Below are 230,686 nucleotides of genomic sequence, written 5' to 3' on the forward strand. Positions count from 1 at the left end.
TATTTTGGCTCTTTGAATACAACAATTAATGGATTTCCAGGAAAAGTTTTTCATAAACATGTTGTTGTGTTATTTCCATTTATTGATAGAGAATCTATTTTTAGAGTATCTTTAATGGAAATTAATGATGAAACTTCAATTAAATCACTTAGAGGTAGATATCCAAATTCATATATTCATTTAGTTAGGGCCAAAGTTCCAAAGAATATATCTATAGTGCCAATACCCAAAAGGATAAATAAGGATAAATAATTAGATATTATGATAAAAGCTGTAGTGTTTGATCTTGATGGAACTCTTTATCCTGAAATTAATATTAATTTGATAATGTTTCCTGAATTTTTAAAAAATATTAAATTTTTTTTAGCTTTTAAAAAGGTAAGAAAAGAAATCAGAGGTTTACAAAAGGGAAGAAGTATTCCTTCTAGTAGAGATGAGTTGATGTCTATTCAGATTAAAATGCTTGCTAAGCATCTGGGTTTTGATGAGAATAGGTGTGAATTTTTATTAAATAAAATATATTATGGTAAATCTTTTAGGAATAAATTTAGAAATCTCAAACCGTATTTTGGTGTTCATGATTTGATTTATTCTCTTAAATCAAAAGGAATAAAATTAGGAGTGATGTCAGATTTTCCTATTGCAACTCGTGTGAGTAATTTGTTAGGCATTGAAGATAGTTTTTGGGATGTTCTTTATTCATCAGAAGAGACCGGTTACTTAAAGCCAAACAAAATAGCTTTTTTAAGGATTATGGATGAATTAGGTATAGATAGTAATCATATTTTGTATGTTGGTAATTCTTATGAATATGATATTTTAGGTGCTAGTGGTGTGTGTATGAGAACGGCTTATCTTTCTAAAAAAAAGTTGCTTAAAGATATGAAATGTGATTTTATCTTTAGTAATTATAAAGACTTGCAAAGATATATACTTTTAAATATATAGAGTGTGGGTAAAATATTTTATGATAGATTTTGTAACCGTTTTGGTTAATCTTTTATTGGTTTTCGTGATTTTATTTATTTATAGGCAGTATGATAGACGTTCAAGGGCTTTAGATAAGATTAAAAAATTTATTGATATTGCTAAGGATAACCTTGAAGATTTTATTGATGAGAAGACAAAAGAAATCAATAATCTTGCTGTTGATATGGAAGCGTATCAACGTTCTAGTATAGAGATCATAAAAAAAATAGATGAAGTTCAGCGAAAGATTAAAGATAAAAGTAATGATTTTGCAGAAGTTGAAAAAAAGATTGCTTATCATGATTCTATGCTTAAAGAGCTAGATGACATGGCCCTTAAAGTGCAAGATAATATACAACGACTTCAAGTGGATGGAAAAATAGTAGATAAACTTTCAAAAACTTTAAAAAATTTTAATACTCAGATTGATTCTATCGATTCTAGGTTGAGTACAGTTTTTGAAAAATTCGATAAGACAAATAAGGAAAATCTTGAGACTATCAAGATTGAGAGTTGGGATAAGTTTGATAACACTATTAAAGATTTTAGTGTGAGAATGGATAATCTGGATAGAGAGCTTATATCTTATCAAGAATCATTGGTAATGATTGAAGAGAAAAAAAGAGAAATTTTAGATAAGGGTAATGAAAAGCTTGAGAATGAATTTAAGGAGTTTGTGTTTAAAATTGAATCTAGCATAGATAATTATAATAAATCAATGGAAGATTCTTTTGGTATATATGAAACTAAATATAAATCAATAGAAAATTCTCTTGATCTTATTGTAGAGCAAGCTAAGACTAAAATTAATGATAAGGAAGATTTTATTTTAACTAGACTGAATGAGGAGCTACAGATAAAATTTGATGAAGTTTTTATGTACGTCGATGAGCGTTCTCATCAGATGAGAGATAAACTCGAAGGCAAATTGGTATTAATAGACAATGAAATTTCTTCTCTGAGTTCTGTTTTTAAAGATAATACTTATTCTAGGCTGAATTCTCTTGAAGAGACTATAAGACAAGAGATGAGACAGTATGAAGAGCAATTAGCAGATATTTTGGAACAATTTAGGGTTCAAATTGAATCTAGTGTTGGTGATATTTATAAAGAATATGATAGTAAGATAAATCAATTTGATAAAGACATAAGAGATAGGATAGAGAGTAGTTTAAAAGATGCTAATTCTAGGATAGAGAGTGTCCAGGGTGGAGTTAGGACTTTGCTTGATGATCTTGAAAAGGATTCTAATAAGATATATGTTGAATTTAAGGACAAAGTTAAAGGGGATATTGATAGTTTTAGTGAAAATGTATTTTCAAGAATGAATGATGTTGGAAGTGAGTTGGAATTGAAACTTTCAAATATCAGTACAGATATTCAAGATAGAATTGCCAAGTTGGATAGTAGCTTATATTCAGAGCTTAAAGAAATGAATGAAAAATTTGTTAATGATTATTCGTGTTTAGATGGTAGCATTAACTTAAAGTATGAAACTCTCTTAGAAGCTCTGAATTTAAAAAGTGGTGAATTAGAAACCCAACTGAAGGACAAGTATAAAAATATTGCAGATAAATTTGAGCGTGACATTGATGATCTTACCATTAAATGTGATGAAAATTTTAGTAAAATTTCTGAAAAATCAGATTATGATTATCAAAATTTTGAGATTACTAGTACAAAGCTAAAAGAAAGTATAAGTTCTTTAAATGATTTGTTAGTACAAGACTTTGAGACTTTAAAAGGAGATTTTAAATCCAAGTTGAGTAAGATGAGTGCTGATATTAATGATGAAGTGTTTAATTTAAAAAGTCATTATGGAGAGGATATAAGTGAATTTATTAAGCAGATGGAAGCTGACAAATTGCAATATGAACATTGGCAAAGGGAAGTAGGTTTGAATTTAGAGGATATTAAGTCTCATTTAAATAAAACTAATGAAGAATTTTTAAATTTGATTGAAAACCAAAGGACTAAGGGAAAGGAACTTAGTGAAAATATTTTCAATGAACTCTCAGAACATATTCAAAAAAAAGCAATGGATATGCATACTAATTGGAAAGATGAGCTTATTATTTTAAATAAATCTTTACTTGATATTAAGATTTCAAGTGAAGAATTACTTTTATCAGCTTCTTCAAAGATCGATTCTTTTGAAAAAGATGTTAATGAGAGACTTGAATATGTCACATCAAAGACGGAGGACTTTGAAAATTCAGTATTAGATAAGTATAAAGAATTAAGAGATATGTCATATAATAACAGTGAAGAGACTTTATCAGGGATTAAGGAATTTATTGATAATCAAGCCGAAATAATTCATGACAAAATTATTATGATGCTTAATGGACTTAATGAGGACTTTTCTAATAAAGAAGAGTTAATTAAAGGCAATATAGAAGAACTTGATTATAGACTTAAAGATTTCAAAGTTGGATGTGAAGATGTTTTAAATAATCTTAGATCGGATCTTGATGGATTTATTGAATCTAGGATGCAAAAAGTTTCTGAAATTAAGATAGATAATCAGAAGCAGATAGATAATTTTTTAAATAGAATATCAGAAGACATCTTAAGTAAAAGAGATATGCTTAATAGTGAAATAGATAATAAACTTAATGATTGGCAAGGTAAGTTAAGTGAAATATCAGTGAATATTGAGAATGTGTTATCTTCAGGAAAGATTGATATAAACTCAATTGATTCTGAGATGACTTTAAAGATTAAGGATCTTAAGAGTACTTTTGAAGGGCTTGAGAGTTATTATCTTGAAAAAATAGATGAGTTTAGAAATCAAGGAAATGTATATGCAGATGAACTTCTGAAAAACATTATGAGTCATTTTGATACGGATACTAAGGACCTTGAGGAAAGTTTGTCTAAGAAATTTGCTACAGTCTTAGAAAGGTCAGAAGAGTTTGTTAAGGAAGTTGATAGTTTGCTTAAGGATAAAAGGACAGATATTGCTTCATTTCAGGCAAGTATTGATATTACTATTGATTCTCTTAATTCAAGATTTAATGATGTGAATAGAGAAATTAATGAAAAATATAGTAAGGTAATATCTGATTCTAGAGGATATTCAGAAACCCTTGCAAATAAATTAGAGAATGAGATAGGATATGAGATTGAAAATGTAAATAGAAGGTTAACAGACAAAATAGATATTCTTAGCAAGAATATGGATGAAAATTTAGAAAATTTTAAGTCATCTTTTGATGTATCAAAGTATCAGGTTGAAAATTTTGAAATTAAAATTAAGGATATAATAGAAAAAGAAGAGCTAAGACTTGGTGAATTACTCAGAGAAATTGAGCGACAGTATAGAGTTAGACGGGACGAGGCAATTGATTACAAGAAGGCCATAGATAGTGATATTGTTCAGTTAAGAGAACAGTTTATAGGAGTAATTAATGAACTTAAGAATAATATTGAGGATAAATCTGAGTTTTTAAATGATCTTTATAAAGAAAGATTCAAGATTATTGAAAATAATTTTGAAGAGAGATATTCAACATTTTTTATTGAGAGCGAAGGGGCTATTTCAAAGATTAGAGATGAAATATATAAGATACTTACAGATAATGATGAACATTTGAGAGCAAAAATTTCTGAGATGGATCTTAATTTTGAGATAATCGATGGAAGGTCAAAAGAAATTTTAGAGCTTGAAGAAGATTTAAGAAAGAGAATACAAGAAAATAGTAATAACATACATCATCAATTTGATGTCATTAAGTCTGGTCTTGAGAAGGAAATAAAAGATCACTTTGATATGTATATGATGAAAGCCACTGCTGCAATTGATGAAGAGATTGAAAAATATGAGCATGGGATTAATGAAAAGATATCTGCTCTTAAGTCAATTGAAAATAATTTTGAGATGATAGAGAAAAATTTAAAGGATAAAATTAGCGAATATCATAATAAATTAGACGAGACTCTTGATGTGAGATATGCTGAGATTGAAAGTAAATATGATGAGAGGCATTTGCTTGTAGAGAAGAAGATAAATGACAAGACTAATTCAGTTGAAGAGCTGATTGCAAATAAATACGCTGAGCTTGAAGGTAAGTATGATGAGAAGCATTTGCTTGTAGAGAAGAAGATAAATGATAAGGCTAATTCAGTTGAAGAGCTGATTGCAAATAAATATGCTGAGCTTGAAGGTAAATATGATGAGAAGCATTTGCTTGTAGAGAAGAAGATAAATGACAAGACTAATTCAGTTGAAGAGCTGATTGCAAGTAAATATGCTGAGATTGAAAGTAAATATTCTAATATGCACCTTGATATGGAAAGTAGATTCAATGCATGTATTTCTGATTTAGGTATAGAACTTGCTCGTTCAAGTGAAAAGATGGATAAAGAGATTGAAGAACAATTAAAAAATCTTGGTGAACTTAAGTTAAGTTTGAGTAATATTGAAGGAGATGTATTAAAACTTAAAGAGGATTCTTATCACAATGTGTCATCCCATCTCAAACTTCTTGAAGAGGATTTTTTTAAAGATTTGAAAGAAAGAAGTGATAATTTAAAAAATTCTTTAGAAAATTTTGTGGCATCCTCAGATCAAAGAATTGAAAATTTAGAGAGACATATAATTAAGAACTTGGAAGATAAAGAAATCCTTATGAAGAATTTTAGAGTTGAAATTGAACAGGAACTTATGCTTAATAAAGAAAGTTTTTACTCAGAATTTAATAAAGAGTTTGATGTTAGAAAAAGAGATACAGAGAGTAAAATATTTGTAATGGAAACTAATGTTACTAATCGAATAGATGAGTTTATTAAACTTGTAGATAATCGTCAAAATAATGTTGATTCTTGGTTTTTAAAAGTTAAAGATGATATGATAAATTGGCAAGAAAATGCTTACAAAGAGCTTGAAGAAAGAGCGGGCATTACAAAAAGGAATTTAGATGAAATTAAAAGTGATGTTTTTGCTATTGAGAGTGGCTTGGAAGTTATTAAAGATGGTGTTAATCAGAGAGCAAAAGAAATTTTTGATCGTTTGCAATCAGATATTAAGGACTTTGAAAATAGATCTTATCTTAACTTGAAAAATATTTCAGAAGAGGTTCAGAGTAAAGTTTTAAATATTGAAGATTTCATGGATTTTAAGATTAAATCTATAAATGATAAGATAGACTCACATATTGAAGAGCTTGCAACACAAGTGGAAATTAAATTTTTAAGTCAGCAAAAAGATATTGAAGATAAAATTATTGAAGCTAATGACAAGTTAGAATATGAATTCAATTCAATGGCTTCTAGGCTTGATGAGGAAAAACAAAACATTGTAAGTAAATTTTTAAATGATACAGGCGGTTTTGAATCTCAAGTTCAATTGATGCAAGATGATGTTTTAAAGCTTACTGAGAAAGTGAATGCATATAGAATTGATATTGAGAAAACAATTAGAGAAAATTATGATTCTTTTTCCAGTTCTATAAGAGAGGAATATACTGTGTTTGAGAATGAAGTTAAGAATAGTTTGAATTATTCAGAAGAAGAGATACAGGCTTTAAGGGATAGCTTGAAGGTTCAAGTTAATAGCATAGAATCTGAATTTAAGGATAAATATGATCTAATGATTAAAGGTATTGATGATCATGTGTCCCAACTTAAGTTGAAAGTATTAAACTATGATGGTGAGCTTAATCATTTTATAGATGAGGTTAAGAATAATTTAATTGTATACAAGGCTGATTTGAGAGAAGAACTTGATAGTCGTTATGCTGTCATGAGTGCTAAGCTTGAAAATTTTAAGAGACTTGAAGTTGAGTTAGAGAGAAATAATGAGCTGATGAAAGAAGTTTATTATTTCAAGAATAACTTAGAAGAGTTACGGGAAACTTTAGCAAGTGAAATAAATCTTATTCAAGGATATAAAGGTGATTTTGAAGGTATTACTAGAGAAATTGGAGACATTAAATCTAAATCATTAGATATTATTGAGGTATTTAATGATTTAAAGGTCCATCAAATGGATATTGAGGGAATTAAAAAAGATCTTACTCAATTCCTTGAATTTTATACTTCTTTTAAGGAGAGGTATAAGAAATTTACAGAATCTTATGATGAAATGCAGATTTACAAAACTAAACTTAAGGAGATAAAAGAAGCACAAAGTAATATTCTTGATAATTATGATAGGATTAGTAATAAAGATAGCATATTAAAGTCTACATTAGAATCTGTTGATAAAAATTTTGATTTGATAAATGAAATAGAGAGTAAGATGCATGTATTATTTAAAGAGAGTTCTGGGTTTCAGCAGAGTCTTGGTGAGTTGAAAGGCATTATGTCAGAATTATTGGTAAATAAAGATTTATCACAGGAAGTGCTAAATAATGTTCAAACGCTCAAAGAAATGCTAGGTGAGATTGAGAGCAAGTTGGAACATACTAGAAATATAAGAGAAAAGGTTGCAAAATCTGAGACTCGGTTAGAGAATTTAAATATTGCTGCGGAAGAGAGAATCAAAACCCTTGGGATTCTTGTAAAAACAGAATCTAAGTACAAAGATAATGTTGGTCTTAATAACGAAACAGTTAGAGATTCTGTCATTAAACTTATGAGACAAGGTTGGAGTGCCTTGGAAATTTCTAGGGCTACTAAATTATCTATTGGAGAGGTTGAGCTTATCTTAGAACTTGGAATTATTAGTAAAAGTGATGATTAAAGGGATAATTTTGTGAAAAATAGATTTGAGGTGGTAAGGACATTACATCCTCTTGAGATAAAAGTGATTTTAAATTATAAAGAGGGAGATGAAATTTTTGCCTTAAGGCTTGTTGCGGATTTACTTTATAATGAAGGACAATCAAATAAAACAATTGAATGGCTTGTTTCTAAAGGTATTCTTAGAGAAACTTTTAGAAAACTTAATGTGTTTTATCGCCTAACTGAAAGAGGTGTTGATGCTTTAGCTAATGGTTTAGTTGAGGAGAGAATAATCAATCTTGTATCTAGAAAAACAGTTCTAGTTGCCAATTTGCCATCAGAGTTAGAAATTGATGCCAGAGATGTTGGTAAGGCATTTGGTAATTTATCTAAAGAGGGAGTTCTATCTTTGGGATTAGGTAAAGAAATCCTTGTTAAAGATTTAAATCGTTCTAGTTACAATATAGTTAAAGAATTACTTTCCAAAGCTCAAGACAGCGATCTTTTAGAAGATGATTTATCTCAGGATGAATTATTAGTCATTTCTAATTATTCTAAGAAAAAAGGCGCTGGTGATGTGTTATTTAAGGTGATAGAGAGCTTGGACCTAAAATTTGAATTTTCCAAATTTGGGTTAGAAATAAAATCTGAACTTGGAAAAAGCAATCTAACAGGTGATGAGATTGTAAAGTTGACCCCTGAAATGTTAAAAAATAAAACTTATGAAAATAAAAATTTTAGGGCTTATAATATTCATGTTTTATCTAATAAAACCTTTATTGGGCGTGCAAATCCTTATTCAGAGTATATTGCTAAAGTTAAGGATAAGCTTGTAAGTCTTGGGTTTGAAGAATTTGATGGTCCTTTAGTCGAGAGTGAATTTTTTAATAATGATGCTCTTTTTATGCCTCAGTTTCATCCTGCACGTGATATAAGGGATGTTTATTATATCAAGGAACCAAGTTCACTTAAATCTTTGCCCGAGCCTTATTTTTCTAATGTTAAAGCTGTTCATGAGAATGGTTACACTACAGGTTCAAGAGGTTGGAGATATGATTTTAGCGAGAGTATTTCAAAAAGATTAGTGCTTAGAACTCAAGGTACAGTGCTTTCAGCAAAGCAATTAATTGATGCAAAAAATCCTGGTAAATATTTTGGCATTGTTAGGTGTTTTAGATATGATCAAGTTGATGCTACTCATGGAGCCGATTTTTATCAAACAGAAGGGATTGTTATTGGAGATGTTAATATTAAAACCTTATTAGGTCTTCTTGAAATTTTTGCTAAAGAATTGGCTGGTGCTACTGAGGTTAAATATGTTCCTGCTTATTTTCCATTTACAGAGCCGTCAATTGAAGTGCATGTGAAACATCCTGTGCTTGGTTGGTTTGAGTTAGGCGGGAGCGGTATTTTTAGACCAGAGGTTACAAAACCTTTTGGAATTGATGTTCCTGTTATTGCTTGGGGTATTGGCATTGATAGAATGGCTTTAATGCATTTAGGTTTAAGTGATTTAAGGGAGCTTTTTACCCATAATATTGGTGATGTTGTATTGAGGCGAGGAAAAGTTAATGCCTAAGGTTGAAATTTATAAGAGTATTTTATTAGAAAAGATAGGAAAAATTTTAACGAAATCTGAACTTGTATCTGTTCTTGAAATTGCTAAGGCTGAAATTTGTGAATTTGATACGGTTAATGATAAGATCAAAATTGAATTTAATGATACAAATAGACCTGATTTGTGGTCTTGTGCAGGGCTTGCGCGTCAAATTAAGACATATCTTTTTGGTCATTTACCTTTGTTTAAGTTTTTTTCAATGGCAGATAATTTGCAAGAATTTTATGGTGAAATTTTGGTCAGTCCTGAAGTATTTAGTATTAGGCCTTTTATTTTTGGATTTTTGGCCAAAGGTGTGATTTGCAATGAACGAATGCTTGAAACTTTAATTCAGTTGCAGGAAAAGCTTTGTCATAATTATGGACAAAAGCGTAAAAGGGTTGCGATGGGGATGTACTCATCAGATTTAATTGAGTTTCCATTAAGTTATACTGCATGTAATTCTGATTATAGATTTATTCCTCTAGGTATGGATAGAGAAATGTCTATTGAGGAGATCAATAGGGTACATTCTAAAGGAATAGAATATTCAACTATTCTTGCAAGTTTTAATAAATATCCTTTATTGTTAGATGACAAGGATAAGGTTCTCTCTTATCCTCCGGTAATCAATTCTCATGATATTGGAGCTTTAAAGGTAGGTGATACCGATTTGTTTATTGAAGTTACGGGAACTAATCTTGAGGCTACTTTGTTATCTTTGTCAGTGACTGCTTGTGATTTACATGATATGGGTTTTGAAATTTTACCAGTAAAGACCATCTTTCCTAATGAAACTTTATTTGGGAAGGAGATAATTTGTCCTTATTATTTTCAAAATACGCTAGAGGTTAATGTTGATAATGTTAATAAAATGCTTGGTAGTAATTTTACGGCAAATAATATGTGTCTTGACTTAAAAAAATTAGGGATATCAGCTTACTTTAAGGAATTAGATAAATTTTATGTTATTCCTCCTGTTTATAGAAATGATTTTCTTCATGAAGTAGATGTTATTGAAGAAATAATGATAGGTATAGGATTGGATAGTTTTAAGCCAGAGCTTCCCAAAGATTTTACTCTAGGAAGACTGAGTCAGATAGAAGAGTTTTCAAGAAAAATTAAAAATTTAATGATTGGAATGGGATTTCAGGAAATGATTTATAATTATCTGGGATCTAGGACAGATTTTATTGAAAAGATGAATATTGAAGGTGATGACTTTTTAAGTGTTGCTAATCCAATGACAGAGGGGTATGAGTATATTAGGGGCTCAATAGTGTCTGATTTGCTTAAATCTGAGAGTATTAGTTCCAATTTTCCTTATCCACATAAGATTTTTGAGATTGGGAAGGTAGCTTTAAAAGATTTAAATAGTGTTGATGGTACTATTACTTATGATAATTTGGCTTTTCTGATGGCTGATAAGGAGTTTTCATTTAATGAGATTAATTCTTTAGTTTCATCTCTTTTTTATTATTTAAATATTGAATTTAAGTTAAGAGAATCAAGTAAATCTCTTTATATAGATGGCAGAGGAGCTGACATTTTAATCAATGACACCGTCTTAGGTGGCTTTGGTGAAGTATCGCCTTACATATTGAGAAATTTTGGAATTATGGTTCCATGTTGCGTCCTAGAGATTAACCTTAATAAACTTTTAAATTAATACAAATATTTTTTATTGATGTAACATTTGGATGAAGTTATATTTAAACATTTTATGTAGTGTATTTTAATGAGTGAAATAGGAGTTGAGGGATATTTATGTTAAAGTTTGAAGTACTGGATATAAAAAAGAGTAATGAAAAGGTTTTAAGAACAGAGATGAATTCCATTGAGGATGTAATCATTGTTGGTTCAGGACCTGCGGGGCTTACGGCTGGAATCTATACTGTTATGAGTGGATATAAGACAGTTATTTTAGAAGGACCTGAGCCTGGAGGGCAGCTTACAACGACTACGGAAGTATATAATTATCCAGGTTTTAAAAACGGTGTAAATGGAAGAGAATTGATGTTAAATATGAAAGATCAGGTGATCAATCTGGGTGCTATCACTTATCTTGAGACTGTAACATCTATAGAAAAAAGAGATAATATTTTTTATCTCTTTACTGATAATTATATTTATAAAAGCAAAGCTGTTATTATTGCAGCGGGATCTGTACCTAAAAAACTTAATACTCTTAAGAATTCAGATTTGTTTTGGAATAGAGGTATTTCTGTGTGTGCAATTTGTGATGGGCATCTTTTTAAGGGAAAAACAGTTGCAGTAATTGGTGGGGGTAATACAGCAATCTCGGAAGCTATTTATTTAAGCAAATTATCAGAAAAGGTATATGTTATTGTGAGAAAGGATTATTTGAAAGCTATTGCTATGTTAAGACAGAATGTTGAAAAATTACCTAATGTTGAGATTTTATATAACTGTGAGGCTATAGAAGTTAATGGAGATAATGTTGTATCTATGGTGCAAATTATTGATAATAAGAATAATTTTACTTTTGAGTTGAGTGTAGATGGGATATTTGTGGCTATTGGTTATAAGCCAAATACGGAGTTTGTAAAAGGATTTTTGGAATTGGATGAGGATGGATATATCTCTACTCAAGATCTCGTTAAGACTAGTGTTGAGGGAGTGTTTTCGTGTGGTGATGTTAGTAACAAGCTTTATGCACAGGCTATTACAGCTGCTGCTGAAGGGTTCCTAGCTTCTGTTGAGCTGAGAAATTTTTTGGGATAATTAAGATTACATTGATTCTAAAAAATATGTTAAAGTAAGTTAAGTTGTCTTTTTATTTCAAATATTAAAATTCCTGTTGAAACCGATACATTCAATGAATCTATTTTGCCTGTAGTTGGGATTTTTACTAAAAAATCTGAATTTTCTTTTATTAATTTGTGTATTCCTTTGCCCTCATTTCCCATAATAAGTGCAATTTTGGTATCATTTATTTTTATGGCGTTTATTGCCTTACCTTTGATATCGCTGGCATATATCCAAAATCCATTTTTTTTTAAATCTTTTATTACATTATTTATATTTGGGACTATCAATTTATTAACATATTGACTTGCGCCAGAGCTAGTGCGTAAGGTGGTTGCGTTGTCTTTTGCACTGCGTCTCTGGCTAGTAATTACAAGATCAATGTTAAATTGTTCTGATGTTCTAAGAATTGCTCCAAAATTTTGAGGATCTTCTATTCCATCAAGTATTAAGATAAATACATTATTTTTATGTTGAAATTCTTCTAAGAATTTTTCTAAATTTTTATCTTGTTTGTTTGTATTGTTAGATTTAGAAATTTTTAATTTTAATGCAAAACCCCTATGATTGTTGTTGCCAATTATCTTAGCAAGATCATTCACTTTTATTATTTGAGTATTATATTCTCTGGCTATTTTTTCAATATTTATGCTTTTTGGACTTATTTTTGAGATGTATAATTCAAGTCCTTTGTTATTTTTTATGCTTTCAATTATTGAATTAGCGTGTGTAATATACATACTAAATTTTATTTAAAGTAACTTTATCAATATCATTAATTTCCTTGCTTAAATCTTCCAGTAGACGAATGGCATTATAACTTAGATTTTTAGGAGTTTTGATCTTAATAATCAAAATGAGATTTCCAAATTTTTCTGTATGTAGTATTGGCATGCCCTCATTCTTAATGATGATTTGTTCATCATTTTCTGTTCCCTTTGGAATCTTTATTTCAATCTTTTTTTCTGCTATTGTTTGTATTTTTATCTCTTTTCCAAGTGCTGCTTGAGTAAAACTTATTGGAAGAGTTGCGTATAGATCTTTTCCATTTCTTTTGAAAATTCTATGGGGTTTTATTGATACTCTTATGTAGAGATCCCCGTATTGTTGATTATCGGGATTTACGCTGCCTTTTCCTCTCATTTTTATTTGTTGAGAATCATCAATTCCTGCTGGAATCTTAAGTTCGATTGTTTCTTTATATTTAAGGCTACCAGCTCCTTTGCATGATTTGCAAGGATTTGATATTATTTTTCCATTTCCATGGCATTTGGGGCATGTAGTTGTTACTCTAAAAAAGCCCCCTCCTTGCATTACTCGGCCATTACCATTACACATGTTGCATATTGAAGGACTGGTTCCTTTTTCAGATTTTTTCCCTAAGCAAGATTCACATAACATATTTCTTGCGATATTAATGTTATTTTTATAACCTAAATAAGCATCCTCAAGTGATATTTCTATTTGATATGTTATATCTTGACCCTTTTCATTTTGTCTATTTTTATCTTGTCCTCGTCTTCCAGTAAAGAATGAATCAAAGATATCTCCAAAATCTTCAAAAATGTCTGAGAATCCACTAAAGCCATTAGAAAACCCACTAAATCCCCCTCCACCTTCAAAAGCTGTGTGTCCAAATCGATCGTATTGAGCACGCTTATTGTCATCGCCCAATACCTCATAAGCCTCTGTTGCTTCTTTAAAAATAGATTCAGCTTCTTTGTTATCTTTATTTTTGTCAGGATGATATTTGATTGCTATTTTTCTATATGCTTTTTTGATTTCATCTTTTGAGGCTCCTTTTGAGAGCCCCAAAATTTCATAATAATCTCTTTTCACTATTTCTTATCCTCATCAACAACTTCGTAATCAGCTTCTTTGCTTTCACTACTTGCATTGTTTTGAGCATTGTCTTGATTTGATGAACTGGATTGAGCATCTTTGTACATCATTTCAGCTATTTTATAAGAAGCTTGTTGAAGTTCTTCCGTTTTTGATTTAATTAAGGCTATATCTGAGCCTTCTAGTGCATCTTTAAGTTCCTTTATTTTATTTTCAATAGCTTCCTTGTCTTCACTTGTTATTTTTTCTCCGTATTCTTTTAGAGATTTTTCTGTTTGGTAAATTAAGGAATTAGCTATATTTTTTGCTTCTATGCTCTCTTTCAGTTTTTTATCTTCCTCAGCATGAGCCTCAGCATCTTTAACCATTCTCTCAATTTCGTCTTCGGATAGTCCTGATGATGATTCAATTCGAATTTTTTGTTCTTTTCCAGTTCCCATATCTTTAGCAGAGACATGAACTATTCCATTAGCATCAATGTCAAAGCTAACTTCTATTTGTGGAACTCCTCTTGGTGCTGCTGGTATTCCGTCAAGAATAAAATTGCCCAGTACTCTGTTTTGTGATGCCATCTCACGTTCACCTTGCAAGACTTTAATGTCTACAGAAGTTTGATTATCTGCTGCTGTTGAGAATACCTGACTCTTTTTGGTAGGAATTGTAGTGTTTCTTTCAATTAGCTTTGTCATAACTCCACCAAGGGTTTCAATACCTAAGGAGAGAGGTGTAACATCGAGGAGCACCATATCTTTAGTTTCTCCTGTCAATATTCCACCTTGAATTGCAGCTCCTATTGCAACAGCTTCATCAGGGTTTACACCTTTATTTGGTTCTTGACCGAATATTTCTTTTACTATTTTTTGAATGGCTGGTATTCTTGTGGAGCCTCCAACAAGTATTACTTCGTTGATGTCAGAAGCCTTAAGCCCAGCGTCTTTAATAGCCTTAAGGCATGGTTCTTTTGTTTTTTGAACCAAATGATCTACCATTTGTTCGAATTTTGCTCTTGTGAGAGTGTATTGTAGGTGTTTAGGTCCATTTGCATCGGCTGTGATGAATGGAAGGTTTATTGATGCTTCTTGAGCACCTGAGAGTTCTATTTTTGCCTTCTCGGCTGCTTCTTTGAGCCTTTGAAGTGCCATCTTGTCGTTTGATAGGTCAATCGCACTGTCTTTTTTGAATTCGGTAATTAAATGTTTGATGATTTCATCATCGAAGTTATCTCCTCCAAGATGGGTATCTCCATTTGTTGATTTAACTTCGAAAACACCATCCCCAAGTTCAAGTATTGAGATATCGAACGTTCCACCACCAAGATCATAAACAGCAACTATTTCTTCATTTTTTTTCTCAATTCCATAAGCAAGAGCAGCCGCTGTTGGTTCATTAACGATTCTTTTAACATCAAGTCCTGCAATCTTCCCGGCATCTTTTGTTGCTTGTCTTTGAGCGTCATTAAAATATGCTGGAACCGTGATTACAGCTTCAGTAACCGTTTCTCCTAAATAGGCCTCAGCTGTTTCTTTCATTTTGGTAAGAGTTGCGGCTGATATTTCTGGTGGTGACATTTGTTTTTTTATATTGGAAATGTTTACACGAGCATCTCCATTTTGTCCCTTTTCTACTTTATAAGGAACCATTTTGATTTCACTTGCAACTTCTTCAAATCTTCTTCCCATAAATCTTTTTATTGAGTATATGGTGTTTTCAGGATTTGTAACCATTTGGTTTTTTGCTACTTGTCCTACAAGTCGTTCACCTTTGTTTGTGTAAGCTACAATTGATGGAGTAGTTCTTCCTCCTTCTGAATTTTGTATTACAACAGGTTTTCCGTGTTCCATTATGGCCACACATGAATTTGTTGTTCCAAGGTCAATTCCTATTATCTTTCCCATATAAAACCTCCTTTTGTATTTTTGATTTCTAATATTAATTTTTGCTTTGTGCAACTTTAACTTTTGCAGTTCTTAATACTCGATTATTGTAGCAGTATCCTTTTTGGTATACTTCTACGATTTCAGGGATTTTAACCCCTTCTTTTTCTTCTATGCTTATTGCTTCATGTTGACTTGGATCAAAGGTTTCTCCCGGTTTGCCAAACTTTTTTAGATTATATTTTTTGTCAAAGCTTGAGAGCACTTCACTTTCAATCATACTAATTCCTGATAATAGAGTATCAAAATCCCTTGATTGTTTTGATGAGTCTATTGCTCTTTCTAAATTATCAAGAAAATTAATTATATCTTTCATTATGTTTTCGTTTGCGAACTTAATAAAATTTTCTTTATCTTTTTCAAGTCTTTTTCTAAAGTTTTCAAATTCTGCTTGTTTCCTTAAATACAAATCTTTTAGATTTGAAATTTCATTTTCTAATTCAGTAACTTTGCTTTCCATGCTAGGACTGTCTTTATTTGGTAGTATGTCATTTTTTTGTTCTTTGATTTTTTCGGGTTCTTCACATTGTTCCTTTTCTTTCACTTTAGCCTCCTTTTATAAAGCATTTTATCTTTAAAGAAAATATTTTACAAATTTTTTCTTTAAAGAATTTTTTCTGAATTTGGTTCGTTTTAATTATCTTTAAAAGAGTCAATTTTGACTATTAAGCCATAATAGTATAATATTGATACATATTTCGAGTTTAGTAAATTCTTATGTGTACTTTTTTGTCAAAATAAAAAAAATATATTGGTTATTTTTTTGTTTAAAGTTGTGTCTAAAGATTTGTTTTGAATATGTTTGAGGGGTTTTTATGATTTTGTGTGGTTTTGGAGTAAAGCTTTCATCAGGTTTTTAAATTTCTCTCTCGGATTACATTCTTAAGATATTACTTATAGTTAATGTAGCAAGTTACTGTGCTTATAATAGAGCAATATCAGGATTTGGAAGTGCTTTACAGTATATATAAGCGGGGGTTTTTTAATATTGGGATTTTTTTGTAATCAGTTTAGTTTTTAGGAGCCTGGAACAAATGATGAGATTAAAAAACTGTTAAGTGTGGTTCAGCATTTTCTTGTAATTTTTTCTGTTATTGCTTATTATTTACTTTGTGAAAATATGTATAGCGCAGACAAAATGTAGAGTTTTTAAGTTTAAGCATATTTTGGGTGTGTTTAAGAAAAATTATGAGTATGCTCTTCAAAATAAAGTTGATATTTTAGTGTTTCCTTTTATTTTTGTTGGGGGCATTGAGTATGAGAATTTGTTTCATAGAGCAGAATATTTGAAAAAAATTCTTGATGGCCTTGATTTTATAAAAGATCAGGTTGATGATAGACTTTGTGTTGTATTTGGACATTATAGTTTTTATGAGGGCAAATTATTAGATTGCGTATCAGTGGTAAATGATCATCAGTTTGTTTTGACAACTAGAGAAGTCAATAAGCCGTTCTTATTTAATTATAAGGGTCAAAGTATTGCTGTCTTGAATTTGGACGATGATCTTTTGTTTCAAGGACTTGAGGACAAATTTAATGTGTCTTTCAGTAAAGCTGACTATCTTTTAGTTCCATCAAAGTCTTATTTTACTGGCGAGAAGAATAACTTAAGGCTTAAATTTTTCAAAGAAGTAGCTATGAGAAATAATTTGGAAGTTGTTTATGCCAATTTATGCGGTGTTTATGGCTCTACTGTATTTGATGGTCTGAGTTTTTTTATTAATGAGTACGGAAAAATAAAACAGGCTAAGAAATTTGAAGACGATATTTTATTTAATGAAGGATTTCATGATTTAGAACTTGACTGTGAGTCTAAAATTTTTGATAAACTTATTGAGGCATTGATAAGTAGTTTAAGAGAATATGTTGATCTTTCTGGTTTTGATAAAGTTCATTTAGGTGTTTCTGGAGGAATTGATTCTGCTGTTGTTGCTTATATTGCATGTGTTGCTTTAGGGGCTCATAGAGTTGTTGGTATTTCTATGCCTAGTAGGTTTTCATCAAAGGGATCTGTTTTTGATGCAAAGGAACTTGCTAGGGGATTGGGATTTAAATTGATTGATATGCCTATTGAGGGCATGTTTCAATTTGTTTTAGAGTTTTTTAATGGGTATTTTAATACAAAGGGTGTTACTGAAGAAAATCTGCAAGCTAGGCTTAGGGGGCTTTTTTTAATGTCTTATAGTAATGCAAACAAGTCTTTGCTTTTAAATACTGGAAATAAAAGTGAAATTGCTGTTGGTTATTGCACTCTTTATGGTGATTCTTGTGGTGGAATTGCTTTGATTGGCGATTTATTTAAACGAGATGTTTATAATCTTGCAAAATATATTAATTTAAGAGAAGGTAGATCAGTGATTTCTGTTAATATTCTTTCAAAAGAACCTTCTGCTGAGTTGAGACCTGATCAAAAAGACAGTGATTCTCTTCCCAAATATGAAATTCTTGATGAGATATTAAGTCGATATTTGCTTGAAAATGAACCTTTGGAGTTGCTTTATGGATCTTTTGGAAAAGAAGTGGTTGCAAAGGTGTTAGATCTTTATTCTAGTAGTGAGTATAAAAGAAGGCAAGGTTCTATGATAGTTAAAGTTTCTAGGAAAGCTTTTGGTGATGATATTTTACTTCCTATTTCAAAAGTTGCGTTGACTGAGGATGAATAGTAATAATGTTATTAGTATATTAAATGAATTTAGTTTAAAATTAGAAGATATTTTCTTGCTTATCAATACTTATTCTTATGAACTTTATAAAGAAACCCCTAGATATTTTTATGATGATATTACAAATTGTCTTGAGTTAACTTTAGAGATTGTTAATAAATTTCAAGGAGAGTTTGAAGGTTCTCAAGACTTAAGCTTAGGTAAATTTCTGATTAGAAGCATGAAATGTGATTTGGTTTCTTATTTGTATTTATCTTTGGAATTAATAGACAATTCTATGCATTATAGTGGGATTAGAGATGCTGGTATTGCTTTTTTTAAGGCAATTGCTTATAAGATCTCGTCGATAATATCTTATATAGAAATTGAGCTTGAAAATGTGTTTCTCTCTTCTTCTCTTGCAAGTAGACAAGCTTTAAATAAAGATGGACATAAGATATTGATTTTTTCATGTGATAGTATTTATAGTAAAAGACTTACAGATTATTTGATTTTAAGAGACTATATTGTTGTATCTGCAGATGCTGTTGACTTGTTCAATCAGTTACTCTGTAATGATTTTTATGATTTAATTATTCTTGATTTAAGTTCGGATGAAGATATACAGTTGATTTTAAACTTGCTTAAGAATATTAAAAATAATAGTCTTTATGAGATGATTCCTGTTATTGTTATTTCTCAAATAAGTGAAAAAGATATTATTCAGATTTTTATTGAAGAGCAAGTTGATGATTATTTTTTGAAAAGTTTAGATTTTTTGGTACTGGGTATTAGGATAAGTAGTTTTATTGAAAAGAAAAAGATTATAGAGCAGGGACAAAAATATTTAGATCTTGTACTTCGTGGTAGAAAATATTTTGAGAGTGAACTAATAGAAGCTGGAAATTATATTGAGAATTTATTGCCCAAGAAGATGCAAAACGAATTTTTTAATTCTAATTGGATTTTTGTTCCATCAAAAAGAATCGGAGGAGATTTTTTTAATTATTATTTTGTTAATGATGATAATCTAATAATTTATTTGATAGATATTTCAGGTCACGGGATAGGTTCTGCACTTTTATCTCTTAGTGTTTCAAGTGTTATTAATTCTTATATCATGAATAATAATGATATAAGTCCTTCTGAAGTTTTAAGATATGTTAACAGGTATTTTGTTAAGTTTAAAAGTGATATGTTTATTACATTATGGTATGGTGTTTTAAATGTAAAAACAAGACATCTAAGGTTTGCATCAGCAGGAGCACCGCCTGCTGTTGTTTTAAATGCTAAGGATAATGTCTATCTTCAAACAAGAGGAGCAATCCTTGGGATTAAAGAGATGTATTCTTGTGAGGAGAATGAATGTATATTGAGTAAATTCTCACACCTTTTACTTTTTAGTGATGGTGTTTATGAGGTTGAAAATGAGCAAGATGTAATAATGGCTATTGATGATTTTTATAAGATATTGAAAGACAATACATATGATTTAGATGATTTTATTTTAGTGCGTCTTTATAAGAAGATGTTAAATTTATCAAGATATAATGCGTTTAGAGATGATTTTTCTATTTTGGAATTTATTCTTAATTAATGGGTAAGTTTTTAAAGTTTTGTGACTTTTGAATTTAATAGCTTGAGCTTTTATGTATGTGAAAAACTGCCTTTAAAAATTTTTATTAGTTATTCAAGAAAGTTGGATTATTTGTTTTTAGTTTCTTATTTTTTTACATTTTTTTTAGATGTTTGTTTATCTTGTGTTATGTTTGAGCTGTTAATAGATTTTAATAGTTTGTTTAGTGTCCAAGTTGAAAACTTGATATAAAGTTTTTTTATAGGATTTTTTGTATTTCTAAGTAGTACTTTTAGAGATTCTATATTCATTATAGTTATTATTTCTTTTAAAATTCTTGACAAGTTGTTAAAAATCTTAGAGCCAACTTTGTGTCCTTCCATGATGAAGTTTTGAAGAATTATTTGATCTTTTTTTTGTAATCTTCTCATGTATAGTTTTAGTATTCTTTCTTGTGAATTCATTATTTCTGCGTTTATTTGTTCTTGTTTTTTTGATAATTTTTTTGATTCAATAATAGGTTTCTTAGGAAGAGATTTATATGGATTTGTTCCTGGGATATAGTTTTTTGGAATCTTCATTTATTTTTTTACTCCTATTTATATTGACTGTACATACTTCTATTAAGTTTATTAAGTTTTTTGCTTTTATACAACTGATGTTGATATTTTAATTCTTTATTATTAATATTTAATGATATGAATAAATATTGCGGTTTAAGTTTTTTTTACTTGTTAATTGGTATTCTATTTTTATTTTTGATTGTTTTTATTCAGTTTAGAGATTTAAGTTTAAATGTATTTTTATTAAAGGATTTAAAATTATTAATTAATAATAAAGTTGAAGATAGTCAGTATGTTTTAGATAGTCTTACCCTTAGTATAAGGGGTATTAAGATAAATTTATCTAAAACCAAACCGATTATTATTCCTGCAAATGGGCTTCATCTTTATCCCATTTCTTATAAAGTGCAGGATAATGCCATTCATGTTTATTTTGAAAATAATATTTTCTTACTATTTTCATTTGATTCAAATGATAATTTTAATGTTAGTTCAAATCTTTCTAAAAAACTACTAATTAGTTATGAAATTGAGAGTGATTATAAAGTTTTATTTGATGAAAATATTATTATTAAGGGTGCAGATGGTCATTTTGAGGTTGCTTTGGGAAAACATAGTCAAATGAATGAGAGAGAAATTTCAGTTAGTCCTCAGGAAGTTTTTCAGATCGGAAATTTGGTTGAAGAATCTCAGACCTCAGATGAATTGATCTCTAGAGAATCTTCTAGGGATATTCCTCTAGATATAAATTCACCGGTTGTTTATTCATTAATTAAAAAGGTAGATAAAAGTTTGTTTGACTCAGCATTGCTTGAATTTAGAAATAAAGCCTATGATGCATGGAGTCATAAGTCAAACTTTAGTGTTGAAAAGGGTGGATGGCGTAGAGGTAATGTATATTCTTTTGATGAGGATATATTTATTTATCTTTTAGCTGAGTCTTTGAGAAGACCTAATTATGAAGCTACTTTTTTAAATCTTAAGTCTTTAATTGACCTTAATGAAGATCATTTAACATATTTAAGTGCAAGTTATTATGTTAATGCAGAAAGACTTGGTAAATTTTTTCGATATTTATCTGTAAATAAAACTTTTATTAATTCGCTTGAGTCGGATAAGCTTTTAAGATATTTGAAAGAAGATGCATATCTTTTGGAGAAAATTTTTTTATCTGAAAATATTTCCATTTTAAATGGTGCATTAGATATTTTAAGGAAACCGGAAGTAATATTGGCTTCTGGATTTAGTTTAACCCAGGCTTATAATGTTCTTTCTAATTATATTATATTCTTGCAATTTGATAATGATAGTTTTGTGCTTGGGAGACTTAGGGAAGAGTTAACTAAATTTGTATCTACTTTATTTTCTGTAACTAGTCATGGAGAAGCGTATGTTTCTGATAATAAGGATGACTTGTCTTGGGATTTTGAATATACACTTAAGATTGCCGGCTTACTTAAAAGACTTGCTTTCCAATTAGGTGATGATTTAATTTTGGAATTTGCTTTTAATGCTATTTATTATTCTTTACTTAAACCTGATATCGAGAAGATTCCTTATGAAAATTATTATGCTGATATTGTTGATAATGATTATATTCCGAAATTTAGTTTGTTTCCAAATCTTGGGATTGGACATTGGATATATGGTGCGTCAAAGATTGTAAATTTTAATTTTTCTAATGCGTTTTATTCTATTGATTTTAATCGTAATTTAAATTCTCCTGGGTATTTCTTTTTTAAAGGTATTTCAAATCCTACCTTGGTTAAGTTTAGGAATATTAATTGGTTTACAGATCCTCGGTTTTACATATATTCTGATGGATGGAGATATTATTCTGATAATAAGATATTGGTTTTAAAAATAACACCTAAGAAGCCAGATGATATGAAAATTCTCTTAAGATTTGATGATATAAAGGTACTTAAGGATATTGATGAGTAAACTTGTTGCTGCAGTTCAGTTAATCATTGATATTGGAAACACCAGTATATCTTTTGCGTTATATGGACTGGATAAAATGCAGATATTTTGTAAACTTAGCACAAAACGTGATTTGAGTTTTAAGGAGCTTTATGAGTTTCTTAAATTTAAATTTGACTGCAAGGTTGATCAAGTTTTTGTAAGTAGTGTTGTGCCAGTTATTGATAAAGTACTCATTAATGTAATTGTTGCTCTTTATAAGGTGAATCCTTTATTCATTAGATTTGATTTAAATTATGACTTAAGTTTTGATCTTTATAATACCAATCGATTTGTATTAGGGTCGGATGTTTTTGCAAATCTTGTTGGAGCTATTGAGTATTATGATATTAATGATGCTTTAGTAGTAGATCTTGGAACAGCGTGTACTATTTTTGCGATTAGCAGAAAGGAAGGCATACTTGGTGGCCTTATTAATGGTGGGCCTTTCACAAGTTTGAATGCATTAATTGAGAATGCATATCTTTTAACTGATTTTGATCTTGCAGTACCAAAGAAATTGCTAGGCTTATCAACTGTTGATAGTGTAAATAGTGGTGTGATTTATCAGTATAAATATTTAATAGAAGGTGTTTATCATGATCTTATGCGTAACTATGATAGGAAATTTAAATTGATAATTACAGGTGGCAATTCTTATTTGGTTTTACCTTTAATAAGTTTAGATTTTGTATCAAATTTGTATTTAACCCTTGAAGGCATTAGGATTTTGGGCAATGCTTTTAAAGTTGTTTATTAATGTTTTTTTATATGTTTTTCTTGATAAAAATTTTTGTGCTGTAATTATTAAATACTATTGTACCGTAAGATAAATTTAAGTTTTTTTGTTAAATAAATTTAGAGATGCTTTTGTGTTTTGACTTTTATATTTTATTATCACTTAATTTGTTTTCATTTTTTCTTTAGGTAAAACCTCCTTGAGTAATTGTTGAATAACATTTACTTGCAATTAAAATGTTTGCTCTTATTTAAATTTTCTGAAATTTTCATAAGTTTTTGCAGTATTAATATTTTAATGCCTAGTATTTAAAGTTTGAAAATATTTGTAAATAGTTCTTCTTTATTAAATTCTCTGTTTATTCCAAACCGGGTTAAAGAAAAATCATATTTGACAGGATCATCTTTATTCTCTTTTGCAAAATATTTTGTTACTTCTATTGCTCTTTTAATACTTACATTTTTTTTGTTTTTGAGATTAAATAGTTTCGATGAGATATTTGTCATGTGAGTATCCATTGGAACTATTAAATTTGATGGGCTAAATTTATTCCAAATTCCTAAGTCAACATCATCTTTTCTTATCATCCATCTTAAGAATAGAAATAGTCTTTTACAGGCACTTCCTCTTGAAGGTTTTGGAAGTATTATGCCAAATGAGTGTCCATTGATGTTTTCCATTTGTGTTATTAGGTCGTCTAGGCTTGATATGAAATTTTTATTTTTTTTGTAAATGTTATGAAGTAAATTTTCAATTGTTAAGTATTTTTCTTTTACTTTCTTAAAGGACATTAATAGTCTTACAATATCTTCTGTTTTGAAAAATCTATAAGTAAAATCTTTGTATATTATGTTTAATTCTTCTTTTTTAAGTGTTTTAAGTGTTTCTGAAGGTTTATTTCCAAGTGGTTTTAAAACAGACTCAATTGCTGTTAATATTCTCTCAACTCTTCCTAGTGCGAGTGATGAGCTAATAAGACCTGCCAGTTCGATGTCTTCTTTTTCTGTATATTTGTATAAAAATTCTAGTGGATCTGGATGAACAAATTCGCGTTTATTGTATTTATTGTATATCCATTCTAATATGTCTAATATAGTATCCTTATTTTTTTGCATTATCAGATTCTAATAGTCCAAGCAATATTTTCTTTAACTTTTTGTCATAAAACTTATCTTTGGCCCATTTTCCCGTAAGATCGTATATTGTTGGAGCAGATCCTCTTTGCACTAGATAAAATCTAGGATCAACCATATTGGATTTTATGTTTTGTCTTGAAGCATAAGCTTTTAAATGTTGAATATGAGCTCTTATTCCTTCTTTAATATTAGAAAAAGAACTTCCCTTTGTAAAGTTGTCAGTAGCTCCTATACCTGAGAAGTTGTGTTGCTCTTTAGAGACGATACCATTGAATTTTAAAATTCCCGTTTCAAGTAGCATTTGAGCATAGGCAATATCATAATTTATTCCTTCAATTATGGCCTCATCTATATAAGTTTGTGCAATTGTTTTAACATATTCCGCTTCAAGGTAAGGATTCATTTTCAATGTGTATTTTACAAGATTTTCTACTTGACTTATTCCTTTACTTAGTAAAAAGGGAATGTATTTTTCTTTTTGTATTTCAGTGTTTATTTCAATTATTTCTTCAATGCAGTGACTCTTTACTGTTAGTAATGTCAAACATATTGTTAACAGTATAAATTTTTTTTGCATTTTTAAGATCCTCTGTCCTCAATAAATTGATTGATTTCGTTGGTTATAAAATCAAATCTTGGTAGCATTAATTTTTTGTCTTTAAAGAAATTGAAACTTTCTAAATAATTTCTACTAAAGATGAAATCAGAAATTTCACCAATATGATTCATATTGATTACTTTTATAGAGGATGGATCTATGTCTGTTTTTTGCCATTCATTTTCATCTTGCTTTATTAGTAGTTGCAATGCTTTTATTTTTGAGCTTTGAGGTTTGCCACCGATGTTTATGTATTTTTTTATTTGTTTGTTTTTACTAATGATTTCATTTGCAATATTTGCTTGATTTCCCATTGTAATTAGAGTTAATTGATTTAGATCTGTTCTTAGATTTAGAAATTTTAATTTTTGAGTTGATTTAATAAGTTCAAGAATATTTTGAATCTCTGTAACTTCAGATATTTTGTCTTTTCTGTCGCTGAAAATTTTAATAGGCTCTATTAAATACTTAATAGTTGTGTTAGAAATGTGAGCTAACAATCCTGCATTTTTATTTTTAATAAAATTATGAGTATTTATATGTCTGTATTGTGGAGCATATAGATATACAATGTTTCCTTTTTTAACTAATCTGTTTACAAATGATTTAAACATTGAATCATGAGAATAAAAGGGAAGTATAACTAAGATACTATCATATAGTTTTTGATTGTCACTAATTGGGGCATCTTTATATACATTTTCATATTTTGGCAGATAGTTCATTTCATTTATGAAAAATGGATTAAAATCGTAATAAAAAAAAGGATTTTGGCTTTTAAAGCCTAGGGTAAGACTGATTGGATACCAAACTGATAGATTTAAATTATTCTTGTGATCTTTAACTTTTGTAAATCCTATTTTGTAGGTGGAATTGACATCTTTTTGGTAGTCTGTAAAGAATCCAAGGTATGAAAATATTGTTGCAATTAGTACTACCATTATTGATGGTAGTACTATCATTATTTTAAATGGAATAGTAAAAATAATTCTTCTAAGTTTATTATCTTTCTTTTTTGTTTGTCTTCTAAGAATTATTGTTTTTATGGTTTTCATGGTAGTTGTTATTAAGAAAAATAAAAATATGGACCCTGTATAGAACATTAATGGTCTAACCTCTATGAGATATAGAGTAATTATAAAAAATATTCCTGGGAAAATTATGAAATAATCTTCGTAAGAAAATTCTCTTTTAAAATTGAAGAAATTTATTATTAAAAATATACTAAAGCTTATTAAAAATATTGTTTCATAAGATTGTTCATGCATAAAAAATAATTTTTCCTTAAATAATTATAAGCATAAAAACTCTATTTACAAAATAATTTATTGAGTTATAAAGTAGATTATAATGATATAATATAATTTATAACTCAATAAGTTAGTGAGTTGGTATTTATTTTGTTTAACTTTAAGTATTGATTATAACTTTTTAAATTTTTATTTGAAAATATAAAATTGGAGTTATAATTAATTATACTTGACATAGTTTATAATTTCTTTTTCTGAATGGTTTGTGATACAATGCCTTAGAATTTTAACTGTAAATGGTTTCAATTTTGTCTTTTTTGTTTATTATTTCTTGTTTGATATATTATTTTCTTTTATTGTTTGGTTTTAGTGTGGTATAATTAGATTCTTTAAGAGGCAATAGTGGTACATGTTGGGAATCTTTTTAGGAACCGGTTCTTCAAGTGGTGTTCCTATGTTGAGTTGCGATTGTAGGGTATGCAGTTTAAACTTTGGTAAAAACAAGAGGCTGAGGAGTTCATTTTTAATCAATTTATATGGAATGAACTTGTTAATTGATACAGGTCCTGATATCAGAGAACAGCTTTTAAGAGAAAATATCGTTAAGTTAGATTTGGTATTGTATACTCATGAGCATTATGATCATATTATGGGTCTTGATGATATTAAATTTTATACAAGAGGTGCTCCTTTGTCTATTTATGCGCGAGAGAGTACAATGCAACATATTAGAAATGCTTTTCCGCATAATTTTTCATCAAAAGTGTCTATAAGTGGGAAAGCAAATATTATTCCTAATTTGGCGGTGGATTTACAGCAAATTTTTTTTAGAGGAATAAAGATAATGCCCATTCCTTTATTACATGGGGATATAATTAGTTTAGGATATAGAATAAACAATCTAGCATATCTTACTGATGTTAAATTTATTCCTGAAATTTCTTACAATTATTTAAAGGGATTGGATGTACTAGTAATAGATGCTTTAAGGCTTAAACCTCATCCTGGACATTTGAATTTTGATGATGCTATTGTTGAGGTTAAAAAAATAGATCCTAAGATTGCTTATTTTACACATATTTCACATGATATAATGCATGAAGAATTTGATTATCTAAAGAGAGATAATATTTATTTGGCTTATGATGGTCTTCAGATACATGTGTGATTTGAATTGGTAAATAATTATGAATTTGATTTCTTGGAATGTCAATGGAATAAGAGCTATTTTTGGTAAAGGTTTTCTTGAGTTTATTGAGAAATATAGTCCGGATGTTTTGTGTCTTCAGGAAACTAAGGCTTGCAAAGAACAGTTACCAAAGGAGCTTATTAATATTGAAGGGTATTATTCATATTTTTCAAAATCCATAATAAAGGGTTATAGCGGGGTTGGTCTTTATTCAAAGGTTAAGCCTATTAAATTAGAAAATATGAATATGGAAATATTTGATAGGGAAGGAAGATGTCTTATTGCTCATTATCGTGATTTTATTCTTATTAATGCATATTTTCCTAATTCTCAATCTTTAAGAAAAAGACTTCCTTATAAGCTTGAATTTTTAATGAGTCTTGAGTCTATTGCAAATATGTTTGTAACTTCTGGAAAAAATATTGTCATTTGTGGTGATTTTAATATTGCGCATACGGAGATTGATTTGGCTAATCCTAAGACCAGCAGAGAATCTGCTGGTTTTTACATTGAGGAGACTACTTGGATGGATAACTTTTTAAATGGAGGTTATGTGGATACATTTAGAATGTTTAACATGGATCCGGGGAACTATACCTGGTGGGATTATAAAACAAGGGCAAGAGAGCGTAATATAGGCTGGAGAATTGATTATTTTATTGTAAATGAATTTTTTAAATCAAAGGTAAAAGATGCTTTAATTTTAAGAGAGGTCATGGGTAGTGATCATTGTCCTGTTTTTTTGGAGTTAAAGTAGTAAAGTTATATGTATGAGAGAGATATATGGGTAGGTATTTTATAACTATTCTGATTTTTTTTGTTCATGGTTTTAGTTTTGGGATTAATTTAGAGAGTATTGATTTTTATCGCAGTCTTGATAAGAAAGATCTATTATTTGTGATCCACTTATTGGAGCGAGAGAGATATTTAACTCAAAAGAATGAGCTTTTTACATATATTGATTTAGCTAAGCAGGTTTTGTCTGAAATGGGTTTTGAGGTTTTAAGTGGTGGTAATGAGTTGGATGGTATTCAACATATTAATACTCTACAACCCCCAGAAAATTATAATAGTTCGAAATTTGTCTTAAAGGCCTCGAAAGCTTTAGACATTTTTGTTTACTTTGATGATAATGATGGGTTTTTGAAAACTTTAGATGGGCGCAATGTAGGTATTCAAGATGGTAAGTTTATGATTTTAGAGCCAGTATCCTTTAAAAGTTATGATAGCTTATCAAATGAGCATACTACTATCGAAATTTATGAGATGAGTATTGTAAATCCTGATTTCAGTAAATTTGTTTTAGATAAATTGAAACCTTTTGTTTATGTTGGGGAATTGAATAAGAGAGTTTACCTTGATGATATTTCAAAGTTATCTAAAGGAGAACTTTTATTTTTATTTTATGAATTGTTTCCTCTTGCTAGGTTAAAGGGTGTCAATGATTGGTATGATTTTGGATTTTCATCTATTCTTAAAGAAATTAAAAAAATTTATAACGTAAAAATCAACTCAAGGAAAATAAAATGAAATATGAACATATTGACAATATTAGCATATTAAAATTTATCTTTTTAATTTTGGTTTTTCTTTTTTTATCTTGTTCATCTTCTAAGTTAAAGGTCGATAAAAACTTAGTAAGTGGACAACTTAAAAATGGACTTAAATATTATATTTATGGCAATAAACTTCCAAGTAAGGCTGTTCATATGGGGATTTTGTTTAATGTTGGCTCTTTAAACGAAGAGGAAAATGAGAGAGGTTTGGCGCATTATCTTGAACATATGGCTTTTAAGGGTACAACGGATTATCCTGGTAGTGAGGGTATGTTGGAAGTTCTTAAAAAATTTGGGATGAAATTTGGAGCTGATATTAATGCTTATACTAGTTTTGATAAAACTTATTATCATCTTGATTTGCCAGATGGTGGTAATGAGTCAGAGATTGATGAGGCTTTGAATGTGTTAAGGAACTGGGCTTCCCAAGTTAAATTTGATGAAGTAGAAATAGATAAAGAGCGTAATGTTATTCTTGAAGAGAAAAAGCGTAGAGAGAATTATGCTGGTAGGGTAGCTGAAAAAATATTTGGGGTTATTTTTAATAATAGTAAATATGCAGTCAGATTTCCTATTGGACTTGAAGAGAGAATTTTATCTTTTAAATCAGAAGACTTTAAGAAATTTTATAAGAAATGGTATAGACCAGATCTTACTAGCATCATTATTGTGGGAGATATTGCCCCTGAGAAAATTGAAAAGAAAGTAAGAGAACGATTTGCATCGTTAGAAAAACCAGTAAGTGAGCCTGAAAGGGTTAAAATAAGTTTGGATACTATTATTGATAAAACTTTTGTAAGTATAGAAGATATTGAGACCCCATTTCCTAGTATGAATTTTGTTGTTAAAAAGAAGATTGAGAATAATTTTAATACTATTGATGATGTTAAAAGATTAGTTGAAAAAACCTTATTAAACGAGCTTTTTGTAAATAGATTTTATGAGTTAAAGATTGCTGGAACAAATTATTTTATGTCCTTTGATAAATTTGATTCACAATTTAAATCAGATAATAATTATATTTTAATTAATGAAATTTCTTTTAAAATTAATCCAGAGCATTTTAAAGAAGCTATTGAAGGATTTTTTTATGAGATTGAGAGAATTAAGAGGTTTGGTTTTACAAAGGGGGAAATCGATAAGATCAAATCTAAGCTTATAAGTTCTGCTAAACTAAACAAGGATAATATCAATAAGCGATATTCATCTAGTATTGCGCATACTTTAGTAGATGTGGCGTCTCAAGGTTATTTGATGTTTGATATGGATGAGTATTTTGATATTTTTATTGATCATCTAAGTAAAATTAGTTTAAAAACAATATCAGATTTTGTCAGGAATGAAGCATCCATAGATGATATGGCTATTATTTATTCTTATTCTAATAAGTCTCATCCCAATTTAACTTTTGAAGAGATGAAAGAATTGCGTAATTTCGCTTTAGAGAGAGAAATTAAACCTTATGATGATGTATCGATTCAAGGGGAATTCTTTAAAAAGTCTTTGGAACGCAAAGATATTATTGATGAGCAAGAATTGTTAGATGGAATTTCATCCTTTATTCTGGAAAATGGAGTTGAAGTTTATTTTAAACATAATGAGAATAAGCAAAATGTAGTCAATTTTAGTGCATCTTCTTGGGGTGGTTTGTTAAGTGAGAATGCTGAGCTTATACCTGTTTTGTCTTTGGCCCCAAGAGTAGTTTCTAGTTCAGGGTATGGAGATTATTCTCAGCTTCAAATTGAAAAATATTTGTCAGACAAAATTGTAAGTTTGTCACCAACAGTTGGTGATCAAATGACAAGCATTAATGGTAGTGCTGATATTAAAGATCTTGAAACTCTTTTTAGGCTTATATACTTTACCTTTAATGAGCCAAAGATAGATGATATTGTTTTACAAAGTATCATTGATGATATACAAGCAAGAATTAAGAGTAGAGAAAATAGTTCTAAACATCTTTTTTATAGTGCTGTTGAGCGATTTTATAACAATGATGATTATCGTTTGAGAGATATTAAAGAATCTGATTTGAAAAATGTATCTAAAGATGTTCTTTTAGATTTTTATAAAAAAAGGTTTACTTATGCAAACAACTTCAAATTTGTCTTTGTAGGAGATGTTGATTTAGAGACAATAAAAAATCTTTCAAGTAAGTATTTAGGTAATTTAAGTTCAAAAAAATTGAATGAGTTTAGAGATTTGGATTATTCTTATAAAAAAAGCACGGATAGAATAGTTATAAAAAAGGGTGAGGATTCAAGTAGTCTAGTGTACATTTTGTATCCTTTTAAGTTCAATTATACACCTGAGAATATTTTAAATTATGAGGCTTTAGCATCGCTATTAACTGAAAATCTTGTTAAAACCGTTAGAAGGGAGATGTCTAGTGTTTATTCAATAGGAGTCTCTTTTGAGTATTTGCTTAGAAAACATTCTAATTCAGATGGTTTTATGACTGTGTATTTTACGGTTGAACCTAAGGTTTTAGATAGTGTATTGCAGGTTGTTAATGAGTATATCTTAGAAAAACAAAAATCAGATTTCGTAGACAAAGATTTTGATTATATTAAGAAAAATATTATTAAAAATAATAATATTCGTTCTGAATCTAATGGGTATTGGCTTTCAAAGATATTAGGTTCAATTCTTTGGTATGGTGCTTTAAAAGATACTTTCAGTGATAAATTTATTGAAAATAATTTAAGTAAAGACATCATAAATATGTTGTTTAAGAAAATAGATTTTAAGCAAGGGGCAGAGATTATTTTACTTCCAGAAAAGGATAATTAATTTGAAGTTTTGTTAGCATATATCATATTTTGCCTTCAAAAAGGATTAATAGTTCCCCGGCTATTAGTCCTTTTGATTTCCATAATAATTCTTCTAATGTTATAGCCCATTTTTCATATCTCTTTAGTCCAAATTTGGAAAAATATTTGCTGTTAGTCAAATATTTTGCAATATCTTTTTTTGAAATTTGCGTGGTATAGGTGAAGAATTCGTTTATTATTAAATATTGAGATTTAACATCATAACCTTTATTGTCTAAAAATTTGATCCAGGCTTTTTTGTCTTTAGATGAGACATTTTTATTCCAGAAATTAAAGATTGCTTTATTGAAATTATTGTCTGTAAAGAAATACATGTGTAAGATTTCATGCATAAATATTGTCATTTGGGCTGTTTTTGACATAGTTTCATCTTCTGCATAAGTTGCAAATGCAATATTTCTTGATTTGTCTTTTATTTTAATTATATTGTTTTCAATATGTGCTAATTTATTAATTATAATTAAGTTTTTTAAAATTTTTTCTTCTTTATTTAGTTTGATATTTGATTTTTGTGCTACATTGAAGAATGTAATTATATCTTTAAGTCTGTAATTATGACCTTTCCATCCTACTTTATTTTTTAGCTCGTTGTTTGATAATAACATTCCTCTAAATCCTTTTTTTTCGATAAAAAATGCAATTCTTTTTAACATTAAAGACTGATCGTTTAAGTTTTTGAATTTGAGTACATATATGTCAGGTTCTGCTATTAGCTTAAATAGCTCAAATGAATCTCTTCTATAGTTTTCTTTTTTATAATTAAAAATGAATTTTAAATCAGAATTTATTGGTTTATTTATATCGTAGTAAGCATTCATGTCAATATATCCAATTTCGCTTATTTGAATCATATTGTTATTTTTAGTAGATTTTATTTCATCATTCTTATTGTTTAGTGATGTGTACTTGACAAAATTAGATAATACTATTTTTTGAGATTCTTTTTCTGAACATAAGTTTGTGATCATGGGACTTAATATTATTTCTTTTGCTTTAAAGCCTATGATGGGAAACATATTGTTGTTAAGATTAAATTTAATAAAATATTCATTTTGATTGATTAATATTTTAAATTTCTGAGGATTTGATCTTGCTGTTTTATTCTTTGAATTTTTTATTATAATGTTATTTAGATTGATAGATTTGATATTATTCATCTTGATTTCTATTGTTAATATTTTATCTTGATTAATGATTTTTGGAATATTATATGAGTAATTTTTGTCTTGAGTGTTGATTTCTATGCTTGCATTTTCATTGATCTGAAGATTTAGTACAATGTGATTTATTTTATCTTCATCATAGTATATTTTTTTTTGATTGTTATGGCTGATCGAGAATTTTATTTCTTTTTTGTGTGCGTATATTGTATAAAAACTTGTTAATAAAATTAATACCGCTAGGATATTTTTCATTATTATATACAATTGTAGCAATTTATAGTAATTGTATATAATAATAAAAAATAGAGAACCCCATGAGATTCTCTATTTACATCCTCTAGGGGAATTGAACCCCTGTTGCCAGGATGAAAACCTGGAGTCCTAGGCCACTAGACGAAGAGGACAAAAAATTGAGCTCAGTAGGGCTTGAACCTACGACCCTCGCCTTAAAAGGGCGATGCTCTACCAGCTGAGCTATGAGCCCTTAAATATTTAAATTTGCCAAAATTAATTATACCATTTATTTCATAGTATGTCAATACCTTGAAATAAACAAGATTCTTAGCTTAATCCATGCAAGTGAGCTGCACAGGACTCGAACCTGTGACCTGCGGGTTAAGAATCCGATGCTCTGACCACCTGAGCTAGCAGCCCTATGTTTATTAATAAACTAATAAATAGGATAAATGCTTACAAATATAATGTCAAGGATTATGATTATTTTTTTCTATCTTTTTTAGCAGGTTTTTTGCTTCTAAATGATTGGGATTTAAGGTTAGCAATTTTGTTAGAATTCCTTTTGCTAAGATTGTATTTTTTGCATTAAACCTTGCTTTTGCAAGCTTTAATAGTATGTTTTGATTATTTGGCAAAAATCTTAAAGCATTTTCATATGCGAAATCAGCTTCATTATATCTTTCAAGTTTGTAAAAAGAGTCTGCAGTTAAAATATATACTTTAGCTATTCTTGCTCCATTAGGCTCAAGACCAATATATTTTTGAAAATGTTTAAGAGCGTTTTTATATTGTCCTTGAAAAAAATAGGCTTCTCCTAATGCTTGGATTATTCTTACATCATGTTTATTTATTTCAACTCCTTTGATGGATTCTAGTTCTGCTCTTTTGTATTCGCCTGTTGCTATTAGACTCCATATAAGTATTACTCTTGCATCTAAATTATTTGGATTGTATTTTATTTCGTTTTGGGTATTGAGAATAGCTTCTTGAAATTTGCCTTGTCTGTAGAGTAAAAGCGAATCTTCTTTTCCTTGTGCACTTAGGAGGCTTAGGTATGAGAGTAATATGAGAATTATTTTTGAGCAAAAATTTTTATTTACCATTTTTTTCCTCCATTTCACAATTTCCGTTAAAGAGTGCCCCTGAATCTATGAAGAGTTCTTTTGTTTTAATGTTTCCGATTAAATTTCCAGTTTTATAAATTTTTATTGTTTCTAAAGCCTTTACATTACCTTTCATTGTTCCATGATTTAGGAAATTATTACACTTGATTTCTGCTTCTACATTAGCTTTTTCTCTTAGGTATATTGAACTTGTAGAATTTATGATTCCTTTAAGTACCCCTTCAATGATTATTGGTTTATTGCTTTCTATATATCCTTCAAATTCAAAATTACCCTTTATAACATTTTGGGTATTGTTTTCTTCAAATTCTAGAGTATCTATGCTCAATTTAACTCCTAAAAATGAATGCTTGACTTAAGCATTCATTTTTACTTTAACGTTAGCTTTAAATTTGTATTTTGGCTTTTAATCTTTTCTTTCTCCTAAAAATCTTAGTAAATATAAGAATAAATTTATGAAATCTAGGTAAAGCTTTAGAGAGGCTACAACTGCCATTCTACTTTTAATTTCGGTACTGTCTTCTAACATTCTATTCATTTTAGAAATATTTTGAACATCGTAAGCCGTTAGACCTGTAAATAATATGACACCTAAAATTGAGATTAAAAAATTGAGACCCGAACTTCTAAAAAATATGTTAAAAATAGATGCAATAATGATGCCCCATAATCCCATAATAAAATAGCTTCCCATTTTTGTAAGGTCTGTGCTTGTTGTGTATCCGTAAAAGGACATTGCAAGGAAAGTTAGAGAAGTAATTCCAAATGTATAGAATATTGAACTTTGAGTATATATCATAAATACAGAAGATAGTGTTACTCCTGTTAAAGCTGAGTATCCTAGAAAAAGAGCTGTTGCTGTACTGCTTGATATTTTCTCGATTGCTCCGCTTATTGCATAAACAAGTCCAAATTGTACAAGTATCATTGCTATATATGACATTGGATTTGTGAATATTATAGCTCGCATTGCAGGATTTTCAGATGTTGTGTATGCAAATATTGCAGATATTAAGAGACCAATTGCCATTAATCCAAAAACCTGAGCCAAAAATTTGTTTTTTATCCTTATTTCTTGTTTTTCATGCGTTAATTCAAACATAATGATTCCTCCTTATTTTTGTTCGTTAAATTTTTTGCATAATTCATTAAATGTTGTACTTGGAACTTTCCCGTATCTTAGGAATTCCATTGAAAATTCAGCTTTTCCTTGTGTGGAAGATCTTAAAACGGTTGAAAATCCAAACATTTCACTTAAAGGTACCTCAGCTTCAACTTTTGAGAAATTTCCTTCTTCAACAGATCCCAAAATTATTCCTCTTCTTTGGTTTAAGAGCCCAAACATATTGCCTTGAAATTCGGTTGGACCTTCAAGAGTTACTCTCATTATTGGCTCGAGTATTGTAGGTTTTGCCTTATTATAAGCTTCTCTGAATGCTCCTATTGCTGCAAGTTGGAATGCAATGTCTGATGAGTCAACAACGTGATATTGACCGTCATTAATTGTGACTTTAATCCCGACAATTGGGAAGCCGATTAAAGTTCCCTTTTCCATAGCCTTTTGGAATCCTTTGTCACATGATGGAATGTATTCCGTTGGAATTACTCCACCTTTTATAAGATTGACAAATTCATAAGTTTGTCCTTCACTTTCAAGTGGTTCCATAAAGCCAGCAACTCTTCCAAATTGACCTGCACCTCCTGATTGCTTTTTGTGAGTATAGTTAAATTCTGCTTTGTCTGTAATGGTTTCTCTGTATGCTACTTGAGGCATCCCTGTTTCAACTTCTGCTTTAAATTCTCTTCTCATTCTTTCAATGTAAACTTCTAAGTGTAGCTCACCCATTCCTTGTATTATTGTTTCTTTTGATTCGGCATCTACATAAGTTTTGAATGTAGGGTCTTCTTTAGTAAACCTTGCAAGAGCTTTTGCCATGTTGTCAGCTGATTTTTTATCTTTGGGTTTTATTGATAAAGATATTACTGGTTCTGGAATGTACATTGATGTCATTGAATAGTTAATTGAAGGTTCGCAGAATGTATCTCCTGATGCGCATTCTATCCCAAATAATGCAACGATATCACCACTGCTTCCAAATTCAATGTCTTCAGTGTTATTAGCATGCATTCTAATAAGTCTACCAACTTTGAATTTCTTAGAAGTTCTTGAATTTATTAGTTCTTGTCCTTTTTTTAAAATCCCTTGATATATTCTTACATAAGTTAATTGTCCGTATTGTCCATCTTCTAGTTTAAAAGCCAGTGCTACAGTTGGTAAGGTTTCATCAGTTTTAAGTTCAATTTCTTTTTCGTTTTCGTTTAGGTCAAGAGCCACATTTTTGATGTCATGAGGAGAAGGCAAAAATCTATTTACAGCGTCAAGTAAAAGTTGAACACCTTTGTTTTTATAAGCAGAACCCATAAATACGGGACAAAATTTTAAAGCCAAAGTACCTGTTCTAATGGCATCATATATTGTCTCTACAGCTATATCTTCTCCTTCCATATGAAGTTCCATAAGTTCATCATTAAAATCAGATAAAGCATCAAGCATTATTTTTCTCTTTTCTTCAGCCTCATTAGTTAACTCAGCAGGAATTTCCTTTTCTATAATTTCTATTCCATCTTTGCCTTCAAAGTAATAGGCTTTCATTAAAACAAGATCCACAACGCCCATGTGTTTATCTTCAAGTCCTATTGGAATTTGCATTAAAACTGAGTTTAAACCAAGCTTATCTTTAAGTTGATCTTTTACATTGTTAGGATTGGCTCCGGTTTTGTCACATTTATTTACGAAGGCAAGACGTGGTACATTATATCTTTTTAATTGTCTGTCAACTGTAATTGATTGAGATTGAACCCCTGCAACAGAGTCGAGAACAAGTATCGCGCCATCTAGCACTCTAAGTGAACGTTCAACCTCAATTGTGAAGTCAACGTGACCCGGAGTATCAATAATATTTATTGGATGGTTTTTCCATTCAACGTGAGTTGCAGCAGATGCAATTGTGATGCCCCGTTCTCTTTCAAGTTCCATTGAATCCATTGTTGCTCCAACTCCATCTTTTCCCTTTACTTCATGAATGGCATGAATTTTGTTGCAATAAAAAAGAATACGTTCTGTGAGTGTTGTTTTTCCTGAATCAATGTGGGCACTAATACCTATGTTTCGCAATTTTTTATAGTCCATGGAATATTTTTCCTCCTGAATGATGTATACTTAGAACATTAATTATCCTAACTATTCTACATAATTTTTTAAAAAAAGTCTATTTTAAACTGTTTTGGTCGATTTTGACTTAAGGGAGTTTCATTGTCTAAATGTTAAGTAATATATTTAATTGCTTTTTTTAGCAGGGGTTTTTTCGTATTGAATTTATAAAATTAAATTAATTATTTTTCAATTGTAGCTTGTGAGAAAGTCCAGTTATTTATAGACTTGCTTGACTAAATTGTATTAAACATATACAGTTAATTATAAGGAATATATCATTTAGTAAATTTTGATTTCATTGATTAAAAATGCTTAATATTTAATGAATCTACTCTTTCTTTACTTTATATTTTATACTCCTAAGAATTAATCATTGGAGGATATAAGTTTGAATACTTTAACAATATCTCATGAATTGAGTAAAATATGTCAGGTTGATTATGATTCTGCTTTGTCTGAACTTTCTGTATTTTTTAAGGACGGAAGAGCCTATAAATATTTTAAGATTGAACCAAGACACTTTAATATAATATCTAAGCTTGTACAAGAGAAAAGGTCAGTTGGTAAATATTTAACGGAACATATATTTAATAAGTATGACCAAGAAAAGCTTTAATTTTAGTTGTTGACTTAGTTATTTAAGAATGGTTCTTAATGTATAGGAATCCTTCTTAATTTTTTTCCTTTAAATTGATAATGGGGGATAATATAATTTGATTTAAAAAGTAAAATTGGATTGTATTTTTTTGTAATAAATGTTATCATCTTGTAATTATCTTGTAAGGGCTTAGGATATGAAAAAATTTTTAATTATTATAATACTATTTTTATCTTTTAGTATATCTTATGCTAAGTTTGTATATTTCTCAGCGGGTTTTAGTACACAAATTAGTCTTGAGTCATTTTCTTTATTTAATAGAAAAACTGGCACAGTTTTAGATAAATTGATAAGTTTTGAATTATTTACTATTTTGCCAAATTTTCAAAATAATTTTCTCAATCGTTTAAGTGAATTTGAAAACAGTGCAGCTGTTTTATATAGTTCTTTTCAAAACAATTTAAGTCTTCTCATTAGGCTGTTTAAGAATAGAAAGAATTCAGATTCACAGTTGGATAATGTGGATGATTCGGATTTGAGTGATTTAGACTCACTTGTAAATAGTACTCATGATTTGAAGAAATTTTTGCGTGAATTGAGTAAGTTAAACAACAAGGTTACGCTTCAAAAATTAGGTGAGACTGGAGCGAGTATAAGAAAACTCTTAGTTGATTTAGAAGAAACGGCAAAACGAGCTATTGAGTTAAAAGAAGTAATATTTAGTCAATTAAATGAGTTTGGAATTAGTAATCAAGATGATTTTTTGAGATTATGTGAAGAAATTTCTACACCAGGGACTGTTTTAAATGATGCTTTGCGGCAAAAATTGTCACCTTTATTTAGTACTGGTTTTCAGGGTTATTTTCAAATTGGTCTTCCTATTGCTACCAGTAATTTTTATTATGGATTTGAACTTGGATTTGGTGTAAATCTTGGAAGGATGATGTTTCCTAATTTAAACCTGTTAAAGGCTTCCTATCCTGTCAAGTTGGGTTCAGGGATAGTTCCGAGATTATTCATAAAATATGATATTTATTATTTAGCAGCTACTTTATTTTCAGGTTTTGGTGATAGATCTTTAGTTGTAGATCCTGTTTATACAGGGAATTTAATTGGTAATGGCAGAGTAACTAATCCTTTTAATGTTATTGAGACAGGTTTTAGATTGAGATTAGCCTTTCTTAGTGTTGAATCGTCATTATTATTTTCTATTAATGATTTTAAATATAGAGATTTAAGGGCTGGACTTGGATTTGAGATACCGGTAGTTATTTAGACATTGATTGATGTTTGATTGAAATTTATAATGTTTATTTTAGTCTAGTATTTGGGTTTTGCTTTAATGTATAAGGGGTTATTTTTTTTCCTTTTTTATTTTGTATTGTCTTGTAAAACTCTTGCTAAAGATTATCAAACTATTTCAGATGAGTATTATAAGCTTGCCAAATTAAATGAGGAGCTTGGTAATAATCAGGCATCCGTTGAACTTTATGAACAAGCTATTAAATTTAATTCTAATGTGAATGATGCGTCTACTTATAATTTTATTTTGGCTTATATCAATTTGAAGAAATATGATGAAGCTGGATTAAAGCTTGAATCTTTATTGGAAAATGATCAGGACAATATTTTGTTGATTAATTTAAAAGCTTATCTATATTTTAGGAAGGAAAATTTAGAAGAGGCTTTAAAATTGTATTTAAAAACTTTGGAAATCGCACCTGCTAATCAAGAAGCGTTATTTAATGTTTTTTATATTTATCATTTAAAGAAGGACATGGAAACCGCAAAGAAGTATATTTTAAAATATAAGGAATTAAAATATTCAGTTCCTTCTAATGCAAGTGAGATAATCTCGTCCGTTTTGGAGGATTAGAGGTTAAAGATTGTTTTATGATAATTTTGGCATTTGTTTTTTAATGATCTTAATGTGCAAATTCATTTAAATATTTTGGGGGACTTAAGTGTTATGCAGATAAAGATTTTATTTTTGAGTTTATTGATATTTATTACAAGTAATGCTTTCTCAGATGTTGATTTTGAACTTAATTTGGGGGTTGGCCTGGATTTTCCGGTTAGTACTATTTCAAACTTTTATAATACAGCTTTATATATTGGTGAAGAACTTGAGAGTAATATTTCTGATTTAGCTAGAGAAAAAATTGTTACAGATTTTGCAGATATGGTTAACATTGCTAAGACCGGTTTAACTTATGGGGGATATGCTCAAATGGGAGCAAAATTTGATGATTTTTTTTCACTTGGTTTTGAACTTGGATTTAGTTTTAATGTGTTGAGGTATGTTAATCGTAAGGGACGGTTGAGTGATATTTTTTCATTCATTGCAGCCATTGAATCTAGAGTTTATACAAGGTTAGATTTTTTTATTGGATCTGTTGCATTATTTACTGGGCCTAGAGTTAATATGGCTACTGCTTTTAGGGATTCCATCATGGATGAATATGATATTTTTGGTTGGGATCTTGGTGCAAGATCTACATTTGCTTTTTTGGTACTTGAGGGATATTATTGTTGGAATATTCAGAATAATAAATTTTCTGATTTTAAGCTTGGTATAGGTTTTGAGTTTGGAGTTATTTAGGTGGATAATAAATAAATTTTTGCGTTTTTAAGCTTATTGCATTGGCTAGTTTTAATTTGTTAATGATTAAAATTGTTACTGTTTTAACTTTAGAGATTTTCTTTAATCTTGTGTGAATTATTTGTATTGATGTACAATGAAGTAAAGAGTTTCTGTTTGAAGTAGGGAGTTTTAAAATTGGGTTTGCTTATTAAGAAATCAATAGGAATTATTGCCTGTCCCGGTGGAAGGGTATTTGCAGATAAAATAATGGAAGAACTTAAAAAAATATTTTTAGATAGTGAGAGTGAAGTTATTGAAAAAATTTCGCAAACTTCTAGTTGTTTCAAAGAAGATGTCTTGAAGCTTGAAGAAATTTTGTCTCCTTTTTTAGAAGGACTTGAATTTTCTAACTTAAGATTTGATGAGTCGGTGGAGATTCCTGTAAATTTTGTTAAGTTTGCTAATGGTGAATTTAAGGCAGAAATTTTAAAAACCATAAGAAATAAAGATATTTTTATCGTGCAAGATGTTTCTAATACTTATCCAGTTAATGTAAATAATAATGAAAAAGTAGTAATGACAATTAATGATCATTTAATGAATTTGATGACCACAATAGATGCATGCATGCAGGCTAAGGCTAATTCTGTTAGTGTTATCATTCCTTCTTATCCTTACTCGAGGCAAGATAAAAAGCATTCAAGAGAAGGTTTAACAGCAAGTCTTTTTGGGAGATTTTTAGAAGAATTGAGAGTTAAACATATTTTAACACTAGATATTCATTCAAAAGCGATTGAAAATGTTTTTAGAAAAACGTATTTTGAAAATTTAAATGCGTCTTATGAAATTTTTGATGCTTTAGCTGAATTAATAGATATTAGAGATTCAAGTTTGGTAGTTGTTTCTCCTGATACAGGTGCTGTTAATAGGAACAAATTTTTTGCATCTAATCTTAAAAGGCCTTTAGCTTTGCTTTATAAGGAAAGAGATTATTCAAAGGTAACGCATAATGTTAACGATTCTAATATTTCTGTTACTAAACTTTTAGGAGATGTTGAGGGTAAAAATGTTTTTATGAGTGATGATATTTTGGCTACTGGTGGAACCTTAATTAAGGCTGTGAAACTTTTAAAAAGTATGGGGGCTAAGAAGATTATATGTGCAATAAGTCTCCCATTTTTTAATGGAGATGCAATTAGATATTTTGATAAAGCTTATGAGGAAGGCTATTTTTATAAAATAATTGGGACAAATGCTGTGTATCATGATGATAGGCTTATAAGTAAACCTTGGTATTATGAAGCTAATGTTGCACATCTTTTTGCAGGTGCAATTTTTGCCATTCACAATAGGGTTAGTTTGCAAAAAATTCTTGATAGAAGTCATGACATTCAAAATTTGATTTCTAAGAGTTAATTTTATGGATGTACTCAGTATTGATATTGGTACTAGTACTTTAAAATCCGCTTTAATTAATTCTCATCATGGGGTTTTAGAGAGTTTTGATGTAAATTATTTTGATCATTTCAATGTTGATTTTGAAAACTTTGATTATAAAATATGGCTTTTTGCTTTCAAGAGAATAATTTCTAATTTTAAGTATAAAAAAATAGATTGTATTTCTATTAGTGGTATTTCTCCATGTCTAATAGCTCTTGATTCAAATTTGGTTCCTTTGGAAGTTTTACATTGGAATTCTTCTAAGGTGGTTAGTAACTTTAGAGGGAAATCATCTTTCTTACCCTTTGTGCTTAGCACAGTTGAGAGGGGAGTTTATGACAAGGTTAGATATTTTGTATCTTGTTTTGAGTATTTTATTTATTTGCTTACAGATAATCTGATTACAAGCTATCCAAGTCTGTCTTATATTCCTTTTATTTGGAATGATATTGAAATAAGAGAGCATAATCTTGATACAAATAAATTTCCCCCTTTCTTAAGGATGGGAGAGGTTGCTGGTCGGGTTACTAATAGTGCTAGTATTGAATTTGGCATTGATAGTGGGATAGAAGTAATTAATGCTGGAATGGATTATTTAAGCGTTCTTATTGGAAGTGGGGCATTCTTTTCTGGGATTGTCTCAAATAGAACAGGTACAAGCGAGGGTTTTAATTTTATCTCAGATGCATATTTGTCAGACTTTTCTTTGGTGTATCCTTATTTTTTAGATAATTTATTTGTTATTGGAAGAATAGTTCCTTCTGGATACTTGTTGCAATTGTTTAAAGATAGATTATTTAAAAAGAAAAAATCGTTTGAGGAATTTTTTGAAGAGATTCCTAGAGTATATGATTCAGGTAATGTTTATTTTTATTTAAGCAAGAGGGAGCTTTTTTCTGATCATATTTTAATAGATTCGCAAATAAGAGATAATTTGAACAAAGGTATTTTTGGAAAAGTAGATAATCCTTTACAGATAGGAATTGCAATTCTTGAAGCCGCTTATTTTTCCTTTTACAATAAAATACTTCAGCTTAAATCTTTTAAAATGGATGTTTTAGACATTTTTGTGAGTGGTTCTAATTCAGATAATTTGTTTTTAAATGAACTAAAATCGAATATTATTGGTAAAGATTTAAAGATATTTGAATTTAAACATGCTGAGATTATCGGTAATGCAATCTTGGCTTTTTGTTGCTTAGGGGAGTTCGATAGCTTGGATAAGGCATTTAAAAAGCTTGCTAAATTTAAACAGGTTATATCTTTTAGTGCCAGTATGCATGATGTTTATTTAGAGAAATATCATAAGTATGTCTCTAATTTTGATTTATTTGTTAATAGTTAATATGTAAGCATCCTTAAACTCACTTGAGCCTGATATTTTATTGAGATCGAGTTTTGCCTCTGATATGGTTTTGTAAGGTCCAGATCTGACTCTATAGGTGTCTTTATCGTTTATTGTTGCTGAATAGATTTTTGCATTTATTTTATATTTCATCAATTCTTGAATATTGTTATCAGCAGAGATTGGATCTGCGAGTGATGCAAATTGTATGTAGTATTCTTTTCGAGGGTCATATTTGTTTTCAAAGTTATTGTGTTTTTGTTTTTTTTTGTTTTCTTGTTTTGTCTTTGCAATTGTTTGTGTTTTTTGTAATTTTTCTTCTTTTGTATGTGTGTTTGTAGTTTTATGTTGATTTATGATTTGTGGTTCTTTTTTGTTAATAATTTTTTTATTATTTTGATTTATACTACTATTGAAACTTTTATCTTGTTTGATATCTTGTGTGAGGTCAATTATGATTTCATTTGGCTTATCAGTTATTGCTAAAGTATCTTCATTATTTTCACTTTCTATGACGTTTTCATCTTTTGTTTCTTGTAAAATAATATTTTTACCCGCGATTTCGGAGGCTAAGTTTTTATTTGGGAAGAAAATAATTATTCCAAGAAATATAATTGTACAAACAGTTACAATTGAAGTTAATGCTACTAAAAATCCTTTGTTATTATTTTCATTAAAATCTCTCATCTATGTTACCTCTTTCATCTTTTTTCTAATCTCATTTTTTAGATATTCATAGCTCTTATTGTTAATTATATTTATTATTTTTGAATTTAGAATATTTTTATTTAAAAAAATATCTTTTTGACTCTTAAGAATATTTATAATCAAATTTTCATCAATATTGCGACTTGATTTGAGTCTATTTTTTATTATCTCATCATTTGCTTTTGTTATAAATATATGTCCGCAGAATTTTGCAAGATTTAATTTAAAAAGTAGTGCAGCATTAATTATGATTTTATCAAATTTTTTCTTTAATATTACTTGTTCTACTTCTTTATATATAAGGGGATGTGTGATTGTTTCTAATTTTTCTAGTTTTTTCCTGTCATTAAATACAATATTTCTCAGTTTTATTCTTTCTATTTCGTTTTTATTATTTAATATTTGTTTCCCAAATATCTTGACTACTGTGTCTTGTTTTGCTTGTAGGGCTGTGTGTCCAATTTTATCTACATTTATTTCGTGAAAACCATATTCACTGCTAATAATTTTTGAAACGGTATCTTTGCCAGTTGATATTCTACCAGTTATGCCAATTATCGATGAATTTCTCCCCATGATTTTCCAGTCTCAATATTTACTTTTAGAGGAAGTTTTAAAGGATAGGCATTTTCCATCATTGCTTTGATTATTTTGTTTACTTCTTCACATTCTTGTTCGGGCGATTCGATTAGCATTTCATCGTGTACTTGTAAGAGTATTTTTGACTTTAAGTTTTTACTTTTAAGTTCATTATATACTTTAATCATTGCTATTTTCATTATATCAGATGCACTGCCTTGAATTGTACTATTTATTGCTATTCGTTCAGCTCCTGAGCGTTCTGAGTAATTTTGACTATTAATTTCTTTTATATATCTCCTTCTTTTAAGAAGAGTTTCACTGTATCCATTTTTTCTGACAAAATCTATTTGATTTTGTATAAAAGTTTTTATTTTAGAATAAAGATTGAAGTATGAATCGATGAACTTTTGAGCTTCTTCTCTTTTAATGGACAGTTCTTTTGAGAGCCTAAAGGCTGACATTCTATAAATTATTCCAAAATTAATTGATTTTGCTATTCTTCTCATGGAAGATGTTACTTTTTCCTCATCTACTTTAAAGAGTTGCGATGCTGTTTTTATGTGAATGTCTTTTTTATTTTTAAATGCCTCAATTAATGATTCGTCTTCTGAGAGGTGGGCTAGTATGACAAGTTCAATTTGTGAATAGTCAGCAGAAATAAAAATATTGCCTTTCTCAGGTTTAAATGCTTCTCTTATTTTACGTCCTTTTTCATCTTTGATTGGAATATTTTGTAGGTTAGGTGAGGTGCTTGAAATGCGACCCGTTGCTGTTTTTGTTTGTATAAAATTTGTATGTATTTTGTTTGTTTTTTCATTTACAAACTCTATTAAATTATCTGTATATGTATTTTTTAGTTTTGCGATTTGCCTATATTGTATGAGTTTTGGTATAGATTCATGTTGCTCTTTTATTGTCTCTAGTACCTTAATGTCTGTTGAATCTTGCTTGACATTTTGGGGTAGTACTAGATTTAATCTTTCAAATAAGACCGTATGTAGTTGTTTCGTTGAATTTAGATTAAATTCAATACCTATACTTTTTATTATCTCATTTTCAATTAATTTTAATTCTTTATCAAGTTCATAGCCATATTGTCTTAGATAATCTTTATCGAGATAAATTCCATTTTCTTCCATTTCTGTAATGACATTGCTAAATGGCATTTCTATATCTGTCATTAGATTTTCAAGGTTGTCTTCTTTGAGTTTTTTTGTAAAAATTTTAAATAACCTGAAAGTAATATCAGCATCTTCAGCAGCGTAATTGGAGACCATCTCAAGTGGTATATCTTTCAAAGTACCATTTTGTGCTACTATTTCTTCGTACCTGATATTTTTATGCATTAAATATTTTTCTGCTAAGAAATCAAGAGATACTTTTGTGTTTGGATCGATAACATATGCTGCTATCATTGTATCAAAGTAAGGTGGGATTACATTAAATTCATGTTTTTTAAGTATTTTGTAATCGAATTTGTAGTTTTGACCAATTAACTTAGGTTTTGATTTAAAAAATTCATTGAATTTTTGGATTATGTATTCTTTTTCAATAGTTTTTTTTTCTTTAGTTTCTATAGGAATATAGTAGCTTTCAAATTCTTTAAATGAAACCGAAATTCCTATTATTTGCGCTTCATGGACATTAAGAGAAGTTGTTTCTGTATCTATTGCTACATAGTTTGCTTGTTTTAGTTTTTCCATTAGTAAGTCAAGTTGTTCTTTTTTTAATATTGTTTCATATTTGATATTTTCTTCTTGTATTGTTTTAAGAGCATTTAAATGTGATGTTGTTGTTTGTAAAATCTCTGTGTCTGTTTGATTTATATTGGTTTCAAAGAGCGACTTTTGTGTTTGATTTGTAGCATATCTTTTTTTTAATATAGTCTTGTAAGATTTAATTAGGGTTGTTGCAGAATATTCTTCAAATAATAAAAGGATGTCTTCTTTTAAGTTTTCCAGTTTAAATTTTTCAAGTGCTGGCAATTTTAGATCTTCTACAAGACTGATAAGTGCATAACTTAAAAAGGCATTTTCTCTCTCTTTTAGTAATATTTCTCTATATTTATTGTTGATAGAATCTAAATTATCGTATATTCTATTTAATGTTTGAAATTCATTTAGTAGCTTAACAGCTCCTTTTTCCCCAATTCCTTTGATACCTGGTATATTATCTGATCTGTCTCCAACAATGGATAAATAATCTTTGATTTGGGATTTATTTACTCCAAATTTTTTCATCACATAATCATTATCCATTTCCACAAAGCTGCTATTCTCGATTTTAAGTATTTTGGTTTTAGACGACATCAGTTGTAATAAATCTTTGTCTGGAGAAATGATATAAGTTAAGTAATTGTTGATTTCTGCTTTTTTTGCAAAGCTGGCTATAAGATCATCAGCTTCGTATCCTTGTATTTCGAACATTGGGATATTTGCTTTTATTAGACTTTCTTTGATCCAGTAAATTTGTGTGATTAAATTATCTGGAGGAGCATCTCTTGTTGCTTTGTAACTTGGATACTTTTGTTGTCTAAATGTTTGTGTCTCTGAGTCAAAAGTTACAATTAGATTTTCTGGATTTTTCTCTTTTATTATGAAAAAAAGAGTTTTGAAAAATCCAATAAATGCATTGACATTTTCTCCTTTTTTATTTGTTAAAGGATTGTTTTTCATTACATGATAGTTTCTAAATATTATATTTAAGGCATCAATTAGGTAAATTTCTTTCATATTTTTACATCTACTAAAATTGGGTTATTGTCTTTAAAGAGAGTTTTAGACAATTGTGTCTTTGGTATTGTTGTCTTTTGAGCAAATAGCCTTTTTAAAGTTTTGTGTGTATTGTGATATTGAATGCATATTTTTTCTTTTAACAAGCAAGTGTCCCCAATTAATTTTTTAATTTCTTCTTGCATTTGTTCTTGTTCCTTTAGCCATGAATTTATGGTTATATAATGATTATTGATTGAATTTAAGATTAAATCCTTTGCAGGATTTGTAATATTTAATATGTTTAGCATTCCTTTATTGATTTCTTCATTTTCAAATTCTAGAATAGCTTTTAATTTTTTTAGTTCAAGTATTAAATCTTTTAAATATATTTTTAATATTCTATTAGTTGACAATATTGATTCCTAATTTCTTGTTAATAATATTATTATCTTTTTTAAGCAATGCTTTCCAAGCTGTGTGCAGATTTTTAAGATGCTTTAAAACTTCTTGAATATTATCCCTATTCTTTTCTAATATAACATTTTCTAATGTTTTGTTTAAAAAAGAATATATTGAGAATAAGTTATTTGAAATATCCCCACCATCTTCAAAATTGAGTGTAGACATTAATTCAATGATGATATCTTGTGCATGGTAAACTTTTTCATCTGCTTTTGCTGTACTAGTTGGATCTTTACTTTTATAAAATTCTTTGGCAAGCTCTAAATCTTGTATTGCTTTCTCATAAAGCATTACCAATATTGATATAGGACTTGATGTATTGATTTGTGTTTTTTTATAGATTTCTTCTTTTGCTATCAAGGATTTTTTCCTAGTTTAATCTTTTTATTTGTTCCGCTATTTGCTCTTCTTTGAAAGGTTTTGTAATATATCCTTTTGCTCCAAGTTCTAAAGCTTTTGCAATGAGTTCTTGTTTTCCAAGTGCTGTAACCATCAATACATTCATTTTTCTTGCAAGTTTTTCGTTAACTTCATTTATTTTTTCAAGGGCTGTAATGCCATCCATGCTCATCATTGTTATATCAAGAGTTATTAGATGGATTTCTTCCTGTTTTTCGAATTCTTTAATAGCCTGTATTCCATCTTCTGCTTCAAAAAATTCGTTAAAGCCTAGTTTTTTCAATATCTTGATTAAGTTTTTTCGCATAAAAATAGAATCATCAACTATTAAGGCCTTTTTATTTTCTTCCAAACCCCACTCCTTACTTAATTTTAACATGATAACATATTAAATATCATTTAATATAAATAAAGATATCATGCATAATTATCTATTTTGTATTTTACTTTAGATTTTAAAATGAATGAGTTTATTACTCAATAACTTATCCCTGAAAATTTATATTTTTATTTACATTATTTTGTTAAAATATAATGTAAATTTTGGGTAGATTCAATGTTAAATTTATGATTAAAGATATAGAAGATGAAATTTTATGTTTAAGAGATAATATCAGAAAATGGAATAAAGAGTATTATGTTGATTCCTCACCCAGTGTGAGTGATTTGACTTATGATAAAGCTCTTTTAAGACTTCAAGATTTGGAAAGTAAGTATCCTGAATATAAAACTTTGGATTCTCCCACTCTTAAGTTTGGAAGCGATCTTTTAAATAATTTTGAAGAGGTTACACATTCTTTTCCTATATTAAGTTTGGATAAGGCTTATGATATTAAGGAATTATTATTGTGGATTGAGAAAATGGTCTTAGAAGGTTCTAGTTTGGGAGCTTATACTGGTATCTCAGTTGAACCCAAAATTGATGGGTGTTCAATTGTTCTCTATTATAAAGATGGGATATTGCAGAAAGCTTTGACTAGGGGAGATGGAAGGGTTGGTAATGATGTTACTGAGAATGTTAGAACAATTAAAAATGTTCCTTTGTCTATTGATGAAAAGGTTGAATTAGTATTGCGGGGTGAAATTTATATTACTAAGGAAAATTTTTTGAAAATAAATCACACATTAAAGAATCCTTACCTTAATGCTAGAAATTTAGCCTCAGGTATACTGAGAAGAATAAATAGTAGAGAAGTTGCTAGTTTTCCTTTAGATATTTTTGTTTATGATATTTTATATTCTAGTTTTGGATTGAGTACTAATCATGATGCGTTTGATAAACTTAAGAAATTTGGATTTAAAATTAATCCTTTTTGTAAATTTTTTGGTGGTAAAAACTTAGAAGAAATTACTAATCATGTTAAAAAGATAGAGATGCAAAGAAATTCTTTAGAATATGAGATTGATGGTGTTGTGTTGAAAGTTGATAGCTTTATTTTAAGGGATATTTTAGGATATACTTCTCATCATCCAAAGTGGTCAGTAGCTTATAAATTTGAATCTTGCACAGGCGTAAGCAAAATTGTTGACATAGTTGTTCAGGTTGGCCGCAGTGGCAAAATTACTCCTGTTGCACATGTGGAGAAGGTATTTGTTGCGGGGGCTTTTATTACTAATGCAAGTCTGCATAATCAAGATTATATAGACTCTATTGGCTTAAATGTTGGAGATGTTGTTGCAATTTCAAGACGTGGAGATGTAATTCCTGCTGTTGAATTGGTGGTAGAAAAGCTTTCGATTGGTAGTTTTAAAATTTCTAGTAATTGTCCTTCATGTAAAATGGCTTTAATTAAAGAGGGTTCACATCTTTTTTGTGTAAATAAACATTGTCCTTATCGAATAATTGAACAGATAAAGTATTTTTGTAGTAAAAAATGCATGAATATTGTAGGACTTTCAGGAAAAACAATAGAGTTCCTTTTTGAAATGAAGTTTATATCTTCGGAGATTGAGCTTTATACTTTTAATTTTGATAGACTTATTAATTTAAGGGGTTTTGATCTTAAGAGAATAGATAATTTAAAGCGTTCAATTAGCGATAGTAAAGGTAGGCCATTTAGAAAGTTGCTTCTTGGTATGGGAATTAAGGAGCTTGGAGCAAATACAATATTGGTTTTAATTAATAATAATTTAAATTCGTTTGATATAATTAGTACTCTTTGTAAAAATAAAGAGGCTGCTCTTGCCAAACTTTTAAAGATTAAGGGAATAGGTGAGAAGATAGCTTTAAATATTATTGAAGCGTTTAATGATAAGATTATTCTTGATAAGTTTAATTTTTTTAAAGAATTAGGGTTTAAATTGGAAGAATATAATACTAATTATGTTGTGGATGATTCTTTTTTGTTTGGCAAAAAATTTTGTATTACAGGTTCTTTTGAAGGGCATTCTAGAGATGTTCTTATTGAAAAGATTACTAAAAAAGGTGCTATTTTCAATAGGGCAGTTACTAAGCGTTTAGATTTTTTACTTGTTGGAGAGAAACCCGGATTAAAATTGCAAAAAGCTAATAATTTGGGAATTAAAACCTTTGGTCTTTTTGATATTAAAGATTTTGTGGATTTAGATAATTAAATTTATTTTATTATTCTTATCTTTTTAAATTCGGATGCTAGGTTTTTGTATAGAGTTCCTATCTCATTTGCATGTTCTATTTTTATTAAGTTTCTGAAAAATTTTTCTTTATGTTTGAGTGATGGATTAATGAAATGGGTTTTAACATTATATTTTGGGATTAGTTTGTAAATTTCTTGTGCTCTATATAAATTTTTTGTTGGTTCTATTTCAATGTAGTATCCGTTAGATTTTTTAAAATCAAACTCACTGCTTTGATCTTTAAAATTATAATTGTTTGAATGTGTATCTGGATATATTGTAAATTCAGCAGTTTTTATTACACTGCTTTTATGTATTTTTTTTTCATTGTTAGGATAAAATTCTTTTTTTGTGTATTGCGATTCTCCGTTGTCATGTGTAAAGAGGTCTTTGTTTTTGTATTTTGTAAATTCTTCTTTAAGTGTTAAAATAGCATTTTCATTATTCATTAATTTTTCATTTAATATATTTATTTTGTCTTGCTTTTGTTGAATTGTATCTTTATTCTCTTCATATAATTCTGCATTTTTATCAATTTTGTCTTTTAGTGCATTGATTACTTTTTCTATTGAAGATAAATTGTTTTCTATATTTTTTAAGCTAGTATCATGATTATTTTTTAAGTCTATTAATTCTTTTTGAAATGCTAATAAGGTGTCTTTGTTATTATTGATTTTATCATCCAGTTCACTTAATTTGTGAGTATTGTTGTTAAGAGTATCTTTATTATTATTGATTTTATCATCCAGCTCACTTAATTTGTGAGTATTATTGTTAAGGGTATCTTTGTTGTTATTGATTTTATCATCCAGTTCACTTAATTTATGAGTGTTGTTGTTAAGAGTATCTTTGTTATTATTGATTTTATTGTCCAGTTCACTTAATTTGTGAGTATTGTTGTTAAGAGTATCTTTATTATTATTGATTTTATCATCCAGTTCACTTAATTTGTGAGTATTATTGTTAAGGGTATCTTTGTTGTTATTGATTTTATCATCCAGTTCACTTAATTTGTGAGTATTGTTGTTAAGAGTATCTTTATTATTATTGATTTTATCATCCAGTTCACTTAATTTGTGAGTATTATTGTTAAGAGTATCTTTATTATTATTGATTTTATCATCCAGTTCACTTAATTTGTGAGTATTATTGTTAAGAGTATCTTTATTATTATTGATTTTATCATCCAGCTCACTTAATTTGTGAGTATTATTGTTAAGGGTATCTTTGTTGTTATTGATTTTATCATCCAGTTCACTTAATTTATGAGTGTTGTTGTTAAGAGTATCTTTGTTATTATTGATTTTATTGTCCAGTTCACTTAATTTGTGAGTATTGTTGTTAAGAGTATCTTTATTATTATTGATTTTATCATCCAGTTCACTTAATTTATGAGTGTTGTTGTTAAGAGTATCTTTGTTATTATTGATTTTATTGTCCAGTTCACTTAATTTGTGAGTATTATTGTTAAGAGTATCTTTGTTATTATTGATTTTATTGTCCAGTTCACTTAATTTATGAGTGTTGTTGTTAAGAGTATCTTTGTTATTATTGATTTTATTGTCCAGTTCACTTAGGATTTGGGTTTCTGAATTGAAATATTCCTGTTCTTGAACATGCATATCATATGTGTTTTTTTCAGGTGGATAATTATATTCTTCATTTGATATATATTCATTTTGGTTTTCTTCATATTCTTGATCATTGTTGTAATGATTGTTTTTTGATTGAGGAGCATGATTAAATAAGTTTTCTTTTGTGTTAATTAGATTTTTTATCTTTTCAATGATTTCTTTTAAACTTTTTGTTAAAATTTCGTATTCTTCATTCTTGTTTTTTATTGATTTTATATTTGTGTGACTTAAAAGATTTTCTATATTTTCTATTTTTTTCTCATAGTTTTCAATTCTAAGTTTTAAGTTATCTATATCTTTTATGAACCAATCGTCTATATTTTCTTGTTCTGAGTAAAAATTTTTTGTGTTTAAACTTTGTGGATATTGTAACTCTTCATTTGTTAAGATATTATTTCTTGTTTTTCTGTTATCTGAAACTTTAAATTTATTTGATTTTTTACTTGGTGCATTTGAGTTGTTATCTTTTGAAATTTCATTTTTCTTATGATAGATTATCTCTTCTTCGTTGTCAAAATCTTCACTTAAGTCTTCTTTGGGAATATAAACCTTTGAGTGATTCATTATATAGTGAGTTATATTTTTTTTGGACTCCCCAAAAAGTAATGTACAAGAAATCAACATAAAAGTTTTAGAGAGCATTGAAAGTATCTTTTTACTCATAAACACCCTGTTGTTAATATTATTTGATATTCATTCTTAATTTTGATATTATCATACTTTATAAAATTTATCAAAAGAAAATATATATATAATAACATTAAAATAATATAATCGTTGAGCCCTATACTTTAATTTCTGGGATATCATTAATTGAGTAAATTTAATTGTTACATCATGTTTTGGTTTCAATAGTAATTTTGTTGGTATTGTGCCATAATGATACAAATATAAGATAAATTATGAATTTTTGCCTCCTTATTTTATTTAATTATTTATGAAGCTAAAGAATATGGAAGAAGTTTGGGCTTTGCCAGTTTGTTGTAATATCAAGAATTCTATCATTGAAGATTTTAAGATTTTAGATAAATATAAAGATCAGGTTTTTAATATAAGTTATAAAGATGATATTACCTTAAAAGTCATCGATGCTGTTGATTCTAATGAATTTGATTTAAAACTTTTTGATAATAAAATAAATTTTGAAGGACAAATTCCTTTGGTTTTATATTCTGATAGCTTAGACTCTTTAGTAGAAGCAGAAGCAAGTGTTGTTTTTGAATTAAAAGTCATTGAGCAAAACGGTGTTTATTTTGATTCAGGATTAAAAGAATTGGGTGAGTTTAAAATTTATAATTCTTATTATGAGTTTTCAGACTGTTTGAATTATTGCAGTGATGTTATTTTAGTTAAAGTATGCTTTAAGGATGATAGTTTAGTCATTGATGCAGACCTTGATAATATTGCACTTGTAAAGCAAATTATTAGTGATAATTTTTGTATTGCTAAAGATAAGATCATTATCAATCCTATTAATAATAATTGTGTTAATGTTTTGTTTTCAGTTTCGTTTAATGCCGTCTTACAAGGCATAATAATTGCTAAAAAACTTGGGCTGAAGGTTAATGTTCTTTATTATAAGAGACATTTTTTAATGGCACAATCTTTAAACTTAAAGTTTTCAGCTGTTAATTATTTATCATCAGAAAATAGGCTTGATAAGATTATGTTAGATCTTGAAATCAACAGACCATTACACTTTTTATATAAATTTTATTTTGATTACCTCAGGCATGTTTTTGATAATTTATTTTTTGATGTGTGTATACATTTTAATTTTATATCGACTACAAGTAATGCTGTGTTTTTTTATGATAATTATTTTTTATTTGGAATTGCTGTTTATAATTTTATTTATTCAAATTTTTATAATCTTGCAGTTAGTTTGTCAATTGAACCTCTTAGTTATTTACTCAGCTATGTTAAGAGTGAATATAATGTTTTTTTCAAACTTTTTAAAGAGATGGATTTGAAAAATTCTATCATGCGCAAGTCATCTGCTATAAGTTTAAAGAATGAATATAATATTTTTGATGTGAGAAGAAAAGGTATAGGATTTGCCTTTTTAAATCTGGACCCTTATCGAGATTCTGCTCTCTTAGGTGGGAATCAAACTGTTTCTATGAGTTTACATAAGGATAAATTAGATGTATTTATTCCTTATAAAATTATGGATATCAACTTAATGAACTATTTAAGGAATATTTTAGCTAGGACTTTTAGCTTATCTTATAGTAATGTAAATTTTATTGTTAGTGATGTTTTTATAGATGATGTTGGACTTTATAGTACGTTGATTAAAGAATCTTACATTATTGAAAGAGAAGTTTTGGCTATTAAGGATGTGCTTGTCATGATGATCGGTGAGAATTTTAAGGGAGAATATCCTGTTGTAGCTGGTCAAGATTTTGTTATGGATATAGATAAGAAATTTAATGTTGCTTGTTCTCTTGAAATTGATATAGAAATATATTCTTTTAATATTGTGTTTAGTAATGTGAATTTTTTTGTTGAAAACGGTAAGTTTGATAAACTTAGGATAAATAATAAGCGTATATTTTCAATTTTTAGTTTGGCAGTTGATTATGTTTTTGAAAATATTACTTATGATATTGTTGATTCTGTGGATCTTGAGTTTATTGAAGATGGTGAATTTGTTTTTTCTTTTAGAATATTATTTATTGCATCTGTTTGTGCAATAAAAACAGCTTTAATCCAGGCTTTTGACTTCAATATCTGTAAGACCCCTATTGATCTTAAGGATATTTTAGATAATTGGAGTATACGAATTGATACTAATTAGCTTTAATTTAAATGGAGAGACTCTTTCAAAAAGTATTAAGCTTCCTTTAAGTACTAAAGAGCTTTTGATAAGTATTTTTTATTCAGGCAATCAAAGTTTTATTGAAAATATGAATAAAAAATTCTCATTAGTGCTCTTAGACTTAAAGCCTGTATATTCGTCTTTAGTTTCAGCCTTTATGTTAAATGGGCGTAGCATCATTACTGTTGAGGGATTGCAAAATACAACTTTTTATGAAACCTTAGTTAAGGTTTTATTAGAAAATGATTTTGGGTTTTGTACAAATTGTTTTTCATCTAATGCATTATTATTTTATTATCTTTTAAAACGTAAAGTTATAATTAGGGCTGATATTTTAGGGTATTATAATACATTAAAGTGTAATTGTCTTGATGTTAATACTTTTTTAGATCTTTATTTGAGATTGGAAGAGTTAGAGAGGAAATGAGAGGTGTGAAGGTATATTATCCAGAAAATTTTAATACACTTGTTAATTTATTTAAGGAAGATTCAAACAATTATATAGTTTATAATGAGATTGATTTTCATAAAAATGCTGAAATTTTTATGAAAAATGAAATTTCTGATAATTTTTTTATAATTAATAACTTTGAAAGATTTAATAAAGTTTCTCTTAAGAGTAATTTTTTAGAAATGGGACCATGTGTTACTTATGATACAATATTGCAGTTTGGAGAGAGAAATATTCCAAGGTTGTTTTATGAATTTATTTCAAGACTAAATGATAGGATATATCTGAATAGTATTAATATTGCTAATGGATTTTATTATAAAAACACAGTATTTGATTTATATCCTTTATTGTTAAGTCTTGATGCTCAGCTTGAATTTAAAAATATTTTAACCAAAAAAACTTATACTTATAATGCTTACAGTATTAACAGGGATGATTATATACAAAGTCGCCATACTTTATTTTTAAGTAAATTAAAATTTCCAATCACAAATTTATGGAATAAGAGTTTTTGTAGCAGAATATTTGTTGATACTTTTTCATTTGATATTTTAGAAGAGGCAAACATTATTTTTATTTGCGTTCTTTTAAATATTAAAAGAGATATTATAAGTGATTTTTTGATGAAGATATTTTATAATGACAAGGTTATTACTTTAAGGGATTTTCAAGTTTTACTTCTTAATAAATCTTTACCTTTATCTTTAATTGAAATTGAAGATTCTCTTAAGATGCTAGATAAAAATATTCGTGATATTAAAAACTTTAGTTTAGGGGAGAGAAGTTTAAGACTTATAAAAAATTTTTATTTCGATATATTATCTAGTTTTTAGTCTTGTAAAAGTTAGCATTATTAAATAATTGCTGGTTTTTTGGCATAGTTTTAATGTAAAAGCAATAGAATTAATTTATCAATTTGTTTTTATGCATTATAATATTTATTTGTTAATAACTTAATCAAAAAATAATTATTCAAATAAGGGGCTTAAGTTTATGGTAAAAAAAGAAGCTACAATTAATGCCGTTAATGGCTTGCATGTTAGACCAGCGTCAACGTTTGTCAAAAAAGCTAAGGAGTATGCTAGTGATATAACTATTGAAGCTGATGGAAAATCTGTTAGTGGAAAAAGTTTATTTCGATTACAAACACTAGAATTATCTTCTGGTAAGAAGCTTGTGGTTTGTGCTGATGGTGATGATGAAGAAAAGGCTGTTACTGAACTTGTTGAGCTCATTGAATCTTTTAAAGAATAGGTATGGAAGGTTTATATGACTTTATCGGGGAAAAGAATATCTAAAGGAATAGGTGTAGGAGAGGCTCTTTTTATTAAAAAGGATTTTGATAAATTTATTGATAAATCAAAAATTGCTTCTTTACAAATTGATGATGAGATAAAAAAATTTAATGATGCTAAATCAAAAGCTATATCTGCACTTAAAGAGCTTACAAAAAAGGCTGTGGCTCAACTTGGTGCTGATAAGGAAGGTATTTTTGAAGGACAGATATTAGTGATTGAGGATGATGAACTTTCTGATTCTGTTACAAGTTTTATTAAGAATGAAAATTATTGTGCTGCTTATGCTGTTTATATGTCTTTTAAAGAATTAATTGCGAGTGTAGAAGAATATACAGATGCTTATTTAAAAGAGAGAGCTTCTGATTTTAAAGATATTAGAAATAGGCTTATTTCAAATATTTTAGATCAGGTGACTGATCTCTCTGAGGTTAAAAGAGATGTGGTTCTGATTACTGAAGAATTGACGCCTTCTGATACAATGCAGGTTGATTTAAGTTATGTTAAGGGGTTTGTGACTACAGTTGGTGGTGAGACTTCTCATGCTGCTATTTTGGCAAGGACAATGGGACTTCCTGCTCTTGTGATGACACCTTTGGATATTGCTAAAATTAAAGAAGGTGAGCAGTTGATAATTGATGGATTATCTTCAATAATTATTGGTAATCCTTCATCCAGTGAACTAGATAAATATGCACATAAGATATTAGAGTATAATGAGTATGAGAGAGAGCTTTTCGCATTAAAAAACCAAGATGCAAAGACAAAAGACGGTATTAAAATATCTCTGAAGGCTAATATTGGAACTCCTACAGATGTTTTTTATGTTAATAAATATGGGCTTGATGGTATAGGGCTTTTTAGGACAGAATTTTTATATATGGAGTCTATAAAGCCTCCAACGGAGGATGAACAATTTGAGGCCTATAAGAGAGTTGTAGACACTATTGAGAAAAAAGGTGTTGTTACTATTCGTACTCTTGATATTGGAGGAGATAAGGAGATTCCATATTTTAAATTCCCAAAGGAAGATAATCCTTTTCTAGGATATCGTGCTCTTAGGATGTATATGGACTATGAGGATTTAATACAAAGTCAATTTAATGCGATTTTTAGGGCTAGTCATTATGGCAAGATAAGAATCATGGTTCCTATGCTTACTAGATATGAGGAACTTGATATAGTGAATTATTTTATAAATAAAGCTAAAACAAATTTAAAGTCTAGGAATTTGCCTTTTGATGAAAATTTGGAAGTTGGTTGTATGATAGAAGTTCCTTCAGCGGCTTTAATGGCATCTGACTTTGCTGACAAATTGGATTTTTTTAGTATTGGTACTAATGATTTAACCCAATATACTTTGGCTGTAGATAGGGGTAATCAAAAGATATCAAATTTATACGATAAATATAATCCTGCTGTATTAAGGCTGATTAAGAATGTTCTTGATGCTGGTAATAATTTTGACATTGATGTTTCTGTTTGTGGTGAGCTTGGGGGAGATGAGGCTGGAGCTTTAATTCTTATTGGGCTTGGATTTAGATCTTTAAGTATGGTTCCTAGTGCTTCACTTAGAATTAAGTATTTGCTAAGCAAATGTACAATGTCTGATTTAAGTGAATTAGCAAGCAAAGTATTAAATAGTAAGTCAGAATTAGAGACTTTAAAATTTTTAGATAAATATATAGGAGATTAGTTTATGGGTTTTTTGGGTTTTTTTAAAAAGTCCGCTACTTTGGATTTAATAGCGCCTGTTAGTGGAAAAGTTGTTTCAATTGATAAAGTGCCAGATGAAGCTTTTGCTGAGAAGATAGTTGGCGACGGAATTGCAATTATGCCAACTGGAAGTGAGTTGGTTGCACCTTGTGATGGAAATATTGGTAAAATTTTCAAAACTAATCATGCTTTTAGCCTTGAAACTAAAGAGGGTGTTGAAATTTTTGTGCATTTTGGTATTAATACTCTTAATTTGAATGGTAAGGGTTTTACAAGAGTTGCCGAGGAGGGTATGAGCGTCAAACAAGGTGATGTTATTATTAGATTGGACCTTGAGTATTTAAAGGCTCATGCAGAGTCAGTAGTTACGCCTGTTGTTATTGCAAATTCTGATGAAGTTTCAAGCATTGAGTATGTGTTTGGAAAGCTTGATGATGGTTCTGAATATATTGTACCTTCTTCTACTACTTTAACTGAGGACGTTAAAACTAAGATATCTCAGACTAAGCCTGTTGAGGCAGGCAAAGATTTGGTTCTTAGAGTTAAAAAGTAAGTTCGCAAGCTTATGCTTGCGAACTTACTCTCATTATATGTTTTGTTCTAACATTTCATTTATTATGTTTATAAATTGACGTGGGTTTTTGCTTTGTAGACCGGAAGTTATCATTGCTTCTTCAAAAAGAATAATGCTTATTTTTTCCAAGTTTATATCATCTAGATTTTTTAAATTTTGAATGATTTTATTGTTTGGATTGAGTTCAAGAATAGGTTTTATTTCTTTAACCTCTTGTCCCATTGATATCATAATTCTTTGCATTTGATAAGTGGGGTCAGCACTATCAATTATTATTGCTGATGGTTCTTGTGTTAACGTTGCTGATAGTGATACATCTTTGACATGATTTTTAAGTATTGTTTTTACTTTAAGTAGGATGTCTTTGAATTCTTCTTCCATTTGTTTGAAATTTTCATCTTTTAGTTCGTCACTTGTTTCGTTTTTGTTTATTGCTTTTAACTTTATGCCATCATATTCTGTGATGAAATTTACAATTGCCTCATCAAGTTCATCATCCATAATGAGAGTTTCATATCCTTTTTCTTTGTAAGCAGTTACAATTGGATTGATTTTAAGTATATTTTCTTTCCCTCCGGTTATATAGTATATGCTTTTTTGTTCCTCAGGCATTCTCTCTTTGTATTCTCTTAAAGATACAAGTCCATCTACGTGAGAAGACTTAAATCTAATTAAGGATATAAGTTTGCTTCTGTTATCAAAGTCAGAATAAACCCCTTCTTTTAAACATCTTCCAAATTCTTTGGAAAATTCATTGAATTTAGAATTATCTGACTCACTTAGCTTTTCAAGTTCACTAAGTATCTTCTTTACAGAAGATGCCTTTATTTTGGCCAATATTTTGTTTTGCTGCAAAATTTCTCTACTTACATTGAGGGGCAAGTCTTGACAATCTATTATTCCCTTTATGAATCTTAAGTAATTTGGAAGTAAGCTGTCTGCAGAATCTGTGATAAAAATTCTATTTATGAATAATTTTACACCAGGTTTAGTGTTTGGGTAGTACAGATCATAGGGAGCTTTGCTTGGAACATAAAAAAGATTTGTATACTCAATACTTCCTTCTGCTTTTGTATGAATATGAATTAATGGATTTTCATAATCAAAGGTTAGATTTTTATAAAATTCATTGTATTCTTCATCAGTGATTTCATTTTTATTTTTTATCCAAATTGCTGTTGTATCATTTAATTTATCTTCCTTTTCTTCAAATCCTTCTTGTTTATCATCCTTCATCAAGGGTTCTTTGTACTTGATGAAGATAGGATAACTTATGTGATTTGAATATTTTTTGATAATCTCTTGGATTTTCCATTTGTTGGTATATTCAATTCCTTCTTCATTAAGATAAAGGGTTATTTCAGTTCCATATTCATTTTTTTCTGCCTTATTTATTTCATATCCTGTTTTGCCGTCACTAGACCAGAGATAGGCAGTATCTTCCAATGCTTTTTTTGTTACAAGTTCAACTTTGTTTGCGACAATAAAAGCACTGTAAAATCCAACTCCAAACTGCCCAATTAAGCTTGCAGTATTTTTCTCATCTTTTTTTAGGTTTTTTATAAATTCTTTAGTTCCTGATTTTGCAATTGTACCAAGATGATTAATCAGGTCTTCTCTGTTCATCCCAATACCATTGTCTTTTATTTTAATGAGTTTTTCGTCAAAGCTTATTTCTATTTTTGGATCTAGTTTGATATCCTTGAATTTTTCGTTTGTTAAGTTTAAAAATTTAAGCTTATCAATGGCATCAGAGGCATTTGATATTAATTCTCGTAAAAATATTTCTTTATGAGAATAAAGAGAATGTATGATTAAATAAAGTAAATCATTAACCTCTGTATCAAATTGTTTTTTCATAGAATTCTCCTGTCTTGCATTTGTTTTAATCTTTACTTTTTTTATAATATAACATAATCTAAAAATAATGAATAAAGTAAATTTGTCTGTAATAAAAAAATTAGGGTAGAGGATAGTGCAATGGATATTGGTATTTATGGGCTAGGAGTTATGGGAAGTAATTTGGCGTTAAATATTGCTGATAGCGGTTTTAATGTTTCTGTTTATAATAGAGATAATGATAAAACAGAAGTTTTCCTTGTAAACGATGCTCATAAAAAGATTAATGGATTTAAAAATATTGAGGATTTTATTGGAAGTTTAAAAAAACCTAGAAAAATCATTTTAATGATATCAAGTTCAGCTGTTGATGAAGTCATTGAACAAATTTTACCTTTAGTTGAAAAATTCGATATTATTATTGATGGTGGAAATTCTCATTATAAAGATACAATAAAGAGAGAGAAAGAATTATCTTCTAAGGATGTTTATTTTGTTGGACTTGGAATTTCAGGTGGTGAAAAGGGTGCAAGATTTGGACCTTCGTTGATGTATGGTGGGAGCAAAAAAGCTTATGGATTAATTGAGCCTATTTTAAATAAGATAGCTGCTAAGACAAATATGGGAGATATTTGTTCTGCTTATGTTGGTGAGAGTGGAGCTGGACATTATGTAAAGATGGTTCACAATGGAATTGAATATGCAGATATGCAACTTATTTGTGAATCATATTTTTTTATGAAGAGAGCTTTTAATTTAGATAATTTAAAAATTTCCGAAGTATTTGACAAGTGGGGAGAAGGTGATCTCTCTAGTTATTTAATAGAAATAACATCTAAAATTTTAAAATATAAGGAAAATAATGAATATTTACTTGATAAGATTTTAGATGTTGCAAATCAAAAAGGTACTGGGAAGTGGGTATCAATTGAAGCTTTGCAATTAAATGTGCCAGCAAATTTAATTTTTGAGTCTGTGTTTGCAAGGTTTTTGTCGGGATTAAAACATGAACGAGTAATTGCTAGTGACATTCTTAAAATGGACGTGGATTCTGTTGAATTTGATTTGAGTGATTGGATTTTAGATCTCTATTATGCTCTTTTGGTTTCCAAAATACTAGCTTATGCTCAGGGTTTTATGATGCTTAAGAGTGCATCTGTTAATTATTCTTGGGACTTGAACTTGGGAAAGATTTCTTTGATTTGGAGAGAGGGTTGTATAATTAAAAGTGTTTTCTTAGAGAAGATTAAATTGGCTTATGATAAGAATCCACATCTTATTAATTTAATTTTTGATGATTATTTTTTAGATATAATAAGAAATCATCATAAGTCTTTAAGGCGAATAGTCTCAAGGGCTAGTGAAATTGGGATACCTTTGCCAGCATTTTATGCAAGTCTGTCTTTTCTAGATTCTTATTCTACTAATTATTTACCAGCTAATTTAATTCAGGCCCAAAGAGATTTCTTTGGTGCACATAGTTTTGAAAGAATTGATTCAAAGAGAGGTGAATTTTTTCATAGTACTTGGGAATGATTTGAGATTGGTGTTTAAATATAATATTTAATGAATATTCCACCTATTATATTTGTTTTAAGTCCTGCATAGAGGTAGTGATATGCAATGGATTTTGCGTTTGATACAAATTCTATTGAAGGTGCTATTTTAAGACCTACTTCTATTTGTTCTGTTAAATCATAAAAAATAGCTATTGGAATTCGAAATCCAAATCCTATTTCCATGTTTATGAAATTTGATTTGTTAGATGATATGTGTATGTTTCCCCCAATTCCTGTACCAATAGATAATTTTTCTATTAATGGTATTGTTAATATTAGATCTAAGGCTGAGAGTACAAATATGTTAAAATCATATTTTTTTGATTTGAGTTTGTCTTCTGACAGATTAATACCATTAGTTCCTCCATAACCTATTTCAAGATCTATGAATGGGAATGACATAATATAATTAAATATTGGGTTTCCAATGCTTCCTCCAAATCCTATTTTTCTATCTGAATATGAGCTTTTTCCAAATGCACCGCCCCATATGTTTAGTGTTAGTATTGCTATTAGCACTAATTTCTGCATTAAATCTCCAATAATTAATGTTTCTATATCATTATATTTGATTTTTGATGATTAATAAAATTTTATAGGATGAATTCTGTTGATTTAATTTTTATTTAAAATTTGAAGTGTTTATAATTCTGTTTATTTTTATGCAAACCAAAGTCTCATACCAAGCCCAGCAAATGCTTCCCATTTTTGTTTTGGATTTCCACCACCAATACCCCAAATATTGATACCCGGTCCTGTTTTTAAGAATATGTCAAAATTTTTTTTGATAATTGGTAAATTTAGGGTGAGCGATATTCTAATTCCTATATTTGTCGAATTATACGTTTTGCGGGTATTTTGCCATTCAGGTATCCACCATAACCCATAAATTCCGATTCCCAGTGAAGCATCTATCACTTTAGATTGTTCTGACGAATCTGATGAGAGTGCAGTAAACTCTAGGGAAGCAAATAATGTATTGAAATTGTTGAATAAATTTTTTAATCCGTTATAAATTCCAATTTCTATTGTGATGTTTTTACCTAAAACTAGTTGAAATGCGTTTGATAATGGCCCTAGTATTCCAATTCCGAAATAGCCTTTATTTGTGTGAGACTCTTTTGCTGAAACATTAAAGTAGTTTATTAGTAATAAGATTAAGATTATTTTTTTCATGTACTGATAAATCCTCTCATTTTTTAAGTATATACTCGATTGTTTTTAAAGGGAAGTAATAGTATGAATTGTCATTTTTAAATCAAATTATATATTTAAAAATTTCAGTAAGTTAAATATTTATGCTTTGTGAGCGTTTTGTCAAATATTGTTCTAATGTCAATAATCTTTATAATTTCAGTTTGGTTTTAAGTTATGAAATGAAATTTGTTATTGATGATTTTCAATATACATGTTATTTGAATCGTGTATGGTTTTGGGATAATATCAGTTTTTTGGGAGTGGGATCATTTGATGTTTTTGAGCATATGTTGAAATTTTATTTTGATATTTTACTTAATTTGTCAAGAGAAATACTTAAATACTTCTCTTGATGTGATAAGCAGTTATTTTTATACAAACCAAAGTCTCATACCAAGTCCGGCAAATACCTCCCATCTAAATCCAACTCCTCTACTCCAAATATTTAATCCAAGACCAGGTGCTACTTTTAAGAATATATCAAATTTTTTTCTGGCTATTGCGAGATTTAGGATCAGTGGTAATCTTGCTCCTAAGCTCATTGGTCCACTATTTATTTTATTATTGCTCCATTTTGAAAACCATATTGTTCCATATCCACCGCCTCCAACAGCAAAGTCTAGCATGTTATCTGCTCCTGCAAAAGTATGTATATAAAAGATGTAGTCTATTGCAAGGAATAAAGTTTTCCAATCCTTAAAAAAGTTGTTTGTCCCACTGTAGGCACCTAAGTCTATGTCAAAATTTCCAATATTGAATTCTAATGCAATTGGAAATGGCAGTAAAATTCCCATACCAAATTTGTTTCTTGCTGTTGATGTTGAATTTGCAAAAGCAGATATTGATACTAACATAAACATTAAAGCAAGCATGTTCTTTGTTTTCATAAGTTGTTTTCCTTTATTATAAATTTTAATTCTGGATTGATGTAATTCAATAGGTTTGTAATAAAGAGAAAGCGTTTCTTATCATTTATTGTTTATCCAATTGTTGTTCATATCCAAGTCTTCCTTTTATGGAAAATTGCTATTATTTGACTAATAAGAGTGAATTTTAATAATTCATGACCATTGTGAAAGTTTGATTATGGTTTTGCTTGGATTGTTTCAAATGTTCTTTTGTGAGTGTTGTTTATAGAAACCAAGTTATCAGGTATTATTGTTTCTAGTAACTTAAAGTGATGAACATTTATATTTTTACTTATATTATGTATGATGTTTGAACATTATTTTATATTTGTTTAGTATTGAAATTTTTGATTTATAATTGATACATGTGAATATGTGAGATATGTGAAGTTTGAATAAAACTTATGGAGTGTTCTATTTATATTATTAGTTATATTATTAAGAGGCATTTATGGAATTAGAAACCGATTTACAGGGTACATTAAATCAGTATCTTTTGTTTAGTTTAGATGAGCTTTATGCGATTGAAATTAAATATGTTGTTGAAGTCTTAGAGTATACTAAAATCTCAAAAATACCAAGAACCCCTGATTATATGGCAGGGATAATCAATAATAGAGGAAAAATAGTTCCAGTAATTGATATTAGAAAGCAATTTGGTATGCAAGATCGTAAAGTTAGTGATGATGGGCTTAAGAAAAAAGACGTTGATATTTCGAATATCATTATATTAAATTTGATATATGAAGGTGATGAATTGAATCTTGGAATTTTGGTAGATTATGTTAATGAGGTTCTTGAACTAAATTTATCCGATATTGATGAGGCTCCAAAGATTGGTACGGGATTTAATTCGAGATTTATATCTGGAATTGGTAAGCGTAATAATAAATTTATTATTATTCTTGATGTAGAGAATCTGTTTGATATTAAAGAACTCTCCAGTTTTAAAAATACTACAATATATGATCCTGATTGTGATTAATAGGAGTTTTACGTGTTATGATTTATAATCCAGAAGGAGAACTTGTAGTAAACAGCATCTTTAAAGTTAAAGAAGATCTTTTAAATATTCTTAAAGAGATGAAAGAAAAAGAGACGCTGGTAATGAATCTTTCAAATGTAGAGAAAATAGATGTTACTTTTATACAAATTTTGTATGCTTCAAATAAATATGCTAAAGATAGAAATTTATTTATAAAGATAGAATATCCATCTGATGAGGTTTTAAGTTCATTAATATATGGTGGATTTTTAAATGATATTGAGGATATTGATCACTTAGATTTAGGCCTTAGTTTAATTGAATTTTAGTTTTATGTATTTAAGGGCAATTTATGAATAGTAGTGATATGATAGATAAATTTAAAGATTCTTTTAAAGAGGAGTCTATAGAGAATATTTCAGATATTGAGCATGCACTTCTTAATATTGAGTTTGAATCGGGAAAAGAAGTTGTCAATTCTATTTTTAGAAATTTTCATACAATCAAGGGTAGTGCAGGAATGTTTGGTTTTAATTTAACAGCTTCTCTTGTTCATGAAATAGAAACGGTTCTTGATCCTATAAAGGAAGGTTCTGATGAATTTAATCAGGATACTGTTGATGCTACTTTAATGGCAGTTGATTTTATTCGTGAACTAATTGAAGGAGATGAGGCTATTGATGAGAGTGCATATAAAAATCGTGAAAAAATTTTGATAGATACAATCAAAAAAGGATTTGGACTTGGTGTTGATGTTGGGTTAAATACTGATTCAGTTTTAAGTTCTATTGGAGGAGATCAGATAAGTTTATCTAATGATTTGGATTCACAAGGAGCTTTCTTGGATGTATCTTTGGAGCAAGGTAAATTTGAGGATGAAGCTTTAAATGTTGAGACTAAAATTTATAAAATTCTTTTTTCGCCTTCAAGGGGAATTTTATTTCATGGGCACAAACCAATCAATTTTTTAAAAAAATTATTAAATTTAGGAAATGGACAAGTTAGGGCTAGGGTAAAAAACATTCCCGACTTGGAATTAATGTCTCCTGATAATGTTTATGTTGAGTGGGAAGTCAAGCTAGAGACAGAAGAGAGTAAAAGTTCTATAGAAGATATTTTTATGTTTTTGGATGGACAGTCAAAATTTGTTGTTGAAGAAGTTAATTCATCTTATGATATACCTGAGGCTTTTGAGCTTGATTCCTTAGTAAATAATTTAGATAAAGGTGTTGATGAAGTCTGCTCTAAAGAAGAACAGAATTCATCAAAAACAGAAAAGATATTTAATAAAACGGCTCTTAAGGGTGGAGCTAATTTTAATGATGATACTGCTAAGAGTAAAGTAAACATTGCAAGTATTAAGGTTGATTCAAAAAAATTGGATCATTTGGTCAATCTTGTTGGTGAACTTGTTACGATTCAATCTAAGCTTGCAAAGGAAGCTGAGAGTAGTAATAATAATATTTTAAATTCAATTTCAGCTGAATTTTCTTTGCTTATTAATGAGCTTAGAGATTATACCACAGGACTTAGAACAGTTCCTATTGAGATTTTATTTGTCAAATTTCAAAGAATAGTTAAAGATTTATCTGCTCAACTTGGCAAATCAATTCGTTATCATTCACAAGGTGGTGATACTGTTCTTGATAAAAGTATTATTGAAAGATTAAATGAACCTTTAGTGCATTTAATAAGGAATGCAATTGATCATGGAATTGAACCGGCAGAAGAGAGAATAGAGGCAGGAAAAGATCCGCAAGGTGTCATTAAGCTTTCTGCGCATCAATCAGGTGATTCTGTGATTATTATTATTGAAGATGATGGTAGAGGACTTAATAAGCGTAAAATAATTAAGAGAGCTATAGAGAGATATATAATATCTGAGGCTGTTTCAAGGACTTTATCAGATGTGGATATTTATAATTTAATTTTTGAACCGGGATTTTCAACAGCTGATGTTGTGACAAATGTATCAGGCCGTGGTGTTGGAATGGATGTTGTTAAAAAACAGGTAGAGTCTCTTAGAGGAAATGTGATTCTTGAGAGTGAATTTGGCAAATATACTCGCATAAAGTTAATTTTTCCTTTGACTTTGGCAATTATTGAAGGGTGGCTTGTGAGGGTAAAAGATGAACATTTTATTGTGCCTCTCTCTAGTGTTGAGTCTTGTCTTGAAGCTGATAAATTGATGTCTAAGGTGTGTGGGTTTGAAAATAATAGTAATGTTATGAATTATAGAGGAAGCATGATTAGCTTTATACGTTTGCGAGAATTTTTTGAAATATCTGATGAAGAAAGTGATAGTGAGCATGTTGTTGTTGTTAATGCAAATAGTGGTAAAATAGGAATTGTAGTGGATGAGGTATTAGGACAACATCAGACCGTTATAAAAACTTTAGGTAAAATTTATTCTAAAGTAGAAGGGGTTTCTGGAGCTACAATACTTGGAGATGGTAGTCTAGCCTTAGTAGTTGATATTGATACAATAACCAAGGTTATAAGGTAATATGATTGAACATAATATATTTAACATAATATATTTTGGGCTTTTATAATGAAAATATTGATCATTGATATTCAAGGTCTTATAAGACAGGTTTTTGTTAGAGCTTTTTCTAAGGATTTAAATGTTGAGATATTAAATCCAGGTTCTAATTCTTTAAACCTTATTAATGTTTTTTTACAAAAATTTCCTGATTTGGTTATTGTTGATGAAAATTCTGCCAAGTCTCATTTTGGAAATGCTCTTAATAATGTTCTTAATAATATCTCACTTCCTGTTATTTTTATAGCAGAAGATGAAGTGTATCCACAATTTGGCTTTCTTGAATCTAAGAGAGATAAAATTAAACTAATAATAAATAAACTTAACTTTAAACTTACAGTTAATTTATTTAGAAGTGATTATTTGGATTTAATAAAATCTGAGATCAAGAAACTAGCTGGTAATAAATTTATTGTTTCTTTTGAGACTAAGAGAATAAAAGCCCCTGATTCTTTTGTTAAGTCTGAGAGTAAAAAATCTGAAGGTAGTATTTCTGGTATAACAAGAAGCTATAAGGTTGCCGATGTGATTAATGTTGCTCCTAAGAATGATCCAGATGTTATTCTGAAATATCAAGGTGTTATTAATAAAAATAAAACCGGAAAAGTTATTTTTGTTGGTTCTTCAACTGGTGGTACTGAGGCTTTAAGAGTATTTTTAAAGTTTTTTAAAAGAGACTCTCCTCCAATTGTTATTGTTCAGCATATGCCAGGGGGTTTTACAACATCTTTTGCAAAGAGTTTGAATAATGAGCTTGAAATTGATGTAAAAGAGGCTGAAGATGGAGATATTTTAAGGCCTGGTCTTGTAATAATTGCCAATGGTCATTATCATTTAATTGTGAAGTATGCTAATGGGAACTATTTTGTTAATTTATTAGATGGTCCTTTAGTTAGTAGACATAAGCCTTCTGTTAATGTCTTGTTTCGTTCTGCGGCTATGTATGCTGGAGAAAATGCTATTGGGGTTATGCTTACGGGAATGGGAGATGATGGTGCTTGTTGTATGCTTGAGATGAAGAAAAGTGGTGCATATAACATCGCTCAAGATCAGGTAACGTCTGTGGTATTTGGAATGCCTATGGAGGCAATAAAAATAGGTGCTGTAGATAAGGTTCTTCCTTTAAATAAAATATCTGAATATATTTTAAGGAGATCTTAATGGAAGATGATGGTAAATTTCTGGATATTAATCCGCATATTAATAAATTATTTGTTGAACTTGAGGCTTTTGATAGTCGTTCAAGGCAAGTTTATGCCAGTTTAAGTAAATCAATTCCTAAATTAATAGAAAAACTTTCCAAAGATATTAAAGATTTATCTTTTAATATTGGGTTTATTTCTAATCTTGATATTGATAATGATTATTCTTTGAATAACTTTATCTCTAAAGTAATAAGGGTATTGAATGATTTTGTATCTTATTTTAATTCTTCAACTGAATTGCTTGAAGCACAGTTTGGCGTGATAAGAGATAAGGTTAAAGATATAGAGATTCTTGAAGATGTAATTGAAAAGATGAAAAAAAGTTCTATTGATATGGAAATAATGTCGATTAATACATTGACTGTTGCCATGAGGGCTGGGAGAGCAGGAGGTGCTTTTTCTTATATTACAAATGAGATTAAGACTTTAACTCAATCTATGATTAAGCAAGCAGACCAGCTAACTAGTAGGGGTAGAGATATTAAAGTTGGACTTGATCGTGCTAAGGATCAGGTACTTGAAAATAATACGGCTGAGAATAAAATTCTTGAAGAATTTAAAGATAATTTGATTAAAAATATAGATGAATTTTCAGGGGGTATTGGCGAAGTTATTGCCTTTTATGATAACATATTAGGTATACTTAGTGAGTTTAAATTCAAGTTTGTAAATGCTGTGTCTTATCTACAGTTTCAAGATAGACTTACTCAGTCTTTGTATCATCTAAATATTATGTATTCAAGCATTGATGTTTTTAAGTTTAGAGATACAAGTGAGGTTCAGAAGTTAAAAGTTTTATCTGTTTTTACAAATTCATCCAAAATGATAGTTGGAGATGTTATTGTTAAGTTGGATGAAAATTTGAGGGCTTTTGAAGAATTTATTGACACATCGATTTCTTCTATTCAGGTCATTAATGATTTAAAGTCAGATAATTCTTCATATATTGATATTTCAAGATCAGTTGAATCTTTTTCCGTGATTTTATCGAATTTACTTAAAAGGATTGATGATGTTGAAAAAAATAATTCTAATTTTTTAAATCTTTATTATGAACAGATTAAGCTTGTTAAATCTTTGGAATTAATGTTTTCAAATATTTCAGCTATCTCTTCTAGGTTTCAAAATATTAATATAGCTTCCAAAATAGAGGTTGTAAAGAGGGTTGAACTTGAGGATATGGAAGGTAATATTTCTGAAATGTCAAAAATTATTAGTGATATTGAGCTAAATATTACCAAAGGACGGGAGTTTTTGTCCCAAATAATATTTTTCTTTGAAAAAGTTGTGAAAGATTGCGATAATAGATTTTATCTTGAAAGAAATTATTTTAACAAATTTAAAAAGCTTTTTATGGAGATAAAGAATAATATTTTTGAGATAAAAAAGATTGCTCTTGATCAGGTATTATCCTATGAAATCTTTCCAGTTGATTTTTTAGAAATATTTGAAGAAGTAAAGTTAGGTATTCATAATATTAAGAATTTGAGAATGGATCTTTTAAATCTTGAAAAGACTTTAATGGAAATGGACAATGATATTAATAGTACTCTTGATTTAGAGTTATTGAAAAATGGTCTTAAGTGTGTTGAAATTGAAGATAAGGAATTTATTCGCAGAATTGCTAATAGGTTTACTTTGTTTATTCATAAAAAATATTTATTGTCTCTTATCGAGGATGAAAAGGATGTTCATTCATTTGATGAGGGTAGTGTAATTTTATTCTAACTTTTGTATACTTTTTATGTGGTTTTAGGAGCGTTACATGCAAAAAAGGATTTTGGTTATAGATGACAATAGGGCCATTAGGCAAAGTGTTGCTTACATTTTAGAGCAGAGTGGTTTTGGAGTTTCTGAGGCTCAAGATGGGTTAGAGGGTGTATCTAAGTTTAAGGAAGCCGTTGGACAGAGTGATAAAGATTTTGATCTAATTATTACGGATATCAATATGCCTAACTTGGATGGAATAGGGGTGATTAAACAGATAAGGGAGTTTGGAAGTTTTGTTCCAATACTTGTTTTAACTACTGAATCTGAACAGTCAAAAGTTGATGAGGGGCGTAAAGCTGGTGCTACTGGTTGGCTTGTTAAACCTTTCAATCCCGACACTCTTATGCGAACAATATCAAAAATATTTTAGCTTTTATTTTTAAGTTGTCTTAAATTTGTGCTCAAGGTTTAGTTTTATGGATTTTAAGTTAGAAAAACAATTTTATTTCCATTTAGGAGAGTTGATAAAATTTAATAGTGTTAACGCTTCTGCTTTGAAAAATAGGCCTTTTGGGGAACAAATTGATTTATGTTTAGATAAAGTTTTGGAAATAGCTAAAAATATTGGTTTTAAAGTTTATAGGGATCGGGATGGATATTATGGTTTTGCTGATATAGGGCAGGGTGATGAACTTATAGGTATTTTGGCCCACATTGATATTGTTGATGCTGGCAATGTGTCTAATTGGAATTCAAATCCTTTTAAACTTGATTTTAGAGATGGCAAAATATATGCTAGGGGTATTCTAGATGATAAGGGGCCTTTGATGGCTGTTCTTTATGCTTTTAAATTATTAGTCTTAGAGGGGATTTTTTTTAATAAAAGGTTTAGGATAATTTTTGGAACAGATGAAGAGGTGGCGTGGCGTTGTATTGAGCAATATAAAATTAAGGAAGAGATTCCTGATTTTGCTTTTACACCCGATGGTGATTTTCCTGTTGTTAATGCTGAGAAAGGGTTATTGCAATTCGATGTTATTAGTGATGAGAAGTTTTTTATGGATTTTGAGATTGGAACTGGATATAATGTGATTCCTGATGAATGTTCTTTTAAGCTTGGTGATTTTAATAAAGATGATTTTAGAATTTTACTTGACAGTTTTGGTGGTAAGATTAGATATAAATTTTTTGAGAACAGTGTTTTAATTCATGGAATTTCTGCCCATGCTTCATTACCTGAACTTGGTGTTAATATTGCTCCTTATGCACTAAAGATTATTAAATCTTTAGGTGTAAAAGCCAATTTTATTAACTTTTTTGAAGATAGGATTAGTTTTACTATTAATGGTGAGAAACTATTCGGTAAAGTTTTAGAAGATTCGAAATCTGGACAACTTACTCTTTGCTTGACAAAGGTTAAATTGTCTAAGACATCTAATCAAATTTTATCTTTTGATATGAGATATCCTGTAAGTTGTAGACGAGAAGAATTAGTGGATTTGATAAAAAGAACTTTAAATGTATATTCTTTAGATTATCATGAAGTTTCTTTTCTTGATCCTCTTTATGTTGATTCTGATTCAAAGTTTATTGAGTCTTTGATTGAAGTTTATAAAGCCTTTACAGGTGAGAGTAATGTTAGTCCTATTGCTATTGGTGGTGCAACTTATTCCAGAGCTTTAAAAAATTGCGTTGCTTTTGGTCCATTATTTAAAGGCTCAGATAATACAGCTCATAAAACCAATGAGTATATTGATGAGAGTGAACTTATGAATCTTGTTTTAATTTATAAGGATGCTATTAAGAGACTTAATACTTAAAATTTTATCTTTAAAAGGTTTAGTATCAATAATTCAGGTTTATTTTATTAGATTTATTAATATTATTTAGCAGCTGGTGTTTATTTGTAGTCTTTCCGCTGGTAGATATTGTTTCTTATTAAAATAAACTAATACCGGTAGTCGGAGTCGAACCGACACAAGGTTACCCTCATCAGATTTTGAGTCTGACGCGTCTACCAATTCCGCCATACCGGCAATAGTTTTTATTTTACTACAATAGTTCCTAAAAAATCATCATTTTTATCAAAAACTTTCTTTAAGTTTTGAAGATCAGTTCCATTTAATATGTAAGCTTTGATACCAAGCTTTAGTGCTAGCTTCGTTGCTATTGGGTCAAACGGTAAATTTGAACCAGGCTCCCAGTTTTTTCCAACAATATTTTGTAATTCATTCCAAGTAATATTACTTAATCCTTTTGCATCATCAAATTTTTTTGGATCTTTATCATAAATTTGATTTACATTGGTTAAATTAATTATTTCATCTGCTTTAAACTTTTCGGCGAACTTTACAGTAATATAATCTGTTGAAAATCCTGCTTTCCATCCTGATGCAATTACTATTTGTCCTTTAAAATGAAAATCTTGAGTTGGATCGCTTACAATATTGTCAATGCAGAGTGGTTGCATTGCTTTGCTGATAAGTTTGGCATTTAGTTTGGTTGCCATTATTCCAATCTCATCAAGTTCATGATTTTTAAACTTAGGATTAATTTGTTTATAAGCATCTTGATATTCTCTTGCCGTTTTTCCTCCTCCTGTAATTAAGATAATTTTTCTCCTATTATCTTCTTGTACCCATTTGAAAATAAGATTTTTAAGATTTTTAATATATTCTATGTTAATTTTGTCAGGATTGATTATTCCACCTCCAAGGCTAATTATTTTTAGCATTTAAACTCCTTATTCTTTGAGTCGATTATCTGTTTCTTTAATTTGTATTTTGTATTATATAGTATTTATATCGAATTTGTTGGAAAATATATTTAAAATCATGTAAGCTTATTAACTATACTATGCAATATTTCCTTATATCTTGTAATTAAGAATATTTAGTATATTTAGTTATTAATCCAGGCTTTTTGTTAAGATTGGTATTTATTTGGAGGGTTTTATGTGTAAGTACAAGGTCTCTGTGATTATTTGTTTTTTTAATTCTGATAGTACCCTTGAAGTTATGATAAAGAGTGCTCTTAATCAAACATTAAGAGATAAAGAAATTATACTTGTGAATGATGGTTCTTACGATAATAGTTTAAAGATAGCTCAAAAATATGCTGATCAGTATGATTGTGTGAAAATTATTAATCAAAAAAATCTAGGAATAGCTGCCTCTAGGAATAATGGCCTTGAAAAGGCAGAAGGAGAATATATAATTTATTGGGATAGTGATGATTCTGTTGAGAATACTATGCTTGAGGTATTATATAATAGGGCAAAGGCCGATAATTCAGATGTTGTTTGTTCTCAATTTTACGTTTACTTTATTGCAAGAAATATTAAAAGAAGATCTGCACTTCCTTTTCCAAATTATCCAATAACTGGGGAAGAGGCTTTTAAAAATTTATTATTAACTGTTTTTGCTAGCTTTTCTAAGAAAAATTTTGTTGTGGGTACATTGTGGGATAAACTGATTCGAAGAGATTTAATTGTAAAAAATGATATCATAGTAAATGATGTAATATTAGAAGATATAGTTTTCATGCTTCATGTTTTTTTAAAGGCAGATAAAGTTTCTTTTGTAAATAATTATTTTTATACTAACTTTCAGTGGATGAGAAGTGCCAGTTCATCAATTAATGTAATTAGTAAGGTTTCTTTATCATTGAAGGTTGTGGAAAGTTTTTTAAAGGAAGAAGGAATTTTTGAGAAGTATTTTGAATATTATAAAAGATTTTATTTGCAGCTTTATTATTATATTTCTTTTAAGCAGATTTATATTATAGGTTGGCACATTAAAGATCGACTTGTTTATAAGGCGCATAAAGCAAAACTTATTTCTGTTCTTAATGAGGTTCAAAATTCTAAGGAATTTCAAATTTATTATGCAAGTCTTAAGGGAGCTAGGTTTAGTGAGATTCAGATTTTGCCAAAAATTATGTTAAAAGTTTGGCATCTTAGCGCGAGACTTTATGTTAATTTTTCTCTATTTATTTATAAATCTTTTTTGAAAAATTAGTGTTTTATTATTGTATTTATTATGGACTCTTTTTATAATTTAACATAAAGGAGAATTTTTATTGAAAATAGAATTTATAGATGTTTCATTTTCTTATCGTAAGATCAAAGTTTATTCAGACTTGAATTTAGCTTTTTCAAAGCCACAGACTTACTTGATTCTTGGCAAGAATGGAATGGGAAAAACTACTTTACTTAAGCTTATTAGTGGGCTTTTAAACCCATTAAAAGGAGAAGTTTTATTTAATTCTTTAAAAGTTTTTCCAAGAAATCCTTTAAATTTAGTGAATTTGTTTTTTGTGCCTGAAGAATTTGATTTACCCAGTGTTTCTTTAAATGATTATTATAGGTCTTTGTGTAAGTTTTATCCAAATTTTAGTGAAAAAGATTTTAAAGAATACTTGTTGAAATTTGAGATAGATATTAATCTAAAGTTTGGCTCTTCTTCTTACGGCCAAAGAAAAAAGAGTATTATTGCTTTTTCTTTGGCTACAGATGTTCCTATTTTGATATTTGATGAACCAACAAATGGTCTTGATATTGCTTCAAAGAATGTTTTTAGAGATATTATAAGTAATTTAAAAAACAAAATAGTTTTTGTTACAGGGCATAATGTTAGAGATTTAGTAGATATTGTAGATCATTTAACCATTATTGGTAATAATAATATTCTTTTTTCGAATTCAGTTTCTTATATTAATAATAGCTATAAAGTTAAGATTGTAGATAAATTAGAAGGGGAAGAGCTTTATTATGAAAAAGTAAAAGGTGGTTTTAAGGCGCTTTATTTTGAGAGTGGTTTTTGCGATGATAATGTTGACCTTGAGTTTTTCTTTTTATATATCACTAGCAATAAATTAAAGGATTTAGCTAATGTTTAGTTTAAAAAGATTTTTTTTGTTATTTAATTTTGATTTTGTCTATCATAGAAAATTATATTTGTATTTTGTTTTTTCAATTTTTTTAGTTTTTCCTTTAATTTATTTTTTTTTAAAAATTTATGGATTTACTAATTTAATTAATTTTATCTTTATTGATAGCAAATTATTTTTTTTCGTTTTGTTTTGTATTGTGTATATTGTGTCAATATACAATATGTTTGATCATTATAAGCCGATTCATGATTTGCTTAAAGATGTATTTTATTTATCTCTGCCTGTTTCTACTCTAGAGAGATATTTGTTTGTTTTGGTTAAATTTTTATTTATTTTACCTTTGTTTTTAATTATTTGTTGTTATATAAGTCTAAATTTAACTGTGTTATTGGATAAGAATTTTTTTGTGGGAAATCAAATAAATTATCTTTCCTTATATTTTGTTTTTTCATTTTTTAAAAAGACTTGTGTTATCTATTTCGTCGGATTTCCTATATTTTTGTTATCTAGAATTATATTTAAAAATTATCCTTTTTTTAGAGCTATTGTCATTGGAAGCTTGTTTTTCACATTATTGGTTGTCTTTTTTTATTTTGTTATATTTTTTGTTAATACCTATTTATTTAAAGTTGGGAACGATTTTGGTGGTTGGGGTGAGTATTATTTTATTAAATTTATTTGTATGCTTTTTGCAGGATTTATTTATTTTTGTGCATATTTCATTCTTAAAAATTTAGGAAACTTAAATACTAAAGTTAATTTGAGCATTTTAGCGGGAGTCATATCTTTTTTTGCAGTGTTGTTCTTTTTTTTGTTGGCATTTTTAACTATTTTTGTGTACGTATTTCGTTTTTAAGATTTAGTAGTTATATATTTATTTGAATTGAGTAAATGTTGATTTTCATAGCTACTATTTTTTATTAAAATGATATTTTAAAAGTAATTTTTGTTTATTCATAAATTGTATTATGTGGGAAATTTATTTTTGTAAGGATAAAGAGAATATTATTCTTAAATTTATAAATTTTTTTGTAATTATACATTAACCTTACAAGATTGTTGTGGTGTTAAAGATTTTGATTTAATGTGATTTTTAATCATTGGTATTGGTTGTTTAAACTTATTTTTTTTTTGGAGGATTTTAATGATAGATAATTTAAAAATTTTGGTGGTAACAGGTGGTGTGATTTCTGGAATAGGTAAAGGAGTTACATCTGCAAGTATCGCACGGTTATTTAAGGATAATTTGAAGATAACACCAATTAAATGCGATGGTTATCTAAATACTGACCCTGGTACTATAAATCCTGTTGAGCATGGAGAGGTTTTTGTTCTTGATGATGGTGGAGAGGTTGACATGGATTTTGGTCATTATGAAAGATTTTTAAATCTGAATTCTAAGTCTAATTGGAATATTACTATGGGTAAAATATATAAGAATATTCTTGAAAATGAGAGGCATGGGAAATATTTAGGGAGAACTGTACAGCTTATTCCTCATGTTACTGATGAGATTAGGGAGACAATTTTTAAAATTGCCAAAGAAGAGAGCAGTGAACTTCTAGTAATTGAGATTGGTGGTACTGTAGGGGATATGGAAAATATTTTGTTTATTGAAACAATGAGACAGATAAGATATGAGATTGGGAGTGATAATATTGCTTTTGTGCACTTAACTTATATTCCAAGTCCTGTTGGAATAAATGAGCAAAAGTCTAAGCCTACTCAGCAGAGTGTAAAGACTTTAAATAAAGCTGGAATTTTTCCAGATTTAATTATCGCAAGAAGTTCTCAACTCTTAACAAAACAGATGAGACAAAAAATAGCAATGTTTTGTAATGTTGATACTTTATCCATTATTGATAATACTGATGTTTCAACTATTTATGAAATACCCATATCTTTTTATAAACAGGGATTACACGAAATTTTGGGTTCAAAGTTAAAAATAAATGTTAAGCCTAAGGTGGATGGGCTTGAGCGATTAGTAGATATAATAAAGAGGAATCTTGTTTCTCCTCAAAGGATTGTAAATATTGCTATTTGTGGTAAATATACTGAGCTTGGTGATTCTTATGCATCAATATTTGAGTCTTTAACCCATGTGTCTGCTAATTTAGATATTTTAGTTAAAACAACTGTAATTGATAGTACTAATTTTGATGAAGGGATGTTAAAGGGTATAGATGGTATAGTAGTGCCTGGTGGATTTGGGGGGAGAGGATATGCAGGTAAAATTCGTGCAATTAAATATGCTCGTGAGAATGATATTCCTTTTCTTGGTATTTGTCTTGGCATGCAACTTGCAGTAATTGAGTTTGCGCGTAATGTTTGTGGAATATTTGATGCTGATACTGAAGAGATTTTATCTGAAGGTAATTCTATATGCAGTTCTATAACCCCTGTTATTCACTTATTGCCTGAGCAAAAGGAATTTACAGATAAGGGTGCTACAATGCGACTTGGAGGTTATTCTGTTTTATTAAAGAAAGATACTCTTGCTTTTAAACTTTATGGAAGTGAGATGATCGTTGAAAGATTTAGGCATAGGTATGAAGTTAATAATGATTATCTTGATTCGTTTAATAATCATGGACTTATTGTGTCTGGATTTTCTGAAGATTTTCGAATAGTGAAAATAATGGAAATACCAAAGAATAAGTTTTTTGTGGGTTGTCAATTTCATCCTGAGCTTATTACAAGATTGGAAAATCCGTCTAAGCTTTTTGTAGGTTTAGTAAAAGCATGTCTTTAATTTTTAAGTCATTTTATTTTGATTGGTTTATTTAATGTATTTCATATATTTAGTATAGTTGGTATGTGAATTCTTTTAAGATATTTTGTTAGGGGGATAAGATGAAGGAAAGTGATATTAAAAAGGCAATTTCGATGAAAAGATTAGTTAAATATTTCTTTGATGAGCTTAAATATAGAATGAAAATACCTTGTCTTAGACCAAATAGTAGAAGTATGAGTAAAAAGTATATACTTCTTAATCTTTTAAGAAAAATAGCTAATCTGCCATTTAATAAACAATATGAAATTGAAGAACAATTTCCCCTTGATATTTCAGGGAAAGGCATACTTACAGATGCAGTTCTTATTAAGAGATTAGATTATGAGAGGTGTGTTATTACTGGTATTATTGAGGCAAGAGCAGAGCATGTTGATCTTGAGTATGAACTTAAGCGGTTTGTGATTCGAAGTGGTAAGATTAATGTTCTTTTTTGGCAACCCAAAAGAACTATTTTAAAGCAAGATGGAGACTTAATTATATTAGATGCAGATGATATTTTTAAACTTGATAATGATTTTTATTTGCCAGTGATTAAAGAGAAGTTAGAAAATTTTATTAATATTTTTATGAAATTTTTCTCTTATGAAGATGTTTTATTTGAGTATAATAAACTGCACGGTAAGTATTCTTTAGTTAAAAATAAGTAAAATTTGTTATTTTTTAATATATGCAATTTTCTTGGAGATATGGAGAATATAATTTATATATTAAATTTAATTTTAAAATTCGTGATAAAATATTTTTTGTCAGTATTTCTTATTAATTTATTATCTTTTAAAGGATCATTAAATTAAGTTGTTTTGATGTTGTTAGAAAATTATTTTTTGTGGTAAAATCTTTTCATGTATAAATTTTCATTTTTTGGTAAGAAAAAATCTGATATGTCTAATTCATTTAAGAATGAATCTTTGAAAAATATAGAAGATGATAATCAATCTTTAAATATGTGTGAATATAAGGTTCCTGTTAAAGAGATGATACAAGGATTTTATCATGCTAGGTTTTCTATTAGTAATGTATTAGTTCGTATTGAATTTTTATATAAAAACTTATTCTTTAACTTTGAGAATATTGGTAAGATCTTTGAATCGCTTATTGAGAAGACAAATAATGCCCGTAGTCAAGTGAGTGTTATTTTTGAAGATATTGAGAAGAATAATGAAGAAAAATTGAAAAGGGTTAGTGCTGTTATTGTAGGTGTGCAAGGAAGTTTGGAGACCATCAATAGTTTTTTAGGTGCAACTAATATGATTTCTCTTAATGCTAAGCTTGAAGCAGCAAGAGCAAAAGAGTATGGAAAAGGTTTTTCTGTTGTTGCTGATGAGATTAAACGGCTCTCAGATCAGTCAAAGAGTGTTATGAGTATGATTTCTGTTAAGGAAATTGAACAAGTATCTAAGGATTTAATTTCTAAAAATATTAAGGAGTTACAATTAGATATTGATAATTTTTTCTCAAATTTGATTGGAGAGCTTATCTCTCTTGGAGATTTATTTAAACATTTCATTAGTCAGCAAAATGAATTTTCAACGTTAATTGGTGAGCTTGAGAATGTTGAAGCTAGTGTTTCTTATTTAGCAAGGAATTGTGATTCTTTGTCTAGTTCTGAAATTTTTATGTATTCTAATGATGAATTTTTAAAAGAATTGGAATTTAGCATTTCAGAACAGATGTCTTGGATGAGTATCGTAAGAGCAATTGTTGAAAATCAAAAGAGAATGCCCATTCAAACTGATCCTATGAAACATGGATTTGGATTGTTTTATAAGGGACTTATTCCAAGGGCTTCCAAAGTTAGAGCAGTTTGGGAAGATATTTATTCTTGTTATTTAAATATTCATAAACTTGTTGTTGAGATAGTAAAAGTATTTGCACAAGATAGTTTTGATGATATCGATTTGAGGCGCGCAAAGGATTTTTTGGTACAAGCTGAAGGTTTATCAGATGAAATTGTTAGTAAACTTGAATCTGTTAAAAAAATAGTGGTTGAATGTGAAAATCAGGGTATTAGTATTTTTGAATAATTGTGTAATTCATTATTCTTTTTAATCTTATTTTTTAAGTGGTTTAAGTTTAATATTTAAAGGTTTATTATATTTAATATTTTGGTTTAGGTTAAGGTATATCTATTAAAAATCAAGTTTTATTTTGGTAAAATAAGTGTAAGTATGGATTTAAAAGTTAAGTTTGTTCATTTGCATGTACATTCAGATTATTCTCTTTTAGATGGAGCGGCCAAGATTACAGATATTGTGGCGAAGGCGAAAAAATGTAATATGTCCCATATTGCATTAACAGATCATGGCAATCTTTTTGGTGCTATGAAGTTTTATAGAGAAGCAAAAGGGGCAGGAATAAAACCCATCATTGGTATGGAAGCTTACATGTCAAGTACCTCAAAGCATATAAAAAAGAATGATGAGCTTGGAAGACCTTATTATCATTTAATTTTTCTTGCAAAGAATGAATTAGGCTATAAGAATTTATTGAAATTGACAAGTGTTTCTTATCTTGAGGGATTTTATTATCGTCCAAGGATTGATAAGGAAGATATTGAAAAATATTCTGAAGGACTTATTTGTACGTCTGCATGTATTGGTGGGATTATTCCTCAATTGATTCTTGCAAATAAATTTGATGATGCAAAGAATGAAATTCTTTGGTTTAAGAGTGTTTTTGGTGATGATTTTTATCTTGAACTTCAGCGTCATGGGATTAAACAACAGGATATAGTTAATGAAAAATTAGTTGCTTATTCTAGAGAGCTTAATGTTTCACTGACTGTATCTAATGATTCTCACTATGTGAATAAAGAAGATGCAACAGCTCAAGATATTATTGTCTGTATTGGGACGGGTGCTAAGAGAAGTGATCCTAATAGACTTAAAATGGAGACTGATGAGTTTTATCTTAAAACCCAAGAGGAGATGTGTAAACTCTTTAGGGATTTGCCAGAAGCTTTAGCAAATACTTTAAAAATTGCTGAAAAATGTAATGAGTTTGAGATTAAATTCCCAGGTCCTATTTTTCCTGAATATCAAGTACCTAGTGAATTTGATACTCTTAGTCAATATTTAGAGTATTTAACACTTGAAGGTTTAAAGTTTAGATATGCAAATGTAACTGATAGTATTAAAGATCGTGCTTTTTATGAACTCTCAACAATCATCAAGATGGGATTTGAAGCGTATTTTTTAATTGTTTGGGATTTTATTAAATTTGCACATGATAATGGTATTCCCGTTGGTCCTGGGCGTGGCTCTGGGGCTGGTTCTATTGTTGCATATGCTCTTAGAATTACTGATATTGATCCTTTGAAATATAATCTACTTTTTGAGAGATTTTTAAATCCTGAACGTGTGTCCATGCCTGATTTTGATATTGATTTTTGCTTTGAAGGTAGAGATGAAGTTATAAAGTATGTTACAAGAAAATATGGTGAGGATAAGGTTGCACAGATAATTACTTTTGGAACCTTAAAGCCTAAGGCTGTATTTAAAGATGTGGGCAGAGTGCTAGATATTCCTTTTACAGAATCTAATGAACTAACTAAGCTTATTCCCGATGGTCCAAAAGTTTCCTTAAGAGAAGTTTTCAAAGATAAAGCTCTAAAGGCATATTTAAATAAGGGAGTTGTTTATAATGAGTTGATGGAAGCGGCGCTTGTTCTTGAAGGCATGAATCGATATGTCTCAACTCATGCGGCAGGTATCGTGATTGCTAGAACTCCTTTAACAGATTATGTTCCACTTTATAAGGATTATAAGCAAAACACGGTTTCTACACAGTATACCATGGACTTGTTAGAAGATTGTGGTCTTGTAAAGATGGATTTTCTTGGACTTAAGACATTGACTTTAATAAAGAATGCAGAAAATCTTATTAGGATTACTAATCCTAATTTTAGTATTGCTAATATTTCTGATAGTGATGTTAAGACTTTCAAAATGCTTTCTGAGGGACGTAGTGCTTCTGTTTTTCAATTTGAATCTGAAGGTATGCAGCAAGTTTTAAGGGAGGCAAAACCTGACAGTATTGAAGATTTAATTGCTTTAAATGCACTCTATCGACCAGGTCCTATGCAGTTTATACCTCAATTTATTGCGGCTAAGACAGGGACTAAGCGGATTAGATATCCTCATCCAGATTTAAAAGAAGTTTTAAAGCCAACTTATGGAGTTATTGTTTATCAAGAACAGGTAATGGAAGTTGCAAGGATTATTGGTGGGTTTTCTCTTGGAAAAGCAGATATCTTAAGACGTGCAATGGGGAAGAAGAAAGAAGATGAGATGAACAAAATGAAGGTCGACTTTATAAAAGGTGCTCTTAGTAAAGGTTATGATGAAACTCTTGCAAATGACATATTTGAGCTTTTAAAACCCTTCGCTGGTTATGGCTTTAATAAATCTCATGCAGCTGCGTATTCTTTAATAGCTTATCAAACAGCATATCTTAAGGCCAATTATCCTGAGAATTTTATGGCTGCTAACTTGACAAATGAGATTAATAATACTGAAAAGCTGTCTTATTATATTGAAGAAGCGAAGTCGATGGGGATCAATGTTTTAAAACCCGATATAAATCAGTCTTTTAAAGAATTTAGTGTAGTGGGATTGAATATTTCTTATGGTCTTAATGGGATTAAGAATATCGGTGGTTTAATAGTTGATCTTATAATTACTGAGAGGCAAGAAAATGGTGAATATAAATCTTTTGAAGACTTTATTAGAAGAGTGGATGATAAGGTTATAAATAAAAAATTTCTTGAGGCTGCAATAAAGTCTGGACTTTTTGACAGTCTTGGTCAAAATAGAAAAACACTTTTTGAAAATCTTGATAAATTAATAGATTTTGTAATAAAAGATAGGAATGATAAAAAACTTGGTCAGAATAGTTTGTTTGGCTCTATTGGCTCTCAAGACGCTATTCAGCAAAGTTTTAATTATCATGTATTTGAGGAATATTCTTATCCTGAACTTTTAAGATTTGAGAGAGAACTTTTAGGTTTTTATGTATCTGGGCATCCTCTTGACCATTATAAACCCGAACTAGAACGCTTTACAAACTTTAATGTTTTAGAAGATCTTGCTGTGAAAAAAGATACTACTGTTAAATTTGCTGGTAGTTTAAATGTGGTAAGGGTTATTCGTACTAAGAGAAATAATGCTAGGATGGCCTTTGGAGTTATTGAAGATTTTAAAGGTGAGATGGACATTATAGTTTTTGCTGCAAGTTATGAAAAATATAATCATTTATTGATTGAAGGTGATGTGATTGGTGTTATAGGTAAGCTTAGATTTGAGAGAGATAAATTTTCAATAATTGTTGAAAAAGTTTTAAGTATTGAAGAAATTTCTGTAAATAATGAGAATAAGATTAATAATCTTCATATTAAATTTTCTAATGAAAGACTTGGTGATTCTCATCTTCTTTATTCTCTAAAGGATAAAATCTTTAGTCTTGAAGATAATACCGGGTTTTCACATGTTTATCTTTATTTAAAAAATGATGATAAAAGCTTGAAACTTAAAATGGATTTAACCTTAGATTTTAAGCCTGATGAGTTTAAACTTAATGAGTTAAGATGTCATGAAATAGTGGAGGATATTTGGTTTGATTAGGAGGATTAGTTGTGATAATAGAGACTTTAATTTTGTTTTTAAACATTTATAGAATTTTAATTTTGATTAGAATTTTTCTTAGTTGGCTTGTATCCTCAGGAATTAATACTAGTGCTTTTTTTAGATTTATATATAATTCAACAGAGCCATTTTTATCTATTTTTAGAAGGATTCGATTTTTTCGGTTTGGTATATATGATTTTTCACCAATTGCAGCTTTAATTACTCTTTCAATAGTTGAGAGAATGTTATCTTACGGTGATTATAAACTTTCTACATTTGTTATATTGTTTATTATTGAAGTTTGGGGGATCTTGAGAAGTGTTTTTTTTGCTCTTATCTTTTTCTTTGTTTTGAGATTAATATTTTTATTTTTACACTTATTTGATGGTATTGATTTCATGAGAAGCGTTGATTCATTTTTAATGCCCTTGTCTGTTAAGATAAGCAATATGGTTACAGATAAAAATATGTCTTATACTATTAATTTAATTGTGGCAGGAGCATTGTTGTTGGCATTTATAATCATTTGTGAGCAAGCTATATGGGCTATTAGTATTCTGGGCTTTTATTTGCCTTTTTAGGGATTGTTCATGTTTTTACATGAATTTCAATATGATTTACAGGGTATAAGTGGTCTTGGTAATAAGGGAATTGATAGATTACATAATCTGAACATTACAAATATCAAAGAACTTATAGAATATTTTCCTAAAAAATATGAAGATCGTCAAAATATAAAAACTTTTCCAGATCCACTGGAAGTGAGAAGTTGTGAACTCATGACAGTTTTTGTTGTTTTGGAACATAGAAATTTTGGGAGTAATTCTAAGAAAAATTTAAAAATTATAGCTCAGAGTGAGAATGATGAAATATTTGAAATTCTTCTTTTTAATAGGGGATTTTTAGAAGGGTTTTTTAAGGTAGGTCAAAAATTCTATATTTATTCTAAATTCAATTACAGTGATTATACTCAAATGTGGAGTTGTTCTAATTTTGATAGTGAAGTGTTTAATTATAATCCTGAAAGATTTAAAAAAATTATGCCGGTTTATTCTCTTGGTGAAGGACTGACTTCTAAAAAGATATCGTCTTATGTAAAAGAAGCTCTTATTTATTTTTTAAAGTTTGGGAAGTCAGACATCCCTGATTTTTTGATAAATAAGTATTCATTATTGTCCCTTCATGACGCTTTAAATGAAATTCATTTTCCAACTTCTCTTGAAATGCTTGATAGAGCAAAAAAGACTTTGATTTATAGAGAAATTTTTTTGCTTCAGTTTTTTTCAAGAGGGAAAAGTTCTTTGGTTTTTTTAAGGAAAGAAAAGCATCTACCTATGAATTTGCTTGATCAAGTTGTTTTAAAATTGCCATTTAGGCTTACAAAAGATCAGGAAGTTGTAATTAGTGAAATAATTGATGATCTTAAAAGTAATAAGCCAATGAATAGATTATTGCAAGGTGATGTTGGAAGTGGCAAGACTCTTGTTGCGTTTCTCTCTAGTATTCCTCTAATTGAAGCTGGGTATCAAGTTGCATTGATGGTGCCTACTGATCTTTTGGCACGGCAACATTATAATAATCTATCAAATATGTTAAAAGATTTTAATATTTCAATAGCTCTTTTGACTGGTAGTTTGAAAACGAAAGATAGAAATGATGTTTTAGAAAAAATTCAAAGTGGCACTTATAGTTTAGTAATTGGGACTCATGCTATCTTTTCTCAAAGAACAAAATTTAAAAAATTAGCTTATGTTATTATTGATGAACAGCATAAATTTGGTGTTGAGCAGAGAGAGAAGCTTAAAAATAAGGGGGAAGAAGTTGATATGCTTTTAATGTCAGCAACCCCTATTCCTAGAAGCTTAGCTTTGACTCTCTTTGGTGATCTTGAGGTATCTTTAATTAAGAGAGGTCCTGCAGGTCGAAGACCTGTTACTACTTATTTAGCGAAGCATGGAAATGAGGATAAGGTATATGAATTTTTAAACAATGAGCTTGGAAAAGGACATCAGGTTTATTTTGTTTATCCTTTAATATCATCTTCAGAGAAGTTTAATTTAAAAGATGTTACTAGTATGTGTTTAAATCTTAAGAATATTTTTGTTGAATATTCTGTTGCAATGATTCATTCTAAGCTTGAATCTCATGTTAAAGAAGAAATTATGCGTGATTTTTATTTGAAAAAAATAGATATTTTAGTTTCAACAAGTGTTATTGAAGTTGGTATTGATTGCTTAAATGCAACTTGCATCGTAGTAGAGCATGCTGAACGTTTTGGACTTTCTGCTTTGCATCAGATTAGAGGGCGTGTTGGTAGGGGTAGCTTAAAGTCTTTTTTATTTTTACTTTATAAGGAACCTTTAACAGAAGCGGGAAAATTTAGACTTAAAACTATAAAGGAGAATATAGATGGTTTTAAAATAGCAGAAGAAGATCTTAAATTAAGAGGTCCTGGCAATTTATTTGGTCTTGAGCAAACTGGTTATTTGAAACTTAAGATAGCTGATTTTGTTGAAGATAAAGAAGTCATAAGTTTGATTAGAGAAGAACTTACTATGTTTTTTTTAAATAAGGCTTTTTATGATAAAGCAGATATTGAATTACTCGATAGTCTTTTGGTCTCATATTTAAGATTTGTTGGTAAAGAGAATTAATATTAGTTTGTATATTTTTGAATTAAAGTTGAAAGTTCTTTTTTATGTTCATGCCAAAACTTGAAAAGTTTATACTGTAAATTGTTGAAGTATTTTTTTTGCAAAATGCATGCTTGTTTACCAATATACATGTAATGCCAAGGCTCTGATTTATAACCAGTTTCTATTTCATGATCCTTCGGATACGATAATGAGAATCCATGCTTGAATGAATTCTCATAAAGCCATTTACCCGCTTTTGTATTTAGTAAATTATCATCTATTTGGATGAAATCTATGGTTGTTCCTAGTTGGTGTTGTGAGTGATCAGGAATTGCTGATTGGATTTTTGCTAGCTTAAGTCCGTAAGTTTTTACATTATGTTCAAATAAAAATTTTTGATATTCTCTTGTTCTGTATGCTGACACTATTTTTATTTGTAAGCCATTTTCTCTTCCTGCCTTTACAAGATTAGTTAAGTCGTCTATTAATATTTTTCTTAACTTTAAGTTTTTTTTTCCAATATTTTTTAATTCTTTGAAATCTTTCAAATAAACTAAATCAGTTGGGTTATATCCTTTAGGAATTGGAATTTTTTTGTTTACAAGTATTAAGAGGTCATTCTTTTCTGCTTCAAGCAGTGGTTTAAGTTCTTTGATAAATTGAATAGGTTTTTCTTTTATTTGTTTTTGATAAGATTTATCTAAAATTTTTATAATTTTAAATAAACTTTTAAAGTCTTCTCTTGATATTGTATTTGCTTGTAAAGTCAAGTTATTAACTAATAGTATTAGTGAAAATATATTTAATGATCTCATAAAAATATAATTATATTATATATATAATAATTTGTTTTTGTCGTGTGAGTAATTTTTATTGATAAAAGTGATAAACTAGATAAGATATGCTGACAAAGTTTAACAAGTATCGTTCAATACTAAGAGAATTATTGGTATTGGCTATTCCTACGGTTTTTGAGTCTTTTTTATTTCAATTGGTAACATTTTTTGATAATTATATGATTGCTTATTTAGGATCTGCGCAAGTGACAGGGACTTCTCTTGCTAATAGGATAACTTTTCTTTGTTTTATTGTTATATTTGCATTGGGTACTACGCTTAGTGCTTATGTTTCTCAAGCATTTTCTAAGGGAAAATTTACACATGTTAAGCAGGCATTTGCTTATGCTTTGATAATTGGAATTACTATTGGAATTATTTTTTTTTGTATGTCCTTTGTTTTTTCAAAGGAGCTTATTAAGCTATTCATAGAAGAAAATGAGTCTTTAAATTTTGGAATGGATTATTTAAAAATTGTTTCTATTTCTTACATTTTTATGTCTTATTCTTTTTTATCTGCTATGGGGTTTAAGAGTATTAAGGATATAAAGGTACCTTTAGTTGTTACTATATTTGTTGTATTAATGAATATTATTTTAAATTATATCTTTATTTTTGGGTTTAATATGGGAATAAGAGGGGTCGCTTATGCTACTTTGCTTGCTAGGATTAGTGAATTTGTCTTTTATTTTTTTTATAACTTTTTGAATGTAAAATCTTATTATCATCTTAAAATAAGTGATTTCTTTGTTTCAAATAGTGTTAAAGTGGCTTATTTAAAGATACTGATTCCTGTTTTTTTACATGAAATCTGTTGGGTTTTAAGCATAACTATTTTGCATGCTTTTTATGCTCGGCTTGGAAGTAGTGAATATGCATCTTTTGCAGTAGCTTCTAATATTTTAGATTTATACTTTGTTGTGATGCATGGGATGGGAGTTGCAACTGGTGTTATTATTGGGCATTTGATGGTAAATGATAAGGAACAGGTTAGAGCATTGGGAATATTTTTGTCAGTTATTGGATTTATTTTGGGATTTTTTGTGGCCTTTATTCTTTGCTTAACATCTAAAATTGTTCCTATTATTTTTAGTAATTTGGATTCTCCTGAGCTTGTTAGCACTTTTATCTCTATTTTTGCAAGTATTGTTGTTTTTAAGGGTTTTACAGCTCAGACACTTGTTGGTGTTTTTAGGGCCAGTGGAATTCCTAATATTTGTTTTTATATTGAGGCGGGAGTTATTGTTTTTTATACATTGCCAGTTGCTTATTTTTTAGTTTTTTTTACAAATTTTAGATTGCCATTAATAGTTTTTATTGTCAATCTTGAGGAGATCTTTAAGAATATATTTATTTTAATAGAGTTTTTTAAAAATAATTGGATAAAGGACATTCATTATGAAGAACTGACTTAATTTTTAAAATATATTATAATGACAATTAGGATATTGTATGAGCAATGTGGATTTAAAATTCATTTTGATTTTGTTTAATAAAGGAATTCTCGCTACTTTTTTATAGTGTATTTGTTTAAGTTGAATTTGTTTATTTTTTTTGATAATTTGAAAACTTGCTGTTTTTATGTTTAGTAGGAGGTTATGTATTCATTAAGCAAATCCAAGAAAAATAGTGTGTATCAAGATATTTTAAATATTGCAGTTCCAACAGCCATTGAATTCTTTTTATTTAATGTTGTTGCATTTACAGATAATATTATGGTGTCTTACCTTGGTGATTATCCTGTTGTTGGAGTTTCTCTTGCAAATAAATTGTTTGAACTCTTTAGTACTATTGCCTTTACCGTAATGGGAGCTTATAACATATTGGCAACAAGACAATATGCCCAAGGTGATATTGATAATTTTAAAAATACGTTTTTTATTAGCATTTTAATTCTTTTATTTTTTTCCTTTTTATTTATAGTAATTTCATTATTTTATTCATATTTTTTTCTTGGGTTGTTATCTGATGATCCAGTAGCTATCTTTTATGGAGTATCTTATCTTAATATTGCTGTTTATTCTTTTATATTTGCAGTTGTTAAGGGAATTATTGCTAATTCACTGAAAGTTGTTAAAATAACCAAAATTCAAATTGCTACTTCTGTTATTTCAGTTGTTTTAAATGTGGTTTTTAACTATTTATTTATTTTTGTGCTTAATATGGGGGTAGTTGGTGCTGCTATTGCAACTACATTGGTTAGATTGATTGAGCTTGTTTTTTATCTTCTTTATACTGTTTTTAATATAAATTCACATTTTTACCTTAAGATTAAAAATCTAAAAATCAATCCTGTGATATTTTTTGAGCTAATTAAGGTCTTTGTTCCAATTTTTTTAAATGATTTTATTTGGTATTTGGGATATTTTGGTTTAATTGCAATCTTTTCAAGAATTGATACGGCTAAATATGCAGCTTATAGTATAACTTTTTCTACTTATTTTATCGGGCTTAATATAACTTATGCTTTTTGCTTTGCTGTTAATATTGTGATGGGACATGAGATGAATAATGATAAAAGGGAAATCATATCTGTTGCAGTATATCTAGGCAAAATAGGTTTTGTTTTGGCTTTTTTGACTTCTCTTATAATATTTGCTTTATCATTTATAGTTCCCCATATTTTTTATAAATTAGAGCATGCAGATCTTATGGGAGTTATGCTAAGATATTATGCTATTTCAGCTTTTTTTACCTCCCTTGCGTTTCAATATTTATTTGGGTTTTTTCGTGCAGGTGCAGCTCCAAACTTTGGAGCTATTATGGAATGTTCTGTGACTTTCATTTATACAATTCCTGTTGCATACTTTTTGGCAAATTATACTCAAACTCCATTTGAACTTATTGTTTTTTTTCCAACTCTTGAAGATGTAATTAAATTTGGTATTTCTCTCCCTTATTTTTATAGTGCTAAGTGGATTAAATCTATTAAAACAGGTTAATTATTTTGTTATAATACTTGTGCTGTGTATTTAGATGAGATAAGAGGTAAAAATTTTTTGATTATGGGTTTAGGGCTTCATGGAGGAGGTTTGGCTGTTGCGAAGTTTTTGTTAAAACATGGTGGTAATTTGGTAATTACTGATTTAAAGAATGAGTTAGAATTAATCCCAAGTATTGAGGCCTTGAAACAATTTAGAGATAAAATTCGATATGTTTTAGGATATCATGATGAGGATGATTTTAAGAGGGCAGATATTGTTATTAAAAATCCTGGTGTAAGTTTTGATAATAAATATTTAAAACTTGCAAAAAGGGTTGAGACCGATATTAGTTTATTTTTAATGTTTAATCAAAATCCAATAATTGCTATTACAGGAACTAAGGGAAAATCGACACTTGCATCTCTTTTGCATAAGGTTTTGGTTATTAAGTATCCAAATTCTAAGCTTGGAGGTAATATTGGGGTATCTCCTTTAAGTTTTTTAGATGAGCTTGATGGAGTATCGCCTATTATTTTAGAGCTTTCTTCTTGGCAATTGCATGATCTTAGGAATTTATGTCCTATAATTAGCATTATTACAAATATTTACTCTGATCATCAAAATTATTATTCAAATTTTGATAGCTATATAGAGGATAAGTCAAGAATTTTTATAAATCAAAATTCGGGAATTTTGATCTCTCAAGATCAAGCTTATTATAATTATTTTTTTAGATTTAAATCTAAGCTTAAGAGCATTTTATTCTCAGAAGCTGTGCCTTTAAATTTTGAAAATGATATTTTTTATTTTAAAAAGGGCAAAATTTATTTGAATAACAAAGTAGTGGGTACTCTTAGTGAGTCAAGGATTGTGCTATTGATTTCTAAAATGATCACTATTTTTATTGCAAGTTATTTAGGCTTGGATTTGAGTGTTGTATCTAAGATTGTGACTGATTTTGATGGCATTGAGCATAGATTAGAATTTGTAAGAGAATTTGAAGGTGTTAAATATTATAATGATACGGCGTCAACAATTCCTGATTCTACAATTTTGTCTGTTAAAAGTTTAAGAGCTTACGGAGGATTGATTAATCTTATTACTGGTGGAACTGATAAAGAGCTTGATTTTGCAATTTTTGGTGAGATTTTAAACATAGTTAAAACCTGGATTTTGTTAAAAGGAAGTGCTACTTTAAAAATTATTAAATTTTTAGAAGATAATAATATTAATTATTTTATTTTCTCTTCTTTAGAAGAATGTGTTTGTTATGCTAAAAAAATTTCTGTTCAGAATGATATAGTTTTATTTTCTCCAGCCAGTGCTTCTTTTGAACTTTTTAAGAATGAATTTGATAGAGGACTTCAATTTAAAAATTTAGTGAGTATTATGGCTTAAAATCTTTTTTTAATAATTTTATAGTAAATGTATCTTAGTATTTCAAGAATGCTGTAAACTTTATATAAAAATTTTTTGTACACAAAGTCATAACATCCAATTCTGTGGATAAGTTTTCCTCCAAATCCGGTTTTGAATTGAAAGAGACCAAATAAAGGATGTTTTGTATCAGCGTTTGGAGGAATTCCTAAAAGATCGTATTCTTTTATTGAAAGACTTTGCAGCATTTGTATTGTCTTAAATTGCACCGCATAATTTGGCATTAGATTCCTATTTTCTCTGCTTGAAGCACCATAAAGATATGTGGCCTTATCTTTATATATACCAACAATGATTCCAGATATTAGTTGTTCATTATATAGTGCAATTATTAATTTGATTTTGGAATTTTTATCTTCTCTGAATGCTTTTATTAGATTTCTTATATAGTCTTTTGAGTGAATAGCAAATTTGTCTCTTTGGGCTGTCTCTTTATGAAGTGCGTAAAATTCATCAAAATATTTAAAGTCATCATCTATTATAACTTTGATGTTTTTTTTGCTGCTAAGATTTATGTTATATCTAGTTTTCTTTTTCATTTTAGCTTTAATGGCATCTAATGAGTCATTCAAATTTAGTATTGTTGTATTTGCTGGCTGTATGTCATCGAATGATTTTTGTAGGTTTTTAAATTTAAGTTTTAGTGGAATATAGTCTTCTTTTAAGCCCCTTGAAGTATAAAACATTAAATCATATCGTACGAATATGGTATTCTTATGTAAATATTGCCTTATATTTTCACTAAATTTTTTGATTTGGATATTGATCTCGTCTACATTAATTTCTTCGATTTTCTTATTTGAAAATTCTGGATGAGCGATGTAGCTTAAGTAAAATTTTCCAAAGATCTTTCTTTGCATCACAAGAATTTTGTTGAAATGATTATTACTAAATGCTATGGCTTTCCATGGACTTTTATTGCTTGAAACTTTTTTTACAGTTGTCCATAGTTTGCTTTGAAGGTAATTTTCATTTAAATTTTCTATTTCAATTTTTTTAATATTCATTGATTTTTCTTGATTTGAGACTTAATATACTTTCCCATTTGGAATTTCTCTAGATAGTATTTTTTCTTTAGAATTTTCTAGTATAAGGTTAATACCGTTTACTTTAAGTTCCCCATTTTCTGCTACAATTTGGGTTTTAAGGAATTTATCTATGCTGATCTTTGATGGTAATTTTAATTTCTTATCACTATCACTCTCAAGTATTATTCGCTCTCCAGGGATGGGATTATCTTTAAAATCTTCTACAATTATTACTTTAAAATTTTTATTCTCATCTTCAGTTGCAATTAACATTCCTTCAGATTTGATCCCTCTAAATTTGGCAGGTTTTAAATTATCAACTATTATTATGTGTTTTCCAATTAATTTTTCTTCTTTGTAATAATCTGCCAAACTGCTTACAATTTGTTTCCCGTCAGGAGTCCCGTCATCAAGCTTTAAAATGAATAACTTTTCTGCGTCTGGATTTCTCTTTATTGTTTTTATTTGTACAACTTTTAAGCATACTTTTTCGCTAAATAAATTTATTGGATTTTCTGTTTGTTCATCTTGCATATTTTTGCCCCCTGAATATTTTAATTTTAAACTATCAATTAATTCTTTTTCTAGCTTTGTAAATAATACTTCTGTAAACTGAATTGTATTTAGACCTAAATTTGTTCCTAAAAATTTGTTGGAAATTTCATAACTTTCTCCAAAGAATCTTCTTATTTTATCACTTGTGTGCGGTATGAATGGTGAGATTAAGATGGATAGATCCCTTATTAAATATATTAGGTTTAATAATAGCTCTTTTGTTTTTTTAGGTGTACTGTCTTTTGTTTTCCACGGTTCTTTATCTTGAAATATTTTGTTACCTATTCTTGAGATATCAAGAATCTCTTTTAGAGCTGATTTTAGTTCTATTTGTTTGAAGAAATTTAAAGTTTTATCATATTTAAGATTGATTTCTTTCCAGAAATCTTCTTTTATCTCTATTGTGTCTATTTTGTCCCCAAAGAATTTTTTATAAAATGTTAATACTCGGTTAACAAGGTTTGAGAAATTTCCAATAAGTTCACTGTTTATCCTTTCCATAAAGTCGTCCCACATAAATTGAAAATCAGATTTTTCAGGTCTGTTGTAATATATGTAAAATCGCCAAATATCAGCAGATATGCCAGTGGTAATGACATCGTTTCCAAATATTCCAATTCCTGCAGATTTTGAAAATTTTAAGTGTTCATAGTTTAAATATTCGCTTGAAGCTAGTTTTCCTAACATTGTCCAGTTTTCTTTGCTTCCAAGCTTGATGGCAGGAAATATTACTGTGTGAAATAAGATATTGTCTTTTCCAATAAATTGTACTAAATTAGTCTCTTTGTTATTTTTCCACCAAGATTCCCAGTCTTTTGAAATTTCTTTTGTAATTGAGATATATCCTATTGGTGCATCAAACCATACATAAAATACTTTATTTTCATATTCTTTTTTGGGTACTGGTATGCCCCATTTTAAATCTCTTGTTATTGCTCTTTCTTTAAGACCATCTCTTAAGAATGCATTTGTTGTTTTAATGGCATTGGTATTCCAGTTTGTATTGTGTTCAGTTGTTTGCATCCAATGTATAAGTTCATTTTTTATCTTTGGTAGGTCAATGTAGAGATGCTTAGTTGTCTTTATAATGGGAATATTTTTGCAAATTATACATTTTGGATTTATTAAGTCGATTGGGGCTAATAATTTAGAACAATTTTCACACTGATCTCCTTTTGCATTATTTCCACAATTTGGGCATTCTCCTGTTACATATCTGTCGGCTAGGAACATTTGATCTTGTTGGCAAAAGAATTGTTCACTTTCTTTATCTGTGATATAGCCATTTTTTTCTAGTTTTAAGAATAAATCTTGTACAGTTTTTTTGTGGGATTTGTTGGTTGTGCGTCCAAAAATGTCAAATTTAATGTTAAACCATTCATAAATTGATTTGTGTATTGCATAATATCTGTTGCAGAGTTCTTCAGGGGTAGTTTTTTCAATTAAAGCTTTAGTTTCTGTGGCTGTACCGTATTCATCTGTTCCACAGACATAAAGCGTATCTATGTCCATCATTCTTGAATATCGTGCAAAAGCATCTGCTGATAATACTTGTACTAAATTACCAAGGTGAGGTATGTTGTTAACGTATGGCAATGCAGCTGTAATTAAGTTCTTTTTTTTCACTTGATTTATTTTTTCCTTTTTTGTTGTATTATATTCATATTTTAATACTAATATGGGTTATTTTGTTCATTTTGTTTATTAAATAATTTATGCTTTTATTAATGATGAATGTGATATGGAGGATATATGGGTTCTTTTAATTTTAAAAATTATGTATGTGATAGAGCAAAAAAAATTGTGAGGGAAAAGGGAGATAAGGCCAGTATAGTTTTTCCTGAAAGTACTGATGTTAGAATTTTAGAAGCAACTATTGAGCTTTTAAAGAAAAAACTCGCAGGACTTGTAGTGCTTATTGGGCGTAGAGATGAGGTTTTTAGAAGATTAAAAGAACAGTCAGGTTCTAGAGATGATATCTTAGAAATGGTAAGAGTTGTAGATCCCAATTCTTTTAAAGATTTTAATAGATATTTAGATGAATATTTTAGTTTACAACATAATAGGAAATTAACTTTGAAGCAAGCTAGAGAAGAACTTTTAGATGAAATTGCTTTTTCTATGATGATGGTGAGACTTGGTGAAGTTAAAACCTGTGTTTGTGGTGCGTTAGTGTCTTCAGCTAAAGTTTTAAGGAGTGTGTTTAAAATACTTCCTAAGCTTAGAGAGACTAATTTTATATCTTCTTTTATGATTATGGATACTGGTAATGATCTTGGTCGGTCTGAAACTTGTTTTGGGTATGAGGGAATTTTAATGTTTGCTGATTGTGCTGTAATAATCAATCCTAATGCTCTTCAGCTTGCAGAAATTGCAATACAGAGTGCAAATTCATTTAAGAATATTTTTAATGCAGAGCCAAAAGTAGCCCTTCTAAGCTTTTCTACAAAGGGGTCTGCTAATTCTATAGAAGTTGACAAGGTGAAAGGTGCTTTAGAGCTTGTTAAAAGCAAATGCTCAGACTTACTTATTGATGGGGAACTTCAGATTGATGCAGCTTTGGTTAAAGGTGTTGCAGAGAAAAAGTGCGGTGATTCCTTGGTTGCTGGTGCTGCAAATGTACTTATTTTCCCTAGTTTGGAGTCTGGTAATATTGGCTATAAGCTTGTTGAAAGATTGGCTTTTGCTAATGCCTATGGACCTTTTTTGCAAGGACTTAAAAATCCTGTTAGTGATCTCTCAAGGGGGTGTTCTCTAGATGATATCGTATTAACGAGTGCCTTGATGATTGATAGTTAGTTTGTTTGAGATTGTAATGAATTCTTTGACAGAAATCTCTTCAGGTCTTTTATCTAAAAATCTTTTTAAGAAGTCTTCTTCAAAAATGCTTCCGTCTTTGGTAAAGTTAATGATTGTATTTTTTAATTTTTTTCTGCGACTTATAAATACTGTTCTGACTAACTTGTTGAATGCTTTAAAGTCTTTAATTACTCTTTTGCAAGGAATGAGTTTAAGAGTTGTTGATTTTACTTTAGGAATTGGATAAAAATTTTTTTTACCAATATCCATTATTTTAATTACATTAAAGTGTGATTGAACTAGTACTGTGAATGATGAGTAATTTTTATTTCCCTCTTTTGCAAGCATTCTGTCCGCCAGTTCTTTTTGTACTGTAAATACCATGTGCGTTAAGATTCCATCTTCAATAAGCATTGATATTACTTTTGATGCAATGTTATAAGGTAAATTTGAAAATATTTTGTTAATATTTTGTCTTTCTTGTTTATGTGTCTTTAAAAAATCACCTTTTATTAGCTTGAAATTTTTAAATTGTCCAAATTGTTCATTTAAAATTTCTGAGTACTTAGGATCAATTTCAAAAACTGTCAGAAAATTTGTTTTCTTCAGCAAAATGATTGTCATTGCTCCAAGCCCTGGACCTATTTCCCAAATGTTTTCATTTTCTTTAATTTCAAGCGTGTCTACTATCTTTTCTCTTATATGCTCATTAATTAAGTAATTCTGTCCCCATATTTTTCGTGGAGCTATATTTTTGCTCGCAAGTGCACTTTTTATACTGTTTATGCTGTTATAATTTATGTTCATAGATAATAAAAATATAGCATATTACTATCATTGGTGTTTTATGTTTTTGTTGAGATATCTCTTTTCTTGTTCTAATTTATAGATTATATAAAGTATCGTTAAAATACTTAAGACTAGAAATATTTTTACGTTATAATTTTGAATTACTGGAAATTTGCTAAAGATAATGGCTGTTTCTTTTATTGCCTTAAAGATATAAGTGTTCATTAGATCAAGTAATAAAAATAAGTGTGCGTTGATTATGTAGCTTCCTAAGCTTAATATCGTTATTATTAAAAATACTAGTATTAGGGGAGTAACTATTAGGTTTGATAGTATTGAGATTGGTTGAAGGTTGAGATCATTAACATAAAAAATGGGAGCTGTTGAAACTTGAATCATAAGGGTTGTAAAAATTGGATATATGAGTTTATTTAAATTATATCTTTGATTAAGAGCAAGGGAGATTGATATTCCAAGTACTGCAAGATAGGATAACTTGAATCCTATTGAATTTAGTGTGTGTGGTAAAATTATGGCATTTATTATAAAGCTAATTGCTAATGTACTAAGCAAATTGATTTTTCCATATGTTGATTTGTAAATTATAAGCATTTTTATCATGATGAATGCCCTTAGAGTAGATGGTGAAAAGCCTGTTAAGATTAGATAATTGAGTAGTATTGTGCTTAGAATTAAATATTTTAGTTTTTCATTTTTGATTATAAGAAGTAAATAATAGAAAATAATATAAATTAGGTAAAAATGTAGGCCAGATACCACTAATATATGTGATATACCTGCTTTTTGAAATAAATTACTCTCATATTTTGTTATATCTGATTTATTGTTTGTTAAAATCGCTTTTGAAAAGTGAGAATATTTGGTACTGATTGAGTTTAAAAACCGGTTTATTAGTTTATTATATTTTTCTCTAATATTTACTAGCAGGGGTTTTTTGATAAGTTGCATTTTATTATTTTGAATTTTGACGATATCTCCGATTTTATATTTATTTTCAATATTTTTGAATATAAATTTATATTTTTTACCAAATCCATCTATTGATTCAATCTTGGTATTTGAATATTTTGCAAAATAGGTAATATTTGTTATTTGATAAAAATTATCCTCAAGTCTTTTAAAGTTTAGGCTAATTTCAAAAATGACTAGCAAACTTGTACTAATCATGAATGTGAGTGACAAATGAGCATTTCTTTTTATTAAAAAAATTGACATTAAGATTAAATTTAAATATATTGGATTTAGTCTTAAGTAATATCTTGTTAATAAATTTAATGCACTTACTATAAACAATAAAATCACTGAAAATCTCTTTTTAAGAAGTATATTTTAAATATATCAAAAATGTATCGAATCAGTTTTGGATTAATTATCACAAAATTTGACAATCTTATATTTATATATCTATAATTTATTATGACATTATTAAATAAATACCCTTTAAGGTATGTTTTTTTGGAGGTTCTATTATCCTATTTTATAGTTACTCGTATTTCTCCTTTTGACAGTATTGATGTTGATCTTTGGAATTTTGATAAAAATCATTATTATTATTGGTTGTATAGTACTTTTTTAATTCTTTTTGTTGTATATTTTTCTAAATTAACAAGTTCTTATAATTTTAGAGATGAGTTTTTTATTCCTGAATTTAATCCTATTTTTATTTGGCAAGCATTTTTAATTTTTGTTAAGTTGCTTATTTGTATTTTTTTGCTATTGATTATTTTTTGTTTTATTTTGTATTGTCTTCCAGAATCAGTTCGAGTGTGGGTTGAAGTAGGTAACTCTGGTTTTATGTGGAATATAGGCAGTAAGCAATCGCTTTATTTAATGGTTATTACTTCTCTTTTTACAGGAGGAGTTGAAGAATTGTTTTACAGGGCTTTTATTATTACCAAACTTAAACAGATAGGGATTACTTCATTGATTGCAGCCTTGCTTAGTAGTTTTATCTTTGCTTATGGACATTTTTATTATGGATTTGTTGGATTTTTATTTGCATTAATTTTTGGGGGAATTTTGTCTTATATATATTTAATACATAAAAATATATATTATTCAATTTTTGTTCATAGTTTTTATAATATTTTTGTTAGTGTTTTGCTCTTTTTGTTAAATTAGTTAAGGAGGATCTATGCTGGATACTATACCTAAGCGTTTCAATGAAGTTGTGAGGCTTTATGGTGATCTTGATATCTTTATTTATAAAGAGAATGAGTCTAAAGATTTTAAGAGACAGATATATTCTGATTTTTGGAATGAAGTTAAGAGTATTGGTTCTGGTCTTTTGCATTATAGAATTAAGAAAGGTGATAGGGTTGCTCTTATTTCTGATTCAAGAAAAGAGTGGATAATTATTGATATTGCTGTTATGAGTTTAGGATGTATTGATGTTCCAAAGGGTAATGATTCGTCTGAAGATGAGTTGGTTTATATTATTAATCATTCTGAGTCTAGTTTTGTCTTTGTGGAGAATGCTAAACAGCTTCAAAAAATCATTTCTAAAAAACATGAGCTTAAATTTGTTAAACATGTTGTTGTTATTGATGATGATAAACTTTATGAAGATAAATTGGGAAATATTACAATAATCTCTTATAAAAAATTATTGAGTTTGGGGTATGATTATTTAAAAGATAATCCTAAGATGTTTGATTCTGAACTTGAAAAAGTTTCTGGCAAGGATATTGCTACTATAATATACACTTCAGGAACAACAGGATTGCCAAAAGGTGTTGTACTTCGTCATGAATCTTTTATTTTTCAAGTAGATAGAATTGGTGATTATTTGCCGACAATTAAACCAGGGAAAATAATGATATCTATTCTTCCTTTGTGGCATTCATTTGAGAGAACTTGTGAATATATAGTTGCTCTTAATGGTATGGCAATTGCTTATTCAAAGCCTATTGGGCCCGTTTTACTTAAAGATTTTGCAGCTTTAAATCCCCATGCAATTATTTCTGTTCCAAGAATTTGGGAAGGAATAAGGATTGGAATTATGAAAAGAGTATCGGAGTCTTTTTTTAAGAGATTTTTATTTAATTTTTTCCTAAAGATAGGAATTCTTTATATAAAGCTTAAGGAAAAATTTTTGGGACTTGTTCCTGTTTATAAGAGGTCAAATTTTTTAGTTTCAATTTTTATAAAGGTTGCTTGTCTTACTGGATTAATTTTTATTTTGCCTTTTAAATTTTTAGGACATGTTTTAGTCTTTAGAAAGATAAAGAAAGCACTTGGGAAAAGATTTGAATTTGGTGTTTCTGGTGGAGGCGCTTTGGTAAATTATGTTGATTATTTCTTCAAAGCTGTAGGGATTGTGGTGCTTGAAGGTTATGGTCTTACAGAAACGGGACCTGTTTTAAGTGTAAGACGTCTTAAGAGTCCTGTTGCAAATACTGTTGGGCCTTTGTTTCCAGATATTGAATATAGAGTAGTCGGTAATGATGGTAATTTTTTATCTCCTGGTGAAAAGGGTGAGCTTTGGGTCAGATCCCCTCAAGTTATGAGTGGTTATTTTAAAGATGACACTACAACAAGGGAAGTTTTAACACGAGATGGTTGGTTTAAGACAGGTGATTTGGTGTGTGCAACAATTAATAATGAGATTTCAATTGTTGGAAGAAGTAAAGATACGATTGTGTTAAGAGGTGGAGAAAATATTGAGCCTGAATCTATCGAGAGAGCTTTATCAAAGTCTTTATTTATTGAAAATGTTGTAGTTGTCGGTCAAGATCAAAAGTTTTTAGGAGCTATTATTGTACCTAATTTTGAAGTTCTTGAGAAATGGGCTGGTTCTAATGAAATAATATTTGATTCTCATGATGATTTATTATCTAATGAAGCTGTTAACAAACTCTATTCTAAATGTATTTCAGATATAGTTAATCTTAAGTCTGGATTTAAGAGCTTTGAGAGGATTGTTGGATTTGTTTTATTAAAAGATAGTTTTGTTGTGGGCGAAGAACTTACTAATACTCTTAAGCTTAAAAGGTATTACATATTTGAAAAATATCATAAGAAGATAATGTCAATATTTAATAAGGATGACTGTGAATTATTATGATTATAGGCTTGAAATGTGAATTTGAAAAGTTCACATCTTTTTCATGTAGGGAATGTTAAGTAAATGCATACAATTTTTTATTGTTTGTAGAACTGCTTTTGATAAATCAGTTCTTGCATGTGTAAGTTCAGGCTTATCTTTATCTATTATTTTTGTGTCTTGATAATATGCACTGAAGCTTTTTGCAAGTAAGTAAGAATAGTTGACTATTATTGAAGGATTACGATCTTTTGCAGCCTTAATTATATATTCTTCAAATTCAGAGATAATTTTGATTATTGCCCATTCGTTTTCATTTATTAAGAGGTCGAAATTAATATTTTTGCTGGGTAAATTTAATTCATCATACTTGTCAAGTATGCTATTAATTCTTGCACTTACATATTGAATGTATGGACCTGAGTTTCCAGTAAATGATAAGCTTTCTTCTTTATTAAATAATATATCTTTGTGTATTGCCGTTTTGAGTAGATAGTAGTGAATGGCCCCTAGTGATATATTTAATGCAATTTTTTTGGAATCTTGCTCATTTGAATGTCTCTTTTTTATCTCTATCATAGTTGATTCGCTTAGATCATGAATTAAGTTGTCAGCATCAATTACATGACCTTCTCTTGATTTCATTTTACCTGTAGGTAAGTTTACCATGCCGTATGATAAGTGCACTAGATTATTTTCTTTTGTAATTCCTAATTTATCTGCAACGTAAAATAAAGTTTTAAAATGATGAATTTGTTCACTTCCAACTACATAAATCATTTCATCGAAATCAAATTCATTTTTTCTAGTTAATATATTTCCTAGATCCTGTGTTAAATAAATGGAGGTTCCATTAGCTCTTAGGAGTACTTTTTGTTTAAATTTTTGATCGGTCATTTCATTTGTTTCTATAGGTATATTGATACATATAGCCCCATCTTCTCGTTTATAGCATAAACCTTTTTCTAATCCTTGAAGTATAATTTCTCGTCCGATCTTAAATATTTCACTTTCAAGATAAATTTTATCGAATGTAATGTTTGTAAGTTTGTAAGTTTCTTTGATTCCTTCAATTGCCCATTTATTTAATTTTTTCCAAAGTTTAACAGTCTCTTCATCTCCTTCTTCCCACTTACATAATAACTGTTGTATTTCGTCTTCTGCCATTTTATTATTTTTAGCATATTCGTTGTATTTTACATAAAAATCACCGATTAAATGATCCCCCTTTTTTAGGGAAAGTTCAGGGGTTGTATTATTTCCAAATTTTTTATAAGCAAGCATGGTTTTGCAGATATGTGTTCCCCTATCATTTATCAAATTTATTTTTGTTACCTGGCCACCAGAAGCTTTTAGTATTCTTGATAAGCTTTCCCCAATAATGTCATTTCTAAGATGTCCTACATGCAATGGTTTGTTTGTATTTGGTGATGAGAATTCTATTATTATCCTTTTGTTTTTAAGTACATTATTTATTCCATATTTTTCTTTCTGTTCATTGACTTTTTTGATTATATCTTTAATATATTCTTTTCTGTTGAATTTTATGTTTAAATAAGCTCCCATTGATTTGGTTGTGTATTTCTTTCCAATCTGTTTAATTATCTCTTCAATAATCACAGATGTACTGAGTTTTAAGATTTTACTAAATTCGAATATTAGTATTGATAAATCTCCCAGTTCACTTTTTGGAGGTTTTTTCATGATTATATTTATTTTGTCTAATGTAATGTTTTGTTTTAATGCAAGCTCTTTTATTGTTTTGCTAATTTTATTTTCTAAATCTTTTTTTATTTTACTGATCATTCTTTTTCCCTTTAATATTTATTAGTATGTTAATTAAGAGAAAGATTAAGGATGCTGCTAGAAAAATATTTGAGCTATAAACAGGTGTTTTTATTATATTACCATCTTTAATTATTGATAATTTAATATTGAAAAGCTGTAAGCCCCCAGTATTTAGTATTTCTCTAAATAGTGAAATTGTTGCGCTTAGTGATATGAATGTTATTATCGGTAATTTGGAATATTGCAATATGCTTAATGAGTCTTTTACACTTTTAAAAGGTTCATTTTTGTGAAATGAGATTATTATCACTGTTAAAATAGGGATTGAAAATCTTAAATTTTCATAAAGAATAGGAGTTATGTAGTACATGAATAGGTAAGTTAAACTGACAACAATTCCTATTATTAATAGGTAAATTCCTAATATTTGATTTCTTAATTCTATTTGTTTAATAATTATTGCTGGAAGTAAAATACACAATGAAATCCAAATTGATATTATGGTTCCTTCTAAAAAATTTTTTGTATAGGCAAAAATTGGAAATAGCATTAAGGATGTTTTTAGATATCTATCTGTGATGTAAAATGTTTTATTATTCATAAGATTTACCTTTAGCTATTTTGTTTTAAATTGATTTGTATCTGTATTAATTTCTGTAATGTGATTTGAATTTGTTGTTCCAAAAGTTTTGATGCTTTCAACAGCTTCTATTAGTTTTTTGATTTCTTCTTTTAGTCCTTTCATTGAATTTGAAACTGTGACATTAATTTCTTCTAAAACAGAAACTGTATTAATTATCTCTTTATTTCCTCTAAACATTTCATTTGAACCTATTTTTACTTCATATGTTATTTCTCTCATTGTGTTTAAAGCTTTTAAAATTTCTTGGCTACCAATTGATTGTTCTTGCATAGTGTGATTGATTTCTTCTATGACTTGAACTACGAGGTTGATTGAGTTAAATATTTGATTGAAAGCTTTATTTGTTAATTCTGATGTTTTTACTGTTTGATTGATTGAATCCATGATTTCATTTATTGATGCTGCAACTGATTCTGATTGTGAAGTAACTTGTTCTGCAAGGTCTTTAATCTCTTCTGCAACAATTGCAAAACCTTTTCCAGCTTCTCCCGCATGAGACGCCTCGATAGCAGCATTCATTGATAGTAAATTGGTTTGGCTAGCAATGGATGATATTAGTGCATTAGCTTCTTGTAGTCTTGTTGAATTTTTGTAAATATCTTTAATTTGCATGATAATCTCTTCTTGTTTTTTTCTACCATCATCGGAGAATAGTTTAAGTTCTTCTGTGCTTTTTGCAGCTTTTTGTGTTATTTCTGTGACTGATTGTATGCTTCCTATCATCTCTTCAATAGCTGAAGATGATTCTTCAACGCTTGCAGCTTGAGTTTCAATTGAATTGTCAAGTGATGCGATATTTTTAGATAAATTCTCAATTGTATTTGTTGTATTTGAAATAAACTCAACTTGTTTTTCTATTTCCCCTTGTGTTTTTTCTATGTACTTATTTGAGTTTGTTATTGTATCATAAGCTTTATTTATTTCATTAAAGAGTAGATCACCGTTTTCTTTTAATAGTTTTACTCTGCCTTGTAGCGAGTTTATTACGTTCTTTAAATTTTCAATGAAATACCCGAAATAATTTATTGTGGCACTTATTGAATCTTTTCCTTTTGATTCAATCTTGATTGTGAGATCTCCTTCTTTGACTTTTGGAATGATCTTATTAAGTTTTTCTATTTTTGATATGATTAGTTTTTTGATTGTAATTATCATGATTAATATAAATATTATTACGAGTAATATTATTGTTGATATTGACATCAATTTGATATTGTTGAGTTCATTTGAAAATATATTGTTATAATTCATTTGTATTGCTAAATACCAAGATGAAGATGTAAGTCTTGTTATGGAGATTATGTTATTGTTGTAGCTAGTATTATAATTACTTTTTCTTTGAGCTATTGCATTGAGTAATGGAGTTGTTATTTTTGGATTGTTTTCAAACAGGCTGTTTAAGGATAATTTTATAGGTTTAAGTGTTTCTTCGTCTTGTTCACCAAAAATATCTCCTTGATTGTTAATAGCATATATCTTAAAGTAATGGGAGCTTTTGTGTTGATTTCCTTTTTCTAGTAAGGATCTTTCTAAAAGCATAAATATGTTTTTTCTTAGTTGTTTTATCTGTTCTAGTATGTCTGCATATAAAACAACATATCCATCATAATTTATACTCATATTTTTTTCTGACTTTATGTTTGCATTACTTGTATTATACAAATCGTTTTGATCTTGTTGGGGGATCTTGTAAAGCATTGGTATATAGGATTTATTATTTATTATTGTTAAATCTTGGTTTAGTATAACTGTGTGGTAGTTATTTATATTACTATCCGTTTTCATTTCTTGTAAATTTATGTAGGTATTTAATCTTCTCTCATCACTTGAATACAATATTTTGCCGTTTTTATTTGTGTATTCTATTATTTTTATATAGGATGGGAATAAGCTTAACTGGTCGATAGATATTACATTATTTAAATGATCACTTTTTTGTGTGTTCAAATTCTGGTTATAATTTTTAACAAAGTCATCAATAGCGATTAACATGTTTCTTGTATCTCTAGAGAAGCTTTTTATCATAATATTATTGACGAATTTTGTAAAGCTTTGAAGTTCTTTTGTTATTATTTTCCTATATCCGTGATCTAATAGTAAGAAAATGGTTGTGGCAATAATCATTGTATAAATTACAATAACAATATTAAACTTATAAAAAAGAGTGGAACTAGAATGATTTCTTTTCACTTGAATCCTCACAAAACTTTTTACAAAACATTATAACTAACTAGTATTATATATGTTTTATTATATAATAATATACATATATTGGAATAATAAAAATGTATATTTTATTGAATATTTGTTGGTTATTTATATAATACTATTAATATTGTAATATTTTAACACAGCTTGAAAATTTGTTTTTATGGGTTTAATTTTGGAGAAATTTTTTTATGAATGAGGATTTGGTAAATGTTAAATTAAAAAATATGAGTTTTCTGCTTTATTTCATACTTTTTATTTTTATTTGCTTTGGTTTATTGTTTTTAGGGCAGGCTTATTTAAACTATAAAAGTGGGTATTTAGAGCGTGTTGAGTCTGATTTTAAACTTTTTTCAAATAATGTGGCTTTTCAGATAAAAAATAAATATGATGGTGCTGTTGGTGTTTTAAAAAATCTCGTTGAGAATGATAGGGTTTTAAATGTTTTACATAATGTTTCAAATAGTTTTATTGCAAGTGTTGATTTACGGTTCATAGATTTAGATACAAGTATTGCTCTGTTTTTAAGTTCCAAGGGATTTAATGAGGTAAGTAAAATTTTTCAGCATATACCTCTTGAAGAAAATTCTTTAGAAGGAATTTTCTATATTCCTGTTGGGCAAAATGTTTTGATTTCAAATAAAAACTTTTCGTTTTTAGGTATAAATAACATTATTGAAGATCCGATTTATTTTATTCCTGCAAAGAAGCATGTTACGTATTATTCAAGTTATAAGAGAATAAAAAATAGGCTCTATTCTGTTGTAAGTATTCCAGTTATGAATGATAGTTCTACAATCTTAGGTGTAATCTGTTTTTTAGTTTGTTTTGATAATTTATTTATTGATATTGCAAATCAATTTGATTCTTATCTCAAGTTTAGTAATAAAAATTATGAGTTTTTTATGGTTGATAGGGAGTTTAATCCTTTATTGATGAGTCTTAATGATTTAAGTACTGATAATTTTGCAGAAAATTATGCAAGTAGTGTGTTAAGCAGGGTTATATCTCATGTTAAGGACAATCCTAATATTTCTAGAGATATTTTAAAACATAAGACTTCTTCTTATGTTTTAAGTACTGCTCAGATTGATGGAAGTGTGGTCCAAGGTATTATTTTGAATATGGATTATCTCCCCCTTAAATTTCAATCGAATGCAATATTTTTCTTAGGGTTTATATTTTTTGCTTATCTCATTATATTTTATCTTTACAATAGGTTTATTTTGCCTTTTATTGGGGATTTTAGAATGCTTCTTAAATATAAAAAGGAAAGAGAAGATATTTTAAGTCTTGATCCTATTTTAGAGGTTCAATATAAATCTTTTATTTTTTCTTATATTAGTGCTGAATTTGATAGTTTTTTTTCAAAAACTACTAATATTGTCGATAGCATTAAGGTTTATGTACGAAACTTAAGAAAGTGTTTAACTGAGATAAATATTCCTGAAGAAAATATAGAAAAAGTGCATAATAGTCTTACTACTTATGATAAAATAGGGGATGCTTTTTCTAAATTTGAGAAGTCAATTGTGAATATTTTAAAGGATTTTGAATCAATATCTAATCCAATTAGTGATCACAATAAGAATATATTGGATATTGCTACTCAATTTGAAGAAAATGCCAATGCTTTTTATGGAATAGATAAAAATTTAGAGATTTTTAGTAAAGTTGTTGCATTAAATTCTACAAGTATTGATGATGTAAAAAATAAGGTTTTTGAGTTGAATTCTATTTTTGAAAATGTTAATAAAAATTTTTCGGAGCTATTATCTCAGACTAATAGTCTTCAGAGTGCAAATAAGCTTTTAGTATTAATATCGGCTCAGACTAATATGCTTGCGATGAATGCAGCCATTGAGGCCGCCAAGGCAGGAGATGCTGGTAAGAGTTTTGCTGTTGTTGCAGAGGAGATTAGAAAACTTGCTATTAATTCTGGAAAGTATTCGACAACTATTAAAGATGAGCTTAAAATGGTTAATAATATCATTTCAGTTGTGAGTTCAGAGATTGATGCTATTTATAAGGATTTTATTGACATCCAGGAAAATATTCATAATAATGCTGTACAGCATGAGAGAATTAATATTACCCTTGCTAAACATGTAAAAGAAATTGAAGAATTTAAAGATAAATATTTATCTTATGATATTAAGATTAAAGATACTAAGAACATGTGTAAGGAGATATTTAATAGTTATTTTGTTATTAGTGGAAAGTTTAATAATTTAAATAATGATTTAAGTGAATTTGAGGTTTCTAAGATGAGTTTAGATGCATTAGAACCTTTACGTGAACATGTATCATTGGTTAATGAATGTAGAGAAAAGGTTGCTAAAATGAAAGATGTTGTGGAAAATATTAATAATGAATTTTGGGATAAATAATTTAATTTTTGTCGTTGAATCCGATATAAATCACTTCTTCTTCAAGTAAAAATCCTGTTTTTATTTGAACCTCAGTTTTTACTTTCTCAATTAGTGTTTTAATCTCTTTAGAGCTGGCCTTATTCTTGTTAATAATAAAGTTACCGTGGTAGTGTGATACTGTTGCTCCCCCAATGTTTAGTCCTTTTAAGTTGCATTCTTCAATAATTTGCCCAGTAGGTTTTAAAAATTTTTTATTATTTTTAAATGTACTCCCGCTACTTGGAGAGAGATAATGTCCTTTATCTATTCTTTTTTGCTTGTTTTGTTTCATAATCTCTTCAATATGTTTTTTATTGCCTTTTGTTAGATTGAGGGTTGCTTTTAGTATGACAGTGTTTTTGTTTTGAAAAGGAGAAGTTTTATATGAGAATTCACTTTTTTCAAGTTTTTTGCAGATAGTTTGTCCATTTTCATCTACAAAAATGACCCGATCTAATATTTCAGAGATTTCGCTTCCGAAGCACCTGGCATTCATCCAAATTGCACCTCCAAGAGTTCCAGGAAGTCCATATATGAATTCTAATCCGCTTAATTCATTTTGCAATGCAAAATGACATAGGTCGTCAAAATTGGTTCCGCATTCAGCAGTAATTTGATTGTTTTGAAGTGCAATTTTATTTAAGTGCCCAGTATATATTATAGGAAAATCGATTTCTACTTCGTCGTTTATTAGCAGATTGGAGCCTCCTCCTAAAATAAATATTTTAACTTTTTCTTTTATTGCTACTTTAAATATATGTTCTGCATCTTTGATTGTTTTAGGTGTTAAAAATAATTTGGAAATTCCCCCTATTTTATAAGTTGTATGGTTTGCAAGATTTTCTGTTTTAGGTTTAATATTAATCTTTTCAAGAAAATTATTTATGTTTTTTAACATGTTTTCTAATTTTATATTGGATTATTATTTTTTTCAAATTTGAAGTAAACTCTTTAAGTGATATGTAGTTTTAATTATTATTAAATTTGTCAAATTGTTTTAAATATAATAAACTTGTATAATAAGTTATGTAGAGATTATGTTAATTGTAATTTATTTTGACATTTTTAATCTTTAATCTCTAGAGTTAGTTTTTTCACGGGGTGTATGCTTCTTAGATTATATAATACAAAAACAAAGAGTTTATCTGAAGTAAAAAATTTTAGTGATATTAAGGTCTATGCTTGTGGACCTACTGTTTATAATTATGCCCATATAGGTAATTTTAGAACATATATTTTTGAAGATCTGCTTATTAAGTCCTTAAGGTTATTAAAATATAATGTTAATTATGCAATGAATATTACTGATATTGGTCATTTAACAGGTGAATTTGATGAGGGAGAAGATAAGGTGGTTAAGGCTGCAAGAGAGAGAGGCCTTACGGTTTATGAAATTAGCAGGTTTTTTACAGAAGCTTTTTTTTGTGATTGTGAAAAATTAAATATAGTGCGTCCTGATAAAGTACTTATTGCAAGTGAATATATTGCAAGCATGATAGAGGTGATTAAAGTTCTTGAGCAAAATGGGTTTACTTATTTTGTTAATGGTAATGTTTATTTTGATACTTCTCTTTTTAAGAGTTATGGCCAGATGGCTGGTATTAATCTAAATGATTTTGGGTTTTCTTCTGTTTCCAGAGTTGAGGTAGATCCTTCAAAAAAGAATAAGTCAGATTTTGTTTTGTGGTTTACAAATTCAAAATTTAAAGATCAGGAAATGAAATGGGATTCACCTTGGGGATTTGGTTATCCAAGTTGGCATTTAGAATGTGCGGCAATGAATTTAGATTGTTTTAGGAGTACTCTTGATATCCATTTGGGAGGAGTTGATCATATTGGGGTTCATCACATAAATGAAATAGCGATAGCAGAATGTTATTTAAATAGAATGTGGTGTGATATTTTTGTTCATGGTGAGTTTTTGATTATGGAAGATGAAAAGATGTCAAAATCAAATAATAATTTTATTACCATTCAAGACTTAGAAACAGATGGATTTTCGCCTTTAGATTTTAGATATTTTTGTTTAACTGCACATTATAGAACTCAACTTAAGTTTACGTTTAATAATTTGAGAGCTTGCAAGGTGGCTAGAAAAAATATGCTTAATAAATTGACAGCTGTCTTTTCTTCATTAAATCAATTTGATCTGTTATTACTTAGTAAGAATTATGAGAATATTGAATCTGTTTTAGAGAAAAGATATTATGACAGTTTTTTGGAAAAAATAGCTTTTGATTTAAGTATTCCTCAGGCATTAGCCTTGTTATGGGATATTATTAAGGATGATAATTTAAGTGCTCTCTCAAAACTTAGACTTACATTCAAATTTGATGAAGTTTTATCTCTTGGTTTAAAAGAAGGAGTGTTTAGAGAGATTGAGAAGGATAGGATAAATATTGATGATGCTATGAATTCTTTGCTGGAAGAGAGACGGTTAGCCAAGATAAGAAAAGATTTTAAGCGTGCTGATGAGATTAGAGAATATTTTTATTCTAAAGGTTTTGTATTAATTGATACTGAAGAAGGGACTAAGGTTAAAAGAGGGTAATTTTTGGCAGTATTTTTTAAGAGTCAATATTTTGTTTTAAGCTTAGTGTTTTTAATATTTTTAAGTTTATTTATTTTTTCTGGATTTTTGTTTTATTTAAAGCCTGTAATTTATGAAATATCACCAATGCCTGCTTCGCATGAAAATGTAATTGTGGTTAAAGGACGTAATTTAGGTGATAAGATTGGAGAGATTAATATTAATGATCATTATTTAATGAAGAGTAGTATTGTTAGCTGGAGCAATGAGAAGATAGTTTTTAAAATTACAGATGAAATTAACTCAGGTCTTGTTTTTATAAAAAGTGAGAAAGGGATTAGTAACGAACTTTTTCTTGTAATTAGTAGACAAGTTCCAATTAAACTTGAGAAAAAAAATAAACCTTTTCTTTTTGTTACTGATGAGTTGGTTTTAATGACAAATGTTCCTGTTATATTAAGAGGCAAAAATTTAGTGTCAAATTTTGCTGGTGTTGAAATATTTATTCAAACAAAACATGAACTTTATAAAGTCCTTCCTAGAGATATATTGAAATTGAGTGAAGAAGAAATAAAATTTATTCCGCCGAAGACTTTGCATATTGATGGTGAGATTTTTTTGCAGGTTGACGGGGTTGAAAGCAATAAAATTCCTTTTAATTTTAATATAAATTTTTTTAAGTGGAATTTAAAGAGAACTAAAAATTTTAAAATATCTCATGAAATTTATTTCGTTCAGGCTTATAGTAAGGAGCTTAGTTTGACATCAGATGACATTAATTTTAATGTTTTTTATTTAAATCCAATTGAAAATGAAAGACAAAAAATTAAGTTTTCAGATAATAATGGGGCTATATTGGATCTAGATAATTTATTTTTTAAAAGCCTAAAATCAAATACATATCATTTAAAATTTGAAGTTGAGACTTGTAAATTGGATTTAGATATTTTTGATAGAAAAGCTTTGGAGAGTATTAAAGTAAATACGGATAGTAATATGTATGAATTTAAAACATATGTTTTAAATAAGAGAGATCGTTATTTATCTTATGATTCACTTGATTTAAGTTCAATTAATTTGAATGTAAACAACAAAGATTCGGCTTATGAATTGGCAAAATCTATTATTGATGCTTTAATTTTGCATTTTACGGTTGTAGATAATGATTTAACTTTGGATGAATCTATTAAGGTGAGGGAGATTTCAGCTGATAATTTAATCTTACTTACGAATTTGTTATTTTTACGAAACAATATACCTTTAAGAAATGCTGTTGGACTTTATTTTGATAATAGGTCGTCTAGTCTTAAAGAACATACTTGGTGTGAATTTTTTTTAGAGCATATTGGATTTATTTATTTTGATATAGTAAATGCGGTATTATTTAGAGATAGCTCTAATTATTTTTTGAGTATGTCAGAGAATTATATCCAGTATGGATATAAGGAAGATTATGATGATTTGCTATTTGATGATTATTTTGATTTACTATTGTTGAAATATAAAAGCTTGACGAATAGTAATTATTCTCTGAATTATAGGATTACTTTGGAGGAAAATATCAATGATAGATAGTATTTTATTTGATTTAATTGAAAAGGAAGCTAAAAGGGAGAGAGAAAATATTGAATTAATTGCTTCAGAAAATTTTGTATCATTAGGAGTAAGGCAGGCTGTTGGAAGTATTTTGACTAATAAATATGCCGAAGGTTATCCTTCAAAGAGATATTATGGTGGATGTTTTGTTGTTGATGATATTGAAAATTTAGCTATATCACGAGCGAAAGAGCTTTTTGGTGCAAGTTATGCAAATGTTCAACCTCATAGTGGTTCTCAAGCTAATATGGCTGCTATAATGGCGCTTATTAAGCCTGGGGATAAAATTCTTGGAATGGAGTTGTCCCATGGTGGTCATTTAACTCATGGTAGTAAGGTCAGTTTTTCTGGAATGCTCTTTGATGCATATTCTTATGGTGTGTCAAGGGATTCTGAGATAATTGATTATGATGATGTTAGGAGAATAGCTAGAGAATGTAGACCTAATTTAATAATTGCTGGTGCTTCTTCTTATTCAAGAGAAATTGATTTTAAAAAATTTCGTGAAATAGCGGATGAGGTTTCAGCTTATCTTTTGTGTGATATTGCTCATACGGCAGGTCTTGTTTCTACAGGTTTTCATAACTCTCCTATTGATGTTGCACATTTAACTACAAGTACTACTCATAAAACTTTAAGGGGCCCTAGAGGAGGATTAATTCTTGCAGGTAAGGAATCTAGTATGATAGTGAATTTTAATAATAAAGAGAGAACACTAGAGAATGCTGTTAATTCTTGTGTTTTTCCAGGAACCCAAGGTGGGCCTTTAATGCATGTTATTGCCGGTAAAGCAGTGGCTTTTGGAGAAGCTTTGATGGGTGAATTTAAGGATTATATTTCTAGTGTAATAGAGAATACCAAAGCTATGGCTGAGTATTTTGTTTCAGAAGGTTTTAGAATAGTTAGTGGTGGAACGGATAATCATTTATTTTTAGTTGACCTTGGTATTTTGGGTATTACAGGTGCTGATGCTGAGAAAGTTCTTGAGAGCGTAAACATTATTCTTAATAAAAACATAATTCCTTTTGATTCAAAAGATCCTTCTGTAGCTTCGGGTATTCGAATTGGTGGTGCTGCTATTACTTCAAGGGGTTTAAATAGAGATGATTCTATTGATGTTGCTCGTTTTATTATTAGGGCTTTGAAGACTAAGTCTGATTATGAGCTTAAAAAAATAAAATGCGAAGTCGTAGAATTTATTAGTAGTTTTAATATGCCCTAATTTTGATTTGCAGTTTGTTTATTTAGGTGTCTAATTTGTTTCAAATTTTCTTTTTGTTATTGTCATTTATTTTGATTTTTAGTCCCTTTATTTTAAGTATGTTTTTCATATTTTTTGTTTTTTTTATAATCACCAGTATTTTAGGTGGATTTAGGACGTACACGACAAGAGATTACTTTTATTCTAAGTCAAGGGAACTTGAATTTTATAAGTTATCTTGTTTATTGATGGCCAAATTGATTTCTATTTTGGGGTCAATGACTGGCGAGCAATTAAATTATATTAATTTTATAATTAATTCTTTAAATTTATCCGAAAAACATAAGACGGAACTTTATAATGTATTTCATTTTTCTGTTACTCAAAATAGAAATGCAGACAAAATATTATATACGCTGAAGCTTGGGTACTTTCAGCATAGAGATCTTTTTGTTTGGCTTGTCTCAGTTCTTAAAGAGATTAATAATTTAGCTAGATATGGAAACTTGGAAGGGGATAAATTTATTCGTTATGTTAGTGCATTTCTTGAAATCGATTTTGAAAATCATGATGCTTACAAAAATATTAATATAGAGATTATTAATCCTTATGAAGTATTGGGTTTAAGATATAATGCTAGTGATGATGACATAAAGAAGGCTTATAAAAAATTGGTTATACAATACCATCCAGATAGATTTGCAAGTGAACCTATTAAACAAAGAGAGGCGAATGAAAAATTTATTAAGATTCAAGATGCTTATGAAAAGATCTGCAAAGAGAGAAATTTAAAATAGCTAACCTATTAAGTTTTATTTGATTAATAGGATTTTATTATTTGAAATAGATTTGATAAATCGTTTAAAGAGTAGAAATCTATCCTTTAAACGATTGTTTTTGTTTATTCGTTAAAAGCCACTGCAAATTGTAAGAAAACACTTCCCATTTGGTCTTTTGTTGCGAAAAGATTGTTTGAATCCCATCCAAGTGATATTTTGGTCAATTTGATTAAATTGTCTAATTCTACCCCAGCTTTTAGATATATGCTTTTATCTGAACCTTTAAATGAGCCTAAAATATGGGTACCTACATATGGGATTATATGTGTTGTTGGTGATATGGATTCTACAGGTATTGCGTAATCGATGTATAAAGCACCCCCAATCTTAGTCGCTTCAGTAAATGCAACTGTTTGAGTTTGAGTATTATTAGTATTTGGTGTAAGAGTAGTTATTATATCATTTGATTGAGGTTGTTCTTTTAGTAGATCATAAATTCCAAGTGAAGCTATCCATCCAAGACCAGGAATAATTCCTTTTGTGTTGTCTTCGTAAGTTGAAATTTCGGCATTAAAAGTTTGGAATGATTTTGCAGCGATATCCTGTATTATTTTGTTTGAAGATGTAGGTTTATATAGGTTTTTTCCATAGGTAATTCCAAGTCCAATTCCTGATTTTTTGTTTTGTGTTCCAAATATTCTTGTATTATAGGAATTATCACCGCTAATTGACCATGATTCTTGTTCACCGTCATCTGTATTCCAAGCTAAACCGATACCTGTTCCTACAGAAAATGCAAAATTGGTACTTCTTTTGTTATCAAATTGAAGTTTGTTTCCTGTTGGATTAAATTGGTCTTTATCTGTATTTGCCTTTCTGGAGATGTGTCCAAGTATAGAAAAATCGCTGGCAAATGGATCTATTCCTACATCAGAGCCGGTTTGTATTAAGAGATAGGTATTTTTGTCATTGATTTTTGTAAGACCAAGCTTGTACGTAAATCCAATAGAGGCCATTATAGATGCGTTTGATAAAGTTGGACTGACAAGATCTGAGCCTACAACAGATTTGTCTTTAAGTCCGTATGTTATTGATGAATGATTAAATGTTGAGTTTCCGATTGCTCCTGAGAGTCCAAAGTGTAATTCAAATGGAATTTCTGCAATGACATCTGAGCTGTATTGTGCTAGTTCATTTTTCATTGGTGTCCATTTCACTTTTGCTCCGTAAAGTATACCTTGATATGTATTGTTGTAAGGAGTTTCGTCTTTTTTCTTTTTATCTTCTTCGGAATCGTTAGCATTTTTTTTGTAGTTTCTGTTACCTGTTCCTGTTGCCCCAATTGCAAGCACAAGTTCTAATTGTGGAAAAGTGTATCCAAACTGAAGTGTTCCTATTGTTTTTGCTGTACTTCTTGCAAGGATTGTTCTTCTTGTGGCGCAATCATCGCTTGGAAAACCGTAATATTCGCTTTGAATACTAGTCATTGGTGCGAAACTAAATAATGATTCTTGGTTAAAATCAAAATCAGTCATTGATTCTATTTTGAGGTAAAAGTCATATATGTTGATTTGTGTTGTAATACTTCCTACATCGAGTTTGAGTATGGCATCCTTTTTGCCCTTAGCTTTTAACACGAGGTCCTCTACTTTGATGTAAGCTGAGAAAGGATCATGCTTTCCTATTTCGTTATGTGTTTCATATGGTACAAATTTAATTCCTAGCTGGCTTTTATTTTCCAAACCAGGAATGGACTCATCCATGTCAAATCTAAATTCGCTACTATTTTCGAATGTTAGTTTAGGACCCCATGGGTTTGACTTAGATATATCTTTATCTGTATCATCGGCAAAAACTGTAACAGTGGTTAATATAAAGATAAAGATACATAATAATATTGTTTTATTCACTTTTATATCTCCTTTGTTGTGAAATTTGGAGCTTCGTTAGAAGTTTTAAATAACATGCATTTTTGTCTTTGGGTATTAATGATATTAATTCTTAGATAAAAATTCAAGTATTTTTATAGTTATTATTTTTAAATAAGACTAACATAATAACTTTGTTAGTCTTATTTATTAAACATTTAAATTTATCATTTATTTATATTTATAATAAGAAGTAAACCAAAATGCCCGATATAAAAATATAGCCAAGAGCGTATGTTATGGTTTTTGATAGTAATTTTCCTTCTTGTCCAATGAGACCCGCTGTTGTTGTTGCTATTGTAATATTTTGAGGTGAGATCATTTTGCCTCCTGTTGATCCTGTTGTGTTTGCGGCTGAAAGCCAGTAAGGATTAACATCAATATTTGCTGCGATTTGTGTTTGCAATGGTCCAAATAAAACATTTGAAACGGTATCGCTTCCTGTAAGGAAAGTGCCCAGAGCCCCAATTAATGGGCTAAATAATGGGTATAATGTGCCTGTTAATGTTGATATGCCATTCGCAAGGTCTTTTATCATGCCGCTATGTGTCATTAATCTTGATATTGATACTATGCAGATAATTACAAAAGAAGATAATGCCATTTTTTTTATTGTAAGTACGAATGTTTTTAATTGTTCAATTATAGGAACCCCTCTGATTGAGTAAGATACTACTGTTGCAAGAATAATTAATGGTCCTGGTGAGGTTAGCCATTTAAATTGTAGTGGATTTGCTCCTGGATAAATTGAAAGAGTGGTTTTAAAGTTTGATAGATATTTATTTATTCCATAGAAAAGTGGTGAAACAATTATTATGAGTGAAACTATTAAAATATAGGGCAAACATGCAAGGAATCCTTGCATTGCTGATACTTTTATATTGTTATTAATTGTATCTTTGTTTGCCAAAAGCTTTGCATAAATTATTGTTATTGCCATTGCGGGTATGCTTCCAAGTATTGCTGGAAGTTCTGGGCCTAAGGTTTTTGAAACATAAACTTGAGATATTGCTATTGATGCTCCTGAGAGGAGTGTGAGGATAAACATTCCTCCCTTAAGACCTTTAATTCCGCCTCCTACAAGCATAACTAGTACAAATGGTATAATAAGAGTTGGCAGGATGAGTTGTAAAGAGACATCATATGATAACATATTAACATCTAATCCTGTTGCTTGGGAGAGAGATATTATAGGGATTCCTACTGAACCATAGGCAGTTGAGGATGTATCCATGATTAGACATATAAGACAGGCAAAGAATGGTTCAAATCCCATTGCCATTAGTATTGATACGGGAATGGCTACTGCGGTTCCGTATCCTGCAACTCCTTCTAAGAAGTTACCAAATCCCCATACTACAAGCAAAACTATTATTCGTTTATCAGAGGATACGTTTGATAACATGGCTTTTATAATTTTCATATCATTTTGACTTTCAGCCATTTTATATGTGAAAATAGCAGCTATAATTACAATAACTATTGGCCATATTCCCATTATTGTTCCCTCAAATATTGCAAGACTTGTATTGATTATTCCTAAATTCTTATCAAATAAGGTTATTGCAATGGTAACTATTAAGCATATTGGTATCACATAATATGCTGGTTTTTTTATTATCCCAAGTCCAATGATTATAAGTGTTATTGGTACCAGGGCTTTAATGAAATCATAAAAATTCATAATAAGATGTGTGCTCCTTTTTAGATTTACCATTTAATTTTATAACAAATTCTTATGCAATAATATATGATATAATGTTACTTTATGAAAAGTATCCCTGTTATTCTAAACATTTTAATTTTATCAAGTGTATTTGGTGAACTTTTTTTAATTGATTTATTTGAAATCAAAAAAGTAACGGAAGATGCTAAGTCAGTTGTTTTAATTGATTATGATACCAAATGTATTCTTTATTCCAAAAATCCAAGTTTAGTTTTTCCACCAGCATCGCTTACTAAACTCGTGACTATTTATACTGCTTTAGTTGAGGCAAGGAAAAAAAATATAGATTTAAAGACCACTGTTCCTATTAGCAGTGCTGCATCCTATTATAATTTGCCTTTAGATTCTTCCTTGATGTTTTTAGAACAGGGTCACAAAGTGAATTTTGAGGAATTGCTTAAAGGTCTTATAATTTCCTCAGGTAATGATGCCGCTATTGCAATTGCTGAATTTATAGTTGGGAAAAATTTAAGTGATTTTGTTGATTTAATGAATATTAATGTTTTAAACTTGGGGCTTATAAATATGAGTTTTGTTGATACATCGGGTTATAGCAGTGATAATAAGATTACGGCGTTAGAAATGGCATTGTTTGCAAGAACCTATATAGAAGAATTTGAATTTATACTTGATATACATTCTCTTAAAGATTTTATTTATCCAAGGTCTGAAAATTTGGGTAATACTTCTTCTTTAAAGATGTTAAATTTCAAACAAAAGAATAAAAATGTTTTAATATTTAATTATCCTTATGCTGATGGATTAAAGACTGGTTATATTAAAACATCTGGTTTAAATTTAGTTGCTACAGCCAAAAAAGATGATATAAGATTAATAGCAGTTGTCTTGGGAGTTAATAAGGGAGTTGACAATGTTGGAGAGAGGAAGCGTGCCTTAATTGCACAAAAATTATTTGAATATGGATTTGGTAACTATGCTCAATTTTCTTTCATTGGTAAAATTAAAAGAAAAGATCTATAATGAGGTATGTTCGGTATTTTTTTAAAAAAGAGTTTTTAAATATGTCTTTTGAAAGAGATACACTTTGATAAGTTAGGTTTGGTATAGAAGCGTTAGTTGCTCCACTTAGAAATGATGAAGTAGTGGGAAAATTGATTTTTGGATATTTTAAGCTAGAGGTGCTAAACTTGTTTATTTAGTTACGCTTGAGAATTAGAAATTTTGATAGTATTTATAGGTGTTTTATAAAAGTTTTTTAAGAGAGTAATTGGTTTTATGTTAAATCATTTTAATTTTAAATTGAAAAGAGATGTTACAATAATAGTGCCAGGTGAAGCTTTTGTTTCAAATGATAGAGTTATTTCTACAATACTTGGTTCTTGTGTGTCTGTTGTGCTTTATGATGGGGTTCGTAGGCTTATAGGAGTAAATCATTATGTGCTAGTGAAATCTGATTCAGTGGTGGATGTTTTACAGAAAGGTAGATATGGAGTTTATGCTATTCCTATGTTAATTGATGCTATGATAGAGAATGGTGCATCAAAAAGTAATCTTAAGGCTAAACTTTTTGGAGGTGCTAATTTTATGGCCAAAGGGACAATAAGAGTTGGTGTTGAGAATTCAGAGTTTGCTGTTAATTCGTTAACCAAATATGGTATTCCAGTTGTAGCACAAGATTTTGATCAGTCTAAATCCAGAAAGATTTTTGTTTTTCCTGAAAATTTTAAGGTTGTTGTGGAATATCCAGATGGTGCTAAGATTTTTTAATCTTTCCTTAAATTAATTTAGCAAATGATTTCATGAGTTTCAGTATGAGACTGTTATTGTTGTTGATAAGATTTTTTAACTGTTTCAGGTGTTAGGCGTAGAAAAGCCAGAGCTGTTAAGTGGTTTTCCTATATAGAGTTAAAATTTTAAGGGAATGTATGTTTTATATTAATTCTTAGTTTATTAGAGATTAATTTTTTGAGATATGTTATGGGTAGCATATAATCAATATATTTAATTATTAGTTGTAAATTTGGTTTTATTAGGAGAGCAAGATGGAAAATGTTGTAATTCGTTATTTTAGGGCAATATCTCAAATTCCTAGATGTTCACAAAATTTAAAGGGCATTAGTAATTTTATTAAAGAAGAAGCTAGAAAATTTGGATATTCTTTTAAGGAAGATAGTATTGGTAATATTGTAGTTGAGATTAAGGCTAATGGCTGTAGCAATATGTTTCCTATTATTTTGCAAGCTCATACAGATATGGTTTGTGAAAAAAATGAATCTGTTGTGCATGATTTTGAAAAAGATCCTATTAACATCATTGAAGATAATGGGTATTTTGTTGCATCAGGCACTACTCTTGGTGCTGATGATGGGATTGGGGTTGCTATGATGCTTGCCATTATGAGTGAGTCTTCGACTTTTAAACATCCTGCCTTGGAGCTTCTCTTTACTGTTGATGAAGAAATAGGGTTAATGGGTGCTATTGGACTTGATCCTAATTTATGTAGTGGGAAGATGTTAATTAACCTTGATGGAGAAGAAGAGGGTTATTTTTTAGTTGGTTGTGCTGGTTCTCGACTTGTTCATATTAACTTTGAGCCACAATATAGACAAAATAGAAAAAAAACAGGTGTTGAAATTTTGTTTACAGGTCTTAAGGGAGGCCATTCTGGTGCTGATATTCATATTGATTTAGCAAATTCTTTGAAATTGATGTTTTTTGCTTTGAGTACACTTAGGGCAAATATGGAATTTGAAATTGGGTATATATCCGGTGGGGATAAGAGTAATGCAATTCCTAGAGAGGCAAAGGCATTAATATTAATTGAAGCTGAACATTATGTTTTATTAGAGAAAGAATTAAAATCGTTTAAACGTCATATGCAAGAGATGTATACTTTTGATTCTGATTTTGAAATTATTTTAAGAAGAGTAAATTTTTCTGGTGATGTTTTGGATGATATGGATCAAGATAAGCTTTTAAATATGGGTATGGCCTTTTTGCATGGAGTCCAAAAAGTTGAAAATTATGGTGAAAAACTTATTAGAACGTCTCTAAATTTTGCTAGTCTTTTAAAGGTTGGTAATGAGTATCAGTTTGTATTTACAATAAGATCTTTGTTGGATATTGAGAAGGAATATGTTTTTAATCATTTAAAGGCTATTAGTAGTCTCTCAGGTGCTAATTTTAAAATAGTTTATGATTATTCTTCTTGGAATCCAGCTGAGAATAGTAAACTTTTAAACCATCTTAAGAATGTGTATAAAAATATGTATTTGGAAGAGGCTAAAACCGTAGTTATTCATGCTGGTCTTGAGACTGGAATAATATCTGCAAAATTTGGAGGAATAGATTCAGTTACAATTGGACCTTGGATCAATGCTCCCCATACACCAAGAGAGCAGGTTGATATTGCTTCAACTATTAGAGTTTATAATTTTTTGAAGAAAAGTTTAGAGACTTTATAAAATTTTGTATTTTTATCTTGCTTGATTTTGAGTATATATTTCAGTTGACTTACTATTTGAATATTTATAAAATAAGTTTACATGTAATTGAGTATAAGTGGTGGTTGTAGCTCAGTTGGTTAGAGCACCGGATTGTGGTTCCGGGTAGCGCGGGTTCAAGTCCCGTCAGCCACCTTTGATTTTGATTAAGCTGCACCCATAGCTCAATTGGATAGAGTAATGGACTTCGAATCCAAAGGTTGCAGGTTCGAATCCTGCTGGGTGTAAAACGTTAGTTTTATACTTGAAAAAGCTTTTTAAGTTTTGTATACTACCTAAGGTATGCAGGAGTGGTGGAACTGGCAGACACGCTAGACTTAGGATCTAGTGCTCTAGGCATGTGGGTTCGAGTCCCACCTTCTGCAAGAAATGCGAAAGTAACTCAGGGGTAGAGTGCCATCTTGCCAAGGTGGAAGTCGCGGGTTCAAATCCCGTCTTTCGCTTGAATTTAGCAATTATTAGTATTAATGCATTTTAATTAGAGGAATAGTGTGATATTGAATAATGATGTAAAATTGATTCCCGGTTCTAAGGTTGAGGCTGTTATTAGAATTTCAAAAAAATTTGTTAAAAGTAAATATAACGAGATTTTACAAGATTATTCTTCTCGTCTTAAGGTTAAAGGTTTTCGTATAGGAAAAGTTCCTTTTAGTATTATTGAAGGCAAATATTCTGATAATATAAGAGCTCTCACTATAGAGAAGCTTATTCATAAGTCCTTAGAAGAATTTTTTAAAAGTGCAACTTATAAACCATTAGGTTATGCTGTTCCTAAAATATTAGATGAGAAATTAGAGATAGATTTCAGTAAAGATTTTGAATTTACTGTTGTCTATGAGGCTTATCCTGAATTTGAGCTACCTGATATATCTAATGTTGAGGTAGAAATTCCAGAAGTTTTTGTATCTGATTCTGATGTGGAGGAAGAGCTTAAATTGTTACAACTTGAAAATGCAATTGTTGTTGAGGATAGTGGTGATGTTAAGTCAGGCAGTATTGTTAGGGTAGATTTTGTGGAGCTTGATGATTCCTTAAGTGAGATTTTAACAACTAAAAGGCAAGATTTTGTTTTTACTGTTGGTGAGTCTAATAATTATTATGGATTTGATAATGATATTATTGGGATGAAAAAGGATGAAGAAAAAATAGTAGAGAAAAATTATGGTATGGATTATAAATTTAGTGAACTTGCTAATTCTTTTAAGAGATTAAAGATCTCTCTTAAAGATATAAAGAGGCGTGATATTCCTAAGCTTGATGATGATTTTGCAAAGGATATTAAGGATAGTTTTAATACATTAGAGGATCTTAAAGAGCATATAAGAGAGAATATGTTAAGGCTTGTTAAAGAAAGAAGTGAGTCTCTTAAACTTTCAAAATTGTTATCTGATATTGCAGAGAAGCTAAACATAGAGATTCCATCTTCTATGTTTGAGGCTGAATTTAAAAATGTTTTAAACGAATTTTCACATCAAAATAAGATTAATCTTGAGCAATTAAGCAATTCTTCTACAGGTTTAGAAGGTATTAATGATGTTTTTAAGGAGAATGTACTTAAGAAATTAAAGTCTAAGTTGATTTTCCAAAAAATAGTAGATAATGATTTGACAGAGGTTACAGATTCTGATTTAGAGGATGAGCTTGTTAAGCAGGCTGAAGATGCGAAGATGAAACTTGCAGATATTAAGAAATTTTATCAAGAGAAGAATTTGCTTGAAATTTTAAAAGATGAAATTAAAAGACAAAAGGTTAAAGATAAAATTTTAAAAAATGTAAAGGAAATTAATCCTAAAAAAGTTGCCTTTAGAGATTTTATTAATTATAAAACAGGTGAATAATGATAAGAGAATATATGCATAATTTAGTTCCTACTGTTGTGGAGCATACTGGAAATTATGAGCGTGTTTTTGATATATATTCAAGATTGTTAAGGGATAGAATAATTTTTTTGAGTGGTGAAATTAATGATGTAAGGGCAGACACAGTCATTGCTCAACTTCTTTTCTTAGAGTCTGAAGATTCTAAAAAGGATATTTATGTTTATATAAATTCCCCTGGAGGTAGTATTACCGCAGGACTTGCAATCTATGATACTATGCAGTATATCAAACCAGATGTAAGAACGATCTGCATTGGTCAAGCAGCTTCAATGGCTGCATTTTTGCTTGCAGGAGGTGCTATAGGCAAACGAGAGTCATTATCGTATTCAAGAATAATGATTCATCAACCTTGGGGTGGAATAGGTGGTCAAGCCAGTGATATTAGTATACAAGCGAATGAAATTATAAGGCTTAAGAGATTAATAATAGATATTATGTCTGATAAGATAGGAGTATCTAAGGAAAAATTATCTCTTGATATTGAGCGGGATTATTTTATGACACCAAAAGATGCTCTTGATTATGGAATTATTGATGGTATCTTGGTAAGAAATTAGTTTTATTGTGGGTGAGATTTGATATGGCAAGAAGCAAAAGTCAAAAAATTGAAGGGTGTTCTTTTTGTGGGCGTACTAAAGCTGAGGCTGAAGGGCGAATTATTTCAGCAAAATCTGTTGCTATTTGTTTTGAATGTTCTAAAATATGTCATAATCTTTTTAAAGAAGAAACAGAAAAGCCTGTAACGCCTAAATCTTCAAGGGGTCTTCCAACTCCTAAACAACTTAAAAGTCATTTAGATAAATATATTATTGGACAAGAAGATGCAAAAAAAGTATTGTCCGTTGCTGTTTATAATCACTATAAGAGGATATTTAAAGGGAATAAGAGAGATAATGGGGTTGAACTTGAAAAATCTAATATATTGCTTGTAGGTCCTACTGGCAGTGGTAAAACTTTGCTTGCAAAAAAGTTAGCAGCTGAGATGAATGTTCCATTCGCAATGGCGGATGCTACAACGCTTACTGAGGCTGGATATGTGGGAGAAGATGTTGAGAATATTTTACTTAAGCTAATTCATGCTGCTGATGGAGATGTAAGTTTTGCAGAAAGGGGTATCATTTACATAGATGAAATAGATAAGATTGCAAAAAAAGGTGAAAATGTTTCAATTACAAGGGATGTATCTGGAGAAGGTGTTCAACAATCTTTATTAAAAATAATTGAAGGCACTATTGCAAATGTACCGCCAAAAGGTGGGAGAAAGCATCCTTATGAGTGTACTATTGAAATCAATACGCAGAACATACTATTTATATGTGGTGGGGCTTTTGTAGGACTTGAAAATATTATTAAAAAAAGAATTAATAAAAGTTCTATTGGATTTTCATCTGCTGGTAGAAAAGATTCTGGAGAGATTAATTCTTTAAAATACTTGGAAATGGAAGATTTGGTTAAATTTGGACTCATACCGGAGTTTGTAGGTAGGCTTCCTGTACATTCTTATCTTGAAAAGTTAGAAAAGGAAGACCTGATTAAAATATTAATTGAACCTGAAAATTCTATCGTGAAACAATATTGTCATATGTTTAAGATGGATAATGTTGATCTATTATTTGAAAGAGATGCGCTTGATGCAATTGCAGAAGAGGCCATGCTTAAAAATACAGGTGCTAGAGGTTTACGTTTTATTTTAGAAGAATTGCTTAAAGATGTAATGTTTGAAATACCTTCAACTAAGCAAATTAAAAAAGTGATTGTTACTAAAGAGTCTGTTTTAAGTAGCAATATTGAGCCCTTGATTTTGACAGGGAGGCATGCTAATAAGCCTTGGGCAAAAGAACTTTATGAAATCAATTCTCAATCTAATTAGTTCTAAAAAAGACGATCTTCCAGTTATTGTTTTAAGGCAGAATGTTTTTTTCCCAAATGTAACTTTATGGGTTAATTGTGATGATAGTATTTCGATTAATGCAATATATCAGTCTATGTTAGAGGGTAGATTGATCTTATTTTTTTGTGTTAATGATCTTAACTCGGATAATAGTAGCAAAATTAGTTTAGAAAATTTATATTCTATTGGTATTTATGCAAAGATTATTCAAGTTGTAAAGGTTACTGAAATTTTGATAAAAATTTTAGTAACCTTTCAGGATAGAGTTATTATCAAAAGCATTGTAAAAAAGAATAATTACTTTAGAGCAAAGGTTGATTTTATATCTGATAAATGTGAATTTAATAATGAGCTTTTTACTTATTCTAAATTCTTAAGAGAAGCGTATGATACTTATAGATCTTATTTGCCCGTTAAAAAACTAGACAATGATGAGAGTAACGATTTTTTTGATAGTCCAGCTAAGCTTGTTGATGTTATAGCCTCTAATGTGAATTTGGAATATAAAGTTAAAGTAGAACTTTTACAAGAACTAGATGTTAAGCTTAGAATAGAAAAATTGATCATAAATCTAAATATTGAGACTGAGCTTTTAATTCTTAAGAAAGATATTAAGGCTAAGGTTAAGACTAAACTTGATAAGGGTCAAAAAGAATATTTTTTAAATGAGCAAATTAAGGAAATTCAGAAAAGGTTAGGGAGAGATGAGATTGATTATCTTGAAAGATTAAACTCTAAAAATATTCCTGAAAATATTAAATCTAGAATTGAAAAGGAAATATCCAGATTGACTCGTGTGAATACTAATTCGCCAGATGCTAATATTGTTAGGAACTATGTTGAATTGTTACTTGACCTACCTTGGGATGAAAATACTGTGATGAAGAATTCTTTAAGAGAGATTGAACTTATTTTAAGAAATTCTCATTATGGTATGTATGAAACTAAAGAAAAAATAATGAATTTTTTATCTGTCTATCATATTAATTCTAAAGTTCAAGCGCCTATCTTGTGTCTTGTGGGTCCACCCGGTACTGGAAAAACTTCTGTTGCTTTATCTATTGCTAAGTCTCTTTCTAGGGAATTTACAAAAATTTCCCTTGGTGGGTTAAGAGATGAAACAGAAATTAGAGGTCATCGAAGGTCTTATGTTGGAGCTCTTCCGGGAGTTTTTATTAATGCAATCAAAGTGGCTGGAAAATCTAATCCCGTAATTCTTCTTGACGAAATAGATAAGATTAACAGTACTTATAAGGGAAATCCGGAAGCAGCACTTTTAGAAGTTTTAGATTCTGAACAAAACTCTAGATTTGTTGATCATTATTTAGAAATTCCTTATGATCTCTCTAATGTGTTGTTTGTAGCAACAGCCAATTCTCTTCATGATGTTTCTAGACCTCTTCTTGACAGAATGGAGATCATTAAGATAGAAGGGTATTCTTGTGTTGAAAAATTAAAAATTGCAAAAAATTTTTTAATACCAAATATAATTAAAGATAGTTGTTTAAATAATGTCTATATAAAAATAGAAGATGATGTTGTTTTACATATAATCAGGAACTGTACTATGGAGTCTGGAGTTAGGAATTTAAAGAGAGTTTTGACTAATTTGTTTAGAATGGTTGTAAGAGAATTACTTTATGTTTACTCAAGGGAGGACATAATTAAAGGAAATTTTTATTTTCCAAGTTCCTTAATGCATGGCAATAATTTACTCTTTACTCATGATCCTGATATTCCTGGTATTTACAAAATAATTAATATGAATAATTTTCATTTTTATGTGAATTGTGAATATAAGTTTAATTTAATTAGAATTGACTCTTCTGGATTTGTTTATGGTCTTGCTTGGACAAGTTATGGGGGGGCTGTACTTCCTGTTGAAGCTATTAAGTTTGATAAGAAAGGCGATATTATTTTAACAGGTAGTCTTGGGAGTGTTATGAAAGAAAGTGCACAATTGGCTTATTCTGTTGTAAAAACTTATTCTTCTGAGCTTAATTTTGATATAAATGAAATTCCTGAAATTCATCTTCATTTTCCGGAAGGAGCTACACCAAAAGATGGGCCTTCTGCTGGAATTACTATCGCAACAGCCATAGCTTCTGTGCTATCTGATAAGAGAGTGCCTCTAGACCTTGCTATGACAGGAGAGGTTACTCTTAAAGGTTCAATTCTTCCTGTGGGAGGTATTAAGGAGAAGGTGCTTGCAGCTTATAGGAATGGTATAAATAAAATTATTATTCCAAAGGATAATGAGAAAGATTATGTTAAGCTTCCAGAAGATATTAGGGACAATATTGATGTTAAGTATGTGTCTAATTTGGGAGAGGTGTTTAACTATTTAAATATTATTTAGAGCTTTATATGTTAGAATTTATTAAGGAGGAGATATGAAGGATGGAGTTAGAAAACCCTCAGGTAGTAGGGTATCATTTAATTCTCAAGGTTCTGTTAAAAATAGAATTAACAATAGTTTTTCATCTTTTGCAAATGGCAATTTTGGGAAAAATTTTACTAAGAAGAAAAAGAAAAGTAAGTAGCATGGTTATTAGCCATGCTAATCTTATTGATTTATGCTCTTTTGGAATAGTATTCGACAATCATTTGTTCATTTGCAAGGGTAGGTATTTCGTCTCTTGATGGTGGTCGAGTTATTTTTACATTTAAATCATCGGCATTTACTTCTATCCAAGTTGGTAATTTTCTAAGAGTTGATGTTTTTTCTATGTTGGATCTAACTAATTTTTTTAGTCTATCTTTTTCTTTTACTTGTATTATATCGTTTGCTCTTAGAGTAATGGATGGAATTGTAACTCTTCTTCCATTGAGCATAATAATTCCATGTGAAACTATTTGCCTTGCGTGAGCTCTTGAAATAGCAAATCCAGCTCTGTATACAACATTGTCAATTCTTCTCTCAAGTAATGCTAAAAGATTATCCCCTGTAACTCCATGCTGTCTCCTTGATTCTTTGAAAATATTAGTAAGTTGTCTTTCACTTACACCATAAGTGAATTTTACCTTTTGTTTTTCTATTAGTTGCTTTCCATATTCTGTGATTTTAGCTCTCCTAGATCGTCCGTGCATTCCAGGTGCATTAGGTTTCTTTTTAAGCAATTTATCATATTTAGGTTGTTCGAAGATATTCACACCAAATCGTCTTATCAATTTTCCTTTAGCTATATTTTTTCTATTCATTTACTCCTCGCATCTTTAAATAGCAGGGGTAGGATTCGAACCTACGACCTTCGGGTTATGAGCCCGACGAGCTACCAAACTGCTCTACCCTGCGTCTCTCAGTGTATTATAACACAATTGTATTTAATGTGTCAATTAATTTTATTTAGTTATATTAATATGTATATTTCACATATTTCTTTATGGTATTTTTTTATGGTGTATTTTATTTTTTCTGTTTTTTGTATCAAACTTTTTAAGTCATTTTCATAGCTTAAATCTAGTTTGACATGGAGACTTAAGTCATTTCCTTGATGAAAAAGGTTGAGTTCTTTGAAATTTACATTAATATTTTTTAATGTGTTTTTTATTTTTCTTTTTAAGTCTATGTCTTGTTTTGAAAGGAGTTTATTAGTATTGTTTATGATTACGTGTAGTCCTTCTTTGATCATTATAAAACTAATACATATAGATATTATTTTATCAAATCCTGTCCATACATAATTTGCAAGTAATAAGCTTAGTGTAGTTCCTCCATGAGAGAATATGCAATTCTTATCAGATGATGATAATGCTAAAAGCAAATAGTTGTTATACCTTTTGCCGATTTGGAATTTTACCAAATGTTCGATTATCTTGACTAAGAAAAATATAAAGGGTATTAATGGTATCCAAATGCTTTTTTTTAAAGAATTATTTGAAAATATTTCTAATATATTTTTTTTATCCTCGTGATAATGATCATACTCTTGGTGATCATAGCCATGATTATGAATATGTAATCCAGATTCATTTCTGAAGTTCATTAATTTGTTCAATCCTGTTGTGCCTAAAAACATTGTAAATCCTGAGATTATGATGATTAATCCTATGATAAATGCTATCAGGTTTTCCATTTTTTTATATCCATAAGGATAATAAATTGTTTCAGGCCGATTTGTAATTTTTAAACTAAAATAAGTAATTGTAGATAGGATAAAATCGGATGTAACGTGAAGTGCATCTGCGATGAGTGCAAACGAGTTAAAAAGAATTCCAACGGTAAGTTTAGATGTTATTGATGCTACTTCTGCTAATACTGAGATAAGTCCTATTCTTATTATAAGTGTATTTTTTTTTGTTTCATAAGTTAAGTCTTTTTCGTATATATTATTGTTATTTTCAAATCCTAGGTTTTTAAGTTCTTCTTTTATGTCATTAATTTTGCATAAGATTTTTTGTAGTTTATTTTTTTTACCATAATAAATTAGGTTATGAATGAGTACTCTTTCTATTCCCTCTGCTTTAAAATTTGGATCAATATAGAAATTATTAATTTTAATCTCTTTATTTTGTATTTTGACTTTCAGGTATGAAACCATTTCAACATTATTTTCTGTGTAAATTATGTAAATTTCATCTTTTTTTAAGCTTGCAAGTTTTAAGTTAGTGCATTTATTGATGTTTTTATTGTTGATTATCTTGATCATATTTGCACTTTTCCTTTTTTTTATTGCATAATCCTATTATGTGTAAAGATAACATTATTTTTTTTAATGTTCAATTAATTTTGTTAATATCCTAAATGAGGTGGGAGGGATGTTTATGTTACAATCTCAATTTTTTGTTAAAAGATGTAAAAGAGCTATTTCTAAAGAAGAAGTTCTGATAAATAATGTGAAAAATATTGAACATGTTTTTTATAATTTTTTTAAAATATTTGATGAAAAAGCTTTAAAGAGTGTATTCGACTATTATTATGAGAATTTTGACTTTGATGAGGGAATATACGCTTTTATTGATAAATTTATTCCAATTATTAACTTTTTGTCATTAGAGGTTTTGGATTATGAATTTAGCATTGATGAGAAAAAGCTTATATTAGAAGTGTTTGATTCTTCAGCATGCACTCTTAAGGATGACACATTGAGTGAGTTTGCTAGGGCTATTGTTTCTCTTGGTATTTTAGATTAATACTTAAATTTTTTCTTTACACAAATTTTTAATTTATGTTTCTTGATTTGCCTTAAATATTCTTGATAACTCTTCTTTGTTGAATGGAATTTTAAGTAAATCTTTAAGTGTATAAGTTTGTGAGATTGTTTTAGTGGCGTTAAATTGGTTAGGATCTGTCATTAATATTTTAGTATTTTCTTCGAAAAATTCTGACATTACTTGACGACATATTGCACATGGTACACTTGCTGGAGTTGTTGTGATTAACATAAAATCTATTTTTTGTATACCAACAGATGATATCATGTTCATTATTGCGGCTTGCTCTGCACAACGAGTTGCTCCAAAACTTGCATTTTCAACATTTGAACCTTGAAAAAATAAATTGTCTTTAGTTTTAATACAAGCTCCCACTTTAAATTTTGAATATGGTGAATATGCATTATTTCTTGCAGTTTCTGCCAATTGAAATGCTTTTACAATTGCATTTTGTTCATTATCTTTCATTTAATGCCTCTTAGTTGATGATATTGTCAATTATAGCACAATGATTATAATTTTCTATAAAAATATTGTAAAATGTTTAATTATAAGATGTAATTGTTGATGTATGTGAAAGGTTTGTTAATATTTTTTTATGATAGATGTTATTGAATTTATTAAAAAATATAATAATTTTATTATTATTGGGCATAAGGATCCTGATTTTGATTGTATTGGCTCGTCTTTAGCTTTAGCTTCTTTTTTGTCTAGAATAGGTAAAAGAGTCATTATGTTAAATGAAGGTCCTTTTGTGAGAAAGGAAATAATTCCTTTTAAAGATAAGTTTTTATCTAAATGGCCAGATATTGATTCTTCAGATTATGCTGTTATTATTTTGGATTGCTCCATATTTGATCGAATTGGAGATGAGTTTGGTTTTTATGTAAAAGATATGCCTATTCTTGTTATTGATCATCATGCATCGGGTGATAAGTTGGATGTTCCTGGGTATATTGATTCTTTTGCTCCTTCAACTACTTTTTTGATTGAGAAATTAATTAGGAAATTTGGGTATGAGGTTACTAAAGAGGAAGCATGGTATATTTTGGTTGGATTTTGCACAGATACAGGATTTTTTAGATTTATTTCAAGAAGTGATCCTGAGCCTTTTGAAATGGTAGCTAGACTCGTCTCTAAAGGTTTAAGTCTTAAGGATGTTTATAATTATATTGAATCTGTTAAGAGTTTAACTTCAATAGATATGCTTAGTGTGATGTTAAACAATCTTAAAGCTTATTTCGATGGAAAAGTATTGCTTACTATTTTGCCTTTCAATTCTAAGAAGGATAATAATGTTAGTGGCGTTAATGAACTTTTTTATGCGCTTCTTTCTAATGTTGAGAATAATGAAATATTAATTATTTTAAAAGAAACGGAAGATGGTTCTATTTTGGTGGGGCTTCGTTCTAGAGAATATTTTGATGTGGGTGAGCTTGCAAAGTATTTTGGGGGAGGGGGACATAAACATGCTAGTGGATTTAAGATTAAAAATAGTTCTTTAAATCTTTTAGAGAGTCAAATAATCTCATACATCAAGGACGCTATTAAGGCTTAAAGTTTATTAAGGGGCTTTTTCCTTTTGGATTAAAATCCTCTGTTAAAGTGAGGAATCCAGATTTAAAAGACAGTATTGTTGTTCCGTATACTATTACTATGTTTTGTATCCAGTCTAGGTTTTTAATATATTGGGGTGTAAGTGATACAATTATACTTATTTTGTCTTTATATTCTTTTAAGTTTTCTATGTATTGTTGACTAGCGGGTGTTGAGAGATTAAAGATAACTTGTTCGTGTTTTTCAATTAGCTTTTTTATCTCTTTCAGTTTTGTGGGGTTCATTTTGTTTAAGGGATAATAATCATAGTAATAACCGGAACTGTTTTGAAATATTTTTTTCCCTTCTTTAATCATTGTGTTATAAGGTGATATTAAAAGTGTTTTTTTATGCTTTGATACTTGTTTTGATAACTTTATTTTAGTTATCCCTCTTAATGTACTTTGTTCAAAAAAATTTTTAGCTTCTTTAGTAGGTATTGCTTGAACTTTTTTATGATTTGAATAAATTTCAGTTTCATTTTTTCTTTCTTTTAAGTATTCTAACTTTATTCTAAGTATTCTCTTGTTAGATTTAATGATATTTTCTCTTATTTCACTATCTTTTTGCATGAGGCTTAATAGTTTATTGTATGCATTGTTTTGTATATTTTCGTTTAGTGATATTAATAAAATATCAGTTTCAGTTCTAATAATTCTTTCAATTGTGTCATAAATGCTTTCATTGTTATATCTTACTGCATTCATTAATAAATCATCTGTTATTATTAAATTATCATATTTCAACTTTTTTCTAAGTAGTTCCTTTATGATTTTAATTGAAGATGATGCGGGTATTTCTTTGCCATTTGTAAGCATTGGGTATGCTAGATGTCCGCTCATAATCATTGGAATATTTTCTTGTATTAATATTTTATATGGCAATAATTCATTTGATTGCATTTCTTTTAAATTTGAGTTTATTATTGGCATTTTTATGTGAGAATCAACAATAGTATTCCCATGTCCGGGGAAGTGTTTTGCTGTTGAAATTATTCCTGCTTGTTTTTGTCCTTTATAAAAAGCTAGAGCAAAAAGAGAAACGATTTGTGGATTATTTGAATATGTCCTTGGTCCTATTGTAAAATTTTCCTCATTGCTGTAAATGTCTGTTATAGGTGCAAAATTTAGATTGATTCCAAGTTGTCTTAGCTCATTTGCTATGTGATATCCTGTAAGGTAGGAATCATTTGGTGATAGAGTAGCTGTGATTCCAAGATTTCCTATTGTTTTTGATGTTTTGAGTTTTATATGTTGTGTCCATCCACCTTCTTGATCCGTTGCTATAAATAAAGGTGTTTTAAATCTATTGTTTTGTGACATCGATTGTGCTTTATTTATACTTTCTATTAGCATGTGTAAGTTTTTTGCATTCCATCCAAAGATTTTAATTCCCCCTAAGTTTTTCTCTTTTATGAAATTTAGTACAAATTTTGTTATTTGTTCTTCCGGGTAACTTATCATGAACATTTGGCCTAATAATTCTTTATCATCCATTTGACTTACTATGTTATCTATTAATTTTTCTTTATCTTCTGTAGTCCAAAAGTTGTAGGCGAAACAATTATTATGGATAAAAAAGATAGCTATACAAACAATTTTTTTCATTTAAACCATACCAATCTTTTGTTTTTTTTTCGATTCATAAGTATATCATATTGTTTTAAAATTACTCATTCCAGATTTTCTATTGTTTTTAAACCTACTTCAATAAATGAACATAATTTAAGTTATAAAATTTTGTATTTTTATTCATATTAGGAGATGTAATTTATTGTCAGTAATAATTTTATTTTTCTTTTAAAAGAAATACCAAGTACTTATCCTGTAAGTTGAATTTCTTAGTATATTGGTTGTAATCATTTTAATGAAATGAGTGTGTATTTTAAGAGTATGATTTTATATTGACAAAATATCTTTGAATTTATACACTTTAATGGCTACAAGCTGATGTAGCTCAGTTGGTTAGAGCACTCGGCTCATATCCGAGTTGTCGTGGGTTCAAGTCCCTCCATCAGCATTAAGGAGTTTTTATTATGAGAGTGGCAATTGTGCTTGCGAATGGTTTTGAAGAAATTGAAGCTATAATTCCTATGGATATTTTAAAACGAGGTGGTGTTGATCCAAAGGTTATCAGTTTGAGTGATGATAAGGTTGTTTCAAGTTCTAGAGGTTTTACTTTTTATGCTGATGAAAAAATATCAGATTATAGTGAGGACCATTTTGATTTAATAATACTTCCTGGAGGAATGCCTGGTGCTGTCAATCTTTTTGAATCTAAAGATTTAGATAAGATTTTAAGAAATATGAACTTACAAGGCAAGTTAATTGCAGCCATTTGTGCATCTCCAGCAATTGTGCTTTCTGCAAAGGGACTCTTAGGTGCAAATAAATTTACGTGTTATCCTGGATTTGAAAATGATATTACTGATGGCGAATTTGTGGATGAAGATGTTGTTATTAGTAATAATTTTATTACTTCTAAAGGTGTTGGTACAGCTTTTGAATTTGCTTTTACTTTGCTTAAGATTGTTAAGGGAGAAAGGGTCCTTGAAGATATCAAGAAGCAAGTTTTACTTTAATATGATTTACACTCCTAAAATATTTTGATTGATTTGGTAAGTCTATTTTTAGAGATAAGATCATTTTATAATTAATTTTTAAACTTTTTTTATTATTTATTTGTTAAATATTCTGAAGATTGAATCTTATATCTTTGTTTTAAACCTTATGAAGGCTTTGTAATTAAATTGTAGGTATCTTCAAGTATGGTTAATTCTTCATTTGTTGGTATTACAAGTATTTTTGTCTTACTTTTTTCACTTGAGATATCAGATTCTGTATGTTTGTCTCTTGCTAAATTATTCTTTTGAGGATCAATTTCTATTCCAATTTTTTCAAAGCCTTTTAGTGATAATTCTCTTATTCCATAATCTGTAACACCAATGCCAGCTGTAAAAATTATTGCATCAATATTGAAATCAAGTACTGCAAGGTAAGATCCAATGTATTTTTTTATTCTATAAGCCATTATTTCAACTGCAAGTTTAGAGTTATATTCATTATTTTTTACTCCTTCCCAAATGTCTCTTAGATCATTTGACTTAAGAGATATGCCAAGCATACCACTTTGCTTATTAAGAATTTCTTCGGTTTTTTTTGGAGTTTTATTTAAAAGTTTGCTCATTAAAGGAATAATTGCAGGATCTATATCCCCACTTCTTGTGCCCATTACAAGTCCTTCAAGAGGGGTAAGACCCATGCTTGTATCGTAAGATAGTCCTTTTTTAACTGCATTGATGCTTGAGCCATTGCCTAGGTGTAGTATTATTAAGTTTAGATCTTCTTTAGGTTTGTTAAGTATTGTTGCAACTCTTTTTGTTATATATGAGTATGATAAACCGTGAAATCCATATTTTCTGATATTATAGTCTTTATACCAAGAATATGGTGTGGCGTATAAAAATGCATTTTCATTCATGGTTTTGTGCCATGATGTGTCAAAACATAAAACTTGTTTTGCATTTGGAAATATTTTAAGTGTTATTTCTATAACTTTTATTGCAATTGGATTGTGAAGAGGTGCAAGCTTGGATATCTTTTTTAGTTCGCTTAAAGTATTTGTGTTAAGTATCGTTGAATTTTTAAAACTTGGACCTCCATGTACAATTCTGTGTCCTATGCCTTGAATTTCGTCTGGATTTTCTATGATTTTTAATTTCTTGTTTGTTAATATTCTAATCAGTTGTTTTAATGCTTCTTTGTGTGATTTGATATGTTTATCTGTTTTTTCTAGTAAGCCATTTTTGGTCTTAATTTTAATTATTGATTTTTTTGTTTTTATTTTTTCGATTGTTCCAGATACTAATATTTGTGTATTTTTATGTTTATAGAGTGTAAATTTTAATGAGGAACTTCCTGTGTTAATTGTTAATATTTTCATATCTTTTATTCTCTTATTATAATAATAGATTCAAATTTTTATATATGCAGTTTATTTTTTCTGATTTTTTAATATGTTTTAGGTTTAAGAAAACGGAATTTTTATATTCTGGATTTATTTTCAGTATAGTAGGATTGTCTTTTATGATCTGCATTATTTTTTCGGCAGGAATACTCTTTGTATTTAAATATTCGATTTCGAGTAACTCATTTTTTTCTTTAAGGCTGGTAATATTGAGTTTTTTTGCAAGTAATTTGAGTTCTGATAATATAAGTAAGTTGTTAAGTTCTTTTGGGATTGGTCCAAATTGGTCATAAATTTCAGTCCTTATTTTGTTATTCTCTTCCTTGTTTTGAACCCTTGAGATTTTTTTATAAATTGATATTTTATCTTGTTCATTATTTATATAGCTATCGGGGATGAATCCATTGTAATTGATTTCAATAGTGATTTCGTCTTCCTTAGAATTTTTTCCCATTCGTTTTTCAATTGCTTTGTTTAACATTGTTAAGTAGTAATCTAGTCCAATAGATTCGATCTCTCCATGTTGTTCGCGTCCAAGTAGGTTTCCAACACCTCTTATTTCCATATCTTTCATTGCAATTTGAAATCCTGTTCCAAGTTCTGAAAATTCAGATATTGCCCTTAGTCTTTCAATGGCACTTTCGTTTAAGCTTGAATTTTCTTTATATAGGAAATAAGCGAAAGCTTTCTGTGAACTTCTGCCAACTCTGCCCCTTAGCTGGTATAATTGTGCAAGTCCGAATCTATTCGCATTGTTAATTATTATTGTATTTGCATTTTCAATATCTATGCCATTTTCAATGATTGTAGTTGCTAATAATACCTGATATGATTTATTTATAAAATCATGCATAATATTTTCAATTTGGTCACCTTGAAGCCTTGCATGGATGGTTGCAATTCTTGCATAAGGAACCATTTTTTCTAGCATTGCTTTTATTAAATCTAGTTCTTGAATATTGTGATGTACAAAAAAAACTTGTCCATCTCGAGAAAGTTCATTTTCTATTGCGTGTTTAATCAGTAGCTCGCTAAATTCTTCTACATAAGTTTCTATTTTTATTCTGTTTTGGGGTGGAGTTTTTAAGACAGAAATGTCTCTTAATTTGATTAATGACATATGAAGGGATCTCGGTATTGGAGTTGCTGATAGGGCAAGACAATCAACAGAGATTTTTATTTCCTTTAGTTTTTCTTTTTCTTTTACCCCGAATCTTTGTTCTTCATCGATTATAATGAGTCCTAAGTTTTTATATATTATTTTCTTAGAGAGTATTTTATGTGTTCCAATTATTATGTCAATTTCTCCTGTTTCTAGTTTTTTTATAATGTCTCTTTCTTTTGATTTTTTTATAAATCTACTCATCATTGCAATGTTGATTGGAAAATTTTTAAATCTTTGTTTAAATGTATTAAAGTGTTGTTCTGTAAGAATTGTTGTTGGAGAGAGTATTGCTACCTGTTTTTTGCCCATGACAGCTTTGAATGCAGCCCTCATTGCGACCTCAGTTTTACCAAATCCAACATCGCCACATAAAAGTCTATCCATTACTTTTAAACTCATCATGTCTTGTTTGATTTCTGATATTGCTGTTAATTGATCCGGAGTTTCATCGTATGGAAATTCTGATTCAAATAATAATTGCCATCCATTGTCTTGAGGATATTGAAATCCCTTACTACTTTCTCTCTTCACGTAAAGTTCAACAAGTTTATCGGCAATTGCATCGATTCTTTTCTTTGCATAAGCTTTTTTCTTTTCCCAGGTTTTTGAACTGATTTTATCTAATTTTATATTTTGAGTTTCATTTCCAATATACCTTTGAATAAGATGTGTTTGTTCGATTGGAATAAATAATTTTTCGTTATCTGCGTATTCAATTTCAATGTAATCTTTTTCAAGAAGACTCGTTTTAATTCTTTTTATCTGCCGAAATATTCCAATTCCATGGTTTATGTGAACAACATGACTGTTTTTTTCCACTTCAATAAATGAATCAATAGTTTTAGTTTTTGATGATTCGAAAGCTTTATTTGTTTTTTGTCTTCTATTAAAGATATCTGATTCAAGGATAATGGCTATTTTTTCTTTGTTTATTATAAGTGAGCTTGATATTTTTAAGATTTCAATTTTGATTTTTGTCAGATCTTTGAAGATATATTTTAATTTTTCTTTTTGTGAATTAGATTCTGCTGCAATGATTACTTTAAATCCATTGTTTAGCCAGTTTTGTATTTCTTCTTTTGCAAGTGTGATGTTTGAGAAAAATTTACGCTCACTTTCAATGTTAAATTCTATTAGTTCTTTTGTTTTTATATTTGCAGGGGTTTGCACGATAAAAATGTTAGTTTTTAATTTTAAATCGCTCAAATTTATGAAAATTTCTTTTGGTGCAATTGTTTTTTTTCCAGACTCTATTGCTTGGCTGTAAAGTTTTTCATACTCTTTATAGATCTTCTTGATCTCTTCTTGTAAATTTTGTATTTCTAAATTTATAATAGGTATATCTTCATTTATTTCTTGGCTTAGGTATGTGTCTCCTATTAGAGGATAAAATATTTCTTCTGCTCTTGCATTATATTTTGTTTCAATTTGTTCAAATAATTTTTTATATTCATTTTCTTTTAAGTGGTGTTTTAGTTTATTTATGTTTTCGTTATTCCAAATGATTTCCTTTTTGGGAATTATAGCAAATTCGGACATTGGAGTTCCTTTTTTTAATTGAGTTAAGGGATTAAAATATTTTATTTCTTTTATTTTATCAACCTTCACTGAAATTCTTATTGGTTCTGTTTTATTAAATGAGTGTATGTCTATTATTTCATTCTTTATTGTAAATTCTCCAGGTAATGTAACCCTCATTGTTTTTTCATATCCTAGTTTTATAAGTTTACTTTTAAGATTTTCTATGTTTATTATCGTATCTGTCTGAATTTTATAAATGTTTTTAAATAAATTTTCTTTTGTAGGTATTTTGCTAAGTAGAGATTTTAGTGAAACAATGTAGATCCCAGGATTATTTTCATAAAAATTGATTAAAAATTTTACTCGTTTTATAAAGACTTTACTTTTTGAACTGATGTCTTTATATATAAGGGGACTGAAATAGTTAAGTTCATATATGTTATCTGTAATTTGCATTAAATCATCTTTGAGTTCATCTGAGATACTTTCGTTTTTAACTATTAATATAATTTTATTACTACTGCTGTATTCCTTTATTTTGTTGATTAAGAAAGCTTTAAAAAATCCTTCATGTCCTACTATTGTAAAGGGTAGATTTTTTTCAATAAGTTGTTGTATTTTTTTTAGATTTTGATTGTCATTTAATCTGGCAGTTAATTCTTTTTCTATATTCATTTTTTACCTTTTTGTTTCTGTAGTTTAGTATAATATTATATATTAATGGATATGTTCTGTTTCGTTATGTATAATATAATTAGATTTTGAGGAGTTTATGAAATTTAGGAATTTATTGTTTGTTATATCTCTTATGGTTGTTCCTTTTATGCTTTTTCCTAGAGATTATAAGGGTCTTGATTTTAAGATAAAGTTTTTCAATCAATCAATTTATCGTGTTAATAGTAATGTTTCTATTGAAGTTTCGCTTAGTAATTCGTCTGATGATTTACTTGTTCTTGAAATAGGAGATGTTAATACTTTCGGTTTTGATTTTGATGTTACAGATACTACTAACATAAAAGTTAAAAGGTCTCTTGAATATGTTAAGGATAGGGCAAAAAATGTTGCGATTCCTGTAAGAACTCTTAGTTTAAGACCTAATGAGAGATTTTCTGTAGTGATGAGCTTAAATCAATTTGTACAATTTGATAAAGATGGAGTTTATTTTGTCAAAGGTATGTTTTTCCCAGATATCTCAGATCCACAAAAGCGTGTAGAGTCTAATGTTATTACTTTGTTTTTAAAACCTAAAATGGATGATGTTGCAGGAAAATTTGACTTTTCTAATTTATCTTCCAATCGTGAAATTCAAAGTATTTTGAAAAGAGAAAATTTATCCCCTGATAAAGTTGTTGAATATTTATTTTCAGCGTTGCGGCTTGGGGAGAGGGAAAAATTCTTTTTATATATTGATATTGAGAGTCTTATTTTAAGTGATCAAAATAAATCATATCTTTATAAGCAAGAACTTAAATTAGGTTCTAATAATATGCTAGAAGAGTATAAAGATTATCTATGGAATGATAGTAATTCTGCTATTTCAAAAGTTCCAAGTAAATTTTCTATTATTGAAACAACTTATACGGATTCTACAGGAAAAGTTGTATCTGATGTGTATTTTGAAGATGGTCATTTTTATGTAGCCAAACGATATACCTTTTTTTTAAAAAAGTATGATTATTATTGGATCATTTATGATTATACTGTTCAAAATACTGGGATTAAGGAGAAATACTAGGCCTTTTATTTTTAAGATTAAAGGACTTAGTATTGTTTTATGGATAGTAAGTTACTTTAGTTTATATGCTGATTTTAAACATGAAGTTGTTAAAGGTGATACTTTATATTCGATTTCTCTTAAATATAAAATTCCAATAAAAGAACTTAAAAGTGCAAATAATTTGAAGTCTGAGCATATTAGAGTTGGGCGTATATTAGTTATTCCAAATTCTTCTAAGGTTAACAAAATTATTACTAAAAAGAATAATAGGAAGCCTAAGTTAAGCAAGCTTGATGCCAAAATTCATGTTGTTAAAGTCGGCGATACTATTGAAGATATATCTAAACAATATGGCATTAAGGAAAAAGAATTGCTTGCTTGGAATAATTTAAGTTCTAAACTTCTTAAAGTTGGTTCTAAGTTGAATTTGGATGAGCCTAGTTTTTTAAAGCCATATATAGTTAAAAAGGGTGATTCACTCTCCAAGCTTTCTGTGGATTTTGATATTAGTATTGAGGATATTATACGATTTAATTCTCTAGAAAATAAGAGCTTAATAATTGGTCAAAAATTATATTTAAAAAGGACTTCTGGGAATGTCAATTTTCATTATGTAAAGCGGGGAGAGACTCTTGGGAAAATTGCATATATTTATGGTGTTACTGCAAAACATCTTGTTCGTCTTAATGGAAGTAAGGCAATAAATTTAAAGGCGGATTCAATTTTAGATGTTTCAAAAGTTATTGAAGAAGATTTGCCAAGTTCTAAATCTTTACAATTAAAGAGCGAAAATCGAAGTAGTGAAACATTTATATCCCACAAAGTATCTGTTGGTGAGACATTATATAGTATTGCTCGTAAATATGGGGTTTTGCTTGAAGATCTTAAAAGTTGGAATAATTTAAATGGGAATAGTATTTTTCATAATCAGGAACTTAAGATTTATGATAAAAGCAAAGGACCAGTTGTTGCAAATAAAGAGCTAAAAGAATTTGTGGATAAAACTTCTAAAACCACAGTTAAAGCTATTGCAAATATTGTTTCTGCTAAGAGTAAAAAATTAAATTTAAATTTTTCCAATGTTTTAGACAATAGAGATGTTTTTGATATTAGTGCTTTGGTTGTATTGGAGCCTAAAATACCTATATTTGAGGCTAATGGAGTTTTTTATTATTGGTATAAGCCTAAAAAAGGAAGTCAACCAAGTGAGTTTTATTCAGAAGATTGGTATTCGCCTCTGAATGCCTATAAGAAAGCAAGTCAACTTTTTAAGAGTTTTGAAAGTCTTGTGCAATCTCGGCCAGTGAAAAATAATAGCCTAAAAAATAAATTAATCATTATTGATCCTGGACATGGAGGTCTTGATCCTGGTGCTATTGTTAAAGCTAGAGACGGACTTAAGAATGAAATTTTTGTTGTCGAGGATGAATATGTTTATGATATTGCTTTAAGGCTTTATGTGTATCTTAAAGAATATGGAGCTAATGTTGAGCTTACTATTTTATCCCCTGATCATTTAATCAGAGATAGTGTGTCTGCTAATAATACATTTGTTAATGTTAAAAATGAAGTTTATAATGATTATGATTTAAATAAAACCGATACCGTTGACTCTTGGATAAATGGTACTCAAGAAGGTTTGAGGAAAAGATTAGTTGTTGTGAAGAAATTTATAAATAAGTATAAAAATGTTAAGGAACAAGATGTTCTTTATATTAGTTTGCATTCTGATAATAGTGTTGGTGCGCCTCGGTGTATGGGATTTTATTACCAGTTTGAGGATGGGAAGGGCTTTGATGCTCATTCTAAGAGTATGATTGAAAAAATGACAAAAGGTTTTAAGAGAATCCCTTATATTAAGGGCCAAAACCTTTATGTGCTAAAAAATAACGTTGTTAAGACTAAATTGTTGGTTGAGGTTAGGAATTTAGCATTTGACGAGGAAGCTTGGGCAATTAGATCTTCTAAGCTTAGGGACCGGGATTCTAAAATCCTTGCTGATGCTATTTTGAAGGTCTTATAGTATAAGTAGATTATTTTTTATGGATTGTATGACTTGACAAAACAGTTTCAATTTAGCATAATGTTTAGATATTGATTCCCCTATAGCTCAGCGGTAGAGCAGGTGGCTGTTAACCACTTGGTCGGAGGTTCAATTCCTTCTGGGGGAGTTTTTATTCTTTTGTTAAGATTATTTTTTCTATGTCTTCTCGTTTTATTTTAAAGTAATTGAGTCTCTCAAGTAGTTTTTTGTTATTACCATTGCCCAAGTTGAAGTGTTTTTGTATTTGTTCTCTTTTTTTCTTGGATTGGGAACCTGTGATGCCAAGTTCTATTAAATCATTTAAATTTAGACCCTCTTTTTGTTTTTTGTTATAAAAAGTACCTATTTTTTTTAAAATTGTTGTTATTTCAATTTTAGAAGACATTTCTACTTCTTGATTTTTATTTTTAAGGTGAGCATGTTTAATTTTGCCTTGGTCTAAGTAGCCCACTTTTTTAAGTATTTGTTTTCTAATTAGATCTCCTGCTTTGTCGCTATCAGTGAAAATAACAATTCCATTTGTTTCTATTGCTTTTTTTAAAACATTAATGGTCGATTTTTTAAGATATAATCCACCAGTTTCAACTATAGTGCACTTAAATAGTTCTTTTATTCTCTTAGCGTCATCTTTGCCTTCAACTACAATGATTTCTTTTATTTGTTCCAGTTTTTAATTCCAATTTTCAAAAAATGTTCTGAGAAGTTTGATTGCTTCTATATGATCTGATATTGCAATAGTTTCTCTTAAAGAGTGCATTCCCCACATTGGGGTTCCAATATCTATAGTTTCAATTCCTGTGTGGGAGTTTGAAATTGGGCCAATTGTGGTTCCGGCATTTGTATTTGCTTTCATTATTATTTCTTGAATTTTAATATTATTTTTCATAGCTAAGGCTTTAAGTTTTGCACATCCATGTGCTGTTGTTGAATATTTAAAATTGGCATTGCTTTTGATGGTTACTCCTTTCCCTAGACTTATTTGATAGTTTGGGTCATGTTTACATATATAGCCTGGATGAACCCCATGTGCGCCGTCCATTGAAATATTGAATGATTTGTTTAGTTTAATTAGATGTTCTTCTTTTCCTAGATTTAAAACATGATCAATTCTTTCTAAGACTTCTGTTAATAGTGTTGAGTCAGCTCCTCTGGAAGTTAAAGATCCAATCTCTTCATTGTCAAAAAATACAGCTACTTTATTTTTATTGTTATTTGTATGAACAAATGCATTCATGATGGCATGGCATCCCGATTTGTTATCTAGGTTTTTGGATGCTAAAAATTCACCTTCGCTACCTATAATTTTAGCAAGTTCTGATGCTGTAAATATTAAATCGCATGATAGGAAATCTTTTTCAGATATTTGCAGTTTTTCTAGAATTTTTTCTTTAATGCTTTTTTTAAAACTTGTGATGATGACTATGTTCTCATGAGTATCATATGCAAATCCTTCATTTACGTTTCGGTTTAAGTGAATGGCAACGTTTGGTATGATCCCAATATTTTCAATTGTTATTAATTCTGAGTTAATTATTTCATCTTTATTAAAGTATACAACTCCTGATAAGCTTAAATCTCTGTCAGTCCAGGTTGAGATTATTGGACTACCGTAAGTTTCGATGTGGTGAGAGAATACATTATCTTTGTATTTCCTAGATTCTATTTTGAGCTTTAATACAGGGCTATCAGAGTGTGCTGCTGCTATTAGGAATGGTTCATGTATTTTATTAGTGTTAATGTTGAATGCAATAAGACTTGTTCCTTCCTTTTTTACATAATAATATCCTGTTTCTAATGTCCATTTATCGTTAAGTTTTAATTCCTTTGCATTAAGATAATATACCAGTTTTTGTTCAATGTAGTTTATTAAATGGTATGGTGTTAAGCTTTTATCTAGTAATTTTTGGAAATGTGATATATCTAATGTTTGGTCATGCATGTTTTTTCTCCTATGGTTTTATTGTTTTGATACTTAATATTTTATTATAATAGCTAGTGTATGTATATATGTTTGTTGTATATGCAAGGAGATTGTTAAATGGATAGATTTTATAGTTTGATGCTTGTGCTTTTAATATTTATTGCTTGTACTACAATTTCAGAGGTTAATTTACAAGATGATGCGAGCGGAACAGTTTCATTAATATTTAATGTTGATAAAGAATTTGAAAAGATCAGAAAAGAACTTGTGGCAACTCTTGTAGGAGAGGAAATAGCTAAAATGCCTCTTTTCCCTATTGATAAGATAAAGCAATATTTTGGTGATGAAGGGAAAAAATTAGGTCTAAATCTCTTAAATATTAAGTCTAATGGTGATTCTCTTAATTTGATTGTTCAATTTGATAATTTGGTTAAGGTTTTAAAAGATTATCTTGCAAAGGAGACAATGCCTATATTTAAGATAGCAAATAAGAATGGGAAAAATATTCTTGATATTGATTTTAATTTAAAAACTGTTACTAAGATTATTAATGAAAGTAAGGATCAGGTGAATGATGCTCTTGCGGCACTTTTGCCGTCAGAAGAAATACCAATGTCTGAGAAGGAATATAAAGATGTATTAGTTTACTTTTTATCAGACTTTACTTCGCGTGTAAATGAGCTTATTGATAATTCTAATGTTACACTCAAAATCAAGACGTCGAGAAAAATTCAAGAACAGTTTGGATTTAAACAGCTTAACTCCAATAATTTAGAACTTAAGCTAGATATGATTAGGACTTTAAGTCTTGAGACACCAATAAAATTGAGATTGGTTTATTAGACTTTGTGTAAATATTATTTTAAGAGATAAGAATTATTTCTTATCTCTTTTCATAAATCCTATTAATAGACCTGTTATTAAAGCACCTATGAGGATAGATATTATCCACATTAATGGGTTGGTTATTATTGGAAGAATAAAGATACCGCCGTGTGGAGCCATAAGTTCTACTTTAAATAATGCAGACAAAAAACCCCCGATAGATGACCCTATTATGCAAGCAGGTATTACCTTTAAAGGGTCTGAGGCTGCAAAAGGAATCACTCCTTCCGTTATGAAACATGCACCTAAAAAGTAACAAATTTTACCGGCTTCACGTTCTTCTTGTGAAAATCTATTATTGAAAATGCTAGTTGCAAGTGCGATTCCAAGTGGAGGCGTCATTCCTCCTACCATTACGCTTGCATGAGGTATATAATTTCCAGCAGTTATCATTGCAATTCCAAATGCATAGGCAGCTTTGTTTACAGGACCACCCATGTCTATTGCCATCATTCCACCAAGTAGTGCACCTAGTAATGCCATATTTGTTCCGCTTAGTGAATTTAACATATTTGTTATAGATGTATTAATATATGCAATTGGTGCTAGTAAAAAATATGTTAAAGATCCTGATATTAGTACTGAGAAAAGTGGGTAGGTTAAAACGGGGTTAATACCACTTATTTTTGGTGGTATTATTTTTTTACTTATTGATTTTATTGCTAAAGTTACGTATCCTGCGATAAATCCTGCTAGGATTCCCCCTAAGAAACCTGCATTTCCTTTGCTCATCATTAATCCTGTAATCATTCCAGGTGCAAGTCCGGGACGTTCTGCTATGCTAAATGAAATATACCCAGCAAGTATTGGAAGCATTAGGAAAAAAGCATTACCACCGCCGATTTGCATTAAAATATCTGCTATCTTATTATAGCTTGGATCGTTTGGATCGAAAGCTTTGATGCCAAACATGAATGATATTGCAATAATTATTCCCCCAGACACTACGAATGGTAGCATAAAGGATACACCGTTCATTAAATGTTTATATGCACCACCTGGTTTTCGGGTTGTGTTGCTTTCTCCTTGTACTGTTTTTCTCTTATAAATTTTTGCTTTGTTATCAAGAATGTTTTGAATGAGTTCTTTTGCTTTGTGTATGCCATCTTTTACACCAGCTTCAATTAGTGGTTTACCATTAAACCTGTCTTTATCGACAGTTTTTCCGGCTGCAATAATTATGCCTTTTGCTCTTTCTATCTCCTCTTCTTCTATTAGATTGTCAACGCCACTAGAGCCATTAGTTTCTACTTTGAGCTCTACGTTTAGTTCAGCTGCTGCTCGTTTTAGGCTTTCAGCTGCCATGTATGTATGGGCGATTCCTGTAGGGCAAGCAGTTACTGCTAGAATGAAATTTTTGGAACCAGTGTCATTCATGATTACATCTGTGTTGCTATTTAAAAGAATTTCTAAAAATCTATTTATATCATTTGTACTCATAATTTCTTGTCTTAAAATTTCATTATTAAATATATTATTAAGGTAAGATATTGTTTTAATATGAGTATTACCTGTAGTTTTTTCAGGTACAGCTATCATGAAAAATAATTTTGAAGGTCGTAAGTCGGAAGCGTTAAAATCAAACCCTTCTCCTTTAATTCGTAATATAGCTATTCCATGTTTTTTAACAAAATTACCTTTTGCATGTGGCATTGCAATATATTCTTCAAGACCTGTTCCGCTTATTTCTTCTCGTTTTTTAATTTCTTTTATAAAATCTTCTTTGTTGTTCAAATATTCATTTTCATTGAGCATGTCGGCCATTTTTTCAATTACATCATCTTTACTTTTGGCCTCGTAGTTTAATAATATTAATTTTTTAGAAAATAAATCTTGCATAGGAAACTCCTTGCTATACTATAGTATCCATATTATAATTATTATAAATATAATGTATAATAATTATAACATATAATAATTACATTATTTAATTATTTAATTATTTTACTTAATTATAAAGGAGATTGGCTTGGTATATACGCTTACTCTTAATCCTGCTATTGATTATAAAATAGTTGTAGAAGGTTTTCAGACAGGGTGTCTTAATCATGTTGTTAGGAATAATTTTTTTGCTGGTGGGAAGGGAATAAATGTAAGTAATGTACTTAAGAATTTTGAAACTGAAAGTATTGCTCTTGGATTTTTGGGTGGATTTACAGGTGATTATATAAGGGGCTATCTTGATTTGATGGGCATAAAGCATGATTTTATTAGCATATCTGACAATACTAGAATCAATATTAAAATGATGTCAGATGGAAAAGAAACAGAGATTAATGGAAGATCACCCGTAATTCTTGAGAGTGATTTTCAGTCTTTGATTTTAAAATTAAAAAATTTAGATAAAGATATGTTAATCATGTCTGGTAGTGTTCCAATCTCGCTTGGGTATCAGGCTTATAATGAAATAGCCAAGAGTATTGCTAGTAATGTTAAGTTAATTATTGATACTAGTGGTCCTGCCTTGCAAGAGATTATAGGGCTTAGACCTTTTTTAATAAAGCCAAATATTAATGAACTTAAAGAACTTTTGGGTATGAATTTGACTTCTAGTAAGGATCTAATTAATGCTGGGTGTGAGCTTATGGAAAGGGGTGTGCAGAATATTATAGTTTCAATGGGAAGTGAAGGGGCTGTTTTTATAAATAATAAAGATGATTGTCTGGCTAGTGTTCCGCAAATTAATTCTTTAAGTACTATTGGTGCAGGAGATTCTGTAGTTGCTGGATTTGTATATGCTCATCAAAATGGGAATTCTCTTCTTGATTCTTTTAGGTTTGGAGTTGCGTCAGGTACCGCAACGGCACTTAGAGGACAACTTTGTAGTCTTGATGATGTTAAAGATATTTTTGATAAAGTAAAACTTGAACATTTATAAATATTAATGAATTTTATGTTTTAGTGGAGTTTTTGAAGGTTTTTTTTTATAACGCAACTTTAATAATAACTTTAATGTATTTTTCAGTTGATTTATGCTTTCACAATTACTTTTGAAATAAGGTAAATGCAGATAAAAATTCTTGACTTTAAAGATTACTATCGGGAGCGACGGGTCTCGAACCCGCGACCTCCTGCGTGACAGGCAGGCGTTCTAACCATCTGAACTACGCCCCCAAATGCAATACCTTAAGATTATATTGTTTTTCTTTTTGTTTGTCAATTTATTTTAATGCATCTATATGATCTGAGATTTTTGAATCTCTCTTTATTGTTTTTAGGCTGACATTTTTGATGATGTCTTTGCTTGATATTATTTTTATGCTTTCTTTAGCTCTTGTTATTGCAGTGTAGAGTAGTTCTTTTGTTAAGAATGGATGATCTTCTATGATTATTTGTACATGTTGATATTCAGAGCCTTGGCTTTTATGTATTGTTGTTGCAAAACTAAGTTCATATTTGTTTATTAAATTAAAGTTTATTCTTTTGTATTTTTCATCTTCTCTTTTGAATAAAGCGTAAATTTTAGAGTTTTCTCTAAAGAGAATACCCCTTTCTCCATTAAATAGATCGTTTTTATAATCATTTTGAGTAATTAAAATTATTTGTCCAATTAAATTGCCATAGGTTTTTTTCAAATATAATTTTATTATTTCATTTATTCTTTTTGTTCCAAATTTTCCAAAATTTCTTGAGCATAAAATGACGTTGCTAAGCAAAGCATTAATTATTGATTCAATTTCTTTGTTGTTTAGTGAGTTGAGATCAAAATTAGAGATTTTTTTATATAAATCTTTTGTGTGATTTAATAATTCATTTTCGATATTGACTTTATTTATATCCTTTAAAATTATATTTTTGTTGGCATTAAGTTGAATATCAATTAGATTTGTGTCTTCTTGATATATTGCTTTGGCTAATAAATTTATCTCATCGTTACTTCTGAAATTTTTTTTAAGTATTTCTACATTTTCATCACTTATTTCTTTTATTTGTGTCAGACTTGAATATACATTTCCTCCAGCTATTGATGGAAGCTGGTTTTTGTCCCCTGTTATTATGAGTTTTGTGTTTGTTTTGACCGCCTTTAATAATTTTAAGAAAGTACTTAAATCTATCATAGATGCTTCATCAATTATTATTATTTCAAATTCTAGGGGGTTGGCTTCATCATATTTATTGCCTTTATTGATAAATGACATTTTTAATAATTTTTGTACTGTGCTATATTCTGTTTCAAGGTTTGTAAATGATTCTTTTAGACTTGATTTTAGTTTTTGACTTGCTTTTCCAGTTGGTGCTACAAGGGCTACCTTTTGTTTGACATTTAAGTGCATATCAATTGCTTTTAGAATATAATTGATAGTTGTTGTTTTACCTGTGCCCGGGCCACCACTGAGTATAAAGAAATTACTTTTTAAAGATTTTTTGATTGAATTGATTTGTTCTTCACTTAGGTCTTTAGTGTTTAAGTTGTTCATTATATTTTGTATTCTTTGAGTAGTTATTTCACTTTTGTTATCTTTAAGTCTTTGATCTATTTTTTTTATTAGTTCTTCTTCTTCTCTAAAGTTTTTTTGAGTATAGATGTGAATATTATTTTCTAATATTAAAGGAGTTATGATTCTTTCATTTTGATTAAGATCTTTCATTATATTATTTTCTTTTAAATGTAAGATTATTTCGTGTATTTTTGTTGCTTGTGTAATCTTTGCAAGTTCTTCTAGTATATTGATTGATTTTTGGTAAGATTGATCCTCGTCTTTTATTTCAAGGAAAGCACAGTCGATCGTATTTTGAATATCTTTGATTAATAAATTAATATTAGCTCTTAAATGTCCTTTAGAGAGGTAATTAAATAAAAATATTAAAAAAATAGTAATTTCTTCATACTTTTTATCTTTGATTTTTTTTGTGAGTAAATGTGCTTTGTAGTAATTTTCTATGTTTATGTTTAAAGTTTCTATTATTTCATAAATTTTGAGTTCTGGATTTAAATAGTTTCTCTTATGATCTTTTAGAAACTCTCTTAAGACTAAAAAATTTCTCATATTTTCCTTTTAATATTTTAATTGCAAATATATTTGTTCTAAATCTAATTCTTTGAAATTTGGTATGGTGAAATAAATCCCATTCTGTGTTTTAGATTGTTCTTTAATATTTTTTTGAAATGCTCTTGTAAAGAGATATATTACTCCTCCAAAATATTTATTATATTCTTCTGGATTTTTAAAGAGTATTTTTTTTGTTCCTAGTGCGTAAATTTTATATTGTAAGTCATACTTTTCTTGTTTCATTTTCTTTTTTAAGTTCGTTAAATTATAATCTTTTAAATTTGCTCCAAGATAATTTGTTTTATAGTCTAAAATGTATACTTTATTATTTATCTTAAATATAAGATCAATGATTCCCTTTATATATCCTTCATTAAATGTTAAATCCAACTTGTTGTAATTTTTAAAGAGAGACTTTTGTTTATAAATTTTTGTATTTATCTTGATTAAAAATTCCATTTCTTTTTGTAATTCTTGAATATCACACAGTCTTGCGTCAATAAATCTGATTTTTGTATTTAATATGTTATAAATCATTTTTATTAGCATTTCTTGTATCTTGGGTGTATTTAGCTTTGAATTGAAATGTTCGATTCTTTTTTGTATAAGAGCAATATTGATTTTTTGAAAATTGTTAAAATCATCTTTTGCGTCGCTAAAATTTATATCTTTCATTATGACATGTAAAATATTACCAATATCTTTACCCTTTGGGAGTGTTTCTTCAGTACAATTAGCATCATTGTCATAAGTCTCATCATCTCTTGTTTCTTGATTTGCATGGTAAGTTGATTTATAGCTTGATGCAAGACTTGTATAGCTATGTGTATATTCTCTTCTAAATAAATGTTTGTTTATTGGTGTTGGAGGGATTAATTTTATTTCTTTGTTATCATTTTTTTCTAATTTATTGAATTTATGGGTTTTAATCAGATTGTATACATTAAAGTCTAAATTTATTTTATCGATTGTTTTTATTTTTGCTAGCTCTAACATTTTATTTATTATTGTGCCTTTATTGATAATAAATAGTGCGAATCTTGATCGTGTTGTTCCTACATAAAAAATATTTTTCTCTTCATTTAAAATCTTATGTTTGGCAGATTGTTGATTTTCTTTTAATTTTAAAAAATCATATTCTATCCTATTTTCTAAGCAAAATTTATAAAATGTATCTGATTTTTTCATTAAGTTATCATTGTGTTGAATATCACCTATGAGAAATACGATATTAATACTTAGTCCTTTTGATTTATGAATTGTCAGTATTTCTATGGATTGATCACCTTGGGTAGTGATTTGCTCTTCATCTTGTTCAGTATCTTTGTTGAGTATTAGATCTTCTAGAGTGCATATTAATGATTCTATGGTTTTATCTTCATAGTAAATTTTGGAAATAAAGTCTAGACTTATTTCGTAATTCTTAAGTTCCTCAAATTTTTTCTCGTTTATTAGGGTTTCTCTGTAGCTTTTTTTTGATTGTGCAAATTCAGTAAATGTAGTATTATTAAAAATTTTTGCCAAATTGAGCCATAACTCTTTCTTTGATATGATTTTATCTATTGCGTTTATTAATGTTATTTCTTGATTTTCAAGTAAATATATTATGTCACTAATGGCTGCTTCTATGTGTTTTATTTCATTTTTTTCAAGTAGACTTAGGTATAACTCCCACGGAAGGTTTATTATTTTGCTAGTTAAGATATAGTTTAGAGTTTGAAAATTTTGTTTTCTGTCGAAACATTTTATAAGGTAAAATATTTCGCTAAATTCTTTCGTCTTAAAGAATGATTCTTCGATCTTATTCGTTTTTATATTTTGATTTTTAAGTTCCTTATCTATTAAATCTATTTCCTTACTTGTTCTGCAAAGTACTTTTATGTCTGATTCTTTAATTTGTCTAAGTTTATTGTTATCATAAATTTTTCCGTTTGTTAGTAGATATTTTATTGTTATAGCTGTTTTTTGTAAAATATTTTCATCTTCACTTTCAGTTTCTATTATGTTTATTGCTTCTATTTCTTGATCATTTATAAAAATTTTATTTTCGTCATTCTTAGACTCTGTTTTTGACTTGGTAAATTCTATTTGTTCGATTTTAGCTGTGTGTGTTTTATTATAGATATTATCAAACATAATATTTAAAGGTTCAACTAATTTTTTATTTGATCTGTAATTTGTTAGTAAGGTTATTTTTGCGTTATCTTTTATTTGATCTTTTATACCTTGGTTATAATATGATATATCAGCATTTCTAAATGTATAAATTATTTGCTTAGGATCGGCTATAAATATTAGTTTTATGCCACAAGAATTAAGTAGTTTAAATATTTCTATTTGTATTAGGTTTAAATCTTGTGCTTCATCTATTAGTATTATTTTATATCTGCTTTTTATTGAATTTAATAGTTTGTTATCACTAGATTCCAGGTGTTTTTTGAAGTTTAGCATTATATGTTTTTGGTCTATTGTGTTTGTTGCATTAATGATATTTGCAAGTTCTTTTTCTATATATTTAAGTATTTTATATTCGATTTTTAGGTTAATAAATCTTCTTAGTGTGTTTTTATCTTCTTTATTTGTATTTGTTTTATGGCTAAGTTCTCTTAAAGCGGTTTGTATTTTTAGTTCCTTAGGTAAAAGAGTGACATTTTTTTTAAGATTGGATTCTATTATCTTCGAAAAAAATTTGTTGTTTGCAAGTATGTCTGTTATTTTTACTATATCTTTTTCATTACTATATTTTATTTCTGATATTTTAATTCCTTGATTATGTTTATTTAGGAAAGTTCTTTTTTCTTCCATAGTCATTTTGTTTAATGCTTCGACTATTGAGTTATACTCATGAATTAATCTATCTTGATTTGTAAGCATTTTTTTAAAAATCGTTTGAGTTTTTATCCAATCTCCAAGTTCTTGTGTCTTGTCTCTTTTATACCCTTGTCTTATATATTGAATCATGTCTTTTGTAGTTTTAAATTTAGACTTAAAGATTTCAAATTCATCATCTTTGATTGTTAATTCTCTTTTTAATGAATCCGCTTTTCTTAAAAATTCATAAACTATTTCGTCTATTTCTGATGTAAAATTTTCTTTTACACTGTATCTGACAAAGTGTTCTGTTTCGATTTGAAAGTTGTTTAGAGAATGTAGTGCAAATTTGTTTATGGTTGAGATAAATATTTTATTTGATTGTTCGTAAATTTTTTTTAAAGATTTATCTGTTTGTGAATTTTGATATGCATTTTCAATTGATTTCAATATTCTAATATGCATCTCTTCTGTTGCTTTTTTTGTGAATGTTAGCACTAGAATCTCGCTTGGAGAGTATGTTTTATTTATGAGTAAGTTTGTAATAGTATTCTCAAGTATGTAGGTCTTTCCAGTTCCTGCTGAAGCCTCAATTAATATTTTTTCGTTGTATTTGATTTTATCTATTATTTCTTTCATGGGATTAACCTTATACCTTGATGAATTTAGTATAAAAATCTTGAAGTAATTTTTCTAAGTTGTCGTTTATGTCTAAATCGTGAGTGTCTTTAAATCTGTTATAATATGGACACCATGTTATGTCTTTTTGTTGAAGAATGAATTCCATATCTTTGTTAATATTAATGCTTTTTTGTGGATATTTTATTTGTGTTTTTAGTACTGTTGGAAATTCGTTTATGTCTTTTATTTTAATTAAACTTTTTTGTATTAAATCCTTATAAATGGGAGTAGGATAGCTTGAAATATATGCTATTTGTTTTAATAAGTTTGTAAGGTCTAGGTAGTTTATCGTTTCATTTGTATATTGATTCTCAAGTGATAATTTAGAAGTTTTATAAGTTATTCTTATTTCTTGAATTGATTCTATATTTGCAATTGAGCTTTTTAACATTAATCCTATTATGTATAGGTTGATTTTTCTGATAATTTTGTCTTGACCGTAATCTTTTTTCTCTAAATTGACGTAAAAGTATCGATTATCTATTTTATATATGTTTTTGAGTTTTCCATTTAACTTAAATTCTATTGTTTCGCCTTCGAAGTTAATGAATATGCTTTTATGTAATGTGATGTCAGTTTCCTTCATTTTGAAAAATTCCTGAAAATTGATAACAATATTGTTTTTAATTTCATTGAATTTTTCTATGAATTCTTCTTTGATGGTTGTTTTTTTGATGTTCATGGGAATTATTCCCTTTTGAATTTGATTTTCAATTATATTATCTATTTTCTCTAATATATGTTCATTAGTTTCATTTTTTATATATTCATGTATTGGTATGAGATTATTCATTAGCTTATAATTAAAATTATCAATGTCGATAATCTGTTCTTCTTGTTTTTTCTTAATATCACCAATTTGGCTTATATCTTTAATGTATACATTTAATATTTCTTCATAAAAGTATTTGTATGGATTAGTTATAGCTTTATTTATGTCTTCTATCCTTAGTGTTATTTGTTTTTTTAATTTAAGTCTTTTCTGTTTAAAGTTTGGATGTTTGCCTTGTTGTAGTGATTTTGCAATATTAAAGGCTTCTGTGTCATAGTTGATTAGGTAATTGGCTTTTTCGTATTTGAAGTATTCAAAATCGTAATTTTCACTTGGGTGTATTTCAATTTTTAGTTCTTGTCCCATATCGTTTATGTAATTTATTATCTTATTTATTACTTTAGGTTTATTGATATCTGGATTTAGAGATTCGCTTAGTGAGTAATAGAAATAGAATTTGTTTGATGCTGCAAAGATTATTTTAATTAAATTTGAAATGTTCTCTTGTTCCAGATTGACATAGTCATAATATTCGTTTAATAAGTTCATGTTATCAAAATGAATGTTTGAGTTTAATTGATGGATTCCTAAAAAGTGAATTTCAGATTTTTGTAAATATTCGATTTTATCAGAGCTTGCAACAAGTATACCTATATTTTGATTGTTTGATTGATATGCTTTTTGTTCGATGCTCTCTTCAAACATTATTTTGAAAAGAGCAAAATCAACTTTTCTGTCTTTAACTTTTGTCATGTAATCTTTGTAAAGGTTTTCATTAAAATCTCTTGAAAAGTTTTTAAGGTATTGTATTCTTGTGTTTATATATTCATCAATTTTGTTGTTATCTTCAAGTTTGATATATTTATCTATGAAAATATCCATTATTTCTGCCCATTCATATATTGTATATTCTTGTTCTCTGAAGTACATTATGTCTTCATATAGGCTTTTTATTATGCTTATTAATCTTACTATTGAATCTGGATCTTGAAAGCTTATGCTCTCTTGACAATTATTGCATTCATATTTTTCATTAAACATTGTAGATGTGAGAAATCTATCAAAGCCATTTTCCCATGAATTTAAAAAATTCTTGTCATAAGATAAGCTTTCTTTATGAGTATCATTCATTCCAAAATTAATATTCACTGCATCGTTAAATTTTATTAAGTATTCTAATTCACTTATTGAGATGTTGAATTTATTCATTACTTTTGTGTTACTTAAAAATTCAATTATTTCTTTTCTATTAAAATTACTAATCGTTCCTCTGTTTGAAATAAAGAGTTGCATTAATTGCTTTAATGCTATTATACTTTTACTTTTTGAGACATCTTTAGAATCTAAAATAGTAAATTCAAGTTCATATTTATTTAAAAATTCTTCTATGTATGGTAAGTATATGTCCATATCTTTTGGTAGGTAAGTTATTACAATATCATTTATTTTTAGATGATTATTTTGTGTTGAATGTAAAATATTATTTACTAGAATTTCTACCTCTCGTTTTTTTGTTTTTGCCTCTGTTATTTTGAAACTATTATCTAAGTTTAATAGAGGAGTACCTTTTATAATATTGTTTTTGAAACTTGCTAAAAAATTTTTCTCTTCAAATAATTGAATATCAGTTTCTTCTTCTATTTGTGTACTTGAATTGCATTTTTTGATTTTTACTGGTATTAGTTCATTTATGAAGGCAGATTTGATTTGAGTTGTATCTTCAAGTATTAATTCGTATACTGTAATGTCGAAAATTTTTTGCAAACAATGTAAAATCTTTCTGTCAATTTCTCTAGTCTCTCCAATTATTATTATTCTTTTTGTTTCAATGCTTTGCTTAGGATCTTTTATTTCTTGTTTAATTTTCTCGTGCAAGTTAAAAAGGTTGATTTGATTTTCAAATAGTTTTTCAAACATTTCCTTTTGCATGGATTCGTAGTGAATCTTATTCTGATCTTCAAATAAAAATTTATTTTGTCTCCAATGATCAATCAGATTTGGAAATTTAGCGTAGTATTTATGAAATAAAGTTATTATCTTTGATGCAAAGATATATCTGTTTTTTGTCGATTTAAATTGCTTGATATTTTTTATTTTATTGTCTTTTAACATGTGATACAGAATAAATTTTTCTGTTTCTGAGTAAAGGAGCAATGTGTTGTTTTCTAAAAATTTTTTTATATTGTGATTTTCCATTGAGAGATTATATATCATTTTTATTATGTTTTGTTTTACATTGAGGTTATATGAGACTTCATTCAGGGTTGCTAGATATTTTTTAATTTCTTCGCTTAGAATGTTACTTTTGAAAATGATGATGGTTTCTTTTTTAAATATGTCATCATTTTTAATTAACTCTTTAATTTTATTATAAATCTTGCTTACTTTATTTGTTTTATATATCTTATACATGTTATACACATATTATACATAGTGTTATAGTTTTTTGTTTTCTTTAATGAGTTTGTTTCTTAGATTTTTTAATTTCTCTGTAATGCTTACTTTATATATGTGTGGATTTATGAGCCTTTTATGTGTATGATCGATCTTTTTAAGATCACTTTGAGCCCTTGCTCTTATATGTTCGAGACTTAATTCGCAGGTTTGACAAATTTTGTTGTTTTCAAAAACTGTATTTATTAAAAATTCAAAGCTTTCATATGTTTTTATTTCTTTGAATGTATTGTCTTGTATAGGGTGGAAAATTGTAAATTCCTTTTTTAAGCTTAACATTTTTTTTATTTCTTCTTCTTCTTCTTTTAAAAAAATTAGATCAAAAATCATTTGTTCATTTGAGTATATTCTGACAACTCCTTTTTGAGAGGGTAGTGTTGCTTTATTAATGTTATTTGACATTTTCATTTTAGGAATAAATTTGCCGTTTTGTTGAATTGATGTCATTTTGTACACTCCTGAGAGATTGGATTCTCCTTTTGCAGTAACTAGATTGGTTCCTACTCCCCAGAAGTCGATAGGCGCATGAATTGAGTTTAAATACATAATAATTTCTTCATCAAGTTCGTTTGATATAATAATTTTTACTTCAGATAGCCCATTCTCATTAAGTGTTCTTCTAACTTGTTTGCTTAAGTATTCAAGATCACCGCTGTCAATTCTAACAGAAAAATTTTTGCTTCCTTTGCTCTTTAATGCTTTGAAAACTTTTATTGCATTTTTAAGACCACTGTTAAGTGTATCATAAGTGTCAATTAACAAACTTACATTATTTGGATATATTTTCGCATATTCCCAAAAGGCCTCTTCTTCATTTTTAAAACTCATTATCCAGCTGTGAGCCATTGTGCCAATGACAGGAATATTGTATTTATATCCTGCAAGTACATTGCTTGTAAAATCAGCACCTCCTATGTAAGCAGCTTTACTCGCTGAGAGTGCGCCATTAATTCCTTGCGCTCTTCTAAGACCAAATTCTGCTAGATTTTTAGCCCCGGCTTCTTTAATTCTTGCTGTTTTAGTTGCAATTAGGCTTTCAAAATTTATTGTATTTAATACCAGTCCTTCTATGAGTAAGAGTTCAATTAGATTTCCTTCAATGATTAGTATGGGTTCATGGGGAAAAACGATTCTTCCTTCTTCTATTGAGCTTATTTTTATGTTTAATCTAAATGTCTTTAAGTATTTTAAAAATTTTTTGTCAAAATACTGTAAACTGTCTAGATATTCAATCTCTTCGTCTCTGAAATGTAATTCTTTTAAAGCATTAATTAATGTGTGAATTCCTGCTAAAATTATGTATCCATTTTTGAATGGCGTTTTTCTGAAAAACATTTCAAATTTGACTTTTGGATTGATATTTTTTATGAAGTAAGCATTCATCATTGAGAGTTCATAAAAATCTGTAAATAGTGATAAGTTTTTCATTTCTTATACATTATACACTATACCGATTATAACACTATATTTGTATTTGATTTTTAGAAATTTTGTGGCAGTTCGTTTTGAACCGTCATTGTTGTGATTAAATTTAATGTAGGTATAACTATTATTTACAAAGGGATATTATGTCATAGTTTTTGATGGAACAATAATAGTATAATTATTTGTTGGAGATATTTTATGAGTGAAAAGAATGTATCTAATTTTGATGTTATAATATTTGGTGTTACTGGCAATTTGTCTAGGAGAAAACTTATTCCTTCTCTTTTTAATTTGTATAAGGATGGTCATATTAATAATTTTAGAATTATTGGATTTGCGAGAAGAAACTTTACTGATTATGAACTTAAGGTTTATATTAAAGATTCGTTGTGGCAAGAAGAGTCTACTGCTTTAATTGATGATTTTTTGAAATTGTTTGTTTATTTATCAGGAGATTTTAGGGAAAAGGATGCTTATGTAAAATTGTCATCTCTTTTAGATAATTTAGATAATAGAGATAGGATATATTATCTTTCAACATCACCTGAGTTTTATGAGGCAATAATTGAGAATTTAAAGCCATATTCATTTAGTAATACTTCTTATTTGTCTAAGATTATTCTTGAAAAGCCTTTTGGTAGTAGTCTTGATACAGCTAGATGTTTGAACACTCTTCTTTATTCTGTGTTTAGTGAAGAACAAGTTTACAGAATTGATCATTATTTGGGCAAAGAAACCGTTCAAAATATTTTTACATTTAGGTTTGGGAATTCTATTTTTGAAAATATTTGGAACAATCGTTATGTGGATTTTATTCAAATTACCGTAGCAGAAGAGGCAGGCATTGATGGTAGAGCTGAGTATTATGATTCTGTTGGTGCCTTAAGAGATATGGTTCAGAATCATATCTTACAACTTTTAAGTTTAATTGCAATGGAACCTCCTATTGGATTTAGTGCTGACTTTATTCATGATGAAAAGGTTAAGGTTTTAAAAAGTTTAAGAAAATTAAGTAGAGATACTATGCAAAATCATATTGTCAAAGGACAATATATTTGTTCTCAGGTACAAGGGATTTTAAAAAAAGGATATAGAGAAGAAGCTAACTTTTTAAGTATTTCAGATACTGAAACTTATTTGGCTATGAAATTGTTTATTGATAACTGGCGTTGGTCTGGGGTGCCTTTTTATATTAGGACGGGCAAAGCGCTTGTGAGGAAATTTTCAGAAATATATATTCAATTTAAAAAGTCCGATTTCACTATTTTTAATACTGGCTTGATTAATCTTTCAAATGCTTTGATTTTTAGAATTCAACCGAGAGATGGCATTGAAATTAAGTTTAATACTAAGCGACCGGGATATAATTATGATATTCAGGAAGCTAATATGGAATTTTCTTATCATGCTTCATTTAACAAATTTTTTAGTGAGTCTTATGAGAGATTACTTTTTGATGCTTTTTTGGGTGATAAAACTTTATATGCTCGCAATGATGAAATTGATAGTTCTTGGGAATTTGTATCAGATATTCTTGATAAATGGGAAGACATTAAAAATTGGGATTATTGTTATGGATCAGAAGGACCAGTTGAAGCAAATATGATTTTAGAAAAGGACCATTTTTGGCGTAAAATGTAGGTATTTAAGATATTAAATTTATATTTGTTAAGTTAATTAAGATAAAATTTATGCCTACTTTATTTGTTGTTATAGGTATTTATACTGTCTTAAATGATTTTCTTATTTTGTATTTTGTTGGTTTAAACAGAGTATTGTTTCATAGTTTTATTACAAAGTAATTATATGTAAGTATATGATTGCTTTAAAAAAATAATCTTCATGTAATTTATAATTTTCTCTTTGATATTCAATTTTTTATTCAATCTGAATTTATTTTTTTAAAATAAAATCTTTAAATATTATGTTTTGTGGTATAATATTAGAAATACATATCCATATTTTTAGACTTATAATTAATTAAGGTAATTTATTTTACTGCTTTTTGTCTGTGGAATTTTGGTGAGAAATGTAATGAGTGTGAGATTAAATTGGATTTTGCTCTTTATTGGCAAGAGTTTTTTCTATTCTTTGTAAAAGGATAAGTAATTTTGAAATCAGTTAAAGTATTAGTCTTAAACTATGTTGGTTTTGTGTAAATTGTTTTTCATGAATATTGTAGATTATTTGTTTTATTGCTTTCACAGAAAAGGCTTTTGTTTAAGGTTAGTATAATTTTATTGGAGTTTTATGCAAATTTGTAAATATTTATGTATTATGAAAAAAATTTAGTAAGGGAGAGGGTTGAAATGCTTAATTTTTTTCTCGATACTGAGATGGTAAATTTTTTTGTTGTAATTATAATGAAGAATATTATGAAAAATAAATGGTTAGGGTTGATTGTTAAGATTGAAAATTTAATGCGGAGGTGGGAGTTCTACAGGTTTGATAGTTATATCTCTTCCTGTCATAGTTGATGGTATTTTTTTCTAGTGATTATGATCTCTATACTTGTTTGTGATAGGTCTTTGCAAAAGAAGTATCTATTTATGATAATATTCCTTCTTATAGAAGTTGTTTTCTTATAGATATGTTTATTTATATTTTGGCAGGTCTGTAGGATGTAAGAGTATTGTTCCTTCCATAGGTAGTTATAGTTTTAATTTCTCAACTATTTTTCTATTTTTTGTCTATGGTTAGCCTTGATATAAAGGGATTTTTTAGATTATTGCTAAAAATAAATTGATTTTAGATTTCTTAAGTTAAATAAGAGAACTAAGTAATAATTCATAAATTCATGAATTGTAAGGGGGGTTAAAATGAATAAAGTTAGTCATGTACAGCCAAATTTTTTAGGGCTTGTTCCTTTTCTTGTTTTTATTGTTGTTTATGTAGGAACAGGAGTGGTTTTAGAGATTCAAGGTGTAGAGATGGCTTTTTATCAAATGCCACCAATAATTGCTATGTTATTAGCTGTTGTTACGGCATTCCTTTTATTTAAGGGTTCGTTTATAGATAAGATGAATGACTTTATTGAAGGATGTTCACAGACTGATATTATATTTATATCTTTCATCTTTATGATTTCAGGTGCTTTTTCGGCTGTTTGTAAAGAAATAGGTAGCATTGAAACCGTAGCAACTATTGGACTTAGGTATATACCTGCTAATTTGTTGATAGCAGGCATATTTTTAATATGCCTTTTTCTATCTACTGCAACTGGAAGTTTTCTTGGAACCGTTGTGGCTATTACTCCAATTGGATTTGAAATAGCAGATAAAAGTGGTATCCCATTGCCAATGGTTGCAGGAGCTGTGCTTGGAGGTGGTGCTTTTGGTGATAGCATGTCTTTAATATCAGATACAACTATTATTGCAAGTCGTACACAAGGAGTTAAAATTATAGATGTTTTTAGAAATGGTGCTTTTTTTACATTTCCTGCATCTATTTTATCAACTGTAGCATTTGCTGTTTTAGGCTCTTATATTGGTGGTATTGGAGTTAATGTTGAACTTGGTGAGATAAGTTATTTGAAAGTGATTCCTTACCTTTTTGTTATAATTTTTGCGTTTTTAGGAATAGATGTATTTTTAGTTTTATTTTTTGGAATATTGATTGCTGGTGGTATTGGCATTGTTAATGGTGATTTAACTTTGCTTTTAATGTTTAAAAATATTAATTCTGGACTTTTAGATTTAAGTGAGATGCTTATTCTTGTTATTTTTACAGGAGGAGTTTCTTATATGACTATTAGGCATGGGGGTTTTGAGTGGATTTTAACTAAGTTGAAGTATTTTGCTAAGTGCAGAAGGAGTGCCGAGTTTACAATTACTTTTTTAATAATTATGGTGACAGGTTTTCTTTCAAATAGCGGTCTTGCAATTTTAGTTAATGGGACTGTTACTAAGGGTATATCTGAAGCAAACTCTGTATGTCCTAAGCGTTGTGCGGCATTGCTTTCGATTTCTTCTTGTGCGTTAATTGGTGCTTTGCCATATGGTATGCATATGATAAGTTTGATAAATATTGCAAAAGGGACCATATCTCCACTTGATATCATGCCATTTTTGTTTTATCAAGTATTTTTAGGTGTCATTATTATTGTGTCCATAGCTTTTTTTGGGTTGAAAAATCAGTTTTTAAATTCTGCTAAAGTTTGATTAAGATAAGGCACCTTTTAAATAAAAGGTGCCTTGGATTTTGTTAGGATGATAATTCTACATATATTCTCATTTGTTCTTCTTTAACTTCTTTAGGTACTGTTTTAAATACTTCGTGGTTTGAAAAGTTTGTTGGAAGAAATTTTTCTTCTAAGTATATATTTATTTCAGGATTTTCCTTTGCTTCTTCCTGTAATCGATTCAATACATTTTTGTTTGGTGAATTATATTTTGTTTCTTTAAAGTTTGCATAAGATGCCTCATTTTCATAAAGAAAGTTTATGAATTTATAAGCAAGTTCTTTATGAGGTGCGTCTGATGGGATTACCATGACATCAACCCAGATATTTGTACTATTAGGTACATAAAAGTCTAAATTGGGATCTTTAAGCATTGCATCTAGTGCTTCTCCGCTCCATGTTAGTTGGATTGATGATTCACCATTGAGTATTAGTGATTTTGCAGCAATATCTGAAAAATAACCTATTACCAAGTGAGATTGTTTTTTGAGTAGTTCTTCGGCTCGTTTGATTATGGATATGTTGTGTTCATTGAAGGAATAGCCAAGTTTTTTAAGTGCAACCCCAATATTTTCTTTTGGCGAGTCTAACATTGCAATTTCTTGTTTATATTTTTCGTTAAATAGTATATCAAATTCATTCATGTCGTTTATGTCAACTTTGGTTTTGTTATAAAGTATTCCCATTACTCCCCAAAAGAGAGGTACAGAATAAAAATTACCAAAGTCATGTTCTAGATTGTAAAGTTTATCTAATATATTATTTTTTACATTTTGCAGTTTTGAATAATCTAGCTTTTCAATTTTGCTTTCACTTATTAATTCTCCAATCAAATATTCTGATGGAACTATGATGTCATAATAACCTTTTGTGTTATTAAATTTTGCCATCATTTCTTCATTGTTATTGAAACATTCATAATTGATTTTTATATTATTTTCTCTTTCAAATTGAGCTAGTAATTTTTCATCAATATATTCTGCCCAGTTAAGGACATTAAGAGTACTTTGTGTTTTTTGAGAAGAACAAGAGGCGACTATTAAAATTATTGCTAATATTAAAAATTTTTTCAAAATTTAACTCCTTATTATTAAATTTCTGTATCTACTGTTAATTTTTTAATTTCTACACATTTATTTATAATAAATAGAAGGCTGAGTATTACAAAAAATAGTATAGAAGAAATGGCATTAATTATTGGTTTTATTCCTCTCTTAGTTAAAGAGTTTATGAGTATTGATAAATTATTAAACCCTTGGCCTGTTGTGAAAAATGATATTAAAAAGTCATCAATCGATAATGTAAATGCAATGAGACCTCCTGTTACCACACTTCCAATTATTTCTGGATATATTATGTTTTTAAAAATTTGGATTTCTGATGCTCCAAGATCTCGAGCTGCATCAATAACGTTTTCTGAAAGAGAATATAATTTAGGCAAAATTATTATTATTATGTAAGGTGTTGAGAAGATTATGTGAGACATTAGCATTGTAGAAAAACCCAGCTGTATTTTTATCAAAGAAAAAAATGTCATTAAACTAATTCCTGTTACGATGTCAGGATTAATTATTGGTATTTTATTGATTGATAACAGGATGGTTTTTATTTTTTTGTTTTTTGTTTTGTAAATACTGTAAGCTCCCAGAACACCAATTACAATAGAAATTAAGGATGATACTATTGCTATTAATAAAGTATTATATATAACTATTTTTATTTGCTGTGATGCAAAGACTTCCTTATACCATTTTAGGCTAAATCCTTGAAAAAAAAATCCATTATTCCCTGCGTTAAAAGAATAAATTATTAAAATTAATATGGGTGCATAAACAAATCCAAGTGTCAGAAATAAAAAAGTATTTTTTAGTATTTTAAGCATATTAATATCCTTATTTTATGTTGTTTTTTGCATTAATTTAAGTATTATTAAGTTGAATATCAATATTACTATCATTACAATAAATGAAATAGCAGCGCCAGTATGCCAATCTTCTACGAATAAGAATTGTTTTTCAATTAAATTGCCGATTAAAATTTGTTTAGCGCCACCTAATAGATCTGATATGATCAACACTGTGATTGAAGGTATGAATACCATTATTATTCCTGTCGCAAGATATGATAATGTTAATGGTAGCTTTATGTATAATAATACTTGCCACATTCTTGCACCAAGGTCCCTTGCAGCTTCAATATATTCATATTTTATTTTTGAAAGTCCTATATATATTGGTAAGACCATAAATGGTAGAAAATTATATACCATACCGATTATTACGGCTTTTTCATTGTAGAGCAGTTCTATAGTTTCAAGTCCCATGGCTTTTAGCAAATTATTAATAATTCCATTTTTTCCTAATATTCTGATCCAAGCATAAGTTCTAAGTAAGGTATTTATCCACATAGGGAGTATTATCATTATGATGAGCATATTTTGAACGCTTTTTTTTGACATGGATATGAACCATGCGGTGGGATATCCAATTAGCATACAAAATATGGTTGTAATTAAGGCAAAGTTTATGCTTCTTGAAAAAATTCTTAAGTAGCTTGGTTCTAATAGTTTTATAAAATTTGCAAATGTGAGTTCATTTTGCTCATTGAAAAATCCTAAACCTATTATTATTACTAATGGGAAGATAATAAAGATTAATAAGAATAAAGTATATAGTATTAGAATTATTCTATTCATATTTATTATTCCTTGCACATTACATGAATATCATCAGGGCCTAATGAGATATCAACTTCTTCACCAACTTTTGTCAGTTTTGTGCTTTGAACTAACCAATGAGATTTTTGAATTTCTAGTGTCATTTCGTAGTGTACACCTTGGAATACTGCTGAAGTAATTATTCCACTTAAATGTCCCTGGCCTTTTGGTAATATTTTTACGTCTTCTGGTCGTATTACAAGGTCAACGGGTTCTTTATTTTTAAATCCTTTATCAAGACATTTGAAATCTTTACCAAACATTTTGACTATAAATTCTTTTTCGTACGTTCCTTCAAAAATATTGCTCTCGCCAATAAAACTGGCTACAAATCTTGTTTTGGGTTCATTATAAATTTCTTCCGGTGTTCCAATTTGAAGGATTATTCCTTCATTCATTACTACTATTCTGTCGCTCATTGTTAATGCTTCTTCTTGATCGTGTGTGACATAGATGAATGTTATTCCAAGTTTTCTTTGTATTTTTTTAAGTTCTTTTTGCATTTCTTGTCTCATCTTTAAGTCAAGAGCTGAGAGTGGTTCATCTAATAATAAAAGTTTAGGTTCCATAATTATTGCTCTTGCAATTGCGACTCTTTGTTTTTGTCCACCTGATAGTTCATTAATATTTCTGTAAGCGTATTTTTGCATACCAATTAAGGAAAGTGCGGCTTTTACTTTTTCTTGAATTAAATTTTTGTTTATTTTTTTCATTCTAAGTCCGAATGAGATATTGTCGAAAACATTCATGTGTGGGAAGAGAGCATAGTTTTGAAATACAGTATTAATTTCTCTTTTATTAGGTGTAATTTTTGAAATCTCTTTTGATAGGAAATGAATTTCTCCTTTGTTTTGATTTAAAAAACCCCCTATTATTTTTATTAGTGTTGTTTTACCGCATCCTGATGGACCAAGTAGGGTAACAAATTCATTTTTTTTAATTTTTAAATTAATTGTATCTAGAGTTTTATTATTACTATCAGTATAATAATGACTTAAGTCTTTAATCTCTAGGATGTAATTATTCAACTAATGGGACCCCCCTTTTTTGCATGTGTCTATTGAACCACATGAAACTAGATTATACTTTATATTAATGCTTATGTAAATGACTTGTATTTATTGTTATTATGACGTTTTACGTCAAGTATAATTTTTCCAAATTTTCCTTCCCTATATTCTTTTATTAATATTTTTGATGCCCGTTCAATGTCTATTGTATGTTTTTTATTTATAAATCCTCTTGTTTTTGCAAATTCTTCTAAAATTTCAAGTGAATTTGTTGATATTATATTATATTTGTTTAGTAATTTGGTTTTGTTATTTATGTGCATTTTTTTAAGTAGATATAGCGCAAGTTCTGTATTATCTATTATTTCATTTTTTATCATATCTAGTATTGCAAGTTTTTTTGCAATCTCTTGATCTTCTAAGTTGTGCCATAAGATTCCCGGCATGTCAAAGATATTAATTCTTTCGTTTATTTTTAATATTTGTATATTTTTTGTGTGTCCTGGTTTATTTGCAACACTTGTGCTTTTTTTTCCTACCAGTAGGTTAATTATTGATGATTTTCCAACATTTGGCACTCCTATTACTAATACTTTTATTTTTTCTTCGTAAGTTTTAATTTTTTTCACATTAGCTATTTTTATTATGTTATCTATTATTTGTTTTTTCATTCCTTTTTTGTATATGTTTGTGATTAGTACATTATTTTCAAGTGTTTCAAAATATTCTCTCCATTTCAGAATTTCTTCTTCTTGTGCAAGATCTGATTTGTTTAAAAGTATTATTTTATTCCTATTTGAATTTTTAATAATTTTTTCAGTTAGTGGATTTTGGCTACTAAGTGGAGCTCTAGCGTCAAGTATTTCTAATACAATATTTGTTTTTTGGAGATTTTCTTGGATTAAGTCTAATGCTCTTTTCATATGACCAGGGAACCAGTTGATTTTATTTGACATTGTTAAATTATAGCTTAATTTAATCAGATATGAAATTTGTGTTTTATGCACTTAAATTTATGATGAATTGAATCTTTTTTAAAAATGGTATAGTTTGTAAATTTAAGATTGCTTTAAACGATTAAATCATAGGAGGTTTTATATCATTGAAAAAATTAAAAAAGGTCTAATTGTATCTTGCCAAGCTCTTGAAGGAGAGCCTTTACATAGTAGTTTTATTATGTCTAAGATGGCCTTAGCAGCAAAGATGGGTGGGGCCGTTGGAATTAGGGCCAATAGTGTTCTAGATATTCATCAAATCAAATCAGAAGTTGATTTGCCCATAATAGGTATTGTTAAGAGAGTTTATAATGATTCTCCTGTTTTTATTACGCCTACTATTAAAGAAGTCGATGAACTTTGTAGTGAAGGGGTTGATGTGATTGCTCTTGATGCTACTCTTAGAAAGCGTCCCGATGGTCTTTTGTTGTCTGAGTTTTTTAATAAGATTAAAGAAAAATATCCAAGTCAGCTCTTGATGGCAGATATTGCTTCTTTAGAAGAGGCTGTTAATGCAGATAGACTTGGATTTGATTTTATTGGTACGACTTTACATGGATATACCAAGGATACTGAAGGGTGCAATATTGCAGATAATGATTTTGCCTTTTTAAAAAATTTACTTAAGTGTAATTTCAAATCAAAGTTAATAGTTGAGGGAAAAATTGATACTCCTCTTAAGGCTAAGAGAAGCTTTGAGCTTGGGGTTTCTTTAGTTGTTGTAGGTGGAGCTATTACACGGCCTATGGAAATTACAAAAAAATTTGTTGATAAAATAAATGAGGTTAAAGAAATTTGGGAGTATTTATAATATCTAATGTGTTTCTTTTGTAGACATATAGGAGGGTTTTATGGGAAAATTTTTTGAAAATGCCCAAAAATTTGGACGTTCTTTTATGTTGCCTATTGCTATTCTTCCTGCAGCAGGATTATTTTTGGGTATTGGAGGTGCTTTATCTAATCCGGCAACTGTCAACACATATTCTTTTTTGAATGTATTTTTTCTTCAGTCAGTGTTTAATATAATGCGTACCGCCGGTGCTATTATTTTTGTTAATTTGCCACCAATATTTGCAATTGGAGTTGCCGTTGGACTTGCAAAATCAGACAAGGGAACAGCAGGACTTGCTGCTTTTATTGGATATCTTGTTTTGAATTCTACTATTGGTATTTTAATTGATATGTTTAGTAATTCCGAGGAACTCTCAAAAGGAGCTGTTGGATTAATACTTGGAATTAGAACTTTAGAAACAGGTGTTTTTGGAGGAATTATTGTTGGCATTTTAACTTATTATCTTCATAATAAGTTAAATAAAATTGAGTTTCCAAAAGTTCTTGGATTTTTTTCAGGTTCTAGGTTTATACCAATAATAGTTTCTTTTTCAAATATTCTTCTTGCTGTATGTATGTTTATATTTTGGCCATACATGCAAGCTGGGATTAGCAAAATGGGTGTCTTAGTGGATGCAACAGGATATGTTGGTACTCTTATTTACGGGATTTTTTTACGAATGCTTGGTCCTTTTGGACTGCATCATATATTTTATTTGCCTTTCTGGACAACAGGTCTTGGTGGTTCTGAAATTATTAATGGTAAGTTAGTTGAAGGAACTCAGAATATCTTTTTTGCTGAACTTGCCTCTCATAGTACTGATAAATTTTTTATTGGAACTAGTCGTTTTATGAGTGGAAGATTTATTACTATGATGTTTGGATTACCAGGTGCTGCTCTTGCGCTTTATCGCCTTGCAAAGCCTAATCAAAAGACAAAGGTTTTTGGTCTTTTATTCTCATCAGCTTTAACTTCTTTTTTGACAGGAATAACAGAACCTCTTGAATTTTCTTTTCTTTTTGTGGCACCAGTTCTTTATGTGCTTCATGCAGTATTTGATGGTTTTGCATTTATGTTTGCTCATATTTTACAAATCACAATAGGACAGACTTTTTCTGGAGGATTTATTGATTTTATTCTTTTTGGAATTTTGCAGGGGAATGCAAGAACAAATTGGGTTTTAGTTCCATTGGTAGGTGTTTGTTGGTTTTTCCTATATTATTTTAGTTTTGCTTTTTTAATATCTAAATTTAACTATAAAACCCCTGGGAGAGAAGATACTATAAATTCTAATGACACATTTCTTTCTGATGCAAATGTCAAGGGAGATAATGTTGCATCTCAAGTAATTATGGGACTTGGGGGTAGTGATAATATTATTGAACTTGATTGTTGTGCTACAAGGCTTAGAGTTACTGTGAAAGATTCGCTTAAAGTTTTAAAAAATACTTTGGAGAATACAGGAGCAAAGGGAATCCTTATTAAGAATAGTGGCGTGCAGGTGATTTATGGTCCTGGTGTTAGTGTGCTTAAAAATGAAATTGAAGAAATTCTTGGTAATTAATTCCAGGTTTAATTTTTTGAGCAAGTGTATACTTTTGTATATCACTTGCTTTTTATATTTTTAATAAAATCAACCGCATGTTTTGTTAAATAAGATGTATTTTGAGCACTCCTGTAACTATGATTTCCTGCAGGAACATGGGAGTGAAAGCTTTCAACAAGGATTATTGGTATTGTTTTTTTATATCCCCCATATTCACTTATGAATTTATTTATTGTTTGAGAATCTACTGTAGGGTCATTTGGGGAATAAGCTATTGTTAGCGGAGTTTTTATCTCATTGAAACCATTATTATTAATTAATTTAACAAGGCCCATCATTGCAATTATTGAATCGACTTGTCGTATTGGTGAATGGAATGGTGTGAGCTCTTCATGTTCTATTCTTTTATTTTGCCTTATTTCAAGTTCATTATATCCACCTGTTATAAGGTAAGCAATTTGACGTCCCCAAGGATAGTAAATTAAACTTGTTCTTTTATCTTTAGGATAAATATTAGGTGATATTAAAACGGCAGAATATATTTTGTCTGGGTAGTTTTTTAATGCCCAAATAGCACAAGCTCCACCGTTTGAGGTTCCAATGAGTATTAATTTTTCTCCTATTGATTGTCCAATTTGAATGGCTTCATCAATATCTCTTAGCCAGTCTTTAGTTTTGACGTCTTTAAATGCGTTTTTGTCGTTAATTCCGTGTCCTTTGAGTCTTGTAAAGAAGATATTTGCGTTTAATGCTTTTGCTATGTTATTTGGGATAGGATAAATCTCATTTTTAGATGCTCCAAATCCATGAATATATATTACTGCGTATTCTGTTCTTTTTTGATCCCCGTTCCATATGATTTCTTTTTTTGTATTTGCTTCTAGATTGAACTTGGATTCTTCAGTTAGTAAGTATTGATCAATTTCTCCAAGTTTATTGGGAATTTTGGTTTCTTCAAATTCATTTCTAAATTTCATTCTTGGTCCTACTACTATTAAAAGAAGTAAGAATATCAAGATAAAAATTGTGTTTTTTATATTCATATATTGCTTTCCTTTAATTATTTTCATAATCAATATTAGATTTTTCTTTTTTAGATTGTTGATAACAATTATTACATGATCCTGAGTAAATAATTTCAATGGATTTGGTTTTCCATTCTTCTCCAAGTTTGTCTTTCAGAATATCTTTAATGTCATCAAGTTGGATGGGATAGACTTGATTGCATTTGTTGCATTTAAAGTGAGCTATTGTAGAAGTCAAACTTAGATAGAATCTTGTTTCTTTTTGATCGGTTGTTTTTATATCTTTAAGAATATTACGTTCTTTTAAAATGTTTAATGTATTATACACTGTTGCTTTTGATAAACTTGGTATTTCTTTTATTAATTTATTGTAAATTTCTTTTGCTGTAAAATACTCTTTTGGATTTGAGGCAATGTGTAGAATTATTCTATTTCTTGAATGTGAGGCTTTCATGCCCAACTCTGTTGTTAATGATTTTAGCAAGATAGGGTCATTAGTAATTCCGACTTTTTCTAAAGTGGAATGTACCTCTATTGTATTGTTGTTCATATATAATACCCTTTATTATTTAAGATTAAGTACTTTAATGTCCTTATAGAAATAATTTTATAACGGTTTATTAATATTTTGCTACTGATAGCTATTTATTTTCATTTTTTTTTATATTTGGGTAAAAAAGTAAGTTTTTTATTTTTGAGTTTATCTTGATTTTATTATCGAAATTGTTATTAATTGGGAGTAATAGCAAATTTAAACTCAAAGAATAATTTTTCAAATCTTCAGCTTTTATTGTATTGTAAGATCCTCCTATATTTAAAATAAACCATCTCTTAAAACCTCTTTTTGCGATTTTATAATTAATTGTGTATATAATATGTTTTTCGATATTTAAAAAACTTATGAAAAAATTACTGTTTTGATCGTTTCCTTTAGATATTAAGAATTCTGTGCCATTAATGTATCCTTTTATGTCTTTTTTTGTTTCAATAATTTTTTCATAAGTATCAAAATCATTGTATTTTGCAGTAATTTTTAAGTTTGTTCCTTTCTCAACTTCGAAAATGGGTATCTCTAGACTTGAATATTCAAGTAAATAATTTGTGTTACTGAGTTTTAGGCTTTTATTATTACAAGTTATAACAGAAGGCCATGCTATTTTAATCGATATAAAAAAGCTTGCAAGGTTTTCGTCTAGGAAGAAATCAATTATTGATTTTTCTTTTGTATTGAAATTTAAGTATTGCCTAATTCCTACGATTTTTTCATTTGAAAATGAAAATGAACTTTCAATAGTTGGTTCTATAATTATATCTTTTTGTGATAAGATTTTAATGTACGTTCTGCAAGAATCTAAAAATTCAGCTTTTCTCTCTTTATATTTGATTTTGTTTAGTTTGCCTTCTTCAAACTTTACATGGTATTTTTCATGAGATAGTGTAAAATTGCCCTCCATGTTATATTCAATATTTTTACTTGTAATAGGTTCTAGATTAGTCGAATGATATTCAAAATTTTTATTAACTAAAAATTCTTTTAAAGAAATTTCATTTATTTGATATTCTTTTAATCTTTTGTTTTGAAATTGTAGTATTATTGCTTGTTCTTTTAATGAGTTAAATTCTGGGATTTCTAAGAGCTCTGTGGTTATTTTTTTGCCTTCTAAATTTTGTATTTTAATACTGTAAAAGTTTGCATCTAGTCCTTTTAAAGATAGTAAAAAGTTCTTTAATTCTTGATTGTTATAGATGTCTTTAATTTCATGAAAGTAAATAAGCGTATCAATATTTTGTTTTTGTGTTTCAGGTTCTTGAATTTCTGATAAAAATTGACAGTTATTTTTATAGAAAACTAAATATTTTTTATTATTTTTTGTAATTCTTATTCCTTCTATATAGTTAAAATTCAGTTTTCTATATAGTTCAAGTACTCTCTTCCTTAATTTTTCCATATTGTATACGTAAAATGTATGTGGATTATCCTTAAATAAGTCTTTATATCCACTTTTAAATGGGTTTTTTAAAGACCAGTATAGATCTACGTGTATTTCATCATGTAACATGTATTCATGGGGGCTGCCGCTGTATGTACTTGGAATATAAATATCTTCATTATTTTTGAGTCTGTTAAAGAACCATTCATTTAATTCTGGATTTAATTTTAAAATTTCAAAAAAATATGTTGGGAATATCCAATGTATCTTATAGCTGAGATTTTTGTTTTCAATTAAATATTTGGTATTTGATAAAATGGAATATAATTTACTCTCAGCAAATGCAGTTATTGAAATGATAACAATATAAGTTCTTGAATTTCTAAATTTTCTAAACATCATAAAAAATCTTTACATAAGTATATATTAGATTAGTATAACTGGTATTGATTTTACAGTAAATTGCTGCAAAGAGGTTTCTTGATTTTTATGTTATTTTGTCTTGATTAATGAGTAAAAAAATTTTATATTTTTATAGTGATATGTATGAAGTTCATACTAACATTTATAATGTGATATTTAATTTAACTTTAAATTTTATGCTTAAAAGGAGTCAAATTTATGGCTAAGGACATATATTTTAATGAAGATGCTAGAAAAAGTTTACTAAGCGGTATTGAAAAATTATCAAATGCTGTGAAAGTAACCCTTGGTCCTAAGGGGAGAAATGTTTTAATTGATAAAAAATTTGGTTCTCCTACTGTTACAAAAGATGGAGTGAGTGTTGCTCGTGAAATTGAGCTTGATAATGCGCTTGAAAATATGGGAGCACAACTTTTAAAAGAAGTTGCAATTAAAACAAATGATCTAGCTGGGGATGGAACTACTACTGCTACTGTACTTGCTTATGCAATTGCAAGAGAGGGTCTTAAGAATGTTTCTTCTGGGATTAATCCAATTGGAATAAAAAAAGGGATAGAGCATGCTGTGGCTTTAGCTTCTGAGAAAATTCGTAAATCAGCTAAAAAAATTACTACTAAGGAAGAAATTGCGCAGGTAGCATCTATTTCTGCAAACAATGATACTTCCATAGGTGAAAAAATTGCTGAAGCTATGGACAGAGTTGGAAAAGATGGAGTTATTACTGTTGAGGAGTCAAAGACTTTTGATACTACAATCTCTTATGTTGAGGGCATGCAATTTGATAGAGGATATTTATCTCCTTATTTTTCTACAAATAAAGAAAATATGAGTGTAAGCTTTGATGATGCCTATATCTTAATATGTGAGAAGAAGATTAGTACGATTAAAGAACTTTTGCCAGTGCTAGAAAAAGTTTTAAATACAAATAAGCCTTTGTTAATTATTGCTGAAGATATTGAGGGAGATGCTCTTGCTGCACTTGTTCTAAATAGTGTTCGTGGGGCTTTGAAGGTTTGTGCAATTAAAGCTCCTGGGTTTGGTGACAGACGTAAGGCAATGCTTGAAGACATTGCAATACTTACTGGAGGAGTGTTTGTTAGTGAAGAATTGGGACTTACTCTTGAGAATGTTGAACTTGAGCAGCTTGGTCAGGCTAAATCAGTAAAAGTTGATAAAGATAATACTACAATTATTAATACTGGAAATAAAGAGCAAATCAAAGAGCGTGCAGAGCTTATTAAAAAACAAATTGAAGAGACAAGTTCTGAATATGATAAAGAAAAACTCCAAGAACGTCTTGCAAAACTTGTTGGTGGAGTTGCTGTTATTAATGTTGGTGCTGTTACTGAGCTGGAACTTAAAGAGAAAAAACACAGGGTTGAGGATGCTTTATCTGCAACTCGTGCTGCTGTTGAAGAAGGTGTTGTTCCTGGTGGTGGGTCAACTCTTATTGAAGTTGCTATGTATCTTGATACAGTTGATACAAGTAAACTTAGCTATGAGGAGAAGCAAGGTTTTGAGATTGTGAAGAGAAGTCTTGAAGAACCAATGAGACAAATAATTGCTAATGCTGGATTTGAGAGTTCTATTTATATTCATCAGATTAAAACTGACAAAAAAGGACTTGGTTTTGATGCAGCGAGTTTTAAATGGGTAAATATGATTGAGAGTGGTATAATTGACCCTGCTAAGGTTACAAGAAGTGCTCTTCAAAATGCGGCTTCAATTGCAGGATTGCTCTTGACAACAGAGTGTGCTATTACTGAAGTTAAAGAGGAAAAGAGTAATGCTGGTGGTGGATATCCTATGGATCCTGGAATGGGAATGATGTAAGTTAGTTTTACACAAATTTCTCCTTGATTAGGATGTTTATTGCAGTAAGGAGCTAGATTTGAGTGAAAATGAGTTTGTCTTTTGTATAGGTTATGATGGTTCTAAGGCAATAGTAGATAAAGAGCTTTTAAGTCAGCATAAAGATAAGAGTGTAGAGGAGCTTTGCGAACTTGGATTTTATAGAAGTGCTTTTAGCAAGGCTCTTTGTAAAAATGATGATACTCTTATTGAGTACTTAATTGACAGGTATAATAAGATTAGCAAATCTAGTTATAGTAAAAGAGAGGAGCTCAAGCTCCTCTTTGGAGTAGTTTATCCAGGTAATATTGCTAGTATAAAAGTTACTTATGTTTAAATGTTAGGAAATTTTATGTTTTTATTGCAAGATTTTAGCCATAGCAGTAGTTTTTTTAGGAGTTTATTGGTTTTTATTCCCGTAATTGCTATATTTTGGTTTTTAGTAATATCGCCTCAGCGTAAAGAAGAGAAGAAAAAAAAGGATATGATCAAAAACCTTAAAAAGGGTGATAAGGTCTTAACTATAGGTGGAATTTTTGGGATTGTTAAAAAGGTTAATGATTCTGAAGTTGTGCTTGAACTTAGTCCAACTTCAGAGGTAAGGTTTATAAAAAATTCAGTTGAAAGAGTTATTCTTGACGAAATTAAAGATAAAAATTAAGGCGTTAGAAGCGATTTAATATGTAATGTTAATTTGAATGTTCATTTAGCATGATATTTAAGTTAAATTAATGTAATAAGGGTGTTATTTATGAATAAAGTCTCTAAATTTATATTAATACTATGTGTGACATCATTTGCTTATCTTTTAATATTTCCTACTCTAAAATGGTATTTTTTTACTAACGATGAGGATAAAAAAATTAGTTCATATTCAAAAGAGGCTTTAAGGGATTATTCTAAAAATAAGGCATTGAGTTCACTTATTGAACTTAAAAAGTTGTATCAAAAGAATCCTAATGCTCAAATTCCAGATGATTTGAAGTATTTAATTCCAATTGCTCAAAATAACTATAAGATTTATGGAAAGGAGTTTCCCAAATCTTTTGATAATGTCAAAGTCTTAAGGGATGGGTTTTTAACAGATGCTGATATTGAAGAACTTAGTCTTGAAATTTATAGGTATTATGAAGAGATAAAGAGGAATAAAAACAGAATAATACAACTTGGACTTGATTTGTCTGGAGGAATGAGTGTTACTATTTCTCTTGATTATTCAGGTCTTGAACAAAAATTGGGAAGAACTTTGAGTTTTCAAGAAAAGGAAGAAGCTTTTGACCGTACAATGCAAATACTTAAAGATAGAGTAGATACCTTTGGGCTTACAGAGCCTAAGATTACGAGGGAAGCAAGTGGAAATAAGATTTTCTTAGATGTTCCAGGAGAAAGGGATGAGAAGCGTGTTGATTCTCTTTTAAGTGGTAGAGGAAATTTGCTCTTTTATGTGGTTGATAATGAGGCTACTTCTGTTCTTAATACTAAAATACTAGAAGCTGGACCTCTTTACTCAATTTCTGATATTAAAAATAGCATGGGACTTGGAGAGAATAAGAAAATTTTTCCTTGGTATGTTAAGGATTCTTATGGTATTGATGATGAATCTACAGTTCGTTATTATGTTGTTGATTCTAGTGTTGAGAGTTCGTTTGATGGTTCCCATATTAGTGATGCTGGGGTGTTAAACGATCACAAGACAGGTAGAGATGTGGTTACATTTAATCTAGATAATGAGGGAAGTGAAAAATTTTTTGAAATTACCAAAAAAAATATTGGTAAAGCTTTAGCTGTAGTTATGGAAGGAAAAATTAAATCAGTAGCTAATATTAGTCATGCTATTGCTGGTGGAAATGTTTCAATTCAGGGGGATTCTTTTGATAAGCGCGAAGCTAGTGAGCTTGCACTTGTTTTTAAAACAGCAGCTTTTCCAGTTGAAATAAAGATAGATGATTTAAGAGTTATTGGACCTACTATTGGAGAAAAAACAGTTAAACTTGGAATAAAAGCATCTCTTCTTGCGCTTGTTTTGGTTTTCTTATTTATGTTGGCATATTACAAGATAAGTGGTTTTGTAGCGGGTTTTTCATTGGTTATTTATAATCTATTTTTAATATTGGCAATTTTGTCGGCATTTAACTTTACTTTGACTCTTACAAGTATTGCAGGTCTTGTGTTAACGATGGGTATGGCTGTTGATATTAACATAATTATTTATGAGCGGATTAAGGAAGAGATTAGAAATGGTCGAAAATTTGAGAGAGCATTTGATGATGGATTTAAAAAAGCTTGTTGGGCAATAATGGATTCAAATATTACAACATTTATTGCTGTGCTTTTTTTAACTCTTCTCGGAACCGGGACTATTCAAGGTTTTGCTTGGACTTTGTCTATAGGGATTGTAGCATCACTTTTTAGTAGTTTAATCTTTTCAAGGTTTATTTTGGAATTTATTATGTCTTTTAGTAAAAGCAAATGTTTAAGTATCTCTTGGAGTTCAAATTATGCAAAAGGTGTTTAATTTTTTAAAATATGGAAATAAAGTTATTATAGTTAGTTTTTGTATGATTTTATCAGGCTTTATTTATACTTTTATGTATCATGGTGGTTATAATTGGGGAATAGACTTTTCTTCAGGAGTTAACATTAATTTTGTAATAGATAAATCAGGTATTAAAGATTATGATATACAAAGAATACTCTCTTCAGTTTATAAAACATTTGATGTTAATAAAATTATTTCAAGTGATGAGTCTAAGAGTCAGTTCTCTATTATAGTGAAGTCAGACATTACTGATTATGCTTTAAAAAAAGAGATTCACAGTACATTAATTGATAAATTGAATACTGAGTTTGGTGCCAATGTTGAAATTCTTGATTCTTATTTTATTGATTCGAATTTTTCATCTATTTTAAGGACAAAATCAATGTTATTGGTTTGTTTAACATTTACACTTATTTTATTTTATGTGGCGTTGAGATTTAGGTTGAGTTATGCTGTTGCATCAATATTTGCAACGATACATGATATACTTTTTGTAGTTGCTTTTTTAGGGATATTTAGGATAGAAATAAATAGTTCAATAATCGTTTCTATATTGACAATTATTGGGTATTCTTTAAATGACACGATAATTATTTTTGATAGAATTAGGGAAAATTTTAGGAATATGACAGATACTTTATTTTTAAATATTTTAAATGTAAGTATTAAGCAAACTTTATCAAGAACTATTTTGACATCTATGACGACATTCGTTGCAGTGCTTTCTATTTATGTGTTTACTGAGGGAGCTATTAAAGATTTTTCTCTAATATTTATGGTAGGTGTTGTTGTTGGTACTTATTCTTCAATTTTTATAGCTTCTCCTATTCTTCTAAGTTGTTATAAAAAAATTAAATAGATGTTTTGTTATAATATTATGATATGAAGTTTCTTGATTTTGGTTCATTGGGGTTTTATAGGTTTTTTGATTTTCAAAAACATTTAAATTTTAGTATTTTTAGATATAGTTTAATAAATTATTATTCTTATAAGGAACAGTCAAGTCTTATTAATGATGCCAATTTGCTTAAAAGTAAGATTATCTTTTTAGATAAAGTTCATAAAGATATTGCTAGAGTTGCTATTACTTCTTCAAAGTTAAATGATAGTTTAAATATTAATAAGAAAATATTTTGTGATGCTTTGGTTATTATTAAAAATTTGATAAAAAAATATTATCCGTCATCAGAATTTTTAAATTTAGAATATGATGTACTTTTAAATAATGAAGATACTTTTAATAAATTTTTAGATAGACTTAGATATTTGAATTTTAGGGTAGATCTTAAGAAAAAGATTGAGGAATTTGATAGAAAAAATAAAACCCCATATTCTTGCATAAAAATTGCCACTTTTTTTATTAAAGAAGAGTTTTTGGAAAGATTGGCAAATACGATTGATTTCTTTTCTAATGAGGCTAATAATAGTAGTTTGGATTTAATTAATAAGAAAATTGATGAGTATTGTGAAAAGGTGGAGCAGGTTAAGGTAAGTGAGTATATTAAAGATACACATAAAAAATTTGTTATAGAATATGCAAAAGAAAGAATATCAAAAATTATGAAAGATCATAGTCTTGATATATCTAAGTTGCTTGTTAAAATTTCTTTATTAGATATTACTATTCAGTGTTTTGAGAGTTATTATTTGAATTTATTAGAGACCCTTAATATTCTTTTGTCTATAAGTAATATTATTGAGATTGGTTTAGATGAATTGCCAGGTGCTATTTTTAATGAGTGGAATGAGTTTATTTATTTGCGTAGAAAAGAGTTTCAGAAACTTGTTTTAATATCAGATTGTGTTTTTCAGAAAAGGATAATATCTATTATAAATTCCGGAGGTTGGAAGTTTACTTTCTTTAGTCTTTCTCCTCGTCAAGGTGATATTATTCAATTTTCAGTAGATGTTAATAAAAATTTTAATAGTATTGAAGATGGAATTAAGGAATATGAACTTAAAATAAACAGGCTTAATGATTTTAAGCTTGACTGGGAGAAAAGCTTGAAAAATTTTGAGCATTTATTTGTTTAAAATTTCTCATTATATATTTCTTTTAGTCGTTCATATATTTTTTTTACTTCATCGTTAATGATTTTAGGAACATCTACTATTAGTTTAACTCTGAGATCCCCTTTATTGGTATTGCCAAGTGCAGGCATGCCAAGACCTTTTAAACTTAGTATTTCTTCATTTTTTGTATCTTTTGGAATTTTTATCTTTATTTTTTTACCTTCAATTGTTTCAAAGACTTTTTCACTACCCAAAGCTATTTCCCATGGATATACATTAATTTTTGTTTCTAAATTTCGTTCTTTTAAAGTAAAATTTTTATAACTTGATATTTCAAATTTGATAATTAGGTTACTTCTTTTCCCAGAAATTGGATTTATGTTTCCCTTTCCGTTAAACTTTAATTTAGTAGTCTCAATTGTTCCCTTTGGAATATTAATGTCAATTTTTTCGTTGTTTATTAATATTGATTTTTTACCCCCCATATAAGCGTCATATAGTGAAATTTTAATAGTTATCTCTGTATCTTTAAGTGTGCCTCTTGTAGCTCCTCCAAAAATCTCAGAGAATAAATCGAAGCTTTCAAAATTATGAAAGTCAGTATTCTTAAATCCTTTACTAAATCCCTCTGTGTTGAAATTATTATTAAAATTTGCACTTCCAAAATTATCATAATTGGTTTTTTTTTGAGGAGATGAGAGAATTTCATAAGCCTCATTTATTTCTTTAAATTTTTCTTCGGCAAATTTGTTTCCTTTATTTTTGTCAGGATGATATTTTATAGCTAATTTTTTATAGGCTTTTTTGATTTCTTCTGTTGTAGCGTTTTTGTGTATTCCAAGTATGTTGTAATAGTCTTTAGACATTCAAACCTCTTGTTTTTATTTTTCGTGTTATATTGAAGTTATTTAAATTCATTATAATTGATGCTATCATTATATATATTATAATTAAACTTAAATTTTTTAAAGGCTGTTTATAAAGTAGTGAATTTTTTGCGTTTAACGGATTTAAGTATTTATATTGATCTCACCAAGTGTTTTAGTTATGTTTTTTTTGATAAAATATTGCAAGAATTGTCTTATTATTTAAAGGTTTTGGGGTCTCCACAAATTAAGACCCTTTATATTAAATACGAAACCTCCGGGCTTGGTAATGATTCTGATTTAGAATCTTTTTTAACTTCTCTATCTCAAAATTTTGATTTTCTTACATTGGATGAATTTACCTTTGAATTACATCCTTTAGAGATTACACCTTCGCTTTTAGCAATTTTAAATGATTTTTCTGTTAGTAGGATTAGTATTGATATAAAGAGTTTTTCTTCAAAATTTTTAAAAGTGATGGGTGTTTATGAGATATCTGTAGCTGAAATAAATGACGCAGTAAATGGTATTCGTAAATTTGATTTTGATTTGAATATTGACTTAAATGTTAATATTCCTTATCAAGAAAAAATGCATCTTAGGAATGATTTAGTAAAGTTAGTTGCATGTGCTCCTGAACATATTTGTCTTTCAGAAATTCTAGTTGATGGGAAAAATTGTATTGTTGATTTTTTTAAAGATGTTTCTTCCAATTATAATGAGGCTAAGGCTGAAGATTTTTGGTTTTATGCTTTTGATTTTTTGGAATCCAATGGCTATATGAATTATGAGATTTCAAATTTTGCCTTAAAGGGGCATGAGAGTAAACATAATTTGCGATATTGGGAGCTTAAACCATATTTGGGTCTTGGGGTAAATTCTGTTAGTTTGCTTGTTATTTCCAAAGGTGATGGTCTTAAGGCTGTGATTAAGATGGATGATAATTTTTTAGGTGTTGAGAAATCTACAGCAGCTTTTGAGATTTTAAGTGATTTAGATTTTTTTATTTGTCATTTTATTACAAATCTTGGGACTAAGAAGGGTCTTGAGGTTTCTGTTTTAAAGCGTAGATTTATATATAATCAGGAAGATTTTTGTAATTTTATTAATTATCTTTTGAGATTAAGTAAAGGAGTTGTTTTTAGCAATGATATTCTTTATTTGAATGGACATGAAAGATTTAAATTGGATTTTTATCTTCGGTTAATTAGAGAATATTTAGTTAGCAATTCTTTTAAAGTGAATTTTAAGTTTCTTTAATCTGTCCATTTTGATAGTATATGATCTTAGTGTTTTGATGGTTAAAAATACCAATTTCAAGTATTCCTGGGAGTAATTTAAAGTATTTTTCAGCCCCTTTAGGGTTTTCGACATTCATTTTTACATCTAAGATGTAGTTATTATTATCAGTTATTATTGGTCCTGATTTAGACTTACAAGTCCTTAAAACAGGATTAAAGTTCATGTTTGCTAAGTTTGCTGTAATAAATGCAAGAGCATCTGGAACAATTTCAATTGGTACAGATGCTCTTGTTCCTAAAGTTTGTACAATTTTTGTTTCATCTGCAATAATCAATAATTGATGAGAATTATATGCCACTATTTTTTCCATTAGATGAGCTGCTCCACCACCCTTTATTAGGGCTTTTGTTTCTAATAAAATTTCATCGGCTCCGTCGATTGTTATGTCTATATTTTTGCTGAGTTTTGTAAATTTGGACTCATATGTAATATTTTCTCTTGCAAGTAAGTATTTTGTATCACTACTTGTTGGGTAAAGTTTTAGGTTTTTTAAGTCCCCAGATTTTATTTTTTTGCTTAAATATTTAATTGCATAAAAAACCGTTGTTCCTGTTCCAATTCCAAGGTGCATGTCGCTTTTTACATAATGATCAATTGCGTAATGTGAAACTAACTTTTTTTGTTCTTCCATTATGTATTATCCTTAATCATATAGATTTACTTATAGACTTGTAGGGTAAATTATATCATTAAGAATAATATAATCAATAGTATTAGATTTTTAGTAAAATCTTTTAATAACGTATTGTATTTATGGTTGTGAGAGAATTTTTGAGTATTAACATTAGTTAGATTTTGTGTTAATTTATAATTGATAAAGTGTTATTAAAGTAATAAAAACATTTCTTAGGAGATTTTATGTATAAATTAGTTTTAGTGCGTCATGGTGAGAGTGAATGGAATAAAGAAAATCTTTTTACAGGCTGGACTGATGTTAAGCTTTCTGAGAAGGGTATTTCTGAAGCTTTAGAGGGCGGTAGAGTTCTTAAACAAGAAGGCTATTTTTTTGATATTGCTTTTAGTTCAGTATTGGTAAGAGCTAATGATACTTTAAATATTATTTTGCGTGAATTGGGTCAATCTTATATTGATGTAGAGAAATCTTGGCGACTCAATGAAAGACATTATGGAGCTTTGCAAGGATTAAATAAGGCTGAAACAGCTGAAAAATATGGCGAGGATAAGGTTTTAATGTGGAGACGTAGTTATGATATACCTCCTATGCCTTTAGAAGAGTCTGATAAACGTCATCCAATTCATGACTTGAGATATAGAGGGATTCCTAAAAGTGAACTTCCTTCAACGGAATGTTTAAAGGATACTGTTGCAAGAGTTATACCGTATTGGACAGATAAAATTGCTAGAGCTATTATTGAGGGAAAAAAGGTTATTATTGCTGCTCATGGAAATTCTTTAAGAGCTCTTGTTAAATATCTTGATAATATGAGTGATGATGATATTTTAAAGCTTAATATTCCTACTGGTATTCCTTTAGTGTATGAACTTGATAGGGATTTAAGACCTATTAAACATTATTACTTGGGTGACGAGGATAAGATTAAAGCGGCTATGGAATCTGTTGCTAATCAAGGAAAGAAAAAATAAAGAAATTATAAAATACCATTGATAAAAAGAGATTGTTTAAATTAATAATCTCTTTTTATTTATAAGTCCATTTATTATTAAAGCTAAATATAGTGTTTTACAATTTCTTCAAATTTTTGAATACCAATTGCTTTAATAAATCCTGCTAATTTCGGTCCTTTGTCTTTATTAATTAATATATTGTAAATTTGTTTAAAGAATAATGGGGGTTCAATGTTATTGCTTCTTGCGATATTATAAATTTCATCTTGAATTTCTTTTTCAGTGATATTGTTGAAATCTTTTTTTAAAAAATTTAGTAATTGTGTTACTCCTTGTTTGTTGCTATCCAAGGATTCAGTGTTGTCGAATGTGGTTCTTAGTGAAAATTTAAATTCTTCAGGTGCAAATTTTTTGATCCAGTTAATGCAACAATCAATTTTGTTTATAAGTTTTTCTTTTTGGTTTTCTTTTACATCATTTAAAAGTTTAAAAATTTTATCTTTGTTCCCTTCAAAAATTTGACAAATTACACTTAAGTGTCTAAAACCAATTTGATATGGAATTTCTTTATCTGGTGCTTTTGGTTGAGAGAGTTCGTAAATTCTTTTAAAAGCTTCTTTTTTACTTTCTTTAATATCGTCAATTCCATAATATACTCTTTCAAATTTATCGTAATCTTCATAAATTTTTATTACATCAAGATCGAATGATATTGAAAATTCTGTGTTGGGTTTTGTTGATGCAAATAAGAATCTTGTGACTTCTGGAGTATATATTTCAAGGACATCTTTTAATGACACGACCTCTCCAGATGATGAAGATATTTTCCCACCACGTCCTTTGATTGATATAAAATCATACTGAAATGTTATGGGCGGAGTTCCTCCGAAAATTTTTACAATTTCTATTGAGGTGTCAAAACTTCCCCCACTACTATGATGATCTTTTCCTGCAGGTTCAAAATCAACGTTTTCGTATTTCCATCGCATTGGCCAGTCTATTCTCCATGGAAGTTTTGCAGCCCATGTTTTTCTTAAATCGAGTGATTCTTTATTACCGCATTCGCAATGGTATTCAATTGAATAGCAATGATTATAATTTTTTACTGTTGTAGTATCTCTGTCGCATTTGGTGCAAAAAATACTAATAGGGTACCAGTTGTCAGCGAGTTTTGTTGTTCTATATTTATTAAGGACTTTTGCTATTTCATCTTTATGATCTAGTGCAAACTTAATTTGATTTGAGTAATCACTTGACATATATTTTAGACTTTGGTTTATAAATTCTGGCTTAATACCTACAATAGGTAGATATTTTTCGAATTCCACTTCGTTTGCTCTTGCATAGCTTGATTGATTAGTTTTGGTGTCAGGAACCCTTGTGATTGCTTGTCTTAAATGAGTTGTCAGTAATTCTTGATCAGGCATGTTCTTAGGTACTTTTCTAAATACATCATAGTTATCCCATGAGTATATAAATCTTACATTTTTGTTTGCATCTTTTAATGCTCTTGCTACAAGGTCAACGGAGATTACTTCTCTAAAGTTTCCAATATGCACAGTGCCTGATGGAGTAATGCCTGATGCAACTGTATATTGTTCCTTTTCACCTTTTTCTTCTATGATTTTTTTTGCATAGAAATCTGCCCAGTGTGCTGTTTTCATAAATATTACCCCTATTTAAAACTTGATTTTAGCATTCTATGTTTTTTGTTTCAAGATTTTAAAGAGATGTTTTAAGATGTTATTGTGTTAATTGATTAAATTTTTAATTAGTTTAGGGTTTTTGTTCCAATTTTTTCTTAATTTTACTTGTAAGAATAAATTGCATTTCTTTTTAAATATTTCTGATATTATCTTTCTTGCTTCTTCTCCAATTATTTTTATTCCTTTGCCTCCTTTGCCGACTATTATGCCTTTTTGGCTCTCTACGGCTACAATAATATTTGCTTTAATAAAAAGTTTGTTTTTTCTATCTTCTAAGATTTCGATCTCTATATATAAAGAATATGGTAGTTCTTCTTTTAGTTTTTTAATCGTTACGCCTCTAATTATTTCACTAGTTCTTAAGTTCATTTCTTGATCTGTATAATATTCTTCTGGATAATAAAGAGGTCCTTCTTGGAGATTTTCATAAATTTTATCTTTAATTTCTTCAATATTGATTTTTTGTTCAGCAGAGATTTTTATAATATTGTCTTTTTTAATTCCTTTTTCTTCTAAAAATATCATTATTTCTCTTTCTTTTGTTTTTTGAATATCAATTTTGTTGATGACTACTAAGAAATTAATTTTGGATTTACTGATAATTGTTAATATTTCATTCTCTTCAATGCCAGGTTTATCTTGAATGTCAATTACATAAAGAATTAATTCTGTTTCTTTAATTGCAGAATGTACGTTATGCATCAGTGCTATATTGAATTGCTTTTTACTTAGATGAAATCCCGGTGTGTCTATGAAAATAATTTGACCTCTTTTATCTGTAAATATTCCTTTTATTTTGTTTCTAGTTGTTTGTGGTATGGATGAAATAATTGATATTTGGTGTTCACATATTGAATTTAAAAGTGTAGATTTTCCTGTTGAAGGTCTACCTATTATTGATACAAATCCTGATTTCATTTTAGTCTTCCTATTTAAATATATTAATATATTTTATATGATAATTAATATATACAATTTTTAAGCATTGTGTTTAAAGGATTATAGTTTGAAAAAAGTCAATTTTGAGGTTTTTTGTGAACATTGTGGGGGAAAGGTTGAACTTAATAAGTCTGTGTGTTTAAATTGTCACTCTAAACTAGGCGATCTTGAATGTCCAAATTGTAGATATGTAGGTATTGTTTCTGCATTTGAGAATGGTTGTCCAAAATGTAGTTATAGTCCTTTAGAAGGACAGTCTCAAGAGCGTATTTTTAGAATGAGACGGCGATCAAGATTGAAGGGGTCCAGAACTAGTAATGATTTTTTAAAGTCGAGATTCTGTTTTGGATTTAATGTTAGTGTTATGCTTTATTTATTTGCGAGTTTTTTAATAGTTTTGCTTTTTGTTTACATTCTTTTTTTCTAAGGATGAAGTCATATGGGAATTACAGTTTTTTACTTGTTTTCTGTTTTTTTATCTTTTAAAATTGGAGAGAATGTTAAATTTGTTGAGGATAATGTTCGTCAAACTTCTATTTTGTATTCTGATATTGAAGAAGTTGAATTTCCTTATGCTAAAACACAAATTTTAAAATTTAAAGGTAAAACTCCTATAAGGTATGCTTACTTTAGTTTTGATAACGATAGGCTTTATTCATATACTTTTGTTTTTGATAAAAAGTTGATTTCTCAATACTCTATTGTTCTTAGTATCAGGGAAAAATTTGGCGATGCTATTGTTGTAACTCCTTTCAATTATATTTGGGATGTTGGTGATTCTATTATTGCTTTGAATAGTAATATTTTAAGGATGACATTAAAGTCTTATGTTAATAAGGAGCGTTGATTCTGAGAGCTCTTTTTGCATTAATTTTTTATATATCGTGTGCCAATCATGTATATGATAAAGAAATTATTATTAATGATACTAAGTTTTTTGTTAAGCTTGCGCTTGATGAAGTTACTAGAGCTAAAGGGTATATGGGAACTGAGAGCATAAATGAAAATAATGGTATGCTTTTTATTTTTAAAGAAGAGAAGAATTTGTCTTTTTGGATGAAAGATACCCCTGTACCACTTGAGATTGCTTATATTAATTCTGTAGGTGTTATTAAGGAAATTTACAGTTTAGTTCCTTTTTCACAAAGGGTTGTAAATTCTAGGTATAAGGTCAAGTATGCTCTTGAGGTTCCGGAAGGTTCTTTTTCTAAATTTAAAATTAAGGTAGGTGACAGAGTAAAATTTAATTTTGATGTTAATTCTTTAAATGTAGAATAGTTACTCGGCTTTTATTTTTTGAAGCTCTTCTTCTGCATGGTCTTTCATTTTTTCTTCATTGTGTAAGGTATCATTATCAATTTCATTAGATGTATTTTTAGTATTGACTTCTATGTCATTACCCTTTATTACCTTTTTAAAGATGGATATTGTTGCTGCGACTTCTTCAAGAGCATCAAGTAGGAAGGTTTCTTTTGCATTTTCTTCAGCTTTGACAATATATACTAAAGAATTATTGCCCCTTTCAGGGTCATGAATGATTTCCCATGATCCTAAAACTCGGTTATTGTAGCTATCACTCATTAGAGATTCTGATATTTCTTGAATTTTGTTTGAATTGACATCGAATATTTCTACAATTCCAAATATTTCTCTTGTTTTTGAATTTTGATATGAATTTATTTTTGATCGGACTATTATTTCTGTTTTTGTATCATTGATGATTTTTGATACAATAAAATCATTTTCTTTGTCTATTCTGTATTCAATTTTGTTATTATCAAGTATTTTTTTTATTCTTTTGTCGTAGGTTACATTTTTATCTTTGCAACTTATCAATGTTATGAGTATTAAAACGGCAATAACTATGCTATATTTTAATTGATCGATGTTTAAAATACTTATTTTTAACATTTTAGTGCTTATCATATAGTTATTATAGTTTAATTATAAGGATTTTTGAAGTAAGTTTATGTATTTTAAGAGTAATGACTATTCTTATACAGTTATTCAGTCTAAAAATAATTATGTACAAAAGTCAACTTTTGGAATCTCTTTTGTAATTTTAAATAGGGGTACAAAAATTTTTAGAGAAGATTTATTTGGATCTCTCTCTAATTTTGATTTTATCAGAGAAATTATTTCTATTGAAAAGCAAAGTAATAGAAATTCTCTTCAATTTATTTCAGAGAGTTATGATAAATTGAAGTTTATTTTACTTTCTGATGATTTGAATTCTGGCGAGAAGGTCAACTTAGCTATGAAAGAATCCATTTGTAGTTTTGTTTTTGTGTTGCAAAGTGATATGTATTTGTTAAATCCTTTTTGGATTCCTAATATATTTGATGAAATAGTTAAAAAGAATGTGCTTCTTGTTGGTGGAGAGTTTTTTGACAAAGAAGAGGAAGTTGTTCCATCAGTTTTTATTCCCACTATTGATGAACAGCAGAAATTGAAGGTAATTTTGATAAATTCTGAGAGGGATTATGAGAAAAGTTTAATTACTATGGATTATTGTGGTCTTTACTCTAAAGAGAGATTTGTTCAACTAGGGGGGTTTGATAGAAGAATTAAAAATGAATATTTTCAAAGATTAGATTTTGGGCTTAGGGCTATTTATTTTGGGGAAAGTGTCCATATCTATAGGAAACTTCGCATACAATATACCGCTTTAAATGTTCCAGAAGATTTGACAAAAAATAGAAGTTTTTTGATCTTTTTGCTTAAAAATTATGTTCCTATTTTTATTGGAAATGGAATAAAATTTTCGTTCTTTAGATTTTTGAAACTATGCTTAAGATATGGCATTAACCCTTTTAAATTTGGCAGAGAATATAAAGAAATCAAACATGAAATTACTAAAAATAGCTTAAGGTTTAAAGGTGACTTAAAGAGTGCAATTGAACTTTGGGAAAATAATATTATTGATTAATTTAATCTTTGTTTATTTTTTTTTAGAGGCTCAGGAAGTTGATTACGTTAATATTCTGGATTCACTTGATAGTAAGTTTTTTAAGTTTAACTTTAATATTGCAAATGATATTCTTACAATTGAACATGAGAAGGGACATCTTAAGCTTAAAGTAGGTTTTGAATATGGTTTCTCATCTGTTGGTTATTATATTTATGTAGATCCTATCCTTCTAAAGGACGGAGAGATTTTGATAACCAAGAGGGCTTTGATGCAGATTGAAAATCATTTTAGAGCTTTGCAAAGCTACAGTAAGCCACGAATAATGTCGATAGTAATTGATCCTGGTCATGGCGGACATGATAGAGGAGCTGTTGTAACTCATAAAATCAATGAACATGATATTACTTTTTTAGAGAAAGATTTTGCTCTAACTTATTCTGTGCATTTATATAAAGTCTTGAGTAATTATTTTTTAGACAGGAACATTTTATTAACACGTGTAGATGATGTTTTTGTTCCATTGCGAGATAGGTCTGAGCTTGCGAATGCAATTAAACCAGATTTTCCACATAATGTTATATTTTTATCAATACATGTGAATAATGCGCCAAATCCTGAAGCTAGGGGAATTGAATTTTGGTATCTTCCCCAAGATTCCAAAAGAGAAGTTGTAAGAAATTTTAAAGGATATGATATTAGGGGTAATAGATACTTGAGGGAGCTTAATGATATACTAGATATTAAGTATAAATATGAGTCAAAAAAATTAGCTGAAATTTTATATGAGACTTTTATTGATGTTTTATGTGAGACCAAAATTCGATCAATTAGAGAAGAGCAGTGGTTTGTGATTAAAAATAGTAGTATGCCTGCTGTGTTAATTGAAATTGGGTTTTTATCTAACATTGCTGATGCTATGTTAATTTTGGATTACAATTATATGAGTAAGATAAATATATTAGTACTTAAATCTTTAATTAGGTTTATTGAATTTTATGAAAAATAATTCTATTTATTGTAGTTTTTTTAGTCGTAATGGAGCAAAATATTCATTTGAGATACTAATTGCGCTTTTATTGTTAAGTTTTATATTTTCTTTATGTATGATTTTTTTAAATTATGAGAATATCTTCTTTAGGAAAGTTTTCTATTTTTATTGTGAAAATGAATTGATTGCTGATTTAAGATATTTAAAGGAGAAAAAAACTCTTAAAGAGAATTTGGATTTTTTAGTTAAAGATTTTCTATTGGGTAATAGTAAGGGGTTTTCTTTGCAATTTGGCACAAGGAACGTAAAATTTTTGTATTCTTTTATAAGTAATGATGTATATTTTATAAATCTTTCAAAAGAGTTTTATAATTCTTTTGAAAATGGTGGTTATAATGACTCTGATAAACTGAGAGTAAATTTGTTTGTTAAATCTTTAAAAGAAACAATTGATTTTAACTATCCTGGAAATGTTAGAAAAATTGTTATTTTTATTGAGGGGTATGTTCTAAATGTTTAAGGCATTTTTAGGCAATCTCGGGTATACTGTAAGTAAAAATTAAAAATAAAAAGCTATAAATTATTTTATAGAAGGAGTTGATTTTTATGTCTAAAGTAAAAAATATTGTTTTTATTTTATTTTTTCTTATTTTCTTAAGCTCTCTTTTTGGACAAGAAGTACCTGGATCATCATCAGGTGATAATTCTGTGAAAAATGAGCCTGGTGAATTAGTTCTTGATTTTGCAGAACTTGCAAGAGATTCAAGCCCAACTAAGCTTGATCTTACAGATTATGTTGAACTTGTGTATTCTGGGGCTTCAAATATTGTGAAGGCAGAAGATATGGTCTTAGATCTTGGAATAAGTAATTGGACTGTTCTTTTAACCCCTTCATCTAGGATGCAGGCTTATGTAAAAAATTCTGTTGTTGCTCCGGCTGTTGTTAAGGGTGAATCTAAAAGATATGCAGGCGATACAATCTTAGGTGTGAGAGTATTATTTCCAAGTCATTCTCAATCTTCTGCAATGATTTTACCTCCATTTAAAATTCCTTTTTATGCTGGAGAAGACGGTAATCAATTTTTAGGTAAAGGTTTAATTGACAATGTTAAAACTATGAAAGAAGTTAAGGTTACTGTTTACAGTTTGGGTCATGAGGTCGATCTTGAAGTTTTATTTGAAGATATGAGTGGGATGGAATATGTTTATCCTTTAGGTACCTTAAGATTTAAAGGTTGGGCAGATTTGGTGTGGTCAAATCCTAATTATCTTTCAGGCATAAGTGCTATAACAGGTAAAGATAATATTCCTAATTATCCTCTTCCTTCAAGTAAGATGAGATTTAAGGCATTTAGAGTTTCAAAGTCTCATAGCTCAAAAGATCAGAATTTGATTTTTTATGTTAAAGATGTAAGGGTTATTTATGATAAGTTAAGTGTTTCTTTGGATTCTGATATTGATAATGAATCTGTATTTAAGATTTATGAGACACGTGGGGCAGAATCACTTCGAAAATTAAAAGCACAGGAAGCTCTTAAGAAAGTTTTAAAGATTAAAGAAGATGTGTCAATGCCAGATGAGTCTTTTCAAGATTTCTTAGAAAAGGGTAGTAATGATGAATCTGGAGCACGTACTAAAGAACAATAAATTTAATTTGTTAATAGGGCTGAATCTTTAAGATTTAGTCTCTATTAAGATAAAGTAGGAAAAATAAGCTAATGCTAGATTCAGAAAACAAAGAGCTTTTAGAGATTTTTTTTGAGGAAGCTCAGAATCTTGTAGATACTCTTGAAGAGAATATTATGTCATTAGAGGATGACCCTAATAATGCAGAAACTATTGATGAGATATTTAGGGCGGCGCATACTCTTAAGGGCGGCTCAGCTTCTGTTGATATGATGGAACTTTCAGGTTTTACTCATGTTATTGAGGATGTATTTGATGCTATTAGAGATAACAAATTAAAGATATGTAATGACCTTGTTGATTTACTTTTAAATGCACTTGATGTAATAAAAGGCATGCTTGATGCACGTCTGAATGGAGATGTTTATTTACAAGATGTAAGCAAGCTTAAAAATAAATTAAGAAGGTTTTTAGGAGACGAGCATCAGACAGTTTCCGAGATATCTTTAGAGAATATAAATGATGATGAATTTTTGCTTTCTTCCCGTGATCTTAGTGATATGTGCGAAGTTGTTGGACTTGGGCAAAAAGTTTTAAAAGTGAGTATTTATTTTAATAAAGATAATCCTATGGCTACAATTGCTGGTATACAGATGTTTCAAGCTTTAAAAGATTTAGGACCAATTCTGTATACGGTGCCTAATTATGAACAGCTTATTGCAGATAAGTTTTTAAGAAGAGTAGATTATTATTTAATATCTTTAAATAAGAATACTATTGAGGAAAAGATCAAATTGTCTGGTGTTGCTTTGAGTTATGCAATTGATGAATTTGATATTGATAGTGAGTTGGCAAAAACAGAGGCAATTGAAAGAAATACTGTTGTTTATGATACTCTGTCTGAAGGAAAAGTGCGGCTTTCTAATGATGAGCTTATAAGTTTAAGAAAGCGTGTTGGTGATGCTAAGTTATTTGAGGTAAAGTTAAATTTCAATAAAGATAATCCTATGTCAACGATTTCTGGACTTCAGATGTTGCAGGCGTTAAAAAGTTTAGGAGAAGTTTATAAATCTATTCCCGAAGATTTATTAGCTGATAAATTTTTTGATTTTATTGTATATTATTTAATATCAGATACCTCAGTGGATAGTATTTCTAAAAAGGTAGATTTGTCAGATGTTGTTGTTAGTTTTGATATTAACGAAGTTGATTTAAAAAATATTAAGGATGTAAATTTAAATACTGAAGTTGGTAGTTATGCCTCTTCTAAGGAATCTAAGAAGACAACTGTAAATGTCAATTTGATTAGAATTGATAGTAAAAGAATAGATTCCATATTAAACCTTGTGAGTGAAGCCGTTATAAGTAAGTCAACTTATAATCAAATAAATTCTGATATGACCTCTTTCCTTTATAGTTTTAATTATTTTTATGATTATCAAGAAAGTTTTCGCAATAGTTTTTTGGTAGATTTAAAGATAATTTTTAAGGATATGGGTTTGGAATTGGAAAGCTCTCTTGAAAACCAAATAGCAAATTTGGTGGAGCATAAGCTTGATAAAACTTTACAGGATATGGTAGGTTTAAGAGATTTACTATTTAAAATTCTTCAAGATTCTAGATTTGCCTCTGGTAGACTCTCTAGGATAATTACTGATTTGCATGAGAGTGTTTTAAAGACAAGAATGCTACCAGTTTCTAGTATTTTTTCAAGATTTGCAAGAGTGGTAAGAGACCTTTCAAAGAAGCTAGGCAAGATTGTAGAGCTTAGTACTGAAGGGGAAGAGACGGAAGTTGATAAATCTGTTATAGATGATCTTGTAGATCCTTTAATGCATTGTGTTAGAAATTCTATGGATCATGGTCTTGAAACTGCTGATGAGAGACTTAGCAAGGGTAAAGATAAAGCTGGTCATATAATTTTGCGTGCCAAGAATGAAGGTAATGTGATATCAATTGAGATTGAGGATGATGGAAGAGGTATAGATCCAGATATTATTAGGCAAAAATCAATTGAGAAAGGTTTAATAAAAGAAGATATGGTTTTATCTGAGAGTGAGATTTTGAACTTAATTTTTGAACCAGGATTTTCAACAGCTAGTCAGATTACAGATGTTTCTGGCAGAGGCGTAGGACTTGATGTTGTTAAAAATAATATTAAGAAATTAAATGGAACTATTGTTATAGATTCAAAAGTTAATGTTGGTACTACTTTTAAAATAAAGCTTCCTTTAACATTAGTGATTGTGCAAGGTCTTCTTGTAAAGTCAGGCAGTGAGATTTATGTTATTCCTTTAAATAGTGTTCTTGAAACACATAGAATTAGCGAAGAAAATATTAAGCTTCTTGAAAATGATCATGAAGTGTATAATTTAAGGGAAGAAGTTATATCTGTGCTTAGACTTGATGAGCTTTTTAATATAAATAACGATCAAAACCTGTATGAGAAGTTTTTAATAGTCATTAGCGTTAATGATAAAAAGGCTGGGATAGTTGTGGATTCTATTCTTGGAGAAGAAGATTTTGTTGTAAAACCTATTAAAGATAAGTATGCTTCAAGTCCCGGCATAGTTGGAGCTACTACACTTGGTAATGGTAAGGTTGTCTTAATTATTGATGTATTTAGGCTTTTTGACCTGAAAGATATGAAAGGATAGTCTTATGATGGAAATAAAAGAGATATGTTTAGGGGACCATAATGTAAGTAATCAGGTTAAAGGACCTACTCCTGTCAATTTAGATTTTAAAGTAGTTTCTTTTAATATTGGAAATGATAATTATCTTGTAGATATTATGCAAGTTAAGGAGATTAGGAAATCTAGTAATTTTACATATGTCCCAAATGCTAAAAAATATGTAGTTGGTCTTGATAATTTAAGAGGAGAAATAATCTCTATTATTGATTTGAGAATAATGTTTAATTTAGAAGTCCTTAAGAGAAATCTTGAAGATATTATGGTTCTTAGGAATGGTGATTTATTAATAGGAGTTATTGTTGATAAGGTTAATAATGTTTTTTCAATTGATTCTTCTTTAATTCAAGATCCTCATCCTGTTTTGTCCCAAGAAGCACTTATACGTTACATAAAGGGAGTAGTTGAGTATGGTGAAAAGTTATATATTCTTCTTGATGTTGATAGAATTTTTGATTATGATAGGGAAGAAGAAATTTTATTGGAAGATAGCAGAAATTATGATGAGATAGATGCTTCTGGAAATGAGAATAACTCATTGTCTTATAGCAATAATTTTTTAGAATTGTCAGAATCATCTGTTAGTGATCTTGCGACATCGTCTAAGAGTGATTTAGATGATTTAAAGGTTATTAAAGAAAATCTTTTTAAATATTCTTTCAATGCGTCTTTAGTAAATGATGAATTTTTAAAGGAAATCGGTATGCAATTAGATATTGCAAATATTAATGATTTATCTTATGATAATTTTTTAGGTGAATTTTATTCAAAATCATCAGGACGCTTATGGGATGACAGATATTTGAAAGAATTTCAGGATGGAATTGTTAAGCCATATGTTAATGAAATGAGTGGTGTTGGTACTGTTTTAAATGTTTTTGAGGTTGGATGTGGTGATGGAAAGGAGACAATATCTTTTGTGAATGTTTTATATGAGTCTTATAAAAATCCTTTTAAGGTAACAGCTATTGATAATAATTTAGTTAAAGTAATTGGCACTTCTAATTTGATTTTCTCAGGGTCTGATATTAATTTAAGCGAGATTTATAGAAAAAATTCCTTTGAGCAGAGTCCGGGAGTGTATAAATTCAAGCCGGAAATTATGAATAATATTTTATTTGAATATTCAGATGCTATTTTATCAGAATTTCCAGAAAATTTGGGAATTATTTTTTTAAGGGATATTTTATGTTTCTTGAATGATGATGGGCAGAATTTAATTCTGGATGCGATTGCAGAAAAATCTGTGAGCGGTGCTCTTTTAATTTTAGGAGATAATGAAGAACTTAAGAACAATGATCTTTTTGTGAAAGATAGATCTGTGAAATATTTTAATTTGTATAAAAGGATTTAAAGGAGAAATTAATGAGAATAGATTATATAGAGCCATTTTTAGATGCTGCTTCTTCAGTTTTAAGGGATATGTTGCTTGTTGAAGATATTCAGATGGGCAGTCCTGGACTGAAGTCGATAAATCAAAAAATAAGAGGTGTGTCTGTAATTGTGGGACTTGCAGGTTCTGTTGAAGGTAGTATTATTATTGATATGGATATTGATACCGCGCTTTTTGTTGCTTCAAAGTTGAATTTTGAGGAGTATGTTGATTTTGATGATGAAGAGACTAAAGAGATGGTAGCAGCAACTCTTACGGAAGTTGGTAATATTATTGCTGGCAATTTTGTTACTACTTTGCATGCTAAGGGTTTTGTATTTGATATAACCCCACCAGCTTTTATTTATGGAGAAAATATGAAAATAAGTAATAAGGGTTCTGAAGCATTAATAGTTCCCTTTACTTTACCAGATGGTAAAATTATCGAAGTTAATATTGCAATAAGAGAGAGGGTTTGATATGATTATGAAGTTGAAAATACTTATTATGAAAGAAGAGGGTTTAATATGATCCAGAAAACTACAATTGCTGTGGATTCTTCAAATAAACCAAAGGGGATCAATTATGACACCGGAGTTCCTTTTAATGTTTTGATTGTGGATGATTCAGTTTTTACTGTAAAGCAACTTACACAAATTTTTACTTCTGAAGGATTCAATATTATTGATACTGCTGCTGATGGTGAAGAAGCTGTGATTAAATATAAAAACCATTATCCTAATATTGATGTTGTTACTCTTGATATTACTATGCCCAAGATGGATGGGATAACTTGTCTTTCTAATATTATGGAATTTGATAAAAATGCTAAAGTAATAATGATTTCTGCTTTAGGAAAAGAACAGTTGGTGAAAGATTGTTTGATTAAAGGTGCAAAGACATTTATTGTGAAGCCTCTTGATAGAGCCAAGGTGCTTCAAAGAGTGATGTCTGTGTTTGTTAAATGAAATATTATGTGTTTAGTAGCCTAGTATTTTTTGTAAAAAATCATTGCATTACTTATTTCATTTAAGTGTTTTGTGAAATATGACATATTAAGATTGAAAATTTCTAATTTATTTTTGTTATTGTTGCCTATATGTAGCTCTAGCTTATAAAAGCCCTTTTTGGTATATATTAGTGCTGAGCTTTTAAAAATTGAATCTATGGCTTTAATTTTAAATATTTTATATTTTGAGAAATCTTTGTCAATAATTTCACTTTGTAGTAAATATTTGTTGGCTTCTTTATAAGTTGGAGTTATTGCAGTATAGTTAATTTTATCTCTGAAAATGCTCTTTATAAAATTTTCTGTTAATTCATATATTTGCATTTCATGTATGCCTTTTGGATGTTTGGTATAATATTCTTCTTCTATTATTAAATTAAAAGCAGAGTATTTTTTTGTTGCTTCTGATGATCGTTTTTCAATTGAAGTTGTTATTAATCTTGAGTGGATTGATGTGTTAATAATTAATAACAGAAATATTTTTTTTATCATACATGTTCCTTATTACTGTTGATTATTCTTTTCACTTTTTCAATTTCTAAAGGAAGTTTGCTTCTTCTTTTTGCGTTTAGTTTGTCTTTTAGTAAAACATTATTAAATGTTTTTGCCATTTCATATACTTTTTCTTCACTGAAATGGAATGGAATTTGAATTTTTCTATACTCAATTGGATTTTGTAATACTTTTTGCATTAGTATAATTGGATTTAGAAAACTTGCTTTAAAAAATTTATAAAAATTTGTTAAAAACAGCGCAAATGATATAAAAAGTGTAAATAAAAATATCCCAATTACAGAATCATTTTTTCTTTGCAAATACTTATCTATATAGAATTTTGTTTGCTCCATTTCGATAATTTTGTATTCGCTAGGACTGTAGTAGAAAAATATATCGTCAGATTTAGAATATATCGTTTTATCTGTATCTTTAATTATTAGTATAAAGGGATATTTTTCTTTGATATAGTTTTTTTCAGTTGTTATTGAGATATTTTTTATGATATTAAATTCTTGCTTTTCTGGAATTGTATTTGCAAAACCTGAACTTGAAAATATTATAAAAAATATGAATGGAATTAGTAAACTTATTGAAAATGTTCTTGCAAATGCAACTAAGATTAGATTTTTTTCTTTTGGATTATAATAAATTTCAATCATTAAGTCGTTAAATCTAAGGAGTCTTAAGAATCTTAGTTTGAAAAGTGAAAGTACGATTGGACTTAGAATTGTTTCGTGAGGATTAATTATATTTTGGATTTGATGAGAGCTATAAAATATTAAAGGAATTAAGCAATGAATTAGATCAAAAAATAAATTATTTCTTATATATATTTGTAGTTTTTGTGAAAAATAAGCTTTTGAAATTTTGTATAAAAAAATCAAGATCAATATTGCATCGAATAAAAATCCGATGAATATTAGAGCAAATCGGATCTTGTATGGCAAGAAAAGTATTATTGATAATTCTTCTATTAAGAATGCAATTATTGATGCGATTAAAGTGGCCTTAAAAAAATTTGAAAGTATCTTTACCATTTATTTTTCCTAGCTATTTCTAGAAGTTCTTTAATAATTCTTGGATCATGCTCCTTTGAGCTTAATTGTTTTATTGAAAACCAGCTCTCGTCATAACCTATAAATCCCTTTATTCTATTGTTTTTAATGTTTGGTATTCTAGTTCTGTTTGAAAAAATGGATATTAATGTTGCAATTGGCGATATGTTACTTAGATTTTCATACTTAAATAGACTTTGAGTTATCAGACTAACTGTATTGTCATCTAAAAATTCGATTTCTCTGCTAACTAATTTTGCTGTATTTTCAATATTTCTTGGCATTAATTTTATTTCTTTTTCTAAATAAAACTTAATTATTAAGACTCTTAATAAGAGTAGAATTTTTATGTAATTTTTTATAATTTTTGAAGAATCAAGCATATCATTTTCTTTTTTGATTAGGTGTGTTGTGTAAGAATTTTTGTCTTCAAAGAGTTTGTTTATATAAAATGTTATATGTCCGCTACTTATGGCATTAAAATCGTATAAGAATTCTTTTCTTAAGTAAGGATTTGCTTTAATAGAACCAAATATTAATTCTAGATTGTTTTTATTAAGCTCTTTGTTAAAGAGGTCTTTTACAATGTTTAGATCGATAGATTCGATGTTTGATAAAACAAGAGGAGTAATTATTATGTCGGTTTTTTCTTTAACGTATTGAATAAGTAAATCAGTATCAGATTTAAAATTTTCGTCTATAAATGTTGAAATAGTTTTTTTATTTTCTTCTAAGTATTTGATTATTTCAATTTCTTTTTCAAAAACTGATAATCCCTTTATGCTTTCATGATTAAATAAATAATGATACAGGTGTGGGAAATATACTTTTGAATTCATTTGATTATGTCTAAAAGTTCAGATGGACTACTTAAAATGTATTTTGCTCCGCTTTCTTTTAATTCTTTTATTGTTCTAAATCCCCATGAAACCCCTATAGGTAAAAATCCTGCATTCTGAGCAGTAATCATATCAACATCGCTGTCTCCGATGTATGCTATTTCCTTTGGCATGAGATTTAATTCTATTATCATGTCAAGTGCATTTGAAGGATCTGGTTTTGCCTCAAATCTTGGTGAGTAGCCCCTCACTTCAAAGAAGTTTATGTCTTTGAATATATCTTTTGATATTATTAATAGTTCTTCATGGTTTTTATTGCTTAAGATTCCAACAGGAATGTTAAGTGAATTTAGTTTTCTTAAAAGTTCTGGTATACCATCATATGCTTTTGTTAGGGAAGAAAGATTTTGATTGTATGCTTTTACAAATTCTTGATAAAGATTATCTTTGAGGTGTGTATCATTTAAGTTTACGTTAAGATGCTCTAAGGTGTTCTCTACTAATTTAGAATATCCTCTGCCAACAAGAGTGTTAAATTCATCTATTTTAATTTCTGTATATCCTAATTTTTTTAGTGCCAAGTTCATTGAAAATGCAATATCCATGATACTGTTTATTAAAGTTCCATCCATGTCGAAAATGCAGGCTTTAACTCTCATATTTTAATCCTTTTGTCATTATCATAATGTGCCTTCATTTTATCATTATTTTTTGCCTTTTATTAAATTTATTGCATGATTTTTGATATTTTACATTGTTTTTGATTTTTTTCTGAAAATCTCTTGAAAATATTTGTTTTTAGTTTTAGTCTATTTGGTTAGGGTATAAATAAAATGTTATTTATCTTTGTTGAATTTCAGGTTATCTTTAATGCAAGACATATTAATTTTAGATAAAGTTACTAAGCGATATGGTGATTTTATTGCTAATGATAATATTTGTATAAGATTTAAAAAGGGAGAAATACATGCAATTCTTGGTGAAAATGGTGCTGGCAAAACCACTTTAATGAAAACTATTTATGGAATTCACAAGCCCGATAGCGGGCAGATTTTTTTAAGAGGACATGAACTAAAACTTAAAGATTCAAGCGAATCTATTCGAAGTGGTATTGGGATGGTTTTTCAACATTTTATGTTAATTCCAAAATTTACGGCTGTACAAAATATTATTTTAGGATATGAAGATTCAAAATTTGGATTTATTAATTATGATCATGCAAGGAGGAGGATACTTAAACTTTCGGAAAGATATGGTTTGAAAATAGATACTGATAAGCCGATTGAGAATTTAAGTGTTGGAATGGGACAAAAAGTAGAAATACTCAAAGTTCTCTATAGAAATGCAGATATTATTATTTTTGATGAACCTACAGCAGTACTTACACCTAATGAGATTGATGAATTTATGAATGTTTTAAAAATATTGGCTGTAGAGGGGCATACTGTAATACTTATTACACATAAAATAAAAGAAATAAAGGCTGTGGCACAAAGGTGTACAATTATGCGTCTTGGGAAAGTAATTGGGACTTTTGATATTACTAAGACTGATGAGGGAATGCTTACTAAATTAATGATAGGCAAAGAAACTTCTCTTGATATCTCCAAGAGGCAGATTGTTGATCACACAAACATTCTTGAGATTAGAGATTTAAGTGTTAAAGATGAACGGGGTGTTTTTAAAGTTAAGAATATTAGTTTGAATCTTAGAGAAGGTGAAATTTTTGGGATCGCTGGAGTTGAAGGCAGCGGTCAAGAAGAATTAGTCGAAGCAATTCTTGGGGTTAGAGATATCTTTAGCGGAGATATAATTAAGAAAGTTGATGGCAAATTTGAATCAATCAAGGGTCTTAGTGTTAAACAAATAATAGATAGGAAAATAGGCCATATTCCATCTGATAGACAAAAGCATGGTCTTATTTTAGACTTTAATATTTTGCAAAATATTGGAATTAAAAGTTTTGATGATGTTAATTATTTAAAAATGAAGAGTAGTGGTATAGGTAATGATAAATTAAAAGTTAAGTTTTTAAATACTGTTAAAAAACAGTTTGTTAATTTTAATTTAATTCTTCTTAAGAAAATAAGTGAACAACTTGCAGCTTCATTTGATATTACACCGAGAGATATTTTGAGCAAAGTTAAAAATTTATCTGGAGGTAATCAACAAAAGGTCGTTGTTGCACGTGAAATTAATTTGAAACCCGAGGTTCTCTTGGCAGTTCAACCTACAAGGGGACTTGATGTGGGTGCTATTGAAAATATTTATAAAAAATTTTTAGCGCAAAGGGATGAAGGTATGACAGTTCTTCTTGTATCTCTTGAGCTTGATGAGCTTATGAGTGTTTGTGATAGAATAGCTGTAATGTACAATGGTGGAATCGTTGGTGTTTTAGAGCATAATTTTGATGTTGGTGTTATTGGAAAAATGATGATGGGTATAGTTTGAATGAAGGTTGATAAATATAAATATAAAGAGGCAATTGCAGTATTTTTAAATTCATCGATATTTATTAATTTTTTTACATTTTTTTTGGGGATTTTAATTCTTGGGTTAATAGTATTAATTCTTGGGTATTCTCCTTTGAAAATGTACTATATAATGATAGAGGTTATATTTTCTTCTCCTAAACATTTTGCGTATATTGTAAGCTATGCCACGCCATTGATTTTTACAGGTCTTTCGATTGGGATCGCTTTAAGAGTGGGACTTTTTAATATTGGTGTTGAGAGTCAATTTATGCTTGGTTCAATTTCAGCTTTAATAGCTGGAATTTTTTTGGATTTCCCTCCTGTATTGCATGTAATTTGCATTTTCCTTTTTGCATCTTTAGCGTCAGGAATTTTAGGTGTTTTAATTGGATATTTAAAGATTAAATTTAACATAAATGAAGTAATTTCAGGGATAATGTTTAATTGGATTTTATTTCATTTAAATAATATAATCATAGATTTGCCCGCTATTAAAAAGGATAATAGTGATTTATCTAAGCCTATTCGAGAAAGCGCTTTTATTGATTTTTTTGGTTCTTGGAAACTTTCATCTGAGGGACTTGCTTATAGAGCAAAACATCCATTTATTAATGATTTATTAAAGGCCCCTATTAATTTTGGGATAATTATTGGGATAATTATTGCTATTTTAATGTGGTTTTTATTGAATAAGACGATGCTTGGGTTTAAAATAAGCTCTGTTGGACGTAATATTGTCGCTTCTTATCGTGTGGGAATTGATATTAAAAAAATTTTGATGTTTACTATGTTTCTTGCAGGTGCGTTTGCGGGACTTGCGGGTGCTATACAGGTTATGGGTGTTAATAAGGCAATATTTAAGCTTACTTATATGGAAGGAACAGGTCTTAATGGTATAGCTGTTGCTTTGATAGGAAATAATTCCCCAATAGGAATAATATTTTCAAGTACTTTATTCTCAATTTTATTTTATGGTAGTAGCAGAGTGCAAAGTTTAATGGGTTTGTCATCTTCAATTGTGTCTTTGATGATAGGGATAGTGGTGATTATGATTTCTGCTAGCCATTTTTTAAATAAGATGTTTTTGAGAGGTATAAAAAGTGTCAAACGCACTAATATTTCTAATTAGTGAAACGCTCATAAATTCTCAGACCTTAATTTTGGCTGGTCTTGGAGGACTTATAAGTGAGAGATGTGGAATAATCAATATTGGTCTTGAGGGCACAATGGCTCTTGGGGCATTTGTTGGTGCTACAGTTGCATATTGTTATGGTAGTCCGTTATTTGCAATTTTTGCGGGGGGGCTTTCAGGGCTTGTTCTTTCAATTCTTCATGCTATTTTTACTGTTTTTCTTAAATCAGATCAGATAATAACTGGGATGGCTATTAATTTTTTAGGACCATCTGTCGCGATGTTGTTTGGAACTTTTATTTTTGGTTCTGCTTCAACTCCTCCAATAGATATTAAGTTGCCCATACTTTTTGACGGAGTTTTGGATAAAAGGTCTCTTGTATTTCAGATTTTTGGTAAGAGATATTCACTCTATATTGCAATAATATGTGTTGTACTTTTTCATGTTATGTTTAAATATACTAAAATTGGACTTAGGATTAAGGCTAGTGGTGAGGAACCAGAAGTGTTAGAATCTCTTGGAGTTAATGTATTTATGATTAGGTTTTTTTGTGTCCTTCTAAGTGGCTTATTTGCGGGGATTGCTGGAGCAGTTCTCTCTACTGTGATTGCTTCAAGTTATATGCAAGGAATTATTGGTGGCCAAGGTTTTATTGCCATTGTTATGGTGATTTTTGGGAATTGGCAACCTTTTGGAATTTTGATGGGTAGCTTTTTGTTTTCTTTTATAAGAACTTTAGTTGTTATGATGTCCCAAGTTTCTTTTTTGTCTTTAATAATTCCTCTTAAAATATTAATCATTTTACCTTATGTTGTAGTGATTTTGAGTCTTATGTTTTTTTCAAAAAGGAATTATGTCCCTAAAGCTTTAGGTTTACCTTATAAAAAAGATTGATTTTTATGTTTATTTCTTTTAATATACAGGTGGAATTATTTAGGGTTTATTTGAGAATTATATTTTTTGATATAAAGTTATGAGAGTTATCTACTTAGTTCTTATGTTTGTTAAATTAATTAAGTGAGTGATTAATTTACGAGGTAGTTTTATGTTAAAAATTAAGCACAGGTTTATTGGTTTTTTATTTTTATGTTTGTTGATAACCATATTGTTTTTTTCTTTAATTTTTAAGTTTGTTTTGAGTAGTTATTTAGAACGTTATTATAAACAACTTACAAGAGCTCAAATAAGACGAGCCGCTTTTGCTGTGCAGGCTTTGTTAGATACATTTTATATCATAATTGATGGTGCAAGTTCTAATTTAGCTCTTGAGACTATGAGTGAATATTCGTTTATTAAAAATGGTGGGCATATTTTTTCAGAGGTCGAATTAGACAGACTTAGAGAGAATTCTAAAATAGTTCTTGATGCTGTAAAAGGGAATAGAAAATATCGAAATCGGGTATATGAGATATTGTTCAATTTAAAGCTTGATACTTTTTATGAAGAATTTGCATTTCTTGATTTTGAAGGTAAAATAATTGTTTCTACGAGACATGCCAATAATATAGATTTTGGTCAGTCTGAGTCAAATACTGAGTATTTTAAAAACTCTGTAAAAGAATATAAAAAAAGTGAATTAAATTTTGTTGGTTGGTATCCTGGTCTTACTGAAGGGATAACGGGAGAAGTTGCTATTAGATCTCACTATAAAGATAAAAAAGCTTCTGCCATAGTTGTTCCTGTATATTCAGCAGAAGATAAAGTGTTTCTTGGCTATTTGGTAGGTTATTTACTTGATGATGTGATAAGAGATAAGTTAGATAGATCTAGATTTGGTTTTTATAATAGAGGAAATTTATTCTATTTAGATCCATACAATAATCTTGTTAATCCTTTAATAGAATATAATGAGAGCTCTAAAGTTAGTGATAAATTTGTTAGTGTTTTAAAGAATGCATTGTCCAAACCCCCTATGCAACCTCTTGTACCAGGCCAGATACCAGTTTATCAGATTGAGAGAGCGTATTTTCCTGAGATGAAGTTGTATAATTATTATGCCATATTGCCTATTAGTAGTGAGCTTGGAGATAATAGTGGAATTCTTGTTGCCAGAATTCCTTATGAAGATATTTATGGGGTCATTTACAGTTTGGCTTTTAAATTTATTGTATGTGCTATTTTAGGCATTATTATATTGGTTGTTATTCTTTCAGTGAGGTTGGAGACAGTTATTAGCTTTAGGTTGAATTTGGTTAGAAATTTGGTAAAGGAAATAGTTCAAGGAAATTTAGATAAAGATTATGTTATTAATGATAAGTATGATGATGAGCTTGGTTCATTGGGCTTACAAATTGTTAAAATGAGAGATGCTATTGCAGATGCTATTGCAAGTGTTCTTAAAAACATTAGTTATGTTAATAAGGCAAGTGTTGAAGTTGTTAATTCAAGTCAGAATTTAAGTTCTAGTGCATTACAGCAAGCTTCAACACTTGAAGAAATGTCAGCTAACATTGAACAGATATCATCTGGAGTTGAGATGAGTGTGAATCATTCCCGAGAAACAGAACGAATTGCCTTAATTACTAATGAGAATGCTCAAATAGGGGGTAAGGCTGTTGAAGAATCTGTTGTGGCTATGCAGTCTATTGTTGAGAAAGTCAGTGTTATTGAAGAGATAGCTAGAAAAACCAATTTGCTTGCTTTAAATGCGGCTATTGAGGCTGCAAGAGCTGGGGATGAAGGCAAGGGGTTTGCTGTTGTAGCAAGTGAAATTAGAAAACTTGCTGATCTTAGTAAGGAGTCTGCACTTGAAATTGGTGAATTAGTTGAAGAGAATTCTAGATTGGCAACGGAAGCTGGGTTGATATTTAAGGATATGTTACCCGAAATAGAAAAGACTACCAATCTTGTGAAGAAGATTTTTGAGGGAAGCTATAAGCAAAATGATCAAATTATACAGTTTAAAGAAGCTCTTGATCAGGTTGGAGAAGTAGTTCAAGCTTCAGCATCGAGCAGTGAAGAGCTTTCAAGTATGGCTGATAGGATGCTTGAAAAGGCTAAAGAGCTCAAACAAGTAATATCTTTTTTCAAAGTTAAAGATTTTGAGGTTGATGCTTTTGATAAACTTAATTCGGGTGATGATGTTTTGATGACAGGAGATCTTACTTCTTTGAATATGGAGAGTAATTCATCTTTAGGAGATAGTCAAGATGATATACATGGTGATTCAAAGGTAAGTTATGAGTCTATTAATAAGAGGGTAGATCCTAAGAAAGCCATTGATGTTGTCGATAAAGATTTGGATTTTGATGAGGACTTTTCAGATTTTTAGAATTTATTTTTGTAAGAGGTGATTAGCGTATGAAACTGAAGCTGAAAGTTAGGATATTACTTACTGTTAGTATTCTTATAGCAATCTTTATTTCTATATTGTTTTTCGTATTTGGGATGTCGATTAATTCTAGTTTAGTAGCTCAGCAGTTAGATCTTATGCAAAATCTTATTGGAAATGTCAAAAATTCTTTAACCCTTTATCTTTCTTCAATGGAAGAGAGAGTGAAAATTAACTCAATGTATTTAGGTTCTTCATCTGTATTTGAATCCATTGCTAGAAGTAAGCCTAAGAGAATAGAAGCTATTTTAGATCAAATTGAGATCTTGGTTAAAACGGGCAGAGGTAATAACCTGATGGTAACCAATAAAAAAGGTGAAATAATATTTACTACTGCTGTCAAAGATAATAGTGATTATGGCATTTCTGTTGCAGATAAAGAATACTTTCTTAAGTTAAGGGGCACTAGTTCTATTTATAATTCTTCTGTGCTTTTGGCAGATTCTGGGTCTGTTGAAGAAGTTTTGATGAGGGATGTTTCTAAGATTAGGAATAAATCAGGACAAATTCCTTATTTATTAATAGGTATTCCTTTAAGAGAGCATAATACCAGTGATGTTTTTGGTTATTTTATGATCTTTTATGCTATCGATTATCTTTATAATTCATTTAAAGGTATTAGTTTTGGAGCATTGGGCAGCGGTCGTACTATGGTATTTGACCAAACGGGGTCATTTCTTATTCACCATACTTGGTTGCCTGGTGATAACTTAGTTAATGTTAATCCTTACTATAGTAGTGTAGTTAAGAGTACTTCTGAGGATTTAATTCAAAAAAATCAAGAAATTAGCTTGAGGCGTTATGTTGACCTTCATGGGCAAGAATTTGTTGGGTTTGCTCAGAAAGTAAAATGCCATTTGTCTAATTTTTCGTTTATAGTATATCTAAGAGTTAATACTAATGATTTTTATTATATGACTAGACTTACTACTTTGATTTTGGGAATAAGTTTTGTAGTGACTTTAGTTATTCTTGGATTAGTTACTATTTATCTTGTAGGTAAACTCAGTGCTGTTTTAAATGGAATTTTAAGTTATTCTGGAAGACTTGCATCTGGGGATTTTACTGTTTCAAGTTATTCTTTAGAATGGAAAACGTTAGAACTTCATGGGTTATATGAAGATTTGGAGCTTTTAAGGTCTAATTTTTCATCTGTTGCCAGAGGGGTTATTGAAAACCTTGATTATCTTTATGAGAATGCAATTCAGATAGCAAATGCGAGTCAAAATTTAAGTTCTGGAGCAGTTGAACAAGCGTCTACATTAGAAGAAATGACAGCAAACATTGAGCAAATATCCCAAGGTGTTACTGAGAATACCGATAATGCTTCTACTACTGAGAGTATTGCTGTTAACACTAATGAGAAAACCAAGGAGGGACATGAATCTGTTACTAAAGCCATTGAGGCGATGGAGGTTATTACAGATAAAATAGGTGTTATTGATGAGATAACAAGGCAAACTAATTTACTTGCTCTAAATGCTTCTATTGAAGCTGCTAGAGTAGGGGATAAGGGTAAGGGATTCGAAGTTGTTGCTGCTGAGGTTAGAAAGCTTGCTGATCAAAGCAAGGAGTCTGCTAGAGAAATTATTGATATTGCACATAAAAGTTTGACTGTGGCAAGTAAAGCAGGTAATAATTTTGAGCAGATTGTTCCTGGAATGGAAAAAACGGCTGGACTTGTTAAGAATATTACTCGTGAAAGTTATAACCAAAGTAATCAAATTGGACAATTTAAGAATGCAATAGAACAAGTTAGTCAATTGGTTCAAACAACAGCATCAAGTAGTGAGGAACTTTCAGCAATGTCTGAGAGAATGTTAGATAGTGTTAAACATTTAAAGGAATCAGTAGATTACTTTAAGATTGATAAGTAATTTATAGGGATATTTAAATATCCCTATAAGTAATGATTTTAAAAATATATAATATTATGTTAGTGTTTTAAGGATTTTAGCTCCGCCTAAGCATTCATCTTCTTGATAAAATATGCAAAATTGTCCCGGTGAAATTCCGTAATCTTTTTCCTCTAGATCAACTTTTATAATATCATTTTTTAACATTTCTATTTTGCATTTTATTTTTTTTTCTCCATGTCTTATTTTGGCACTTAAGTCACCATTGTTTAATGGCTTGTTTATCCAGTTTGTTTTGTGAACTAAAAATTGTTGCTTTCCTTGTTTCAGGTAATTTATACTGTTTGAGATATAAATGATGTTATTTTGAATATTCTTTTCTGTGACAAACCATGGGCCATGACTGAGTTTGATACCTTTTCTTTGTCCAATTGTAAAAAACCAATATCCATTATGTGTTCCAAGTATTTTGCCTGTTTCTTGTTCGATGATATTACCTTTAAGTTCTCCTAAATGATATTTTATAAATTCATCATATTTGATTTTGCCAAGAAAACAGATTCCTTGACTGTCTTTTCTGTTTTTATTGGGCAAATCTATTTTTTGTGCTATTTGTCTTATTTCAGTTTTTAATAGGTCTCCTAATGGAAAATGCAGTTTTGATATTTGTTTTCTAGAGAGATGAGACAGAAAATAGCTTTGATCTTTTATTTTATCTTTGGCTTGTTTAAGTATGTAGTGATCATTTTTGTTTTCTATTTTGGCGTAGTGTCCTGTGACAATTAAATCATAATGTTCGTTTATCTTGTCAAAGAATGCCCCAAATTTTATTCTTTGATTACAAAATATATCTGGACTTGGGGTATTACCAATTTTTAATTCTTCGATAGCATAAGTTACTACTCTCTTGTAATACTCATCTTGTAAGCTGATGATTTCATATGGTACATTAAATTTTTTACACACAGCCTCTACATAATTAATATCTTCTTTCCAAGGGCACTCTCCTATATAGGAAAGTTCGTCTTCAAGCCAAATTTTTAGATAATAACACTTTATATTTTTATATCCTTTTTGTATCATTATATAAAGAGCCACAGAGCTGTCTACTCCACCAGATAGAAGTACTGCTATTTGCATAATTTGCTTCTCCTTTCATCATAGCATATTGAACTTTGATGTTTTTATGATCTATAGTATATTACTTGGTAATTATTTTTTTAATCGGGGGAAATTGATGAAAGTAGGTATTAGTGATATTAGAGTTTTTTTGCCTTTAAATTGTTTAAACTTACATGTTCTTTTAGACAATTCTTTATATAATTCTGATGAAAAATTTTTTAAGAAATTTAATAGAGCAATTGATGCAACCCTTCAGAAAGCATTTAGATTTACAAGTCCTAATGAAGACAGTGTTACAATGGCTAGCTCTGCTGTTAAGCTAATTTTTGATAATAATAATCTTGAGTTAGATAAAATGAGAGTATTTTTAGGTGGAACTGAGACGGGTGTAGATTATTCAAAGTCAATTTCATCTTATGTCTATGGAGCTTTGAAGTTAGCTGGTATTAATTTATCAAATAATTTCTTAACTTTTCAGGCCCAACATGCATGTGCAGGTTCTGCACTTTCTTTGCACAGTGCTGCAAGTATTTTAAGTCATTCAGAGAAATTTGAATATGGAATAGTATTTTCTAGTGATATCGCACATTATAGTAATCTTACTACAGCAGAGATTACTCAAGGGGCTGGAGCAACAGCAGTTCTTATTGAGCAAAATCCAAAAGTTGTATCTATTAATTTGTCTGAGTTTGGGGTTTATACTGATGATGTTGATGATTTTTTTAGACCATTTGGAAGTCTTGAGGCTAAGGTAAAAGGGCGTTATTCTATTGACTGCTATAATAAGGCAAATGAAGAGGCTTTAGCAAATTTTGCATATAAAAAAAATATGAGTATTAAGGATTTATTTTCTAAATATAGGTTTATTTTACATGTACCTTTTGCACAAATGCCTATAGACTCAATGCATTATGTTTTAAAAAAATATTATAGTGAAGATGAATCTGAGCAAAATGCTTATTTAGAATCAATAGACTTTTATGATTCTGTTGAAGCTTCTAAGGAAGTGGGAAATTTATATACAGGATCAATATTTTTATCTTTAATGTCTTATTTGAAGCGAGTATTTGCAAAAAAGGATATTAGTGGTGAGAAGATACTTTTTTGTTCTTATGGGTCTGGTAATATTATGGTTATTTATGAGCTTACAGTTGAAGAGAATGCTCATTGTGTTGTTAAGACCTGGGATATTGATAAAATGCTTTCAGTACGACATGATGCAAATTTTGATGAGTATAGAGATTTTTTTGAAAATAGGATTGTTCCAGGTGAATCTCAAGGGTTTTATTTAAAGGAAATTAGAGAGGATGGATACCGGGTTTATGGGTATCGAGCCTAATATATTAAATAATAAAAAACGACAAATTGAAATTTGTTTAAATAAAGAGGATGTTAGTAAAAGTGATAATCTTTTAAATTTTGTTAATTTAAAGCATGATGCACTTAGTGAGCTTGATTTTTGTGAGATAGATACGAGAGAGAGTATATTTGGCTATGATATTGCCATGCCCATTTTTATCTCATCAATGACAGGAGGCGTCAAAGAGGGTAATAAGCTGAATAAGTCTCTTGTTAAGATTGCAAATGATTTAAGAATTCCAATGAGTCTGGGATCCTTTAAGCTTATATTTAAATATCCTGAATATATTAAAGATTTTTACTTAAGGAAGTATGCTCATAATATTCCTTTATTTTCAAATATTGGTGCTACTCAGTTAAGAGAATTTGGGATTTTTGAAATAATTGAAATGAATAAGAGACTTGAGGTTGATGCCATAATTGTACATTTGAATTCAGGTCAAGAATTAATGAATTTAAGAGGCGAGAGAAGTTTTAGAGGAATTAAAGACTCAATTGCGAGGCTTTGCTCTGTATCAAATATTCCAGTTATTGTTAAAGAAACGGGCTTTGGAATTTCTCCCGATTCTGTTATCAGCTTGCTAGATCTTGGGGTTTCTTATGTTGATCTTGCTGGTAGTGGTGGAACTAACTGGGTTTTGGTTGAAGGAATTAAAGAGGAAAATTTGGATATTGCGTCTTGTTTTGCTAACTGGGGCATATCGTCGGTTTTGACATTACTTAGTATTAAAGATTTTTTTAAAGATAAAGTTTTTGCATCGGGAGGATATGAGACTGGAATGGATATTGCCAAAGGTATTGCGCTTGGGGCTAAGTTGGTAGGCATCGCAGCAGCCATTCTCAGGGCTTTTTATGCGGGGGGTGAGAATGCTTTATATAACCTTTTAAAAGGTTATGAATATGTTTTAAAGATGTCTATGCTTTTAAGTAATAGTAAGGATTTGGCACAGTTTAGGTTAAATAAATATTTTTTAAGTCATCCGTTGCCGTTTAATGTTAAGAGCTTTAAAGATTTTTATGAGACTTAGTGAGAATTTTAGAAGTAAAAGTATTTTAGAGAAAAAACGAGAGATAAAGAGTCTTTTGAAATTGAATCTTTGTGATTTTTTTTATGATTCTGCTGATGAAGATTTTCTTTGTCACATGATAGAGAATTATGTTGGTTATTTATCCTTACCCATTGGTATTGTGAAGAATTTAAAGGTAAATGGCAAGTATTATACTGTACCTATTGCTACGGAAGAACCTTCAGTTATTGCCGCATTAAATTTTTCATCTAAGATTCTTGAGCATGCTAATTTAAGTTATTCTGTGGGTGAGGTGTTAGGCATTGCTCAAGTTTATATAAAGACAGATAAAGACTTAAGTGATATGTGTCTTGGTCTTTTTAAAAAGATTGATCTTTGGTCTAAGCCTCTTTTGCATAATATGGAGCGTAGAGGTGGCGGATTTAGAAAACTTTCAACTAAGTTTATTAAGGAAATTGGTATTCAAAAATTAAATATCTATGTAGATGTTTGTGATGCTATGGGTTCAAATTTGCTAAATTCAGTAGCTGAGAGAGTGGCTCATCATATTACTTTAGAGTTTGGGTATGAGTGTGTTTTAAAAATTTTAAGTAATGATTCGAATGATTTTGCTATAAAAGCTAATTTTAAATTAAATGTTAATGATTTGCTTAAAGATAGTGAAGAATCTTTGGTTTTGGCTCAAAATATTTCACTTATTTCTAAGATAGGATTTTTTGAAGAGGAACGTGCTGTTACTAATAACAAAGGTATTATGAATGGCATAACAGGTTTATGTGTTGCTACACTTAATGATACAAGGGCTCTTGAGGCATGCATACATAAATTTGCTTCAAGAAGTGGTATATATTTACCTCTTAGTAAATTTTATATTTCTGATGAAAATTTGATTGGAGAGATTGAATTGCCTTTACAGGTTGGTATTAAAGGGGGGTCGGCTGGTTCTCATGAAGCGGCTATATTGAGCTTTAAGATTATGGGGATTGATTGCAAAAAAGAGTTTATGGGTGTTCTCTCTTGTGTTGGCTTGGCAAGTAATTTTGCGGCTTTAAGATCACTTGCTTTTGATGGAATTCAGAGAGGACATATGAAGCTGCATGTTAATAAAATTTTATATCTTCTTGAAAGAGATTATAATATTTCTAGTGATGAAAGAGGAAAAATATTATTTAAAATGAGTGAGAGTGGAATTTATTCCCTTGATTTTGCTCTTAAAATTTTAGGAGATTTGAGAGCGTAGTGTGAAGATTAGATGTAAGGTAAATCCTAGTCTGGCATTAATTAAGTATTGGGGGAAGAGAGATAAATTTTTAAATATTCCAGCTACTTCAAGCATTGCTGTAAGTGTTGATAAATTTTATTCAATTAGTGAACTTGAATTGTCATTTAAGGATGAAATAATTTTAAATTCAAGGGCTGTTGTATTGAGTGATAGAGAAATAAATTTTTTTAACCATGCAAGAAAAATCTTAAATAAGCCAAATGTTAGGTTTAGGGTAATTAGTGAAAATAATTTTCCAACATCAGCAGGACTTGCAAGTTCAAGCTCTGGTTTTGCATCTATTGCTGCTTGTATTTTAAGATATTTTAATCAATATTCACATCAAAAAGCTTCACAGCTTGCAAGAATAGGTTCAGCATCAGCATCAAGAGCTATTTATGGTGGATTTACCTTATTAAAGGAAGGTGCAAAGAGTTCATTTCAGCTGGATAGTTTTAATTGTTTTAGTGATTTGTGCATAATATTTGCTATAGTTGATGGCAGAAAAAAAGAGATTTCTTCAAGGGTTGCCATGGAGATTTGCAAGCAAGATAAATTTTATTGGGATGCTTGGATTGAGTCAAGTCGGAATATCTTTAAAGAAGCTTTATATTTTTTTTTAAAAGGAGATTTTAATGGATTTGGTCTTAAAATTGTAAAGAGTTATCAGTGTATGTTTGCTTTAATGTTATCATCTTCCATTATTTATTTTAAAAGTAATACTATAGAGTTAATCAAGTATATTGCCGATCTTAGAAGTAAAGGTGTTCTTGTTTTTGAAACGATGGATGCTGGGCCGCAGGTTAAGGTGTTGTGTTTAAAAAAAGATTTGGAATTAATTTTGACTAAACTTACTAGCAATTTTAGAGATGTTAATTTTGTTGTTTCAAAAATTGGAAGTGGTTTAGAATGGATATAATTAGTTTTTCAGTGCCTGGTAATTTACTTTTAATGGGTGAATATTTTATTTTGGAAGAAGATGGTTTTGGACTTGCAGTTGCAATAAAAGAAAGGGCTTATTTTTCTTTTAAACGAAGTGATACTTGGCGTTTTTTTGCTAAAAAAACCAAAATTGATGATTTTACTTTAATAGAAAATAATGATGATTTTGTTTTTAGGATGTTTAGGTATTTAAAACAGAAATATTTTGTTAATTTAGAAGATTTTTCCTTTGATGTTTATATTGATACAAGTAATTTTTTTTTAAATAGTGGTGTAAAAAAAGGATTTGGTTCGAGTGCTGTTGTTGCTGTTGGGATTGTATGTGGAATTTTTTTGATTTTGAATAATGATAATTGTTTTGTTAAAGATAAAATTTTTATGTATTGTCTAGAAGCTTATAGGTATGCTCAAGGAGGTATGGGTAGTGGATATGATATTGCTACTAGTCTTTTTGGTGGAGTTGTTAAGTTTAAGGGCGGGGATCTTCCTACGTATGATCGTTTAGAGAATATATGTTTTAATAATTTTTATTTAATGCGAGGTCCTAGTCCAGTTAAGACTACTAGCTCGATTATTAGATATTATGAATATAAGGATTCTTTAATGAGTTTTATAAAAGATGTTAATATTGTGATGAAAAAAATTATTCTTAATATTAGCAATTCGTCTGATTGTTTATTGTCTAGTTTGAAATTGGCAAAAAATATAGGATTAGACATTGGGGAAAAGATAGGCATTTCTGCTAATTTGCCTTTAAATCTTGCTTATCTTGAAAATGAATGTACTTTAATTAAGGCTTTGGGTGCTGGAAATGAAACTTTTTTAGTCTATGAGCCAAATTTTGAAGTTTTTGAACAATTTAATATTGAACCAATAGATCTAGATTTAGATGGTGTTAAATTTCAGTAAATGTTTGTAATAAAAAAGCCTTCTAAAATACTATTTTTAGGAGAACATGGTGCTGTATATGGTTTTCCAGTGATTGGTACTACGATACCCCTTTATATGTACTTGGTTTATATATTTTCTGATTCTTGGAAATATTTGGGAGTTCCTTCTTTAAAAATAGACGAAGTAATACATTTTATTAATAAGAGGTTTAATAAAGTTCGACCCGTTGAATTTTTAATATTTTCCCAGATTCCAGTTGGATTGGGATTTGGTTCCTCTGCAAGTCTTAGTTTATGTTTTGCTGAATATATTGTAAGTCATGATGAATATCGTACTTACGATAAAATTTTGTTGGCAAGGGAAATTGAAAATATTTTTCATGGAAGATCTTCTGGGATGGATGTTTTGCTTGTTGAGTTAGATGGAACTTTTTATTTAGAGAGAAAAAATGGGTCTTTCAGTTATCGAAGAATAGCATTTTGTAATTTTTATTTTTTGATTGGAGCAGTCAGAAGGGAATGTACAACAAATAAAATCGTATCAGATTTGAATTACAGAATTTCTCTTGATAATAGTCAATTTGAAATTATTGAAAAACTTGGTTGTATTGTTAAGAATTCTTATATTGCTTTTAATAAACGCGATATTCTTTTATTGGCGAATAATATGAATGTTGCGAATAATTATTTAAATTCTTTGGGTTTATCTTCATGTACACTTGATTATGTAATAGAAAAAGGTAGACAATTTAAGGCTCTTTCTGGCAAATTGAGTGGTGCTGGTAGGGGTGGGGCTTTTATTTTGTTTTTCCAGGATGAAAATGATGCTAGCTTGTGCTTGGAAAAATTAAGTAAAGATTTAGATAAAAATAATATCAACTTGATTTTTCCACTTAGAATATTCAAGTGTTAAATATATTAAAGACATACACAAAAAGTGTTTTGAGAAGCTAATAAATTATATCTTATGTAGTGTTTTTTTAGTAACTTTATAGCAAACAGCATGCTTTAAGTCCTCTTGAATAAAATAATTTTGGGTTCAGAGGGATTCGAACCCCCGACATCCTGCTTGTAAGGCAGGCGCTCTGACCATCTGAGCTATGAACCCTTTTGATACTGAAAAACATTATATAAAATAAATTTGATTTATGTCAATTTGTTCAGAATTTTTCTCCGAGAAGAACTACAAATATGTTTTTTTTATCTTTTGTTTGTAGTACATATCCTCCCATTTTACTTGTGTCTTTATTTAAAAGAGCTTCTTTGTGTTTTTTGCTTTTAAGCCAGGCGCCAGTTACATCTTGGACATCCATCCCTGCTGCTAAAATTTCTCTTATCCTACAAAAGTATTTATCATATTTTTTGACTCTTTGCATGGGAGTTGTGCCAAAGAGTGTATGAGTTAATACTTTATTTTCATTAAGATTTATTGCATATTCTTTTGCCACTATCTCAAGAGTTTTATCTATTTCTAGCTTTTCTAAGTGTAGATCATTTCTTAATTGGTGAATTGATGAATAAAGAAATTCTAAGTCTTCATTTATACCTAAGAGTATAAATTGACTTGTAAAAATTAAAATAATAGAAATAAATTTCTTTTGCATAATAAGCCTACTTATACTAAAATAATGTTATTATAACATATATTTAATTATTTTAAGTAGGAGAATGATATGGCAAATCATTTAAATTATTTGAAGACGGATGATTTAGATAAAATAAATTTAAAACTTCAAGAATTGTTAGCAGGACTTCATGTTTTTTATGCTAATTTGAGAGGTATTCATTGGAACATAAAAGATGTTAATTTTTTTGTAATTCATAAAAAAACCGAAAAACTTTATGATTATGTTGCAGAGGTTATCGATATTCTAGCTGAGCGAGCTAGAGCGCTTGGATATGATTCTGAGTTTAGATGTTCTGAATTCATTAAAAAATCATTTATTAATGAAATTAGTTTAGATGTTACTTCAAGTCTTGAACCTTCAATTAGCAGTATTGTTTGTAATCTTAATGACATTCTTAAAAATATGTCTAAGACAAGGTGTTTTGTTGATAGCACATCTGATTATGGGACGGCTAATATTTTAGATGATATTATTGTTTCTTTTGAAAAGTATTTATGGATGTACAGATCTTTGTTAAGTGATTGTGAGTGTCCATGTCATAAGAAAGGGTGTTGTAGTGAAAAACATTGATCTTGTGATATGATATAAAAATACTTTTTAATATTTATTTTATATGTCTTAATTAAATATAATTGTGATTTAATTGAAGAAAGCTATAGTAGGATCTATAGCTTTTATGGTGTTTGAGGGCGTTATGGAAATTAGAAATATTGGGATTATGGCACATATTGATGCTGGCAAAACTACTACTACAGAAAGAATTATATATTATACTGGTAGAACTCATAAGATAGGAGATGTTGATTCTGGCAATACTATTACTGATTGGATGTCACAAGAACAAGATAGGGGTATTACAATTAGCTCTGCTGCTATTACTTGCTATTGGAAGAATCATCAGATAAATATTATTGATACTCCTGGGCATGTGGATTTTACAGCTGAGGTTGAAAGATCTCTTCGTGTTCTTGATGGAGGGATTGTTGTTTTTAGTGCTGTCGATGGAATTCAGGCACAAACCGAAACGGTTTGGAAACAGGCATCAAAGTATAGTATTCCAAGACTTGCTTACGTTAACAAGATGGATCGTGTAGGAGCGAATTTTTTTAAAGTAGTTGAAGACATAAAAAATAAATTTGGTATAGTTCCGATAGTTTTACAAATTCCAATTGGGAGTGAGAATAACTTTGAAGGAGTCATAGATATTATTCGCAATAAAGAATTGCATTTTGAACTTAGGGATGGCAAACCTATTGTGCTTGAGAGTGTAGTTCGTGAAGAATTTATTGAAAATGTTAAAATTTTTAGGGAAAATTTAATAGATTCTATTAGTAATTTTAGTGATAAAATTACTAAACTTTTTCTTGAAAATTCTGTTATTGATGATTCTATCATAATTGAAGAGATTAGAAGATGTACTATTAGTGGTTTTATTATTCCTGTTTTGATGGGAACTAGTCTTAAAAATATTGGTATAGAGCCTTTAATAGATGCAGTTGTGGATTATCTCCCAAGCCCTTTTGAAAAAAAAATCAGTGCTTATTCTTTAAAAACGGATAGGAGTGTATCCATTGATCCTAAAAATGAAAAAAAGTTATCTGCACTTGTGTTTAAGGTTCAATATTTTAGTACAATTGCAGCGCATCTTTATTTTATTAGGGTATATTCAGGAGTACTGAATTCGTCTAAAAGGATTGTTAATATTGCTAAAAATAAACGTGAAAAATTTACAAGGATTTTTCGGGTTTTTTCAAATAAAAATGAGCAAATTGATGAAGTCAAAGCAGGAGATATTGGGGCAGTTATTGGACTTAAATATTCTATAACGGGAGATACTCTTGTTGAGGAAAATAATGAGGTTGTGCTTGAGCCTTTAGTATTTCCAGAGCCAGTTGTCTTAATATCTATTGAGCCAGAGAAAGCATCCGATGATGTTAGGCTTAAAGAAGTTCTTGAAATTATTGTTAAAGAAGACCCTACTTTTAGTTATAAAGAAAGTAAAGAAACGGGACAATTATTGGTGTCTGGAATGGGTGAATTGCATCTTGAGATTATTATTATGAGAATTAGAGATGATTTTAAGCTTAATGTTTATACAGGTAAACCTCAAGTAAGCTATAGGGAGAGTTTAAGTTCGACAGTTAATGATGTATTTGAGTTTGTTAATATGTTTGCAGGTAAGGAACTGAATTTAAAAATTGGGATGATTGTTAGTCCTTTGGTGAGAGGTGAAGGAAATAAAATAGAATTTGAGTGCGATGTTGAGCCTTTGTTTAAGGCTGCGATATTAAGGGGTATAACTTCTTCCTTTTCAAGTGGCATTATTGGATATCCGATTATTGATGCGGGAATTAAGATTACTTCATTGGATTATGATAAGTCCAAGGTTAATGAATCTGTCATTGAATCAATAGCGGGTCTTGCTTTTAATGAATTTTTTAAAAGGGCAAATCCTATTAAGCTTGAGCCAGTAATGCTGTTAGAAATTAGAACTCCTATTGAGTATACTGGAGAGGTTATTTCTACATTGAATTTTATTGGTGGAATGATTCATTCTATTAGTAATATTGAGAACTATGAGATAATCAAAGCCGAAGCGGCTTTTGAAAAACTTTTTGGGTATACGTCTATTTTAAGAAGTGCTACTAAAGGTAGAGGGGTTTTTACCATGGAGTTTTCATACTTTAAAGAAAAATGTGAGTGATCATTTTTTTTAATTAATATTTATAAATCAATTTATGCATAAGTTTATTTCTTTAAATTATAAGGTACATGTTTGTTTGATATTTTATTTTCTCTATTCTTTTAAAGTTTTAGCAGTTATGTCTTTTGGTTATGAGCTTTAAAATTTGTATTTTAATATTTTGTTGGATTATTTCAATTATTAATAAATATAATATATTTTTTGTTATTAAAAAAGATTTTTTTGTCTTGTAAGTGCTACTAGAATATTAGGGTGATTTTTTGATATTATGTCTTATTATTAATATTTTTTTATTTTAAAAATAAAGGAGGTTGTGTTATGCAGGGTGAGAACATGGTTTCAATTAGAGGTGGTAATAGAAAAAAGATACTCCTTAGTTTAAAGAATATGCAATACTCAAGGACAGATTTGGCACGTAAATTATCATTGACAAATGCGGCTGTGACGATTCTTACTAATCATATGATCAAGGAGAATATTTTAGTTGAAGTTGGTTCAAAGGAATCAGGCATTAAAAAGCATGGACGAAAAGAAATACTTCTTGATATCAATAAAGATTTTGCATATTCGATGGGAGTAATTATTTCAAGTAATTATTTTCAAATAGGAATTGCAAACCTTAAATGTGAGGTTTTAATAAGTGAGACTTATTCTTTTGAACCACCAGTTAGCGCTTATGAGATCTTGGAAAAAATTAAAGATCATATGATTGAGATTATCTGGAAACATAATTTTTCAAGGGATAAATTTATTGGGTTGGGATTTAGTATTACTGGTATAATTAAGGATAAGGAATCTGGAATTGTTAATGATAGTCATAGTGCATGGATTGAGAAAGATGTTCCTGTTAAGGCTATATTAGAAGAGTATTTTTCACTTACAGTGTATCTTGAGAGTTATGTTAAAAATCTTTCTCTTGCTGAGTTTATGGGTAAGAATGTAGATAACATCATGTTTTTCGATTATACAGATACCGCTGAGCTTTCTATTTGGTCTGGTGGTAATGTTTATGCTGGATTTAATAATAAATCTGGTATGGTTAGTCATATGGTAATTGATTATGGAGGAGAGAAAAATTGTCCTACATGTGGAAATAAGGGGTGTGTTAATATGTTGATATCTAATTTTGCACTTCAGCGTTTGATTTCAAAAGAGTTTATGAATGGAGAGATTCCTGAGCTTTATGACAAGTATGAGAGTAGGCTTAAAAAAGTTACGATATATGACATTTTTGCTCTTCATGATAAATATGAGTTTATACATAGAATAATGGAAGATACGGTAAAATACTTGGCAATAGTTATTATTAATATTCAAAGGGTTCTTGATTTTAATTATTTAGTGCTTTATGGACAAAGTTTTAAACTTAAGAGTTTTTTTGATTTGTTAAAAAAAGAAATAAAAAGGTTGAATAAAGAGAGCATAATATTAAAGCTTAGTTCTCTAGATACTGAAGTATCTGTTGTTGGACCTGCTTCTAGTGTTATATTCAATAAATTCTATTTGACCGGGGGAGATATTGATTAATATTTCCTTTTTTTGTATTGTATATTTTGTAGGATTTTTTACAAATGAAGGTGATTTTTAGTGTTTGAAAATTTAGGTACGGGTTTTAGAGATTTTGTAAAGTATATCTCTGGAAAATCTGTGATAAATGAGAAAAATATTGAAGCAGCCATTGACACTATTAAGAATGCCTTAATTGAAGCCGATGTTAATTTAAGAGTTGTAAGACGTTTTATAAATTCTGTAGTCGAAGAGGCAAAGGGGATTAAAGTTTTAAGAAATATTGATCCTAAGTCTCAGTTTATTAAGATAGTTAATGATAAACTTATAAATTTTCTGGGCGATAAGCATTCTGAGCTTGTTTTAAGTCCCGTTAACAAATTAACATGCATTCTTATGCTTGGCCTTCAGGGTTCTGGGAAAACTACAACATGTGCAAAACTTGCGATGCGACTTAAATCAGAGAATCGGAAAGTTCTTCTTGTAGCTGCAGATACTTTTAGAGCGGCAGCGGTTAATCAGTTAAAGATTTTGGGTATGCAAGTTGGTGTTTCTGTGTTTTCTCTTGAGGGTGAGAGTGATCCTATTAAAGTTGTAAAAAAATCCATTGAATATGCTAAAACAGAGCTTTTTGATACTGTAATAATAGATACTAGAGGGCGTCTTGAAGTTGAAGATTTATTATTAAGAGAGATAATAGAGATAAGGAAGATTGTGGCCCCTACGGAGACAATATTAGTTGCAGATGCAATGACGGGTCAGAGTGCTGTAAATATTGCTAAGGAATTTAATGATAGTGTTGGTATTACGGGTGTAATTTTTACAAAATTTGATTCTGATGCTAGAGGTGGTGCTATATTATCACTTAAGACTATTTGTGGAGCACCTATTAAATTTGTTGGAGTTGGAGAAAAACCTGAGGACCTTGATGTTTTTTATCCAGATAGAGTTGCTTCACGAATTCTTGGTATGGGAGATGTTGTTAGTCTTGTTGAAAAGGCTCAAAGTGTTATAGATAAAGAAGAGGCCTTAAGACTTGAGGAAAAATTTAAGAAAGCCAATTTTAATTTTGAGGATTATTTAAATCAGTTTAAATATATGCGTAATATGGGTGGAATTTCTAGTTTGATGGGGATGCTTCCGGGTGTTTCATTAGAAATATTAAATCGTGGTGTTGATGAAAGAGAACTTAAAAGAGAAGAGGCAATTATTCTGTCTATGACTAAAAAAGAGAGGTTAAATCCTGTCATTTTAAATAGTCCTTCAAGAAAGAAAAGAATAGCTTTGGGAAGTGGAACAACGGTTTTTGAGGTAAACAAGTTTATGAAAAAATTTAGTCAGACCGTTTTGATGATGAAAAAAATGAAAAATAAGAGTTTTCAAAATAAGATAGCATCTCTTTTTGGAGATAAAGGAGGAATGATAAATTGAGTGTTAGGATAAGATTAAAGAGGATGGGGGCAAAAAAGAGGCCTTATTATCGAATTGTAGTCATGGATTCTGCTTCGCCTAGAGATGGACGAGCCATTGAAGAGCTTGGGCATTATCATCCTGTTGAAAAGCAAAATCAAGTCAAAATTAATGAGAATAAGTTTAGAGATTGGATAGGCAAAGGAGCTATTCCAAGTGATACTGTTAAAAAAATTTTGAATAAAAATAATTTTAAAGTTGAGAGTTAGGAGGACTTAATGAAAGAGTACGGTAATGAAATTGAGCTTATAGAATTTGTAGTCAAATCTCTTGTAGATAAGAGAGATGAGGTTAAGTTAAATGTGGTTGAAGGTGAGAAATCAACTATTTTAGAATTAAGGGTTTCTGCAAATGATGTTGGAAAAATAATTGGAAGGAGAGGACGCATTGCAAGGGCTATTAGGACACTTCTTAGTGCTTGTGCTGCAAAAACAAATAGGAGAGTTCAACTAGAAATTTTGGACTAATTTATGTTTGTAAAAGGCATAATATTGTCATCTTATGGAATTAATGGATATGCTAAAGTTAAGAGCATATCCAATGGTTTTGATGATTTTTTTGATTTAAAGGGTAATAAATTAGTTTTAAGAAAGGAATGTTGCTCTTCAATTGAAGTAAAAGTTGAAGACGTATCTTTAATGAATCATTCGTTGTTATTGAAATTTGAAGAATTTAATACCCCTGAGCTTATCAAGGATTTAATCGGTTTCGAGTTATGGGTAAATGATGAATTTGCATCTAAATTGGAAGAGGGTGAGTATTACTTTGGCGAGCTTATTGGTTATAAGCTTGTTAATAATGGAAAAGAATTGGGAGTTGTTGTATCTTTTTTTGAGTGTGTTGCGTCAATTCTTCTTGAAGTTAAAGTTGGAAGTAAATTATTTTTTGTTCCCTTTTTAAATATTTATCTTGGAGGTATTGATCGAGAATTGAAAACTATTGAGCTTAAGGTATTAGATCTCTTAAAATGAAAATTACTATTCTCTCTTTATTTCCTTCAATCATTACTCCATTTTTTGAAAATTCAATAATGAAAAAAGTTATAAGTAAAGGCATCATCAGTTGTGAAGTCATATCTATTCGTAATTTTTCTGATGATAAACATAAAAGATGCGATGATATTCCTTATGGTGGGGGTGCGGGTATGGTTTTAAGCGCCCAGCCTATCTCTGCTGCTCTTGATTATGTAAATGCGAGATCAAAAACCACAATATTTGTGAGTCCATCTGGGTTGAAATATAATCAAAAATTGGCTTATGACTTGTCAAAGAAGGATGAACTTGTTATAATTTGTGGAAGATATGAAGGGCTTGATCAGCGTATAATTGATTTATATGTTGATTTTGAAATTTCAGTTGGAGATTATGTGTTATCTTCAGGTGAAGTTGCTGCTCTTGTCATAATAGATAGTGTATATAGATTGTTAGAGGGTGTAATAAATCCGAATTCCTTGCTTGAGGAATCTTTCAGTTGTGAGTGTGGCTTGCTTGAGTATCCTCACTATACTAGACCTTATGAATTTAAGGGATTAGAAGTTCCTAATGTGCTTCTTTCAGGTCATCACGAGGAAATAAGAAAATGGCGATTTATGAAGTCTATTGAAAAAACAAAGAAAAATAGATATGATTTGTACCTTAAATATTTGGAAATGAGAGGAGAAAATGATGGATTTAATAAGAAAAATTGAAGCTAAAGGAAAGAGAACAGAAAGTTTTGATTTTAGGGTAGGAGATACTATACGTGTTAGTTATAAAATAATTGAAGGCACTAATGAGAGAATTCAAAATTTTGAGGGTCTTGTTATATCTATTCAAAATAAAGGTATTGGACAAACTTTTTTAGTTAGAAAAATTTCTTCAGGTATTGGAGTTGAGAAAATTTTTCCTATGCATTCACCTATTATAGAAAAGGTTCAAGTGTTAAAGCGAGGGAAGGTAAGGCGGGCAAAACTTTACTATATGAGAGATAGAATTGGTAAAGCCGCTATGAAGGTGAAAGAGCGTCTTGATATTAAGAAGCTTAAATAATACTCAAGTATCTAAAATTACTTTAAACAAAAAGTTTCCTTTAAATGGGAGATTGGAAGTTATTAAGTCCCTTGGTGTTAATAGGTGGTTTGTATCTTTTTTAGGCAATTATTTTGAAGTAAAGAGTAATTTGCCATTAAAAGTTGGTTTTAAGTATTTTGCTAAGATAGTTAATACTTCAGGTAATTTTTTGATTCATGTTAATTATGCATCTATGTTTAGAGATTTAGATTTATTTGAAACTGATGATAAGTTTGTATTTAAACGAAGAGGTAATTCTTTAGATCAAAACACTAAGAAATTGTTTAGGAATATTTTTGCTAATGTAAAAGATGAGTTTGTTTTAAAGTTTCTTTTAACTTTGTATGATCAAATTATAACAGAACAGGATTTTATGCAAATTTATAATTATTTTGGTAGTAAGTTAGAAATAAGAGAACAGGATAATAAACTGCCAATTTTTATTGAAAACGATAATAATTTTATTATTTCAATTCCCTTTAAATTTATGGAAGGAAGTGGTTTGTTATTTTTATTTTCTTATAAAGATTTAGAAATGGTTTATAAGTGGAGTTTCGTTTATTTTTTTAATGAACAAGAAAAAATTATTTGTGAGATTCATCTTTTTGGAGCTAATTCTAAATTAAGAATATATGCAAATTTTGATTTAAATAATATTGTTAGGGAGCTGAAAAGATCTCTTTTTCGTTATAATATAACTGATATAAAAATATTAGATTCAATTCAAGAATTTGAAGATTTTGATTGTGAAGTAATAGTAGCTAAGAGTATTGATTATAAGATATGAGATAAGATATGCATGGAGAAAAATTAGCTTTATTGATTAAATATGATACTAAATTTCCAGTGCCTTTTATTTTAGCTAAGGCTAGGGGAGAGAAGGTCTTACGTATAAAAGAGCTTGCTAAGCGAGAGGGTATTCCTATTGTGGAGGATAAATATTTATCTGAGAGCTTATTTTTGGTTAATGAGGGTGATTTTATTGATTCTAAATATTTTAAAGTAGTTGCACATATTTTATCTGTTGTTTATAAATTGAAGAGTAATAAATTATGAATACTAGACAAATTGGAAATCGTGGCAAGGTTTTTGCTTTAAAATATTTGCTTGAAAAGCTTAATAATTTTTATTTTATAGAGATAAAATATTGAAATGTTTATCCATTTAAAATTTTGGGATATTCAATTAATGTCGAAAATGACAAGTATGGTAAGTACAGTATTAGAATATATCACATTTAGTGATTTGAGGTCATTTGTAATGTTTTTTGATATTGTGTTTAATTTTAAGAGATTACTTATTTGTCTTATATAGTTGAGGGAGATAGCCTTGAAGTCTGATCAAAATAAAGCTTGTGGCAATGATTTTAGAAAGGTAAACAAAGTTCCTTATTGGAAAATGAGAAAAGTAAAATCTGATCTTAAAAAACAAAATGTTGTGGCTTTGAATACTAATGATAATAAATCTGTGGGTACTAACTCTAATGATCAAAAGAATTATAAGGGTAATAAACAAAAAGGTTTTAGTAAAGACCGCAGATTGCGTATAAGGTTTAAAGAAGTATGTCCTATTTGTGAAAAACCTATCAGAGATATTATTTCTTGTATGTCTATGAAGTTGAATGGTGAAGATAAACCTATACATTTTGATTGTGCTATTGATAAGTTGAAGTCTGAGAATGAGCTTTTTAAGAATGAAAGTTTATTGTATGGGGGTGTTGGTAAATTTTTTGTTATTGATAAGTCTGTTAGAGGAAACAGTTTGGCTTTTAAGATAGTCAGAGAAGTTGATTTTGAAAATTTAGAGAGTTGTCCTAGTTGGCGAAAAAAAATTCTTCAAGATATGAATAAAGGATTTAAATTTTATTAATTATGAGAGTAGCATTATTTCCTGGGTCATTTGATCCTATTACTTGGGGACATATTGATTTAGTGAAAAGAGCATCATTAATTTTTGATAAGGTTATTGTTCTTGTTGCTAATAATAGTGCTAAGAGTTATTTGCTTAGTGATATTGAAAGATATGAACTTACTTTTGAGGTTATTGCATCTTTAGGGTGGTCAAGAATTTTTGTAGATAGGTATGATGGAATTATTTTGGATTATGCTTTAAAAAATAATATTGGTTTTATTGTTAGGGGTGTTAGGGCTTTTCATGATTTTGAATTTGAATTTGAAAGATATGTTGTTAATAATAAGCTTAGTCCTTCAATAGACATAGTATTTTTACCAAGTAGTGATAAATATCTGTTTGTAAGGTCAGATCTTGTTAAAGAATTGATAAAGAATAAGAATTTTGATCTCTCAAGTTTTATCCCGGATTTAGTGCAAAAAAAGTTGAAATCTAAATTTATTGACAAATTATCTTAATAATATATATATTATTAAGATATGTTTGTTTATGTTTAAGGAGACAAAGAGATGGCTGTTCCAAAATTTAAGCCTTCAAAGTCTAGAAGTAGGACGAGGCGCAGTATAAATATGAGGAAAAAAATACCACAATTTCAAGAGTGTTCAAATTGTGGTAACCTTGCAGTAAGGCACAGAGTATGTGTGAAGTGTGGTTATTATAGAAATAGTCAATATTTAGAATTAGGATTGTAGTTTGAACGAGGAATGTTTGTTTATGGATCAAAGTGAGATTTTTAAAAAGGTTAGGTCTATCATATCCGAGCAGCTTGATAAAAAAGAAGACGAAATTACTATGGAATCTAGGTTTGTTGAGGATCTCGGTGCAGACAGTCTTGATATTTATGAACTTTTATATTTACTTGAGGAAGCATTTGATGATAAGATTCCAGAAAATGAGGCTAGTGAATTTGAGACCATAGGTGATGTTGTTGCCTTTATTGAGAAAAAAAAGGATTAGATATCATGGGTTCTGCTGTTGTAATGAAGTTGGATACAGATCGGAGAAAAAAGTTAAATGAGTTCTTACTGGGTTTGCATATTGATTTTAATGATATTGATTTGCTAAATATGTCTTTAAGTCATTCATCATATGCAAATGAATTTGACCAAAAATATGCTAATAATGAAAGATTAGAGTTTTTGGGAGATTCTGTTCTTAATCTTATTATTACAGATTATTTATATAGATTTTATCCTGAAAAGAGTGAAGGTGAACTTAGTAAGGCCAGATCTTATATTGTTAGTGAAGAATCTCTCTCTAGTATTGCTCGAGAACTTAACCTTGGCAACTATATTTTGCTTGGTAGGGGGGAAGAGAATAATGATGGACGTAATAAGAAAGGTATTCTTGCAGATGCTATTGAGGCTTTTGTTGGTGCACTTTATCTTGATGGTGGTTTTTTAAAGACTTTGGATTTTGTCATAGAGCTTTTTGAAGTTCATATAAGGTTGATGTTTAATCGTGGTGATTTTAAAGACTATAAAAGTCTTTTGCAAGAATATGTTCAAAAAAAATATAAAATTTCTCCCACTTATAAGTTGGCTAAAGAGTTAGGTCCTGATCATAATAAGGTTTTTTGTGTTGAACTTTATGTTAATGATAAATTTATATCTAATGGTAAGGGAAAGTCTAAAAAAGAAGCTGAGATGATAGCAGCTGAGATGGCACTTAAGAATATTGCAAATATTGATCTTTAATTTTTTTGATTAGAATCTCTTTTTTGTTTAATTTGGGATTAGTTAGTACTTCTCTTAATAGGTAGTCAAGGATTTTTCCAATATTTTTGTTTTCTGTTAATTTAAGGTTTTTGATATCGTTGCCATTTATTTTTAGTTCTTTTAAGGATAAGGGATCTTTAAGTAGTTTTTTGCTTCTTATTTTATTTATTATAAATTTAAGTTTATGATCTTTTCCTTTAAGAGCTTTATATATGTCGAGTATTTCCTTATAGTTTTTTCTGGTAGCTTTGCTTAACAAGATTCTTATATCATGTAATTTTTTAATTCTTAGCGTGTTGATTTCATTAATAACGGTTTTATATAATAGTATTAATTTAATGTCTTTATTTGAAAATCGAAGTGATTTTAAATTTTCTATTAAACATGATATATCTTTTTTTATTGTAAAAATAACCATTGCTTTTAGATAAAATTTGTTTTTGTTTAAAAGAGTAATTTTATTTTTTAATTTTTTGTTTATTTCTATGTTGAAGAAGTACTTGAAGAAATTTATTTTTTGTAGATAATTGATTCCTTTTATTGGATTTTTTCCTTCTAGAAGTTTAATAAATTCATTGTTTATTCTTTCTTTTGATAGAAATAGGATGTTTGTTTTTTTATATTTCATGGAAATTAATGTATTTTTATCGATTGTGAAATCAAGTGTGGATGCAAATCTTGCAGCTCTGAGTATTCTAAGAGCATCTTCTTCAAATCTTTTGTTTGGTTCCCCTATACATCTTATTATTTTTTTGTTAAGGTCTTGTTTTCCCTTATAGCAATCTATTATTTCATAGTTAAGTATATTCATTGCGATTGAGTTTATTGTAAAATCTCTTCTTTGAAGATCTTCATTTAAGTTTTTTGTAAATTTTATGTTTTTAGGGGCTCTTTTGTTTTCATAGTCTATGTCTATTCTATAAGTTGTGACTTCAAAAATTTTTTTATTAAAAATTATGCTTATTGTACCATGCTTTATTCCTGTTTTCACGTTGTTTGGAAATAGTTGCATTATTTCTTCTGGAGTTGCATTTGTTGTAAAGTCAAAATCATAAGGTATCTTTTTAAGAAGTAAATCCCTTAAAGCACCTCCTACTAGGAAGAATTCATAATTATGATTATTAAAGATTTTACTAATTTTTATTATGTCTTTAGTATTGATGCCTAGATTCATATAGAAATATATTATAGTTGAAATATTATTTTTTCTAAGGTTAAAATATAATTTTAGTTTATTCTTAAAATATCATAAAATAATATTTGTTTGATGTATATTTAAACATTTATAAATGGGGTTTTATGAACAAGAGTAATGTTAGTATATATGATTCTATTGATAAGCTTTCAAAGGATTCAAGGGCTAAATTGATAAGAGAGATTAAAAAGAATCTAAGCCTAAATTCTTCAGTATTGTCTGAAAATAATTCTAATTACTTATATTCAAATTTTGCCATGCAAATTGATGATTTTTTGTCTAAAAAATTCATGGAAGAGTCATTTTGGGTAAGGATATGGGTATATATCTTAAAGTTTTTTCAAAAAGATAAGACTAAAGAGGATATTTATAAAATGCATCTTCTAAAAAGATTAGAAGATCATGTTAATAATATGTATAAAAATCCTGTCATAGATTTTAAAAAAGGATATCTACGTATAGGGTTTGTAGAAATGTTTTTTGAACTTTATTGCCATTTAGTTAAGCTTAAAGGGTATTTTAAGATGTTAGAAAAAGGGAATATTGTTGAACAAGCAATGTTTGAAGTTATTCACAGTAAAATTCCTAATTCTCAGTGTGAGATAGAAGATTTTTTGGAACCTGAGGAGTATGAACAATTCTTAAAAAAAGATAAAACACAAGATGAATTAGAAGAGATTATTAAAATAAGAATTGGTAATTATATTGCTTCAATTCCTTTACAAATTTATTCAGTTGTAGAGGATATGTTTGAATTTTTTTATGTTCTAAATGGTATTGCATTTTTTCCTTATAGATCTTTTTTTTCTTTTTTTAATGTTGAGCCTTTAGACGATATGGGTAATTTTGATGTTTCCGATCTTGATAGGACAGTTAGTACCAGTTTTGAGAGTGTGAGTAAGTATTTTAAATGTTTCTTTGAGATTTTGCATACATTAAAAGATATTGAAATAAATGAAGAGGTTCTGAAAATTATTGTTAAAAATTATTATTTAATAATAAAATCAAATGAGAATAATATTTTAAGTGAAGAGAGTCTTTTAGGAATTGATTCTATGTTTAAAGACATTTTGTATATTATGACAGAAATCATTAGCTTGTCAAAAACTTTGCCTTATTTAGATGTTTTTAAAATTTATTATGAAAATCCCGTTTTAAAGCCTAAAAATTATGTTCCTTGTTTTGATGTAAAAGGTTTTTATGAAAATATTTTATTTTTAAATGTTACTGAGCAGCTTGTTAAAAACTATGCTAAGTCTTTAGCAATACTTGTGAATAGAGATCTTAAAAAGTTAATTGAAAATTATAGTGTTATTATTAATTTAGATAGCATAATTTTTAAGGGAATGGAGCTTGAATATTCAAATTTTAAAAAACTTTACTTTCTCAATGAATTCTTTAAATATATTTATGACATAAAGATAATAGAAATATTAAGAACCGTAAATAATGTGGTACTTGTCAATAATACCGACTTAAGAAGTTTGTATATTAAGCTTGAGAGAAATATAAGTGTGCTGAGAAAAAAAGTTTATGATTTGTATTTTGAGCTTAATTATAAAAATGAGGAGTATGAACAATATAACAAAAATTATGATAGTGATGATTCTTATAAGGAGAAAATTTTGGAATGGTGTTTGAGGGAGGTTGAGACCGTTAAAGGTTTGGTTTTTGAGTTTATGGGTTGTTTT

At 28.9% G+C, this 230,686-nt stretch carries 189 protein-coding genes, 13 tRNA genes and 1 pseudogene (2 of these 203 running past the window's edge); 127 read left to right on the forward strand and 76 right to left on the reverse strand.

The genetic code is table 11. The annotated features are described in order from the left end of the window. The 6 genes from bvRMA01_RS02580 to trxB all read left to right on the forward strand — a co-directional run. Positions 1 to 252: the final stretch of a hypothetical protein gene (locus bvRMA01_RS02580; RefSeq protein ID WP_247031957.1), read on the forward strand. 1,008 nt of this gene lie to the left of the window's left edge; 252 of the gene's 1,260 nt are visible here — the last part of the coding sequence; its start codon lies off the left edge, out of view; its stop codon occupies positions 250 to 252. Between the two features lie 9 nt (positions 253 to 261). Continuing rightward, the gene (locus tag bvRMA01_RS02585) at positions 262 to 948 is read left to right on the forward strand and encodes an HAD family hydrolase (protein ID WP_247031959.1); all 687 of its coding nucleotides are present in this window, start codon (positions 262 to 264) and stop codon (positions 946 to 948) included. A gap of 19 nt (positions 949 to 967) precedes the next feature. Next, the gene (locus bvRMA01_RS02590; protein ID WP_247031961.1) at positions 968 to 7,657 is read left to right on the forward strand and encodes a SpiroCoCo family coiled-coil protein; all 6,690 of its coding nucleotides are present in this window, start codon (positions 968 to 970) and stop codon (positions 7,655 to 7,657) included. Positions 7,658 to 7,669: 12 nt separating this feature from the next. Beyond that, the gene (locus bvRMA01_RS02595) at positions 7,670 to 9,217 is read left to right on the forward strand and encodes a phenylalanine--tRNA ligase subunit alpha (protein ID WP_247031963.1); all 1,548 of its coding nucleotides are present in this window, start codon (positions 7,670 to 7,672) and stop codon (positions 9,215 to 9,217) included. Beyond that, complete coding sequence (pheT, locus tag bvRMA01_RS02600) at positions 9,210 to 10,904, forward strand: phenylalanine--tRNA ligase subunit beta (RefSeq protein WP_247031965.1); 1,695 nt, start codon at positions 9,210 to 9,212, stop codon at positions 10,902 to 10,904. The genes bvRMA01_RS02595 and pheT overlap by 8 nt, the downstream gene beginning before the upstream one ends. A 98-nt stretch (positions 10,905 to 11,002) precedes the next feature. Then, positions 11,003 to 11,980, forward strand: coding sequence for a thioredoxin-disulfide reductase (trxB, locus tag bvRMA01_RS02605; protein WP_247031967.1), 978 nt, complete (start codon positions 11,003 to 11,005; stop codon positions 11,978 to 11,980). 29 nt (positions 11,981 to 12,009) lie between these two features. Here trxB and rlmB read toward each other — a convergent pair whose 3' ends face one another. From rlmB to bvRMA01_RS02625, 4 genes are read right to left on the reverse strand one after another with little or no spacing between them, the layout of a single operon-like run. After that, entirely contained in the window at positions 12,010 to 12,744 is a 735-nt protein-coding gene (rlmB, locus tag bvRMA01_RS02610) for a 23S rRNA (guanosine(2251)-2'-O)-methyltransferase RlmB (protein ID WP_247031969.1), read from the reverse strand. 1 nt (position 12,745) lies between these two features. Further along, positions 12,746 to 13,843, reverse strand: coding sequence for a molecular chaperone DnaJ (gene dnaJ / locus bvRMA01_RS02615; protein WP_247031971.1), 1,098 nt, complete (start codon positions 13,841 to 13,843; stop codon positions 12,746 to 12,748). After that, positions 13,843 to 15,741, reverse strand: coding sequence for a molecular chaperone DnaK (dnaK, locus tag bvRMA01_RS02620; RefSeq protein ID WP_041178489.1), 1,899 nt, complete (start codon positions 15,739 to 15,741; stop codon positions 13,843 to 13,845). The genes dnaJ and dnaK overlap by 1 nt, the downstream gene beginning before the upstream one ends. Before the next feature lie 34 nt (positions 15,742 to 15,775). Beyond that, positions 15,776 to 16,324 carry a nucleotide exchange factor GrpE gene (locus bvRMA01_RS02625; RefSeq protein WP_433996713.1) on the reverse strand — a complete coding sequence of 183 codons (549 nt, stop codon included), beginning with the start codon at positions 16,322 to 16,324 and terminating at the stop codon, positions 15,776 to 15,778. 568 nt (positions 16,325 to 16,892) lie between these two features. On the opposite strand from bvRMA01_RS02625, the gene nadE reads away from it, so the two are divergent. Both nadE and bvRMA01_RS02635 read left to right on the forward strand, forming a co-directional pair. Then, entirely contained in the window at positions 16,893 to 18,443 is a 1,551-nt protein-coding gene (nadE, locus tag bvRMA01_RS02630; RefSeq protein ID WP_247031973.1) for an NAD(+) synthase, read from the forward strand. After that, a complete protein-coding gene (locus bvRMA01_RS02635) occupies positions 18,436 to 20,019 on the forward strand; it encodes a PP2C family protein-serine/threonine phosphatase (protein WP_247031975.1) in 1,584 nt (527 codons plus the stop codon). The genes nadE and bvRMA01_RS02635 overlap by 8 nt, the downstream gene beginning before the upstream one ends. A 125-nt stretch (positions 20,020 to 20,144) precedes the next feature. Here bvRMA01_RS02635 and bvRMA01_RS02640 read toward each other — a convergent pair whose 3' ends face one another. Then, positions 20,145 to 20,579 carry a hypothetical protein gene (locus bvRMA01_RS02640; RefSeq protein WP_011772467.1) on the reverse strand — a complete coding sequence of 145 codons (435 nt, stop codon included), beginning with the start codon at positions 20,577 to 20,579 and terminating at the stop codon, positions 20,145 to 20,147. A 117-nt stretch (positions 20,580 to 20,696) separates the two neighbouring features. Here bvRMA01_RS02640 and bvRMA01_RS02645 point away from each other — a divergent pair, with 117 nt between their 5' ends. Then, positions 20,697 to 22,505 carry a hypothetical protein gene (locus tag bvRMA01_RS02645; protein ID WP_247031977.1) on the forward strand — a complete coding sequence of 603 codons (1,809 nt, stop codon included), beginning with the start codon at positions 20,697 to 20,699 and terminating at the stop codon, positions 22,503 to 22,505. Continuing rightward, the gene (locus bvRMA01_RS02650; RefSeq protein WP_247031979.1) at positions 22,498 to 23,283 is read left to right on the forward strand and encodes a type III pantothenate kinase; all 786 of its coding nucleotides are present in this window, start codon (positions 22,498 to 22,500) and stop codon (positions 23,281 to 23,283) included. Before bvRMA01_RS02645 ends, bvRMA01_RS02650 begins: the two co-directional genes overlap by 8 nt. Positions 23,284 to 23,570: 287 nt before the next feature. Here bvRMA01_RS02650 and bvRMA01_RS02655 read toward each other — a convergent pair whose 3' ends face one another. Genes bvRMA01_RS02655 through bvRMA01_RS02665 form a run of 3 tightly spaced genes read right to left on the reverse strand, consistent with a single transcriptional unit; the run spans position 23,571 to position 26,264 of the window. Further along, positions 23,571 to 24,377, reverse strand: a complete 807-nt coding sequence (locus bvRMA01_RS02655; RefSeq protein ID WP_247031981.1) for a TIGR02757 family protein — start codon at positions 24,375 to 24,377, stop codon at positions 23,571 to 23,573. Continuing rightward, entirely contained in the window at positions 24,364 to 24,975 is a 612-nt protein-coding gene (locus tag bvRMA01_RS02660) for a glucosaminidase domain-containing protein (protein WP_247031983.1), read from the reverse strand. Before bvRMA01_RS02660 ends, bvRMA01_RS02655 begins: the two co-directional genes overlap by 14 nt. 2 nt (positions 24,976 to 24,977) lie before the next feature. After that, the gene (locus bvRMA01_RS02665; protein WP_247031985.1) at positions 24,978 to 26,264 is read right to left on the reverse strand and encodes a hypothetical protein; all 1,287 of its coding nucleotides are present in this window, start codon (positions 26,262 to 26,264) and stop codon (positions 24,978 to 24,980) included. A 391-nt stretch (positions 26,265 to 26,655) separates the two neighbouring features. On the opposite strand from bvRMA01_RS02665, the gene bvRMA01_RS02670 reads away from it, so the two are divergent. The 4 genes from bvRMA01_RS02670 to bvRMA01_RS02685 are packed head-to-tail and all read left to right on the forward strand — an operon-like array spanning position 26,656 to position 31,784. Next, positions 26,656 to 27,414 carry an MBL fold metallo-hydrolase gene (locus bvRMA01_RS02670; RefSeq protein WP_247031987.1) on the forward strand — a complete coding sequence of 253 codons (759 nt, stop codon included), beginning with the start codon at positions 26,656 to 26,658 and terminating at the stop codon, positions 27,412 to 27,414. A gap of 19 nt (positions 27,415 to 27,433) precedes the next feature. Further along, on the forward strand, positions 27,434 to 28,192 hold the full coding sequence (gene xth / locus bvRMA01_RS02675; protein WP_247031989.1) for an exodeoxyribonuclease III: 759 nt from the start codon (positions 27,434 to 27,436) through the stop codon (positions 28,190 to 28,192). 26 nt (positions 28,193 to 28,218) lie between these two features. Then, positions 28,219 to 28,965 (forward strand): hypothetical protein, encoded by a 747-nt coding sequence (locus bvRMA01_RS02680; protein WP_247031991.1) that lies wholly within the window; start codon positions 28,219 to 28,221, stop codon positions 28,963 to 28,965. Continuing rightward, on the forward strand, positions 28,962 to 31,784 hold the full coding sequence (locus bvRMA01_RS02685; protein WP_247031993.1) for a M16 family metallopeptidase: 2,823 nt from the start codon (positions 28,962 to 28,964) through the stop codon (positions 31,782 to 31,784). The genes bvRMA01_RS02680 and bvRMA01_RS02685 overlap by 4 nt, the downstream gene beginning before the upstream one ends. 22 nt (positions 31,785 to 31,806) lie before the next feature. Here bvRMA01_RS02685 and bvRMA01_RS02690 read toward each other — a convergent pair whose 3' ends face one another. From bvRMA01_RS02690 to fusA (bvRMA01_RS02725), 8 genes are all read right to left on the reverse strand, one after another. Further along, on the reverse strand, positions 31,807 to 33,240 hold the full coding sequence (locus bvRMA01_RS02690) for a hypothetical protein (RefSeq protein ID WP_247031995.1): 1,434 nt from the start codon (positions 33,238 to 33,240) through the stop codon (positions 31,807 to 31,809). Between the two features lie 79 nt (positions 33,241 to 33,319). Then, positions 33,320 to 33,392: transfer RNA gene (locus tag bvRMA01_RS02695), tRNA-Glu, on the reverse strand. Positions 33,393 to 33,399: 7 nt separating this feature from the next. Then, positions 33,400 to 33,472: transfer RNA gene (locus bvRMA01_RS02700), tRNA-Lys, on the reverse strand. 96 nt (positions 33,473 to 33,568) lie between these two features. After that, a tRNA-Lys gene (locus bvRMA01_RS02705) sits at positions 33,569 to 33,642 on the reverse strand. Between the two features lie 50 nt (positions 33,643 to 33,692). After that, positions 33,693 to 34,328: a tetratricopeptide repeat protein gene (locus tag bvRMA01_RS02710; RefSeq protein WP_247031997.1), complete on the reverse strand. Its 636-nt coding sequence runs from the start codon at positions 34,326 to 34,328 to the stop codon at positions 33,693 to 33,695. After that, entirely contained in the window at positions 34,318 to 34,677 is a 360-nt protein-coding gene (locus tag bvRMA01_RS02715; RefSeq protein ID WP_011772479.1) for a bactofilin family protein, read from the reverse strand. The genes bvRMA01_RS02710 and bvRMA01_RS02715 overlap by 11 nt, the downstream gene beginning before the upstream one ends. 78 nt (positions 34,678 to 34,755) lie before the next feature. Beyond that, complete coding sequence (locus bvRMA01_RS02720) at positions 34,756 to 35,451, reverse strand: Bax inhibitor-1/YccA family protein (protein WP_247031999.1); 696 nt, start codon at positions 35,449 to 35,451, stop codon at positions 34,756 to 34,758. Positions 35,452 to 35,463: 12 nt separating this feature from the next. Further along, positions 35,464 to 37,539, reverse strand: a complete 2,076-nt coding sequence (gene fusA, locus bvRMA01_RS02725; RefSeq protein ID WP_247032001.1) for an elongation factor G — start codon at positions 37,537 to 37,539, stop codon at positions 35,464 to 35,466. 412 nt (positions 37,540 to 37,951) lie between these two features. Between fusA (bvRMA01_RS02725) and bvRMA01_RS02730 the strand changes: the two genes are divergently transcribed. The 6 genes from bvRMA01_RS02730 (at position 37,952) to bvRMA01_RS02755 (ending at position 43,530) form a co-directional block, all read left to right on the forward strand. After that, a complete protein-coding gene (locus bvRMA01_RS02730) occupies positions 37,952 to 38,179 on the forward strand; it encodes a KTSC domain-containing protein (protein ID WP_025375539.1) in 228 nt (75 codons plus the stop codon). A 178-nt stretch (positions 38,180 to 38,357) separates the two neighbouring features. Continuing rightward, a complete protein-coding gene (locus bvRMA01_RS02735) occupies positions 38,358 to 39,437 on the forward strand; it encodes a hypothetical protein (RefSeq protein ID WP_247032003.1) in 1,080 nt (359 codons plus the stop codon). Positions 39,438 to 39,503: 66 nt separating this feature from the next. Then, complete coding sequence (locus tag bvRMA01_RS02740; RefSeq protein WP_247032005.1) at positions 39,504 to 40,037, forward strand: tetratricopeptide repeat protein; 534 nt, start codon at positions 39,504 to 39,506, stop codon at positions 40,035 to 40,037. A gap of 93 nt (positions 40,038 to 40,130) precedes the next feature. Continuing rightward, a complete protein-coding gene (locus bvRMA01_RS02745; RefSeq protein ID WP_247032007.1) occupies positions 40,131 to 40,763 on the forward strand; it encodes a hypothetical protein in 633 nt (210 codons plus the stop codon). A 177-nt stretch (positions 40,764 to 40,940) separates the two neighbouring features. Then, the gene (locus bvRMA01_RS02750; protein WP_011772486.1) at positions 40,941 to 42,161 is read left to right on the forward strand and encodes a ribose-phosphate pyrophosphokinase; all 1,221 of its coding nucleotides are present in this window, start codon (positions 40,941 to 40,943) and stop codon (positions 42,159 to 42,161) included. Between the two features lie 4 nt (positions 42,162 to 42,165). Continuing rightward, the gene (locus bvRMA01_RS02755) at positions 42,166 to 43,530 is read left to right on the forward strand and encodes an FGGY-family carbohydrate kinase (protein WP_247032009.1); all 1,365 of its coding nucleotides are present in this window, start codon (positions 42,166 to 42,168) and stop codon (positions 43,528 to 43,530) included. Here the strand turns inward: bvRMA01_RS02755 and bvRMA01_RS02760 are convergent. The 6 genes from bvRMA01_RS02760 to bvRMA01_RS02785 are packed head-to-tail and all read right to left on the reverse strand — an operon-like array spanning position 43,513 to position 48,747. Next, positions 43,513 to 44,217 carry an SPOR domain-containing protein gene (locus bvRMA01_RS02760; RefSeq protein WP_247032011.1) on the reverse strand — a complete coding sequence of 235 codons (705 nt, stop codon included), beginning with the start codon at positions 44,215 to 44,217 and terminating at the stop codon, positions 43,513 to 43,515. The genes bvRMA01_RS02755 and bvRMA01_RS02760 overlap by 18 nt on opposite strands. Beyond that, entirely contained in the window at positions 44,218 to 44,814 is a 597-nt protein-coding gene (gene coaE / locus bvRMA01_RS02765) for a dephospho-CoA kinase (RefSeq protein WP_247032013.1), read from the reverse strand. Further along, entirely contained in the window at positions 44,793 to 47,552 is a 2,760-nt protein-coding gene (gene polA / locus bvRMA01_RS02770) for a DNA polymerase I (protein WP_247032015.1), read from the reverse strand. Before polA ends, coaE begins: the two co-directional genes overlap by 22 nt. Beyond that, entirely contained in the window at positions 47,549 to 47,947 is a 399-nt protein-coding gene (locus bvRMA01_RS02775; RefSeq protein WP_247032017.1) for a hypothetical protein, read from the reverse strand. The genes polA and bvRMA01_RS02775 overlap by 4 nt, the downstream gene beginning before the upstream one ends. Continuing rightward, positions 47,937 to 48,356: a flagellar export chaperone FliS gene (gene fliS, locus bvRMA01_RS02780; RefSeq protein ID WP_011772492.1), complete on the reverse strand. Its 420-nt coding sequence runs from the start codon at positions 48,354 to 48,356 to the stop codon at positions 47,937 to 47,939. Before fliS ends, bvRMA01_RS02775 begins: the two co-directional genes overlap by 11 nt. A gap of 10 nt (positions 48,357 to 48,366) precedes the next feature. Then, entirely contained in the window at positions 48,367 to 48,747 is a 381-nt protein-coding gene (locus bvRMA01_RS02785) for a response regulator (RefSeq protein WP_247032019.1), read from the reverse strand. Positions 48,748 to 48,962: 215 nt separating this feature from the next. Between bvRMA01_RS02785 and ligA the strand changes: the two genes are divergently transcribed. After that, positions 48,963 to 50,969, forward strand: coding sequence for an NAD-dependent DNA ligase LigA (gene ligA, locus bvRMA01_RS02790; protein ID WP_247032021.1), 2,007 nt, complete (start codon positions 48,963 to 48,965; stop codon positions 50,967 to 50,969). A gap of 2 nt (positions 50,970 to 50,971) precedes the next feature. Here ligA and bvRMA01_RS02795 read toward each other — a convergent pair whose 3' ends face one another. Beyond that, entirely contained in the window at positions 50,972 to 53,287 is a 2,316-nt protein-coding gene (locus bvRMA01_RS02795; RefSeq protein ID WP_247032023.1) for a hypothetical protein, read from the reverse strand. A gap of 274 nt (positions 53,288 to 53,561) precedes the next feature. Here bvRMA01_RS02795 and bvRMA01_RS02800 point away from each other — a divergent pair, with 274 nt between their 5' ends. The 6 genes from bvRMA01_RS02800 (at position 53,562) to crr (ending at position 59,466) form a co-directional block, all read left to right on the forward strand. After that, positions 53,562 to 55,427 carry a hypothetical protein gene (locus bvRMA01_RS02800; protein ID WP_247032025.1) on the forward strand — a complete coding sequence of 622 codons (1,866 nt, stop codon included), beginning with the start codon at positions 53,562 to 53,564 and terminating at the stop codon, positions 55,425 to 55,427. Continuing rightward, on the forward strand, positions 55,414 to 55,875 hold the full coding sequence (locus tag bvRMA01_RS02805; protein ID WP_011772497.1) for a hypothetical protein: 462 nt from the start codon (positions 55,414 to 55,416) through the stop codon (positions 55,873 to 55,875). The genes bvRMA01_RS02800 and bvRMA01_RS02805 overlap by 14 nt, the downstream gene beginning before the upstream one ends. Then, positions 55,872 to 56,735: a xanthine dehydrogenase family protein subunit M gene (locus bvRMA01_RS02810; protein ID WP_247032027.1), complete on the forward strand. Its 864-nt coding sequence runs from the start codon at positions 55,872 to 55,874 to the stop codon at positions 56,733 to 56,735. The genes bvRMA01_RS02805 and bvRMA01_RS02810 overlap by 4 nt, the downstream gene beginning before the upstream one ends. Positions 56,736 to 56,895: 160 nt before the next feature. Then, on the forward strand, positions 56,896 to 57,156 hold the full coding sequence (locus tag bvRMA01_RS02815) for an HPr family phosphocarrier protein (RefSeq protein ID WP_011772499.1): 261 nt from the start codon (positions 56,896 to 56,898) through the stop codon (positions 57,154 to 57,156). A gap of 15 nt (positions 57,157 to 57,171) precedes the next feature. Further along, positions 57,172 to 58,893 carry a phosphoenolpyruvate--protein phosphotransferase gene (ptsP, locus tag bvRMA01_RS02820; RefSeq protein WP_247032029.1) on the forward strand — a complete coding sequence of 574 codons (1,722 nt, stop codon included), beginning with the start codon at positions 57,172 to 57,174 and terminating at the stop codon, positions 58,891 to 58,893. Positions 58,894 to 58,896: 3 nt separating this feature from the next. Then, positions 58,897 to 59,466, forward strand: coding sequence for a PTS glucose transporter subunit IIA (gene crr, locus bvRMA01_RS02825; protein ID WP_247032031.1), 570 nt, complete (start codon positions 58,897 to 58,899; stop codon positions 59,464 to 59,466). A 33-nt stretch (positions 59,467 to 59,499) separates the two neighbouring features. Here the strand turns inward: crr and htpG are convergent, their stop codons facing one another. Continuing rightward, positions 59,500 to 61,347 (reverse strand): molecular chaperone HtpG, encoded by a 1,848-nt coding sequence (gene htpG, locus bvRMA01_RS02830; protein WP_247032033.1) that lies wholly within the window; start codon positions 61,345 to 61,347, stop codon positions 59,500 to 59,502. A gap of 120 nt (positions 61,348 to 61,467) precedes the next feature. On the opposite strand from htpG, the gene gnd reads away from it, so the two are divergent. Then, positions 61,468 to 62,862 (forward strand): decarboxylating NADP(+)-dependent phosphogluconate dehydrogenase, encoded by a 1,395-nt coding sequence (gnd, locus tag bvRMA01_RS02835; RefSeq protein ID WP_247032035.1) that lies wholly within the window; start codon positions 61,468 to 61,470, stop codon positions 62,860 to 62,862. A 14-nt stretch (positions 62,863 to 62,876) separates the two neighbouring features. On the opposite strand, the gene bvRMA01_RS02840 is transcribed toward gnd, so the two are convergent. Together bvRMA01_RS02840 and bvRMA01_RS02845 are read right to left on the reverse strand one after the other, a co-directional pair. Continuing rightward, positions 62,877 to 63,416 carry a BAPKO_0422 family outer member beta-barrel protein gene (locus tag bvRMA01_RS02840; RefSeq protein ID WP_011772504.1) on the reverse strand — a complete coding sequence of 180 codons (540 nt, stop codon included), beginning with the start codon at positions 63,414 to 63,416 and terminating at the stop codon, positions 62,877 to 62,879. A 129-nt stretch (positions 63,417 to 63,545) separates the two neighbouring features. Then, positions 63,546 to 64,061: a BAPKO_0422 family outer member beta-barrel protein gene (locus bvRMA01_RS02845; protein WP_247032037.1), complete on the reverse strand. Its 516-nt coding sequence runs from the start codon at positions 64,059 to 64,061 to the stop codon at positions 63,546 to 63,548. Positions 64,062 to 64,183: 122 nt separating this feature from the next. Between bvRMA01_RS02845 and bvRMA01_RS02850 the strand changes: the two genes are divergently transcribed. Continuing rightward, positions 64,184 to 64,435: a hypothetical protein gene (locus tag bvRMA01_RS02850; protein WP_247032039.1), complete on the forward strand. Its 252-nt coding sequence runs from the start codon at positions 64,184 to 64,186 to the stop codon at positions 64,433 to 64,435. Between the two features lie 18 nt (positions 64,436 to 64,453). Here bvRMA01_RS02850 and bvRMA01_RS02855 read toward each other — a convergent pair whose 3' ends face one another. Then, a complete protein-coding gene (locus bvRMA01_RS02855) occupies positions 64,454 to 64,969 on the reverse strand; it encodes a DUF3996 domain-containing protein (RefSeq protein WP_247032041.1) in 516 nt (171 codons plus the stop codon). Positions 64,970 to 65,441: 472 nt separating this feature from the next. Here bvRMA01_RS02855 and bvRMA01_RS02860 point away from each other — a divergent pair, with 472 nt between their 5' ends. Genes bvRMA01_RS02860 through bvRMA01_RS02890 form a run of 7 tightly spaced genes read left to right on the forward strand, consistent with a single transcriptional unit; the run spans position 65,442 to position 73,255 of the window. Beyond that, positions 65,442 to 65,975 (forward strand): chemotaxis protein CheW, encoded by a 534-nt coding sequence (locus bvRMA01_RS02860; RefSeq protein WP_247032043.1) that lies wholly within the window; start codon positions 65,442 to 65,444, stop codon positions 65,973 to 65,975. Between the two features lie 17 nt (positions 65,976 to 65,992). Further along, positions 65,993 to 66,304 carry an STAS domain-containing protein gene (locus bvRMA01_RS02865; RefSeq protein WP_025375564.1) on the forward strand — a complete coding sequence of 104 codons (312 nt, stop codon included), beginning with the start codon at positions 65,993 to 65,995 and terminating at the stop codon, positions 66,302 to 66,304. Between the two features lie 23 nt (positions 66,305 to 66,327). Then, the gene (locus tag bvRMA01_RS02870; protein WP_247032045.1) at positions 66,328 to 68,481 is read left to right on the forward strand and encodes a chemotaxis protein CheA; all 2,154 of its coding nucleotides are present in this window, start codon (positions 66,328 to 66,330) and stop codon (positions 68,479 to 68,481) included. 48 nt (positions 68,482 to 68,529) lie between these two features. Beyond that, positions 68,530 to 69,681, forward strand: coding sequence for a CheB methylesterase domain-containing protein (locus bvRMA01_RS02875; protein WP_011772510.1), 1,152 nt, complete (start codon positions 68,530 to 68,532; stop codon positions 69,679 to 69,681). Next, a complete protein-coding gene (locus bvRMA01_RS02880) occupies positions 69,681 to 71,453 on the forward strand; it encodes a hypothetical protein (RefSeq protein WP_247032047.1) in 1,773 nt (590 codons plus the stop codon). The genes bvRMA01_RS02875 and bvRMA01_RS02880 overlap by 1 nt, the downstream gene beginning before the upstream one ends. Positions 71,454 to 71,490: 37 nt before the next feature. Beyond that, on the forward strand, positions 71,491 to 71,865 hold the full coding sequence (locus tag bvRMA01_RS02885; RefSeq protein WP_247032049.1) for a response regulator: 375 nt from the start codon (positions 71,491 to 71,493) through the stop codon (positions 71,863 to 71,865). Positions 71,866 to 71,911: 46 nt separating this feature from the next. Then, complete coding sequence (locus bvRMA01_RS02890) at positions 71,912 to 73,255, forward strand: Sapep family Mn(2+)-dependent dipeptidase (protein WP_283847587.1); 1,344 nt, start codon at positions 71,912 to 71,914, stop codon at positions 73,253 to 73,255. Positions 73,256 to 73,387: 132 nt separating this feature from the next. Here bvRMA01_RS02890 and bvRMA01_RS02895 read toward each other — a convergent pair. Together bvRMA01_RS02895 and pyrH are read right to left on the reverse strand one after the other, a co-directional pair. Further along, positions 73,388 to 73,471: transfer RNA gene (locus bvRMA01_RS02895), tRNA-Leu, on the reverse strand. Positions 73,472 to 73,479: 8 nt separating this feature from the next. Further along, positions 73,480 to 74,169, reverse strand: a complete 690-nt coding sequence (gene pyrH, locus bvRMA01_RS02900; protein WP_011772514.1) for a UMP kinase — start codon at positions 74,167 to 74,169, stop codon at positions 73,480 to 73,482. A 220-nt stretch (positions 74,170 to 74,389) separates the two neighbouring features. Between pyrH and bvRMA01_RS02905 the strand changes: the two genes are divergently transcribed. The 8 genes from bvRMA01_RS02905 (at position 74,390) to recG (ending at position 87,403) form a co-directional block, all read left to right on the forward strand. Further along, on the forward strand, positions 74,390 to 75,454 hold the full coding sequence (locus bvRMA01_RS02905) for a glycosyltransferase family 2 protein (protein ID WP_247032053.1): 1,065 nt from the start codon (positions 74,390 to 74,392) through the stop codon (positions 75,452 to 75,454). A gap of 61 nt (positions 75,455 to 75,515) precedes the next feature. Then, positions 75,516 to 76,334, forward strand: coding sequence for an ATP-binding cassette domain-containing protein (locus bvRMA01_RS02910; protein ID WP_247032055.1), 819 nt, complete (start codon positions 75,516 to 75,518; stop codon positions 76,332 to 76,334). A 1,138-nt stretch (positions 76,335 to 77,472) separates the two neighbouring features. Further along, positions 77,473 to 79,083, forward strand: a complete 1,611-nt coding sequence (pyrG, locus tag bvRMA01_RS02915) for a glutamine hydrolyzing CTP synthase (RefSeq protein WP_247032057.1) — start codon at positions 77,473 to 77,475, stop codon at positions 79,081 to 79,083. A 101-nt stretch (positions 79,084 to 79,184) separates the two neighbouring features. Further along, positions 79,185 to 79,772 (forward strand): hypothetical protein, encoded by a 588-nt coding sequence (locus bvRMA01_RS02920; protein WP_247032059.1) that lies wholly within the window; start codon positions 79,185 to 79,187, stop codon positions 79,770 to 79,772. 195 nt (positions 79,773 to 79,967) lie between these two features. Beyond that, positions 79,968 to 81,149, forward strand: coding sequence for a methyl-accepting chemotaxis protein (locus tag bvRMA01_RS02925; protein ID WP_349642997.1), 1,182 nt, complete (start codon positions 79,968 to 79,970; stop codon positions 81,147 to 81,149). Between the two features lie 144 nt (positions 81,150 to 81,293). Beyond that, positions 81,294 to 84,746, forward strand: a complete 3,453-nt coding sequence (dnaE, locus tag bvRMA01_RS02930; protein WP_247032063.1) for a DNA polymerase III subunit alpha — start codon at positions 81,294 to 81,296, stop codon at positions 84,744 to 84,746. 11 nt (positions 84,747 to 84,757) lie between these two features. Further along, the gene (locus bvRMA01_RS02935; protein ID WP_247032065.1) at positions 84,758 to 85,330 is read left to right on the forward strand and encodes a YggT family protein; all 573 of its coding nucleotides are present in this window, start codon (positions 84,758 to 84,760) and stop codon (positions 85,328 to 85,330) included. 9 nt (positions 85,331 to 85,339) lie between these two features. Continuing rightward, on the forward strand, positions 85,340 to 87,403 hold the full coding sequence (gene recG / locus bvRMA01_RS02940; protein ID WP_247032067.1) for an ATP-dependent DNA helicase RecG: 2,064 nt from the start codon (positions 85,340 to 85,342) through the stop codon (positions 87,401 to 87,403). A gap of 2 nt (positions 87,404 to 87,405) precedes the next feature. On the opposite strand, the gene bvRMA01_RS02945 is transcribed toward recG, so the two are convergent. Continuing rightward, the gene (locus bvRMA01_RS02945) at positions 87,406 to 88,200 is read right to left on the reverse strand and encodes a M15 family metallopeptidase (RefSeq protein WP_247032069.1); all 795 of its coding nucleotides are present in this window, start codon (positions 88,198 to 88,200) and stop codon (positions 87,406 to 87,408) included. 86 nt (positions 88,201 to 88,286) lie between these two features. Here bvRMA01_RS02945 and bvRMA01_RS02950 point away from each other — a divergent pair, with 86 nt between their 5' ends. The 3 genes from bvRMA01_RS02950 (at position 88,287) to murD (ending at position 92,543) form a co-directional block, all read left to right on the forward strand. Continuing rightward, the gene (locus bvRMA01_RS02950; protein ID WP_247032071.1) at positions 88,287 to 89,636 is read left to right on the forward strand and encodes an MATE family efflux transporter; all 1,350 of its coding nucleotides are present in this window, start codon (positions 88,287 to 88,289) and stop codon (positions 89,634 to 89,636) included. Between the two features lie 183 nt (positions 89,637 to 89,819). Then, on the forward strand, positions 89,820 to 91,163 hold the full coding sequence (locus bvRMA01_RS02955; RefSeq protein WP_247032073.1) for an MATE family efflux transporter: 1,344 nt from the start codon (positions 89,820 to 89,822) through the stop codon (positions 91,161 to 91,163). A gap of 24 nt (positions 91,164 to 91,187) precedes the next feature. Next, complete coding sequence (murD, locus tag bvRMA01_RS02960) at positions 91,188 to 92,543, forward strand: UDP-N-acetylmuramoyl-L-alanine--D-glutamate ligase (protein WP_247032075.1); 1,356 nt, start codon at positions 91,188 to 91,190, stop codon at positions 92,541 to 92,543. On the opposite strand, the gene bvRMA01_RS02965 is transcribed toward murD, so the two are convergent. Beyond that, positions 92,540 to 93,589, reverse strand: coding sequence for a lipid II:glycine glycyltransferase FemX (locus bvRMA01_RS02965; RefSeq protein WP_247032077.1), 1,050 nt, complete (start codon positions 93,587 to 93,589; stop codon positions 92,540 to 92,542). The genes murD and bvRMA01_RS02965 overlap by 4 nt on opposite strands. 21 nt (positions 93,590 to 93,610) lie before the next feature. Beyond that, the gene (metG, locus tag bvRMA01_RS02970; RefSeq protein WP_349643000.1) at positions 93,611 to 95,800 is read right to left on the reverse strand and encodes a methionine--tRNA ligase; all 2,190 of its coding nucleotides are present in this window, start codon (positions 95,798 to 95,800) and stop codon (positions 93,611 to 93,613) included. Positions 95,801 to 95,917: 117 nt separating this feature from the next. Here metG and pta point away from each other — a divergent pair, with 117 nt between their 5' ends. After that, positions 95,918 to 96,964 (forward strand): phosphate acetyltransferase, encoded by a 1,047-nt coding sequence (pta, locus tag bvRMA01_RS02975; RefSeq protein WP_247032082.1) that lies wholly within the window; start codon positions 95,918 to 95,920, stop codon positions 96,962 to 96,964. On the opposite strand, the gene rsmA is transcribed toward pta, so the two are convergent. Together rsmA and bvRMA01_RS02985 are read right to left on the reverse strand one after the other, a co-directional pair. Continuing rightward, the gene (gene rsmA, locus bvRMA01_RS02980) at positions 96,935 to 97,771 is read right to left on the reverse strand and encodes a 16S rRNA (adenine(1518)-N(6)/adenine(1519)-N(6))-dimethyltransferase RsmA (RefSeq protein WP_247032084.1); all 837 of its coding nucleotides are present in this window, start codon (positions 97,769 to 97,771) and stop codon (positions 96,935 to 96,937) included. The two genes, pta and rsmA, sit on opposite strands and share 30 nt — an antisense overlap. 27 nt (positions 97,772 to 97,798) lie before the next feature. Continuing rightward, positions 97,799 to 99,076, reverse strand: coding sequence for a ComEC/Rec2 family competence protein (locus bvRMA01_RS02985; protein ID WP_247032086.1), 1,278 nt, complete (start codon positions 99,074 to 99,076; stop codon positions 97,799 to 97,801). A gap of 114 nt (positions 99,077 to 99,190) precedes the next feature. On the opposite strand from bvRMA01_RS02985, the gene bvRMA01_RS02990 reads away from it, so the two are divergent. Then, on the forward strand, positions 99,191 to 99,895 hold the full coding sequence (locus tag bvRMA01_RS02990; RefSeq protein ID WP_011772533.1) for a CPBP family intramembrane glutamic endopeptidase: 705 nt from the start codon (positions 99,191 to 99,193) through the stop codon (positions 99,893 to 99,895). A gap of 13 nt (positions 99,896 to 99,908) precedes the next feature. Then, entirely contained in the window at positions 99,909 to 101,840 is a 1,932-nt protein-coding gene (locus bvRMA01_RS02995; RefSeq protein WP_247032088.1) for an AMP-binding protein, read from the forward strand. Positions 101,841 to 101,870: 30 nt separating this feature from the next. Here the strand turns inward: bvRMA01_RS02995 and argS are convergent, their stop codons facing one another. From argS to bvRMA01_RS03010, 3 genes are read right to left on the reverse strand one after another with little or no spacing between them, the layout of a single operon-like run. Beyond that, positions 101,871 to 103,625, reverse strand: a complete 1,755-nt coding sequence (gene argS / locus bvRMA01_RS03000) for an arginine--tRNA ligase (RefSeq protein WP_247032090.1) — start codon at positions 103,623 to 103,625, stop codon at positions 101,871 to 101,873. Beyond that, a complete protein-coding gene (locus tag bvRMA01_RS03005; RefSeq protein ID WP_011772536.1) occupies positions 103,615 to 104,208 on the reverse strand; it encodes a hypothetical protein in 594 nt (197 codons plus the stop codon). Before bvRMA01_RS03005 ends, argS begins: the two co-directional genes overlap by 11 nt. Positions 104,209 to 104,223: 15 nt before the next feature. After that, complete coding sequence (locus tag bvRMA01_RS03010) at positions 104,224 to 106,440, reverse strand: methyl-accepting chemotaxis protein (RefSeq protein WP_247032092.1); 2,217 nt, start codon at positions 106,438 to 106,440, stop codon at positions 104,224 to 104,226. 209 nt (positions 106,441 to 106,649) lie between these two features. On the opposite strand from bvRMA01_RS03010, the gene bvRMA01_RS03015 reads away from it, so the two are divergent. Further along, positions 106,650 to 108,848 carry a methyl-accepting chemotaxis protein gene (locus tag bvRMA01_RS03015; protein ID WP_247032094.1) on the forward strand — a complete coding sequence of 733 codons (2,199 nt, stop codon included), beginning with the start codon at positions 106,650 to 106,652 and terminating at the stop codon, positions 108,846 to 108,848. A 1-nt stretch (position 108,849) separates the two neighbouring features. On the opposite strand, the gene murB is transcribed toward bvRMA01_RS03015, so the two are convergent. After that, positions 108,850 to 109,767 (reverse strand): UDP-N-acetylmuramate dehydrogenase, encoded by a 918-nt coding sequence (gene murB, locus bvRMA01_RS03020; protein WP_247032096.1) that lies wholly within the window; start codon positions 109,765 to 109,767, stop codon positions 108,850 to 108,852. A gap of 207 nt (positions 109,768 to 109,974) precedes the next feature. On the opposite strand from murB, the gene bvRMA01_RS03025 reads away from it, so the two are divergent. Genes bvRMA01_RS03025 through bvRMA01_RS03040 form a run of 4 tightly spaced genes read left to right on the forward strand, consistent with a single transcriptional unit; the run spans position 109,975 to position 114,993 of the window. Then, positions 109,975 to 111,420, forward strand: a complete 1,446-nt coding sequence (locus bvRMA01_RS03025) for a cysteine--tRNA ligase (protein ID WP_247032098.1) — start codon at positions 109,975 to 109,977, stop codon at positions 111,418 to 111,420. A 3-nt stretch (positions 111,421 to 111,423) separates the two neighbouring features. Beyond that, positions 111,424 to 112,974 carry a DNA-binding protein gene (locus tag bvRMA01_RS03030; protein ID WP_247032100.1) on the forward strand — a complete coding sequence of 517 codons (1,551 nt, stop codon included), beginning with the start codon at positions 111,424 to 111,426 and terminating at the stop codon, positions 112,972 to 112,974. After that, the gene (glyA, locus tag bvRMA01_RS03035; protein ID WP_247032102.1) at positions 112,964 to 114,217 is read left to right on the forward strand and encodes a serine hydroxymethyltransferase; all 1,254 of its coding nucleotides are present in this window, start codon (positions 112,964 to 112,966) and stop codon (positions 114,215 to 114,217) included. Before bvRMA01_RS03030 ends, glyA begins: the two co-directional genes overlap by 11 nt. 26 nt (positions 114,218 to 114,243) lie before the next feature. Next, on the forward strand, positions 114,244 to 114,993 hold the full coding sequence (locus tag bvRMA01_RS03040) for a J domain-containing protein (RefSeq protein ID WP_247032104.1): 750 nt from the start codon (positions 114,244 to 114,246) through the stop codon (positions 114,991 to 114,993). A gap of 104 nt (positions 114,994 to 115,097) precedes the next feature. Here the strand turns inward: bvRMA01_RS03040 and bvRMA01_RS03045 are convergent, their stop codons facing one another. Together bvRMA01_RS03045 and bvRMA01_RS03050 are read right to left on the reverse strand one after the other, a co-directional pair. Then, on the reverse strand, positions 115,098 to 116,885 hold the full coding sequence (locus bvRMA01_RS03045; RefSeq protein ID WP_247032106.1) for an integrin-binding adhesin P66 family protein: 1,788 nt from the start codon (positions 116,883 to 116,885) through the stop codon (positions 115,098 to 115,100). 199 nt (positions 116,886 to 117,084) lie between these two features. Beyond that, positions 117,085 to 118,587, reverse strand: coding sequence for a lactate permease LctP family transporter (locus tag bvRMA01_RS03050; protein ID WP_247032108.1), 1,503 nt, complete (start codon positions 118,585 to 118,587; stop codon positions 117,085 to 117,087). An 84-nt stretch (positions 118,588 to 118,671) separates the two neighbouring features. Between bvRMA01_RS03050 and bvRMA01_RS03055 the strand changes: the two are divergent. From bvRMA01_RS03055 to bvRMA01_RS03110, 12 genes and pseudogenes are all read left to right on the forward strand, one after another. Next, positions 118,672 to 119,611: pseudogene (locus bvRMA01_RS03055) on the forward strand (D-alanyl-D-alanine carboxypeptidase family protein); the annotation flags it as partial. Positions 119,612 to 119,865: 254 nt separating this feature from the next. Further along, positions 119,866 to 120,357, forward strand: coding sequence for a chemoreceptor glutamine deamidase CheD (locus bvRMA01_RS03060; protein WP_011772547.1), 492 nt, complete (start codon positions 119,866 to 119,868; stop codon positions 120,355 to 120,357). 275 nt (positions 120,358 to 120,632) lie between these two features. Continuing rightward, positions 120,633 to 122,054, forward strand: coding sequence for a beta-Ala-His dipeptidase (pepD, locus tag bvRMA01_RS03065; protein WP_247032112.1), 1,422 nt, complete (start codon positions 120,633 to 120,635; stop codon positions 122,052 to 122,054). Positions 122,055 to 122,154: 100 nt separating this feature from the next. Then, positions 122,155 to 122,228, forward strand: a tRNA-His gene (locus bvRMA01_RS03070). Between the two features lie 18 nt (positions 122,229 to 122,246). Continuing rightward, positions 122,247 to 122,320 (forward strand) — tRNA-Arg (locus tag bvRMA01_RS03075). A 57-nt stretch (positions 122,321 to 122,377) separates the two neighbouring features. Further along, positions 122,378 to 122,458: transfer RNA gene (locus bvRMA01_RS03080), tRNA-Leu, on the forward strand. A gap of 6 nt (positions 122,459 to 122,464) precedes the next feature. Beyond that, positions 122,465 to 122,536 (forward strand) — tRNA-Gly (locus tag bvRMA01_RS03085). Positions 122,537 to 122,584: 48 nt separating this feature from the next. Continuing rightward, the gene (gene tig, locus bvRMA01_RS03090; protein WP_011772549.1) at positions 122,585 to 123,931 is read left to right on the forward strand and encodes a trigger factor; all 1,347 of its coding nucleotides are present in this window, start codon (positions 122,585 to 122,587) and stop codon (positions 123,929 to 123,931) included. A gap of 14 nt (positions 123,932 to 123,945) precedes the next feature. Beyond that, on the forward strand, positions 123,946 to 124,530 hold the full coding sequence (gene clpP, locus bvRMA01_RS03095; RefSeq protein ID WP_088895053.1) for an ATP-dependent Clp endopeptidase proteolytic subunit ClpP: 585 nt from the start codon (positions 123,946 to 123,948) through the stop codon (positions 124,528 to 124,530). A gap of 23 nt (positions 124,531 to 124,553) precedes the next feature. Further along, complete coding sequence (gene clpX / locus bvRMA01_RS03100; RefSeq protein WP_247032114.1) at positions 124,554 to 125,843, forward strand: ATP-dependent protease ATP-binding subunit ClpX; 1,290 nt, start codon at positions 124,554 to 124,556, stop codon at positions 125,841 to 125,843. Continuing rightward, positions 125,818 to 128,223 carry an endopeptidase La gene (gene lon, locus bvRMA01_RS03105; RefSeq protein WP_247032116.1) on the forward strand — a complete coding sequence of 802 codons (2,406 nt, stop codon included), beginning with the start codon at positions 125,818 to 125,820 and terminating at the stop codon, positions 128,221 to 128,223. Before clpX ends, lon begins: the two co-directional genes overlap by 26 nt. 34 nt (positions 128,224 to 128,257) lie before the next feature. Continuing rightward, complete coding sequence (locus bvRMA01_RS03110) at positions 128,258 to 128,407, forward strand: hypothetical protein (RefSeq protein WP_247032118.1); 150 nt, start codon at positions 128,258 to 128,260, stop codon at positions 128,405 to 128,407. A 31-nt stretch (positions 128,408 to 128,438) separates the two neighbouring features. Here bvRMA01_RS03110 and rpsD read toward each other — a convergent pair whose 3' ends face one another. From rpsD to bvRMA01_RS03125, 3 genes are all read right to left on the reverse strand, one after another. Then, positions 128,439 to 129,065, reverse strand: coding sequence for a 30S ribosomal protein S4 (gene rpsD, locus bvRMA01_RS03115; RefSeq protein ID WP_247032120.1), 627 nt, complete (start codon positions 129,063 to 129,065; stop codon positions 128,439 to 128,441). A 20-nt stretch (positions 129,066 to 129,085) separates the two neighbouring features. Further along, positions 129,086 to 129,159 (reverse strand) — tRNA-Met (locus bvRMA01_RS03120). Between the two features lie 55 nt (positions 129,160 to 129,214). Further along, on the reverse strand, positions 129,215 to 130,513 hold the full coding sequence (locus bvRMA01_RS03125) for a cation diffusion facilitator family transporter (RefSeq protein WP_247032122.1): 1,299 nt from the start codon (positions 130,511 to 130,513) through the stop codon (positions 129,215 to 129,217). Positions 130,514 to 130,628: 115 nt separating this feature from the next. Here bvRMA01_RS03125 and bvRMA01_RS03130 point away from each other — a divergent pair, with 115 nt between their 5' ends. After that, positions 130,629 to 130,997 carry a hypothetical protein gene (locus bvRMA01_RS03130; RefSeq protein WP_247032124.1) on the forward strand — a complete coding sequence of 123 codons (369 nt, stop codon included), beginning with the start codon at positions 130,629 to 130,631 and terminating at the stop codon, positions 130,995 to 130,997. Positions 130,998 to 131,030: 33 nt separating this feature from the next. Here bvRMA01_RS03130 and cdd read toward each other — a convergent pair whose 3' ends face one another. Next, positions 131,031 to 131,486 (reverse strand): cytidine deaminase, encoded by a 456-nt coding sequence (cdd, locus tag bvRMA01_RS03135; protein WP_011772556.1) that lies wholly within the window; start codon positions 131,484 to 131,486, stop codon positions 131,031 to 131,033. A 130-nt stretch (positions 131,487 to 131,616) separates the two neighbouring features. Between cdd and bvRMA01_RS03140 the strand changes: the two genes are divergently transcribed. Beyond that, positions 131,617 to 132,576 (forward strand): DHH family phosphoesterase, encoded by a 960-nt coding sequence (locus bvRMA01_RS03140; protein WP_011772557.1) that lies wholly within the window; start codon positions 131,617 to 131,619, stop codon positions 132,574 to 132,576. On the opposite strand, the gene bvRMA01_RS03145 is transcribed toward bvRMA01_RS03140, so the two are convergent. Beyond that, positions 132,566 to 134,110: a glycoside hydrolase family 3 N-terminal domain-containing protein gene (locus tag bvRMA01_RS03145; RefSeq protein WP_247032409.1), complete on the reverse strand. Its 1,545-nt coding sequence runs from the start codon at positions 134,108 to 134,110 to the stop codon at positions 132,566 to 132,568. The genes bvRMA01_RS03140 and bvRMA01_RS03145 overlap by 11 nt on opposite strands. Before the next feature lie 449 nt (positions 134,111 to 134,559). Here bvRMA01_RS03145 and bvRMA01_RS03150 point away from each other — a divergent pair. Both bvRMA01_RS03150 and bvRMA01_RS03155 read left to right on the forward strand, forming a co-directional pair. After that, positions 134,560 to 134,633: transfer RNA gene (locus bvRMA01_RS03150), tRNA-Met, on the forward strand. 16 nt (positions 134,634 to 134,649) lie between these two features. Continuing rightward, positions 134,650 to 135,195, forward strand: coding sequence for a DJ-1 family glyoxalase III (locus bvRMA01_RS03155; protein ID WP_247032126.1), 546 nt, complete (start codon positions 134,650 to 134,652; stop codon positions 135,193 to 135,195). 146 nt (positions 135,196 to 135,341) lie between these two features. On the opposite strand, the gene bvRMA01_RS03160 is transcribed toward bvRMA01_RS03155, so the two are convergent. Beyond that, the gene (locus bvRMA01_RS03160) at positions 135,342 to 136,556 is read right to left on the reverse strand and encodes an acetate kinase (protein ID WP_247032128.1); all 1,215 of its coding nucleotides are present in this window, start codon (positions 136,554 to 136,556) and stop codon (positions 135,342 to 135,344) included. Positions 136,557 to 136,572: 16 nt separating this feature from the next. Beyond that, on the reverse strand, positions 136,573 to 139,941 hold the full coding sequence (gene mfd, locus bvRMA01_RS03165) for a transcription-repair coupling factor (protein ID WP_247032130.1): 3,369 nt from the start codon (positions 139,939 to 139,941) through the stop codon (positions 136,573 to 136,575). 97 nt (positions 139,942 to 140,038) lie between these two features. On the opposite strand from mfd, the gene bvRMA01_RS03170 reads away from it, so the two are divergent. The 3 genes from bvRMA01_RS03170 (at position 140,039) to bvRMA01_RS03180 (ending at position 143,154) form a co-directional block, all read left to right on the forward strand. Continuing rightward, on the forward strand, positions 140,039 to 141,001 hold the full coding sequence (locus tag bvRMA01_RS03170; protein WP_247032132.1) for a hypothetical protein: 963 nt from the start codon (positions 140,039 to 140,041) through the stop codon (positions 140,999 to 141,001). Then, positions 140,958 to 143,006: a LysM peptidoglycan-binding domain-containing protein gene (locus tag bvRMA01_RS03175; RefSeq protein WP_247032133.1), complete on the forward strand. Its 2,049-nt coding sequence runs from the start codon at positions 140,958 to 140,960 to the stop codon at positions 143,004 to 143,006. The genes bvRMA01_RS03170 and bvRMA01_RS03175 overlap by 44 nt, the downstream gene beginning before the upstream one ends. Positions 143,007 to 143,082: 76 nt before the next feature. Next, positions 143,083 to 143,154 (forward strand) — tRNA-Asn (locus bvRMA01_RS03180). Between the two features lie 3 nt (positions 143,155 to 143,157). Here bvRMA01_RS03180 and rnmV read toward each other — a convergent pair. Beyond that, on the reverse strand, positions 143,158 to 143,694 hold the full coding sequence (rnmV, locus tag bvRMA01_RS03185; RefSeq protein ID WP_349643001.1) for a ribonuclease M5: 537 nt from the start codon (positions 143,692 to 143,694) through the stop codon (positions 143,158 to 143,160). 3 nt (positions 143,695 to 143,697) lie between these two features. Next, on the reverse strand, positions 143,698 to 144,966 hold the full coding sequence (locus bvRMA01_RS03190) for a M18 family aminopeptidase (RefSeq protein WP_247032136.1): 1,269 nt from the start codon (positions 144,964 to 144,966) through the stop codon (positions 143,698 to 143,700). Between the two features lie 99 nt (positions 144,967 to 145,065). Here bvRMA01_RS03190 and bvRMA01_RS03195 point away from each other — a divergent pair, with 99 nt between their 5' ends. Next, a complete protein-coding gene (locus bvRMA01_RS03195; RefSeq protein WP_247032138.1) occupies positions 145,066 to 145,791 on the forward strand; it encodes a hypothetical protein in 726 nt (241 codons plus the stop codon). Positions 145,792 to 145,824: 33 nt separating this feature from the next. Here the strand turns inward: bvRMA01_RS03195 and bvRMA01_RS03200 are convergent, their stop codons facing one another. Continuing rightward, a complete protein-coding gene (locus tag bvRMA01_RS03200) occupies positions 145,825 to 147,672 on the reverse strand; it encodes a fructose-specific PTS transporter subunit EIIC (RefSeq protein ID WP_247032140.1) in 1,848 nt (615 codons plus the stop codon). Positions 147,673 to 147,802: 130 nt separating this feature from the next. Between bvRMA01_RS03200 and pfkB the strand changes: the two genes are divergently transcribed. Next, positions 147,803 to 148,711 (forward strand): 1-phosphofructokinase, encoded by a 909-nt coding sequence (gene pfkB, locus bvRMA01_RS03205; RefSeq protein WP_247032142.1) that lies wholly within the window; start codon positions 147,803 to 147,805, stop codon positions 148,709 to 148,711. 162 nt (positions 148,712 to 148,873) lie between these two features. Here pfkB and bvRMA01_RS03210 read toward each other — a convergent pair. The 5 genes from bvRMA01_RS03210 to bvRMA01_RS03230 all read right to left on the reverse strand — a co-directional run bounded on the left by bvRMA01_RS03210 (position 148,874) and on the right by bvRMA01_RS03230 (position 158,970). Continuing rightward, a tRNA-Asp gene (locus bvRMA01_RS03210) sits at positions 148,874 to 148,947 on the reverse strand. Positions 148,948 to 148,994: 47 nt separating this feature from the next. Continuing rightward, on the reverse strand, positions 148,995 to 150,821 hold the full coding sequence (recD, locus tag bvRMA01_RS03215; RefSeq protein ID WP_247032144.1) for an exodeoxyribonuclease V subunit alpha: 1,827 nt from the start codon (positions 150,819 to 150,821) through the stop codon (positions 148,995 to 148,997). A gap of 9 nt (positions 150,822 to 150,830) precedes the next feature. Then, entirely contained in the window at positions 150,831 to 154,274 is a 3,444-nt protein-coding gene (gene recB, locus bvRMA01_RS03220; protein WP_247032145.1) for an exodeoxyribonuclease V subunit beta, read from the reverse strand. Positions 154,275 to 154,284: 10 nt separating this feature from the next. Continuing rightward, positions 154,285 to 157,500 carry an exodeoxyribonuclease V subunit gamma gene (locus bvRMA01_RS03225; RefSeq protein WP_247032146.1) on the reverse strand — a complete coding sequence of 1,072 codons (3,216 nt, stop codon included), beginning with the start codon at positions 157,498 to 157,500 and terminating at the stop codon, positions 154,285 to 154,287. A 24-nt stretch (positions 157,501 to 157,524) separates the two neighbouring features. After that, a complete protein-coding gene (locus tag bvRMA01_RS03230; protein WP_247032147.1) occupies positions 157,525 to 158,970 on the reverse strand; it encodes a nicotinate phosphoribosyltransferase in 1,446 nt (481 codons plus the stop codon). Positions 158,971 to 159,165: 195 nt separating this feature from the next. Between bvRMA01_RS03230 and zwf the strand changes: the two genes are divergently transcribed. Together zwf and bvRMA01_RS03240 are read left to right on the forward strand one after the other, a co-directional pair. After that, on the forward strand, positions 159,166 to 160,608 hold the full coding sequence (gene zwf, locus bvRMA01_RS03235) for a glucose-6-phosphate dehydrogenase (RefSeq protein WP_247032149.1): 1,443 nt from the start codon (positions 159,166 to 159,168) through the stop codon (positions 160,606 to 160,608). Positions 160,609 to 161,786: 1,178 nt separating this feature from the next. Continuing rightward, the gene (locus bvRMA01_RS03240; protein ID WP_247032151.1) at positions 161,787 to 163,127 is read left to right on the forward strand and encodes a Na+/H+ antiporter NhaC family protein; all 1,341 of its coding nucleotides are present in this window, start codon (positions 161,787 to 161,789) and stop codon (positions 163,125 to 163,127) included. A gap of 43 nt (positions 163,128 to 163,170) precedes the next feature. Here bvRMA01_RS03240 and bvRMA01_RS03245 read toward each other — a convergent pair whose 3' ends face one another. From bvRMA01_RS03245 to ylqF, 5 genes are all read right to left on the reverse strand, one after another. Continuing rightward, positions 163,171 to 164,220, reverse strand: a complete 1,050-nt coding sequence (locus bvRMA01_RS03245) for an ABC transporter substrate-binding protein (RefSeq protein ID WP_247032153.1) — start codon at positions 164,218 to 164,220, stop codon at positions 163,171 to 163,173. Between the two features lie 17 nt (positions 164,221 to 164,237). Continuing rightward, positions 164,238 to 165,029 (reverse strand): ABC transporter permease, encoded by a 792-nt coding sequence (locus bvRMA01_RS03250; protein WP_247032155.1) that lies wholly within the window; start codon positions 165,027 to 165,029, stop codon positions 164,238 to 164,240. A gap of 15 nt (positions 165,030 to 165,044) precedes the next feature. Then, on the reverse strand, positions 165,045 to 165,842 hold the full coding sequence (locus bvRMA01_RS03255; protein ID WP_247032157.1) for an ABC transporter permease: 798 nt from the start codon (positions 165,840 to 165,842) through the stop codon (positions 165,045 to 165,047). Between the two features lie 5 nt (positions 165,843 to 165,847). Next, entirely contained in the window at positions 165,848 to 166,891 is a 1,044-nt protein-coding gene (locus bvRMA01_RS03260) for an ABC transporter ATP-binding protein (protein WP_247032159.1), read from the reverse strand. Between the two features lie 71 nt (positions 166,892 to 166,962). After that, positions 166,963 to 167,829 carry a ribosome biogenesis GTPase YlqF gene (gene ylqF, locus bvRMA01_RS03265; RefSeq protein WP_247032161.1) on the reverse strand — a complete coding sequence of 289 codons (867 nt, stop codon included), beginning with the start codon at positions 167,827 to 167,829 and terminating at the stop codon, positions 166,963 to 166,965. Between the two features lie 142 nt (positions 167,830 to 167,971). On the opposite strand from ylqF, the gene bvRMA01_RS03270 reads away from it, so the two are divergent. Further along, a complete protein-coding gene (locus bvRMA01_RS03270; protein WP_119024236.1) occupies positions 167,972 to 168,679 on the forward strand; it encodes an N-acetylmannosamine-6-phosphate 2-epimerase in 708 nt (235 codons plus the stop codon). A 40-nt stretch (positions 168,680 to 168,719) separates the two neighbouring features. Then, entirely contained in the window at positions 168,720 to 170,264 is a 1,545-nt protein-coding gene (locus bvRMA01_RS03275) for a PTS transporter subunit EIIC (RefSeq protein ID WP_247032163.1), read from the forward strand. Between the two features lie 41 nt (positions 170,265 to 170,305). On the opposite strand, the gene bvRMA01_RS03280 is transcribed toward bvRMA01_RS03275, so the two are convergent. The 3 genes from bvRMA01_RS03280 to bvRMA01_RS03290 all read right to left on the reverse strand — a co-directional run bounded on the left by bvRMA01_RS03280 (position 170,306) and on the right by bvRMA01_RS03290 (position 173,601). Then, the gene (locus bvRMA01_RS03280) at positions 170,306 to 171,289 is read right to left on the reverse strand and encodes an alpha/beta hydrolase (RefSeq protein WP_247032165.1); all 984 of its coding nucleotides are present in this window, start codon (positions 171,287 to 171,289) and stop codon (positions 170,306 to 170,308) included. Between the two features lie 13 nt (positions 171,290 to 171,302). Next, positions 171,303 to 171,821, reverse strand: coding sequence for a transcriptional repressor (locus tag bvRMA01_RS03285; RefSeq protein ID WP_011772582.1), 519 nt, complete (start codon positions 171,819 to 171,821; stop codon positions 171,303 to 171,305). 91 nt (positions 171,822 to 171,912) lie between these two features. Further along, on the reverse strand, positions 171,913 to 173,601 hold the full coding sequence (locus bvRMA01_RS03290) for a histidine kinase (RefSeq protein ID WP_247032413.1): 1,689 nt from the start codon (positions 173,599 to 173,601) through the stop codon (positions 171,913 to 171,915). 222 nt (positions 173,602 to 173,823) lie between these two features. Between bvRMA01_RS03290 and groL the strand changes: the two genes are divergently transcribed. From groL to bvRMA01_RS03320, 6 genes are all read left to right on the forward strand, one after another. Next, positions 173,824 to 175,458, forward strand: a complete 1,635-nt coding sequence (groL, locus tag bvRMA01_RS03295; protein WP_247032167.1) for a chaperonin GroEL — start codon at positions 173,824 to 173,826, stop codon at positions 175,456 to 175,458. 58 nt (positions 175,459 to 175,516) lie between these two features. Next, complete coding sequence (locus tag bvRMA01_RS03300; RefSeq protein ID WP_247032169.1) at positions 175,517 to 175,813, forward strand: hypothetical protein; 297 nt, start codon at positions 175,517 to 175,519, stop codon at positions 175,811 to 175,813. A gap of 15 nt (positions 175,814 to 175,828) precedes the next feature. After that, on the forward strand, positions 175,829 to 176,137 hold the full coding sequence (gene yajC, locus bvRMA01_RS03305; protein WP_330730112.1) for a preprotein translocase subunit YajC: 309 nt from the start codon (positions 175,829 to 175,831) through the stop codon (positions 176,135 to 176,137). A 90-nt stretch (positions 176,138 to 176,227) separates the two neighbouring features. Beyond that, entirely contained in the window at positions 176,228 to 177,991 is a 1,764-nt protein-coding gene (gene secD, locus bvRMA01_RS03310; RefSeq protein ID WP_247032173.1) for a protein translocase subunit SecD, read from the forward strand. After that, on the forward strand, positions 177,975 to 178,874 hold the full coding sequence (secF, locus tag bvRMA01_RS03315; protein WP_247032175.1) for a protein translocase subunit SecF: 900 nt from the start codon (positions 177,975 to 177,977) through the stop codon (positions 178,872 to 178,874). Before secD ends, secF begins: the two co-directional genes overlap by 17 nt. Positions 178,875 to 178,897: 23 nt before the next feature. Next, a complete protein-coding gene (locus bvRMA01_RS03320) occupies positions 178,898 to 180,049 on the forward strand; it encodes a hypothetical protein (protein WP_247032177.1) in 1,152 nt (383 codons plus the stop codon). On the opposite strand, the gene bvRMA01_RS03325 is transcribed toward bvRMA01_RS03320, so the two are convergent. Then, positions 180,046 to 180,894 carry a DnaJ C-terminal domain-containing protein gene (locus bvRMA01_RS03325; RefSeq protein ID WP_247032179.1) on the reverse strand — a complete coding sequence of 283 codons (849 nt, stop codon included), beginning with the start codon at positions 180,892 to 180,894 and terminating at the stop codon, positions 180,046 to 180,048. The genes bvRMA01_RS03320 and bvRMA01_RS03325 overlap by 4 nt on opposite strands. Positions 180,895 to 181,014: 120 nt before the next feature. On the opposite strand from bvRMA01_RS03325, the gene psgB reads away from it, so the two are divergent. Next, positions 181,015 to 182,154 carry a HemN-related non-iron pseudo-SAM protein PsgB gene (gene psgB, locus bvRMA01_RS03330; protein WP_247032181.1) on the forward strand — a complete coding sequence of 380 codons (1,140 nt, stop codon included), beginning with the start codon at positions 181,015 to 181,017 and terminating at the stop codon, positions 182,152 to 182,154. On the opposite strand, the gene rpiA is transcribed toward psgB, so the two are convergent. After that, entirely contained in the window at positions 182,141 to 182,827 is a 687-nt protein-coding gene (rpiA, locus tag bvRMA01_RS03335; RefSeq protein WP_247032183.1) for a ribose 5-phosphate isomerase A, read from the reverse strand. The two genes, psgB and rpiA, sit on opposite strands and share 14 nt — an antisense overlap. Before the next feature lie 227 nt (positions 182,828 to 183,054). Between rpiA and gpmA the strand changes: the two genes are divergently transcribed. Further along, positions 183,055 to 183,801, forward strand: a complete 747-nt coding sequence (gene gpmA / locus bvRMA01_RS03340) for a 2,3-diphosphoglycerate-dependent phosphoglycerate mutase (protein ID WP_247032185.1) — start codon at positions 183,055 to 183,057, stop codon at positions 183,799 to 183,801. Between the two features lie 83 nt (positions 183,802 to 183,884). Here the strand turns inward: gpmA and lysS are convergent, their stop codons facing one another. Further along, complete coding sequence (gene lysS / locus bvRMA01_RS03345) at positions 183,885 to 185,447, reverse strand: lysine--tRNA ligase (protein WP_247032187.1); 1,563 nt, start codon at positions 185,445 to 185,447, stop codon at positions 183,885 to 183,887. 87 nt (positions 185,448 to 185,534) lie between these two features. After that, positions 185,535 to 186,407: a GTPase Era gene (gene era / locus bvRMA01_RS03350; RefSeq protein WP_247032188.1), complete on the reverse strand. Its 873-nt coding sequence runs from the start codon at positions 186,405 to 186,407 to the stop codon at positions 185,535 to 185,537. An 88-nt stretch (positions 186,408 to 186,495) separates the two neighbouring features. On the opposite strand from era, the gene bvRMA01_RS03355 reads away from it, so the two are divergent. From bvRMA01_RS03355 to bvRMA01_RS03365, 3 genes are read left to right on the forward strand one after another with little or no spacing between them, the layout of a single operon-like run. Continuing rightward, on the forward strand, positions 186,496 to 186,855 hold the full coding sequence (locus bvRMA01_RS03355) for a hypothetical protein (protein ID WP_162884363.1): 360 nt from the start codon (positions 186,496 to 186,498) through the stop codon (positions 186,853 to 186,855). 12 nt (positions 186,856 to 186,867) lie between these two features. Beyond that, positions 186,868 to 187,275, forward strand: coding sequence for a hypothetical protein (locus bvRMA01_RS03360; RefSeq protein WP_119024244.1), 408 nt, complete (start codon positions 186,868 to 186,870; stop codon positions 187,273 to 187,275). Next, complete coding sequence (locus bvRMA01_RS03365; RefSeq protein WP_011772598.1) at positions 187,272 to 187,706, forward strand: DUF192 domain-containing protein; 435 nt, start codon at positions 187,272 to 187,274, stop codon at positions 187,704 to 187,706. The genes bvRMA01_RS03360 and bvRMA01_RS03365 overlap by 4 nt, the downstream gene beginning before the upstream one ends. Here bvRMA01_RS03365 and bvRMA01_RS03370 read toward each other — a convergent pair whose 3' ends face one another. Further along, positions 187,707 to 188,339, reverse strand: coding sequence for a hypothetical protein (locus bvRMA01_RS03370; RefSeq protein ID WP_181005555.1), 633 nt, complete (start codon positions 188,337 to 188,339; stop codon positions 187,707 to 187,709). 58 nt (positions 188,340 to 188,397) lie between these two features. Between bvRMA01_RS03370 and bvRMA01_RS03375 the strand changes: the two genes are divergently transcribed. The 8 genes from bvRMA01_RS03375 to bvRMA01_RS03410 all read left to right on the forward strand — a co-directional run bounded on the left by bvRMA01_RS03375 (position 188,398) and on the right by bvRMA01_RS03410 (position 196,986). After that, on the forward strand, positions 188,398 to 189,357 hold the full coding sequence (locus bvRMA01_RS03375; protein WP_247032189.1) for a hypothetical protein: 960 nt from the start codon (positions 188,398 to 188,400) through the stop codon (positions 189,355 to 189,357). Then, positions 189,350 to 190,345: an N-acetylmuramoyl-L-alanine amidase family protein gene (locus tag bvRMA01_RS03380; protein WP_247032415.1), complete on the forward strand. Its 996-nt coding sequence runs from the start codon at positions 189,350 to 189,352 to the stop codon at positions 190,343 to 190,345. Before bvRMA01_RS03375 ends, bvRMA01_RS03380 begins: the two co-directional genes overlap by 8 nt. Continuing rightward, a complete protein-coding gene (locus bvRMA01_RS03385; RefSeq protein WP_041178583.1) occupies positions 190,335 to 190,847 on the forward strand; it encodes a hypothetical protein in 513 nt (170 codons plus the stop codon). The genes bvRMA01_RS03380 and bvRMA01_RS03385 overlap by 11 nt, the downstream gene beginning before the upstream one ends. An 86-nt stretch (positions 190,848 to 190,933) precedes the next feature. Further along, entirely contained in the window at positions 190,934 to 191,974 is a 1,041-nt protein-coding gene (locus tag bvRMA01_RS03390; RefSeq protein WP_247032190.1) for a flagellar filament outer layer protein FlaA, read from the forward strand. A gap of 71 nt (positions 191,975 to 192,045) precedes the next feature. Then, a complete protein-coding gene (locus tag bvRMA01_RS03395) occupies positions 192,046 to 194,610 on the forward strand; it encodes a chemotaxis protein CheA (protein WP_247032191.1) in 2,565 nt (854 codons plus the stop codon). Between the two features lie 7 nt (positions 194,611 to 194,617). Beyond that, positions 194,618 to 196,000, forward strand: a complete 1,383-nt coding sequence (locus bvRMA01_RS03400; protein ID WP_247032416.1) for a CheR family methyltransferase — start codon at positions 194,618 to 194,620, stop codon at positions 195,998 to 196,000. Between the two features lie 11 nt (positions 196,001 to 196,011). After that, the gene (locus bvRMA01_RS03405; protein ID WP_011772606.1) at positions 196,012 to 196,497 is read left to right on the forward strand and encodes a chemotaxis protein CheX; all 486 of its coding nucleotides are present in this window, start codon (positions 196,012 to 196,014) and stop codon (positions 196,495 to 196,497) included. 48 nt (positions 196,498 to 196,545) lie between these two features. Next, positions 196,546 to 196,986 (forward strand): response regulator, encoded by a 441-nt coding sequence (locus tag bvRMA01_RS03410; protein WP_011772607.1) that lies wholly within the window; start codon positions 196,546 to 196,548, stop codon positions 196,984 to 196,986. A gap of 20 nt (positions 196,987 to 197,006) precedes the next feature. Here the strand turns inward: bvRMA01_RS03410 and bvRMA01_RS03415 are convergent, their stop codons facing one another. From bvRMA01_RS03415 to bvRMA01_RS03430, 4 genes are read right to left on the reverse strand one after another with little or no spacing between them, the layout of a single operon-like run. Next, positions 197,007 to 197,519 carry a hypothetical protein gene (locus bvRMA01_RS03415; RefSeq protein ID WP_247032192.1) on the reverse strand — a complete coding sequence of 171 codons (513 nt, stop codon included), beginning with the start codon at positions 197,517 to 197,519 and terminating at the stop codon, positions 197,007 to 197,009. Next, complete coding sequence (locus bvRMA01_RS03420) at positions 197,516 to 198,562, reverse strand: hypothetical protein (protein WP_011772609.1); 1,047 nt, start codon at positions 198,560 to 198,562, stop codon at positions 197,516 to 197,518. Before bvRMA01_RS03420 ends, bvRMA01_RS03415 begins: the two co-directional genes overlap by 4 nt. Further along, the gene (locus bvRMA01_RS03425; protein WP_247032193.1) at positions 198,556 to 199,419 is read right to left on the reverse strand and encodes a hypothetical protein; all 864 of its coding nucleotides are present in this window, start codon (positions 199,417 to 199,419) and stop codon (positions 198,556 to 198,558) included. The genes bvRMA01_RS03420 and bvRMA01_RS03425 overlap by 7 nt, the downstream gene beginning before the upstream one ends. Beyond that, entirely contained in the window at positions 199,416 to 200,078 is a 663-nt protein-coding gene (locus tag bvRMA01_RS03430; RefSeq protein ID WP_247032194.1) for an HAD family hydrolase, read from the reverse strand. Before bvRMA01_RS03430 ends, bvRMA01_RS03425 begins: the two co-directional genes overlap by 4 nt. Before the next feature lie 211 nt (positions 200,079 to 200,289). On the opposite strand from bvRMA01_RS03430, the gene bvRMA01_RS03435 reads away from it, so the two are divergent. The 5 genes from bvRMA01_RS03435 (at position 200,290) to bvRMA01_RS03455 (ending at position 208,234) form a co-directional block, all read left to right on the forward strand. Then, positions 200,290 to 201,870, forward strand: coding sequence for an ABC transporter ATP-binding protein (locus bvRMA01_RS03435; protein ID WP_247032196.1), 1,581 nt, complete (start codon positions 200,290 to 200,292; stop codon positions 201,868 to 201,870). After that, on the forward strand, positions 201,871 to 203,022 hold the full coding sequence (locus bvRMA01_RS03440; RefSeq protein WP_247032197.1) for an ABC transporter permease: 1,152 nt from the start codon (positions 201,871 to 201,873) through the stop codon (positions 203,020 to 203,022). Then, positions 202,994 to 203,920: an ABC transporter permease gene (locus bvRMA01_RS03445; RefSeq protein WP_011772614.1), complete on the forward strand. Its 927-nt coding sequence runs from the start codon at positions 202,994 to 202,996 to the stop codon at positions 203,918 to 203,920. The genes bvRMA01_RS03440 and bvRMA01_RS03445 overlap by 29 nt, the downstream gene beginning before the upstream one ends. A 151-nt stretch (positions 203,921 to 204,071) precedes the next feature. Next, the gene (locus bvRMA01_RS03450) at positions 204,072 to 206,297 is read left to right on the forward strand and encodes a methyl-accepting chemotaxis protein (RefSeq protein ID WP_247032198.1); all 2,226 of its coding nucleotides are present in this window, start codon (positions 204,072 to 204,074) and stop codon (positions 206,295 to 206,297) included. Positions 206,298 to 206,332: 35 nt separating this feature from the next. Beyond that, on the forward strand, positions 206,333 to 208,234 hold the full coding sequence (locus bvRMA01_RS03455; protein ID WP_247032417.1) for a methyl-accepting chemotaxis protein: 1,902 nt from the start codon (positions 206,333 to 206,335) through the stop codon (positions 208,232 to 208,234). A 54-nt stretch (positions 208,235 to 208,288) separates the two neighbouring features. On the opposite strand, the gene mnmA is transcribed toward bvRMA01_RS03455, so the two are convergent. After that, the gene (gene mnmA / locus bvRMA01_RS03460) at positions 208,289 to 209,353 is read right to left on the reverse strand and encodes a tRNA 2-thiouridine(34) synthase MnmA (RefSeq protein WP_247032199.1); all 1,065 of its coding nucleotides are present in this window, start codon (positions 209,351 to 209,353) and stop codon (positions 208,289 to 208,291) included. Between the two features lie 97 nt (positions 209,354 to 209,450). Here mnmA and bvRMA01_RS03465 point away from each other — a divergent pair, with 97 nt between their 5' ends. From bvRMA01_RS03465 to mvk, 6 genes are read left to right on the forward strand one after another with little or no spacing between them, the layout of a single operon-like run. After that, positions 209,451 to 210,674 carry a hydroxymethylglutaryl-CoA synthase gene (locus bvRMA01_RS03465; protein WP_247032200.1) on the forward strand — a complete coding sequence of 408 codons (1,224 nt, stop codon included), beginning with the start codon at positions 209,451 to 209,453 and terminating at the stop codon, positions 210,672 to 210,674. Continuing rightward, complete coding sequence (gene fni / locus bvRMA01_RS03470; protein ID WP_247032418.1) at positions 210,658 to 211,722, forward strand: type 2 isopentenyl-diphosphate Delta-isomerase; 1,065 nt, start codon at positions 210,658 to 210,660, stop codon at positions 211,720 to 211,722. Before bvRMA01_RS03465 ends, fni begins: the two co-directional genes overlap by 17 nt. Further along, positions 211,712 to 212,962: a hydroxymethylglutaryl-CoA reductase, degradative gene (locus bvRMA01_RS03475; RefSeq protein WP_247032201.1), complete on the forward strand. Its 1,251-nt coding sequence runs from the start codon at positions 211,712 to 211,714 to the stop codon at positions 212,960 to 212,962. Before fni ends, bvRMA01_RS03475 begins: the two co-directional genes overlap by 11 nt. A gap of 1 nt (position 212,963) precedes the next feature. After that, positions 212,964 to 213,902, forward strand: a complete 939-nt coding sequence (gene mvaD / locus bvRMA01_RS03480) for a diphosphomevalonate decarboxylase (RefSeq protein ID WP_247032202.1) — start codon at positions 212,964 to 212,966, stop codon at positions 213,900 to 213,902. Next, entirely contained in the window at positions 213,893 to 214,834 is a 942-nt protein-coding gene (locus tag bvRMA01_RS03485) for a phosphomevalonate kinase (protein WP_247032204.1), read from the forward strand. Before mvaD ends, bvRMA01_RS03485 begins: the two co-directional genes overlap by 10 nt. Beyond that, complete coding sequence (gene mvk, locus bvRMA01_RS03490; protein ID WP_247032205.1) at positions 214,835 to 215,728, forward strand: mevalonate kinase; 894 nt, start codon at positions 214,835 to 214,837, stop codon at positions 215,726 to 215,728. 121 nt (positions 215,729 to 215,849) lie between these two features. On the opposite strand, the gene bvRMA01_RS03495 is transcribed toward mvk, so the two are convergent. Both bvRMA01_RS03495 and bvRMA01_RS03500 read right to left on the reverse strand, forming a co-directional pair. Further along, positions 215,850 to 215,923, reverse strand: a tRNA-Val gene (locus bvRMA01_RS03495). 52 nt (positions 215,924 to 215,975) lie between these two features. Then, positions 215,976 to 216,419, reverse strand: a complete 444-nt coding sequence (locus bvRMA01_RS03500) for a CAP domain-containing protein (RefSeq protein WP_247032206.1) — start codon at positions 216,417 to 216,419, stop codon at positions 215,976 to 215,978. Positions 216,420 to 216,488: 69 nt separating this feature from the next. Here bvRMA01_RS03500 and bvRMA01_RS03505 point away from each other — a divergent pair, with 69 nt between their 5' ends. The 16 genes from bvRMA01_RS03505 (at position 216,489) to rnc (ending at position 227,779) form a co-directional block, all read left to right on the forward strand. Further along, positions 216,489 to 217,013, forward strand: coding sequence for a Dps family protein (locus tag bvRMA01_RS03505; protein WP_247032207.1), 525 nt, complete (start codon positions 216,489 to 216,491; stop codon positions 217,011 to 217,013). A 124-nt stretch (positions 217,014 to 217,137) separates the two neighbouring features. Then, complete coding sequence (fusA, locus tag bvRMA01_RS03510) at positions 217,138 to 219,147, forward strand: elongation factor G (protein ID WP_247032419.1); 2,010 nt, start codon at positions 217,138 to 217,140, stop codon at positions 219,145 to 219,147. A gap of 318 nt (positions 219,148 to 219,465) precedes the next feature. Next, a complete protein-coding gene (badR, locus tag bvRMA01_RS03515) occupies positions 219,466 to 220,674 on the forward strand; it encodes a host adaptation transcriptional regulator BadR (protein ID WP_247032208.1) in 1,209 nt (402 codons plus the stop codon). Positions 220,675 to 220,734: 60 nt separating this feature from the next. Further along, positions 220,735 to 222,084, forward strand: a complete 1,350-nt coding sequence (gene ffh, locus bvRMA01_RS03520; protein WP_247032209.1) for a signal recognition particle protein — start codon at positions 220,735 to 220,737, stop codon at positions 222,082 to 222,084. Then, positions 222,081 to 222,332: a 30S ribosomal protein S16 gene (gene rpsP, locus bvRMA01_RS03525; RefSeq protein ID WP_247032210.1), complete on the forward strand. Its 252-nt coding sequence runs from the start codon at positions 222,081 to 222,083 to the stop codon at positions 222,330 to 222,332. The genes ffh and rpsP overlap by 4 nt, the downstream gene beginning before the upstream one ends. A gap of 9 nt (positions 222,333 to 222,341) precedes the next feature. Continuing rightward, positions 222,342 to 222,590, forward strand: coding sequence for a KH domain-containing protein (locus tag bvRMA01_RS03530; protein WP_011772630.1), 249 nt, complete (start codon positions 222,342 to 222,344; stop codon positions 222,588 to 222,590). Between the two features lie 3 nt (positions 222,591 to 222,593). Continuing rightward, positions 222,594 to 223,094, forward strand: coding sequence for a ribosome maturation factor RimM (rimM, locus tag bvRMA01_RS03535; protein ID WP_247032212.1), 501 nt, complete (start codon positions 222,594 to 222,596; stop codon positions 223,092 to 223,094). Next, on the forward strand, positions 223,091 to 223,810 hold the full coding sequence (trmD, locus tag bvRMA01_RS03540) for a tRNA (guanosine(37)-N1)-methyltransferase TrmD (protein WP_247032214.1): 720 nt from the start codon (positions 223,091 to 223,093) through the stop codon (positions 223,808 to 223,810). The genes rimM and trmD overlap by 4 nt, the downstream gene beginning before the upstream one ends. Beyond that, positions 223,788 to 224,150, forward strand: a complete 363-nt coding sequence (gene rplS / locus bvRMA01_RS03545) for a 50S ribosomal protein L19 (protein WP_041178521.1) — start codon at positions 223,788 to 223,790, stop codon at positions 224,148 to 224,150. Before trmD ends, rplS begins: the two co-directional genes overlap by 23 nt. Continuing rightward, positions 224,128 to 224,958 carry a hypothetical protein gene (locus tag bvRMA01_RS03550; protein ID WP_247032216.1) on the forward strand — a complete coding sequence of 277 codons (831 nt, stop codon included), beginning with the start codon at positions 224,128 to 224,130 and terminating at the stop codon, positions 224,956 to 224,958. Before rplS ends, bvRMA01_RS03550 begins: the two co-directional genes overlap by 23 nt. 8 nt (positions 224,959 to 224,966) lie before the next feature. Continuing rightward, positions 224,967 to 225,227 (forward strand): EscU/YscU/HrcU family type III secretion system export apparatus switch protein, encoded by a 261-nt coding sequence (locus bvRMA01_RS03555; protein ID WP_247032218.1) that lies wholly within the window; start codon positions 224,967 to 224,969, stop codon positions 225,225 to 225,227. A gap of 273 nt (positions 225,228 to 225,500) precedes the next feature. Further along, positions 225,501 to 226,040, forward strand: coding sequence for a hypothetical protein (locus bvRMA01_RS03560; protein ID WP_240390443.1), 540 nt, complete (start codon positions 225,501 to 225,503; stop codon positions 226,038 to 226,040). 2 nt (positions 226,041 to 226,042) lie between these two features. Next, complete coding sequence (gene coaD, locus bvRMA01_RS03565; protein ID WP_011772637.1) at positions 226,043 to 226,540, forward strand: pantetheine-phosphate adenylyltransferase; 498 nt, start codon at positions 226,043 to 226,045, stop codon at positions 226,538 to 226,540. A gap of 51 nt (positions 226,541 to 226,591) precedes the next feature. Then, positions 226,592 to 226,774 carry a 50S ribosomal protein L32 gene (gene rpmF, locus bvRMA01_RS03570; RefSeq protein WP_011772638.1) on the forward strand — a complete coding sequence of 61 codons (183 nt, stop codon included), beginning with the start codon at positions 226,592 to 226,594 and terminating at the stop codon, positions 226,772 to 226,774. 22 nt (positions 226,775 to 226,796) lie between these two features. Further along, positions 226,797 to 227,039, forward strand: a complete 243-nt coding sequence (acpP, locus tag bvRMA01_RS03575) for an acyl carrier protein (RefSeq protein WP_025443510.1) — start codon at positions 226,797 to 226,799, stop codon at positions 227,037 to 227,039. 5 nt (positions 227,040 to 227,044) lie between these two features. Next, the gene (rnc, locus tag bvRMA01_RS03580) at positions 227,045 to 227,779 is read left to right on the forward strand and encodes a ribonuclease III (protein ID WP_011772640.1); all 735 of its coding nucleotides are present in this window, start codon (positions 227,045 to 227,047) and stop codon (positions 227,777 to 227,779) included. Here the strand turns inward: rnc and bvRMA01_RS03585 are convergent. Next, a complete protein-coding gene (locus tag bvRMA01_RS03585) occupies positions 227,751 to 228,974 on the reverse strand; it encodes a CCA tRNA nucleotidyltransferase (RefSeq protein ID WP_247032220.1) in 1,224 nt (407 codons plus the stop codon). The genes rnc and bvRMA01_RS03585 overlap by 29 nt on opposite strands. Positions 228,975 to 229,099: 125 nt before the next feature. On the opposite strand from bvRMA01_RS03585, the gene bvRMA01_RS03590 reads away from it, so the two are divergent. Beyond that, positions 229,100 to 230,686 carry the 5' portion of a DUF5312 domain-containing protein gene (locus tag bvRMA01_RS03590; protein ID WP_247032222.1) on the forward strand. The gene runs 180 nt beyond the window's last position, so 1,587 of the gene's 1,767 nt are visible here — the first part of the coding sequence; it begins with the start codon at positions 229,100 to 229,102; the stop codon falls past the right edge of the window.

Origin of the sequence: Borrelia venezuelensis, from assembly GCF_023035835.1 — a bacterium.
In the GTDB taxonomy this organism is placed as follows: Bacteria; Spirochaetota; Spirochaetia; order Borreliales; family Borreliaceae; genus Borrelia; species Borrelia turicatae.

Bases quoted from the DNA above. Each gene is read 5' to 3' on its own strand.
- dnaE (WP_247032063.1), top strand. From the start codon at position 81,294: ATGGATTTAAAAGTTAAGTTTGTTCATTTGCATGTACATTCAGATTAT.
- bvRMA01_RS03145 (WP_247032409.1), bottom strand. From the start codon at position 134,110: ATGGATGATAAAGAATTATTAGGCCAAATGTTCATGATAAGTTACCCG.
- bvRMA01_RS03475 (WP_247032201.1), top strand. From the start codon at position 211,712: ATGAGACTTAGTGAGAATTTTAGAAGTAAAAGTATTTTAGAGAAAAAA.
- bvRMA01_RS02745 (WP_247032007.1), top strand. From the start codon at position 40,131: ATGCAGATAAAGATTTTATTTTTGAGTTTATTGATATTTATTACAAGT.
- ligA (WP_247032021.1), top strand. From the start codon at position 48,963: ATGATTAAAGATATAGAAGATGAAATTTTATGTTTAAGAGATAATATC.
- bvRMA01_RS02925 (WP_349642997.1), top strand. From the start codon at position 79,968: ATGTATAAATTTTCATTTTTTGGTAAGAAAAAATCTGATATGTCTAAT.
- bvRMA01_RS03060 (WP_011772547.1), top strand. From the start codon at position 119,866: ATGTTAAATCATTTTAATTTTAAATTGAAAAGAGATGTTACAATAATA.
- bvRMA01_RS03410 (WP_011772607.1), top strand. From the start codon at position 196,546: ATGATCCAGAAAACTACAATTGCTGTGGATTCTTCAAATAAACCAAAG.
- bvRMA01_RS02645 (WP_247031977.1), top strand. From the start codon at position 20,697: ATGAATAAATATTGCGGTTTAAGTTTTTTTTACTTGTTAATTGGTATT.
- recG (WP_247032067.1), top strand. From the start codon at position 85,340: ATGTTTTTACATGAATTTCAATATGATTTACAGGGTATAAGTGGTCTT.
- rplS (WP_041178521.1), top strand. From the start codon at position 223,788: ATGGATTTAATAAGAAAAATTGAAGCTAAAGGAAAGAGAACAGAAAGT.
- bvRMA01_RS02995 (WP_247032088.1), top strand. From the start codon at position 99,909: ATGCTGGATACTATACCTAAGCGTTTCAATGAAGTTGTGAGGCTTTAT.
- bvRMA01_RS03465 (WP_247032200.1), top strand. From the start codon at position 209,451: ATGAAAGTAGGTATTAGTGATATTAGAGTTTTTTTGCCTTTAAATTGT.
- bvRMA01_RS02655 (WP_247031981.1), bottom strand. From the start codon at position 24,377: ATGCAAAAAAATAAGGATACTATATTAGACATATTAGAATGGATATAC.
- bvRMA01_RS02720 (WP_247031999.1), bottom strand. From the start codon at position 35,451: ATGTTTGAATTAACGCATGAAAAACAAGAAATAAGGATAAAAAACAAA.
- bvRMA01_RS03110 (WP_247032118.1), top strand. From the start codon at position 128,258: ATGAAGGATGGAGTTAGAAAACCCTCAGGTAGTAGGGTATCATTTAAT.
- ptsP (WP_247032029.1), top strand. From the start codon at position 57,172: ATGACTTTATCGGGGAAAAGAATATCTAAAGGAATAGGTGTAGGAGAG.
- bvRMA01_RS02880 (WP_247032047.1), top strand. From the start codon at position 69,681: ATGGAAGATGATGGTAAATTTCTGGATATTAATCCGCATATTAATAAA.
- bvRMA01_RS03505 (WP_247032207.1), top strand. From the start codon at position 216,489: ATGGCAAATCATTTAAATTATTTGAAGACGGATGATTTAGATAAAATA.
- bvRMA01_RS02795 (WP_247032023.1), bottom strand. From the start codon at position 53,287: ATGAGTAAAAAGATACTTTCAATGCTCTCTAAAACTTTTATGTTGATT.
- cdd (WP_011772556.1), bottom strand. From the start codon at position 131,486: ATGAAAGATAATGAACAAAATGCAATTGTAAAAGCATTTCAATTGGCA.
- murB (WP_247032096.1), bottom strand. From the start codon at position 109,767: ATGTTAAAAAACATAAATAATTTTCTTGAAAAGATTAATATTAAACCT.
- bvRMA01_RS02890 (WP_283847587.1), top strand. From the start codon at position 71,912: ATGGATTTTAAGTTAGAAAAACAATTTTATTTCCATTTAGGAGAGTTG.
- bvRMA01_RS03530 (WP_011772630.1), top strand. From the start codon at position 222,342: ATGAAAGAGTACGGTAATGAAATTGAGCTTATAGAATTTGTAGTCAAA.
- rpiA (WP_247032183.1), bottom strand. From the start codon at position 182,827: ATGGAAGAACAAAAAAAGTTAGTTTCACATTACGCAATTGATCATTAT.
- rnc (WP_011772640.1), top strand. From the start codon at position 227,045: ATGGGTTCTGCTGTTGTAATGAAGTTGGATACAGATCGGAGAAAAAAG.
- bvRMA01_RS03405 (WP_011772606.1), top strand. From the start codon at position 196,012: ATGAGAATAGATTATATAGAGCCATTTTTAGATGCTGCTTCTTCAGTT.
- bvRMA01_RS03015 (WP_247032094.1), top strand. From the start codon at position 106,650: ATGAATGAGGATTTGGTAAATGTTAAATTAAAAAATATGAGTTTTCTG.
- clpX (WP_247032114.1), top strand. From the start codon at position 124,554: ATGGCAAGAAGCAAAAGTCAAAAAATTGAAGGGTGTTCTTTTTGTGGG.
- era (WP_247032188.1), bottom strand. From the start codon at position 186,407: ATGAAATCAGGATTTGTATCAATAATAGGTAGACCTTCAACAGGAAAA.
- clpP (WP_088895053.1), top strand. From the start codon at position 123,946: ATGCATAATTTAGTTCCTACTGTTGTGGAGCATACTGGAAATTATGAG.
- bvRMA01_RS02845 (WP_247032037.1), bottom strand. From the start codon at position 64,061: ATGAAAAAAATAATCTTAATCTTATTACTAATAAACTACTTTAATGTT.
- bvRMA01_RS03450 (WP_247032198.1), top strand. From the start codon at position 204,072: ATGTTAAAAATTAAGCACAGGTTTATTGGTTTTTTATTTTTATGTTTG.
- bvRMA01_RS02860 (WP_247032043.1), top strand. From the start codon at position 65,442: ATGGAATTAGAAACCGATTTACAGGGTACATTAAATCAGTATCTTTTG.
- bvRMA01_RS03395 (WP_247032191.1), top strand. From the start codon at position 192,046: ATGCTAGATTCAGAAAACAAAGAGCTTTTAGAGATTTTTTTTGAGGAA.
- bvRMA01_RS02800 (WP_247032025.1), top strand. From the start codon at position 53,562: ATGAAGCTAAAGAATATGGAAGAAGTTTGGGCTTTGCCAGTTTGTTGT.
- bvRMA01_RS03225 (WP_247032146.1), bottom strand. From the start codon at position 157,500: ATGTATAAGATATATAAAACAAATAAAGTAAGCAAGATTTATAATAAA.
- bvRMA01_RS02855 (WP_247032041.1), bottom strand. From the start codon at position 64,969: ATGAAAACAAAGAACATGCTTGCTTTAATGTTTATGTTAGTATCAATA.
- bvRMA01_RS03285 (WP_011772582.1), bottom strand. From the start codon at position 171,821: ATGAACAACAATACAATAGAGGTACATTCCACTTTAGAAAAAGTCGGA.
- bvRMA01_RS02965 (WP_247032077.1), bottom strand. From the start codon at position 93,589: ATGAATATTAAAAAAATTGAAATAGAAAATTTAAATGAAAATTACCTT.
- acpP (WP_025443510.1), top strand. From the start codon at position 226,797: ATGGATCAAAGTGAGATTTTTAAAAAGGTTAGGTCTATCATATCCGAG.
- pyrG (WP_247032057.1), top strand. From the start codon at position 77,473: ATGATAGATAATTTAAAAATTTTGGTGGTAACAGGTGGTGTGATTTCT.
- glyA (WP_247032102.1), top strand. From the start codon at position 112,964: ATGATAGATAGTATTTTATTTGATTTAATTGAAAAGGAAGCTAAAAGG.
- bvRMA01_RS02760 (WP_247032011.1), bottom strand. From the start codon at position 44,217: ATGAGAGATTTTAATGAAAATAATAACAAAGGATTTTTAGTAGCATTA.
- bvRMA01_RS03190 (WP_247032136.1), bottom strand. From the start codon at position 144,966: ATGCATGACCAAACATTAGATATATCACATTTCCAAAAATTACTAGAT.
- bvRMA01_RS03200 (WP_247032140.1), bottom strand. From the start codon at position 147,672: ATGCAAGATTTATTTTCTAAAAAATTAATATTATTAAACTACGAGGCC.
- bvRMA01_RS02905 (WP_247032053.1), top strand. From the start codon at position 74,390: ATGTGTAAGTACAAGGTCTCTGTGATTATTTGTTTTTTTAATTCTGAT.
- bvRMA01_RS02885 (WP_247032049.1), top strand. From the start codon at position 71,491: ATGCAAAAAAGGATTTTGGTTATAGATGACAATAGGGCCATTAGGCAA.
- rlmB (WP_247031969.1), bottom strand. From the start codon at position 12,744: ATGTATATTACACACGCTAATTCAATAATTGAAAGCATAAAAAATAAC.
- bvRMA01_RS02650 (WP_247031979.1), top strand. From the start codon at position 22,498: ATGAGTAAACTTGTTGCTGCAGTTCAGTTAATCATTGATATTGGAAAC.
- bvRMA01_RS02990 (WP_011772533.1), top strand. From the start codon at position 99,191: ATGACATTATTAAATAAATACCCTTTAAGGTATGTTTTTTTGGAGGTT.
- badR (WP_247032208.1), top strand. From the start codon at position 219,466: ATGCAGGGTGAGAACATGGTTTCAATTAGAGGTGGTAATAGAAAAAAG.
- bvRMA01_RS03415 (WP_247032192.1), bottom strand. From the start codon at position 197,519: ATGATAAAAAAAATATTTCTGTTATTAATTATTAACACATCAATCCAC.
- bvRMA01_RS02815 (WP_011772499.1), top strand. From the start codon at position 56,896: ATGGTAAAAAAAGAAGCTACAATTAATGCCGTTAATGGCTTGCATGTT.
- bvRMA01_RS03585 (WP_247032220.1), bottom strand. From the start codon at position 228,974: ATGAATCTAGGCATCAATACTAAAGACATAATAAAAATTAGTAAAATC.
- bvRMA01_RS03400 (WP_247032416.1), top strand. From the start codon at position 194,618: ATGGAAATAAAAGAGATATGTTTAGGGGACCATAATGTAAGTAATCAG.
- bvRMA01_RS03240 (WP_247032151.1), top strand. From the start codon at position 161,787: ATGAATAAAGTTAGTCATGTACAGCCAAATTTTTTAGGGCTTGTTCCT.
- bvRMA01_RS02690 (WP_247031995.1), bottom strand. From the start codon at position 33,240: ATGAAAAATATCCTAGCGGTATTAATTTTATTAACAAGTTTTTATACA.
- bvRMA01_RS03230 (WP_247032147.1), bottom strand. From the start codon at position 158,970: ATGAAAAACTTATCACTATTTACAGATTTTTATGAACTCTCAATGATG.
- lon (WP_247032116.1), top strand. From the start codon at position 125,818: ATGAAATCAATTCTCAATCTAATTAGTTCTAAAAAAGACGATCTTCCA.
- coaD (WP_011772637.1), top strand. From the start codon at position 226,043: ATGAGAGTAGCATTATTTCCTGGGTCATTTGATCCTATTACTTGGGGA.
- bvRMA01_RS03140 (WP_011772557.1), top strand. From the start codon at position 131,617: ATGATAGATGTTATTGAATTTATTAAAAAATATAATAATTTTATTATT.
- bvRMA01_RS02870 (WP_247032045.1), top strand. From the start codon at position 66,328: ATGAATAGTAGTGATATGATAGATAAATTTAAAGATTCTTTTAAAGAG.
- bvRMA01_RS03280 (WP_247032165.1), bottom strand. From the start codon at position 171,289: ATGAATATAAAAAACACAATTTTTATCTTGATATTCTTACTTCTTTTA.
- crr (WP_247032031.1), top strand. From the start codon at position 58,897: ATGGGTTTTTTGGGTTTTTTTAAAAAGTCCGCTACTTTGGATTTAATA.
- bvRMA01_RS03425 (WP_247032193.1), bottom strand. From the start codon at position 199,419: ATGAATTCAAAAGTATATTTCCCACACCTGTATCATTATTTATTTAAT.
- rpsD (WP_247032120.1), bottom strand. From the start codon at position 129,065: ATGAATAGAAAAAATATAGCTAAAGGAAAATTGATAAGACGATTTGGT.
- bvRMA01_RS03435 (WP_247032196.1), top strand. From the start codon at position 200,290: ATGCAAGACATATTAATTTTAGATAAAGTTACTAAGCGATATGGTGAT.
- bvRMA01_RS03370 (WP_181005555.1), bottom strand. From the start codon at position 188,339: ATGTTAAAAATAAGTATTTTAAACATCGATCAATTAAAATATAGCATA.
- rpmF (WP_011772638.1), top strand. From the start codon at position 226,592: ATGGCTGTTCCAAAATTTAAGCCTTCAAAGTCTAGAAGTAGGACGAGG.
- xth (WP_247031989.1), top strand. From the start codon at position 27,434: ATGAATTTGATTTCTTGGAATGTCAATGGAATAAGAGCTATTTTTGGT.
- mfd (WP_247032130.1), bottom strand. From the start codon at position 139,941: ATGAATATAGAAAAAGAATTAACTGCCAGATTAAATGACAATCAAAAT.
- bvRMA01_RS02875 (WP_011772510.1), top strand. From the start codon at position 68,530: ATGAAAATATTGATCATTGATATTCAAGGTCTTATAAGACAGGTTTTT.
- bvRMA01_RS02945 (WP_247032069.1), bottom strand. From the start codon at position 88,200: ATGAGATCATTAAATATATTTTCACTAATACTATTAGTTAATAACTTG.
- bvRMA01_RS02810 (WP_247032027.1), top strand. From the start codon at position 55,872: ATGAGAGGTGTGAAGGTATATTATCCAGAAAATTTTAATACACTTGTT.
- trmD (WP_247032214.1), top strand. From the start codon at position 223,091: ATGAAAATTACTATTCTCTCTTTATTTCCTTCAATCATTACTCCATTT.
- pta (WP_247032082.1), top strand. From the start codon at position 95,918: ATGGGTTCTTTTAATTTTAAAAATTATGTATGTGATAGAGCAAAAAAA.
- bvRMA01_RS02710 (WP_247031997.1), bottom strand. From the start codon at position 34,328: ATGGTAAATAAAAATTTTTGCTCAAAAATAATTCTCATATTACTCTCA.
- bvRMA01_RS03485 (WP_247032204.1), top strand. From the start codon at position 213,893: ATGGATATAATTAGTTTTTCAGTGCCTGGTAATTTACTTTTAATGGGT.
- bvRMA01_RS02755 (WP_247032009.1), top strand. From the start codon at position 42,166: ATGGATGTACTCAGTATTGATATTGGTACTAGTACTTTAAAATCCGCT.
- mvk (WP_247032205.1), top strand. From the start codon at position 214,835: ATGTTTGTAATAAAAAAGCCTTCTAAAATACTATTTTTAGGAGAACAT.
- pyrH (WP_011772514.1), bottom strand. From the start codon at position 74,169: ATGCTAAAAATAATTAGCCTTGGAGGTGGAATAATCAATCCTGACAAA.
- pepD (WP_247032112.1), top strand. From the start codon at position 120,633: ATGGAAAATGTTGTAATTCGTTATTTTAGGGCAATATCTCAAATTCCT.
- bvRMA01_RS03390 (WP_247032190.1), top strand. From the start codon at position 190,934: ATGTCTAAAGTAAAAAATATTGTTTTTATTTTATTTTTTCTTATTTTC.
- bvRMA01_RS02955 (WP_247032073.1), top strand. From the start codon at position 89,820: ATGTATTCATTAAGCAAATCCAAGAAAAATAGTGTGTATCAAGATATT.
- rsmA (WP_247032084.1), bottom strand. From the start codon at position 97,771: ATGAACATAAATTATAACAGCATAAACAGTATAAAAAGTGCACTTGCG.
- fusA (WP_247032001.1), bottom strand. From the start codon at position 37,539: ATGGACTATAAAAAATTGCGAAACATAGGTATTAGTGCCCACATTGAT.
- bvRMA01_RS02865 (WP_025375564.1), top strand. From the start codon at position 65,993: ATGATTTATAATCCAGAAGGAGAACTTGTAGTAAACAGCATCTTTAAA.
- bvRMA01_RS03175 (WP_247032133.1), top strand. From the start codon at position 140,958: ATGATTATACTGTTCAAAATACTGGGATTAAGGAGAAATACTAGGCCT.
- gnd (WP_247032035.1), top strand. From the start codon at position 61,468: ATGGATATTGGTATTTATGGGCTAGGAGTTATGGGAAGTAATTTGGCG.
- zwf (WP_247032149.1), top strand. From the start codon at position 159,166: ATGAGTGAAAAGAATGTATCTAATTTTGATGTTATAATATTTGGTGTT.
- bvRMA01_RS03555 (WP_247032218.1), top strand. From the start codon at position 224,967: ATGCATGGAGAAAAATTAGCTTTATTGATTAAATATGATACTAAATTT.
- bvRMA01_RS02920 (WP_247032059.1), top strand. From the start codon at position 79,185: ATGAAGGAAAGTGATATTAAAAAGGCAATTTCGATGAAAAGATTAGTT.
- bvRMA01_RS03375 (WP_247032189.1), top strand. From the start codon at position 188,398: ATGTATTTTAAGAGTAATGACTATTCTTATACAGTTATTCAGTCTAAA.
- bvRMA01_RS03385 (WP_041178583.1), top strand. From the start codon at position 190,335: ATGAAAAATAATTCTATTTATTGTAGTTTTTTTAGTCGTAATGGAGCA.
- bvRMA01_RS03005 (WP_011772536.1), bottom strand. From the start codon at position 104,208: ATGAATAATAAAACATTTTACATCACAGATAGATATCTAAAAACATCC.
- lysS (WP_247032187.1), bottom strand. From the start codon at position 185,447: ATGAAAACAGCACACTGGGCAGATTTCTATGCAAAAAAAATCATAGAA.
- bvRMA01_RS03420 (WP_011772609.1), bottom strand. From the start codon at position 198,562: ATGGTAAAGATACTTTCAAATTTTTTTAAGGCCACTTTAATCGCATCA.
- coaE (WP_247032013.1), bottom strand. From the start codon at position 44,814: ATGGGGAGAAATTCATCGATAATTGGCATAACTGGTAGAATATCAACT.
- htpG (WP_247032033.1), bottom strand. From the start codon at position 61,347: ATGAAAAAACAATTTGATACAGAGGTTAATGATTTACTTTATTTAATC.
- recB (WP_247032145.1), bottom strand. From the start codon at position 154,274: ATGAAAGAAATAATAGATAAAATCAAATACAACGAAAAAATATTAATT.
- fni (WP_247032418.1), top strand. From the start codon at position 210,658: ATGGGTATCGAGCCTAATATATTAAATAATAAAAAACGACAAATTGAA.
- secD (WP_247032173.1), top strand. From the start codon at position 176,228: ATGAATAAAGTCTCTAAATTTATATTAATACTATGTGTGACATCATTT.
- bvRMA01_RS02640 (WP_011772467.1), bottom strand. From the start codon at position 20,579: ATGAAGATTCCAAAAAACTATATCCCAGGAACAAATCCATATAAATCT.
- bvRMA01_RS02590 (WP_247031961.1), top strand. From the start codon at position 968: ATGATAGATTTTGTAACCGTTTTGGTTAATCTTTTATTGGTTTTCGTG.
- bvRMA01_RS03195 (WP_247032138.1), top strand. From the start codon at position 145,066: ATGGATAGATTTTATAGTTTGATGCTTGTGCTTTTAATATTTATTGCT.
- bvRMA01_RS03325 (WP_247032179.1), bottom strand. From the start codon at position 180,894: ATGTCTAAAGACTATTACAACATACTTGGAATACACAAAAACGCTACA.
- bvRMA01_RS02850 (WP_247032039.1), top strand. From the start codon at position 64,184: ATGCTTTGTGAGCGTTTTGTCAAATATTGTTCTAATGTCAATAATCTT.
- bvRMA01_RS02665 (WP_247031985.1), bottom strand. From the start codon at position 26,264: ATGCATGAACAATCTTATGAAACAATATTTTTAATAAGCTTTAGTATA.
- bvRMA01_RS03050 (WP_247032108.1), bottom strand. From the start codon at position 118,587: ATGAATTTTTATGATTTCATTAAAGCCCTGGTACCAATAACACTTATA.
- yajC (WP_330730112.1), top strand. From the start codon at position 175,829: ATGTTTTTATTGCAAGATTTTAGCCATAGCAGTAGTTTTTTTAGGAGT.
- bvRMA01_RS03275 (WP_247032163.1), top strand. From the start codon at position 168,720: ATGGGAAAATTTTTTGAAAATGCCCAAAAATTTGGACGTTCTTTTATG.
- bvRMA01_RS03290 (WP_247032413.1), bottom strand. From the start codon at position 173,601: ATGTTTAGAAAATTTAGAAATTCAAGAACTTATATTGTTATCATTTCA.
- dnaK (WP_041178489.1), bottom strand. From the start codon at position 15,741: ATGGGAAAGATAATAGGAATTGACCTTGGAACAACAAATTCATGTGTG.
- bvRMA01_RS02670 (WP_247031987.1), top strand. From the start codon at position 26,656: ATGTTGGGAATCTTTTTAGGAACCGGTTCTTCAAGTGGTGTTCCTATG.
- bvRMA01_RS03360 (WP_119024244.1), top strand. From the start codon at position 186,868: ATGGGAATTACAGTTTTTTACTTGTTTTCTGTTTTTTTATCTTTTAAA.
- bvRMA01_RS02950 (WP_247032071.1), top strand. From the start codon at position 88,287: ATGCTGACAAAGTTTAACAAGTATCGTTCAATACTAAGAGAATTATTG.
- bvRMA01_RS03025 (WP_247032098.1), top strand. From the start codon at position 109,975: ATGCTTCTTAGATTATATAATACAAAAACAAAGAGTTTATCTGAAGTA.
- polA (WP_247032015.1), bottom strand. From the start codon at position 47,552: ATGAAAGAAATTTACCTAATTGATGCCTTAAATATAATATTTAGAAAC.
- ylqF (WP_247032161.1), bottom strand. From the start codon at position 167,829: ATGTCAAATAAAATCAACTGGTTCCCTGGTCATATGAAAAGAGCATTA.
- mnmA (WP_247032199.1), bottom strand. From the start codon at position 209,353: ATGCAAATAGCAGTACTTCTATCTGGTGGAGTAGACAGCTCTGTGGCT.
- bvRMA01_RS02735 (WP_247032003.1), top strand. From the start codon at position 38,358: ATGAAAAAATTTTTAATTATTATAATACTATTTTTATCTTTTAGTATA.
- bvRMA01_RS02585 (WP_247031959.1), top strand. From the start codon at position 262: ATGATAAAAGCTGTAGTGTTTGATCTTGATGGAACTCTTTATCCTGAA.
- bvRMA01_RS03440 (WP_247032197.1), top strand. From the start codon at position 201,871: ATGAAGGTTGATAAATATAAATATAAAGAGGCAATTGCAGTATTTTTA.
- bvRMA01_RS02740 (WP_247032005.1), top strand. From the start codon at position 39,504: ATGTATAAGGGGTTATTTTTTTTCCTTTTTTATTTTGTATTGTCTTGT.
- fusA (WP_247032419.1), top strand. From the start codon at position 217,138: ATGGAAATTAGAAATATTGGGATTATGGCACATATTGATGCTGGCAAA.
- rimM (WP_247032212.1), top strand. From the start codon at position 222,594: ATGTTTGTAAAAGGCATAATATTGTCATCTTATGGAATTAATGGATAT.
- bvRMA01_RS02685 (WP_247031993.1), top strand. From the start codon at position 28,962: ATGAAATATGAACATATTGACAATATTAGCATATTAAAATTTATCTTT.
- bvRMA01_RS03430 (WP_247032194.1), bottom strand. From the start codon at position 200,078: ATGAGAGTTAAAGCCTGCATTTTCGACATGGATGGAACTTTAATAAAC.
- bvRMA01_RS02635 (WP_247031975.1), top strand. From the start codon at position 18,436: ATGAATAGTAATAATGTTATTAGTATATTAAATGAATTTAGTTTAAAA.
- gpmA (WP_247032185.1), top strand. From the start codon at position 183,055: ATGTATAAATTAGTTTTAGTGCGTCATGGTGAGAGTGAATGGAATAAA.
- secF (WP_247032175.1), top strand. From the start codon at position 177,975: ATGCAAAAGGTGTTTAATTTTTTAAAATATGGAAATAAAGTTATTATA.
- bvRMA01_RS03320 (WP_247032177.1), top strand. From the start codon at position 178,898: ATGAAGTTTCTTGATTTTGGTTCATTGGGGTTTTATAGGTTTTTTGAT.
- bvRMA01_RS03500 (WP_247032206.1), bottom strand. From the start codon at position 216,419: ATGCAAAAGAAATTTATTTCTATTATTTTAATTTTTACAAGTCAATTT.
- bvRMA01_RS02840 (WP_011772504.1), bottom strand. From the start codon at position 63,416: ATGCAGAAATTAGTGCTAATAGCAATACTAACACTAAACATATGGGGC.
- bvRMA01_RS03255 (WP_247032157.1), bottom strand. From the start codon at position 165,842: ATGAATAGAATAATTCTAATACTATATACTTTATTCTTATTAATCTTT.
- bvRMA01_RS02660 (WP_247031983.1), bottom strand. From the start codon at position 24,975: ATGCAAAAAAAATTTATACTGTTAACAATATGTTTGACATTACTAACA.
- bvRMA01_RS03160 (WP_247032128.1), bottom strand. From the start codon at position 136,556: ATGAAAATATTAACAATTAACACAGGAAGTTCCTCATTAAAATTTACA.
- trxB (WP_247031967.1), top strand. From the start codon at position 11,003: ATGTTAAAGTTTGAAGTACTGGATATAAAAAAGAGTAATGAAAAGGTT.
- bvRMA01_RS03125 (WP_247032122.1), bottom strand. From the start codon at position 130,513: ATGATCAAGATAATCAACAATAAAAACATCAATAAATGCACTAACTTA.
- bvRMA01_RS02680 (WP_247031991.1), top strand. From the start codon at position 28,219: ATGGGTAGGTATTTTATAACTATTCTGATTTTTTTTGTTCATGGTTTT.
- pheT (WP_247031965.1), top strand. From the start codon at position 9,210: ATGCCTAAGGTTGAAATTTATAAGAGTATTTTATTAGAAAAGATAGGA.
- recD (WP_247032144.1), bottom strand. From the start codon at position 150,821: ATGAGAAATTTTTTAGTCTTAAGAGAGTTTCTAAAAGATCATAAGAGA.
- groL (WP_247032167.1), top strand. From the start codon at position 173,824: ATGGCTAAGGACATATATTTTAATGAAGATGCTAGAAAAAGTTTACTA.
- bvRMA01_RS03170 (WP_247032132.1), top strand. From the start codon at position 140,039: ATGAAATTTAGGAATTTATTGTTTGTTATATCTCTTATGGTTGTTCCT.
- bvRMA01_RS03250 (WP_247032155.1), bottom strand. From the start codon at position 165,029: ATGCTTAAAATACTAAAAAATACTTTTTTATTTCTGACACTTGGATTT.
- bvRMA01_RS03130 (WP_247032124.1), top strand. From the start codon at position 130,629: ATGTTACAATCTCAATTTTTTGTTAAAAGATGTAAAAGAGCTATTTCT.
- argS (WP_247032090.1), bottom strand. From the start codon at position 103,625: ATGATCAGTAAAATAAAAAAAGATTTAGAAAATAAAATTAGCAAAACA.
- bvRMA01_RS03155 (WP_247032126.1), top strand. From the start codon at position 134,650: ATGAGAGTGGCAATTGTGCTTGCGAATGGTTTTGAAGAAATTGAAGCT.